206 protein-coding genes, 1 tRNA gene and 1 pseudogene (2 of these 208 running past the window's edge) are annotated in these 229462 nt (G+C 67.2%); 103 read left to right on the top strand and 105 right to left on the bottom strand.

The window, feature by feature from the left end:
- A protein-coding gene (yidD, locus tag Q0907_RS04690) for a membrane protein insertion efficiency factor YidD (RefSeq protein ID WP_299342050.1) crosses the window boundary here: on the bottom strand, positions 1 to 29 show its 5' end (the start). 229 nt of this gene lie to the left of the window's left edge; the window shows 29 of its 258 coding nt (coding positions 1-29); it begins with the start codon at positions 27 to 29; its stop codon lies beyond the left edge, outside the window.
- Between the two features lie 95 nt (positions 30 to 124).
- On the opposite strand from yidD, the gene dksA reads away from it, so the two are divergent.
- Positions 125 to 1249 (top strand): RNA polymerase-binding protein DksA, encoded by a 1125-nt coding sequence (dksA, locus tag Q0907_RS04695; protein ID WP_296280262.1) that lies wholly within the window; start codon positions 125 to 127, stop codon positions 1247 to 1249.
- 70 nt (positions 1250 to 1319) lie between these two features.
- Here dksA and Q0907_RS04700 read toward each other — a convergent pair whose 3' ends face one another.
- The 3 genes from Q0907_RS04700 to cysS form a co-directional block, all read right to left on the bottom strand.
- Positions 1320 to 2561 (bottom strand): MFS transporter, encoded by a 1242-nt coding sequence (locus Q0907_RS04700; protein WP_299342053.1) that lies wholly within the window; start codon positions 2559 to 2561, stop codon positions 1320 to 1322.
- Positions 2558 to 2995 (bottom strand): SufE family protein, encoded by a 438-nt coding sequence (locus Q0907_RS04705; protein ID WP_296280228.1) that lies wholly within the window; start codon positions 2993 to 2995, stop codon positions 2558 to 2560. Before Q0907_RS04705 ends, Q0907_RS04700 begins: the two co-directional genes overlap by 4 nt.
- Before the next feature lie 157 nt (positions 2996 to 3152).
- Positions 3153 to 4541, bottom strand: a complete 1389-nt coding sequence (gene cysS / locus Q0907_RS04710) for a cysteine--tRNA ligase (protein ID WP_299342056.1) — start codon at positions 4539 to 4541, stop codon at positions 3153 to 3155.
- Positions 4542 to 4740: 199 nt separating this feature from the next.
- On the opposite strand from cysS, the gene Q0907_RS04715 reads away from it, so the two are divergent.
- The 12 genes from Q0907_RS04715 to Q0907_RS04770 all read left to right on the top strand — a co-directional run bounded on the left by Q0907_RS04715 (position 4741) and on the right by Q0907_RS04770 (position 16143).
- Positions 4741 to 5187 (top strand): hypothetical protein, encoded by a 447-nt coding sequence (locus tag Q0907_RS04715; RefSeq protein WP_299342635.1) that lies wholly within the window; start codon positions 4741 to 4743, stop codon positions 5185 to 5187.
- Positions 5188 to 5460: 273 nt separating this feature from the next.
- Entirely contained in the window at positions 5461 to 6465 is a 1005-nt protein-coding gene (locus Q0907_RS04720) for an N-acetylornithine carbamoyltransferase (protein ID WP_299342059.1), read from the top strand.
- A 31-nt stretch (positions 6466 to 6496) separates the two neighbouring features.
- Positions 6497 to 7693, top strand: coding sequence for an argininosuccinate synthase (locus Q0907_RS04725; RefSeq protein ID WP_299342062.1), 1197 nt, complete (start codon positions 6497 to 6499; stop codon positions 7691 to 7693).
- On the top strand, positions 7693 to 7962 hold the full coding sequence (locus Q0907_RS04730) for a hypothetical protein (protein ID WP_299342065.1): 270 nt from the start codon (positions 7693 to 7695) through the stop codon (positions 7960 to 7962). Before Q0907_RS04725 ends, Q0907_RS04730 begins: the two co-directional genes overlap by 1 nt.
- Positions 7959 to 9050, top strand: coding sequence for an acetylornithine deacetylase (locus Q0907_RS04735; RefSeq protein ID WP_299342068.1), 1092 nt, complete (start codon positions 7959 to 7961; stop codon positions 9048 to 9050). The genes Q0907_RS04730 and Q0907_RS04735 overlap by 4 nt, the downstream gene beginning before the upstream one ends.
- Positions 9051 to 9131: 81 nt before the next feature.
- Positions 9132 to 10451, top strand: coding sequence for an acetylglutamate kinase (locus Q0907_RS04740; RefSeq protein ID WP_299342070.1), 1320 nt, complete (start codon positions 9132 to 9134; stop codon positions 10449 to 10451).
- Between the two features lies 1 nt (position 10452).
- Positions 10453 to 11073, top strand: a complete 621-nt coding sequence (locus Q0907_RS04745; RefSeq protein WP_299342072.1) for a GNAT family N-acetyltransferase — start codon at positions 10453 to 10455, stop codon at positions 11071 to 11073.
- Positions 11070 to 12032 (top strand): N-acetyl-gamma-glutamyl-phosphate reductase, encoded by a 963-nt coding sequence (argC, locus tag Q0907_RS04750; RefSeq protein ID WP_299342074.1) that lies wholly within the window; start codon positions 11070 to 11072, stop codon positions 12030 to 12032. The genes Q0907_RS04745 and argC overlap by 4 nt, the downstream gene beginning before the upstream one ends.
- A complete protein-coding gene (argH, locus tag Q0907_RS04755; protein ID WP_299342075.1) occupies positions 12029 to 13321 on the top strand; it encodes an argininosuccinate lyase in 1293 nt (430 codons plus the stop codon). Before argC ends, argH begins: the two co-directional genes overlap by 4 nt.
- Positions 13322 to 13335: 14 nt before the next feature.
- Positions 13336 to 13575, top strand: a complete 240-nt coding sequence (locus Q0907_RS04760) for a YciI family protein (RefSeq protein ID WP_296280263.1) — start codon at positions 13336 to 13338, stop codon at positions 13573 to 13575.
- Positions 13576 to 13584: 9 nt separating this feature from the next.
- Positions 13585 to 14733 carry a glutamate 5-kinase gene (gene proB / locus Q0907_RS04765; protein WP_299342076.1) on the top strand — a complete coding sequence of 383 codons (1149 nt, stop codon included), beginning with the start codon at positions 13585 to 13587 and terminating at the stop codon, positions 14731 to 14733.
- Positions 14734 to 14853: 120 nt separating this feature from the next.
- Entirely contained in the window at positions 14854 to 16143 is a 1290-nt protein-coding gene (locus tag Q0907_RS04770) for a glutamate-5-semialdehyde dehydrogenase (RefSeq protein WP_343229806.1), read from the top strand.
- A 190-nt stretch (positions 16144 to 16333) separates the two neighbouring features.
- Here the strand turns inward: Q0907_RS04770 and Q0907_RS04775 are convergent, their stop codons facing one another.
- Entirely contained in the window at positions 16334 to 16888 is a 555-nt protein-coding gene (locus tag Q0907_RS04775) for a hypothetical protein (protein ID WP_299342081.1), read from the bottom strand.
- Between the two features lie 133 nt (positions 16889 to 17021).
- Positions 17022 to 17098: transfer RNA gene (locus tag Q0907_RS04780), tRNA-Pro, on the bottom strand.
- A gap of 146 nt (positions 17099 to 17244) precedes the next feature.
- Between Q0907_RS04780 and hisS the strand changes: the two genes are divergently transcribed.
- Together hisS and Q0907_RS04790 are read left to right on the top strand one after the other, a co-directional pair.
- Complete coding sequence (hisS, locus tag Q0907_RS04785) at positions 17245 to 18627, top strand: histidine--tRNA ligase (protein WP_299342084.1); 1383 nt, start codon at positions 17245 to 17247, stop codon at positions 18625 to 18627.
- A gap of 1 nt (position 18628) precedes the next feature.
- A complete protein-coding gene (locus tag Q0907_RS04790; RefSeq protein WP_299342087.1) occupies positions 18629 to 20518 on the top strand; it encodes an aromatic amino acid ammonia-lyase in 1890 nt (629 codons plus the stop codon).
- A 92-nt stretch (positions 20519 to 20610) separates the two neighbouring features.
- On the opposite strand, the gene Q0907_RS04795 is transcribed toward Q0907_RS04790, so the two are convergent.
- Positions 20611 to 22437, bottom strand: a complete 1827-nt coding sequence (locus Q0907_RS04795; protein WP_299342090.1) for a diguanylate cyclase — start codon at positions 22435 to 22437, stop codon at positions 20611 to 20613.
- Positions 22438 to 22671: 234 nt separating this feature from the next.
- On the opposite strand from Q0907_RS04795, the gene Q0907_RS04800 reads away from it, so the two are divergent.
- The 11 genes from Q0907_RS04800 to Q0907_RS04850 all read left to right on the top strand — a co-directional run bounded on the left by Q0907_RS04800 (position 22672) and on the right by Q0907_RS04850 (position 32411).
- Positions 22672 to 23001, top strand: a complete 330-nt coding sequence (locus Q0907_RS04800) for a YerC/YecD family TrpR-related protein (RefSeq protein WP_299342093.1) — start codon at positions 22672 to 22674, stop codon at positions 22999 to 23001.
- Positions 23002 to 23009: 8 nt separating this feature from the next.
- The gene (gene hisG, locus Q0907_RS04805; protein ID WP_296280246.1) at positions 23010 to 23924 is read left to right on the top strand and encodes an ATP phosphoribosyltransferase; all 915 of its coding nucleotides are present in this window, start codon (positions 23010 to 23012) and stop codon (positions 23922 to 23924) included.
- Positions 23921 to 25234, top strand: coding sequence for a histidinol dehydrogenase (gene hisD, locus Q0907_RS04810; RefSeq protein WP_299342096.1), 1314 nt, complete (start codon positions 23921 to 23923; stop codon positions 25232 to 25234). The genes hisG and hisD overlap by 4 nt, the downstream gene beginning before the upstream one ends.
- On the top strand, positions 25231 to 26313 hold the full coding sequence (gene hisC, locus Q0907_RS04815) for a histidinol-phosphate transaminase (RefSeq protein WP_299342099.1): 1083 nt from the start codon (positions 25231 to 25233) through the stop codon (positions 26311 to 26313). Before hisD ends, hisC begins: the two co-directional genes overlap by 4 nt.
- A complete protein-coding gene (hisB, locus tag Q0907_RS04820) occupies positions 26310 to 27383 on the top strand; it encodes a bifunctional histidinol-phosphatase/imidazoleglycerol-phosphate dehydratase HisB (protein ID WP_299342101.1) in 1074 nt (357 codons plus the stop codon). The genes hisC and hisB overlap by 4 nt, the downstream gene beginning before the upstream one ends.
- On the top strand, positions 27383 to 27982 hold the full coding sequence (hisH, locus tag Q0907_RS04825) for an imidazole glycerol phosphate synthase subunit HisH (RefSeq protein WP_299342104.1): 600 nt from the start codon (positions 27383 to 27385) through the stop codon (positions 27980 to 27982). The genes hisB and hisH overlap by 1 nt, the downstream gene beginning before the upstream one ends.
- Positions 27979 to 28716 (top strand): 1-(5-phosphoribosyl)-5-[(5-phosphoribosylamino)methylideneamino]imidazole-4-carboxamide isomerase, encoded by a 738-nt coding sequence (hisA, locus tag Q0907_RS04830; protein WP_299342106.1) that lies wholly within the window; start codon positions 27979 to 27981, stop codon positions 28714 to 28716. The genes hisH and hisA overlap by 4 nt, the downstream gene beginning before the upstream one ends.
- Positions 28710 to 29486 carry an imidazole glycerol phosphate synthase subunit HisF gene (hisF, locus tag Q0907_RS04835; protein ID WP_299342109.1) on the top strand — a complete coding sequence of 259 codons (777 nt, stop codon included), beginning with the start codon at positions 28710 to 28712 and terminating at the stop codon, positions 29484 to 29486. The genes hisA and hisF overlap by 7 nt, the downstream gene beginning before the upstream one ends.
- On the top strand, positions 29476 to 30099 hold the full coding sequence (gene hisIE, locus Q0907_RS04840; RefSeq protein WP_299342112.1) for a bifunctional phosphoribosyl-AMP cyclohydrolase/phosphoribosyl-ATP diphosphatase HisIE: 624 nt from the start codon (positions 29476 to 29478) through the stop codon (positions 30097 to 30099). Before hisF ends, hisIE begins: the two co-directional genes overlap by 11 nt.
- A 165-nt stretch (positions 30100 to 30264) precedes the next feature.
- Positions 30265 to 31824, top strand: a complete 1560-nt coding sequence (locus Q0907_RS04845) for a calcineurin-like phosphoesterase family protein (protein ID WP_299342637.1) — start codon at positions 30265 to 30267, stop codon at positions 31822 to 31824.
- Between the two features lie 2 nt (positions 31825 to 31826).
- On the top strand, positions 31827 to 32411 hold the full coding sequence (locus Q0907_RS04850) for a YdeI/OmpD-associated family protein (RefSeq protein WP_299342115.1): 585 nt from the start codon (positions 31827 to 31829) through the stop codon (positions 32409 to 32411).
- Positions 32412 to 32428: 17 nt separating this feature from the next.
- Here the strand turns inward: Q0907_RS04850 and Q0907_RS04855 are convergent, their stop codons facing one another.
- The 5 genes from Q0907_RS04855 to Q0907_RS04875 form a co-directional block, all read right to left on the bottom strand.
- Positions 32429 to 32827: a hypothetical protein gene (locus Q0907_RS04855; RefSeq protein ID WP_299342117.1), complete on the bottom strand. Its 399-nt coding sequence runs from the start codon at positions 32825 to 32827 to the stop codon at positions 32429 to 32431.
- Positions 32828 to 32900: 73 nt separating this feature from the next.
- Positions 32901 to 33779, bottom strand: a complete 879-nt coding sequence (locus tag Q0907_RS04860; protein WP_299342120.1) for an EamA family transporter — start codon at positions 33777 to 33779, stop codon at positions 32901 to 32903.
- Positions 33776 to 34480, bottom strand: coding sequence for an acireductone synthase (mtnC, locus tag Q0907_RS04865; protein WP_296278344.1), 705 nt, complete (start codon positions 34478 to 34480; stop codon positions 33776 to 33778). Before mtnC ends, Q0907_RS04860 begins: the two co-directional genes overlap by 4 nt.
- A 94-nt stretch (positions 34481 to 34574) precedes the next feature.
- A complete protein-coding gene (locus Q0907_RS04870; protein ID WP_296278343.1) occupies positions 34575 to 35135 on the bottom strand; it encodes an acireductone dioxygenase in 561 nt (186 codons plus the stop codon).
- 95 nt (positions 35136 to 35230) lie between these two features.
- Positions 35231 to 35872 carry a methylthioribulose 1-phosphate dehydratase gene (locus Q0907_RS04875; RefSeq protein ID WP_299342122.1) on the bottom strand — a complete coding sequence of 214 codons (642 nt, stop codon included), beginning with the start codon at positions 35870 to 35872 and terminating at the stop codon, positions 35231 to 35233.
- A gap of 113 nt (positions 35873 to 35985) precedes the next feature.
- On the opposite strand from Q0907_RS04875, the gene Q0907_RS04880 reads away from it, so the two are divergent.
- Positions 35986 to 36315, top strand: coding sequence for a high-potential iron-sulfur protein (locus Q0907_RS04880; RefSeq protein ID WP_299342125.1), 330 nt, complete (start codon positions 35986 to 35988; stop codon positions 36313 to 36315).
- A gap of 75 nt (positions 36316 to 36390) precedes the next feature.
- Here the strand turns inward: Q0907_RS04880 and Q0907_RS04885 are convergent, their stop codons facing one another.
- Positions 36391 to 37824, bottom strand: coding sequence for an amino acid permease (locus Q0907_RS04885; RefSeq protein WP_299342127.1), 1434 nt, complete (start codon positions 37822 to 37824; stop codon positions 36391 to 36393).
- Between the two features lie 75 nt (positions 37825 to 37899).
- A complete protein-coding gene (locus Q0907_RS04890; protein WP_296278339.1) occupies positions 37900 to 39369 on the bottom strand; it encodes an amino acid permease in 1470 nt (489 codons plus the stop codon).
- Positions 39370 to 39584: 215 nt separating this feature from the next.
- On the opposite strand from Q0907_RS04890, the gene Q0907_RS04895 reads away from it, so the two are divergent.
- Positions 39585 to 40121 carry an NUDIX hydrolase gene (locus Q0907_RS04895; RefSeq protein WP_299342639.1) on the top strand — a complete coding sequence of 179 codons (537 nt, stop codon included), beginning with the start codon at positions 39585 to 39587 and terminating at the stop codon, positions 40119 to 40121.
- 125 nt (positions 40122 to 40246) lie between these two features.
- On the opposite strand, the gene serA is transcribed toward Q0907_RS04895, so the two are convergent.
- A complete protein-coding gene (gene serA, locus Q0907_RS04900) occupies positions 40247 to 41488 on the bottom strand; it encodes a phosphoglycerate dehydrogenase (RefSeq protein WP_299342130.1) in 1242 nt (413 codons plus the stop codon).
- Positions 41489 to 41679: 191 nt separating this feature from the next.
- Here serA and Q0907_RS04905 point away from each other — a divergent pair, with 191 nt between their 5' ends.
- From Q0907_RS04905 to Q0907_RS04915, 3 genes are all read left to right on the top strand, one after another.
- Positions 41680 to 43074: an FAD-binding oxidoreductase gene (locus Q0907_RS04905; RefSeq protein WP_299342641.1), complete on the top strand. Its 1395-nt coding sequence runs from the start codon at positions 41680 to 41682 to the stop codon at positions 43072 to 43074.
- Positions 43075 to 43154: 80 nt separating this feature from the next.
- Entirely contained in the window at positions 43155 to 43454 is a 300-nt protein-coding gene (locus Q0907_RS04910) for a DUF2388 domain-containing protein (RefSeq protein ID WP_296278336.1), read from the top strand.
- A 35-nt stretch (positions 43455 to 43489) separates the two neighbouring features.
- Complete coding sequence (locus tag Q0907_RS04915; RefSeq protein ID WP_299342133.1) at positions 43490 to 45244, top strand: DUF4105 domain-containing protein; 1755 nt, start codon at positions 43490 to 43492, stop codon at positions 45242 to 45244.
- A gap of 7 nt (positions 45245 to 45251) precedes the next feature.
- Here Q0907_RS04915 and yeiP read toward each other — a convergent pair whose 3' ends face one another.
- The 8 genes from yeiP to Q0907_RS04955 all read right to left on the bottom strand — a co-directional run bounded on the left by yeiP (position 45252) and on the right by Q0907_RS04955 (position 54070).
- Positions 45252 to 45818, bottom strand: coding sequence for an elongation factor P-like protein YeiP (gene yeiP, locus Q0907_RS04920; RefSeq protein ID WP_296278334.1), 567 nt, complete (start codon positions 45816 to 45818; stop codon positions 45252 to 45254).
- Positions 45819 to 45859: 41 nt separating this feature from the next.
- Positions 45860 to 46630, bottom strand: a complete 771-nt coding sequence (locus tag Q0907_RS04925) for an SDR family NAD(P)-dependent oxidoreductase (RefSeq protein ID WP_296278333.1) — start codon at positions 46628 to 46630, stop codon at positions 45860 to 45862.
- 159 nt (positions 46631 to 46789) lie between these two features.
- A complete protein-coding gene (locus Q0907_RS04930; RefSeq protein WP_299342137.1) occupies positions 46790 to 49342 on the bottom strand; it encodes an EAL domain-containing protein in 2553 nt (850 codons plus the stop codon).
- Complete coding sequence (locus Q0907_RS04935) at positions 49339 to 50250, bottom strand: hydroxymethylglutaryl-CoA lyase (protein WP_299342139.1); 912 nt, start codon at positions 50248 to 50250, stop codon at positions 49339 to 49341. Before Q0907_RS04935 ends, Q0907_RS04930 begins: the two co-directional genes overlap by 4 nt.
- Complete coding sequence (locus Q0907_RS04940) at positions 50250 to 50876, bottom strand: hypothetical protein (protein ID WP_299342140.1); 627 nt, start codon at positions 50874 to 50876, stop codon at positions 50250 to 50252. The genes Q0907_RS04935 and Q0907_RS04940 overlap by 1 nt, the downstream gene beginning before the upstream one ends.
- Positions 50873 to 52864, bottom strand: coding sequence for an acetyl/propionyl/methylcrotonyl-CoA carboxylase subunit alpha (locus Q0907_RS04945; protein ID WP_299342143.1), 1992 nt, complete (start codon positions 52862 to 52864; stop codon positions 50873 to 50875). The genes Q0907_RS04940 and Q0907_RS04945 overlap by 4 nt, the downstream gene beginning before the upstream one ends.
- Positions 52864 to 53265 (bottom strand): VOC family protein, encoded by a 402-nt coding sequence (locus Q0907_RS04950; RefSeq protein ID WP_299342145.1) that lies wholly within the window; start codon positions 53263 to 53265, stop codon positions 52864 to 52866. The genes Q0907_RS04945 and Q0907_RS04950 overlap by 1 nt, the downstream gene beginning before the upstream one ends.
- Positions 53266 to 53269: 4 nt before the next feature.
- Entirely contained in the window at positions 53270 to 54070 is an 801-nt protein-coding gene (locus Q0907_RS04955) for an enoyl-CoA hydratase-related protein (protein ID WP_299342148.1), read from the bottom strand.
- A gap of 108 nt (positions 54071 to 54178) precedes the next feature.
- Here Q0907_RS04955 and Q0907_RS04960 point away from each other — a divergent pair, with 108 nt between their 5' ends.
- The 3 genes from Q0907_RS04960 to Q0907_RS04970 are packed head-to-tail and all read left to right on the top strand — an operon-like array spanning position 54179 to position 56537.
- Positions 54179 to 54424, top strand: coding sequence for a FeoA family protein (locus Q0907_RS04960; protein ID WP_299342150.1), 246 nt, complete (start codon positions 54179 to 54181; stop codon positions 54422 to 54424).
- A complete protein-coding gene (locus tag Q0907_RS04965) occupies positions 54421 to 56286 on the top strand; it encodes a ferrous iron transporter B (RefSeq protein ID WP_299342152.1) in 1866 nt (621 codons plus the stop codon). The genes Q0907_RS04960 and Q0907_RS04965 overlap by 4 nt, the downstream gene beginning before the upstream one ends.
- 2 nt (positions 56287 to 56288) lie before the next feature.
- Positions 56289 to 56537 (top strand): DUF6587 family protein, encoded by a 249-nt coding sequence (locus Q0907_RS04970; RefSeq protein WP_299342154.1) that lies wholly within the window; start codon positions 56289 to 56291, stop codon positions 56535 to 56537.
- A 9-nt stretch (positions 56538 to 56546) separates the two neighbouring features.
- Here the strand turns inward: Q0907_RS04970 and Q0907_RS04975 are convergent, their stop codons facing one another.
- From Q0907_RS04975 to Q0907_RS05020, 10 genes are all read right to left on the bottom strand, one after another.
- Positions 56547 to 57911, bottom strand: a complete 1365-nt coding sequence (locus Q0907_RS04975) for a J domain-containing protein (RefSeq protein WP_299342156.1) — start codon at positions 57909 to 57911, stop codon at positions 56547 to 56549.
- On the bottom strand, positions 57908 to 58612 hold the full coding sequence (locus Q0907_RS04980) for a J domain-containing protein (RefSeq protein WP_299342159.1): 705 nt from the start codon (positions 58610 to 58612) through the stop codon (positions 57908 to 57910). Before Q0907_RS04980 ends, Q0907_RS04975 begins: the two co-directional genes overlap by 4 nt.
- The gene (locus tag Q0907_RS04985; protein ID WP_299342161.1) at positions 58609 to 60303 is read right to left on the bottom strand and encodes a molecular chaperone HscC; all 1695 of its coding nucleotides are present in this window, start codon (positions 60301 to 60303) and stop codon (positions 58609 to 58611) included. The genes Q0907_RS04980 and Q0907_RS04985 overlap by 4 nt, the downstream gene beginning before the upstream one ends.
- 66 nt (positions 60304 to 60369) lie before the next feature.
- The gene (locus Q0907_RS04990; RefSeq protein WP_296278320.1) at positions 60370 to 60738 is read right to left on the bottom strand and encodes a hypothetical protein; all 369 of its coding nucleotides are present in this window, start codon (positions 60736 to 60738) and stop codon (positions 60370 to 60372) included.
- The gene (locus Q0907_RS04995) at positions 60735 to 61271 is read right to left on the bottom strand and encodes a polymer-forming cytoskeletal protein (protein ID WP_299342164.1); all 537 of its coding nucleotides are present in this window, start codon (positions 61269 to 61271) and stop codon (positions 60735 to 60737) included. Before Q0907_RS04995 ends, Q0907_RS04990 begins: the two co-directional genes overlap by 4 nt.
- 161 nt (positions 61272 to 61432) lie before the next feature.
- Entirely contained in the window at positions 61433 to 62182 is a 750-nt protein-coding gene (locus Q0907_RS05000; protein WP_299342166.1) for an SDR family oxidoreductase, read from the bottom strand.
- A 4-nt stretch (positions 62183 to 62186) separates the two neighbouring features.
- Complete coding sequence (locus Q0907_RS05005) at positions 62187 to 63794, bottom strand: carboxyl transferase domain-containing protein (protein ID WP_299342168.1); 1608 nt, start codon at positions 63792 to 63794, stop codon at positions 62187 to 62189.
- A 120-nt stretch (positions 63795 to 63914) separates the two neighbouring features.
- Positions 63915 to 64292: a hypothetical protein gene (locus Q0907_RS05010; RefSeq protein ID WP_296278316.1), complete on the bottom strand. Its 378-nt coding sequence runs from the start codon at positions 64290 to 64292 to the stop codon at positions 63915 to 63917.
- 166 nt (positions 64293 to 64458) lie between these two features.
- Positions 64459 to 64803: a hypothetical protein gene (locus Q0907_RS05015; RefSeq protein WP_296278315.1), complete on the bottom strand. Its 345-nt coding sequence runs from the start codon at positions 64801 to 64803 to the stop codon at positions 64459 to 64461.
- 171 nt (positions 64804 to 64974) lie between these two features.
- Positions 64975 to 66150 (bottom strand): thiolase family protein, encoded by a 1176-nt coding sequence (locus tag Q0907_RS05020; protein ID WP_299342171.1) that lies wholly within the window; start codon positions 66148 to 66150, stop codon positions 64975 to 64977.
- Between the two features lie 123 nt (positions 66151 to 66273).
- Between Q0907_RS05020 and Q0907_RS05025 the strand changes: the two genes are divergently transcribed.
- Both Q0907_RS05025 and Q0907_RS05030 read left to right on the top strand, forming a co-directional pair.
- Positions 66274 to 67047, top strand: a complete 774-nt coding sequence (locus Q0907_RS05025) for a DUF2189 domain-containing protein (protein ID WP_299342174.1) — start codon at positions 66274 to 66276, stop codon at positions 67045 to 67047.
- Between the two features lie 130 nt (positions 67048 to 67177).
- The gene (locus tag Q0907_RS05030; protein WP_299342177.1) at positions 67178 to 69493 is read left to right on the top strand and encodes a bifunctional diguanylate cyclase/phosphodiesterase; all 2316 of its coding nucleotides are present in this window, start codon (positions 67178 to 67180) and stop codon (positions 69491 to 69493) included.
- A 45-nt stretch (positions 69494 to 69538) separates the two neighbouring features.
- Here Q0907_RS05030 and Q0907_RS05035 read toward each other — a convergent pair whose 3' ends face one another.
- Both Q0907_RS05035 and Q0907_RS05040 read right to left on the bottom strand, forming a co-directional pair.
- Positions 69539 to 70711: an isovaleryl-CoA dehydrogenase gene (locus tag Q0907_RS05035; RefSeq protein WP_299342179.1), complete on the bottom strand. Its 1173-nt coding sequence runs from the start codon at positions 70709 to 70711 to the stop codon at positions 69539 to 69541.
- A 53-nt stretch (positions 70712 to 70764) separates the two neighbouring features.
- Positions 70765 to 71865, bottom strand: a complete 1101-nt coding sequence (locus Q0907_RS05040) for a Glu/Leu/Phe/Val dehydrogenase dimerization domain-containing protein (protein WP_296282961.1) — start codon at positions 71863 to 71865, stop codon at positions 70765 to 70767.
- Positions 71866 to 72079: 214 nt separating this feature from the next.
- Here Q0907_RS05040 and Q0907_RS05045 point away from each other — a divergent pair, with 214 nt between their 5' ends.
- The 5 genes from Q0907_RS05045 to Q0907_RS05065 all read left to right on the top strand — a co-directional run bounded on the left by Q0907_RS05045 (position 72080) and on the right by Q0907_RS05065 (position 78064).
- Complete coding sequence (locus Q0907_RS05045; RefSeq protein WP_093486391.1) at positions 72080 to 72700, top strand: TetR/AcrR family transcriptional regulator; 621 nt, start codon at positions 72080 to 72082, stop codon at positions 72698 to 72700.
- 20 nt (positions 72701 to 72720) lie between these two features.
- Positions 72721 to 73650, top strand: coding sequence for an alpha/beta hydrolase (locus Q0907_RS05050; RefSeq protein WP_299342183.1), 930 nt, complete (start codon positions 72721 to 72723; stop codon positions 73648 to 73650).
- Between the two features lie 125 nt (positions 73651 to 73775).
- Positions 73776 to 77360: a methylmalonyl-CoA mutase family protein gene (locus Q0907_RS05055; protein ID WP_299342186.1), complete on the top strand. Its 3585-nt coding sequence runs from the start codon at positions 73776 to 73778 to the stop codon at positions 77358 to 77360.
- Between the two features lie 108 nt (positions 77361 to 77468).
- Positions 77469 to 77750, top strand: coding sequence for a type II toxin-antitoxin system RelE/ParE family toxin (locus Q0907_RS05060; protein ID WP_299342189.1), 282 nt, complete (start codon positions 77469 to 77471; stop codon positions 77748 to 77750).
- 23 nt (positions 77751 to 77773) lie between these two features.
- The gene (locus Q0907_RS05065; RefSeq protein ID WP_299342191.1) at positions 77774 to 78064 is read left to right on the top strand and encodes a HigA family addiction module antitoxin; all 291 of its coding nucleotides are present in this window, start codon (positions 77774 to 77776) and stop codon (positions 78062 to 78064) included.
- A gap of 354 nt (positions 78065 to 78418) precedes the next feature.
- On the opposite strand, the gene Q0907_RS05070 is transcribed toward Q0907_RS05065, so the two are convergent.
- A complete protein-coding gene (locus tag Q0907_RS05070; protein WP_299342194.1) occupies positions 78419 to 79261 on the bottom strand; it encodes a type II toxin-antitoxin system RelE/ParE family toxin in 843 nt (280 codons plus the stop codon).
- A 210-nt stretch (positions 79262 to 79471) separates the two neighbouring features.
- On the opposite strand from Q0907_RS05070, the gene Q0907_RS05075 reads away from it, so the two are divergent.
- Complete coding sequence (locus Q0907_RS05075) at positions 79472 to 81625, top strand: ATP-binding domain-containing protein (RefSeq protein ID WP_299342197.1); 2154 nt, start codon at positions 79472 to 79474, stop codon at positions 81623 to 81625.
- Between the two features lie 1633 nt (positions 81626 to 83258).
- Positions 83259 to 83789, top strand: coding sequence for a hypothetical protein (locus tag Q0907_RS05080; RefSeq protein ID WP_299342200.1), 531 nt, complete (start codon positions 83259 to 83261; stop codon positions 83787 to 83789).
- A gap of 196 nt (positions 83790 to 83985) precedes the next feature.
- Here Q0907_RS05080 and Q0907_RS05085 read toward each other — a convergent pair whose 3' ends face one another.
- Together Q0907_RS05085 and Q0907_RS05090 are read right to left on the bottom strand one after the other, a co-directional pair.
- The gene (locus Q0907_RS05085; RefSeq protein ID WP_299342203.1) at positions 83986 to 84366 is read right to left on the bottom strand and encodes a hypothetical protein; all 381 of its coding nucleotides are present in this window, start codon (positions 84364 to 84366) and stop codon (positions 83986 to 83988) included.
- The gene (locus Q0907_RS05090) at positions 84363 to 84659 is read right to left on the bottom strand and encodes an autorepressor SdpR family transcription factor (protein ID WP_299342206.1); all 297 of its coding nucleotides are present in this window, start codon (positions 84657 to 84659) and stop codon (positions 84363 to 84365) included. Before Q0907_RS05090 ends, Q0907_RS05085 begins: the two co-directional genes overlap by 4 nt.
- 184 nt (positions 84660 to 84843) lie before the next feature.
- On the opposite strand from Q0907_RS05090, the gene Q0907_RS05095 reads away from it, so the two are divergent.
- The 3 genes from Q0907_RS05095 to Q0907_RS05105 all read left to right on the top strand — a co-directional run bounded on the left by Q0907_RS05095 (position 84844) and on the right by Q0907_RS05105 (position 89479).
- On the top strand, positions 84844 to 85932 hold the full coding sequence (locus Q0907_RS05095; RefSeq protein WP_296278297.1) for a carboxypeptidase-like regulatory domain-containing protein: 1089 nt from the start codon (positions 84844 to 84846) through the stop codon (positions 85930 to 85932).
- A gap of 94 nt (positions 85933 to 86026) precedes the next feature.
- The gene (locus Q0907_RS05100) at positions 86027 to 86869 is read left to right on the top strand and encodes an amidohydrolase family protein (protein ID WP_299342209.1); all 843 of its coding nucleotides are present in this window, start codon (positions 86027 to 86029) and stop codon (positions 86867 to 86869) included.
- Positions 86870 to 87190: 321 nt separating this feature from the next.
- Positions 87191 to 89479, top strand: a complete 2289-nt coding sequence (locus Q0907_RS05105) for a bifunctional diguanylate cyclase/phosphodiesterase (protein ID WP_299342212.1) — start codon at positions 87191 to 87193, stop codon at positions 89477 to 89479.
- Between the two features lie 55 nt (positions 89480 to 89534).
- Here the strand turns inward: Q0907_RS05105 and Q0907_RS05110 are convergent, their stop codons facing one another.
- Both Q0907_RS05110 and Q0907_RS05115 read right to left on the bottom strand, forming a co-directional pair.
- Positions 89535 to 90389, bottom strand: coding sequence for a PA4780 family RIO1-like protein kinase (locus Q0907_RS05110; protein ID WP_299342214.1), 855 nt, complete (start codon positions 90387 to 90389; stop codon positions 89535 to 89537).
- A 146-nt stretch (positions 90390 to 90535) separates the two neighbouring features.
- Positions 90536 to 91429, bottom strand: a complete 894-nt coding sequence (locus tag Q0907_RS05115) for a DUF2306 domain-containing protein (protein WP_299342216.1) — start codon at positions 91427 to 91429, stop codon at positions 90536 to 90538.
- Between the two features lie 95 nt (positions 91430 to 91524).
- On the opposite strand from Q0907_RS05115, the gene Q0907_RS05120 reads away from it, so the two are divergent.
- Complete coding sequence (locus tag Q0907_RS05120; RefSeq protein ID WP_299342219.1) at positions 91525 to 92601, top strand: AraC family transcriptional regulator; 1077 nt, start codon at positions 91525 to 91527, stop codon at positions 92599 to 92601.
- Between the two features lie 119 nt (positions 92602 to 92720).
- Here Q0907_RS05120 and Q0907_RS05125 read toward each other — a convergent pair whose 3' ends face one another.
- Genes Q0907_RS05125 through Q0907_RS05135 form a run of 3 tightly spaced genes read right to left on the bottom strand, consistent with a single transcriptional unit; the run spans position 92721 to position 95464 of the window.
- Complete coding sequence (locus Q0907_RS05125) at positions 92721 to 92981, bottom strand: hypothetical protein (RefSeq protein WP_296278291.1); 261 nt, start codon at positions 92979 to 92981, stop codon at positions 92721 to 92723.
- On the bottom strand, positions 92978 to 94303 hold the full coding sequence (locus Q0907_RS05130) for a TFIIB-type zinc ribbon-containing protein (protein WP_299342221.1): 1326 nt from the start codon (positions 94301 to 94303) through the stop codon (positions 92978 to 92980). Before Q0907_RS05130 ends, Q0907_RS05125 begins: the two co-directional genes overlap by 4 nt.
- A 12-nt stretch (positions 94304 to 94315) precedes the next feature.
- Positions 94316 to 95464, bottom strand: coding sequence for an SPFH domain-containing protein (locus tag Q0907_RS05135; RefSeq protein WP_296278289.1), 1149 nt, complete (start codon positions 95462 to 95464; stop codon positions 94316 to 94318).
- 232 nt (positions 95465 to 95696) lie between these two features.
- On the opposite strand from Q0907_RS05135, the gene Q0907_RS05140 reads away from it, so the two are divergent.
- Positions 95697 to 96839 (top strand): beta-eliminating lyase-related protein, encoded by a 1143-nt coding sequence (locus tag Q0907_RS05140; RefSeq protein ID WP_299342223.1) that lies wholly within the window; start codon positions 95697 to 95699, stop codon positions 96837 to 96839.
- Between the two features lie 28 nt (positions 96840 to 96867).
- Here the strand turns inward: Q0907_RS05140 and Q0907_RS05145 are convergent, their stop codons facing one another.
- A complete protein-coding gene (locus Q0907_RS05145; RefSeq protein WP_299342226.1) occupies positions 96868 to 99765 on the bottom strand; it encodes a two-component regulator propeller domain-containing protein in 2898 nt (965 codons plus the stop codon).
- A 176-nt stretch (positions 99766 to 99941) separates the two neighbouring features.
- On the opposite strand from Q0907_RS05145, the gene Q0907_RS05150 reads away from it, so the two are divergent.
- The gene (locus Q0907_RS05150; RefSeq protein WP_299342228.1) at positions 99942 to 102080 is read left to right on the top strand and encodes a prolyl oligopeptidase family serine peptidase; all 2139 of its coding nucleotides are present in this window, start codon (positions 99942 to 99944) and stop codon (positions 102078 to 102080) included.
- Positions 102081 to 102103: 23 nt separating this feature from the next.
- Here Q0907_RS05150 and Q0907_RS05155 read toward each other — a convergent pair whose 3' ends face one another.
- Together Q0907_RS05155 and Q0907_RS05160 are read right to left on the bottom strand one after the other, a co-directional pair.
- On the bottom strand, positions 102104 to 102586 hold the full coding sequence (locus tag Q0907_RS05155) for a VOC family protein (protein ID WP_296278285.1): 483 nt from the start codon (positions 102584 to 102586) through the stop codon (positions 102104 to 102106).
- Between the two features lie 84 nt (positions 102587 to 102670).
- Positions 102671 to 103288 (bottom strand): dihydrofolate reductase family protein, encoded by a 618-nt coding sequence (locus tag Q0907_RS05160; RefSeq protein ID WP_299342229.1) that lies wholly within the window; start codon positions 103286 to 103288, stop codon positions 102671 to 102673.
- Positions 103289 to 103462: 174 nt separating this feature from the next.
- Here Q0907_RS05160 and Q0907_RS05165 point away from each other — a divergent pair, with 174 nt between their 5' ends.
- Complete coding sequence (locus tag Q0907_RS05165) at positions 103463 to 103645, top strand: DUF2892 domain-containing protein (RefSeq protein ID WP_296278283.1); 183 nt, start codon at positions 103463 to 103465, stop codon at positions 103643 to 103645.
- An 80-nt stretch (positions 103646 to 103725) separates the two neighbouring features.
- On the top strand, positions 103726 to 104775 hold the full coding sequence (locus Q0907_RS05170; RefSeq protein ID WP_299342231.1) for an LD-carboxypeptidase: 1050 nt from the start codon (positions 103726 to 103728) through the stop codon (positions 104773 to 104775).
- Positions 104776 to 104795: 20 nt separating this feature from the next.
- On the opposite strand, the gene Q0907_RS05175 is transcribed toward Q0907_RS05170, so the two are convergent.
- The 4 genes from Q0907_RS05175 to Q0907_RS05190 all read right to left on the bottom strand — a co-directional run bounded on the left by Q0907_RS05175 (position 104796) and on the right by Q0907_RS05190 (position 106309).
- Entirely contained in the window at positions 104796 to 105137 is a 342-nt protein-coding gene (locus Q0907_RS05175) for a YkgJ family cysteine cluster protein (protein WP_296278306.1), read from the bottom strand.
- A gap of 204 nt (positions 105138 to 105341) precedes the next feature.
- Positions 105342 to 105680 carry a DUF6122 family protein gene (locus tag Q0907_RS05180; RefSeq protein ID WP_296278281.1) on the bottom strand — a complete coding sequence of 113 codons (339 nt, stop codon included), beginning with the start codon at positions 105678 to 105680 and terminating at the stop codon, positions 105342 to 105344.
- Positions 105681 to 105689: 9 nt separating this feature from the next.
- On the bottom strand, positions 105690 to 106160 hold the full coding sequence (locus tag Q0907_RS05185; RefSeq protein WP_299342234.1) for a YaiI/YqxD family protein: 471 nt from the start codon (positions 106158 to 106160) through the stop codon (positions 105690 to 105692).
- Positions 106157 to 106309 (bottom strand): hypothetical protein, encoded by a 153-nt coding sequence (locus Q0907_RS05190; RefSeq protein WP_296278279.1) that lies wholly within the window; start codon positions 106307 to 106309, stop codon positions 106157 to 106159. The genes Q0907_RS05185 and Q0907_RS05190 overlap by 4 nt, the downstream gene beginning before the upstream one ends.
- A 188-nt stretch (positions 106310 to 106497) precedes the next feature.
- Here Q0907_RS05190 and Q0907_RS05195 point away from each other — a divergent pair, with 188 nt between their 5' ends.
- The gene (locus Q0907_RS05195) at positions 106498 to 107808 is read left to right on the top strand and encodes an alpha/beta fold hydrolase (protein ID WP_299342237.1); all 1311 of its coding nucleotides are present in this window, start codon (positions 106498 to 106500) and stop codon (positions 107806 to 107808) included.
- 21 nt (positions 107809 to 107829) lie between these two features.
- On the opposite strand, the gene Q0907_RS05200 is transcribed toward Q0907_RS05195, so the two are convergent.
- Positions 107830 to 109659 carry a PHB depolymerase family esterase gene (locus Q0907_RS05200; RefSeq protein WP_299342240.1) on the bottom strand — a complete coding sequence of 610 codons (1830 nt, stop codon included), beginning with the start codon at positions 109657 to 109659 and terminating at the stop codon, positions 107830 to 107832.
- 224 nt (positions 109660 to 109883) lie between these two features.
- On the opposite strand from Q0907_RS05200, the gene Q0907_RS05205 reads away from it, so the two are divergent.
- The gene (locus tag Q0907_RS05205; protein WP_299342242.1) at positions 109884 to 110474 is read left to right on the top strand and encodes a hypothetical protein; all 591 of its coding nucleotides are present in this window, start codon (positions 109884 to 109886) and stop codon (positions 110472 to 110474) included.
- A 9-nt stretch (positions 110475 to 110483) separates the two neighbouring features.
- Here Q0907_RS05205 and Q0907_RS05210 read toward each other — a convergent pair whose 3' ends face one another.
- Positions 110484 to 111326 carry an MnmC family methyltransferase gene (locus Q0907_RS05210; protein ID WP_299342246.1) on the bottom strand — a complete coding sequence of 281 codons (843 nt, stop codon included), beginning with the start codon at positions 111324 to 111326 and terminating at the stop codon, positions 110484 to 110486.
- Between the two features lie 121 nt (positions 111327 to 111447).
- On the opposite strand from Q0907_RS05210, the gene Q0907_RS05215 reads away from it, so the two are divergent.
- From Q0907_RS05215 to ligD, 5 genes are all read left to right on the top strand, one after another.
- A complete protein-coding gene (locus tag Q0907_RS05215; RefSeq protein ID WP_299342249.1) occupies positions 111448 to 112374 on the top strand; it encodes a M14 family metallocarboxypeptidase in 927 nt (308 codons plus the stop codon).
- Positions 112375 to 112469: 95 nt separating this feature from the next.
- Entirely contained in the window at positions 112470 to 112736 is a 267-nt protein-coding gene (locus tag Q0907_RS05220) for a DksA/TraR family C4-type zinc finger protein (RefSeq protein ID WP_296278272.1), read from the top strand.
- Between the two features lie 91 nt (positions 112737 to 112827).
- Positions 112828 to 113745 carry a Ku protein gene (locus Q0907_RS05225; RefSeq protein ID WP_296278271.1) on the top strand — a complete coding sequence of 306 codons (918 nt, stop codon included), beginning with the start codon at positions 112828 to 112830 and terminating at the stop codon, positions 113743 to 113745.
- A gap of 3 nt (positions 113746 to 113748) precedes the next feature.
- Positions 113749 to 114378: a GIY-YIG nuclease family protein gene (locus Q0907_RS05230; protein WP_299342266.1), complete on the top strand. Its 630-nt coding sequence runs from the start codon at positions 113749 to 113751 to the stop codon at positions 114376 to 114378.
- A 70-nt stretch (positions 114379 to 114448) separates the two neighbouring features.
- On the top strand, positions 114449 to 117019 hold the full coding sequence (ligD, locus tag Q0907_RS05235; RefSeq protein ID WP_299342268.1) for a DNA ligase D: 2571 nt from the start codon (positions 114449 to 114451) through the stop codon (positions 117017 to 117019).
- A 94-nt stretch (positions 117020 to 117113) separates the two neighbouring features.
- On the opposite strand, the gene Q0907_RS05240 is transcribed toward ligD, so the two are convergent.
- Positions 117114 to 117569: a PA2169 family four-helix-bundle protein gene (locus Q0907_RS05240; protein WP_296278268.1), complete on the bottom strand. Its 456-nt coding sequence runs from the start codon at positions 117567 to 117569 to the stop codon at positions 117114 to 117116.
- 250 nt (positions 117570 to 117819) lie between these two features.
- Here Q0907_RS05240 and Q0907_RS05245 point away from each other — a divergent pair, with 250 nt between their 5' ends.
- A complete protein-coding gene (locus Q0907_RS05245; RefSeq protein ID WP_299342272.1) occupies positions 117820 to 118734 on the top strand; it encodes an HDOD domain-containing protein in 915 nt (304 codons plus the stop codon).
- 21 nt (positions 118735 to 118755) lie between these two features.
- Here the strand turns inward: Q0907_RS05245 and Q0907_RS05250 are convergent, their stop codons facing one another.
- On the bottom strand, positions 118756 to 120831 hold the full coding sequence (locus Q0907_RS05250; protein ID WP_299342275.1) for a bifunctional diguanylate cyclase/phosphodiesterase: 2076 nt from the start codon (positions 120829 to 120831) through the stop codon (positions 118756 to 118758).
- A gap of 336 nt (positions 120832 to 121167) precedes the next feature.
- Between Q0907_RS05250 and Q0907_RS05255 the strand changes: the two genes are divergently transcribed.
- From Q0907_RS05255 to Q0907_RS05295, 9 genes are all read left to right on the top strand, one after another.
- Complete coding sequence (locus Q0907_RS05255) at positions 121168 to 127212, top strand: autotransporter domain-containing protein (RefSeq protein ID WP_299342278.1); 6045 nt, start codon at positions 121168 to 121170, stop codon at positions 127210 to 127212.
- Positions 127213 to 127391: 179 nt separating this feature from the next.
- Positions 127392 to 129509, top strand: a complete 2118-nt coding sequence (locus tag Q0907_RS05260; protein WP_299342280.1) for a M13-type metalloendopeptidase — start codon at positions 127392 to 127394, stop codon at positions 129507 to 129509.
- 168 nt (positions 129510 to 129677) lie between these two features.
- Positions 129678 to 130271 carry an RNA 2',3'-cyclic phosphodiesterase gene (gene thpR / locus Q0907_RS05265; RefSeq protein WP_299342282.1) on the top strand — a complete coding sequence of 198 codons (594 nt, stop codon included), beginning with the start codon at positions 129678 to 129680 and terminating at the stop codon, positions 130269 to 130271.
- A gap of 124 nt (positions 130272 to 130395) precedes the next feature.
- Positions 130396 to 131748, top strand: a complete 1353-nt coding sequence (locus Q0907_RS05270) for a M24 family metallopeptidase (protein ID WP_299342284.1) — start codon at positions 130396 to 130398, stop codon at positions 131746 to 131748.
- Positions 131749 to 131780: 32 nt separating this feature from the next.
- Complete coding sequence (gene trxC / locus Q0907_RS05275) at positions 131781 to 132221, top strand: thioredoxin TrxC (RefSeq protein ID WP_296278261.1); 441 nt, start codon at positions 131781 to 131783, stop codon at positions 132219 to 132221.
- Positions 132222 to 132297: 76 nt separating this feature from the next.
- Positions 132298 to 132846 (top strand): GNAT family N-acetyltransferase, encoded by a 549-nt coding sequence (locus Q0907_RS05280; protein WP_299342287.1) that lies wholly within the window; start codon positions 132298 to 132300, stop codon positions 132844 to 132846.
- Positions 132843 to 133646, top strand: coding sequence for an SAM-dependent methyltransferase (locus tag Q0907_RS05285; protein ID WP_299342289.1), 804 nt, complete (start codon positions 132843 to 132845; stop codon positions 133644 to 133646). Before Q0907_RS05280 ends, Q0907_RS05285 begins: the two co-directional genes overlap by 4 nt.
- 131 nt (positions 133647 to 133777) lie before the next feature.
- Positions 133778 to 134053 (top strand): hypothetical protein, encoded by a 276-nt coding sequence (locus Q0907_RS05290; protein WP_299342291.1) that lies wholly within the window; start codon positions 133778 to 133780, stop codon positions 134051 to 134053.
- Between the two features lie 51 nt (positions 134054 to 134104).
- Positions 134105 to 135913, top strand: coding sequence for a GGDEF domain-containing protein (locus tag Q0907_RS05295; RefSeq protein WP_299342293.1), 1809 nt, complete (start codon positions 134105 to 134107; stop codon positions 135911 to 135913).
- Positions 135914 to 135922: 9 nt separating this feature from the next.
- Here the strand turns inward: Q0907_RS05295 and Q0907_RS05300 are convergent, their stop codons facing one another.
- Positions 135923 to 137005, bottom strand: a complete 1083-nt coding sequence (locus Q0907_RS05300) for a diguanylate cyclase (protein WP_299342295.1) — start codon at positions 137003 to 137005, stop codon at positions 135923 to 135925.
- Positions 137006 to 137181: 176 nt separating this feature from the next.
- Here Q0907_RS05300 and Q0907_RS05305 point away from each other — a divergent pair, with 176 nt between their 5' ends.
- Genes Q0907_RS05305 through Q0907_RS05315 form a run of 3 tightly spaced genes read left to right on the top strand, consistent with a single transcriptional unit; the run spans position 137182 to position 138434 of the window.
- Entirely contained in the window at positions 137182 to 137844 is a 663-nt protein-coding gene (locus Q0907_RS05305) for a DUF998 domain-containing protein (protein ID WP_299342298.1), read from the top strand.
- A gap of 29 nt (positions 137845 to 137873) precedes the next feature.
- Positions 137874 to 138218, top strand: coding sequence for a RidA family protein (locus Q0907_RS05310; protein WP_299342299.1), 345 nt, complete (start codon positions 137874 to 137876; stop codon positions 138216 to 138218).
- 3 nt (positions 138219 to 138221) lie between these two features.
- The gene (locus tag Q0907_RS05315) at positions 138222 to 138434 is read left to right on the top strand and encodes a hypothetical protein (protein ID WP_299342302.1); all 213 of its coding nucleotides are present in this window, start codon (positions 138222 to 138224) and stop codon (positions 138432 to 138434) included.
- Between the two features lie 175 nt (positions 138435 to 138609).
- Here the strand turns inward: Q0907_RS05315 and Q0907_RS05320 are convergent, their stop codons facing one another.
- A complete protein-coding gene (locus tag Q0907_RS05320) occupies positions 138610 to 139872 on the bottom strand; it encodes a TIGR03862 family flavoprotein (protein ID WP_299342303.1) in 1263 nt (420 codons plus the stop codon).
- 94 nt (positions 139873 to 139966) lie between these two features.
- Here Q0907_RS05320 and Q0907_RS05325 point away from each other — a divergent pair, with 94 nt between their 5' ends.
- On the top strand, positions 139967 to 141556 hold the full coding sequence (locus Q0907_RS05325; protein WP_299342643.1) for a serine hydrolase: 1590 nt from the start codon (positions 139967 to 139969) through the stop codon (positions 141554 to 141556).
- A 178-nt stretch (positions 141557 to 141734) separates the two neighbouring features.
- Here the strand turns inward: Q0907_RS05325 and Q0907_RS05330 are convergent, their stop codons facing one another.
- A complete protein-coding gene (locus tag Q0907_RS05330) occupies positions 141735 to 142169 on the bottom strand; it encodes an FKBP-type peptidyl-prolyl cis-trans isomerase (RefSeq protein WP_299342306.1) in 435 nt (144 codons plus the stop codon).
- 75 nt (positions 142170 to 142244) lie between these two features.
- Between Q0907_RS05330 and Q0907_RS05335 the strand changes: the two genes are divergently transcribed.
- Positions 142245 to 142607 (top strand): DUF6164 family protein, encoded by a 363-nt coding sequence (locus tag Q0907_RS05335; RefSeq protein WP_299342308.1) that lies wholly within the window; start codon positions 142245 to 142247, stop codon positions 142605 to 142607.
- A gap of 40 nt (positions 142608 to 142647) precedes the next feature.
- Here Q0907_RS05335 and Q0907_RS05340 read toward each other — a convergent pair whose 3' ends face one another.
- Both Q0907_RS05340 and Q0907_RS05345 read right to left on the bottom strand, forming a co-directional pair.
- Positions 142648 to 143097 carry an SRPBCC family protein gene (locus tag Q0907_RS05340; protein WP_299342311.1) on the bottom strand — a complete coding sequence of 150 codons (450 nt, stop codon included), beginning with the start codon at positions 143095 to 143097 and terminating at the stop codon, positions 142648 to 142650.
- A complete protein-coding gene (locus Q0907_RS05345; RefSeq protein ID WP_299342313.1) occupies positions 143094 to 143456 on the bottom strand; it encodes a metalloregulator ArsR/SmtB family transcription factor in 363 nt (120 codons plus the stop codon). The genes Q0907_RS05340 and Q0907_RS05345 overlap by 4 nt, the downstream gene beginning before the upstream one ends.
- 86 nt (positions 143457 to 143542) lie before the next feature.
- On the opposite strand from Q0907_RS05345, the gene Q0907_RS05350 reads away from it, so the two are divergent.
- The 4 genes from Q0907_RS05350 (at position 143543) to Q0907_RS05365 (ending at position 147705) form a co-directional block, all read left to right on the top strand.
- Positions 143543 to 144292, top strand: coding sequence for a sulfurtransferase (locus Q0907_RS05350; protein WP_299342316.1), 750 nt, complete (start codon positions 143543 to 143545; stop codon positions 144290 to 144292).
- Positions 144289 to 145857 (top strand): YdiU family protein, encoded by a 1569-nt coding sequence (locus Q0907_RS05355; RefSeq protein ID WP_299342317.1) that lies wholly within the window; start codon positions 144289 to 144291, stop codon positions 145855 to 145857. The genes Q0907_RS05350 and Q0907_RS05355 overlap by 4 nt, the downstream gene beginning before the upstream one ends.
- 110 nt (positions 145858 to 145967) lie before the next feature.
- The gene (locus Q0907_RS05360) at positions 145968 to 146639 is read left to right on the top strand and encodes a glutathione S-transferase (RefSeq protein WP_299342320.1); all 672 of its coding nucleotides are present in this window, start codon (positions 145968 to 145970) and stop codon (positions 146637 to 146639) included.
- 85 nt (positions 146640 to 146724) lie between these two features.
- A complete protein-coding gene (locus Q0907_RS05365) occupies positions 146725 to 147705 on the top strand; it encodes an LLM class flavin-dependent oxidoreductase (RefSeq protein ID WP_299342645.1) in 981 nt (326 codons plus the stop codon).
- A 17-nt stretch (positions 147706 to 147722) separates the two neighbouring features.
- Here Q0907_RS05365 and Q0907_RS05370 read toward each other — a convergent pair whose 3' ends face one another.
- The 3 genes from Q0907_RS05370 to Q0907_RS05380 form a co-directional block, all read right to left on the bottom strand.
- Positions 147723 to 149333, bottom strand: coding sequence for a carboxylesterase/lipase family protein (locus Q0907_RS05370; RefSeq protein WP_299342322.1), 1611 nt, complete (start codon positions 149331 to 149333; stop codon positions 147723 to 147725).
- A gap of 69 nt (positions 149334 to 149402) precedes the next feature.
- The gene (locus Q0907_RS05375) at positions 149403 to 150584 is read right to left on the bottom strand and encodes an NAD(P)/FAD-dependent oxidoreductase (protein WP_299342325.1); all 1182 of its coding nucleotides are present in this window, start codon (positions 150582 to 150584) and stop codon (positions 149403 to 149405) included.
- Positions 150585 to 150588: 4 nt separating this feature from the next.
- Complete coding sequence (locus Q0907_RS05380) at positions 150589 to 151146, bottom strand: YaeQ family protein (protein WP_296278242.1); 558 nt, start codon at positions 151144 to 151146, stop codon at positions 150589 to 150591.
- A 310-nt stretch (positions 151147 to 151456) separates the two neighbouring features.
- On the opposite strand from Q0907_RS05380, the gene Q0907_RS05385 reads away from it, so the two are divergent.
- On the top strand, positions 151457 to 151666 hold the full coding sequence (locus Q0907_RS05385; protein ID WP_296278241.1) for a cold-shock protein: 210 nt from the start codon (positions 151457 to 151459) through the stop codon (positions 151664 to 151666).
- A 108-nt stretch (positions 151667 to 151774) separates the two neighbouring features.
- Here the strand turns inward: Q0907_RS05385 and dbpA are convergent, their stop codons facing one another.
- The 4 genes from dbpA to Q0907_RS05405 are packed head-to-tail and all read right to left on the bottom strand — an operon-like array spanning position 151775 to position 155211.
- The gene (dbpA, locus tag Q0907_RS05390) at positions 151775 to 153151 is read right to left on the bottom strand and encodes an ATP-dependent RNA helicase DbpA (RefSeq protein ID WP_299342329.1); all 1377 of its coding nucleotides are present in this window, start codon (positions 153149 to 153151) and stop codon (positions 151775 to 151777) included.
- A 41-nt stretch (positions 153152 to 153192) separates the two neighbouring features.
- Positions 153193 to 153627: a barstar family protein gene (locus tag Q0907_RS05395; protein ID WP_299342332.1), complete on the bottom strand. Its 435-nt coding sequence runs from the start codon at positions 153625 to 153627 to the stop codon at positions 153193 to 153195.
- Positions 153624 to 154196 carry a ribonuclease domain-containing protein gene (locus Q0907_RS05400; RefSeq protein WP_299342334.1) on the bottom strand — a complete coding sequence of 191 codons (573 nt, stop codon included), beginning with the start codon at positions 154194 to 154196 and terminating at the stop codon, positions 153624 to 153626. The genes Q0907_RS05395 and Q0907_RS05400 overlap by 4 nt, the downstream gene beginning before the upstream one ends.
- 7 nt (positions 154197 to 154203) lie before the next feature.
- A complete protein-coding gene (locus Q0907_RS05405; protein ID WP_299342337.1) occupies positions 154204 to 155211 on the bottom strand; it encodes a YbaY family lipoprotein in 1008 nt (335 codons plus the stop codon).
- Positions 155212 to 155405: 194 nt separating this feature from the next.
- On the opposite strand from Q0907_RS05405, the gene Q0907_RS05410 reads away from it, so the two are divergent.
- Positions 155406 to 156158, top strand: coding sequence for a glutathione S-transferase family protein (locus Q0907_RS05410; protein ID WP_299342339.1), 753 nt, complete (start codon positions 155406 to 155408; stop codon positions 156156 to 156158).
- A gap of 126 nt (positions 156159 to 156284) precedes the next feature.
- Here Q0907_RS05410 and Q0907_RS05415 read toward each other — a convergent pair.
- Positions 156285 to 157973 (bottom strand): annotated as a pseudogene (locus Q0907_RS05415) (M14 family metallopeptidase); the annotation flags it as partial.
- 214 nt (positions 157974 to 158187) lie between these two features.
- On the opposite strand from Q0907_RS05415, the gene Q0907_RS05420 reads away from it, so the two are divergent.
- From Q0907_RS05420 to Q0907_RS05430, 3 genes are all read left to right on the top strand, one after another.
- Positions 158188 to 159855: an MFS transporter gene (locus tag Q0907_RS05420; RefSeq protein WP_299342343.1), complete on the top strand. Its 1668-nt coding sequence runs from the start codon at positions 158188 to 158190 to the stop codon at positions 159853 to 159855.
- A 9-nt stretch (positions 159856 to 159864) separates the two neighbouring features.
- On the top strand, positions 159865 to 160479 hold the full coding sequence (locus Q0907_RS05425; protein ID WP_296278233.1) for a rhomboid family intramembrane serine protease: 615 nt from the start codon (positions 159865 to 159867) through the stop codon (positions 160477 to 160479).
- Between the two features lie 80 nt (positions 160480 to 160559).
- Positions 160560 to 161225 (top strand): hypothetical protein, encoded by a 666-nt coding sequence (locus Q0907_RS05430; protein ID WP_299342347.1) that lies wholly within the window; start codon positions 160560 to 160562, stop codon positions 161223 to 161225.
- 140 nt (positions 161226 to 161365) lie between these two features.
- On the opposite strand, the gene Q0907_RS05435 is transcribed toward Q0907_RS05430, so the two are convergent.
- Positions 161366 to 161563, bottom strand: a complete 198-nt coding sequence (locus tag Q0907_RS05435; RefSeq protein WP_299342646.1) for a hypothetical protein — start codon at positions 161561 to 161563, stop codon at positions 161366 to 161368.
- Positions 161564 to 161768: 205 nt separating this feature from the next.
- Here Q0907_RS05435 and Q0907_RS05440 point away from each other — a divergent pair, with 205 nt between their 5' ends.
- The 3 genes from Q0907_RS05440 to cfa all read left to right on the top strand — a co-directional run bounded on the left by Q0907_RS05440 (position 161769) and on the right by cfa (position 164101).
- Positions 161769 to 162062: a GNAT family N-acetyltransferase gene (locus Q0907_RS05440; protein WP_299342350.1), complete on the top strand. Its 294-nt coding sequence runs from the start codon at positions 161769 to 161771 to the stop codon at positions 162060 to 162062.
- Positions 162063 to 162128: 66 nt separating this feature from the next.
- Positions 162129 to 162977: a DUF3298 and DUF4163 domain-containing protein gene (locus Q0907_RS05445; RefSeq protein WP_299342352.1), complete on the top strand. Its 849-nt coding sequence runs from the start codon at positions 162129 to 162131 to the stop codon at positions 162975 to 162977.
- 5 nt (positions 162978 to 162982) lie between these two features.
- The gene (gene cfa, locus Q0907_RS05450) at positions 162983 to 164101 is read left to right on the top strand and encodes a cyclopropane fatty acyl phospholipid synthase (protein ID WP_299342355.1); all 1119 of its coding nucleotides are present in this window, start codon (positions 162983 to 162985) and stop codon (positions 164099 to 164101) included.
- A 63-nt stretch (positions 164102 to 164164) separates the two neighbouring features.
- Here cfa and pilH read toward each other — a convergent pair whose 3' ends face one another.
- From pilH to purB, 12 genes are all read right to left on the bottom strand, one after another.
- Positions 164165 to 164557, bottom strand: coding sequence for a twitching motility response regulator PilH (gene pilH / locus Q0907_RS05455; RefSeq protein ID WP_055942820.1), 393 nt, complete (start codon positions 164555 to 164557; stop codon positions 164165 to 164167).
- A gap of 102 nt (positions 164558 to 164659) precedes the next feature.
- Positions 164660 to 165658, bottom strand: coding sequence for a YhdH/YhfP family quinone oxidoreductase (locus Q0907_RS05460; RefSeq protein WP_299342358.1), 999 nt, complete (start codon positions 165656 to 165658; stop codon positions 164660 to 164662).
- A 111-nt stretch (positions 165659 to 165769) separates the two neighbouring features.
- Complete coding sequence (locus Q0907_RS05465; protein ID WP_299342361.1) at positions 165770 to 166063, bottom strand: GIY-YIG nuclease family protein; 294 nt, start codon at positions 166061 to 166063, stop codon at positions 165770 to 165772.
- A 264-nt stretch (positions 166064 to 166327) separates the two neighbouring features.
- Positions 166328 to 166921: a TIGR00730 family Rossman fold protein gene (locus tag Q0907_RS05470; RefSeq protein ID WP_299342363.1), complete on the bottom strand. Its 594-nt coding sequence runs from the start codon at positions 166919 to 166921 to the stop codon at positions 166328 to 166330.
- A 97-nt stretch (positions 166922 to 167018) separates the two neighbouring features.
- Positions 167019 to 168455 (bottom strand): dihydrolipoyl dehydrogenase, encoded by a 1437-nt coding sequence (gene lpdA, locus Q0907_RS05475; RefSeq protein ID WP_299342366.1) that lies wholly within the window; start codon positions 168453 to 168455, stop codon positions 167019 to 167021.
- Positions 168456 to 168694: 239 nt separating this feature from the next.
- On the bottom strand, positions 168695 to 169927 hold the full coding sequence (gene sucB, locus Q0907_RS05480; RefSeq protein WP_299342369.1) for a dihydrolipoyllysine-residue succinyltransferase: 1233 nt from the start codon (positions 169925 to 169927) through the stop codon (positions 168695 to 168697).
- A gap of 45 nt (positions 169928 to 169972) precedes the next feature.
- Entirely contained in the window at positions 169973 to 172801 is a 2829-nt protein-coding gene (locus Q0907_RS05485) for a 2-oxoglutarate dehydrogenase E1 component (protein WP_299342372.1), read from the bottom strand.
- A gap of 180 nt (positions 172802 to 172981) precedes the next feature.
- Entirely contained in the window at positions 172982 to 173893 is a 912-nt protein-coding gene (locus tag Q0907_RS05490; protein WP_299342374.1) for a GNAT family N-acetyltransferase, read from the bottom strand.
- On the bottom strand, positions 173890 to 175140 hold the full coding sequence (locus Q0907_RS05495; RefSeq protein ID WP_299342375.1) for a cupin domain-containing protein: 1251 nt from the start codon (positions 175138 to 175140) through the stop codon (positions 173890 to 173892). The genes Q0907_RS05490 and Q0907_RS05495 overlap by 4 nt, the downstream gene beginning before the upstream one ends.
- A gap of 85 nt (positions 175141 to 175225) precedes the next feature.
- On the bottom strand, positions 175226 to 176134 hold the full coding sequence (bla, locus tag Q0907_RS05500) for a subclass B3 metallo-beta-lactamase (RefSeq protein WP_296279862.1): 909 nt from the start codon (positions 176132 to 176134) through the stop codon (positions 175226 to 175228).
- Positions 176131 to 176529: a VOC family protein gene (locus tag Q0907_RS05505; RefSeq protein ID WP_299342377.1), complete on the bottom strand. Its 399-nt coding sequence runs from the start codon at positions 176527 to 176529 to the stop codon at positions 176131 to 176133. Before Q0907_RS05505 ends, bla begins: the two co-directional genes overlap by 4 nt.
- A 22-nt stretch (positions 176530 to 176551) precedes the next feature.
- Positions 176552 to 177919: an adenylosuccinate lyase gene (gene purB, locus Q0907_RS05510; RefSeq protein ID WP_296279865.1), complete on the bottom strand. Its 1368-nt coding sequence runs from the start codon at positions 177917 to 177919 to the stop codon at positions 176552 to 176554.
- A 138-nt stretch (positions 177920 to 178057) separates the two neighbouring features.
- Between purB and Q0907_RS05515 the strand changes: the two genes are divergently transcribed.
- Positions 178058 to 179479: a class II fumarate hydratase gene (locus tag Q0907_RS05515; RefSeq protein ID WP_299342380.1), complete on the top strand. Its 1422-nt coding sequence runs from the start codon at positions 178058 to 178060 to the stop codon at positions 179477 to 179479.
- A 15-nt stretch (positions 179480 to 179494) separates the two neighbouring features.
- On the opposite strand, the gene Q0907_RS05520 is transcribed toward Q0907_RS05515, so the two are convergent.
- The 9 genes from Q0907_RS05520 to Q0907_RS05560 form a co-directional block, all read right to left on the bottom strand.
- Positions 179495 to 179920 carry a hypothetical protein gene (locus Q0907_RS05520; protein WP_299342382.1) on the bottom strand — a complete coding sequence of 142 codons (426 nt, stop codon included), beginning with the start codon at positions 179918 to 179920 and terminating at the stop codon, positions 179495 to 179497.
- A 63-nt stretch (positions 179921 to 179983) separates the two neighbouring features.
- A complete protein-coding gene (locus tag Q0907_RS05525) occupies positions 179984 to 180634 on the bottom strand; it encodes a DUF2884 family protein (RefSeq protein WP_296279871.1) in 651 nt (216 codons plus the stop codon).
- 16 nt (positions 180635 to 180650) lie between these two features.
- The gene (locus Q0907_RS05530; RefSeq protein WP_299342384.1) at positions 180651 to 181487 is read right to left on the bottom strand and encodes a hypothetical protein; all 837 of its coding nucleotides are present in this window, start codon (positions 181485 to 181487) and stop codon (positions 180651 to 180653) included.
- Between the two features lie 68 nt (positions 181488 to 181555).
- Positions 181556 to 182221 (bottom strand): hypothetical protein, encoded by a 666-nt coding sequence (locus Q0907_RS05535; RefSeq protein WP_299342386.1) that lies wholly within the window; start codon positions 182219 to 182221, stop codon positions 181556 to 181558.
- 76 nt (positions 182222 to 182297) lie between these two features.
- A complete protein-coding gene (locus Q0907_RS05540; RefSeq protein ID WP_299342388.1) occupies positions 182298 to 182939 on the bottom strand; it encodes a hypothetical protein in 642 nt (213 codons plus the stop codon).
- 81 nt (positions 182940 to 183020) lie between these two features.
- Positions 183021 to 184019 (bottom strand): ABC transporter permease, encoded by a 999-nt coding sequence (locus tag Q0907_RS05545; RefSeq protein ID WP_299342389.1) that lies wholly within the window; start codon positions 184017 to 184019, stop codon positions 183021 to 183023.
- Entirely contained in the window at positions 184016 to 184891 is an 876-nt protein-coding gene (locus Q0907_RS05550; protein ID WP_296279881.1) for an ABC transporter ATP-binding protein, read from the bottom strand. The genes Q0907_RS05545 and Q0907_RS05550 overlap by 4 nt, the downstream gene beginning before the upstream one ends.
- Entirely contained in the window at positions 184891 to 185253 is a 363-nt protein-coding gene (locus Q0907_RS05555) for a GntR family transcriptional regulator (protein ID WP_296279883.1), read from the bottom strand. The genes Q0907_RS05550 and Q0907_RS05555 overlap by 1 nt, the downstream gene beginning before the upstream one ends.
- Positions 185254 to 185256: 3 nt before the next feature.
- Positions 185257 to 185517, bottom strand: coding sequence for a hypothetical protein (locus Q0907_RS05560; RefSeq protein WP_296279884.1), 261 nt, complete (start codon positions 185515 to 185517; stop codon positions 185257 to 185259).
- A gap of 159 nt (positions 185518 to 185676) precedes the next feature.
- Here Q0907_RS05560 and Q0907_RS05565 point away from each other — a divergent pair, with 159 nt between their 5' ends.
- The 6 genes from Q0907_RS05565 to Q0907_RS05590 all read left to right on the top strand — a co-directional run bounded on the left by Q0907_RS05565 (position 185677) and on the right by Q0907_RS05590 (position 190234).
- Positions 185677 to 186216 carry a glutathione peroxidase gene (locus Q0907_RS05565; RefSeq protein WP_296279954.1) on the top strand — a complete coding sequence of 180 codons (540 nt, stop codon included), beginning with the start codon at positions 185677 to 185679 and terminating at the stop codon, positions 186214 to 186216.
- A gap of 83 nt (positions 186217 to 186299) precedes the next feature.
- Positions 186300 to 187235, top strand: a complete 936-nt coding sequence (locus tag Q0907_RS05570; RefSeq protein ID WP_299342392.1) for an FKBP-type peptidyl-prolyl cis-trans isomerase — start codon at positions 186300 to 186302, stop codon at positions 187233 to 187235.
- A gap of 44 nt (positions 187236 to 187279) precedes the next feature.
- Positions 187280 to 188632: a UDP-glucose/GDP-mannose dehydrogenase family protein gene (locus Q0907_RS05575; RefSeq protein WP_299342394.1), complete on the top strand. Its 1353-nt coding sequence runs from the start codon at positions 187280 to 187282 to the stop codon at positions 188630 to 188632.
- Positions 188622 to 188858: a SlyX family protein gene (locus tag Q0907_RS05580; RefSeq protein ID WP_296279888.1), complete on the top strand. Its 237-nt coding sequence runs from the start codon at positions 188622 to 188624 to the stop codon at positions 188856 to 188858. The genes Q0907_RS05575 and Q0907_RS05580 overlap by 11 nt, the downstream gene beginning before the upstream one ends.
- A gap of 36 nt (positions 188859 to 188894) precedes the next feature.
- A complete protein-coding gene (locus Q0907_RS05585; protein ID WP_299342395.1) occupies positions 188895 to 189518 on the top strand; it encodes a DUF2058 family protein in 624 nt (207 codons plus the stop codon).
- Positions 189515 to 190234, top strand: a complete 720-nt coding sequence (locus Q0907_RS05590; protein WP_299342397.1) for an alpha/beta hydrolase — start codon at positions 189515 to 189517, stop codon at positions 190232 to 190234. The genes Q0907_RS05585 and Q0907_RS05590 overlap by 4 nt, the downstream gene beginning before the upstream one ends.
- Here the strand turns inward: Q0907_RS05590 and Q0907_RS05595 are convergent.
- The 5 genes from Q0907_RS05595 to Q0907_RS05615 all read right to left on the bottom strand — a co-directional run bounded on the left by Q0907_RS05595 (position 190226) and on the right by Q0907_RS05615 (position 197657).
- On the bottom strand, positions 190226 to 191410 hold the full coding sequence (locus Q0907_RS05595; RefSeq protein WP_299342398.1) for an MFS transporter: 1185 nt from the start codon (positions 191408 to 191410) through the stop codon (positions 190226 to 190228). The genes Q0907_RS05590 and Q0907_RS05595 overlap by 9 nt on opposite strands.
- Positions 191411 to 191431: 21 nt before the next feature.
- Positions 191432 to 192877, bottom strand: a complete 1446-nt coding sequence (locus tag Q0907_RS05600) for an amidohydrolase family protein (protein ID WP_299342648.1) — start codon at positions 192875 to 192877, stop codon at positions 191432 to 191434.
- 81 nt (positions 192878 to 192958) lie between these two features.
- The gene (metH, locus tag Q0907_RS05605; protein ID WP_299342400.1) at positions 192959 to 195646 is read right to left on the bottom strand and encodes a methionine synthase; all 2688 of its coding nucleotides are present in this window, start codon (positions 195644 to 195646) and stop codon (positions 192959 to 192961) included.
- Positions 195643 to 196731: a homocysteine S-methyltransferase family protein gene (locus tag Q0907_RS05610; RefSeq protein ID WP_299342401.1), complete on the bottom strand. Its 1089-nt coding sequence runs from the start codon at positions 196729 to 196731 to the stop codon at positions 195643 to 195645. Before Q0907_RS05610 ends, metH begins: the two co-directional genes overlap by 4 nt.
- Positions 196728 to 197657, bottom strand: coding sequence for an ArsR family transcriptional regulator (locus tag Q0907_RS05615; RefSeq protein WP_299342403.1), 930 nt, complete (start codon positions 197655 to 197657; stop codon positions 196728 to 196730). Before Q0907_RS05615 ends, Q0907_RS05610 begins: the two co-directional genes overlap by 4 nt.
- A gap of 125 nt (positions 197658 to 197782) precedes the next feature.
- On the opposite strand from Q0907_RS05615, the gene Q0907_RS05620 reads away from it, so the two are divergent.
- Together Q0907_RS05620 and Q0907_RS05625 are read left to right on the top strand one after the other, a co-directional pair.
- Complete coding sequence (locus Q0907_RS05620) at positions 197783 to 198931, top strand: acyl-CoA dehydrogenase family protein (protein ID WP_299342404.1); 1149 nt, start codon at positions 197783 to 197785, stop codon at positions 198929 to 198931.
- Between the two features lie 165 nt (positions 198932 to 199096).
- Entirely contained in the window at positions 199097 to 200974 is a 1878-nt protein-coding gene (locus tag Q0907_RS05625; RefSeq protein ID WP_299342406.1) for a DUF885 domain-containing protein, read from the top strand.
- Between the two features lie 60 nt (positions 200975 to 201034).
- Here Q0907_RS05625 and Q0907_RS05630 read toward each other — a convergent pair whose 3' ends face one another.
- Complete coding sequence (locus Q0907_RS05630; protein ID WP_299342407.1) at positions 201035 to 201931, bottom strand: SDR family oxidoreductase; 897 nt, start codon at positions 201929 to 201931, stop codon at positions 201035 to 201037.
- Positions 201932 to 202057: 126 nt separating this feature from the next.
- Here Q0907_RS05630 and Q0907_RS05635 point away from each other — a divergent pair, with 126 nt between their 5' ends.
- The 4 genes from Q0907_RS05635 (at position 202058) to Q0907_RS05650 (ending at position 206898) form a co-directional block, all read left to right on the top strand.
- Positions 202058 to 202441: a helix-turn-helix domain-containing protein gene (locus tag Q0907_RS05635; RefSeq protein WP_093486189.1), complete on the top strand. Its 384-nt coding sequence runs from the start codon at positions 202058 to 202060 to the stop codon at positions 202439 to 202441.
- A gap of 331 nt (positions 202442 to 202772) precedes the next feature.
- A complete protein-coding gene (locus Q0907_RS05640) occupies positions 202773 to 204464 on the top strand; it encodes a type IV secretory system conjugative DNA transfer family protein (protein WP_299342409.1) in 1692 nt (563 codons plus the stop codon).
- The gene (locus Q0907_RS05645; protein WP_299342411.1) at positions 204461 to 205336 is read left to right on the top strand and encodes a hypothetical protein; all 876 of its coding nucleotides are present in this window, start codon (positions 204461 to 204463) and stop codon (positions 205334 to 205336) included. Before Q0907_RS05640 ends, Q0907_RS05645 begins: the two co-directional genes overlap by 4 nt.
- Entirely contained in the window at positions 205333 to 206898 is a 1566-nt protein-coding gene (locus Q0907_RS05650; RefSeq protein ID WP_299342412.1) for a hypothetical protein, read from the top strand. Before Q0907_RS05645 ends, Q0907_RS05650 begins: the two co-directional genes overlap by 4 nt.
- Before the next feature lie 149 nt (positions 206899 to 207047).
- Here Q0907_RS05650 and Q0907_RS05655 read toward each other — a convergent pair whose 3' ends face one another.
- The 5 genes from Q0907_RS05655 to Q0907_RS05675 form a co-directional block, all read right to left on the bottom strand.
- Positions 207048 to 210221: an efflux RND transporter permease subunit gene (locus tag Q0907_RS05655; RefSeq protein WP_299342414.1), complete on the bottom strand. Its 3174-nt coding sequence runs from the start codon at positions 210219 to 210221 to the stop codon at positions 207048 to 207050.
- Between the two features lie 12 nt (positions 210222 to 210233).
- Positions 210234 to 211430, bottom strand: a complete 1197-nt coding sequence (locus Q0907_RS05660; protein ID WP_299342416.1) for an efflux RND transporter periplasmic adaptor subunit — start codon at positions 211428 to 211430, stop codon at positions 210234 to 210236.
- A gap of 253 nt (positions 211431 to 211683) precedes the next feature.
- Entirely contained in the window at positions 211684 to 214848 is a 3165-nt protein-coding gene (locus Q0907_RS05665; protein ID WP_299342418.1) for an efflux RND transporter permease subunit, read from the bottom strand.
- Positions 214849 to 214863: 15 nt separating this feature from the next.
- Complete coding sequence (locus tag Q0907_RS05670; RefSeq protein WP_299342420.1) at positions 214864 to 216045, bottom strand: efflux RND transporter periplasmic adaptor subunit; 1182 nt, start codon at positions 216043 to 216045, stop codon at positions 214864 to 214866.
- Positions 216042 to 216755, bottom strand: coding sequence for a TetR/AcrR family transcriptional regulator (locus Q0907_RS05675; RefSeq protein WP_343229807.1), 714 nt, complete (start codon positions 216753 to 216755; stop codon positions 216042 to 216044). Before Q0907_RS05675 ends, Q0907_RS05670 begins: the two co-directional genes overlap by 4 nt.
- Positions 216756 to 217065: 310 nt before the next feature.
- Between Q0907_RS05675 and Q0907_RS05680 the strand changes: the two genes are divergently transcribed.
- From Q0907_RS05680 to Q0907_RS05700, 5 genes are all read left to right on the top strand, one after another.
- The gene (locus Q0907_RS05680; RefSeq protein WP_299342424.1) at positions 217066 to 222138 is read left to right on the top strand and encodes an NAD-glutamate dehydrogenase domain-containing protein; all 5073 of its coding nucleotides are present in this window, start codon (positions 217066 to 217068) and stop codon (positions 222136 to 222138) included.
- A gap of 75 nt (positions 222139 to 222213) precedes the next feature.
- Positions 222214 to 222816: a hypothetical protein gene (locus tag Q0907_RS05685; protein ID WP_299342425.1), complete on the top strand. Its 603-nt coding sequence runs from the start codon at positions 222214 to 222216 to the stop codon at positions 222814 to 222816.
- 24 nt (positions 222817 to 222840) lie between these two features.
- Positions 222841 to 223608: an NAD kinase gene (locus Q0907_RS05690; protein ID WP_299342427.1), complete on the top strand. Its 768-nt coding sequence runs from the start codon at positions 222841 to 222843 to the stop codon at positions 223606 to 223608.
- Between the two features lie 119 nt (positions 223609 to 223727).
- Positions 223728 to 224216: a hypothetical protein gene (locus Q0907_RS05695; protein WP_299342428.1), complete on the top strand. Its 489-nt coding sequence runs from the start codon at positions 223728 to 223730 to the stop codon at positions 224214 to 224216.
- Positions 224217 to 224262: 46 nt separating this feature from the next.
- Positions 224263 to 225171 (top strand): 5'-nucleotidase, encoded by a 909-nt coding sequence (locus Q0907_RS05700; RefSeq protein WP_296279931.1) that lies wholly within the window; start codon positions 224263 to 224265, stop codon positions 225169 to 225171.
- Positions 225172 to 225195: 24 nt separating this feature from the next.
- On the opposite strand, the gene Q0907_RS05705 is transcribed toward Q0907_RS05700, so the two are convergent.
- The 5 genes from Q0907_RS05705 to kynU form a co-directional block, all read right to left on the bottom strand.
- Entirely contained in the window at positions 225196 to 225702 is a 507-nt protein-coding gene (locus Q0907_RS05705) for a DUF2939 domain-containing protein (RefSeq protein ID WP_299342650.1), read from the bottom strand.
- A gap of 67 nt (positions 225703 to 225769) precedes the next feature.
- On the bottom strand, positions 225770 to 226456 hold the full coding sequence (locus tag Q0907_RS05710) for a DUF2461 domain-containing protein (RefSeq protein WP_299342430.1): 687 nt from the start codon (positions 226454 to 226456) through the stop codon (positions 225770 to 225772).
- 59 nt (positions 226457 to 226515) lie between these two features.
- Positions 226516 to 227955 (bottom strand): exodeoxyribonuclease I, encoded by a 1440-nt coding sequence (gene sbcB / locus Q0907_RS05715; protein WP_299342433.1) that lies wholly within the window; start codon positions 227953 to 227955, stop codon positions 226516 to 226518.
- Entirely contained in the window at positions 227952 to 229319 is a 1368-nt protein-coding gene (locus tag Q0907_RS05720) for an FAD-dependent monooxygenase (RefSeq protein ID WP_299342434.1), read from the bottom strand. The genes sbcB and Q0907_RS05720 overlap by 4 nt, the downstream gene beginning before the upstream one ends.
- A 15-nt stretch (positions 229320 to 229334) precedes the next feature.
- A protein-coding gene (kynU, locus tag Q0907_RS05725) for a kynureninase (protein ID WP_299342436.1) crosses the window boundary here: on the bottom strand, positions 229335 to 229462 show its end. Its footprint extends 1147 nt past the window's final position; 128 of the gene's 1275 nt are visible here — the last part of the coding sequence; its start codon lies off the right edge, out of view; it ends in the stop codon at positions 229335 to 229337.

The following is a 229462-nucleotide window of genomic DNA, read 5'->3' on the forward strand; positions in this document are numbered from 1 at the left end:
AGCAGCAGGATGAGCAGGCGGGCGAGCATGGCCCGATGATACCGCGTCGGGTTGCCGCTGCCCGCCGGGTAGGCTATAAAAGCGCGCTTTCCCGATGCTCGGGAAGAACAAGGAAGCGCTGTTCGTGGCTGCAAAGAAACCTGCGAAGAAGGCCGCCAAGGCCGCCAAGAAACCCGCTCAGACCGTCGCCAAGAAGCCTGTCGTGAAGAAGGCTGTCGCCAAGAAACCGGCCGCCAAGCCGGTAGCGAAGAAAGCGGCCCCCAAGCCCGTCGCCAAGAAGCCGGCTGCCAAGAAGGCCGTGCCGGCCAAGAAGGCGGCACCGGCGAAGAAGCCGGCCGCCAAGCCGGTGGCCAAGCAGGCGGCGCCGGTCAAGAAGGCGGTGGCCAAGGCGACCAAACCCGCAGTCGCCAAGAAGCCCGCGCCCGCGCCGGCCACCAAGGCGCCCGTCGCCAAGGCGGCACCGGCAAAGACTCCGGCGAAGGCCGCGAAGCCCGCTCCCAAATCCGCACCGAAGCCCGCCGCAACGCCGGCTCCGGCAAAGTCCGCCCCCACCGCGGCTGCGACCAAGACTCCCGTGCCTGCATCCGCCCCCAAGGCGGCTGCCCCGGCCCCGGCGCCCGCCGCCAAGGTTCCGTCCCCCCCGAAGCCTGTGCCAGTCCCGAAACCGAATACCAAGAACGCCAAAGCCTCTACCCCCGCCGAAACCCCCGTGACGCCTCGTCCGCCCGTTGCCCGCCCCGTGGGCAAGGTAGCGGTGGCCGTCGCCGCTCGGCCTGCGGCGCCGGTCGTGCGCGGCAAGGTGAAAGAAGTGCCCTACAAGACCGATGAAGCCACCGGTCGACCGATCGTGCCGGCCGGCTACAAGCCCTCGCCCGACGAGGAGTACATGAGCACGCTGCAGCTGGAGTATTTCCGCCAGCGGCTGCTGCAGTGGCGTGCCGACCTGGTCGAGGAATCCAAGCAGACCATCGAGAACCTCAAGGACGAAGTCCGCGACATCGGCGACGAAGCCGAGCGTGCGACCCGCGAAACCGAGAACTCGCTGGAACTGCGTACCCGCGACCGCTACCGCAAGCTGATCGGCAAGATCGACAGCACGCTGAAGCGCCTGGAAGGCGGCGATTACGGCTACTGCGTCGATACCGGCGAAGAGATCGGCCTCGACCGCCTCGAAGCCCGCCTGACCGCCGAGCGCACCATCGATGCCCAGGAGCGCTGGGAACACCTGCAGAAGCAGCAGGGCGACTGAGTTCCCTGCATCCGCGAAATGAAAAAGCCCCGCTCCGGCGGGGCTTTTTCATTCCGGGCCAAGCACCGGGCTACTGCAGTTCGCGCAGGTCCAGTCGGCGCAGCCGCGGCGCCTTCCAGGCGGTGACGCCGGCCACCGAGAGGATCGCGAACCCGCCCAGGATCACCGCCGGCACCAGCCCCAGCAGTTTCGCCATCGTGCCTGCATAGAACGCGCCGAGTTCGTTCGACGAACTGACGAAGATGCCATTGATCGACGAGACGCGCCCGCGCATCTCGTCCGGTGTCGACAACTGCAGGATGGTCGAGCGCACCACCACCGACACCCCGTCGCACATGCCGTAGAACAGCAGGATCGCCGCCGACAGCCAGAAGCTGCGCGACAGGCCGAATGCGATGACCGCCAGGCCGAAGCCGGCCACGGCGAACAGCAGTACGCGCCCGGCGTGCTTCTGCAGGGGATGGCGGGCAAGCCACAGGCCCACGCAGACCGAACCCGCCGCCGGCATCGCACGCAGGATGCCGAGGCCCTCGGGTCCGTAATGCAGGATGTCGTGGATGAAGGCGGGCAGCATCGCCACCACGCCCCCCAGCAGCACCGAGAACATGTCCAGCGCCATCGCGCCCAGCATGATCTGGTTGTTCCAGACGAAGCGCGCGCCCTGCGCAATGCTGGCGAACACCGGCAGGCTGACTGCCGGCGGTCCGGGCTCCTCCACGTGAAGCCGTGCGAGTACCGTCGCCGCCATCAGCGCGAACACGACGGCCATCGCATACGACAGCGTCTTACCGCCGAAGCCCACCAGCAGGCCACCCAGTGCAGGGCCCGTCACCAGCGCGGCCTGGAAGATCACGCTGCCCAGGCCGGCGGCACGCACGAAGTCTTCGCGTGGCAGGACCTTGGCGAACAGCGCGTTGTAGACCGGACTCAGGAAGGAACGCGCCATGCCGGTCAGCGCGATGGCCGCATAGATCGGCCACGTGCCCTCGAACGGCAGCCAGCCCGCGGACACCGCCACCAGGATCACGGCGGTCGTCGCCAACGCACCGCACGCGATCATCCCCACCGGCCGTCGAGGCAGGTGGTCGACCAGATACCCGGCGAACGGCGCCACGCAGAAGAACGGCAGCACTTCCGCCAGCCCCACGAGGCCGAGTGAGAACGGATCCCGGGTCAGCTCGTAGATATGCCAACCTACCGTGACCGCGACGATCTGGTACGACAGCAGCGCACAGATGCGGTACGCCAGCACCGCCGCGTACCCGCGATTGCGGAGCAGCGAGAACGCAGAGGGCTTGCCGGTTCCGCTCACTTCGCGTTCGCGGCCGTCTCGCGGATGAAGGCCAGCAATGACGCCAGGCCGTTGCTGCGGGTGGGTGAGAGATGCTTGGCCAGGCCGATGTCGGCGATGTAGTCGGGCGAGGTGGCCAGGATCTCCGACGCAGGCCGTCCCGCATAGACACGCAGGGCGAGGAAGATCAGCCCCGAAACGATCGCCGAGTCGCTGATGGCATGGAAATCCAGTTTCGCGGCATCGCCCTCGGGCACGATCCAGACCATCGACTGGCAGCCGAGCAGGCGATGCTCCTCGCGCTTCCACTCCTCGGGGAAGGCGGGCAGCTTGCGGCCCAGGTCGATGAGGTACTGATAGCGTTCGGACCAGTCGCTGAAGAAGGCGAATTCGTCCTTGATGGCTGCCTGCGCCTCGGCGGCGGTGGGTTCGAGCGGGAAGATCGTGTCGGTCATGAGGTGAGCGAGTCTGGTTCAGAAGCCCCTCTACCGTCGGGAGAGGGGTTGGGGTGAGGGTACGGCGGAGTCCTTGTGGTGCCGGCATCCTGATGTTGCCGCACCCTCATCCGGCGCTTCGTGCCACCTTCTCCCGACGGGAGAAGGAAAGATCGGCTCACGCGCGCTTCCAGCGCACGCCCTGCGGCGTGTCTTCGAGCAGGATGCCTTCGGCTGCCAGTTGGTCGCGGATGGCGTCAGAGCGTGCGAAGTCGCGGGACTTCTTCGCTGCCGTACGCTCGTCGATCAATGCCTGGATACGGGCATCGTCGTCTGACGAGGTGCCACGGGCAAACCACTCGGCAGGATCCTGCTGCAGCAGGCCGAGTACGCGGCCGGCGCCGAGCAGTTCGCTCTTCAATCGTCGCTTCTCCGTGTCGCTGCCGGCCTTGCGGGCCTCGGCGGCGATGCGCGCCACCTCGGCCAGCGCCTGCGGCGTATTGAGATCGTCGTCCAGTGCGTCCTCAATGACCTGCGGCGTGGCCGCACCAGCATCGACGTGGACCAGATCCCGCAGCGTTCCGTACAGCCGGTCCAGCGTGTTCTTCGACTGCTCCACCAGCGCCTCGGACCAATCCAGCGGCTGCCGGTAGTGCGCCGACAGCAATGCGTACCGCAGTGCTTCCGGCGGGTGCTGCTGCAGCAGGTCATGGACCTTTTCGATGTTGCCCAGCGACTTGCTCATCTTGGCGCCGCCGAAGTTGAGCATGCCGTTGTGCAGCCAGAAGCGCGCGAACGTCTTGTGCGACCCGTCTGCGTGCTTGTGCGCGCACTCGCTCTGCGCCACTTCGTTCTCGTGGTGCGGGAACTGCAGGTCCACACCGCCGGCGTGGATATCGATGGTCTCGCCCAGGTGGGCGGCGGCCATCGCCGAGCATTCGATATGCCAGCCCGGCCGGCCGACGCCCCAGGGCGACTCCCAGCCCGGCAGGTCCGGCGTGGACGGCTTCCACAGTACGAAATCGCCCGGGTCGCGCTTGTACGGCGCGACTTCCACGCGTGCGCCGGCCAGCATCTCCTCCGGGTCGCGGCGCGAGAGCTTGCCGTAGTCCGCGAAGCTGCCCACCGCGAACAGCACGTGGCCCTCGGCGGCATAGGCGTGCCCACCGGCGATCAACTGCTCGATCATCGCGATGATGTGGCCGATGTGATCGGTGGCCGCGGGTTCGATGTCCGGGGCGAACTCCCCGGTCACGCCCAGCCCGGCCATGTCCTCGCGGTAGGCGGCGGCGTAGCGGTCGGTGATGGCCGAGATCGCCACGCCCAGCTCCTTGGCGGCGGCGTTGATCTTGTCGTCCACGTCGGTGATGTTGCGTGCATAGCGCAACTGGCCGAAACGGCGCCGCAGGAGTGCCGCCAGCACGCCGAAGACGACCGGCCCGCGCGCATTGCCGATGTGGACGTAGTTGTAGACGGTGGGCCCGCAGACGTACATCGTGGGCACGGGGCCGAGCGGTTGGAAGTCCTCGACCCGGCGGGTGAGGTTGTTGTGCAGGCGCAGGGTCATGGCAACAGGGCAGGGGAGAGCGGTGGAATTCTACCGCCTGCGCCATGCGCGAGGGCCTGGTGGCATTCCTTGCGGCCGATGTTCAGCCCAACTCAAGGCGCGATCCCTACACTGGGGCCCCTGGAATCTTCTTGCAGGCACCATGCACCGCCTCCGCGCCACCCTCATCCTGTCCTGCTGCCTGCTCGCCTCGCCCGTCATGGCGCAGGAGCGGGTGGTCCCGGCGGAGAACGTCCGCCTCGACTATGCGCAGGTGCTGGGCGTGGAGCCGGTGTACCAGACCCTTCGCGCCACTCGCACCGAACAGCGCTGCGACGAGGCCCCGGCCGCAAAGCCCGAGGCGGCAGCGCCCGAGAAGGATGAAAGCCGATGGAGCCGCATGGTCAGCTCGGTGCGGGGCTGGTTCGGCGGGGACGACGAACCGGAGCAGGCGCCCCCGGTTACTTTGCCCACCGTCAAGGTCAACTGTCGGGTCGTGCCCATCGAGCGCGAGTTCCAGCGCCCCATCGCGTACGACGTCGATTACATCTACAAGGGCGTGAAATACCGCTCGCGCCTGGCGGAAGATCCGGGCAACCGCCTGCGCATCCGCATTTCCGTCGCCCCCTACGTGACGCCCTCGCAGCCCACGGCGAGCGGCCCCTGATGTCCTGCACGGTTGCAGGCGCAACCGAATACGTCCTTGCGCTGCGCCGCAGCACATGCGAGCATTCGCGCCCATGAAGATGAACGCCCACGCCCATGCAGCCAGCGCGGCCTCCCAGGCCTCGAGCATGACGTCGCGTGCCCGTCGACCGGAATCCTGCATCTAGCTGGGTACCCCGGACGTCGTCGCTTGTTCACCGGAAACCCAGCCAGAGGCTGGGTTTTTTCGTTTCTGAAGCCCGTTTTGCCACATTCCCGACACCAGGATGCCGTAATGAAGCACTTCTTGAACACGCAGGACTGGAGCCGCAGCGATCTCGATGCATTGCTCACGCAGGCCGCCCTCTATAAACAGCACAAGCTGGGCGATGCGCTTAAGGGCAGGTCGATCGCGCTGGTGTTCTTCAACCCGTCCATGCGCACCCGCACCAGCTTCGAACTGGGTGCTTTCCAGTTGGGTGGCCACGCCGTGGTGCTGCAGCCGGGCAAGGATGCGTGGCCGATCGAGTTCAACCTGGGCACGGTGATGGATGGCGACACCGAGGAGCACATTGCCGAGGTGGCTAAGGTACTGGGGCGTTACGTGGACCTGATCGGCGTGCGCGCCTTCCCGAAGTTCGTCGACTGGGCCTACGACCGCGAGGACATCGTCCTGAAGTCGTTCGCGAAGTATTCGCCGGTGCCGGTGATCAACATGGAGACGATCACCCATCCCTGCCAGGAACTCGCGCATGCGCTGGCGCTGCAGGAGCACTTCGGCACGTCCGACCTGCGCGGCAAGAAATACGTGCTCACCTGGACCTACCACCCCAAGCCGCTCAACACCGCGGTCGCCAACTCGGCGCTGACCATCGCCACCCGCATGGGCATGGACGTGACCCTGCTGTGCCCCACGCCCGACTACGTGCTCGATGAACGCTACATGGGCTGGGCCGAGCAGAACGTAGCCGAAAGCGGCGGTTCGCTGCAGGTCAGCCACGACATCGACAGCGCCTATGCCGGCGCCGACGTGGTGTACGCCAAGAGCTGGGGCGCGCTGCCGTTCTTCGGCAACTGGGAACCCGAGAAGCCGATCCGCGACCAGTACAAGCACTTCATCGTCGACGAGCGGAAGATGGCGCTGACCAACAACGGCGTCTTCAGCCACTGCCTGCCATTGCGCCGCAACGTGAAGGCCACCGACGGCGTGATGGATTCGCCGCAGTGCATCGCCATCGACGAAGCCGAGAACCGCCTGCACGTGCAGAAGGCCATCATGGCCGCGCTGATGCAGCAGTAACCCCTCCGATTCCCGAACAGAACACGCCCCCATGAACCAGTCCAAAGACATCGTCCTTGCCTTCTCCGGCGGCCTCGACACCAGCTTCTGCGTGCCCTACCTCAAGGAGCGCGGCTGGAACGTCCACACCGTGTTCGCCGACACCGGCGGCGTGGATGCCGAAGAACGCGCCTACATCGAACAGCGCGCCGCCGACCTGGGCGTGGCCAGCCACGTCACCGTGGATGGCGGCCCGGCGATCTGGGACGGCTTCGTCCGGCCGTTCGTGTGGGCCGGCGAGGGCTACCAGGGGCAGTATCCGCTGCTGGTGTCCGACCGCTACCTGATCGTCGACGCCGCGCTGAAGCGGGCGGCCGAACTGGGCACGAACGCGATTGCGCACGGCTGCACCGGCATGGGCAACGACCAGGTGCGCTTCGATCTCGCGGTCAAGGCCAGCGGCGACTACCGCATCGTGGCGCCGATCCGCGAGATCCAGAAGGAACACACCCAGACCCGCGCCTACGAACAGGCGTATCTCGAAGAGCGTGGCTTCGGCGTGCGTGCCAAGCAGAAGAGCTACACCATCAACGAGAACCTGCTCGGCCTGACCATGTCCGGCGGCGAGATCGACACCTGGTCCGCCCCGGGCGAAGGCGCCCGTGGCTGGTGCGCACCGCGCGCCGAATGGCCGGTGGAACCGTTGCGCGTCACGGTCGGCTTCAAGAACGGCGAGGCGGTCAGTCTGGACGGCCAGCCGGTCGCCGGCGCTGCGCTGCTGGCGAAGTTGAATGCGTTGTTCGCGCCTTACGGCGTGGGCCGCGGCGTCTACACCGGCGACACCGTGATCGGCCTGAAGGGCCGCATCGTGTTCGAAGCGCCGGGCCTGGTGTCGCTGCTGGCGGCGCACCGCGCGCTGGAAGAGGCCGTGCTGACCAAGCAGCAGAACCGTTTCAAGCCCGAGATCGCGCGCAAGTGGGTGGAGCTGGTGTACGAAGGCTTCTACCACGATCCGCTCAAGGCCGACCTGGAGGCGTTCCTGCAGTCTTCGCAGGCCACGGTCAACGGCGAAGTGGTGCTGGAGACCCGCGGCGGCCGTGTCGATGCGGTCGCTGTGAAGTCCCCGCACATCCTCAATGCCAAGGGCGCGACGTACGCGCAGTCGGCCGACTGGGGTGTCGAGGAAGCCGAAGGCTTCATCAAGCTGTTCGGCATGAGCTCGACCCTGTGGGCCGAGATTAATCGCTGATGGTCTTCCTCGCGTTGACACCTGATGGTTTGCAGGATGCGATCGCCATGGCCCTTCCGGGCCGCGACAGCATTTGGTGCAGCGCGTCCGCTATCTCAAGCGCGGCGTTCCAAGCGCATCAAGGCATCGAACTGACGCGCTTCGCGGAGACGATGGTGTTCACCAATGAAGACGACATCGTGCATGCGGTGGACGTCATTGGCGAACATCACCCCGATCAACGCGTATGGATCGAAGCCCGACAGAATCCTTACGGATCACTCGCATGACGGAATTACTGACCAGCACCTTGACTCATCTCGAAGCGCTGGTGTCGTTCGACACCCGCAACCCACCCCGCGACATCGATACCGGCGGGATCTTCGACTACCTGCGCACCCAGCTGCCCGATTTCCGTATCGAGGTGACTGATCACGGCGCGGGCGCGGTGTCGTTCTTCGCCGTGCGCGGCCAGCCGAAGCGCGTGTTCAACGTGCATCTGGACACCGTGCCGTCCTCGCCGGCATGGAGCGCCGATCCGCACGCGCTGCGCGTCGAAGGCGGACGCGCGATTGGCCTGGGTGCCTGCGATATCAAGGGCGCGGCCGCGGCACTCGTGGCGGCCGCACAGGTGACGCAGGGTGATGCGGCGTTCCTGTTCACGACGGACGAAGAAGCGAACGATGCGCGCTGCATCGCAGCCTTTTTGGCGCGCGACCATGGCTTCGGCGAAGCGATCATCGCCGAGCCGACGCAGTGCCAGGCGGTGCTCGCACACCGCGGCATCAGTGCCGTCCGGATGGCGTTCACGGGGCAGGCCGGGCACGCCTCTGCCGAGAACGCGCTGTCGTTGAGCGCCCTGCACAACGCGATGCGCTGGGGCACGTCGGCGCTGGACTTCGTGCAGGCCCAGCATCACCTGCGCTTCGGCGGGCTGACCGGCCTGCGATTCAACATCGGTCGGGTCGAGGGTGGCATCAAGGCCAACATGATCGCGCCCAGCGCCGAGGTTCGGTTCGGCTTCCGTCCATTGCCTTCGCAGGACCCCGCCGACCTGCACGCGACGTTCCGTGGTTTCGCCAATTCCGATGCCTTGGCCGACTACGAAGAAACCTTCCGGGGCCCGTCGCTGCCGTCCGGCGATGTCGCGCGGGCGGAGGAGCGCCGCCTGGCCGCGCGCGACCTTGCCGACGAACTCGGCTTGCCGATCGGGAATGCCGTGGACTTCTGGACGGAGGCATCGCTGTTTTCCGCCGCCGGCCTGACCGCCTTCGTCTACGGTCCGGGCGACATCGCCCAAGCCCATACCGCCGACGAGTGGGTATCGCTGGAGCAGTTGCAGCAATACGCCGACAGCGTGGCGAGGATCCTCCAGTAGCGTCGCAGGGCAGGCCCAGGCCCGCCATGCGCAACCGATGATGTGGTGGGCCAGGGCCCACCCTACGAAAAGCAAGAAGACATGGAATCGAACAAGCAAACCCGCCAGACCATCATCCGCCTGCTGTCCAGCATGGCCAGCGCGAAGGAGATCTCGCAATACGTCAAGCGCTTCTCGCAGCTGGACGCCAAGCGCTTCGCCGTCGTGAAGGTGGGTGGCGCCGTGCTGCGCGACGACCTGGAGTCGCTGACATCCTCGCTGACCTTCCTGCAGGAAGTCGGCCTGACGCCCATCGTCGTGCACGGCGCGGGGCCGCAGCTGGATGAGGAAATGACGGCGGCCGGCATCACCAAACAGACCGTCAACGGCCTGCGCGTGACCACGCCCGAAGTGCTGGCGATCGTGCGCAAGGTGTTCCTGCAGCAGAACCTCGCGCTGGTCGAAGCCCTGCAGCAGGTCGGTGCACGCGCGACGTCCATCGTCTCGGGTGTGTTCGAAGCCGAGTACAAGGACCAGGCCACGTACGGCCTGGTTGGCGAGGTCACCCGCATCAACCAGGCGCCGATCGAGGCGAGCCTGAAGGCCGGCTCCATCCCGGTCATCGCCAGCATGGGCGAAACCGTCGGCGGCCAGATCCTCAACATCAACGCCGACTTCGCCGCCAATGAGCTGGTGCAGGTGCTGCAGCCGTACAAGATCATCTTCCTCACCGGCACCGGCGGCCTGCTGGATGCGGAAGGGCGCGTGATCGATTCGATCAACCTGTCGACCGAGTACGACGAGCTGATGGCGCAGCCCTGGATCAACGGCGGCATGCGGGTGAAGATCGAGCAGATCAAGGATCTGCTGGACCGGCTGCCGCTGACCTCGTCGGTCTCCATCACCAAGCCGGCGGAGCTGGCCAAGGAACTCTTCACCCATCGCGGCTCCGGCACGCTGGTGCGCAAGGGCGAGCGCGTGCTGCGTTTCGAGGGTAGCTGGGAAGGCGTGGACCTGCCGCGGTTGAAGACGCTGATCGAATCAAGCTTCGGCCGCACGCTGCTGCCGGACTACTTCGAGCGCACCACGCCGTACCGCGTCTACATCAGCGAAAACTACCGTACCGCGCTGATCCTCACCCGCGAGGAAGGCTTTGCCTATCTCGATAAGTTCGCCGTGCTCGACGATGCGCAGGGCGAAGGCCTGGGCCGTGCCGTGTGGCACGTGATGCGCGAGGAGAATCCTCAATTGTTCTGGCGCTCCCGCCACAACAACCAGGTCAACATCTTCTACTACGCCGAGTCCGACGGCTGCTACAAGCAGGAGAAGTGGAAGGTGTTCTGGTACGGCATCGATGGTTTCGCCGACATCGAGCGCTGCGTGGCGCATTGCCGCACGCGCCTGCCGACCTTGAAGGACTGAGATGGGCGCTTCGATCCCAACGGCTTGGCAGAAGGTACCGGTCCTGACGGGGTGCCATGCGCGCCTCGAACCGATGTCGCGCGAGCACGTCGAAGGCCTGCGCGCCGCGTTGGCCGGGGATGAACTGGCCGCGTTGTGGTTCACGCAGGTGCCGAAAGCCGCGGATGCGGCGGGCTATGTGGATGCGGCGCTCGCCGCGCAGGCCGACGGCCGCGTGCTGCCGTTCGTGGTGCGGGATGTGGGCGGCCGCATCGTGGGCAGCACCCGGTTCTACGGACTGGAAGCCGACGTGCCCAAGCTCAGTATCGGCTACACCTGGTTCGCGCCTGACGTGCAGCGCACGGGTGTCAACACCGAGACCAAGCTGCTGCTGCTCGCGCACGCCTTCGAAACACTGGGCTGCATCAGCGTGGTCTTCGAGACCAGCTGGTTCAACCATCGCTCGCGTGCGGCGATCGCCCGGCTCGGCGCGAAGCAGGACGGCGTGCTGCGCAACCACAAGCGGCATACCGACGGATCGCCGCGCGACACCGTCGTCTTCTCGATCATCGATGGCGAATGGCCGGCGGTGAAGCGCAACCTGCTGGCGAAGCTCGCCCGGCACGAACAGGATTCCCCATGAGCACCACCAAGACCGTCGGCATCGTCGGCGCCCGAGGCCATACCGGTGCCGAGTTGATCCGCCTGATCGCCCGCCATCCGCACCTTGAGCTGGCGTTCGTGTCCTCGCGCGAGCTGGATGGGCAGAAGGTCAGCGACCACATTCCCGAGTTCGCAGGCGAGCTGCGCTACGAGAACCTGAGCCACGAGCAGGTCGGTGGCAAAGGGGCGGATGCGGTGATCCTCGCTTTGCCGAACGGCAAGGCGGCGGAGCTGGTCGCCGCCATCGATGCACAGGCACCGGACACCGTGGTGGTCGACCTGTCGGCGGATTTCCGCTTCGACGAGCATTGGTACTACGGCCTGCCCGAACTGACCCGGCAAACGTACGCCGGCGAGAAGCGCATCAGCAATCCCGGTTGCTATGCCACCGCCATGCAGTTGGCGATCGCGCCGCTGCTCGGTCGCCTGGCGGGTCCGCCGCAATGTTTCGGCGTGTCCGGATATTCCGGCGCTGGAACCTCGCCGTCGGACAAGAACAACACCGACCTGCTGCGCGACAACCTGATGCCCTACGCGTTGACGGACCACATGCACGAGCGCGAGGTCAGCCGCCACCTGGGCCTGCCCGTCGAGTTCATGCCGCACGTCGCGCCGCACTTCCGCGGCATCACCATGACGGTCAACCTGTGGCTGCAGCAGCCGGCGAAGATCGAAGACATCCGTGCGCTCTACCGCGATCGCTATGCGGCCGAACCGTTGATACGGGTGCTGGACGAGGCGCCGTGGGTCAGTCGCATCGCCGGCCGGCATGGCGTCGAGATCGGCGGCTTCACCCTGGCGCCGGGCGGCAAGCGCCTGGTGGTGGTCGCGACGCTCGACAACCTGCTGAAGGGCGCGGCGACGCAGGCGATGCAGAACCTCAACCTTGCGTTCGGATTCGACGAACGCGACAGCATTCCGCAGGAGACGACGGCATGAGCGACCTGTTGTGGCAGAAGCCCGGCGTGGCAGTGGATGCGGAGATCCAGCGTTTCCTGGCCGGCGACGACGTGGTGCTGGACCGCGAGTTCTTCCTGCACGACATCCAGGCCAGCACGGCGCATGCCGAAGGCCTGCAGCGCATCGGCATCCTGTCCGGCGACGAACTGACGGGCCTCAAGCGCGAGCTGGCGCTGCTGGCGGATGATTTCCGTCGCGGCGACTTCGTCCTCGACGAACGCTACGAAGACGGCCACTCCGCCATCGAGGCCCGGCTGACCGAGCGGCTGGGCGATGCAGGCCGCAAGATCCATACCGGCCGCAGCCGCAACGACCAGATCCTGGTCGCCACGCGCCTGTGGCTGAAGGAGAAGCTGGCGCGCGTGGCCGTGCTGTCGCGCGAGATCGCCAAGGTGGCGCTGGACCGCGCGCAGGCCGAGCGCGGGCTGCCGCTTCCCGGGTACACCCACATCCAGAGGGCCGTGGTCTCGTCCGCCGGCATGTGGTGGGCGGGCTGGGCGGAAGCCTTCATCGACAACACCACGCGCGCACGCGACACGCTGAAGCTGGTCGATGCCAACCCGCTGGGCACCGCGGCGGGCTACGGCGTCAACCTGAAACTGGACCGCGAGCACACCACCGCCGCGCTCGGCTTCGCGCGCATGCAGGTCAGTCCCATCTACGCACAGCTCTCGCGCGGCAAGTTCGAGCTGGCCGCGCTCGAGGCGCTGGGCGGCGCGACCCTGGACCTGCGCCGCATCGCCTGGGACCTGTCGCTGTTCACCAGCGCGGAATTCGGCTTCGTCGCGCTGCCTGCGCAGTACACGACGGGCAGTTCGATCATGCCGAACAAGCGCAATCCCGACGTCATCGAACTGATGCGCGCCACCCACGCCAGCGTGGCGGCGGCGCGCACGGAGATCGAGCAGTTGCTGTCGTTGCCGTCGGGGTACCACCGCGATCTGCAAGCCAGCAAGGGCGCGATCTTCCATGGCTTCGGACGCGGCCTGCCGGCGCTGGAACTGCTGCCTGCGCTGCTGGCCAACCTCGAATGGCGCGAGGACCGGCTGCGTGCCGGGATAGATTCCGGCATGTACGCCACCGATGTCGCCGTCGAGGCCGCAGTGGCCGGCGTCCCGTTCCGCGAGGCCTACAAGGCGGCCGCAGCATCGGCCGACAGCGCGGGGCAGGGACGCACGCCGGAAGGCAGCCTCGCCGCGCGCTTGTCGCCCGGTGCGGCCGCCGATCTGCGCCTCGATGAACTGCTCGCCCGCTGGGACGCGCTGTGATCCGCTACCTTGTCATGGCGATGCGTCGCCCGTCGTTCGACGACGCGGTGATCGCACCGCATCTCGCGTTTCTCGACGAACTGCGTGCGACCGGGCAGCTGGAAATGACCGGTGGCTTCAGCGACAGGAGCGGCGGCGCCTATGTGCTGGTGAATGTCGCCTCGCTGGATGAGGCCAAGGCGATCGCCGCGCGCGATCCCCTGGCGCTGACCGATACGTCAGACCTGACGGTTTACGAATGGAACACCCGCTGAGCTGATCCGATGACCCTCGCCACGCCGCCACCGTTCACCGAACAACCGTTGCCGGCCTGGCGTCGCGCCGTGCTCAAGGTGGGCAGCAGCCTGCTGGCGGCGGAAGGCGAGGGGCTCAGTCCGCGCCACGCGCTGAACCTGGCGCAATTCGTGTCGTCCAGCATTGCAGCCGGGCGCGAAGTCGTCATCGTCTCGTCCGGTGCGGTGGCCGCGGGCCGCGGCCTGCTGCATCGCAAGCCGCAGTCCGGCGTCGCGATGGCGGAACGCCAGGCGCTGGCCGCGCTGGGGCAGGCACAGCTGATCGCGCTGTGGCAGCGCTTCTTCGACCGTCCGGTCGCGCAGGTGCTGCTGACCCACGATGACCTGCGCAACCGCCGCCGCTACCTCAACGCGCGCGCCACGCTGCAGGCGCTGCTGGCCCTGGGCGCACTGCCGGTGATCAACGAGAACGACACCGTCTCCGTCGATGAACTAAAGCTCGGCGACAACGACAACCTCGCCGCGGTCGTGGCCGCGCTGGTCGATGCCGATGCCTTGTTCATCGCCACTGACATCGATGGCTTCTACACCGGCAACCCGCGCACGCACGCCGATGCGCAGCCGATCCTGGAGGTAGAAGCGCTGACGCCGGCCTTCTTCGCCATGGCCGGCGGGGCAGGCAGTGGTGTCGGCACCGGCGGTATGCACACCAAGCTCGAGGCGGCGGCCAAGGCGGCGGCCGCCGGCATCGAGACGTTCCTGTTCAACGGCACGCAGGCGGCCACGCTGTCTGCGCTGACGCGTGGCGCGTTGCTCGGTACACGCTTCCGTCCGGCACAGAACCGGCTGGCGGCCCGCAAGTACTGGTTGCGCAACGTGCCGGTGGAAGCGGGGGCCATCGTGGTCGACGCAGGCGCGGCGATCGCCATGGGCGAGAAAGGCGCGTCGCTGCTGCCTGGCGGCGTAGCGACCGCAGAGGGCGACTTCCGGCGCGGCGACATGGTCGAACTGGTGCTGCGCGATGGGGACGGCGACCGCCGCATTGCGCGAGGTGTCAGCCAGTATTCCGCGGTCGACATCCGCCGCATCGCGCGCCGCCATTCGCGGGAGATCGAAGGCATTCTTGGCTATACCTACGGCGAGAACGTCGTCCATCGCGACGACCTGGTGCTGTTGTGAGGCACGTCCATCGCGCATCCGATGTCTTTGTAGGAGCGCCCTCGGGCGCGATGCTCCAGCCCGGGATTCCAGATCGGAAATCATCGCGCCCGAGAGCGCTCCTACAAGGCCATGGGTTCCATGACCGATCCTGAGCAAGGAAATCGCATGACCGACATCAAGACGCTGGCCCTGCAATGTCGCGACGCAGCGACGGCCATCGCATCCCTGCCGACGGAAGGGAAGAACACCCTGTTGCGTGCGATGGCCGATGCCCTGCTGGCCGATGAAGCCGCGATCCTGGCTGCCAATGCACGCGATCTCGAGGCGGCGTCGGCGAAAGGCATCGGCAGCGCCATGCTGGATCGCCTGCGTCTGGATGCCGCACGCCTGCAGGGCATCGCCGCCGCCGTGCGCGAAGTGGCGGACCTGCCGGACCCCGTCGGGCAGGTGACCCGCGCCTACGACCGGCCCAATGGCATCCATGTGGAGCGCGTGCGCGTGCCGCTGGGCGTGATCGCGATGATCTACGAGGCACGCCCGAACGTCACCGCCGACGCCGCGGCACTGTGCCTCAAGGCTGGCAATGCGGTGATCCTGCGCGGCGGGTCGGAAGCGATCCATTCCAACACTGCGATCGCGGGGGCATTGAAGCGTGCGCTGCGCGAGGCCGGGTTGCCGGAGGCGGTGCTGACGCTGGTCGAGGACCTGCGTCGCGAGACCATCCTGGAGCTGATCCAGCTCAGCGACGCGATCGACCTGGTCATTCCACGCGGCGGCGAAGGGTTGATCCGCTTCGTCGCCGAGCATGCGCGCGTGCCGGTCATCAAGCACTACAAGGGCGTCTGCCACCAGTACGTGGACGCGGGCGCCGACGAAGACCTGGCGCTGGCGCTGCTGCTGGACGGCAAGGTATCGCGGCCATCGGCCTGCAATTCACTGGAGACGCTGCTGGTCCATCGCGATATCGCGCCGACGTTCCTGCCGCGTGCGGCGAAAGCGCTGCGTGCGCGGGGTGTCGAGATCCGCGCGGATGATACGGCGCGGGCACTGATGGCGGGCGCAGTGGCCGCGACCGAGGAGGACTTCGCTGCCGAGTTCCTCGATCTGGTGATCGCCGTCGGCGTGGTGGACGATCTGGACGCCGCCATCGCGCATATCCGACGCTACACGTCGGACCACACCGAGGTCATCGTCACCCGCGATGCGGAGCATGCGGAGACGTTCCTCAACGCATTGCGGTCAGCCGTGGTGATGGTCAACGCATCGTCGCGCTTCTCGGATGGTGGCGAGCTCGGGCTGGGTGCGGAGATTGGTATCTCGACCACGCGCCTGCATTCGTATGGACCGATGGGGCTGGACGCGCTGACAGTGGAGCGGTTTGTGGTGCGTGGGGAAGGGCAGGTGCGGCATCCGGACTTGCTGCGCTGAGGCTTCTCAGGCGGGTCCAATACGTAGGATGGGTTGAGCGAAGCGATACCCATCGTCGGTGGCACGAATGACTCATGATGAGTATCGCTTCTGGCTCAACGCATCCTACGGCACTGGGCTGAAATCTCTGGCCAGTTCATTGTTGAGGTCGTCGAGTTTTCCCAACTCGCGTTTCGTAGGTAACGGCTTTCTATGCGCCGGGATAGCGCAGCACTTTGCTGGCGCTGAACGGCGATAGCAGGTCTCCAATGACTCGCCACTCGATCTGGTCTTCCGAGTTCCCGCCAAACAGCCAAAGACTCTTCAATCGAAAGCCATCCAGATTCAAGTCAGTGCATCTGATCTTCATATCGCGGTTCACATGCACTGCAACGGTGAGATCTGCAGAGTCTGGATAGCGACACTTAAGTCCGTCCAGTAGTTGCTGCAGCGACTGCTGGGGATTTAGGAATTCAGGTACCAGTTCCTTCATCTGTACAGGTACGTATCGAATCTCATCGCCCATCCGGTATCGCATTACGGAGTCGTAGTCGTCGGCCTCACAATATGCGACGTCAACTTGGGATCCAACAACATGGGACATGAAGTATGCGAATAGAGTGCATTGACGTCGCTCAAGATATGGCTTCAGTTCCTGCGTGCGGAGCGAGGCGACCTTGTATGGCTGGCTCAGTAACTCTTCGCTCTGACCATAGGCGCGCAATGCAACAAGTATCGGCTCTGGATTGAAGTAGTCGAGCCTCATCCACTCTTTCAGCCGAACGTTCACTTGCTCCCCCGAAGCGCCGGTGTAGTTCCTGTGCAAGCATGCTGAGAACGGCCGCAAAAAAAAAACAAGAAAGGCCGCCCTCTCAGGCGGCCTAACTAGTTGAATCTATTGGTCGGGGAGACAGGATTCGAACCTGCGACCTCTACGTCCCGAACGTAGCGCTCTACCAGACTGAGCTACACCCCGACTGAGCGCGCCATTGTAGTGAAGGGTCCCGGCCGAGGCAAGACTTGGATGCCGGATCCGGATCTCTGCCCGGCCGGCCCCCGTAAAAGCTGCGGGGCCTGCGGCGGCCACGTAAAATGCGGCGTTCACGAAAGCCGGAGTGTCCCTTGATCAAGCCCCGTACCCCGCCTGGCGTCATGGAGCTGCTCCCGCGCGAGCAGATCGCCTTCCAGCGCATGCTGGACACCATCCGCCGGAACTACGAGCGCTTCGGCTTCCTGCCGGTGGAAACGCCGGTCTTCGAACTGTCCGAGACCCTGCTGACCAAGTCCGGCGGCGAGACCGAGCGCCAGGTCTACTTCGTCCAGTCCACCGGCGCCCTGGCGAAGGAGGGCGAAGGCCTGCCCGAGCTGGCCCTGCGCTTCGACCTGACCGTGCCGCTGGCCCGCTACGTGGCCGAGCACGAGCATGAACTGACCTTCCCGTTCCGCCGCTACCAGATCCAGCGCGTCTACCGCGGCGAACGCCAGCAGCGCGGCCGCTTCCGCGAGTTCTACCAGTGCGACATCGACGTGATCGGCAAGGACGCGCTGAGCGTGCGCTTCGATGCCGAGATCCTGGCGGTGATCCACGCCGTCTTCAGCGAACTCGGAATCGGCGACTTCACCATCCAGTTGAACAACCGCAAGCTGATGCGCGGTTTCTTCGAAGCCCAGGGCGTCACCGACGGCGAACAGCAGGCGCTGGTGCTGCGCGAAGTCGACAAGCTGGACAAGCGTGGTGCCGACTACGTGCGCGAGACGCTGACCGGCGAAGGCTTCGGCATGTCGGCCGAGGGCGTCGACCGCATCCTCGATTTCGTCGCCGTGCGCATCACCGGCCACGCCGATGCGCTGGCCAGGCTCGACGCACTGGGGCAGGGCAGCGACACTTTCAACCAGGGCATCGCCGAACTGCGCGAAGTGCTGGACCTCGTCAAGGCACTGGGCGTACCGGAAAGTGCGTACTGCCTGAATTTCTCCATCGCACGCGGCCTGGATTACTACACCGGCACCGTCTACGAGACGCAGCTGGATGGCTACCCGCAGATCGGCTCGATCTGCTCCGGCGGCCGCTACGAAGACCTCGCCAGCCATTACACCAAGTCGAAGCTGCCGGGCGTGGGCATCTCGATCGGGCTGACCCGCCTTTTCTGGCAGCTGCGCGAAGCCGGCCTGATCGCGGGCAGCGACGAGAGCAGCGTGCAGGCGATGGTCGCGCTGATGGACGATGGCCAGCTGGCCGGATCGCTCGACATCGCGCGCCGCCTGCGTGCGGCGGGCATCAACACCGAAGTGCAGATGGAGAGCCGCAAGCTGGCCAAGCAGTTCCAGTACGCTTCGCGGGCCGGCATCCGCTTCGTGGTGCTGGCCGGCGAGGACGAACTCGCGCGCGGCGTGGTGACGGTCAAGGACCTGCTGCGCGAGCAGCAGTTCGACGTGAAGCGCGAGGAACTGGCCAGCAGCCTGAAGGTCGAGCTGGAACAGGCCCGCGCACTGGCGGGACGCTGACATGAAGCCGATCCTGCTGGATGGTGCATCGCTCACGCGCGACCGGTTGGTCGAGATCGCCTTCGGTGCCAGCGTCGAGCTGGACAAGGGGGCGCTGAAGGATGTGTCGCGCGCCGCCGACTTCCTGGCCGAACAGGTCCGCCGCGAAGAGCCGATCTACGGCGTTTCCACCGGCTTCGGCAGCAATGCCGACAAGCTGCTGGGTGCGCATCCGCTGCGCGACGAGCTGCCGGGCGCGGTGAAGTCCAGCCGCTCGCTGCACGAAGAGCTGCAGTACAACCTCATCGTCACCCATGCCGTGTGCGTGGGCGAGCCGATGGCGCCGGAGATCGTCCGCGCCATGCTCGGCATCCGCATCAACACCCTGCTGAAGGGCCACTCCGGCATCCGCGTGGAGACGCTGCAGGCGTTGGCGGCGATGCTCAACGCGGGCATCGTTCCGGTGGTGCCTTCGCTGGGCTCGGTGGGGGCGTCGGGCGACCTGGCGCCGCTGTCGCATCTTGCCATCGTGCTGCTGGGGGGCGGCGAAGCGTTCTACCAGGGCGAGCGGATGGCCGGTGCCGATGCGCTGGCGCGTGCCGGCCTGTCGCCGGTGAGCCTGTCGTACAAGGAGGGCCTGGCGCTCAACAACGGCACGGCGCAGATGCTGGCGATGGGCGTGCTGGCGACTTACCGGCTCGACCAATTGCTGGACACCGCCGATCTGGCGGCCGCGATGACCATCGATGCCTTCGCCGGCCGTCTCGGCGCGTTCGCCGAGGAAGTGCATGCGCTGCGTCCGCATCCGGGCCAGGTACATGTGGCCGCGCGATTGCGCGACCTGCTCGACGGCTCGACGCTGGCCGACATCCCGTACCACCTGGTGCCGAAGTTCCGTCCGTGGCTGCCGCGCAGCTGGGATACGCCCGAGGCGCAGGCGCTGCGTTTCGACATCGGCTGGGACTGGGTGCCAGCCGACCAGCGCCACGGCCGCGAGAAGTTCTACGACCGCTTCATGCCGTTCCGCGGTGGCAAGAAGCACCAGCCGCAGGACAGCTATTCGCTGCGCTGCATCCCGCAGGTGCATGGCGCCGTGCGTGATGCGGTCGAGCAGGCCAAGCGCGTGCTGGAGATCGAGCTCAACGCGGTTACCGACAATCCGCTGGTGTTCCCCGACAAGCAGGCCGATCACGTGGAAGAGCAGGTGATCTCCGCCGGCCATTTCCACGGCATGCCGCTGGCGCTGGCGATGAGCTACGTGAAGGCCGCCATCCCGACGCTGGCCTCGATTTCCGAGCGCCGTCTCAACAAGCTGGTCGATCCGTCCACCAACGACGGCCTGCCGGCGTTCCTGATCGGCAACGAGGACGGCACCGAATCGGGCCACATGATCGTGCAGTACTCGGCGGCGGCCATCGTCAACGATCTGGCGAGTCGCGCGCACCCGGCCAGCGTGTTCTCGGTGCCGACCAGCGCCAACGCGGAAGATCATGTGTCGATGGGTGCCAACGAAGCGCGCCACGTGCTGGCGATGGTGCAGGACCTGGGCAAGGTGCTGGCGCTGGAGCTGTACACCGCCGCACAGGCACTCGACCTGCGCCGCGACATGATCAATGCCGCGCGTGCGCTGTCGGATCGCACCGATGCGGCAGGATTGGCAGTGAAGGTGTCGGGTGGTCCGCAGCATGGTGCGAGCGGGCATGACGCATTTCTTGCCGAAGTCGAAGCATTGCGCGTGGCGCTGGCCTCCAGTGACGCATTCCATCCCGGTCACGCCGTGGCGGCTGCGCACGCGGCGATCCGCGCGAAGATCCCGTTCCTCGATCGCGACCGGGCGCTCGATGGCGAAGTCGCCACCGCCGTCCGGCTGGTGGAGTCTGGCGAGATCCTGGCGGCCGTCCGGAACCGCTGAGCACACGGGAGGGTGGATGTGGGAGCGGCGTAAGTCGCGAGCTTCTAAAGCTATCGCGACTTACGTCGCTCCCACACCTGAAGTCCCGAGCCCTACAACGTCCGAACGCAATCCCGCCCTTCTGCCTTGGCGGCGTACAGCGCCTGGTCGGCCACCTGCAGCGCCGACTCCAGGCTGTCCCGGGCCTCCAGGTCTACGCAGTGCACGCCGATGCTGGCCGATACGGCGATGACCAGTTCGCCGCTGCTGCACGGATGCGCGCGCAGGGCTAGGCGCAGTTCTTCGGCCACCACGCTGGCCTCGCCAAGGCCCATGCCGGGCAGGGCGGCGATGAATTCTTCGCCGCCGAAACGCGCCAGCAGCGCGCCATGCGGGCGCAGCGTTTCGGCCAGGGTGTTGGACGTGCAGCGTAGGCAGTCGTCGCCGACCAGATGGCCGTACGTGTCGTTGATGCGCTTGAAGTGGTCCAGGTCGATCATCAGCAGCGAGATCGGCCGTTGCGAGTTGCGCGACTGCGACAGCAGGTGCTCGAAGGCTTCGCGGAAATGGGTGCGGTTGTAGAGGTCGGTCAGGCCGTCGAGACGGCTGGATTCGCGCAACCGGTGGTGCGCGCTTTCCAGTTCCGACATCGCTTGGCGCAATTCGCCGGTACGCGCGATGACCTGCGCCTCCAGCGAATTCTTCGCGTCGCGCACGATGCGTTCGTTCTCGTTGCGCAGGGCGGCATAGCGGTAGCCCAGCGCGACCGACAACAGCAGCATCTCCAGCGCCGAGCCGATCTGCACGCCGTACTCGGTGATGAAGGTCTTCGGCAGCAGGCCGAACGCCAGCGCCACGAAGATGCCGGTGCCCAGCAGGAACATCGCCCAGGCCAGCAGGAACACCTTGGCGGGGCGGTAGCCCGTGCGCACCACCATCAGCGTGACCACCGCGATCCACACGATGCTGGGAAACACCGCCGCCGAGGCGATCGGCGTGGCCACGTGGTAGGGCAGTTGCGTGGCGGCGATGCCCAGCAGCACGAAGAACGCGATGATCGCCTTGCTGATGCGGTCGCCCCACCGCCATCGCGTGGGCAGGTCGAGAAAGGTACGCGAGAACTGTTGCATGCCGATCTGGGCGAGGCAGACCGACAGCGGCACGGCCTTGTCCGCCAGCCACGTGGAGTGCGGCCAGAAGTATTCGAAGCCCAGCCCGTTGAGGGTGAACAGCACCAGGCCGAACGCGGTGATGTGGAACAGGTACCAGAAGTAGCTGCCGTCGCGCAGCACCAGCCACAGCACCAGATTGTAGAAGAACAGCGCGATCAGGATGCCGTAGTAGATGCCGATGCCGAGCTGGCCGTCGCGCGAGAGTTCGGCGAAGGCGGCGGGCGTGTACAGGAACAGCGGCACCTGCATCGAACTCTGGCTCTGCACGCGGACCAGCAGGTCGACCTCTTCGCCGGTCGGCAGGTCGAGCCAGAAGTTCGGATGGCGGTAGCGGATGCTGCGCTGTTCGAACGGGAACGTGTCGCCGCCCGCGTGATGCACGGTGCGTCCGTCCGGGTAGCGCGCATACAGATCGATTCGGTCGCTGAGCGCGTACTGCTGTACCAGCAGCCATCGCTGCTCGCGCGGATTCTCGTTGGTCACGCGCACGTGGAACCAGAACGCGCCGGTCTGGAAGCCGAAGGAGGCATCGCCGTCGGGAAGCGCGGCGAAGCGCCCGGCATCGAGCTGGCGGCGCGCGTCGTCCAGCGTGGCGGCGCCGGCGGTGTCGTGCAGGTAGGTGGTCTGCGGTGCGAGCGGGAGGTAGCGGGTGGCCGGTCCGATGCGCGCCGGGGTGGCAGCGGCCGCCATCAGCGGGAAGAGCAGGAGCAGCAGGAGCCATCCCGCCAGCCCCAGGCACGAGAAGCGCGATCTGCGTGATGCCGGCATGCCCGTCCCCTCGGGAGTGCCCTGCAGGCCGGCGGGGCTCCCCGTCCGGCGTTCGGGCGTCCTTGGCAGTGTACTCATCGTCCCTGTCCGCTCCCGTCCATCGAGGGTCCCCGTGCGTTCCTGTCGGTGACAACGCAATTGGCGGCGGCATCCAGACAGGGGCGGGTGTGGTTGACGCCGTGCAACAATCCGACTAATGTAATAACGCATTAATACATTGGATCAACCGGTCGCATGAAACGCCGCTCCGCCCACGACCTTCCGGATGCCTCCGACGGCCCGCTGCAGGCGCTTTCCGAGGCGCTGGCTGCGCTGGGGGAGGCTGGCGAGGTGCGGGCGTTTCTCGAGGACCTGTGCACGCCCGCCGAGCTCGAGGCCATGTCCGACCGCTGGCGCGTCGTGCCCCTGCTGCTCAAGGGCGTTCCGTACCGCGAAATCCACGACCTGACCCAGGTCAGCGTGACCACCATCGGCCGTGTCGCCCGCACGCTGGAGCGCGGCGCCGGCGGTTACGCCACTGCCGTCCAGCGCCAGCAGGCTGCGACGGCTTCCGCCTCCCACTGAGTTCCCTCATGAGTCCTTCCCTGATCCCCGCGACGCGCGATCGCCTGCGCATCGCCATCCAGAAAAGCGGTCGCCTGGCCGAGCCGGCACGCACGCTGCTGGCCGCCTGCGGCCTGAGCTGGCGCGAGAGCCGCGACAAGCTGTTCTGCTACGGCGAATCGCTGCCGGTGGACCTGTTGCTCGTGCGCGACGATGACATCCCCGGCCTGATCGCCGATGGTGTCTGCGACTTCGGCATCGTCGGCCGCAACGAGCTGGACGAACAGGCCGGCGAGCGCGCCCTGATCGGCCTGCCGCAGGCATACCGCGAACTGCGCCCGCTGGGCTTCGGCAGCTGCCGGCTGATGCTGGCCGTCCCCGACAGCTGGGAATGGACCGGTCCTGCACAACTGCAGGGCCTGCGCATCGCCACCAGCTATCCGTCGGTGCTGCGCCAGTGGCTGCAGGCGCGGGGTATCGATGCGGCGGTGGTCGAGCTGTCCGGCTCGGTCGAGATCGCTCCGAAGCTCGGCACCGCCGACCTCATCTGCGATCTCGTCTCCAGCGGCGCCACGCTGGCCGCCAACCAGCTCAAGCCGGTCGAGACGCTGCTCGACAGTGAAGCCGTGCTGGCGGGTCCCGCGCGCGAGTTCGACGATGCCCGCGCCGGACTCGCCGACATGCTGTTGCGTCGCCTCGACGGTGTGCTGAAGTTGAAGGACAGCAAGCTGCTGATGTTCCGCGCCGAGCGCGACACCGTGCCGGCGCTGTCGCGGTTGCTCACCGACAGCGAAGGCCTGGTCACGCTGCCGGGCGGCGAAGAGGGGCCGGTCTCGCTGCAGGCGATGTGCCATGGTGCGGTGACCTGGCAACGGCTGGAGGAGCTGCAACGCGCCGGGGCACAGGGCCTGATGGTGCTGTCGGTCGAGAGGTCGCTGGCATGAGCGCTTCGCCCGCCCCCATATACGACTGGAGCGTGCTGGACGCCGCTGCACGCACGGCGCTGTTGGCGCGCCCCGTGCAGACGGTCGCGCAACGCACGCAGGATGCCGTGGCCGGCCTGCTGGCCGACGTTCGGGCGCGGGGGGATGCCGCGCTGCGCGAGGTCACCGCACGCTTCGATGGTGTCGAACTGGCCGCGTTCGAGGTCGGCGAAGAAGAATTCGCCGCTGCCCACGCGGCCGTGCCCGCCGACCTGCGCGAGGCGATGCAGCAGGCGGCGGACCGCATCGACGCATTCCACCGTGCCGGCATGGCGCAGCCTTATGCGGTGGAAACGGCGCCGGGCGTCGTCTGCGAGCGCATGATCCTGCCGATTCCGCGCGTGGGCCTGTATGTGCCCGCCGGCACCGCGCCGTTGCCGTCCACCGCGCTGATGCTGGGAATTCCTTCCCGTCTGGCCGGCTGTCGCGAGGTCGTGTTGTGCACGCCGCCGCGAAGGGATGGCAGCGCCGATCCGGCGGTGCTGGTGGCTGCCCGGCTGACCGGCGTGCGCCGCGTTTTCAAGCTGGGCGGCGCGCAGGCGATCGCGGCGATGGCCTTCGGCACGGACAGTGTGCCGGCGTGCGACAAGTTGTTCGGTCCCGGCAACAGCTACGTGACGGAGGCGAAGCGCCAGGTCGCCCAGGCCGGCGCCGCCGCCATCGATATGCCGGCCGGCCCGTCGGAGGTCCTGGTGATCGCCGATGCCGGCGCGGATGCGGCCTTCGTGGCGGCCGACCTGCTGTCGCAGGCCGAACACGGCCCGGATTCGCAGGTGCTGCTGCTGTCGGACGATGAGGGGCTGATCGAACGCGTGCAGGCCGAACTGGCTGCGCAACTCGCGGCGCTGGATCGTGCCGACATCGCACGGCAGTCGCTGTCGGCGTCGCGCCTGGTCAAGGTGGCGACGCTGGAGGAGGCCTTCGCCATCAGCAACCGCTATGCGCCGGAACACCTGATCATGGCGCTGCGCGAGCCGCGTGCCTGGTTGGACAAGGTGGAAGCGGCCGGGTCGGTCTTCCTCGGCGATTACACGCCGGAGGCGCTGGGCGATTACTGCAGCGGGACCAACCACGTGCTGCCCACCAGTGGCGCTGCTCGCGCCTACAGTGGCGTCAGCGTGGCCAGCTTCCAGAATTTCGTCAGCGTGCAGTCGGCCAGCCGGGCCGGCATCGCGGCCATCGGCGATTGCGCACTGACGCTCGCGCGCGCCGAAGGGCTGGACGCGCATGCCAACGCGGTCGCGCTGCGCCTGCGCAAGGTGGCCGCATGAGCGCCGTCCTTTCCCTGGTCCGCCCGGACCTGCGCGGGTTCGCCGGCTACAAGTCCGCGCGCAGCGAAGCGTTGCAGGGCGATGTATGGTTGAACGCGAACGAGTCCGCCTGGCCGAACCCGGCGGACGGGCAGGGCCGCAGCCGCCGCTATCCGGATCCCCAGCCGCCGGCGTTGCGCGCGCGGCTGGCGCAGCTGTATGGCGTCGGGCCGGAACAGCTGCTGGTCGGACGCGGCAGCGACGAGGCCATCGACCTGCTGGTGCGCGCCCTGTGCGTGCCGGGACAGGACGCGATCGTGGTGACGCCACCGGTATTCGGCATGTACGCCGTCTGTGCGCGCCTGCAGGGTGCGCCCATCATCGAAGTGCCGTTGCGGGAGAGCGACGCGGGTCTGGCCGCCGACCTCGATGCCATCCGCGAGGCCGCACTGGGGCAGGGCGCCAAGCTCGTGTTCCTGTGCTCACCGTCGAATCCGGCCGGCTCCGCCATTCCACTCGATGAAGTCGCCGCCCTGGCGCGTGCCCTGGAGGGTCGCGCGCTGGTGGTCGTGGACGAAGCGTATGGCGAGTTCGCCGACGGCCCGTCCGCGACGACGCTGCTGGATGACCACGCCAACATCGCCGTCCTGCGCACGCTGTCCAAAGCGCATGCACTGGCGGCGGCGCGCATCGGGGTGGTGATCGGCGATGCGGAGCTGGTGGCCGTGCTGCAGCGCTGCCAGGCGCCCTATCCCGTGCCGACGCCCTGTGCCGACCTCGCGCTGGAGGCCTTGTCCGACGCGGCACTGGCGCAGACGCGCGAACGCGTCGCGAGCGTGCGCAGCGAGCGCTCGAGGCTGCAGGCCGCGCTAGAAAGGACGCCCGGCGTGCGTCGCGTCTATCCCTCGCAGGGGAACTACCTGCTGGCACGCTTCGACGATGCCGAAGGTGCCTTCCGTGCGTTGCTGGCCGCGGGCGTGGTGGTGCGCGACCAGCGCGCCGCGCCGCAACTGGGCGACGCCCTGCGCATCACGATCGGTTCGCCGGCCCAGAACGACCGCGTCATCGCGGCCCTCGACGTGCGGGAGCAAGCCGCGTGACGCCCATCCTCTTCATCGACCGCGACGGCACCCTGATCGAGGAGCCCGAGGACTTCCAGATCGATGCGTACGAAAAGGTGCGCTTCGTGGTCGGCGTCATCCCGGCGCTGCTGAAACTGCGGGACGCCGGCTATGAATTCGTCATCGTCAGCAACCAGGACGGCCTGGGCAGCGAGCAGTATCCCCGCGCCAGCTTCGACGGCCCGCAGGCGCTGATGATGCAGGTGTTCGAGAGCCAGGGCATCCGCTTCCGCGACGTGCTGATCGACGACAGCTGGCCGCACGAGAACAGGCCCACGCGCAAGCCGGGTATCGGGCTGATGATTCCCTACCTGCAGGACCGCAGCATCGACTGGGCACGCTCGGGCATGGTCGGCGACCGTCCGACCGACATCCAGTTCGCCGACAACCTGAAGATCCGCGGCTTCCAGCTGAAGACGGCGCAGTTCGGCGGCGAGTGGGACTGGGCCGGCATCGCGCACGCACTGGCGGATGCGCCGCGTCGCGCGGTGGTCCAACGCAATACGAAGGAGACGAAGATCCGTGTCGAGGTGGACCTCGACCGCGTGGCCGACCCTGTCGCGAGGACCGGCCTGCCGTTCTTCGACCACATGCTCGAACAGATCGGCAAGCACGGCGGCTTTGCGCTGGACGTGCGTGCCGACGGCGACCTCCACATCGACGAGCATCACACCGTCGAGGACACCGGCCTGGCGCTCGGCCAGGCGCTGAAGGAAGCGCTGGGCGACAAGCGTGGCATCGGCCGTTACGGCTTCACGCTGCCGATGGACGAGACGCTGGCCAGTGCCGCGCTCGATTTCAGCGGGCGGCCGTACTTCGTCTTCAGCGGCGAATTCAAGCGCGAGCGTGTCGGCGACCTGCCGACCGAACTGGTGCCCCATTTCTTCCGTTCGCTCTGCGACGCCTCCGGCCTGAACCTCAATCTGAAGGTCGAGGGCGACAACGACCACCACAAGGTGGAAGCCAGCTTCAAGGCGCTGGCGCGGGCCTTGCGCCAGGCGATCAAGCGCGAAGGCGCCGACCTGCCTTCCACCAAGGGCGCGCTGTGATGCGGGTGGTGCTGGTGGATGCGGGCGGCTCCAATATCGGATCGGTGCGCTATGCCCTGGAACGCCTCGGCGTGGACGCGGAACTGACCGGGGATGCGGCGGCGATCCGCGCCGCCGACCGGGTGATCCTGCCGGGTGTCGGCGCGGCGGCCGTCTGCATGAAACGGCTCGAGGACCTGGCGCTGGTGGATGTGCTGCGCACGCTCGAAAAACCCTTGCTGGGCGTGTGCGTGGGCGTCCAGCTGTTGTTCGCGCACTCGGAAGAAGATGACACCCCGTGCCTGGGCCTGTTGCCGGGACGCGTACGGAAACTGCAGGCCTCGCCCGGCATCCGTGTGCCGCACATGGGCTGGAATACGCTGCAGCGGCGACGCGACAGCTCGCTGGTGGAGGGAATAGAGGACGGCGACCATGCCTACTTCGTCCACAGCTATGCCGCGCCGGTCGACGACGACTGTCTCTCCAGCAGCGAGCATGGCCAGCATTTCGCCGCGATCGTGCAACGCGGCAACGTGGCCGGCGCGCAGTTCCATCCCGAGCGATCGGGGGCCATCGGCGCCCGCTTGCTGAAGAATTTCATCGAGTACGGACTGCAATGACCGGTTTCATCGTATATCCCGCCATCGACGTGCGCGATGGCCGCGTGGTGCGCCTGGCGCAGGGCGACTACGCGCGCGAGACGCGCTACGAAGGCGCGCCGCTCGAGGTCGCGTCGCGCTACGCCGAGCAGGGCGCGCAGTGGCTGCACCTGGTCGACCTGGATGCGGCGCGTGCGGGCGGCTACACGCTTGCGCCGCTGCTGGGCGAGATCGCGCGGAACACGCCGCTGAAGGTGCAGACGGGCGGTGGCGTGCGCCAGCGCGACGATGTGGCCCGTATCCTCGATGCAGGCGCCGACCGTGTGGTCATCGGGTCGCTGGCGGTCCGCGAGCCGGACACCGTGCTGGCGTGGCTGGCCGAGTTCGGCAGCGAGCGCATTACCGTGGCGCTGGATTCGCGCCGTGACCGCGACGGCATCTGGCGGTTGCCCGTGCATGGCTGGACCGAGACCGCGTCGGAGACGCTGGACGAACTCGCCGTGCGCTACGCCGACGCCGGCCTGCGCCACCTGCTGTGCACCGACATCGCGCGCGACGGCATGCTGACCGGCTCCAACCTGGCGCTCTACGCCTACCTCCACGACACCGTCCCGTCGCTGGCGGTGCAGGCGTCGGGTGGCGTCAGCGCCGTCGCCGACGTCGAGGGCGCCCGCGAGGCGGGCTGCGCCGGCATCGTGCTGGGCCGCGCGCTGCTCGAAGGTCGCTTCACGCTGCCGGAGGCGCTGGCATGCTGAGCCGGCGGATCATCCCGTGCCTGGACGTGCGCGAGGGGCGCGTGGTCAAGGGCGTGAAATTCCGCGACCACGTGGACATGGGCGACATCGCCGACCTTGCGTTGCGCTACCGGGACGAAGGCGCGGACGAGCTTGTCTTCTACGACATCGGCGCCAGTCCGGAGGGCCGCTCGGTGGACTATGCCTGGATCGAGCGGGTGTCGCGCCTGCTCGACATCCCGTTCTGCGTGGCGGGCGGCATCCGCGACGTGGCGACAGCGCGGCGCGTGCTCTACAGCGGCGCCGACAAGGTATCGGTGAATACCCCGGCGCTGGAGCGTCCCGACCTGATCGGCGAACTGGCCGGCGCGTTCGGCGTGCAGTGCGTGGTGGTCGGCATCGATTCCATTCGCGAGCCGGATGGCGAATGGCGTGTGCGCCGCTACACCGGCGATCCGTCGAAGATGCAGGGCGCCGGCCTGCGGACGCTCGACTGGGTGGTGCAGGCGCAGCGCCTCGGTGCCGGCGAAATCGTGTTGAACTGCATGGACCAGGACGGCGTGCGCCGTGGCTACGATCTGGCGCAGTTGCAGGCCGTGCGTGCGCTCTGCGAGGTGCCGTTGATCGCCTCGGGAGGCGCCGGCGAGGTCGCGCACTTCGCGTCGGTATTCGAGCAGGCGGATGTGGACGGTGCGCTGGCGGCCAGCGTCTTCCACAGTGGGTACATCCGGATTCCCGCGTTGAAGCAGGCATTGGCAGGGCAGGGCATCGAGGTGCGACGTGGCGACTGACAACCAATCCAGCTCATTCGATCCGGCACGCCTCGACTGGGAAAAGGGTGAAGGGCTGCTGCCCGTCGTCGTGCAGGACGCGGCCAACCTTCGCGTGCTGATGCTGGGCTACATGAACCGCGAAGCGCTGGAGGCGACGCTCACCGACAGGCGCGTGACTTTCTTCAGCCGCAGCAAGCAGCGCCTGTGGACCAAGGGCGAACGTTCAGGCCATGTGCTGGACGTTGTCTCGGTCGAGGCCGACTGCGACAACGACACCCTGCTGGTCCTCGCGCACCCGCGCGGACCGACCTGCCACCTGCAGCGCGCGAGCTGCTTTCCCTCGGCGCCGGCCGCGTTCCTGTCCGAGCTCGATGCGCTGGTCGCGCAGCGCGAGCGCGAGCGCCCCGCCGACAGCTACACTACGCGGCTGTTCGAGGCCGGTGTACGCCGCATCGCGCAGAAGGTAGGCGAGGAGGGCGTGGAAACCGCGCTTGCGGCGGTGGCACAGGATGAAGCGGCTTTGCTGGGTGAGAGCGCCGACCTGCTTTACCACCTCATCGTGCTGCTGCGCTCGCGCGGCCTGTCGTTCGCCGAAGCGGTCGGCGTGCTGCGCGAGCGCCACGGCGCGTAGGCATGCACACCGGCCGATTGTAGGAGCACCCTGGGGCGCGATGCTCTCTGCGGCGGACGACGAAAAAGCAGCGCGCCCCAGGGCGCTCCTGCAAGACGTCATCCCTGCGCCATAATCCGGCGATCACCCCCCGCTGGAATTCCCGTGCGCGCTTCGCTCATCGTCCTGCTGCTGGCCTTCCTGGCCGTTCCGGCCCACGCCTTGCCGCCGCCGTGCGGCGGGGGGCAGGTGTTCGAGGACGGCAACGGCAATGGCGTCCGCGATGCGGGCGAGCCCGGGCTGCCGGGCGTCAAGGTGTCCAACGGCATCGCCATCGCCGTCACCGATGCGCGGGGCGACTACACGCTCGACTATGTCGACGGCCGCACGGTCTTCCTCATCAAGCCGGCGGGCTACGACGTGGCGGTACGACCGGACGGGCTGCCGGCGCGCTGGCGCAACCTGCAGTACCACGCCGGCCCCGCGCTGAAATACGGCGGCATTCCACAGCGCCAACCCGATTGCACGCACTTCGCGCTGCGGCCGCGACAGGCTGCGGTACCGGCGCGCCTGGACGTGTTGCTATTCGCCGACAGCCAGACCTCCTCCGTGCGGGACGTGGATTACTACTGGCGCGACATCGTGCAGCCCCTGGTCGGCACGCACGGTGCTTCGCTCGGGCTGACGCTGGGCGACGTGACCGATGACGACCTGTCGCTGTATCCGGAGATCCTGCGCACGACGATGAGCCTGCGGGTCCCCTGGCTGTTCATCCCCGGCAACCACGACCTCGATCTCGACGCGGCTGATGATGAGGCATCGCTGCGTAGCTTCCGCCATCACCTGGGGCCGGACACGTTCGCCTGGGAAGAGGAGGCGGCGACCTTCATCGGACTGGACGACATCCTCTACCAGCCGGGAAAGTCGCCGGCCTATTCCGGCGGCCTGCGCGAGGACCAGTTCGCGTTCCTGCAGGCCTACCTGCCGACCGTGCGCAAGGACCGGTTGCTGGTGATCGGCGTGCATATCCCGTTCTTCGAAGACGGCGCACGCGGATTCCGCGCCGCCGACCGCGAGCGCCTGTTCGCGATGCTGAAGGACTTCCCCCACGTGCTGCTGTTGAGCGGGCACACCCACACGCAGCGGCACTGGTACCACGACGCCGCCACCGGCTGGCACGGGCCACGTCCCCTGCACGAGTACAACGTGGGCGCGGCCTGCGGCGCTTACTGGTCGGGCGTCAAGGATGCGCAGGGCATTCCCGACACGACCATGGCCGATGGCACGCCGAACGGGTACGCGCGCCTGAGCGTGGGACCGGGCGGTGACTACACGCTGTCGTGGCACCCGGCACGTGCGGTCGACGACAGCGGCATCGGCCTGCATGCGCCCAGGGTGCTGCGCAAGGGCGCGTATCCCGCATGGGGCGTTTACGCCAACGTCTACATGGGCGACGCCGACACGCGCGTGGAATACCGTGTCGACCGCGGCGCGTGGACACCGATGAAGCGTGTCGACCAGCCCGATCCGTCGCTGCTGGTGGAAAACATGCGCGACGACCTGGCCGATGCACTGCGCGGCTACGACCGCTCGCCCGAAGCCGAGCCGTCGCACCACCTGTGGCGCGGTGCGTTGCCCACCGGCCTGGCCGAAGGCGAGCATCGCGTGGACGTGCGCGCCCATGACCGCTGGCGCGGCGAGCTGACGGCGCACACCACCTACCGTCTGCAGACGGCGGAGCCCTGAGCATGGCCGCGCCCGACCTCCCGACCGAACATTTCGCAGACGCCGCGGCCTGGGAGCGCTGGCTGGAGGGCTATGCCGCGTCGTCCGCCGGCGTATGGCTGAAGATCGCCAAGAAGGGCACTGGCATTCCTTCGGTGACCTACGCGGAAGCGCTGGATGTCGCCCTGTGCCATGGCTGGATCGATGGTCAGAAGAAGGGTTTCGACGCGCAGTTCTTCCTGCAGCGCTTCACCCCGCGTCGCGCGCGCAGCATCTGGTCGAAGATCAACGTCGCGAAGATCGAAGCCCTGACCGCCGCAGGACGCATGCGACCGGCGGGACAGCGCGAGGTCGACGCCGCCAGGGCCGACGGGCGCTGGGACGCGGCCTATGACGGTGCGAAATCCATGGAGGTGCCGCCGGAACTGGCCAAGGCGCTGGCGCTGGCCCGGCACCGCAAGGCCAAGGCCTTCTTCGATACGCTCGACCGGACCAACCGCTATGCCGTGTGCTGGCGCGTGCAGACGGCGGTGAAGGCGGAAACGAAGCAGGCGCGCGTGGAGAAGCTGGTCGCCATGCTCGCGCGCGGCGAGAAGATCCACGGCTGACGCGGCGTCGCCTCGTGTCAGGCGGAGCCAGGGACGAGCCGCCGCAACCGGGCGCCCGCTCGCCAGGCCATGGACTTGAACGGTACGCCGCCGCCATCCAGCGCCACGCGCCGGGGTTGCAGGCCCATGCGCCGCATCAGCGGCCGGGTCAGGTGGTTGAAGGCGAGCGCACGGATCAGCGCCCGGGTCTGCGGGGTGTTGAAGATGATCGACAGCGAGATCGAGATGTCGTCGTCGCCGTTGCGGACGTGATGGCCCGACACGAACGGGATGTGCAGCGCCTCGCCGGGCGAGAAGTCGAACGTCGTGCCGAGCGCCTGCGCCTCGGCGCGCCAGGGCGGTCGCTGGCCGGTGTTGGCGAAGAAGTGTTCGGTGTCCTCGTCCGATACCACGCGCGCGTCCCACGGCGGGAACACGGTGACCTGCTTGTTGCCGCGTCCGGTGGCGTCGATGCTCGGCGTCTGACGCGCTTACCGACGGCAGGCGCTGTCAGCGCCGCGCGCCGCCTGCCTTCACGCTGAGCCAGGCACCGGTCAGCAGCAGGACGATCGCCACGGCGTGCACCGCGTGCGCCTGCACGCGGCCCGATGCCACCAGCAACAGCGTCGACAAGAGCGGAGCGAGGTAGGACAAGCTGCCCAGCAGGGCGATGTCGCCCCGCTTGGTGCCGTGGTCCCACAGCCAGAACGCGGCGCCCACCGGGCCGACCCCCATCACCGCCAGCACCACCCATTGGCGGCCAGTGGGTACAAGCGTCTGTTCGCCGGCCAGGTGCGCGACGGCGCCCAGGATGGCAACACCGGCGCAGGCCACGGTGATCGCGGCGGTCGGCACTTCGGCATGGCGTCGATTCAGCACCGAGTACAGGGACCAGATCAGCGCTGCGCCGAGCGCCGCGAGATAGCCCGGTACATGTGCAGGCGCCACGTGAAGGCCCTGGCCACGGGTGACCAGCAACACCGCCGCCACCAGTCCCAGCGCCGTGCCCAGCCATTGGCCCGCACGTACCGACACGCCGCCGAACAGACCGGCGAACACGACGATCAGCAGCGGCCACAGGTAGTTCAGCAGGTTGGCTTCCACTGCCGGCGCGCGCTTCAGCGCGATGAAGTACAGCGCGTGGTAGCCGAACAACGCCAGCGTGGACAGCAGGAGGGCAGGCAGCGGTTGCCGGAGTTCGCGCCAGCCCGTGTGGCCGCGCAGGGCCGCGCGCGACAGGCCGAGGACTGCCGCGATGCCGAAGCTGATCGCCAGCACCTGGAAGGGCGGCAGGTTGCCGGTGGCCGTCGTCAGCAGCGCCAGCGACGCCCACAGCAGGATCGCCGCGAGCCCGGCCAGCGTGGCCCGGCGCACCGCGGCGTCGCTCACGCGGCGGGCAGCGCGATGTCGGCGAAGGAGACGACGCGCGGGTGGCCGTGCGCGTCCTCCCCGAGGCGCGGCTGCGGATAGTCCTCGCGCCGGTCCACCAGGCACGTCTGCAGGCCGGCCTCGCGCGCGGCGTCCAGTTCCTCGACCACGTCGGACAGGAACAGGATCTCCCCGGGCGCAACGCCCATGCGCCCGGCGATCGTCCGGTAGCTTCCCGCGTCGCGCTTGCCGCCGACTTCGGTGTCGTACCAGCCCGAGAACAGGGCGGTCAGGTCGCCGGCGTCGCTGTGGCCGAAGAACAGTTTCTGCGCCGGCACGGAGCCGGACGAGTACACGTACAACGGATAGCCCGACGCATGCCAGCCGTGCAGCGCGGGCGCGGCATCGGGATAGATGTGCGCGGTGAAATCGGCATCCCGGTAGCCCGCTTCCCAGACCAGGCCCTGCAGCGCTTTCAGCGCGGTGTGCTTGCGGTCCTGGTCGATCCAGCCCTGCAGCGTTTCCACGATGACGTCGTCGCTGCAGATGCTGCCGTGCTCGGTCGCGACCACATCCAGCCAGCGACGTACCTCGGGCTCGCCGCCGTGGTCGCGAACGAAGCCGGGCAGGGCGCGGCGCGCGTACGGGAACAGCACGTCCTTCACGAACGAAATGCTGCTGGTGGTGCCTTCGATGTCGGTCAGGATGGCGGAAACGGGCATGGTGTCCTTCGATGTCGTCGGTAGGGCGGAGCGTGCTCCGCCGCGCTTCTTCGGATGGCGATGCAGCCGGGCAGGCCCGGCCCTGCTCGCGCGGTCAGTGCCCGTCGGTGAGACCGTCGTAGCGCGGGAACTGCTGCGCCAGCGTGGTGCCGGTGAAATGACCCACCCAGCCATCCGGCTCGGTGAAGAAGCGGATGGCGACGAAGCTGGGTTCCGGACCCATGTCGAACCAGTGCAGCGTGCTGTCCGGCACGCCGATCAGGTCGTCCTGCACGCACTCGACCTCGTAGATCCTGTCGCCCACGTGCAGGGTGAACAACCCCGAGCCGGCGACGAAGAAGCGCACTTCGTCTTCCTTGTGGTAATGCTCGTCCAGGAACTTCGCGCGCATCGCCTCGCGCTGCGGGTTGTCCGGCGCGATGCTGACCACGTCCACCGTCTTGAAACCGCGCTCGGCGACCAGCCGGTCGATGTCGGCACGATACGCGTCGATCACCTCTTCCGGCGGCGCACCCGGGGCGATCGCCTTGTTCGCCTTCCAGCGCTCGAAGGTCACGCCGATCTTCTTCAGTTCGGTGGCGATGAAGTCGGGGTCGTAGCTGGCGAACTCCGGCGTGGCAGGATCGGATTCGCGGAAGATGCGCAGTCGGCTCATGGCAAGGGCGTGAGGCGGCGAGGGGGGACGCTAGGGTAGCAAACCCGGTCCCACGCCCTGTTGCGGAAATGGAACGCCGCGATAACCGCGGGCTATCAGCGCCGGCAGCCGAGCTTGCGCAGCTCCAGTTCGGCCGCGAACAGGAATTCGAAGGCTTCCAGGTGCCGCCGCGCCTCGGCCATGGTGCGGCCCCATGCGTACAGGCCGTGGCCGTCGATCAGGTAGCCCCATAGCGGCTGCCGATCCAGCAGCGCGTCGACCTGCGCGGCCAGGGTCGGCATGTCCTGGGTGTTGGCGAACACCGGCACGTCGATGGCCATCTCGTGGGTGTGGTTGCCGTGGAAGGCCTTCAGCAGTTCGAAGCCCTCCAGCCGGACATGGCCGGCGCCGGCGAACAGGCGCGAGGCCACCGTCTGCACCAGTGAATGCGTGTGCAGCACGCAGCCGATCTCGGGGTAGCGGCGGTACAGCTGCGTATGCAGCAGTGTCTCGGCCGACGGGCGATGGTCGCTGCCGACGGCCTTGCCCTCGAAGTCCACCACCATGATGTCGGCTTCCACCAGCCGGCCCTTGTCGCGGCCGGACACGGTGATGGCGGCATGGCGTTCGTCCAGCCGCTCGGAGAAGTTGCTGCTCGTCGCGGGGGTCCAGCCCAGTTGCGACAGCTCGCGGACGTTGGAAATGATGGACTGTGCTCGGTCGCGCAGTCGGTCGGCGTCGTAGGGCAGGGCGTTCATGGGGCGCATTCTAGCGGAAGCACCGCGAAGACCCGGTGGGATTGATCCTGCTCAATGCGGCGGATCGGGCGGTGGGGAGACACTTCCGTTCCCTTCCGCAGGTGCCCAGCCAGATGAGCCACGATGCCTCCCGCCGACGTTTCCTGACCATTACCCTGACGGCCGCTGCGGTGGCCCCGCTGGCCTGGCACGCGGTACGCGCCGAGGCCGCGGCCCCCGCCGCCCTTCCGCCCCTGGACGGCAACAACCCCACCGCCAAGGCACTCGCCTACAGCGACAACGCCGCCACGGTGAAGCACCCGAAGCACAAGAGTGGCGATCACTGCGCCAACTGCAACTTCTTCAAAGCACCGGCAGGCCAGACTCATGGCCCGTGCACGCTGTTCCCGAAGAACTCGGTCGCCGCGAAGGGCTGGTGCAGCGCCTGGGCCAAGAAGCCCTGATACGTCCGGTTCACGGAAAACAAAAAAAAGGCGCGGTACACCGCGCCTTTTCCTTTGCCCCGATGCCGGCCCCGCTCAGCGCGGCGGCGTGCGCAACCGGCTGTGGCGGTAGCCGTAGACGAAATAGATCAGGAAGCCGACCGCGGTCCAGACGCCCATCAGCATCCAGTTGTGCGCCGTCATCGCCGACAGCAGCGCCATGCAGCTCAGCACGCCCAGCGAGCAGACCAGCCAGGCCGCGGGGATGCGGAACGGACGCGGCAGGTCCGGTTGCGTGCGGCGCAGCACCAGCACGCCCACGCAGACCGAGGCGAACGCGATCAGGGTGCCCATCGAGGTCAGTTCGCCCAGGATGTCGAGCGGGAACAGCGCCGCCAGCAGGGCGATGCCGATGCCGGTGATGACCGTGTTGATGTGCGGCGTGCGGTACTCCGGATGGATCTTGGTGAACACCGGCGGCAGCAGGCCGTCGCGCCCCATGATCATGAAGATGCGGGGCTGGCCGATGATCATCACCAGCACCACCGACGACAGGCCGATCAGCGCGCCGATCTCCACGGTGATGCGCAGCCAGTCGAGCTCCGGGTGCGCCGCCACCGCGGTGACCACCGGTTCGGCGGTGCCCAGCGCGGTATAGGGTACGAGGCCGGTCATCACCGCGGCCATGGCGATGTAGAGGATGGTGCAGATGGCCAACGAGGCCAGCATGCCGACGGGCAGGTCCTTCTGCGGGCGATGCGATTCCTGGGCCGCCACCGAGACCGCCTCGAACCCTATGTAGGCGAAGAACACCATCGCCGCGCCCCGCAGCACGCCGTCCCAGCCGAATTTGCCCGGGCCTTCATTGGCCGGGATGAAGGGCTGCCAGTTGCCCGGGTCGACGTACTGCCAGCCAGCGATGATGACCAGGATGATCAGGCCGGTCTTCAGCACCACCATCGCCATGTTCATGGCCGACGACTTGCGGATGCCCACATAGCACAGCCAGGTCAGCAGCAACACCAGAAGGGCAGCCGGCACGTTGGCGATCGCGCCGGTGGGGCGCAATTGCGCATCCAGCGGCGCGCTGACGAAGGCTTCGGGCAGATAGATGTTCGCGTGTTCGAGCAAACTCAGCAGATAGCCCGTCCAGCTGACCGCCACCGCCGAGGCCGATACGCCGTATTCGAGGACCAGCATCCAGCCGATGAACCAGGCGGTCAGTTCGCCCAGCGTCGCGTAGGTGTAGGTGTAGGCGCTGCCGGACACCGGCACCATCGCGGCGAATTCGGCATAGGCCAGCGCGCAGAACGTGCAGCAGATGGCGGCCAGCACGAACGACAGCATGATCGCCGGGCCGGCGTGGTTGGCCGCGGCCTGGCCTGTGATCACGAAGATGCCGCCACCGATCACCGCGCCGATGCCCAGCGCGGTCAGGCCCCAGGGGCCGAGCGTGCGGCGCAGGCTGAGGCCGTCGGCTTCCTGGTGGGCGGCGTGGGGGTGCTTGGTGGCCAGCAATTGTCGGAGCATCGTGCGTGATCCCGGGACGTTATCGAGGAGTACAACCAAAAAGGCCGGCGATGCGTTCGCCGGCCTTGGGAACCATCAAGCCTGTTGCCTGAGCCTGCTGTTCCAGAAGCCGTAGCTGAAGTAGATCACCAGGCCGAGCAGGGTCCAGCCGACGAACAGCTTCCAGTGCTCCATGAAGGGCTGGACGAACAGGTAAAGGCATGCCAGCACGCCGAGCGGGCAGACCACGATCGCCAGCGGCACCCGGAACGGGCGAGGGATCTCCGGCCGCGTGTAGCGCAGGATCAGCACGCCCGCGCACACGGTGGCGAACGCGAGCAGGGTGCCCATCGACACCATCTCGCCCAGCAGGCCGATCGGCAGGAAGCCGGCCAGCGCCGAGGCGATCACGCCCACGATGATCGTGCCCACGTAGGGCGTCTGGAACTTCGGGTGAACCTTGCCGAAGATCTTCGGCATCAGACCATCCTTGGCCATGCTGTAGAAGATGCGCGGCTGCGCCATCAGCATCACCAGGATCACCGACGTCAGGCCGGCGATCGCGCCGATCTCGATCAGCGTCTTCAGCCACAGCAGGCTGGGATAGGCCTCGAGCGCGGTGGCGACCGGCTTGGCGGTGCCCAGTTGCGTATACGGCATCATGCCCGTCAGCACCGCGCAGACCACGATGTAGATGACCGTGCAGATCGCCAGCGAACCGAGGATGCCGATCGGCATGTCGCGCTGGGGATTCTTCGCTTCGCCGGCGGCGGTGGAAACCGCGTCGAAGCCGATGTAGGCGAAGAACACGATGGCGGCCGCGCGCGTGACGCCTTCGAAGCCGAACTTGCCCGGCCCTTCGTTGGCGGGGATGAAGGGCTGCCAGTTGGCCGGATCCACGTACTGCAGGCCGAAGGCCACGAACAGCAGGATCACGGTGACCTTGATGGCGACCACGATGGCGTTGACGAACGCCGACTGGGTAATGCCCACGTAGCACAGTCCGCTGACGGCAGCGACGATGAAGACCGCCGGCAGGTTGAGGATGGCGCCTGAGCGGATGAATTCCCCGTTCGCCACCGTGAAGGTGGCATTGGCCAGCGCATCGGGGATGGGCACGCCCACCGTGGTGAGGAAACTGTTGAGGTAGCCCGACCAGCCCACCGCGACGGTCGAGGCCGCGAACAGGTACTCCAGCACCAGGCACCAGCCGATGAACCAGGCGATGAACTCGCCCAGCGTGGCATACGAGTACGAATAGGCGCTGCCGGAAACCGGCATCAGCGCCGCGAACTCCGCGTAGCACAGGCCGGCGAGGGCGCAGGCGATGCCGGCCAGCACGAAGCTCAGCATGATCGCCGGGCCGGCATGGTTGGCGGCGGCCTGGCCGGTCAGCACGAAGATGCCCGCGCCGATCACCGCACCCACGCCCAGCATCACCAGATGCTTGGCCGTCAGCGTCCGTTTGAACCCGCTTTCTCCATCCAGGCTACCTTCGACCGGTTCACCGGCATCGACATGGCCTGCCGGTGCGACCGGCTTGACCCTGAACAGAGCTTTGAGCATTCGCAGCGTCCCCTTGAAAGACTGGATGCCGACGAAGAGATCCGCCGGGCGGTGGCAACGGTCATGGAGGCTTGCCCCATGGAAGGCCGTACCTTGCCAAAGCGGGCGGGGGATCACAAGCGCGGGTGCAGCATGGCCGGCGATAATCGCAGTCCAGTTCCTGCCCCTGAGACCGCCACGCCGTGCCCACCCCCCATGACGTCCTCCGCGAACACCTGGCTGCCTATGGGCGACGCTGGCCCGGCGAAAGCGAAGTGGTGGCCCACTTCCTCGCCGTGCTCGATGATCCGGCCGATCCCTTCCTCCGCGACCGGCTGGCGGGACACCTGACCGGGGGCGCGTGGCTGGTGAGTGCGGACGGGCACCGCACGTTGCTGACCCACCATCGAAAGCTGGGGCGCTGGCTGCAGCTGGGCGGCCATGCAGACGGTGACAGCGACATGGCACGCGTTGCGTTGAAGGAAGCGGAAGAAGAGTCCGGCCTGTCCGACCTGTCGGTGGAAGGCGACATCTTCGATCTCGACCGCCACTGGATCCCCGAGCGCAAAGGGGTGCCGGGCCACTGGCACTACGACGTCCGCTACGTCGTTCGGGCCAATGGCAGCGAAGACTATGTGGTCAGCGAGGAGTCGCTGGACCTGGCCTGGCGGGAGATCGCAGCGATCGCCGCGGAGCCGGACGAGTCCCTCAGCCGCATGGCGCGCAAATGGCTGGCGATGCAGACCTCCGTGGGCCAGGGGGATTCGCTGTAGGAGCGCCCCACGGGCGCGATGCTTTCAGCGCAAGGTCTCGAGAGCATCGCTGGCATGGCCCGCTCCTGCAGTGCTTATGCGATCGAGCGCGGCAGCGCTGACCCTGGAGGCGCGACGGTTACCGCTCAATACAGCACGCGCACCCGCAGCGTGCCGTCGATCGCCGCCATCGCATCGCGCAGGCTGGCGGTCTGTTCCTCGTCGGCGGTGACATCGATGACCACGTAACCGACCTTCGGGTCGGTGCGCAGGAACTGGCCGTCGATGTTGATGCCGCGGTCGCGGAAGATGTCATTGATCTGCGACAGCACGCCCGGCACGTTGCGGTGGATGTGCAGGATGCGGCGGCTGCCGTCGTGGCCGGGCAGGGTGACCTCGGGGAAGTTCACCGACGACAGCGTGCTGCCGTTGTCGCTGTAGCGCACCAGCTTGGCCGCCACTTCGATGCCGATGTTGTCCTGCGCTTCCAGCGTGCTGCCGCCGACGTGCGGCGTGAGGATGACGTTGTCCAGGCCCCGCAGCGGCGACTCGAACGACTCGGCGTTGCCTTTCGGCTCCACCGGGAACACATCCACCGCGGCGCCGCCCACGGCGCCGGCCTTCAGGGCGGTGGCCAGTGCGTCGATGTCGACCACGGTGCCGCGCGAGGCGTTGATCAGGTGCGCGCCCGGCTTCATCGCCGCGATCTGCGCCTGGCCGAACATGCCCTGGGTTGCCGGCGTTTCAGGCACGTGCAGCGTCACCACGTCGCTCTGGGCCAGCAGGTCGTCCAGGCTCACGGCGGCGCGGGCATTGCCCAGCGAGAGCTTGGTTTCGATGTCGTGGAAGAGCACATGCATGCCCAGCGCTTCGGCAAGCACGCCGACCTGCGTGCCGATGTGGCCGTACCCGATGATGCCCAGCGTCTTGCCGCGGACTTCATGGCTGCCGGCGGCCGACTTGCTCCAGCCACCACGGTGGCACTCGGCATTCTTCTGCGGGATGCCGCGCATCAGCAGGATGGCCTGGGCGATCACCAGCTCGGCGACGCTGCGCGTGTTGGAGTAGGGCGCGTTGAACACGGGAATGCCGGCCAGCTCCGCCGCGTCCAGGTCGACCTGGTTGGTGCCGATGCAGAAACATCCCACCGCGATCAGGCGGCGCGCCTGCGCCAGGACGTCATCGGTCAGGTGGGTGCGCGAGCGGATGCCGACGATGTGCGCGTCGGCGATGCGCCGCTTCAGCTCGTCTTCCGGCAGCGATTTTTCGTGGAACTCGATCTGGGTGTAGCCCGCCGCGCGGAACGTTTCGACCGCCGTCTGGCTCACCCCTTCCAGCAACAGCACGCGGATGTCCTGCTTCGGGTACGAGGTCTTCTTGATCGACATTGCCGGAAAGGTCGCAGCGGAGGGGAAAGGGCCGCCACTATGCCAGATGGGCGGCATCGATGGTGCGGCGCGCCATGGAACGTCTGGTTGCGGTTTTCCGCGTGGTTGCGGCTGAAACCAAGGTCCGTCTCGGCTGGACGCCACCGCGCATCGCTGGCACGCTGGGCGCCCCCGAAAGTCCTGCCCCCGCAATGAGCGATCCGCGCCTGGAAGCCCTGCAGCACGCCGTTCCGGCGCTGCGATTGAAGAACGATGCCGCCGACCTGGAGCACTACGGTCGCGACTGGACCCGCCGCTGGACGCCGTCGCCGCTGGCGATCGCATTGCCGGCGACGGTCGAGGAGGTCCAGGCTGTCGTGCGTTGGGCGAACCAGCACCGCATCGCCGTCGTCCCGTCGGGCGGACGCACGGGCCTGTCCGGAGGTGCCGTCGCCGCGGACGGCGAACTGGTGCTGAGCCTTGAGCGCATGAACCAGGCGCTGGACTTCAATAAGGTCGACCGCACGCTGACCGTGCAGGCCGGCATGCCGCTGGAAGCCGTGCACAACGCGGCGCGCGAGCACGGTCTTGTATATCCCGTGGATTTCGCCGCGCGTGGCTCCTGCGCCATCGGTGGCAACATCGCGACGAACGCGGGCGGCATCCGGGTGATCCGCTATGGCAACACGCGCGAATGGATCGCCGGCCTGAAGGTCGTCACCGGCACCGGCGATGTCCTGGAACTCAACAAGGCGCTGATCAAGAACTCCAGCGGCTACGACCTGCGCCATCTGTTCATCGGCTCGGAAGGCACCCTGGGCATCGTCGTCGAGGCCACCGTCCGGCTGACCGATCCGCCGCCGCCGACCAACGTCATGCTGCTGGCGCTGCCGTCGTTCGAGGTGCTCATGCAGGTCTTCGCCGCCTTCCGCGAGCGCCTGCAACTGGAAGCGTTCGAGTTCTTCACCGATCGCGCGCTGCACCATGTACTGGCGCACGGCGCGCAGAAGCCGTTCGACGAGAGCCATCCGTACTACGTGGTCACCGAATTCGCGATCGGAGACGAGGCGAGGGAAGCGGCGGCGATGGCGGCCTTCGAGGCCTGCATGGAGCAGGGCTGGGTCAGCGATGGCGTGATCAGCCAGTCCGACGCGCAGGCCGCGCAACTGTGGCGCTTGCGCGAGGGCATTACGGAGGCCTTGGCCCGCTACGTGCCGTACAAGAACGATGTGTCCGTTCGCATCTCCGCCATGCCGGCCTTCCTGGCCGAGACCCAGGCCTTGCTGGGCCAGGCCTATCCGCAGTTCGAGGTGGTCTGGTTCGGCCACATCGGCGACGGCAACCTGCACATCAACGTGTTGAAGCCGGACGGCATGGAGAACGCGGAATTCGTCACCCAGTGCGAGCAGGTCACCAAGGTGCTGGCGGCCTCGCTGAAGCGGCATGACGGCAGCATTTCGGCCGAGCACGGCATCGGCCTGGTCAAGAAGGGCTACCTGGAAAGCACGCGCAGCCCGGAAGAGATCGCCATGATGCGCGGCATCAAGCGGGTGCTGGATCCGAACGGATTGATGAATCCGGGCAAGCTGTTCGACGCGCAAGGGTGATGCGGGTTCATCCGGCACGCGTCGATTGCAGGTAGGCTTTGCGCACCGCGCCGGTGACGGCGTCCCCTCCGGAAACATCCATGTCCCGTTTGATCCTGGCCGGCGTGTTGCTGGCACTTTCCGTCCCGGCCCTGGCCGGCAGCTTCGCCGGCAGCTCTGCGGGCGCCTCGTCCGCCGGTTCGTCGGCATCTTCCGACAGCTCGTCCGGCGACGACAAGATCGTGCTGCAGGCCCGCGAAGACGCAGCCAGCTTCGTCGCCAGCAATGGCCGCATCCGCGGTGCGCAGCTGGAAGCCGCGCTGCGCCACCTGCGCGAGACCGATGAAGCCGCGCGCCGCGCCAGCGACATGCAGCTGGCCCAGGCCATCCTGGCGCGTTGATGTTCTCGCGTCGGCCATGGAGCCGACGCATCGGCGTGGTCCTGGCTTTTGCACTGCTGGGCCACGCGCTTCCTGCCTTCGCCCTTCGCGTCGATCCTGCGGGTCTCGACATGGCCCAGGTCGCGTCCACGCAGGCGCTCGTCGACGATGTACTCGCCCGCTTGCCGCGCAGGTGGCGAGACGGATTGCCGCCAGACCTCATTCTGGGGTGGCGCGCCGATCTTCCGCACGACGTGCAAGGCCGCCGTGTCGGCCACCGGCTGTGGCTCGACCGCGCATTGCTGGATGACGCACGCGTCCCGGCGGCGCGCAAGGCGCTCGTCCACGAACTCGCGCATGCCTATGATCGCACCCATCGCAACGTGTTGTCCGGGGATGCGCGCCTGCGCGAGCTGGCCGGTTGGCAGCGCAGCGTGTTCCGCGTCGCCGGCCGGCGCAGCCGCAACGATTTCACCGCCCGGAGCCCCGATGCCTACGAGCTGACGCGGCCGTCGGAGTTCGTTGCCGTCAATCTCGAACACTTCGTGCTGGACGGCAGTTACGCATGCCGGCGTCCGGCGCTGTACCGGCATTTCGCATCGCATTTCGGCGAGTCGTCCGCGGCGGCCGAATGCGCGCAGGGATTGCCTTTCCTCGAGGCGGATGCGGCGCGCGGCGATGCCTCGCTGCTGGCGCTGGATCCCGCGCGCATCTACGAAGTCGACTACGTGCTGGCCGAGGGCAACAGCGAAGCGATGAGCCGCTGGGGCCACAGCATGCTGCGCCTGGTCGTCTGCGCGCCGGGGCGTGTGCCGGGGCCGGATTGCCGGCTGGACCTTGCCCATCATCGCGTGCTGTCGTTCCGCGCCTTCGTGGGCGACGTGCAGATTTCGAGCTGGCAGGGGCTGACGGGCTCGTATCCGTCGCGCGTATTCCTGCTGCCGCTGGACCAGGTCATCGAGGAATACACGAAGGTCGAACTGCGTGGCCTGCAATCCGTTCCGCTGCGGCTCCAGCGTGACGAGATCGCCTCGCTGCTCGAGCGTGCCGCACAACTCCACTGGAGCTATGACGGGCGCTACTACTTCATCAGCAACAACTGCGCTGTGGAAACCTGGAAGCTGCTGCACGATGGCGTGCCACGACTTGCCGGGGAGCCATTGGCGAGCATCACGCCGACAGGGCTGCTGAGGAAGCTGGAACGGGCGGGCATCGCGGACCGTCGCGTACTGGAGGATGGCGAAAAGGCGCGCCGTCTCGGCTACTACTTCGAACCGATGAGCGCGCGCTACGAAGCGTTGTATTCCGTCGCCCGCCAGGCGCTTGCCCTCCCACACGCCGATGCGCAGGCATGGTTGGCACTCTCGCCGACAGAGCGGGCGCCGTGGCTGTCGCAGGCCGACCTGAAGGCGAGCGCGGCTTTGCTCGTGCTCGAGAACGCCGCGCTGCGCCGCCAGCAGGTGCTGTTGCGCGATGAGCTGAAGCGGCGCTACCTCGGCCGGGACGTGCCTGCCGATGCCGCACACGCCGTGCAGGCGCTGAGAGCGTGGTTGGGCGATACCAGCTTCGTCAGCCAGCCCGCCGAACTCGCGCCGGCAGGGTACGGATTGCCGCAATCGGAGGAACGCGAGCGCATCGCCGTCGAAGCACGGGTGCGTGTCGACAGGCTCCGGGGCGAGGATGCGGTCCTGCGGAAGGACCTGGAGCGCTGGCTTCCCGAAGATCAGCGGGAAGCCCTGCGCGGGATCGAATCGAACGTGGACGCGATCGGTACGCGCCTGCGGGCGTTGGCCGCGGCAGGCGCGCCGTAACCGCGGGTCAGTCCGCGCGGCCGCCGAATTCGCCGGTGGTCGTGTTGACCAGGATGCGTTCGCCGTTGGTGATGTACTCCGGCACCATGATCTCGATGCCGGTATTGAGCTTGGCCGGCTTCGGGCGCTTGGTGGCGGTGCCGCCCTTCAGTTCCGGCGGCGTCTCCACCACTTCCAGCGTCACGTGCTGCGGCAGCTGCAGCGCGACCGGCAGTTCGTCGATCACCTGCACGTAGCAGCCGCTCAGGCCGTCGGTGATGTAGCCGGCGTCGTCGCCGATGACGTTAGCGTCCAGCGTGTACGGCGTGTAGTCCTCGTCGTCGAGGAACACGAACGCATCGCCGTCCTTGTAGGAGTAAGTCGCCTGGCGGCGCAGCAGTTCCACTTCGCTCAGGTTGTCGTCGGCGTCGAAGCTGGCATCCAGCTTGTTGCCGCCCGGCACGCTGTACATGATGAAGCGGAAGCGCACGTTGCCGCCGCGGCCCTGCGGCGAGCTGCGCTCGATGTCGCGGATCTGGTACACGCCGCCGTTGTGTTCGACGACGTTGCCCTTCTTGATGTCAAAAGCCTTCATGGATGAACCGTCAGTAGGAAAGGAAAGAGGAAAGCGATGGCTTACTTCGGCGCCAGCCGCACGGCGCCGTCCAGGCGGATCGTCTCGCCGTTGAGATAGGGATTGCCGAGGATGTAGGCGACCAGGTCGGCGAACTCTTCCGGCTTGCCGAGGCGGGACGGGAAAGGGATCGATGCGCTGAGCGACTGCTGCACCGCCTCCGGCATGCCATCGACCATCGGGGTCCAGAAGATGCCGGGCGCCACGGTCATCACGCGGATGCCGAAGCGCGACAGTTCGCGCGCCATCGGCAGGGTCATGCCGACCACGCCGCCCTTCGAGGCCGAATAGGCCGCCTGGCCGATCTGGCCTTCGTAGGCCGCCACGCTCGCCGTGTTGACGATGATGCCGCGCTCGCCGTCGGCGTTCGGGGTGTTGTGCTGCATCGCGTCCGCGGCCGCCTTGGCCACGTTGAAGCTGCCCACCAGGTTCACCATCACCGTCGCCTGGAAGGTGGACAGCGGCATCGGGGCCTCCTTGCCCAGCACGCGTCCGGCACCGAGGATGCCGGCGCAGTTGATCGCGGCATTCAACCCGCCCAGGAATTCCCGGGCCGCGGCGATGTTCGCCGTGACGCCGGCTTCGTCGGTCACGTCGGTGCGGAAGTAGCGGACGTTGAGGTCGCCCAGTTCGGCGACGGCGGCCGCACCCTTGTCGTCGTTGACGTCGAACAGCGCAGCCTTGCCGCCGTGCTGGACCAGGTGCCGGGCGACGGCCAGTCCCAAGCCGGAAACGCCGCCGGTGATGACGGCACGGGTATCAGAGAGCTGCATGCGACGGACCTGCTGCGGAAAGGCCGGCATTTTACGCGATGGCGGGTGGGGGGTGGCACGACTGGAGTAGCTCGTGTGGGAGCGACGTCAGTCGCGAACCTTTTACGGTAAGCCCCATCGCGACTGGCGTCGCTCCCACAACACGCAGGCGAGCGCCGCTCAGGCGTGCAGCACCCGCTCCAGCGACGCATCGGCAAGGCGGCGGGCGAACTCGTCGGGCGACAGGCCGGGGGCGAACAGGAAGCCCTGGCCGACGGGCACGCCGAGATTCAGCAGGAACTGCCGCTGCGCCTCCGACTCCACGCCCTCGGCGACCAGGCCCAGGCCCAAGCTGCGCGCGATCGCCGAGACCGCCTGGCAGACCGCCACGTCGGACCGGTTGTTCGGCACGCCCTCGGTGAACAGCGGGCTCAGCTTCAGGCCGTGGATCGGCAGGCGGCGCAGGTAGTTCAAGGCGCTGTAGCCTTCGCCGAAATCGTCGATGGTCAGCAGCACGCCCAGCTGGCGAAGGTCGGCGAAGGTGCGCAACGTGGCGGGCGCATCCTCGATCAGCACGCGCTCGGTGAACTCGAGCTCAAGCGCACTGCCGGGCAGGTCGAATTCTTCGAGGATGGTGCGCACGCGCTCTGCGAGGTCGTCGCCGGCGAACTGCCGGTACGACACGTTGACCGCCACCCGTACGATCCCCAGGCCCATGTCGCGCCACGTGGCGACCTGGCGGCAGGCTTCGCGCAGCACCCAGCTGCCGATGCGCACGATGTCGCCGGTGGTTTCGGCGTGGCTGATGAACACGTCCGGGCGCAGCTCGCCCAGTTGGTGGTTCTGCCAGCGGATCAGCGCTTCGCCGGCGATGATGCGGCCGTTGCGCAGGTCGACTTGCGGCTGGTACACGAGGCGGAATTCCTCGTTGTCCACGGCGCGGCGCAGTTGCGTCTCAATCTGCAGGCGGTCCTGTTGCCGCTGCGCCAGCTCCTGGGTGAAGCTCTGCCAGCCGTTGCGCGCGCGATGCTTGCTGTCGTACATCGCGATGTCGGCGTTCTGGATCAGCTGCTGCGGACGCAGGCCATCGCCCGGCGCGATCGCCAGGCCGATGCTGGCGGTGATGGCGAATTCGTCCTTGCCGAAGCGGAAGGCGTCGGCGAAGGCGCCGAGCACGGCATGTGCCATCGTTTCGGGCAGGTGCGGGTCGTCGCCGGCATCGCAGATCACCAGGAACTCGTCGCCGCCGAAGCGGGCGATCATGCCGTCGGTGCCGACCGCGCCGCGGATGCGGTCGGACGCCTGCACCAGCAGTTCGTCGCCGGCGTTGTGGCCCAGCACGTCGTTGACCATCTTGAAGCGGTCCAGGTCGATGTACAGCACCGCAACGCGCGCGCGCTCCGGATCGGCCAGCCGCGCGCCCAGCTCGGTTAGCACGGCATCGCGGTTCATCAGCCCGGTCAGCGGGTCGGTGCGCGCCTGGATGCGCAGCATCTCCTCGGCCTGCTTGTCCTGAGAGATGTCCTGCATGGTGCCGGTGATGCGGGATGCGCCGGGATCGCCGGGTTCGGCGTCGCCGATCACGCGGATCCAGAACGGGTGGCCGTCGGCCTGCGTGCCTTGCAGTTCCAGGTCGAACCCCTGGCCGCCGGCGGTGATCAGGTCCAGCGCGCTGCGCAGGCGGCGGCGGTCGGTCTCGCGCAGGCACGACAGCATGTCGGCGAGCGTGACCAGCGGGCGTGCCGCACCGAGGATGCGCTGGGCCTCGTCGGTCAGGTACATCCGGTCGCGTCCCAGGTCCCATTCCCAGCCGCCGATGTGCGCCAGCGACTGCGCGCGGTCGAACAGCGCGCTGTCGCGCTTGAGCTCGGTGACATCGCTGAACAGCGTGCTCACCTGCGACGGCACGCTGGCGCCCGGTGCGAACTGCGGCACCGACGTGGCGGTGAGCCACAGCAGCTGCTTCTTCTCGCGGTGGTAGAGCCCCAGCAGTACGCTCTCGATCATCTGGCCGGAGTCGAGCGCGCGTTGGGCCGGCAGTTCATGGCGCGCCATCTCGCGGCCGTGTTCGTCGACGATATGCCAGCGGCCGAGCGCCAGTTCCTGGTCCGCGCGCTGGTCTTCGCGGATGCCGAAGATGCGCATCGCCGCACCGTTGCAGTACTGCACTTCCATGTCGCGGTTGTGCACCACGATGCCCTTGTCGATCGTCTCCATCAGCTCGCGGTAGCGCATTTCCGCCAGCCGGCGGCTACTGATGTCGCGCGCGACGGCGACGATGCTCTTGCGCCCGTCGAAGTTGATGTTGGCCGAGTGCACTTCGACCGGGAACCGCGTCCCGTCACCGCGCATGTTGGTGACCTCGATCACGTAGGTCTCGCCGCGGTTGAGCGTCTCCCAGACGGGCACCAGGTGGTCGCGCGGCAGGTCGGGATTGAGCACGTTGATGTTGCGGCCGACGATCTCTTCGCGTGGCCGTTTGTACGCCAGCATGCCGGCCTGGTTGAGGTCCAGGATGGTGCCGTCCTCGGCGATGATGCTGACCGGGTCGGGTACGGCGTCGAACAGGTTGCGATAGCGCGAGCGTTCCGTCTCCGCGTCGTGCTGCTTGGCCAGCAGTGCGTCGCGCGCCTGGCGCAACAGATCGGCGTGCGGGCCGTCGGCCGCGGCCGCGCGTTCGAGTGCGGCGGCCAGCGCCATCACGTCGACGTCGCTGGCGCGGCTCTGGTTCATGCCGCGGCCAATGCCTTGCCGACGCGGCTGCCGGTTTCGCGTCCCAGACGGCTCGCCAGCCAGCGGCCCGTCTCCGCCAGCAGGTCCAGATCGACGCCGGTGCGCATGCCCAGGCCGTGCAGCAGATAGATCACGTCCTCGCTGGCGACGTTGCCGCTGGCGCCCTTGGCATACGGGCAACCGCCGGCGCCAGAGACGGCAGAATCGACCACGCGTATGCCCACCTCCAGGCAGGCCAGGATGTTCGCCAGCGCCTGGCCGTAGGTGTCGTGGAAATGCACGGCCAGCGCGGAGAGCGGGACTTCTGCAGCGACAGCCTTGAGCATGTCGGCGGCCTTGCGCGGCGTGCCGACGCCGATGGTGTCGCCCAGCGAGATTTCGTAGCAGCCCATCGCATGCAACTGACGCGCCACGCGCACCACGTCGGCCACAGGCACGTCGCCTTGGTACGGGCAGCCGAGCACGGTGGAGACGTAGCCGCGCACCTTGATGCCATCGGCGGCGGCACGTTCAAGCACCGGGCGGAACCGTTCGATGGACTCATCGATGGAGGCGTTGATGTTCTTCCGGTTGAAGGCCTCGGAGGCGGCCGTGAACACCGCGACTTCGTCCACGCCGACGGCGCGGGCGCGGTCGTAGCCGGTTTCGTTCGGCACCAGCACCGGGTACGCCGTGCCCGGGCGTCGCTGGATGGCGGTGAAGACCTCGGCGGCGTCGGCCAGCTGCGGCACCCATTTCGGGCTGACGAAACTGGTCGCCTCGATGCTGGGCAGGCCGGTGCGCGACAGCCGGTCGATCAACTCCACCTTGTCCGCGGTGGCCACGAGGGTCTTCTCGTTCTGCAGGCCATCGCGTGGACCGACTTCGACGATGCGGACGAAATCCGCGGGGGCGGGCAGGGTGTCCATCACCGCTTCCCGTCCTTCGCACGGCGCATGCGCAGCGTCTTGTCGCGCCCGTCGAAGGCGTCGAACAGGGCGGGCTCGTCCGTCAGCAGCTTGCGAAGTTGCTCGGGCCTGCCTTCGAACACATACGTGCTGGCGTCGGCCTCGCGCGGCTTCAGCGAACCCTGCTGCACGCGTTGCATGATGTCCACCGTGTCGAGCATCGCGATCTGCAGCGTATCGTTGCGGATGCGGTATTTCAGCAGCGTGACGGCTCCGGGCGGCATGCCTTTCGGGATCGGTGGCGCGGCGGCCTTGCCGGTACCGAACAGGCCTTCCAGTTCGCGATAGCCGAGGGCGAGGTAACGCTGGCCGTCCAGTTCGAACCCGAGTGCGGTGAACTGCGGCGCATCGGTGCGCGCTTCGTCGTGCAGGCGCACGCGGCACGTGGCGTCGACGTCGGCGTAGTCGTCCTTGCCCAACGGCACCCGGTCCTGCGGGCTGTCCGGCAACGGGATCCAGCGACCGACCAGCGCGGGGTCGCAGGCGAGGGGCGCCGGCGGCTGTTCGAACATCACGCAGCCGCCCAGCGTGCAGGCCACCAGCAGCACGAAGGCGACACGCGACGATGACGGCCGGGCGAACCTCACTCGAGCGCCACCAGGACGGTATCGGCCTCGACGAAGTCGCCGGCGGCCACCCGCAGTTCCGCGACCACGCCGGCACGCGGCGCCTTGACGGCCAGCTCCATCTTCATAGCTTCCATCACCAGCAGTTCCTGTCCTGCTTCCACGTTGTCCCCCGCCTTCGCCTTGACGACCACCACGCGACCCGGCATCGGCGCAATGATGCGGCCGTCCCCGCCACTGTCGCCGCCGGACACGCGCCGGTACGCCGGCAGCGTCTCCAGCATGGCGCGGCGCTCCCCGTCGTGCAGGGTGACGCGGCTGCCGTGGCGGTGGACGCGGAAGCGCCGGGCCTCATCATGGATACGCAACTCGAGCAGCCCAGCGGTCAGGCGCGCCCCCTCCACCGGGTAGCTCGCTCCCTCGATATCCACGGCGTAGCGCCCCGCATGACCGTGGGCCAGCACGTCCCAGCGCTGGTCGCGGTGCAGGAAGGCCAGGGGTCGACGCCCGGCATGCCCCAGCCGCCAGCCGTCGGCGATGGCCCACGGCGAGCCCGGATCCGTGGAGACGGCGCCTGCACCGCGCGCCGACGCTTCCTGTTCCAGCAGCACGGCCACGGCCGCGCCCACCTGCTGGTCGTGCGCCAGCGTGGCGGCGGGCATGAACTCTTCCAGGTGACGGTCGAGGTAGCCGGTGTCGATGCGGCCCTCGACGACGGCCGGGTGGCGCGCCAGCCGTTCGAGGAAGCCGATGTTCGACTTCGGCCCCACCATGTCGCAGTCGGCCAGCGCATCGCGCAGGCGGGCAAGTGCGGTCGGCCGATCCTCGCCCCAGACGATCAGCTTGGCGATCATCGGATCGTAGAAGATGGTGACCAGGTCGCCTGCCACCACGCCGCCATCGATGCGCACGTGCGGCGACGGCGTCGGCAGCACCAGCGACTCCAGCCGTCCCGATCCCGGCAGGAAACCGGCTTCCGGATCCTCCGCATACAGGCGGACTTCGATGGCATGGCCCCGCTGCACGATGGCGTCCTGCGCCAGCGGCAACGGCTCGCCGGCCGCCACGCGCAGCTGCCATTCCACCAGGTCCAGCCCGGTGACCAGCTCGGTGACCGGATGCTCCACCTGCAGGCGCGTGTTGATCTCCATGAAATAGAACCGGCCGTCGGGATCGACGATGAATTCCACCGTGCCGGCGTTGGCGTAGTCGATGGCCTGCGCTGCCTTCACGGCGGCGTCGCCCATGGCGGTGCGCAGGGCGGGCGTGAGGAACGGCGATGGCGATTCCTCCAGCACCTTCTGGTAGCGGCGCTGCGCCGAGCACTCGCGCTCGTTGAGGTGCAGCGTGTGGCCATGCGTGTCGGCGAACACCTGGATCTCGATGTGGCGCGGCGACTGCACGTAGCGCTCCAGCAGCACGCGGTCGCGACCAAACGCGTTGGCGGCTTCGCGCTGGCAGCTCTCGAGCTGCGCGATGAAGTCTTCCAGCCGATGCACGACGCGCATACCCTTGCCGCCGCCGCCGTGCGCCGCCTTGATCATCAGCGGAAAGCCGATGCGCGCGGCTTCGCGCGACAAGGTGTTCGGTGACTGGTCCTCGCCCGTGTAGCCAGGGACGACCGGCACGCTGGCGGCTGCCATCAGCTCTTTCGCGCCGGCCTTGCTGCCCATCTTGCGCATGGACGCACCGGACGGGCCGATGAACGCCATGCCGGCCGCCACGACCGCATCGGCGAAGTCGGCGTTCTCCGACAGGAATCCGTAGCCCGGATGGATGGCTTCGGCGCCGGTCCGCTTCGCAGCCTCGATGATGGCGTCGCCCCGAAGGTAGCTGTCGGCCGGACGCGGCCCGCCGATCAGTACCGCCTCGTCCGCCTGGCGGACGTGCTGCGCGTCAGCATCGGCCTCGGAATAGACCGCCACGGTGCGGATGCCGAGCCGGCGGCAGGTGCGGATGACGCGGCAGGCGATTTCGCCACGGTTGGCGATCAGGATCTTGGAGAACATCAGGCGTCGGTATCCGCAGGCAAGTGGCACACCGCTTCGATGTTGTGCCCGTCCGGGTCGATGGCGAAGGCGCCGTAATAGGTGGGGTGGTAGTGGGCGCGCAGGCCTGGCGCGCCGTTGTCGCGTGCGCCGGCGGCCAGCGCCGCTTCGTGGAACGCATCGACCTGCGCGCGGCTGCCCGCGGTGAAGGCGATATGCGAGCCGCGACCGGGCGCACCGCTGCCCGTGCCGACCCAGAAATGCGGGCGACCTGGCGGGCCGAAACCGCAGCCCTGATAACGACCGGTCATTTCGCGCGTCACCTCCATGACGATGCCATAGCCCAGCGGCGCGAGCACGCGCTCGTAGAACGCACGGCTGCGCGCGTAGTCCGCGACTTCGATTCCCAGATGGTCGATCATCGATTCAATCCTTCGCCCAGCGGGGCGCACGCTTGTCGAGGAAGGCGGACAGGCCTTCCTGGCCTTCCTCCGAAACCCGCAGCGCGGCGATGAGGTCGGCATTGTCGGCATCCAGCCGGTCGCGGTCCACGCCGCTCGCGACGCGCGCCACCAGGCGTTTCGCAGACGCGGCCGCATGCGGGCCGGCCATCAGCAGCCACGAGACCTGCCGCTCCACGGCGGCATCCAGCGCATCGGCGGCCACCACCTCGTGCAGCAGCCCGATCCGCAACGCGGTGGCGGCATCGAAGACCTCAGCGGTGGCGAACCAGCGCCTGGCCTCGCGTTGGCCGATCGCCGCGATGACATACGGGGAAATCACCGCCGGCAGCAGGCCCAGCTTGCTTTCGGTGAGGCCGAACTTCGCCTCCGGCACACCGATGGCGATATCGCAGCAGGCCACCAGGCCGACGCCACCACCGAACGCAGCGCCCTGAACGCGCGCCACGGTGGGTTTCGGCAGTTCGTCCAGCGTGCGCATCAGCCGGGCGAGTGCGAGGGCGTCGTCGCGGTTCTCCGCCTCGCTGGCCGAGGCCATGCCGCGCATCCAGTTCAGGTCGGCGCCGGCCGAAAAGGACGCGCCACTGCCTTCCAGTACCACCACCCTGACGGTGGCGTCGCGGGCGATCTGCTCCAGGGCCGCCGTCAGCGCGGCGATGAGGCCGGCGTCGAAAGCGTTGTGGAGGGTGGGGCGGTCCAGCCGCAGGCGCACCACGGCGCCGGTGCGGGTCACTGCCAGAGGGTGTATCTGCGGTGATACCGCCATGCCTGCCATTCCGTGCTGGGTCGCCGAATGATAGCGGCACAGTCCGTTGCGGCCGTCGTGCAGTGCGGCGGTGCTACAATGAGAACAATTCGCATTTGAGGGCTTTGCGTGATCCTGACCGAACTCCCCTGGCGCACCCCCGCCATCGTCGACGCCGTCGAGGACCACGGTCCGCAGGACACCATTGCCCGCCGCCTGCGCGAACTGGGCTTCGTCAACGGCGAGGAAGTCGAAGTGGTCGCGAAAGGTCCGTTCGGCGCCGAGCCGCTGCTCGTGCAGGTCGGGTTTACCCGGTTCGCACTGCGCCGTTCCGAAGCCGCGCGCGTGCGCCTGCGCAACGGAGGCGCGACGTGAGCGCGGCCGAAGCATCGACGTTGCGGCTGGCGCTGGTCGGCAACCCGAACTGCGGCAAGACGGCGCTGTTCAACCAGTTGACCGGCAGCCGGCAGAAGGTGGCGAACTACGCCGGCGTGACGGTGGAGCGCAAGGAAGGGCGGCTGCATTCCGCCGGCTCCGGCCGCAGCTACGCGGTGCTGGACTTGCCGGGCGCGTACAGCCTGCACGCCGCCAGCCTGGACGAGGCGGTCACGCGCGATGTCTGCCGCGGCTTCTATCCCGGCGAATCCGCCCCCGATGTGCTGGTCTGTGTCGTGGATGCCACCAACCTGCGCCTGCACCTGCGCTTCGCGCTGGAAGTGCGTGAACTCGGCAAGCCGATGATCCTCGCGGTCAACATGATGGACGCCGCCCAGCGACGCGGGATCACCATCGACCTGGCGGCGTTGGAGCGGGAGCTCGGCGTGCCCGTGGTCGAAACGATCGCGGTCAGGCACGGTGGCGCGCGTGCGCTGGTGGATCGCATCGATGCGGTGGCCGCACATCCGCATGAGCCCCGCCTGCGACTTGGGGAAGGTGCAGACCTGCACGCGGAAACGCGCCGCCTGCTGTCGCTGGCGGTGAGCATGCCCACGCGCACGGGCAGGATCGAGGACGCGCTGGACCGCTGGCTGCTGCATCCGGTATTCGGGCTGCTGGCGCTGGCGGTGGTGATGTTCCTGATCTTCCAGGCGGTATACGCCTGGGCCACGCCGCTCATGGACCTGATCGAGGCGGGCAGTGGCGCGCTGGGTGCGTGGGTCGGCGGCTTGTTGCCGGAAGGTCCGCTCAACAGTCTGCTGGTCGACGGCGTCATTGCCGGTCTGGGCGGCGTGATCGTGTTCCTGCCGCAGATCCTGATCCTGTTCGCCTTCATCCTGGCGCTGGAAGAAAGCGGCTACCTGCCGCGTGCTGCGTTCCTGCTGGACCGGATGATGGCATCGGCCGGTCTGTCGGGACGTTCCTTCATCCCGCTGCTGTCGAGCTTCGCCTGCGCCATCCCGGGCATCATGGCGACGCGCAGCATCCAGGACCCGCGCGACCGCCTGGCCACGATCCTGGTCGCACCGCTGATGACCTGTTCGGCGCGCCTGCCGGTGTACGCGCTGCTGATCGGCGCGTTCATCCCGCAGAAGACCGTCTGGGGCGTCTTCAACCAGCAGGGTCTGGTGCTGTTCGGCCTGTATGCCGCCGGTATCGCCAGCGCATTGATCGTGTCGTGGGTGATGAAGAAGTGGCGCCGCGACAAGAGCGAGCATGCGCTGCTGCTGGAACTTCCGTCCTACCGCATCCCGCACCCACGCGACCTGATGATCGGTCTGTGGGAGCGGGCGATGATCTTCCTGAAGCGCGTCGGCGGCATCATCCTTGCCTTGACCATCCTGCTGTGGTTCCTCCTGAACTTCCCGGCGGCACCGGCCGACGCGGTGGGGCCGGCCATCGACTACAGCTTCGCGGGACGCATCGGCCATGCCATGGCCGTGTTCTTCGCGCCGCTGGGCTTCAACTGGCAGATCTGCATAGCGCTGATCCCCGGCCTGGCCGCGCGCGAAGTCGCGGTGTCCTCGCTGGCCACGATCTACGCGCTCTCCGCCGCCGACGATGATGCCGCCATCCAGGCGCTGACGCCGGTGATCAGCGACGGCTGGTCGCTCGCGACCGCACTGTCGTTGCTGGTGTGGTTCATCTACGCCCCGATGTGCATTTCGACGTTGGCGACGATCAAGCGCGAGACCAACTCGTGGAAGCAGATGGGTTTCGCGACGTTCTACCTGTTCGCGCTGGCGTATCTGGCGTCGTTGGTGACGTACCAGCTCGCCCGTGCGCTGGGCGCCGGCTGAGCATGGACCTCTCGCTCTCCCTGCAGTACGCCGTCATCGCCATGCTGGTGGTGGCCAGCGCGTGGGTGGTGCTGAAGAAGCAGTTCCCGGGGCCGTTGCGCAGGGCGCGGATCGCACTGGCGCTGCCCCTGTTGCGCGAAGGCAGCCCGAACTGGCGGCAGGCCCTGGGGAGATGGATCGCACCGGCGGGCAGCGTGGTCAACGGCCGGATCGCCGGCAAGGACTGCGGCGGCTGCGACGGGTGTGGTTGAGCGTGCCGTTCAGCCGTAACGGATCGCCAGCCCCGCGATCCCCAGTCCCGCTAACACCATGAATGAAACGACCGTGGTCAAGCGATTGCCGGCCGCTGCCGCGATGCTGATCCGGTGGCGCGCCGCATAGGCCCAGTCGCACAACGTCATGCCGATCGCCGCACTCGCCAACGCCAGCAACCACGGCGAAGGCAGGTCATGCATGGGCAGGGCGCGAACGAGCCAGCTGGTGCCGATGGCGAAACGCAATGCATCGAAGAACTGGCGGAAATGCACGAGTGCGGCCGGCAGCACGAGCGCGAACGCCAGTGCCGGCACGTGCGGCAGCCACCACGCCATCAGCAGGCCGGCGACGGACAGCCAGACGGGCATCAGGGCCAGCCAGGGCGACCGCGCGCTGGCGGGCCGTTCCCGCCAGGCCCACAGGGCACGCATCGCATGCCAGATGCACAGCATGGCGGCGACGGCGATGAAGGTCAGCGCCATCATGCGTTGCTGCCGCTCGGACGGGAGTCCGACCAGGGCACACAGGCCGACGATGGCAAGCGTCGCGAGCGTGGCCGTCAACAGCACGGTGGCCCAGCGCCACGGGCCGGCATAGAACGGGTCGGCAAGGCGTTCGTAGAAAGCCTGTTGCTCGCCCTCCAGGCCGGGCACGTCGTCGCCGTAATCCGCGGTCAATCGCTGCGACAGGCGCGCGGCGCGGAATGCGAAGCCCGGCACGCAGGCGAGCAGCAATGCGAGCGGCCATCGGAACGGACGCTTCAATTGCCGGATGGTGAGCGGCCTGTCCTCGTCGAACGCGTCCGTATTCTCCGAAGCTACCGCCTCCAGCACCTGCTGGCGTCGCCCGATCCATTCCGGCGCGGTGAAACCGAAGAAGTCCGCAAGCACCGCCAGTATCGCCGGCCTCACCTGGACATCCTCCTGGAGGAGGCTCCCGAAGATCGCCTGCCCGACGCGTTGCTTCGCGTCGAGGCTGTACAAGCCGGGATGGTGTTCGAGGTGGTCGCGGAACGCCGAGGGCAGGTCCGTCCCGGCCCGCGCCATTAGCGCCTCGCGCACGCTGTCCTCGTCGAACCGTTCGGCTGGCGGCAACGGGTCGAAGGCGCCTGCCTGCGAAAGGATCGCCGCGGCATCCTGCTTCCACGCATCCTGCGCTGTCGCTGGCTCGGGGTGCGGATCATCCGCGGTGAACTCGAGCACGCCATCGCGCTGCACGGACAGCGCTTCCTGGTAGGCCTCGTGCAGGCGCTGGAAGGCGGCGGGATCCTCGTCGGGACGTGTGGTCTTCAGCAGGCGCGCATAGGTACGCTTGATGGTGCGCTCGTCGGCGTCCGGCGGCAGTCCGAGGAGGGAAAACGCGTCGCTCACGCCGCGGCTCCGGAGCAGCGGGACACGGACAGCATCGCCAGCAACCCGATCCAGATGGCACCGCCGAACATCCACGCCAAGTGGCTGGACGACGAGGGTGGCGAGGCTTCCGTATAGGGTCTGCGTATTGCGTGGGCATCCTCGAGCGTCATGTGCGCGTGCCGCTCCAGTGCCGTGACGAACGGTTCAAGACGCGCGCGTGCGGGCCCCGGCATGTCCAGTTCCAGAAAGTGGAGGACGGCCGCCATGTGCCGCGGTGGCAGGGCCGGCGCTTGAAGCAACGCGTAGACGATCTGGTGGGCGAAGGCTTCGCGCGCGCCGACCGAATAGAACGCCGGGTGGGCTTGAAGCCATCCGAGGACATCGCGGCCGCTGGCCGTGCGCGAAACGTCGGATAGCGCAGTGATGAACATGCCGATCTCGAACCGGGGAGCGTCGACAGGATCAGGCTCGGCGGGAATCGTGGCCCGCTCGACGGCAGGGAGCGCGGGCGATGTGTCGATGCCCGTGTCGGATCGTGCTGCGGGCGCATTGCCGCCCAGCCGGTGCATGCACGCCTGGTAGGCCTCGTTGATGCGCTGGAAGCCCTCGGGATCATCGTCGGGCCTGTGGCGTTTCAGCAGTCGGGCGTACGCGCGCCTGACCGTACGTTCGTCCGCGTCTGCGTCGATGCCGAGCGCCTCGAAAGGCCACACGCTCACGCCTGCGACTCGATGTGCTCGAGCATCCGGGCGAACTGGCTGCGGTGTTCGCGGATCTGCAGGGGGTCCTGGCCGTCCAGGATCGCGCGGAAGCGCACCAGCGCATCCTGCAGGTCGCGACGTGCCCACAGCAGCTCTTCGTACAGGCGTTCGGCACGCGCGATCACCAGGAGATTCTCCTGCTGGTCGCGTGGATGCACCTTCAGTTCCGACAGCGCGGCCAGGCGCTGGCGGATCTCGTCCGGCGTCAGTACGCCGGGGTTCTGCTGCAGGACGACCTCATGCGTCTGGCCGGTCGCCACGATCGTGGCTTCCACCTGCAGCAGACCGTTCACGTCGTAGGTGAATCGGATGTCCACCGGATTCTCGCGCGCTGCGCGTGCCGGGACCTTCACCGAGATGGTACCCAGCTTGACGTTGTTCTCTACCCGCGGGCTCTCGCCCTGGTAGATGTTGAACTCCACCTGCGTCTGCAGGTCGCGCATCGGCTGGTAGCGTTCGACGCGGCTGACCGGCACCGTCGCGTTGCGATGGATGATCGGGGAGAAGAGGCCAGTGGTGACCTGCCCATGTCCGTCGTCCTGCGCGGTATCCACGCCCAGCGAATGCGGACACACGTCGGTGAGGATGATCTCTTCCAGCGACTCGTCGCGCGCCTTCATTCCGGCCGCAACGGCCGCACCCAGCGCGATCGCCTCATCCGGGTTGATGTGCCGCAACGGCAGGCGACCGAACATGCGCGACACGAGGCGCGCGGTCAGCGACATCCGCGATGCACCGCCGACCAGGATGATGTCGTCCAACTGCCCGGGCGCCAGCCGCGCGTCGCGCATGGCCCGCTCCAACGGTGCGCGCATGCGCTGGACCAGCGGCTCGCACAGTCGCGAGAAGCCCGCCTCGTCGACCTGCCAGCGGCTCGACGCTCCGCCCACCACGAAATCCACATCGACCGGGCCGCCGGATGTGTTCGAAAGTTCGCGCTTGGCCGACTCCAGTCGGCGCCTCAGCTGGGCGTCCTCGCTGGCTGTCAGGTCTTTCGGTTCGATCCTGAGTTCGCGCAGGCAGGCGTCTCGCAGCGCGGAAAGGAAATCCTCGCCGCCGAGGAAGTTGTCGCCGGCGCTGGCGTGGACCTCCATCACCCCATCGAACATTTCCAGGATCGAGACATCGAAGGTGCCACCCCCGAGATCGAAGACGAGGAAGCGGCCGCCGCCGTCGCGCTGCTGCAGTCCGTAGGCCATGGCGGCGGCGGTCGGCTCGTTGATGAGCCGTTCGACCTTGATGCCCGCCAGTTCACCGGCGATGCGGGTGGCCTTGCGCTGGGCGTCGCCGAAGTACGCGGGAACGCTGATCACGGCCTCGGTGACCGGCGCGCCGAAGTGACTCTCCGCATCGGCGATCAACGCACGCAGCACGAGTGCCGACAGCTCTTCGGGGCGCAGCGCATGCTGGCCGAGGCGGGTGACGCGGTTGGTACCCATCCAGCGCTTGAAGCTGGCGACGGTGCGCTGCGGGTGGGTGATCAGGCGGTCCACGGCGGCGCGTCCGACGATGAGCGTTTCGTCCGCGTCCACGCTCACCACGGAGGGTGTCAGCAGTTCACCCAGCGCGTTCGGAATGAGCACGGGACCGTTGGGCCCGTGGTAGCCGATCAACGAATGCGTGGTCCCAAGATCGATGCCGACGATCATCCAGCCCCCTGCTGGCGTCCTTGTCGACACCGAGTGTAGCCGGGCAGCGTGGCGGCGGGGAGGGCGTCAGTGCCGCGTGCGCCGACCTGTCGCCTTCCCCGTCGCAGGGTTGAGTTCGACCGACAGCACGAAGCTGCGCTGCTCGTGCGGCTGCATGGCGCCGACGCCGACGACCTGCCGCGTCACTTCCTCACCCCGGTCGTTGCGGATGGACAGCACGACGCTGTATTCCCAGGCCGCGCCTTCGGCAGGCGGTTGCAGCGTGCCCTCGATCCGCAGCGGAGTCAGCGCGGGCGCCGCGTTGGCGCCCGCGCCGGGTTCGAAGCGCAGGTGGTGGCGGCAGCCGGGGCAGACCGCCGCACTCTCCAGGATGGTCGCCTTGCAGTGCGGGCAGGTACGGGTGGCGCCGGCAGTGCCGGGGCGGGGTTGGCTCATGCGGCGGCGCCGGGCTCCGTGCTGCCGGACTTGCCGGCCTTGGCCGCGGGCTCATCCCAGCCGAAGTCGGCCTGGCCGCGCATCCGCGATCCGGCGGCCACGGTGAGCGACCCCGCCTTGACGTCACCGACCAGCACGCCCGAGGCGAGCAGTTCGACGCGCGCCGCGGATTCGATGTTGCCCTCGAGTTCGCCGGCGATGGTGACCTTCTTCGCCCGCACGCCGCCGTTGAGCTTGGCGCCGGTCTCGATGGTCAGGTCGCCCTGCACGTTCACGTCGCCCTTGAAACGGCCGGCGATGCGAATGTGGCCCGTACCCTCGATCTTGCCCTCGATGGTCAGGTCTGCCGCGATCAAAGACTCCTTCAGCGATTCCGCTGGCGCGACGCGCTCGACCGGCCGCGTGCCCGGCGGTGCGGTGACGGCGGGGGAAAAGTCGGCGGCAGACGTATCGCGCAGCGGGACCGGCGACGGCTCGGGCGGCAGGGGGGCGGCGTCCTTCTTCGCGGGGCCTTGGTCTTTCCAGATGGACATGCAGGGGATGCTCCAGTTGACGTGGACACCGGACTATCGCGGCTGGCGGAGTTCCACGTTGTGACCCGTGCGGACAATCAGGCCGATCGCCAAGCGGGGGAAAGTCCGGTTCATCGCGCAGTAGGGCATGTGTACGCGCCGCTCACAACCCTGACAAGGCATCAGCGCCCGCCTGCGATGTCGACGAAGGCCCCTGTCGTGTAGCTGGCCCGCTCCGACAGCAGCCACAGGATCGCTTCCGCGACCTCATGCGGTTGTCCGCCCCGACGCATCGGCACGAAGGCCTTGACCCGGTCGATCCTGCCGGGCTCGCCGCCATCGGCATGCATGTCGGTATGGATGAAGCCGGGCCGGACCGCGTTGACGCGGATGCCTTCCTGCGCCACCTCGTGCGCCAGGCCGACGGTCAGGCTGTCGACCGCGCCTTTCGACGCGGCATAGTCGACGTACTCCCCGGGCGACCCGGTCCTGGCGGCGACCGACGAGACGTTGACGATGGCGCCGCCGTGACCGCCGTGCCGGGTGGACATGCGTCGCACCGCCTCGCGGCAGCACAGCAGGGTGCCGATGACATTGGTGGCGAGGATGCGCTCGATGCGCGCGGACGCCAGCGCGTCCACGCGGGACTGTGTTTCCAGGATGCCGGCGTTGTTGACCAGCGCACCGAGTGGACCCCATGCGTCGTCGAGCCGGCGGAACATCGCCACCACCTCGGCCTCGCGGGCCACATCGGCTTGCAGAGCGAGCGCCTGTCCACCGCGGTCGACGATCTTGCGGACGACGGCCTGCGCGGCTTCTTCGTCGCGACGGAAGTTGACCCCGACGGCATAGCCCTGTTCCGCCGCCAGCAGCGCGGTGGCGGCGCCGGTGCCGCGCCCGCCGCCGGTGACCAGCACGATCCGTGCCGTCACCGCGCTACATCCGGAAGACGCCGAACTTCGCCGGCGGGATCGGTGCATTCAGCGAGGCGGAAAGGCCCAGGCCCAGCACCCGGCGCGTGTCGGCGGGTTCGATGATGCCGTCGTCCCACAGCCGGGCCGTGGCGTACCACGGGCTGCCCTGGGATTCGTACTGGTCGCGTATCGGCGCCTTGAAGGCTTCTTCCTCGTCGGCGTTCCACGCGCCGCCGCGGGCCTCGATGCCATCGCGCTTCACCGTCGCCAGCACGCTCGCCGCCTGCTCGCCGCCCATCACGCTGATGCGCGCGTTCGGCCACATCCACAGGAAGCGCGCACCGTAGGCGCGCCCGCACATGGCGTAGTTGCCCGCGCCGAAGCTGCCGCCGACGACGACGGTGAACTTCGGCACGCTCGAGCATGCGACGGCGGTGACCATCTTCGCACCGTCCTTCGCGATGCCGGCATTCTCGTACTTGCGACCGACCATGAATCCGGTGATGTTCTGCAGGAAGACCAGCGGGATGCCGCGCTGGTTGCACAGTTCGATGAAGTGAGCGCCCTTCAGCGCGCTCTCGCCGAACAGGATGCCGTTGTTGGCGACGATGCCCACCGGATAACCGTGCAGGTGGGCGAAGCCGGTGACCAGCGTCTTGCCGTAGCGCGCCTTGAATTCGTCCAGCTCGCTGCCGTCGGTGATGCGCGCGATGACCTCGCGGATATCGAACGGTCGGCGCGTGTCCTTCGGCACGATGCCGTAGAGCTCGTCGGTGGCGTAGAGCGGCTCGCGCGCCTCGCGCACGGCGACCGGCATGGCCTTGCGCCGGTTGAGGTGGCCGACGATGCCGCGCGCGATCTCCAGCGCGTGGCGGTCGTCTTCGGCGAAGTGGTCCGCCACGCCGGAAATGCTGGTGTGCACGTCCGCGCCACCCAGCGCCTCCGCATCGACCACTTCGCCGGTCGCCGCCTTCACCAGCGGCGGGCCGCCGAGGAAGATCGTGCCCTGTTCCTTCACGATCACGCTCTCGTCGCACATCGCGGGCACGTAAGCGCCGCCGGCGGTGCAGCTGCCCATCACCACCGCGATCTGCGGGATGTTCTCCGCGGAAAGGCGCGCCTGGTTGTAGAAGATGCGGCCGAAGTGCTCGCGATCCGGGAAGACTTCGTCCTGCAGCGGCAGGAAGGCGCCACCGGAATCGACCAGATAGATGCAGGGTAGGTGGTTTTCGCGCGCCACTTCCTGTGCCCGCAGGTGCTTCTTTACCGTCATCGGGAAGTAGGTGCCCCCCTTGACGGTGGCGTCATTGGCGACGACTACCACCTCGTTGCCCATGACCCGGCCGATCCCGCAGACCATGCCGGCCGCCGGCGCGGCACCGTCGTACATGTCCTCTGCGGCCAGCGGCGCGATTTCCAGGAACGGAGAGCCGGGATCTAGCAGGGCGGTGATGCGCTCGCGCGCCAGCAGCTTGCCGCGTTCGGTGTGCTTGGCGCGGGCCTTCTCGCCACCGCCATCCGCGGCACGCGCCAGCCGGCGGTCGAGTTCCTGCACGAGCACGCGGTGGTAAGCGGCGTTGGCGACGAACTCGGGCGAGCGCGGATCGAGATGCGAGGTGATGGCAGGCATGCGACAGGACAGTGCGGGGAAGGCGGCATCAGACCACAAAGCCCTGCATGCGCCAAACCGCAGTGCAAAAAGAAAGGCCCGCTTGCGCGGGCCTCTCCGGTTCGCACGAAGGCGACGCGATTACTTCTTGGCTTCTTCAGCCTTGGCTTCGGCCTTGTCGGCCACTTCAGCCGCCTTGTCGGCGGTCGCCTGGGCAGCGTCGGCGGTGGCCGAAGCAGCGGCGGCGGTCGCGTCGTTGGCAGCAGCCTGGGTGGCAGCGGCGGCGTCGGATGCGGCGGCGGTCGCGGCAGCAGCGGCATCGGCGGTCGCGGCAGCGGCGGCGTCGCCAGCGGCGGAAGCGGCGTCGCCGGCAGCCGAAGCGGCATCACCCGCAGCAGCGGCGGCCTGGTCGGCAGCGGCGGCAGCGTCGGCAGCAGCGGCGTCGGTGTTTTCGCTCTTGGTGCAGGCGCTCAGGGCCAGGGCGGCGGCAACCAGCAGCACGGTGCTCTTGATCTTCATGTGGATCCCCAAATCGGTAGTGTGGAAGAAAGTGGCGCCGGGATGGCGACGTCCGTCCGTCTCAAACCGACGAGGCGAACCGGGAGCCAGACCCGGATACAGAAAAAGCCGCCAGCGAACTGGCGGCTTTCTCAGTTTAACGCTAAATCAGGCAACCGCCAGCAGATTACTGCTTGGTGGCTTCCTTGGCAGCGTCGGTCGCGGCTTCGGCGGTGTCGGCAGCCTGGGCAGCGGCGTCGGCAGCAGCGTCAGCAGCTTCCGTCGTGGTGGCGGCGGCAGCGTCGGTCGCGGCGGTGGCAGCGGCGTCGGCGGCGGTGGCAGCGGCGTCGGCCGACTGCTGGGCGGCGTCGGCGGTCACTTCGCCAGCGGAAGCGGCGGCGTCAGCGGCAGCCTGGGCTTCGGTGGCGGTCGCAGCGGCGTCGGCAGCGGCGTCAGCAGCCTGGTCCTGGTTCGAGCACGCAGCCAGGGCGAAACCCAGAGCCAGCGCGATCAGAGCCTTGTTCATGGTCATCGTTGCATTTCCTCGTCGTTAGTTAGGCAACGCGCAATTGCGCGCCTGCAACATGATGACAAGCCCATTACGGCTGTCAAGCGGTTGGCCGGTTATCTTTGTCAATCCGTTGTTAAACCTTATGGGGCGGGCGAAAGCCGGCCGCTTCGCCCCCCGCAACTGCGCAAAAACTCAGGCGATCTCGACGGCGATCGCCGTCGCCTCGCCGCCGCCGATGCAGAGCGTGGCGACGCCGCGCTTGGCGCCACGAACGCGCAGCGCGTTGACCAGGGTGACCACCAGACGGGCGCCCGACGCACCGATCGGATGGCCCAGCGCGCAGGCGCCACCGTTGACGTTGACCTTGGCGTGCGGGATGCCGAGTTCCTTGATCGGCGCCATGGCGACGACGGCAAAGGCTTCGTTGACCTCGAACAGGTCCACCTGATCGATCGTCCACCCGACCTGCTTGAGCAGCTTGTCGATGGCGGCGACGGGGGCGGTGGTGAACCACTCCGGCGCCTGCGAATACGTAGCATGACCGACGATCTTCGCCAGCGGCGTCAGGCCGCGCCGAGCGGCTTCGTCGGCGCTCAGCAGGACGGTGGCGGCGGCGCCGTCGGAAATGCTCGACGAACTGGCGGCGGTCACGCTGCCGTCCTTCTTGAAGGCGGGCTTCAGCGTGGGGATCTTGGCGATGTCGGACTTGCCCGGCTGTTCGTCGGTGGCCACCTCGACCTCGCCTTTCCGCGTGGCGACCTTGACCGGGACGATCTCGTCGTTGAACGCGCCGGACGCCTGCGCTGCCTGGGCACGGGTGACCGATTCGATGGCGAAGGCGTCCTGCTCCTCGCGGCTGAACCCGAACTTGTCCACGGTCGCCTCCGCGAACACGCCCATCGGCTGCCCGTCGTACGGGCTGGTAAGGCCGTCCCATGCCATGTGGTCGACCGCCTGGAAATTGCCGTAGCGGTTGCCCGCGCGCGAGTTGGGGAGCATGTGGGGCGCGTTGCTCATCGATTCCATGCCGCCGGCGACGACGATGCTGGCCGAGCCGGCCTTGATCAGGTCGTGGCCCAGCATGATGGCCTTCATGCCCGAGCCGCATACCTTGTTGATGGTGGTGGCGCCGGCGGCGTCCGGGATGCCCGCCGCACGCGCGGCCTGGCGTGCCGGTGCCTGGCCCAGGTTGGCGGGCAGCACGCACCCCATGATCACTTCGGACACGTCGGCGGCCGGGATGCCGGACTGCTCCAGCGCAGCGGCGATGGCGGCGGCGCCCAGCTTCGGGGTGGGCACACCGTTGAACTGGCCGAGGAACGAACCGATGGCGGTGCGCTTGGCGGCGGCGATGACGATGTCGGACATGGAGGACTTCCCGCGTGGAGTGAGATCCCGATTATCCCGCCCCGGGCCGACGGCCGGCAAATCGGCCGTTGGTACAGGAGGCAGCCGGCCGCCGGCGTATGCTGTGGCGCAAGGGGATTGGATATGTCAAACGAGCCATCGACCGAACCGGCGCCGCGCGCGTTCGTCGTTCCGTGCAAGGCGCTGGACTCGGGTGCGCCGTGGCGCTGGCTGCGCGCGGGCTGGCGCGACGTCTGCCGTGCCCCGGCGCTGACCCTGTCGTTCGGCGGGGCGATCGTGCTGGTGAGCATCGGGGTGGCCTGGCTGGGGTATGCGCTGGGGCGCTTCGCCTTGCTGGCGACCCTGCTGTCGGGTTTCGTTTTCGTCGCTCCGCTGATCTGCGTGGGTCTCTACTGCGTCAGTCGCGCGCTGGAACAGGGGCGCGCGCCGAGATTGGCCGATTCCTTCGTGCTGGCGCGGCGCGTGCTGGGACAGGCGGGCGTCTACGCGCTGGGGCAGGGCGTGATCATCCTGCTGTGGTCGCGCGCCGGCATGATGGTCAGTGCCTTTTTCCCTTTCGACGGCAGCGATCCGGGTGTGTTCTGGGAGTTCCTTGCCCTGGGGTCGTGCGTCGGGGCCGTGTTCGCCACGCTGACCTTCGCGGTCACGGCGTTCTCGCTTCCGATGATCGCCGACCGCGACGTCGACATGGTGACGGCGGCCGTTTCCAGCGTCCATGCCGTGATGCGGAACAAGCGGGTGATGCTGCTCTGGGGCCTGCTGCTGGCGACCGTGACGGCGATCGGCTTCGCCACGGCATTCCTGGGACTGGCGGTACTGATGCCTTGGCTTGCCTACGCCACGTGGCACGCGTATCGCGACACGCTGGATGCGTCCGGGTGGCCGTCGCTGCCCTGACGCATCGACGCACGAGGACCGGCACTGCACCCCGTTAGAGTGACGTTAGTGACATTAGCGCCGTTCGGCTTGTCCTGCGTCGAGGGCGATGCCTCTAATGCATGCGCGATCAAGCCAGGGTGGGCGGCGCGTGACAAGAGCTTTGCAGGAAGAAGGCGCGACGACCGCCAGCGTCGAGACGACCCGGCCTGATGCGCGTGCGCGTCGGTGTCGGGCCTATCTCGGCATCGGCGTGGCGATGGCCGTGGCGCATCCGTTGATCGTCTCGCCGCTGGCATCGGACATCGCGTATTTCCTGATCGCGTTCTACGGCCTGGCGGGGTGCGTGATCGGCGTGCGGTCGAATCGGCCCCGCGATGGCATCGCGTGGGTGTGGATGCTGGTCGCGCATGCATTGTTGACGGCCGGTGAAGTGGCGCAGGCGGCCACCGACAACGATGGTTCCTTCGGTCGCAGCGTCAACCTGGCCGACCTGCTGTACATCGCGGCCTACGCGATGTTCGTCGCCGCACTGCTGGGCCTGGCGCGGGATCCCGCCGGCAGCCGCCAGCGGGCCGGGATGCTCGATGGGTTGATCGTGTTCACCGGGCTGACGCTGGTGGCCTGGGAACTGCTGGTCCTGCCGACCTATACCGCAGGCGCCGCCTATGCCGCTCCACAGCTGCTGCGCGCGTTCTATCCGATCGTCGACCTGCTGCTGCTCGGCCTGCTGGTATGGATCGCGACGGCGCGCGAGGCGCGTTCGCCGGCCTTCCTGCTGCTTGCCGCCGGATTCACGGCGTGGGCCTGCGCCGATGCGCTGTTCCACATGACGGTGAGCAGCGTGTCCGAGCCATCGGCGTTGCTGAAATCGATGTGGTTGTTGGCGCACGTGCTGTGGGGGGCAGCACTGATGCATCCTTCCCTGCATGCGCTGCACGCGCCGAGGGATCATGAAACCGGCGACTTCCCGCCCGGACGTCTCGCCACGCTGGCGCTGGCGACGCTCATCGCGCCGGGCGTGCTGCTGGTGCAGTACGCCTTCGGCATCCCCGTGGACGTTGCGGGGGTGGCGGTCACGAGCATCATCATCACCGCCCTGACCTGGACGCGGGTGCGCCACCTGCTCGCGCGGATGAGGCAACAGGCGCGGCGGCTCAGCCACTGGGCGCAGACCGACGCGCTGACCGCGCTTCCTAACCGCCGGCAACTGGAACACCGCTTGTCGCAGGCATTCGCGGACCGGGAGAACGTCGCGCTCCTCGCGCTGGACGTCGACCGCTTCAAGGGGGTGAACGACACCTTCGGCCACCCGGTGGGCGACCGCATGCTGTGCGCGCTCGCACAGCGCTGGGGTGACGAGCTGGAGGCAGGCGACCTGCTCGCGCGCCTGGGCGGAGACGAATTCGGCGTGCTCCTTCGCGGCCCGTCGGCCGGCAAGCGCGCCATCGAGTGCGCCTGGCGCCTGCAGGCCTCGCTCGCGGAACCGCTGGCGCTCGACGGCATCAGCCTGCACGCGGCCGCCAGCATCGGGGTGGCCACATCGCCGGAAGACGGCACCGATGCCGAGCGCCTGATGCGGAGCGCAAGCGCCGCCATGCGCGCGGCCAAGCAGCGGCAGTCGCGCGTCGAAGCCTTCGTCGACGAGCTGGATACGCAGGACTCTCGCCGCCTGTTGCTGCTCAACGAGTTCCACGAAGCCATCCGGCGCGGCGAACTGGTGGTCCACTACCAGCCGAAGCTGGCCCTGGCCAGCGGGCGCGTCTCGGGCGTGGAAGCACTGGTGCGATGGCAGCATCCGCGCGAAGGCCTGCTGCCGCCCTCCGCGTTCATCGGTGCGGTCGAGCAGACCGAAATGGCGCGCGACCTGGTGCAGGTGGTGCTGGATCTGGCGCTCGCGCAGTGCGCGGCATGGCGACGCGAGGGATTGTCGCTGGAGGTGGCCGTCAATCTGTCGCCGCGCAACCTGGCCGACCCCGATCTTGCCGACTGGGTGGCCGGGCGCCTGTCAGCGAACGGCCTGCCCGCGCATGCGCTGGAACTGGAGATCACCGAGTCCAGTGCCATGGGCGATCCCGTCCGCTCCCTGCATGCCCTCGGTGCTCTGCACGCGCTCGGCGTCATCCTGTCCATCGACGACTACGGCACCGGGCACAGCTCGCTCGCCTACCTGCAACAGATGCCCATCCGGGTGCTGAAGCTGGACCGTACATTCGTCTCACGGATGGGGCGCACGATGGCCGACGACGCGATCGTGCGGTCGACGCTGGAACTGGCGGCCGAACTCGGCCTGGACGTCGTGGCGGAGGGCGTGGAGGACGCGCATACGCTGTCGCTGCTTGCCGCGATGGGGTGCCACGCGGCCCAAGGGTATCACCTGGCGCCTCCGCAGCCACCCGCCGACATCCCGCAGGTCATCCGCGACATCGAACGCCGCATGCGCAGGCAAGTGACCGCGCACGAGTGACCGAGGCGCCCGGCCACGCGGCGCGGCAGTGCCGCGCAACCGGTTTCAGCCGCGCCCGTCGAACAGTTCGCGCCCGATCAGCATGCGGCGGATTTCATTCGTGCCGGCACCAATCGCGTAGAGCTTGGCGTCGCGCAGCAGGCGGCCGGCCGGGTACTCGTTGATGTAGCCGTTGCCGCCCAGCGACTGGATCGCTTCCAGCGTCACCTGCACCGCGGCTTCCGACGCATGCAGCAGGCAGCCTGCCGCCGCCGCGCGAGAACCCTGTCCTTCGTCGAAACCGCGCGCCACCTGGTAGGCGAAGGCGCGGCTGGACTGCAGTGCGGTGTACATGTCGGCGAGCTTGCCCTGCATCAGCCCGAACGTGCCGATGGCGGCGTCGAACTGCTTGCGCTCGCGCACGTAGGGCAGGGTGATGTCGAGCGCCGCCTGCATCAGGCCGATGGGTCCGCCGCTCAGCACCAGCCGCTCGGTGTTCAGGCCGCTCATCAGCACGCGTACGCCCTGGTTGACCTCGCCCAGCACGTTCTCGGCGGGGATCTCGCAGTTCTCGAACACCAGTTCGCAGGTGTTGCTGCCGCGCATGCCCAGCTTGTCGAGCTTCTGCGCGGTAGAGAAGCCCTTCATGCCGCGTTGGACGATGAAGGCGGTCATGCACTTGCTGCCCGCGTCCTTGCCGGCGGTGCGCATGTAGACCAGCAGCACGTCGGCTTCGGGACCGTTGGTGATCCACATCTTGTTGCCGTTGGCGACCCACACGCCGTCCTTGAGCTCGGCGCGGCAGCTCATCGAGCCGACCACGTCGGAGCCGGCGCCCGGTTCGCTCATCGCGAGCGCGCCCTTCCACTCGCCGCTGCACAGCTTCGGCAGGTACTTCGCGCGCTGCGCGGCATTGCCGTTGAGGTAGAGGTTGGACACGCACAGGTTGGAATGTGCGCCGTAGCTCAGGCCGACCGAACCCGACGCCCGCGAGATCTCCTCCATCGCCACCAGGTGGGCCAGGTAGCCCATGCCGCTGCCGCCGAACTCGGGGTCGACGGTGATGCCCAGCAGGCCCAGCTCGCCCAGCTTGGGCCACAGGTCCTGTGGGAACGCATTGTCGTGGTCGATCTGCGCCGCACGCGGCGCGATCTCGGTCTGCGCGAACCGCTGCACGGCCTCGCGCAGCGCATCCAATTCTTCGCCCAGCGGAAACCCGCTGACGGTATCCGGTCGCATTCGGTCCTCCCTCCTATTGCGGCCAATCCATGTTGTCGTTGGAACGTCCTACGTCAATGCTCGCCGCGCAGATGCCCCATGAAGCGCGGCGCGGTGCGGCCCAGGGGCAGCTTCAGCTTGCCGATCGCCGTCATGCGGGCTTCGGCGATGCGGTCGGCGGCGTACTGCGGCGCGATGTTCTCCTTCTCCGCCAGGTCGAAGATCTTGCCGACGGTGTGGTAGATGGTCCGCATCATGCGCATGGCGCGTTCGCGATTGTAGCCATCGATCTCCAGCGAGACGTTCATCACGCCACCTGCGTTCACCGCGTAATCCGGCGCATACAGGATGCCGCGCTTGGCCGCTTCCACGCCGGTGACGTGCGACATCTGGTTGTTGGCGGTGCCGCAGATCACCTTCGCCTTCAGGCGGGGCAGGGTCTGTTCGTTGATCGCGTACTCCAGCGCGCAGGGGCTGAACACGTCGACCGGCAGGTCGTAGATCTCGTCGGGCTTGACGGCCTCGGCGCCGTATTCCTCGACCGCATGCTCGACCAGCGCCGGATTGAGGTCGGTGACGAATAGCTTGGCGCCGCGTTCCTTCAGCAGCTTCACGTATTCCATGCCGATGTGGCCCAGGCCCTGCACGGCGAAGCTGTACTTGCCGATCTCTTCGTTGCCGAACTTGCGGTTCAGCGTGGCCATCAGGCCCTGCAGCGCGCCGTAGGCGGTGAACGGGGCGGGGTCGCCGGAACCGCCGTGCACCTGGTGCACGCCGACCACGTATTCGGTCTCGCGGTAGACGTTTTCCATGTCGTTGACGTCGGTGCCGACGTCCTCGGCGGTGATGTAGCGGCCGCCCAGCGAATCGACATAGCGGCCGAAGCTGCGGAACAGCACCTCGGTCTTGTCCACGTTGCTGTCGCCGATGATCACCGCCTTGCCGCCGCCGACGTTCAGGCCGGCCAGCGCGTTCTTGTAGGTCATGGTGCGGCTCAGGCGCAGCGCGTCGTTGAGCGCCAGCGCGCTGTCGGCGTACGGGCGCAGCCGCACGCCGCCCAGCGCCGGGCCGAGCACGGTACTGTGGATGGCGATGATGGCCTTCAGCCCGGCGTCCGGGTTGTGGCAGAAGATGACCTGTTCGTGGCCGGAGGTGTCGAGCGTTTCGAAAATCATGGATGGGCTCCGGTGCGCGGGGAGAACCGGCGCGGGCTTGCCTTCACGGCTAACGGGTTGTCAGAAAAGAAAAAAGCGACGTTTCCGGATTCCGCCGTGGTCGTCGCTGGGCGCCAGTTTAATCCAATCGCCTTCGCGCGAGATGACAGGCGGCGGCCGCGGGGGGATTTCCGGCCTATTGTGAGTTTCGAACGACCGTGCTATTTCTGTGGCCATGAGTCCCCAGGCCGCGACGCACAAAGGCAATGCCACCCGCGAGATGATCGTGGCGCGCGCCTACGACATCGCCGCCCGGCACGGGCTGGAAGGCCTGTCGATCGGTGAGCTGGCCACGGCCGCCGGCATGTCGAAGAGCGGCGTCTTCGCCCACTTCGGCTCCCGCGAAGACCTGCAGCTGACCGTGCTGGAGTGGACGGCCGAGCGCTACGCCCGCGCCGTGATCGGGCCGGCCATCAGCCAGCCGCGCGGCCTGCCGCGCCTGCGCGCCATCATGGAACACTGGTTCCAGTGGGTCTGCGACAACCCGGATGGTTGCGTGATCCTGGCCGCCGCCCATGAATACGACGCCCGCCCGGGCCTGCTGCGCGACCGCATCGTCGATTGGCTGCTGCAGCTGCGCCAGCAACTGGTCAAGGCGATCGGCATGTGCATCGACACCGGTGAGCTGTCGCCGAAGACCGATCCGGTCCTGCTCGCGTTCGAACTGTTCGCCGTCGCCCAGGGCCTGCACGACGCCCGGCTCTACGACGCCGAACAGGCGCCGTTGCTCGCCCGCCGTTCGCTGGACCGCCTGCTGGCGTCCTACGGCGCCCCCGCTGTCTCCACCCCCGCCTGACGCCCCCGAGGTCCACCGCCATGGCCGCTGTCACTGCCCGTCAAAATAGCACGACCGTTCGTAAACCCCTGGCGCTGCGCCTGCTGAGCGCCCGCCTCGCCGTCGGCAGCTGGCTCGCCCCGCGCAGCACGTTGACCAGGGCGTTCCAGCTGTTCTGCACGCCCATGCCCGGTGCCCGCACGCGGGCCAGGCAGGCCGACACCGGCGGTGCGCGGCTGGGCGAACTGGCCTTCGGCCGCGAACGCTTGACTACCTATACGTGGGGCGATCCGGCTCGCCAACCGACCGTGCTGTTGGCCCATGGCTGGTCCAGCTTCGGCCTGCGCTTCCTGCCGTGGGTGGAACCGCTGCGCCGCGCCGGCCATGCCGTGGTGACGTTCGACCAGCCCGCGCATGGCCGCAGCAGCGGACGCCGCGCCACGCTGCCGATGTTCGCCGAAGCGATCGCCCGGGTCGCCGACCACACCGGTCCGCTGGCCGCCGTCGTCGGTCATTCGCTCGGCGGCGCCGCGAGCGCGATCGCAATGGCGCGCGGGCTGCAGGCCGAGCGCGTGATCCTGCTGGCGCCCGCCGCCGATCCGTTCGATGCCGCGCGCCGCTTCGGCGGCATGGTGGGGCTGGCGCAGTTCCTCAGCCGGCGGCTGTTCGACGAGTACCAGGAACTCACCGCGCACGACATCCGCGACCTCCACGCGCAGGCCACCGCGCCGCAGATCGCGCGGCCCGGCCTGGTCGTGCACGACCTGGAAGACACCGACGTGCCGTGGTGCGAAGGCGAGCGTTATGCGCGCTACTGGCCACAGGCCACGCTGCTCAGCACGAACGGGCTCGGCCACCATCGCGTGACCATCGCGCCGGAAACGCTCGATGCCGCCCTGCGCTTCCTGCGCGGCGAAGCCGTGGGACAACGCGTGGTGTCCACGCGCGAGCTGCCGTTCGGCCTGTGCTGACGCGAACGGCGTGACCGCACGCCACCGTAGGGTGCGCGTGCGGTGTCCACTGGTGTGCAATTGGTGAGGTGGTCACGCGCGAGCGGCTACAATCCCGCGTCTGTCCGTCCTGCAAGTGAGCACGCGTGAGTACACCCGCCAGCCAGTTCCCCGCCGCCCAGGCCGACGCTACGCCGCTGCGCTTCGTCACCGCCGCCAGCCTGTTCGACGGGCATGACGCGGCCATCAACATCATGCGCCGCCTGATCCAGGGCGAGGGCGCAGAAGTGATCCACCTCGGCCACAACCGCAGCGTCGAGGACGTGGTTCGCGCCGCACTGCAGGAAGACGCCGACGGCATCGCGCTGTCCAGCTACCAGGGTGGGCACGTCGAGTACTTCAAGTACATGGTCGACATGCTGAAGGAGCGCGGCGCCGGCCACGTGCGTGTGTTCGGCGGCGGTGGCGGCACCATCACGCCGGAAGAGATCGCCGAACTGCAGGCCTACGGCGTGGAGCGCATCTACCACCCGAACGACGGCATGAAGATGGGCCTGGTCGAAATGATCCAGGACGTGGTCAAGCGCGCCGAGGAAGGCCGCGTGCAGGTCGCCGCCGATCGCGACGCCGCGCCCGCGCAGCCCAGGCTCACCGACGAGGCCGGCATCGGCCGCGTGCTCAGTGCCATCGAGGACGGTCGCTATTCCGACGCCGACCTGGAGAAGCTGCGCGCGCAGTGGGCCAAGGGCCCGCACGCACCGTTCCCCGCGCGGCCCACGCCGGTGGTCGGCATCACCGGCACCGGCGGCGCCGGCAAGTCGTCGGTCACCGACGAACTGATGAATCGCTTCCTGTCCTGCTTCCCGCAGATGCGTATTGCGGTGATCTCGGTCGATCCCACTCGCCGCCGTACCGGCGGCGCGCTGCTCGGCGACCGCATCCGCATGAATGCGCTGCGCAGCGACCGCATCTACATGCGATCGATGGCCACGCGCCGCCAGCACGTGGCGACCAATGCGGTGCTGAAGGACTGCATCGCCTTCCTGAAGTCGCTCGGCTTCGACCTGGTGATCGTCGAGACCGCCGGCATCGGCCAGAGCGATTCGGAGATCGTCGACCTGGTCGACTTCCCGATGTACGTGATGACCAGCGACTACGGCGCGGCCAGCCAGCTGGAGAAGATCGACATGATCGACTTCGCCGAGCTGATCGTGCTGAACAAGTACGACAAGCGCGGCGCCGAAGACGCGCTGCGCGACGTGCGCAAGCAGTGGAAGCGCAACCGCGTGGCGTTCCAGACGCCGGACGCCGACGTGCCGGTGTATCCCACGATCGCCAGCCAGTTCAACGACCCCGGCGTCAGCTGGATGTTCGCCAACCTGTGCCGCCTGCTGCGCGAGAAGCTGCAGCTGCCGGCCGAGAAGTGGACGCCCGCGCTCGATACCGAGCTGAAGGAACCGCGCGCCACCGTGCTGATCCCCGGCAGCCGCGTGCGCTACTTGGCCGAAATTGCGGAGCAGGGCCGCGGCATCAACCGCCGCATCGAGACCGAAGCCGAAACGGCCAGCCGCGCGCAGCACTACTGGAATGCGTTGAAGGACCTGGAAGATCCGGCACTGCCGAAGGCGCTGGAGCTGTATGCATCGGATGCCGTCGTGGGAGCGAGATCAGTCGCGACTCACGTCGCTCCCACGGAGCAGCAGTCCATCGACCGTTCGCTGCTCACCCTGCGCCAGCGCTACAACGATGCCCTCCAGTCGCTGTCGTCCGAAGCGCTCAAGCTGCTGCGCGAGTGGCCGGCCCGGCACAAGGCCGTCACCGACCCTGTCAACGAGTACCAGGTGCGCGGCAAGACCATCCGCATCGAGAACTACCGCGAATCGCTCAGCCACCAGCAGATCCCGAAGATCGCGCCGCCGCCGTACCAGGGCTGGGGCGAACTGCTGACGTTCCTGCAGAAAGAGAACCTGCCCGGCAGCTATCCGTACACCGGCGGCGTGTATCCGTATCGCCGCACCGGCGAGGATCCCATCCGCATGTTCGCCGGCGAAGGCACGCCGGAGCGCACCAACCGCCGCTTCCATTACCTGTCGGTCGGTCAGCCGGCCGCGCGCCTGTCCACGGCCTTCGACAGCGTCACCCTGTACGGCGAAGATCCCGCGCCGCGCCCGGACATCTACGGCAAGATCGGCAACTCCGGCGTCAACATCCCCACACTGGACGACATGAAGAAGCTGTACTCCGGCTTCGACCTGTGCGCGCCCACCACCTCGGTGTCGATGACGATCAACGGCCCGGCGCCGATCATCCTGGCGATGTTCATGAACACCGCCGTCGACCAGCAGGTGGAGAAGTACCTCAAGGCCGACGACGCGCGCTGGGCCGAAGCGAGCGCGAAGATCGATGCGTTCTTCGAAGGTCGCGCGCGTCCGCAGTACCACGGCGAACTGCCGCCGACCAACAACGGCCTGGGCCTGGGGCTCCTGGGCATCACCGGCGACCAGCTGGTCGATGAAGCCACCTACGCCCGCATCAAGGCCGAGACGCTGGCCACCGTGCGCGGCACCGTGCAGGCCGACATCCTCAAGGAAGACCAGGCGCAGAACACCTGCATCTTCAGCACGGAGTTCGCCCTGCGCATGATGGGCGACATCCAGCAGTACTTCGTCGACCACGCGGTGCGCAACTTCTACTCGGTGTCGATCAGCGGGTACCACATCGCCGAGGCCGGGGCGAACCCGATCAGCCAGCTCGCCTTCACCCTGTCCAACGGCTTCACCATCGTGGAGTACTACCTGGCGCGCGGCATGAAGATCGACGACTTCGCGCCTAACCTGTCGTTCTTCTTCAGCAACGGCATGGATCCGGAGTACACCGTCATCGGCCGCGTCGCCCGCCGCATCTGGGCGCGCGCCATGCGCGAGCGCTACGGCGCCAACGAACGGTCCCAGATGATGAAGTACCACATCCAGACCTCCGGCCGGTCGCTGCACGCGCAGGAGATCCAGTTCAACGACATCCGCACCACGCTGCAGGCGCTGTACGCGTTGTTCGACAACTGCAACAGCCTGCACACCAACGCCTATGACGAGGCGATCACCACGCCGACGGAAGAAAGCGTGCGCCGCGCGGTCGCCATCCAGATGATCATCAACAAGGAGCTGGGGCTGAACTTCAACGAGAACCCCTGGCAGGGCAGCTTCGTCGTCGACCAGCTGACCGACATCGTGGAAGAGGCGGTCTACAAGGAGTTCGAGGCGATCAGCGAGCGCGGTGGCGTGCTCGGCGCGATGGACACCATGTACCAGCGCGGCAAGATCCAGGAAGAGTCGCTGTACTACGAGCACAAGAAGCATGACGGTAGCCTGCCGCTGGTGGGCGTGAACACCTTCCTGCCGCGCGAGCACGGCGGCGAGATCGCCACCGAGATCGAGCTGATCCGCTCGACCGAGGAAGAGAAGGGCCAGCAGATCGCCAACGTCCGCGCCTGGCAGGCCTCGCGCAACGCGCTGGCGCCGGAAGGCGAGACCGACCACAGCCACGCGGCGGCGCTCGAGGAACACGCCGAGCCGGAGACCCACGACGGCCACGGTCTGGCCTACCTGCAGCGCGCGGCGCGCGAACGCCGCAATGTGTTCGAAGCGCTGGTGGAAGCGGTCAAGACGCACAGTCTGGGCCAGATCAGCCACGCGCTGTACGACGTGGGTGGCGAGTACCGGCGGAACATGTAGGCCACAGAAGACGAACCCCGCCTCGGCGGGGTTTTTCTTTGGGCGCGTGAAGGGGGAGCGGGGCTATGACGGGTTGCGTTACATGACGGGTAGCGTTATGGTTGGTGCGTGATCCGGAACTTCGCCGACAAGGAAGCCGAAAGAGTCTGGAAAGGAACGCCCTCGCGGCGTCTGCCGGCCGACATGCAGGCTGTTGCCCGCCGCAAGCTGCGCATGCTGAACAACGCGGCCACGCTGGACGATCTGCGCATTCCGCCAGCGAACCGGCTGGAGGCGTTGAAGGGCGACCGCAAGGGCCAGCACAGTATCCGGATCAACGATCAATGGCGCGTCTGCTTCCGCTGGAAGGATGGCGACGCGCACGACGTGGAAATCGTCGATTACCACTGAACTGTCATCAGAGGAGTTCTTCCATGAAGACCCTACCCAATATCCACCCCGGTGAAGTGCTGCTGGAAGAGTTCCTGTTGCCGATGGGCATCAGCCAGAACGCGCTGGCGCGTGCCGCGGACGTGCCGCCGCGCCGTATCAACGAGATCGTGCTTGGAAAGCGCGGCGTCACTGCCGACACGGCGGTCAGGCTGGCGGCAGCGCTGGGTACGAGCGAGCGTTTCTGGCTGGGTTTGCAGGCGGACTATGACCTGGAAGAGGCGCACCGTGTGCTGGGGAAGGCGATCGGCCGGATCGAGCGGATTGCGGCGTGAGTGAAAGGCGTGCAGTCGCTGAGTGGTCAAGAGCCCGCCTCGGCGGTTTTGTCTTTTCGGCGCCACGGACCTGCTCTCGTAGGCTGGGTTGATAAACCCAGCATCCCGGGCGCGGAGTTATCCGGTGCTGGGTTTATCAACCCAGCCTGCGAGTCCGCGGTGGCTTCCCTCGCCCTGCGAAGCGGGGAGAGGGTGCCGAAGGCGGGTGAGGGGCGAAGGGAGTGGGAATGCGTCGGCGCCCGGTTCGTTATCGCGCTCGGCCCCTCATCCGCCCCCGTATCGAGTATGGGGCAGGCTCTCCGGGCACCTTCTCCCCGCCATGCAGGGAGAAGGGAACGGCAGCGAAGTCGGGCTTTAACGGTACACCCCAGGCCCGTTCCAGATCAGTTCGCCGCGGCGGTAGATGCGCATGACGGTGACGACGTCGCGGGCGTCGCCGATGTTGGCCAGATCGGGGTCGCCGGGTTGCATCAGGCGGCAGCCGCCGGAGCCGCGGGTGGCGACGATCTCCAGGGCGCAAACCATCAGTTCGCGGCGGCCGGGCAGGGGGAAGGAGACTTCCTTCATGCCCTGGGCCTGCCAGTCGGCGACTCTCAGTTCGTTGCGCAGGTCGTAGTAGATCTGGTGGCCGTCCACTTCCATGCTGGGGGCGGCGGCGTTGCCCTGGTTGTTGCCCTGGCGCTGGCCGGTGCCGACGGTGGGGCCGTAGTTTTCGGGGGCGGTGTCCTGGGTGAGCATGCCGGGGGGCTGGCCCCACTGGGCGGAGCGGCGCCAGGCGGGTGGGCTGGAGGCCGGGCGGTCCCGCGGCGGGGCGATGGCCTGTTGGCTGGCGGGGGGCTGGGGTTGGGCTTCGTCGGGGGCGACGGGGTTGTCGGCCTCGGTCACGCGGGTGGCGTCCACGGGGGAGGTGACGCGGGTGGTGACGAGGGGTTTGAGGGGTTTGGGGCGTTCGCTGGGGTTCTGGGTGCCGGTCGGGGGGACGGGCGGGTTGGGGGTGGCGTCGGTGGGGTCGCCCAGGAAGTCCACTTTGACGCGCGCGCCGCCGGCGCTGCTGCTCTCGGGCTGGGACAGGGTGAGCTTTGAGGAGTACAGCAGGGCGGCCAGGAACAGGACGTGCACCAGCAAGCTCACCAGGGAGGCGATGCTGCGCTCGTTGCGTTTGATGTGGAGGTCTTCCCTGTCTAGCGGACGACTCAAGGCTGCAGGCATGCGGCTTGGCGCGTGTCAGTAATGCGCGACTTCATGGAGCGAGGTGAGTGGACTGGGGCTCGCGACATTAACCCGGAAATTGTGCGATGACCATGGCTCGACGTTCGCTTTCCAGACGCGCTTATGGCAATGGCCTTCCCTCAAGTGCGGGTTCTGAGGGTCCGGAATTGCATGCGGGGCATGACGTCGCGTTGTACGATGCCGGACAAGACATTTGAGGACAGTTCGGGGATGGAAAGGAACTATCGCAAACAACAATTTCCGGCTCACTCGGTCGCCTACTCGTTGCTCACATACATCGAGCGCAACTCGACTGAGTACGGTCTGGACGAGGCAATTGTGTACTCGGGATTTCCTCTATATCGGGAAGAGGATGAAGTTGTTGCGGCAGATATGCTGATTGTTTCAAAGAATCACGGGGTCCTTCTTATTGTCCCAATTGAGCATCGTTCTTTAGCGGACATTGAATCCATCGAAGCAGACCTTGAGAAGGCTGAACGTGCTACGACGTTGGTCTTCTCAAGGCTTATTAAATCAAAGGCGCTGCAGAGGTCTCGGAGAGAGTTGACGTTTCCATTGCGCTTAGCGCTCTTTGCGGAGGGGAAATTTCCAGCAGACTTTGAGCCGAAAGATGTGGATCTTCTTGAAGGTGAAGACGATCTGCAGAAGTACTTTGAGGACGGTGGAGAGAATCTATCGCGCGCAGAATTTGGGGAAATATCTTCTGTCATTGAGGGCGCTAAGGGCTTGCTTCGACCTCGCGAGAGGAATACTAAGGACAAGCCTGCAACATCCAAGGTTGTTCTTGTTGCCAATCTTGAGGCAGAGATCAGGAGGTTCGACAAGGATCAAAAGCACGGTTATCTAGCTCCGCTCAATGGGCCGCAGAGAATTCGTGGGCTTGCTGGGTCGGGAAAGACGGTGGTTCTTGCGATGAAGGCAGCGCTAACGCATCTTCGAAATCCGGATGCTGTAATCGCCTACACGTTTTATACGAAAAGTTTGTATCAACACGTTAAGAGGCTAATTACAAGATTCTATCGCCAGTTCGATGATCGAGATCCGGATTGGGAGAAGCTGCAGGTCTTGCATGCTTGGGGTGGCCAGACAAATCCTGGTGTCTACTTCAATGCCTGCAGAATGCTAGGCGTGGCTCCGTTGACCTATGGTGCGGCGTCCGCTCAGTCGAAGGAGGCATTCGATTTCGCATGCAAAGACTTACTTTCTACTGGGCGTGTAGTGCCAGTGTGGGATTACATTTTTGTAGATGAGGGCCAGGATTTCTCTCCCAGCTTTATGAGGTTGTGTCTTGGGTTGGCGAAAGAGCAGAGAATCGTATTGGCGTACGATGAGTTGCAGACAATTTTCCAAGTAGAAACTCCCAGTGCGGCTACCATATTTGGTGCTGATGAGACGGGAAATGCGCTGGCTCACTTTCAGGAGGATGTTGTACTTCACAAGTGCTACAGAAATCCCCTTGAAGTTCTTGTTTGTGCGCACTCCATAGGTTTAGGCCTCTATGGAAACAAGGTCGTGCAATTGCCGGAAAGTGAGGATCATTGGGTCGACCTTGGGTACGAACTGAAGTCGGGTGAGCTTCGAGAGGGTTCTAAAGTAGAAATAGTTCGTCCACAGCGAAACTCGCCAAGCTCGATCTCGGAAGTGGTTCCAAAAAATGAGATCGTGATTGCTAAGAGGTTTGATGATATTGAGGATGAAGTTTCCTGGGTGTCTGGCCAGATCGTCAATGATATAAAAGTTGACGGGCTCTCTCCAGAGGATATTCTTGTTATATCTGCGGACGATAGAAACTCAAAAGTTTACTACTCTATCCTGGCGAAGATGCTTTCTAGGCATGGGGTTGAGATGAATAACATGCAAAGCGATAATTTTGCTTTGCGCGACTTCACTGAGTCTGGAAAGATTACTTTTTCTACTGTATATAAGGCAAAGGGAAATGAGGGCTTTGTTGTATATATAGTTGGTGTGGATGGTGTATTCTTTATAAGAAGTATTAGAAATAGAAATATTGCATTTACTGCAATGACGCGCGCCAAAGGGTGGCTCCGAGTTACTGGCATGGGGGTTGCTGCGCAGGTTTTTGTGGATGAAATCGCTGCGTCGTTGGCAAACTCCCCTTCCTTGAAGTTCACGTACCCGGGGCCGAGTGAGTTAATGGTAATGAGGCGAGATCTTTTGGATGGAAAGGTCTCGGATGTTGAGAGGTCGCTCGGCGAGTTGGAGATCTCAATGTCTCCAGAGGAGTACGAAGAGTTTCTCTTGAGAAAGCTAAAAGAGATAAATTCATTGCGTGCTGCGAAGGGTAAGAAAGCGAAGAAAGGTTTGGCCTGATGGTTACGCCGAGTGCTTCAGTAAATCATATCGGTCCAATACTTCGAGAAGTTGATCTTAAATTTGAAGTTGGCTCTCATGAGTTGCCAGATCCGATTGTTGTGAGGCCGCTACCCTACTTGGATCAGTGGCGAACTATCGTTGATAAGAAGTGGTTTTCTTACAAGCTTGAAGATCACTCTGTTTTCTCTTTTGACGAAGAGGCCCACTCATACTCCTATCTTCCATGTCCGTTGGATGTAATTTCGCTGCGAGAATTCTCCAAAGCGCGCGGCGTCACTGGGTCTGACGTTTACTCCTCTGACAATCAATTGAATTATGAGATCTATCTGTCTACAGCTTCGGTACGCGAGCATGTGGCGCCGGTTCGATTTGATCTCGATCGCAGGGGATTCAATCATGAGTGTCATCCGCTCGGGCATGTACACATAGGCCACGATTCTCAGATGAGAATTGGTACAGAACGTAGCTGGACGCCGTTGTCATTCTTCCTATTTATTCTTAGGCAGAATTACCCGGGTAAATGGAAAGTTCTTTTAACGAGGCCTTCTGCAGCTGCATTGCCTAGTCGTGTTCGAGGCGGTCTGCGTGTACACGACGAGGCGTTTCTAAAACCGATATTCAGCAGGGAATGTTTCTTGTCGTAGTTGCGCCGCGATACAGTGCCAAAATGTGTAAACCCGTAAGGATGGGATGGCGGGGCGCGCCGGGCGGTGATGGATGGCGTAGGGTGGGCCCTGGCCCACCGGCGTGCGGCTTGCGCGGGTCGGACTTCTCCGACATGGAGGGGGGGGTCTGCGGCGACGGTGATCGCGTGATGCCTCCGGCACGCTGCCGCCATGTCGAATTACCGCCGCGTCTGGGTGCCGGGCGGCACCTGCTTTTTCACCGTGAACCTGCTGGAGCGTCGCCGTCGCCTGCTGGTCGAGCATATCGACCTGCTGCGCGATGCATTCCGAGCCGCCAAGGCGGCGCGACCGTTCCATCTGCTGGCCATCGTGGTGTTGCCCGACCATCTGCATTGCGTGTGGCGGTTGCCTGATGGCGACGCCGACAATGCCAACCGCTGGGCGCAGATAGAATCCGGTTTCAGCCGGGCGTTGCCCATCCACGAACGCCGATCATCGCGGCGTATCACCCGCCGGGAGTGCGTAGTGTGGGCCCTGGCCCACCTTCTTCTCACACAAACATCCTCGCGACAGCCAAAAAGGGCCTCACACGCCCCTCCGAGAGTGTTTCTTCTAACACTTACGGTGTCTCTTCTCTCACTAAGGCTGTCGCGAGACCGAAAAAGGTCCAACGTTCCGCCTAAATCGGTGTTTCTTCTCTCAGTAAGGTCCAACGTTCCACCTCAGAGGGTGGTTCTTCTCACACTAACGGTGTCGCGACACCGAAAAACATCCAACGTTTCACCAAAGAGGTGCATGCGTCAGCGGAAGAGGGTGGTTCTACTCACACATCGGCTGGCCCATCGGCCGAAAGGGCCGGGTATGGCGACGGGCGGGGCGTGTGCTTCGGTCCTGCCGCGCTCAGCTGGGTTTGCAACCCAGCCTACGGGGCCGCGAAGGTCGGATCGCCGCCATGCACCTCCGGCGCCGTAGGATGGGGTAACGCCGGTCGAGAGGGAGTCTGGATGCGTAGCTGGATCGTGGTGATGGTGCTGAGCGTGGGCGGGTGCACGGGATTCGGTGCCGAGCCGGCAGGTAGCCGTGCCGCGTCGGTGACACCGCAGAAGGTTCCGACAACGGCGACCGAGAGCGCCTTCGCCGGGGAGTGGGAAGCGTGCGAAGGCACGACATCGCCGGAAGAGTGCAGCCGCTACCGCCTGTTCCAGCGCGGCGACCGCATCTGCGGAACCTGGTTCCATTTCGCCTCCGGAAAGGCGTACGCAGGCCGAGTCATCGCGCAGGCGATCTCCTCCACCGACGCCAGACGCACGCACATCTGCGGTCGTCCAAGTTCCGAGACCGATACCGAATGCGAAGAAGGGTGGCAGCGCATCGACAGGCCGCTGCGGCTTTGCGACGGAAAGCTCGCTGATCTGACGCGTGCCGATGGCAGCTGCTTCGCCGACTATCAGGCCGTGCCGATGGCGGACGAGCAGCGCGACGCGTTGCTGGCAGCCTCGTGGATGCAGGCGTGCCTGTCGGGCGCAGGCGACTGACGCGCACGCTTCATCGCCCTGAGAAGCGAAGCATCACCGGCGCATCGGGGAGGTTGAGATATCGCCCCCGGGTGCGGCCTGCGGCCTTGCCCGGGCTGCGCGGGGTGTCGCGTGGGCCGACTGAAAAGCGCCCCTCATCCGCCTTCGGCACCTTCTCCCCGCTGCACGGGGAGAAGGAAGCGACCGGTGCGCCGGCTCAGGCGCCCGACACCCGCGCCTTGTTCCGCAGCGACAGGCAGTACGCCACCGTCACCCCGATACCCAGCAGCACCGCCAGCGTGCCGCCGATCACCGCCACGTCCTTCGGCGCCGCGATCCAGAACCCCGCATAGACCAGGCCGCTGAGCGCCATCGACCAGCCGGCCACCCGCTGCGCCTGCCGCGCCCGCGCACTGGGCACGAACCGCTTCGGCATCTGGTTGCCGAACCACGCCACCATCAACCCGATCGCCCCCATCACGATGCGGTCGACCATCTCGCCGTCGATCACCCCCTGCTGGCGGGCGAACGTCGCGCACAGCGCCAGCACCACGATGCCGATGCCCCACGCCAGACTGGAAAGCACTTCTCTGTTCATCGCGTAGATCCTTTCTTTGGCTTCGGCGCAGCCTTGCCCGCGCCGAACGAATGGACGAAGCCGAGCAGTGCGTCTTCCAGCACCGACAGCTTCAAGTGATAGATCACCGACTTGCCGACCTTTTCCGCATGCACCAGGTCGGCTTCCTTCAACACCGCGAAATGCGCCGACATCGTCGGCTTCGACACATCGAACTGATCGCTCAACTCGCCCGCACTCATCGGGCCCTGCCGCAGCAACTGCAGCACCTGCCGGCGGGTGGGATCGGAAAGGGCGCGGAAAACCTGGCTCATGATGCGATAGTTAGCTAACTATCGAAATGTGTCAAGCGCCGTCCGTCCGGACGCGAAAGGGCGGCACAGGCGTCGTCCGGACCAACCACTGGGCCGGACCCACCTGTCCGGCGTGACGAAAGACCCTCGTCGGGAGCGCGGGATGCCTCACAATTCCGTCGACCCTGGACATGGAACGACCACGATGACGCCCCTCTGCCGCATCTCCGCACTGATCGTCCTTCTGGCCATCACCGTCTGCATTCCCGCGCATGCCGCCACGCCCGGCGACGACGAAGGCCGCCTGATTACCCGCAACGCCGACGGCGCATGGTTCCTGCAGCAGCCGGAGGGCGCGCCCGGCAAGGGCTGCGTGGCCCGGTTCATGTCCGCGAAAAAGGACCAGTCGCAACTGGCCCTGGTCGGCCCCACCGCGAAATCGCCGACGGCCGCCATCCTGCTGCACGGCCCGCGCATCGCCGCACCGCCGGCCGCCCGCGAGGTCAGCGTGCAGGTGCAGCAGGACGGCCTGCCGCCAGCCACGATGCGCGGCGCGCTGATGCCGCCCGCCGGCGGCCAGGGCGGCGGCTTCATCATGATCCCCGTCGGCGACCTGGCGCAGACCATGGGCTCCATGCGCGTTAAGGAGACCGGCATGACCGCACGGGTAGACGGCGTGGACGCCTTCGGCCTGTCCTACGACGGGCTGGACCAGGCGCGCAGCGCGATGCTCGACTGCCTGGCCGGCAAGCGCTTCACCGGCGGCAAGAGCCTCGCCGAGGCCACGTCGGAGATCCGCCTGATGGGCACCGGGTCCATTGCGGGTAACGCGTTCTTCAAGGGCGCGCTGCTGGCCAAGAAACAGTACCCGCCGAAGGGCAGCCAGCGGGTGGGCCTGATCCACATGAGCGATGAGTTCAAGCAATGGTTCGAGACGGTCAAGCAGAGCGAGAAGATGCCGGACCGGATTCCGGAGCGCATCGCCAAGCACTTCATGTTCGCCACCATCCTGGACGACCAGGGCGGCTTCCGCTTCACCAAACTGCCGCCCGGCGAGTATCTGCTGATCGCCGACTTCTCGTACAAGGAGACCGCGACCCGCAGCGAGGTGGTGGGTCGTACGGATGTGTACGTCGGCAACCGGCACATCGGCTCGAACGACCAGGTCGCCTACTGGTTCGAGGACGTCAAGAAGAACACCACCTTCTCAAAGACCGTCCACCTCAAGGACGGCGAAGCGATGCAGGTGAGCCTGGACAAGTCGATGCTGGGCTGCTTCTTCATCTGCCGCTGACGGCGTGTGCGAGGAGGCGAGGCGGTGCCGCGTGAACGCGATACGGAACGTGTCGTGGCACCCTGTGTCCCTTTCCTCATGTTGTGAGACGACGATGCTGCGCTTGCTCGCCCTGATGCTTCTACTGTGTGCCACGCCCTACGCGACGGCGGCTGCCCCCGTGTTCGATGTCCACGTGCACCTGCGCGAGGGTGAAACCTCCCTGCGGCAGTACCGCGACGACGTGCGCGCCGCCGGCTTGGAACTGTCGGGCATCGGTGTGATGTGGTTCGGCGGTCCGCACCAGGCCCGGCAGGGCGAGCTGGCGAAGATCCGTGCCGGCAACGACAGCGTGATCGCGCTGGCCGCGGCGCATCCCGACGTACTGCCCATCGCCACCGTGCACCCCTACGACGGCGATGCCGCCGTGGCGGAACTCGCGCGCGTGGCCGCCGCCGGCGTGAAGGTGCTGAAGATCCACGCCCACACCCAGGGTTTCGACATCGCCGACCCGCGCGTGGAAACCCTGGTGCGCAAGGCCGGCGAACTCGGCCTCACCGTGCTGATGGACAACGCCAACATCCTGCCCGGCGACAGCGAAAAGCTGTTCAATCTCGTCGTGCGCGTGCCGAAGACCAAGTTCATCCTCGCCCACATCGGCGGCCTGAACTTCCGGTTCTGGAACATCCTCGCGCTGGCCCGCACCGCCGACGGCTTCGGCTTCGACAACCTGTACTTCGACATCTCCGCCACCGTGCTGGTGGTCGCCGATTCGCCGGTGGAAGAAGAATTCCTGTGGACCCTGCGCAACGTCGGCCTCGACCACGTGCTGCTCGGCTCCGACTACCCGCAGATCGGCCTCGGCCGCACTGTCGACGCGTTCGAACGCCTGGACCTGACCGACGAAGAGAAAGCGAAGATCCGCAGCAGCAATGCGCTGACGCTGTTCAATCGCTGATGCGTGCACCCGGGCCCGCGGAACCGAGGCCGCGACCCGGTGCGGCAGGGCCATGTGATGCGATCACTTCCAAGCGTGCGTGGCGCTGATCGGATGACGCAGACAGGGGTCATGTCCGTGCGTCGGTGCGAGCTCGAGTCACAGTAGTCGCGCATGTCACATTAAGAAGCGAAACACCTCATCGATGCGATGCGGGCGTGTCGTACACGCGTGCTAGATTTTGACTGTGTCGATAGGCTCCCGAGGCTGGCGGATGGATCCGAACTGCGTGGTGATGATCGTCGTCGCCTGTCGCACACGCGCGGAGGCCGGATGCGCCCGATGAGCCGTCACGCCATCGTGGAAGCGATCACGGCCACGCGGCGCGAGTGGTTTCCGCTTGCGAGCGGGCGACTGGGTCACGCGTGGTGGGTATTCATGCTGGCCGTCGCAGCGCTGGGGTTGATCCAGTGGCGCTGGTATGGCGGCACGTTGCTGGTCGGGAGCACCCTCGGCCTGGTCATCGGGGCGGCGCAGGTGCATGGGCGGCGCCGCGGGCCGTGGTGGTGGCTGGCGGCGGCCCATGCGCTGTTCGTCGCGGGCGCGTTCGTGCAATCGGACATGGATGCGGCCGGCACGTCGGCGCGCGGGCTCTCCGCCGCGGATGCGCTGTACACCGCGGCGACCGCTGCGTTCGCGGCGGGGCTGCTCGGTTTCATCCGCCACCGCACCAGTGGGCCGATCGCGTGGAAAGGGTTGCTCGATGGCGTGGTGGTGTTGCTGTGCGCCGGACTGCTGGGCTGGTGGCTGTTCGTGCAGCCCACGCTGGACCAGGCGCCGCCGTTCCCCGCGCCGCATCGCTTCCGCACGCTGTATCCGGTCGCCGACCTGGGCCTGCTGGCGTTGGCGGCGTGGTTGGCCAGTGCACCGGAGACGCGCTCGCCTTCGTTGAAGCTGCTGGTGCTCGGCCTGGTGTCCTGGACGGTCGCCGATGCCGTCTACCATGCGATGAGTTTCGGCGGCGCCACGCCGCCCACGCTGCTGTTCCCGCTGTGGCTGCTGGCCTACGTCTGCTGGGGCGCCGCGGCGCTGCATCCATCGCGGCATCGCCTGCTGGCGATCCGGGATGCATCCCGGGTGGATGGCACGGCCGGTCGCTTCTCGCTCGTGGCGCTGGCCATGCTGGCGGCGCCCCTGAGCCTGCTGGCGCCCGCACGGCCGGATGCAGTGACCTCCGCCATCATCGTCGTCGCGGTGATCGGCACCGCCGCGTTGCTGTTGTGGTGGCGGCTGCGCGGATTGCGTGGCCAGGTCGACCGTCAGCATGACGCCCTGGTGGTGGCGGCGGAGACCGATCCGCTGACCGGCCTGCCCAACCGTCGCCGCTTGCTGGACGTGGTGGCGCGCGCGATGGACGCCGGCCGGAAGACCGCGGTGCTGGTCATCGACATCGACCGTTTCGGTGCGGTCAACGAGGCGTACGGCCACGCTGCCGGCGACCTGCTGCTGCGCGAACTCGCGCACCGTTGGCGCGTCGCGCTGTCGCCCCGCGACGCGCTGGTCTACATGGGCGCGGACGAATTCTGCGTGGTGATGCCGGCGTTGCAGGACGCGGCGCAGGCGTTCGCCGTCGCGCACCGGCTGCAGGAGTCCCTGCGCGATGCCGTCTGGCTAGACGGGGCGAAGCTGCGGATGGCGGCCAGCATGGGACTGTCCATCGGCCCGGACGATGGCGATGAGCCCGGCGTGCTGGTGCATCGCGCGACCCTCGGCATGCGCCGCGCACGCCAGCAGCAGGACGGCATCGCCCGCTTCGCGCAGGATCTCCCGCGCCAGGACCCGCGCACGCTGCTGCTGCTCAACGAACTGCGCGATGCGCTGGCCGATGGCCAGCTGCGGCTCCAGTACCAGCCCAAGGTCAGGCTGCACGACATGCGCGTGATCGGCGTGGAAGCGTTGCTGCGCTGGGAGCATCCGCAGAAGGGCACGCTGCCGCCCGGGCAGTTCATCCCGCTGATGGAGCACACCGGCCTGATGCCGGAGGTGACGCAGTACGTACTGCACCTGGCGCTGGAGCAGTGCGCGGCGTGGCAGCGGGCGGGTATGGCGTTGACGGTGGCGGTGAACCTGTCGGTGTGCAGCCTGCTGGACGGCACGCTGTCCTCGGAGGTGCGCGGCCAGCTTGCGCGTGCCGAAGTGCTGGCGCACCGGCTGGTGCTGGAAGTGACCGAATCGGCCGCGATGTCCGACCCCGCCACCAGCCTGGCGACGCTGCATGCGCTCGCAGCGCAGGGGGTGAAGCTGTCGATCGACGACTACGGCACGGGATACAGCTCGCTGGCGTACCTGCAGGACATGCCGGTGGAGGAACTGAAGCTGGACAAGAGCTTCATCGTCAACCTGCGCAAGCACGAAGCCAGTGCAGCCATCGTGGGGTCGACGATCCGCCTGGCACGCAAGCTGGGCATGCAGGTGGTGGCCGAAGGCGTGGAGGATGCCGAGACCGCCACGGCGCTGCGCAGGCTGCACTGCTTCGCTGCGCAGGGGTACTGGTTCTCGCCGCCGGTCGACGCGGCGGCGCTGCCAGGCGTGATGGCGGACATCGAGCGTCGCCTGGCACGAAGGGCCTGATGCGGGCGCGGTGCGTGGCCGTGCACCGGCGTCCGCGGTTCCACCTGGTGCCCGATCAATCCTCGTCCTGCGCCTCGCGGCCCTGCTGGCGGATCAGCGCCAGTTCGCGCGCGTCGTTGATCGCATCGCGCACGCCGTCGAGGTCGACGCTGCGTTCGTCCGGGGTGAACCGGCCGGTCAGGGGGGTGTCCGGCAGCAGCGTGCCGGCTTCGTACAGCACCCACATTTCCTCGCCGTACCACGTATCGAGCAGTTCCGGCGCCCAACGGCCGAGGGAGGCGGTGAGGTTGTTGACGTCGCGCAGCAGCATGCTGCGGGCGGCGTTGTTGCCGGCGGCGCTGACCACCTGCGGGAAGTCGATCACCACCGGGCCATCGGGACCGACCAGCACGTTGTACGCCGACAGGTCGCCATGGATCAGGCCGCAGCACAGCATGCGCACCACCTGGCGCACCAGGATGGCGTGGTACGCGCGGGCCTGTTCGGGGGTCAGCTCCACTTCGCCCAGGCGCGGGGCGGAGAAGCCCTCGGCGTCGGTGACCAGTTCCATCACCAGCACGCCGTGGAAGAAGCCATGGGGTTCCGGCACGCGCACGCCGGCTTCGCGCAACTGGTACAGCGCGTCGACCTCGGCGTTCTTCCACTCGGCTTCCTGCTGCCTGCGGCCGTAGCGGCTGCCGGTGGCGACCGCTCGGGCCTCGCGGCTGCCGCGCGACTTGCGGCCTTCCTGGTACTGCGCGCGCTTCTGGAAGCTGCGCTGCGCCATGTCCTTGTAGACCTTCGCGCAACGCACGTCGTCGCCGGACCGCACCACGTAGACGGCCGCCTCCTTGCCGCTCTTGAGCGGGCGCAGGACCTCGTCGATGACGCCTTCGTCGATCAGCATCAGCAGGCTGGCAGGGGTCTTCACGAAGTCCTTGTGGGGTGCGGGCGCGCGGCCGAATCACGTGACGGCCGCGCAGTGTGCCCGAACGCGGCGTGGCGTGCAGCGGACGGCCGATGGCCCGCGCGGGTTCCGGCCATGGCCCGCGCGACCGCCTGCCGGCGCGCCGGCGGTCACAGGAACGGCCACCACATGAAGGCGATGGCCGCCAGGCTGCCGGCGGCGGTGAGCAGGGCCAGCAGCGCCAGCAGGCCGCCCATCGCCATTTTCCTGCGCGCATGCGGCGACCGCTCGACGCGGAAGTACAGTGCCAGCACGGCCATGGGCACCATCCAGCTGCCGAAGCTGACCAGCAGGAAGGGCGCGCCGCTGTAATCGATCCGGATGCCCAGCGGCGCCAGCACCAGGCCCGCGAGCATGATGCCGATGCGCAGGAACCAGACGCCGTTGACCAGAAGGTAGGCCCGCAGCGCGTGGCGACGGTGCGCCGCGAATTCCTGCCTGCGTGCACTCCGCCATGCGAGCGCCGCGAACACCACGATCAGCAGCCCGTTCAGCGAGATCGAGAGGTTGCTGGCCGGTCCCAGCTGCGAGCCGCGCACCCATACCAGGTAGAACCCCGTCAGCGTCACCACCAGCGCGACGGCCAGGAACATGCGCCCGTTCCAGCGATGCACCGCAGGCCAGCGCCGCCGCAGCGCCGGGACCAGCTGCCACGCCCCGGCAAAGGTCACCAGGCCGGCCAGCAACGCGTGACCGACAAACTGCACGTTGCCCGCCACATCGCCGGGCACATGGCCCGTGACATGCGGCTTGGCGTTCAGTGGGGACAGGTCGCCGTCCAGCACCGGCCCGCCGAAGAACAGCACGATGAAAAGGACGAAGGCCCATTGCCCGAGGGTGGCGGCGATGAACCAGGCGGTCGCGCCGGCGGACAGGAAGCGCGAGGGGGTCGCAGGGGAACGCGGGACGGGCATGGCGAAGCTCCGGAAAAGGAAGGCAGGCACGATGCGCAGGCGTCGGGAGGGCGTCTCGCCAATTCGGAAATCGGCCAGCCGGATGGGCATGGCGATTCGGCATGCCCGCACCTGGCATGACCGATGGCGCTTGGAGGTCGCGCGGGCGTGCCGCAGGCTGTGCCGCAACCCGGGAGGACGACACGATGCAAGGCTGGCAGGCAGGCGCGACCGCCATGGCGGTCGCGGTGGCGGTGGGGTCGTTGCTGGTGCTGCTCTGGCAGCGGCCCAAGCGCGATCTGGACGTGATATTCGCGGTCGTCAGCGGCTCCATGGCGCTCTCGCTGATGTCGTCGTGGATGACGGATGCCCCGGCGTGGATGGTGTGGGCCGTCGCGATCGGTGGCAGCGCCACGTGCAACGGCTTCTGGCTGGTGTCGCGGGCGCTGTTCCGCGGCGAAGGCGGGGTGGGGCGCGTGCACGTGCTGGTGGCCGGTGGCGTGGCCGTCCTGATCGCCGCCTACCGCGGCGGCACCCTCGCTGCGCAGGGGACCGCGTCGTCGTGGGTATCGGGCGTGGATGGCCTGCTCACGCTGGCCAGTTCCACCCTGCTGGTGCTGACCTTCCTGGAAGCGCTGCGCGGCGACTGGTCGGCCTTGCCGCGTGCCGAACGCCGCCTGCGGCTCGCCTTCATGCTGCTGTTCGCCGCCTGCGTGCTGGGCACCACGCTGCTGGGGGCGCTGGCCAGCGCCAGCCCGTCATTGGCGGCGCTGCGCAGTGGCGTGATTCCGGTCTGCGCGATGGCGATGATCCTGTTCACCCATGCGGCAGTCCGGCATCGCCGCCGCGCACCGCTCTCCACGCCGGACACCATCGGTGCGGCGCGCGCGCCGGTGGGTACGGTCAGCGAGGACGATGCGCGCCTAGTGCGCGCGTTGCAGCGCCATCTCGACGCGCAGCAGGTGTATCGCGAGCCCGACCTGAAGGTCGCCGATCTTGCCCGTCGCCTCGGCACGGCCGAGCACCGGCTAAGTCGCCTGATCCGCCAGGGGTTGGGCGAACGCAACTTCAATCAGCTGATCAACCGCCACCGCATCGCGCATGCATGCCGCCGGCTGGCGGATACGGACGACGATGCGACCATCCTGGAGATCAGCGGCGATGCCGGGTTCGCGTCGCTGGGTCCGTTCAACCGGGCCTTCAAGGCGGCGATGGGTTGCACGCCGACGGCGTACCGCGCCGCGCACCGGGCGTCGCCACACGCGAGGCTGGAAATGTCCTAGCGCTGTCCCGGCGTGGACCGCCGGACACGTTGCGCCGGGCGAGCCGCAGGTCGGGCGCCGCAACCGCCGCGGGCTTCCCCGCCTGCGGCGCGCCTTTACGCATCCGCCACGACGCGTCGTCAGCGGACGTCGTCGCCCACGCGTTGCACGCGCTGCCGGTACGCCCGCACGTTGTCGCCGTCGATGCGGGTGCGCTGGGTGCCCTTGACCTCGTCGATCTTGCGGTCGGTGCCGGTCACCGGCTTGGCCACCACGTCCGTCTCATGCTCGAACGCGTGCGACTTGTCGGTGTTCCGGTAGTAGCGGTAGATGGCCCAGTACAGCGCCGCGGCGCCCGTCGGGCCCAGCGCCAGCAGCCATAGGCCGTTGTCGTCGCTCATGATCCTGCCCAGATGATCCAGAGGGCGATGCCCTCCAGGAAGGTGCCCACGGTCAGTGCGGTCAGCAGCAGTTTCCATTGCTGCACCGGCACGCTGCCCATCGTCTCGCCGGTGCGGCCGTTGACCGCGATGTAGTGCAGCAGGCCGCCGTTGCTGCCGGGCTGGTGGTACGAATACAGCCAGACCGGCAGGTACATCGACACCCAGCGCGTGCCGTGCACGTCCAGGCGCTCCTGCTCCCAGCGCACGCCGCGATCGTAGCGACCCACCGAGTCCTCCACCTGTGCGCGCGCGATCGACAGCAGCTGGTCTTCCAGCTTCGGCCGCAACTGCTCCACGTCGGTATCGCGCTTCTCGGAGGTGAAGCCGGACAGGTAGGACGCATTCCATTTCACTGCGTTCTTGGTGTCGAACGGCAGGATGGTGTTGATGATGTTCTGCGTGTTGACCTTGGTATCGAGGTTGCCGCGCTCGCGCGAGGACTCCAGCGGCAGGTCGTCGACGGTGAACTCGACCGCGCGCTCCACGCGGTAGACGTCGGCGTCGTAGTACGTCTTCTTGTTCTTGTCGGTGCCGCGGGTATAGGTGCGCGTCAGGATCTCGCCCTTGCCGGCGACCTCGGCGCTCGCATTGCCGTCGACGATCATGTAGGGCAGGTACACGCCGACGACATTCTCGGGCGAGAACTCGTCCTTGAACGCCTTCAGCGCGAACAGCCTGCGCTTGTCGACGAACTGGCGGATGCGCGCGACCGCATCATCCTTCCTGATGTGGAACGGCAACACGGCGTCGGGCACCGCACCATTGCGGATCTGCTCGTTGACCCCGAACACGTGGCGGCACCAGTGGCAACGCGCCGTCATGGCGCTCTCGGTGTTCACCGTGACCTCGGCACCGCAGCCGGTGCACTTGAAGGTCATCAGGCTGGCGGTGTCCGCGTCGATCGCGCGGGCACCGCTGGCGATCACCGTGCCGCGCAGCTGGTCCAGCCCTTCACCCAGGCCGAAGGCCTCCTCGACCCGCGCGCCCACCCATTCGTTGCGGCAGTACAGGCAGACCAGCACGTCGCTGCCCAGCTTGTGGCGGATGTCGGTGGCGCCGCACTTCGGGCAGCGGTTCAGGCCGTCCTTCAGCTCTGCCGCCGCGGTGTCGATGGCGAGCGGGTCGGGCGCTTCGATTTCCTCGCGGATCGCGTCGGGCAGGGTGGCGGGATCGACCGGGAAACTCCCGGGCAAGGGCGGTACCTCCTGCGGCGAGCCGGGGCCCAACGCAGGAGGAGCCGGCGGCAACGGCGGCGGCGCCGGACGGTTCGGGGTGGACATGCGCGCGTCCGCTTACAGGCCCAGGGCCTTCGCCTTCAGCGCGTCGTAGTCGGACTGCGTGATCAGGCCGAGGTCGAGCATCTCCTTGGCCTTCTTCAGCTTGGCGACCGGATCGTCCGCCGCGGGTGCGGCCGGCGTGGCCGGCTGTTGCAGGCCGCCCACGCCCATCATCCCGGACGCCATGCCAATGCCCATCAGGCCCGCTGCACCGCCATTCTCGCCGGCGGACTGGATGCCCTGCGCCACGCTGGCCTGCAGGTTGGAGTTGCCGCGCGAGCCGGACAGCGCATCGGCGCGCTGCACGGTCTTCAACAGTTCGCGCGTGTTCGCGTCGTACTCGATGGAGACGATGGCGGTCTTGACGATGGCCAGGCCGCGGCTGGAGCTCCACTGGTAGCCCTGTTCGACGGCCGCCGAGAGGCTCTGCGCGAAGCCCAGCGAATCCTGCTGCAGCTTGGTGATGCGGTTGCCCTTGGACGGATCGTTGGTGTACAGGCTGAAGGCCGGCGCCAGCGAACCCACCACTTCATTGAACAACTGGGTGGCGGCGGCGTTGTCGAGGTCGGTGAAGTCGAACACCTTGCCCGGCTGCAGGTAGCTGGCCGGCACGAAGTTCTTCACGAACAGGATGGGGTCGACGATCTTCAGCGTGTACGAGCCGCGCGTGACCGCGCCGACCTGGGTGTTGAGGAAGCCGTCGTCCCAGTAGATTTCGGACTGCGTGCCGAAGCGGTTGTCCGGCAGTTCCTTGAGCGAGACGAAGAACGCCGCCTGCTGCGAGCCCGGCTGGCCGCCGAACTTGAAGCGTTCCCAGCTCTGGGTGATGAAGGTCGAGACGATGCCGTCGCCGGCGAAGATCGACTTGGAGTTGATGTCGTCCGAACGCCATTCGTAACCGCCCGGCTCGGCGACGAAGGCGGTGATCGCGCCGTCCTGCATCAGCAGCAGGCCGTAGCCTTCGGGCACGACGATCTTCGAGCCGTTGGTGATGATGTTGGTGGAGCCGCTGGTGTTGGACCCGCGACCGGCATTGGTGCCCTGCGGCACCGCCGCGAACAGCGCCGCCGTGGACGGCAGGCCCTGCGGCACCGTGTAGAAATCCTTCCACTGGTCGCCCAGCACGCCGCCGACCGCACCCACCACCGCCTGTACGAGACCCATGACATCGCTCCGTGATTCGTGGGCGGGTAAGAGCACCCGCCGATCGTGGCCGAGTATACCCATCGCCCTGTTACCGGCATGGCGCATACGTCATGGGCGCGGTCGGCCCACGTATGCGTGCCGGTTGCCGCATCCGCTTCGTCCGACGGTCATCACCAATGGCACATCGCCCCGCAGGAACGGCTCCGTACGATGCGGGCTAGACCCCGATGGCCAACGCCGGAGCATGTCCGTGGACCGACGCACCTTCCTTCAAGGCTCGCTGGGCGCAGCGCTGGCGGCTGCCGCGGACGTCGTTCCGGCGGGCGGAGTGCCGCCGGCCGGCCCGGTGTTCCCGCCCGTGGATGCGCGCAGCGTGTGGCTCGTCGGCGACAGCGCGCCGCCGGATCCGGTGGCGATGGCGGCAAAGCTGGCGGAACTGGCGCGCACGCAGGCCGACGTGCGGGACGGCTACCTGCAGCAGGGGGCAGTGGGCCGTCTCGAGCAGGCCTTCGCCACCATGCTCGGCAAGGAAGACTGTGCGTTCTTTCCCACCGGGACCCTGGCGAACAACGTGGCCCTGCGCGTGCTCTGCGGCGAGCACCAGCGCGTGCTGGTGCAACAGGAGAGCCATGTGTACCGCGACGAGAGCGATGCCGCCCAGCGATTGTCCTCGCTCAACCTGTTGCCGTTGGCGGCCGGTCGCGCCAGCCCGTCGCTGGATGAGGTGCGTGCCGCGATCAGCGCTTCGGAGAGCGGTCCGTATCCCATGAAGATCGGGGCGGTTTCGCTCGAAAGCCCCGTGCGCCGGGCCGGTGCTGAACTGGTCCCGCTCGCCCGGGTACGCGACATCGCCACGCTGGCACGGGCGCATGGCGCGCGCCTGCACTTGGACGGCGCGCGCCTGCTGATGGCGCCGCCCGGCTTCGATCTGCCCGCATACGCGGCGGAATTCGATACCGTGTACGTATCGCTGTACAAGTACCTGGATGCGCCGTTCGGTGCAGTGCTTGCAGGGTCGAAGGGGGACATCGCCCAGGCGCGCGCGCTTCGCCACGTGTTCGGTGGCACGCTGTACCAGGGATGGATGCCTGCACTGCTGGCGCTCGACGCATTGCCGGGGTTCCTGGCGGACATCGCGAAGGCCCATGCGCAGGCGCGCGAACTGATCGCCACGTTGGTGGCCAGCGGCAAGGTACGCGAACGCAGTTCGCCGGACGCATCCAATCTGTTCTGGCTCGACATGGCGCAGCCGCTCGCGGACGCTGCATTCGAGCGTGGTCGGCAGGCGGGCATCCGCGTCGGCCGATGGCATGAAGGTCGGGTGCCGCTGGCAGTGAATACGACGCTGCTGCGGCGTCCCGTAGCCGACTACGTGAGCGTCTTCCTGGGATAACGCTGGCGGCGTCCGCCACCGTCGCGCGTCAGCTCGCCGGCAACGCGCGATTCCTCCCTTCGTCCTTGGCCTGGTACAGCGCGGCGTCGGCCGCGTGCAGCAGGGCGTCGGGATTGCCGCCACGCGCAGGATGCCGGCTGGCGGCGCCGATGCTGACGGTGATGACGTCCGCGACGCTGGACGCGCGATGGGGCAGGGCGAGACGTTGCACGTCGTCCACCAGGCGTCGCGCGAGACCCAGTGCCGTGTCGGTGTCGCAATCCGGCAGCAGGATGGCGAACTCTTCGCCGCCGTAGCGCGCCGCCAGGTCGTCGCTGCCGCGCAGGCTGGTGGCGAGGGCCGCCGCGAGGGTCGCCAGCGCCGCATCGCCCCCCAGGTGGCCGTAGCTGTCGTTGTAGGCCTTGAAGTCGTCCACGTCGATCAACAGCACCGCCAGCGACGCATCGCGCGCGGCGTGGTCGTCCCAGGCCAGCCGCAGGCGGCGGGTGAATTCGCGCCGGTTGGCGATACCGGTGAGCGCATCGCTGGCGGCCAGATGCTGGAGGCGTTCGTTGGCCTCGCGCAGCGCGTCGGTGCGCTGCGCGACCTCGTGCGTCAACGCGCGCTCGCGTTCGCGCGCGGTGCGCAGGCGCAGCCGCACGAGCGCCGCCACCAGCCCCAGCGCGGCCAGGGCCGCCAGCGTGTGCAGCCACCAGGTCTGGTGCCATTGCGGCAGCAGGGTGAAGCGCAACTGCGCGCCTTGTTCATTCCACACGCCATCGTTGTTGCTGGCCATCACGCGGAACACGTAATCGCCCGGCGGCAGGTTGGTGTAGTACGCGGCGCGACCGGCGCCAGGCTCGCTCCAGGCGCGGTCGAAGCCGTCCAGTCGATAGCGGTAGCGCACCGCCGACGGGGCCACGTAACTCATCGCCGCGAACTGCAGTTCCAGGCGTTCCACGCCGGGCCCCAGCCGCATGATCGAAGCCGGTTCGACGTCCACGCCGTCCACCAGCAGGCGCTCGATCGAGACCGGCGGCGGTTGGGCATTGCCCTGCATGCGGTCGGGGTCGACGATGACGACGCCCTTCGCGGTGCCGAACCAGAGGCGGCCGTCGTCGCTGTGGTCCGCCGGCGTCTGCGATGCGCCGTTGCCCTGCGCATTGAGCATGCCGTCGCTGGTGCCGTACCAGCGCGGCGCGAGCTGCTGCACCTCGCCCCGGTCGAGCGCGTCGAAGTCCGCCTTCGCCAGGCGTCCGATGCCGCGGTTCGAACTGAACCAGAGGTGCCCGCGACCATCGTCCAGCAGGGCGAACACCGCATCGCCATGGAACCCGGCGCGCTGGAGATAACGGGTGACCTTGCCGTCGCGGATCCGCACGATGCCCACGCTGGTGCCCAGCCACAGGCTGCCGTCGACGGCGGGATGGAATGCGAACACGCTGCTGCCCGCCAGGCCATCGGTGCCGCAGCTGTCCACCTTGCCGAGGTACAGGCAACGCAGGCCGCTGCGCAGGCCGATCCACAGTCGCCCGTCGGCATCTTCGTAGAGGGCCCGGGTGTCGTCGCCGCGGGTGCCGTCCACCACGTCGACCCGCTCGCCGTCGATGCGGGCCACGCCCTGCAGGGTGCCGGTCCACATGCCGCCCTGGCGGGCGGGCGCGAACGCGAACACGATCGTGCCGGGCAGCCCGTCCGACAGGCCGAAGGTGCGGGCGCGGCCGGCGCTGTCGAAGCGGGTCACGCCCTCGGTGCCGGCGACCCACAACTGGCCCCGGGTGTCGGAACGGATCGCACGGATCAGCTGGCTGGACAACTGTCGGTTGTAGGCCGCGGCCGGCCGCAGTACTGCGCCTTCGTAGCGGGACAGGCCGGCGCCATCGGTGCCGACCCACAGCGCGCCGCCCGGCACCTGGTGCACGGCACGCACTGCATTGGACACCATCTGTCCGGTGACGGTGACCAGCTTGGAGGGGCTGAGCCGGTGCAGGCCGCTGGAGGTAGTACCGATCCACAGGTTGCCTTCGCGATCCTCGAACATCGATCGCACGGTCTCGCCCTGCAGGCCGGCCAGCGTGTCGTCGCAACTGAAGTCACCCGCGACCAGTCGGCAGAGGCCCATGTCGAGCGGTGCGAACCAGACGCTGCCGTCACGGTCGCCGTACAGCGTGTAGATGCGTCGCCCATCGAGCGCCGCCGCACGCGGGTGGCGGTGGAAGCGCCCCTCGCGGAAGAACGCCGGACCGGACTGGGTGCCGACCCACACCGCGCCCGCCGCGTCGACGGCCAGGCTGTACACCGCATTGCTGGGCAGGCCGTCCTGTTCGTCGTAGAGCCGTGCGCGGCCGTCGTGCCAGTGGACCACGCCCACGCCATCGGCCGCGATCCAGACGCCCCCGTCGCGGTCGGCGACGATGCCGCGGTAGAACCCGCGCGGCGGGAAGCCATCGGCATCGCCCAGCAGGCGGGGCGCGCCGTTCGCGGTCCGCACCACGCCCGCATTGGTGGTGAGCCACAGGCTGCCCGACGTGTCGCGGACGATCCCGAAGACGCTCTCGATGCCGGCGGGCAACGCCACCTGCTCGAGCGCGCGTCCCTGCCGTCGGTACAGGCCACCGTTGAGGGTGCCGACCCACAGGCCACCTTCGCGATCCGCGCTGACCGCGGTGATCGCCGAGCTCTTCAGCGCGGGTGCGACGCGCGGGTCGATGGTCTCGAAACCGTCGCCGCTGTAGCGCGCCAGGCCGCCGTAGGTCGCCAGCCAGATCGCGCCATCGGCCTGCTGGTCGATGGAGAGGACGGTCCCCTGGGGCAGCTGGTTCTCGTACCAGACGTGGGTGAACTGGCCAATCGCCCGCCGCGCGTCGAGTGCGTGGGCGGGAAACAGGAGAAGTGCGCCCAGCACACCGGCCAGCAGGGCGCAGGTACGCCGTGCGTCAAGGAACATGCGGAATTCCAGGCATCGGTCTCCCCACCGGTGACGCGCCATGCTAGCAGCAACGTCGATAGCGGCCGCGAGGGCGACCGGTTGAGTCGCACGCGACGGCTGGCCGGTTCCCGCCGGCGCCCTCGTACATAGGCGGGTCAGCCCGCGGGACCGTGGGCCCAACCCGGAGAAGCCGAATGCCGACTGCACATGGGGTCCGTCCGCTGTTGATGCTCGTGGCGCTGTGTCCGTTCGTCGGGGTCCTGGCGCAGGCGCCTGTGGCCAAGGTGCAGGCGGTTACCGACGATTATTACGGCACGCAGGTGACCGATCCGTACCGCTGGATGGAAAGCGGCAAGGACCCCGACTGGATGCCCTGGCTGCAGGCGCAGGCCAAGCACACCCAGGGCGTCTTCGCCGCGATGCCCGGTCGCGCTTCGCTGCTGGCCGACGTGGCCGCGCGCTCCGGCGAACTCACCACCGTCGGCCAGGCCGAACAGGCCGGCGGCCGCGTCTTCCACGAAATCCGTGCGGCCGGTGAGCAGGACACCAAGCTGATGGTGCGCGAGGCCGATGGCCGCACCCGCGTGCTGCTCGACCCGACCACGCTGAAGAATGCCGATGGCGACCAGGTGATCGATCGCTGGGCCGCGTCGCCGACCGGTCGCCATGTGCTGGTCGCGCTGTCCAGGCGCGGTACCGAACACTCCACGTTGCGCGTACTCGACGTGGCGACCGGGGGCTTCCTGCCCGTCGCCATTCCGCACGCCTGGATGATGAGCTGGACCCGCAACGGCGAGGCCTTCAGCTACCTCAAGTTCGTCGGCGAACCGGGCACGCCCACGTACTTCGTCGGCAACGAAGCGCGCCTGCATCGCCTGGGCAGCACCGCGCCGGACGTGCTGCTGGCCCGCCGCGGGCAGGGCGGCATCAGCGCGAAGGCCGAGCAGTTCGTGCCGGTGATCTTCGATCCGGACAGCCGCACGGCGCTCGCCGTCGTCCGCGACGGCCGCAACGAGATCGCGATCTACCGTGCCGATGCCGATACCGCGATGACGGGCAACGCGACCTGGACGCCGGTCGCCGGGTTCGACGACGTGGTGGTGGATTCCAGCGTCGATGGCGACCGCCTGTACCTGGTCTCGAAGAAGCAGGCCTCCGGGGGGAAGATCCTGCAGACCTCGGCGACGGCGCCGGACCTGAAGACCGCGCGCATCGTCGCGCTGCCGGGCACGCCGGTGATCGAATCGATCCTCGCCGTGCAGGGCGGGCTGCTGGTGCGCACGATCGACGGCCCGGCCTCCGGACTGTGGCGGGTGGGCGAGGACGGCAAGGCCGTCAAGCTCGCGCTGCCGTTCGACGGCCAGGTCACTGCGCTGCAGGGCTGGGCGCCGTCGCCCGAGGTGCTGGTGGCGATGACCGGCTGGTTCACGCCATCGACGGTCTACCGCCTCGACCTGCGCGACGGCCAGCTGAAGGACCTCGCACTGGTGCCGCCACTGCCGTTCGACACCGCCGGCTACGCAGCGCGACGCAGTGAGATCGCCGTGCGCGACGGCACCCGGGTGCCGTACACGCTGGTGATGAAGAAGGGCGCCACCCTGGATGCCACGACACCCGTGTTGCTGGAAGCCTACGGCGCCTACGGCTACGCCGCGCTGCCGCGCTTCAACGCGCGCGTGCTCGCCTTCCTCGACCGCGGTGGCGTGTACGCGCTGGCGAACGTGCGCGGCGGCGGAGAGTTCGGCCGCGACTGGCATTACGCCGGCAAGGCAAGCACCAAGGCCACCACCTGGCGCGACGCCATCGACGTGGCCGAGCAGCTGATGCGCGACAAGGTGGGCTCATCGAAGACGATGACGCTGATCGGTACTTCCGCTGGCGGCGTGATGCTGGGCGGTGCGATCAACGAGCGCCCGGACCTGTTCGCCGGCGCGATCGCCAACGTCGGCTTCATGAATCCGGTGCGCTACGTCTCCGAGCAGAACTACGCGGACATCGAGGAATGGGGCGGACCGATCACCGATGCGGCCTCGTTCAAGACCATGTTCGACCTGGACCCGTACCAGCACATCCGTGCCGGCACGGCGTACCCGCGCACGCTGGTGGTGTCCGGCCTCAACGATCCGCGCGCAGCGACCTTCCACAGCGCCAAGTACGCCGCGCGCCTGGCCGCCGCGCAGGACGGCAAGGTGCCCGTGCTGCTGCGGCTGGATTTCGGCGCCGGCCACGGCATGGGCTCCAGCCGCAGCCAGCTGGACGAGGTGTGGACCGACATCTATGCGTTCACCCTGGCGCAGGCCGGCAGGCCGGACTTCCGGGCGACGGACAGGTAGGCGCGTGGCCCGGCGCGCGCGGCTCAGCCGCCGCGCACGGCCGCCTCGATGGCCGCCACATCGATCTTGCGCATCGTCATCATCGCCTCGAAGGCGCGCTTGGCGACCGCGCGGTCGGGGTTGGCCATGGCGTCGGTGAGCACGCGCGGCGTGATCTGCCAGTTCAAGCCCCACTTGTCCTTGCACCAGCCGCAGGCGCTTTCGCGTCCGCCGTTGCCGACGATGGCGTTCCACAGCCGGTCGGTTTCCTCCTGGTCATCGGTCGCGATCTGGAACGAGAACGCTTCGCTGTGCGTGAACGCGTCGCCGCCGTTCAATCCGATGCAAGGCACTCCGCAGACGGTGAACTCCACCGTCAGCACGTCGCCCGCCTTGCCGGAGGGATAGTCGCCGGGTGCGCGGTGCACGGCCTTCACGGCGCTGTCGGGGAAGGTCTTCGCGTAGAAATGCGCGGCCTCTTCCGCGTCGCGGTTGTACCAGAGGCAGATCGTGTTCTTCGGGGTCATGGCGAAACTCCAGTGTCGGAGGGAGGAAAGCCGGCGCGGCGATCATGCCGTCCGGCCGGAAAAGCCGGGTGAAGCGAAGGTCTGTCAGCGATCGGCGAACGTGCCGGTGCGGACATCGCCATCGCGCAGATAGCGGCTGACGATCACGCCCGCCCGGGTACTGCGCGTGGCGTCCAGCCGGAATGCGGCGGGCAGGCTGTCGTCGCCGAACAGCCGTTTGCCACGGCCCAACAGGACCGGATAGACCAGCAGGCGCAACTCGTCGACCAGATCGGTCGCGAGCAACTGGTGCAGCAGGTCGCTGCTGCCCTGGGTAACCAGGTCGGGGCCGCTGCGCTGCTTCAGCACACGCACGGCAGCCGCGACATCCGCGCCCAGTGCGTGACTGTGCGGCCAGGCGAGCGTGGCGGGCCGATGGGTGGCCACGTATTTGGTGGCGCCGTTGAACGCGTCCGCGATGCCGCCATGCGGTGCCTCGCGCGGCACGTTGGGCCAGTAGCCGGCGAAGATGTCGTAGGTGCGCCGGCCCAGCAGCAGCGAGAACGGCTGCGCGAACAGGCCATCCATCGCCTCGTCTTCGCCCGCATAAGGCCACACCCAGCCTCCGTGCGCGAAGCCGCCGCTGGCGTCCTCCTCCGGCCCGCCCGGCGCCTGCATGACGCCGTCGAGACTGATCATGGCCGCTGCAACGAGTCTGCCCATGGTGTGCGCCTGGCCGGACGGAATGCCGGCCCTCATCCCTGCGACGCCCCGGGGAGCGCGGAATCGACAGGCCGGGTGAGAAAAACGCGGCTCGCCGCCCCTGATCTTGATCGGGATCAATGCGGGGCGCAGCGGCACGCCGCACGCTGGCACCTCATCCCGGAGGACACGCAGATGAAGGCGAACGTGGGTGGTTTCGACAAATGGGTACGGATCGTCGTCGGCTCGCTGCTGATCGGCTGGGCGCTGGTGGGCGGTCCGGCATGGGCATGGATCGGCGTGGTGCCGCTGGTGACGGGCCTGTTCAATGTCTGCCCGCTGTATGGGCTGCTCGGCATCAACACCTGCAGGCGGTGAGGGGCCCGTCCGCCTCGCTACCGACCGGGCGAGGAACGTGGTCTTGCTAAGCTGGTCGCCGTCCCACGACAGGCGATGACATGCACAGACGACAGTTCCTCGGATCGGCCGCGCTGGCCGCGACCTCATTGATGCTGCCGTTGGCGGCCGGCCAGCACGCTTTCGCGGCGACGCCGCGCGCGCGCCTGCTGCCGCCGCCGCTGAATCCCGGCGACACCGTCGCGCTGGTCAGTCCGTCCGGCGCGACCGACGAGCCGTTCGACCTGCAGCTCGCGCAGGAGGCGATGGAAGCGCTGGGGCTCAAGGTGAAGGTGGCGCCGCACCTGGCGTCGCGTTACGGGCATCTTGCCGGCAACGATGCCGAACGCGCGGGGGACCTCAATGCGATGTTCGCCGACCGCGGGGTCAAGGCGATCATCTGCGCCCGGGGCGGCTCCGGTGCCGCGCGCCTGCTGCCGTTGCTCGATTACGGCATGATCCGCCGCAATCCGAAGATCCTGCTCGGCTATTCCGACATCACCGCGCTGCAGAACGCCCTGCTGTCGCAGGCCGGATTGACAAGTTTCCATGGCCCCATCGGCATCGGCAGCTGGAACGCGTTCAACGCCGACCAGTTCCGCCGGGTCTTCTTCCAGCGCGAGCAGATGCAGTACGCCAACAGCGCGGACAAGGGCGACGAGCTGGTGCAACGCAGGAACCGCACGGTCACGATCACCGGCGGCAAGGCGCAGGGCGAACTGGTCGGCGGCAACCTGACGGTGCTGACCGCGCTGGCCGGCTCGCCGTACCTGCCGGATTTCGCAGGCAAGATCCTGTTCCTGGAGGATGTGTCGGAGGCGCCTTACCGCATCGACCGCATGCTCAGCACGTTGCGGTTGATGGGCGCGCTGGACAAGGTCGAAGGCATCGTCTTCGGCGAATGCACCGAATGCGACCCGGGCGGCGGCTACGGCTCGCTGACGCTTCCGCAGATCTTCGACGACTACTTCAAGCCGCTGAAGATCCCGGTCTATCGCGGCGCGATGATCGGCCACATACGGCAGCAGTTCATCGTGCCCGTGGGCGGCAAGGTGGAAATGGACGCGGACGCAGGCACGTTCCGCATGCTCGAGCCGGTGTTCGCCGCCTGAAGGCAGATGCCGGTGCCGCGTCAGTACAGCGTGAGCGGAATGCCGCGCGACGTGCGGTCACGGTAGTCCGTGCGGACATCGTGGCAGTACGGGCCGGCCATGACGAAGCGGCGGCAGATGTCCGGACGCGTGTCGTAGATCGAGCAGCACATGCGTGCCGCATCGATCGCCACGCACCAGCCCTCTTCATCGCGCGCCATCACGTGCAGGCCGGCGTCGGTGTGGGTGGTCAGGTGCGAAGGCACGCCGTCCTCGGGCTGCAGCACCACGGTCAGGCGGCAGCAGACCGCGTCGCAGCGTTCGCAGAGCGGTACCGCGGTACTCACCGGTGTCGTCCTCCGCGGAAGCGGGGCGGCGTCGATTGGCAGGGGGGCTGGAACGGATCGCGAGGCATGGAGCGCTCCCGGGGTGGCGCTCCGCCCGTGCTCGTGGCGGAAACGCATGGAGGAAAGCGCAGCGGGCGACGGTGGCGGCGGTCGGACGGGACGCGGAAGGTGCAGCGCAGCCATCGTACGCCGTGGGTCCCGCGCGTACCTGAAGCGCGCCGCCGGAACTGAACGGGCGGGTCAGGTTGCGTGCGATGCCTGCATCAGCAGGCAGTCGATGCCATCGAGGGCGATATGGATGAGCAGGCCGATGCCGAACCAGCGGGTCTTCTTCGGCAGCGCCAGCCCTGCGTAGACGAGGATGGCCGGCCAGGTGTGCAGGGGATGGAAGCCGATACTGCAGCGGCCGGGCGCATAGACCGGATCGGCGAGCAGGTGGTCCAGGTCGATGACCCACGCCGCCAGCATCCACAGCGCGGCGCGCTTCCAGTCCCTGGGCCAGCACAGCCGCGCCAGCGCCACCGGCACCAGCACGTGCAGCAGCAGGTGGAGCGGCGCACGGAGTTCGACGTCGGGCATGGCGGCGGCTCAGCGACGCGTGGCCAGCCAGCGATCGAGCTGGTTGGCGAAGCCCTGGCGATCGCGCGCGCTGAACGCGGCCGGTCCGCCGGTCTGCACGCCGGCGCCACGCAGTTCGTCCATGAAGTTCCGCATGGACAGGCGCTCGGCGATGTTGTCCGGCGTGAAGCGCTCACCGCGCGGGTCTACCGCCTGCGCGCCGTTGGCCAGCACGCGCGCGGCCAGCGGGATGTCCTGGGTCACGACCAGGTCGCCCGGGCGCGCACGCTCTGCGATGGCATCGTCGGCGACGTCGTAGCCGCCCTGTACCTGCAGGGCGCGGATGAAGCGCGAGGGCGGGGTGCGCAGCCACTGGTTGGCGACCAGGGTGACCGGCACCTGCGCGCGCTCGGCAGCGCGGAACAGGATTTCCTTCACCGGACCCGGGCAGGCATCGGCATCGACCCAGACCTGCGGGGGCGGCGCCGCCGCTTCGGTCATTCCCGGGTATCGGCCGGCGTGTCTTCCGCGCCCGCATCGGTCCGGGCCGCGTCGCGTTCGGCGCGCTTCTTGGCGTCCTTCTCTTCCTTCTTCTTCTTCTTGGCCAGCTCGCGCTGTCGTTTCTCGAAGGAGTAGTTGGGGGTCGGCATGGGCGTTCTTCCAGTGAGGGGAGGGCGTGCGGAGGCGGCCCGTACCCGTACACGATAGCCCGCAGGCGCGCTGCTGGCGAATGCGGCGCCCGCCGGCTCGCTGCGGCGCCGGCCCCTGCGCTACCATCCCGCCGTCGGCCACCCCCGGGGGACGGGTGCGGTCCCGACGTCCTTCCATGGGGTGAAGAATGCGGCGAATCCTCTGCCTGGTGCTGGCGGCCCTGGTGCTGGCCGGCTGTGCGAAACGCGTCAAGGAGACGCCGTTGCCTCCGCCCGTGGAGAGCCCGCAACCGCCGCCACCGCCACCGCCACCGCCACCGCCGCCGCCGCCGCCGCCCAGCAGCGCGGCCGAAGCGGCCGCGCGCGCCGAAGCCCAACGCCGTGCCGCCGAGGCCGAAGCGCGGGTGCGCCAGCAGCGCGATGCGACCGCGCGCGAAGCGGCCGAGCGCGAAGCGCGGGCCCGCGAGGCTGCGCAGTCGGGCCGGCCTCCGCAGCAGGACTTCGTCAACGTCGACGTGTTCTACGCCACCAACCGCGCGCCGGCGGCGGCATTCGCCTCGCTGCCCGCAGGCGATCGCTTCACGCCTTCGCTCGCGCGCCAGCTCACCTATGGCACCGCGCGCATCAGCATCCCGAAGGTCCACGTCGCGGGCGAACTGGAATCGCCCCGCTGGTACCTGCTGGAATTCAAGGAGGATCCCAAGCAGCACGTCATCCTGCAGGACGTCACCCGCTTGGATAAATCCCCTTTCTTCGCGCGCCTGTACGACCGCGTGGGCGCCTCCCGCGGACGCAATGCCTTCGTGTTCGTGCACGGGTACAACGTCAGCTTCCGCGACGCGGCCCGGCGTACGGCGCAGCTGGCGTACGACCTGCGCTTCGACGGCGCACCGGTGTTCTACAGCTGGCCTTCGCAGGCCGCGCTGTCGGGCTACTTCACCGACGAGCAGAGCATCGCGCGCTCGGTACCGTACATCGAGAACTTCCTGTCCGACCTCGCCGACCGCTCCGGCGCGCAGAACCTGTACGTGATCGGGCACAGCATGGGCACGCGCGGGCTGACCCAGGCCGTGCGCAACCTGGTCACCCGCCGGCCGGAACTGCGCGGGCGCTTCCGCGGCATCATCCTCGCCGCACCGGACATCGACGCAAAGGTATTCCGCACCGAACTGGCGCCTGCGCTGCAGCGGGCGAGTGGCCGGGTCACGCTCTACGCGTCGTCGGAGGACCTGGCGCTGAAGGCGTCCAAGCAGGTCAACCGCGGGCCGCGCGCCGGCGACACCAGCGAAGGCGTCGTGCTGGTCTCCGGCGTGGACACCATCGACGTCTCCGGCGTGGACCAGAGCGTGCTGGCGCACTCCTACTTCATGGAGTCGGACAAGGTGATGGGCGACATCCGCGAGATGTTCCGCGCGAACCAGCCCGCCGCGCAGCGCAAGCCACTGCAGTCGGTGAAGCTGGGCGCGGGCATGTTCTGGAAGATCCTGCCGCCGCCGTGAAGCGGCGGCAGGCCTTGCCGGTCACGGCAGCGTGTAAGTGACCGAGAGCTTGGCGGTCGCGCCGCGGTCGATCCACACATAGTGCGTCGCCGAGGGATTGGCGGCGAAGCGCAACTTCAGCTGCGTGCGCCCGGTGCGGTTGATCGCCGCGCGCCCGGCGGTATCGAACACGGTACTGGTCTGGTTGCCGCCGCTGAAGGCCGGCACCTGCGCGCTACTGGCGGTGGTCGTGGCGGCGGCCCAGTCCGCCGCTTCGATGGGGCATGCGCCAAGGCAGCCGCTGCGGACATCGACGACCAGCGTGTTGCCGGCGGGATTGCTCCACGGATCGCCGCTCGCGCTGCGGTAGGCCACCGTCAGCGTGGCGGACGTCACCACCGCGTTGTCCGGCAGCGATGACGTATCGAAGGAGAGCACCGCGCGATTGTGGTTGCCGTCGGTGCCGCGGCCGATCGCCAGGCCGTAGTACGCCTCCAGCGTGCCGACGGCCGGACTGCCGCCGGTGGCGCTGGCCTTCACGTAACCATCGTTGGCATCCTCGTTGTTGAACACGACCGTGACCGGCGAGCCGCCACTCGTGCCACCGATGACGGTGACGTTCACGGCAGCGGAGGTGCCGGTATTGCCGGCGAGGTCGAGCGCGCGCGCCTGCAGCACGTGCGCGCCGTTGCCGGTGCCGCCGCTGTTCCAGGCGAGGCTGTAGGGCGCGCTGGCATCGCTGCCGAGCAGCGCACCGTCCAGCAGGAAGTCCACGCGCGCCACGCCGATGTCGTCGCTGGCCGAGGCCGCCAGTGCCACCGTACCGCTGACGCTGGCGCCGTTGGCGGGTGAGGTCAGGGCGACGGTCGGCGGCGTGCCGTCCAGGTTGTCCAGGCCGAAGAAGCGGGTGATGTAGTAGCTGGAACAGAGGTTCACGTCGAGGATGTAGGCGCCCGCGGTGCCGCACTGCGTTTCGCCGCTGCCGGGATCGACCGGCGTGCCGTGGCCCATGCCGGTGATGACGTAGGTTTCGACCTTGGCATTGCCCGCCGCGTCCTTGTACACCCTGTGCGGGAAGCCGCTGACGGTGTCGGTGGCGTCGGCCACGGTATCGATGCCGTGCACGTCGGCCCACTGCTCCAGGCTCTCGGTGAGGTTGGCCGGGCGCACGACGTAGTCGGCATCGCCATGCCAGATCGACACGATCGGCCAGGGCCCGGTCCAGCTGCTGGCAGCACGTACCTTCGCGCCCCATTGGGCAGGGCTCAGGTCGCTGCCAGGGTTCATGCAGCTGAACGCCGCGCTCTGGCTCGTCGCACAGCGGTAGGGCAGGCCCGCCACGATCGCGCCCCCGGCAAAGACGTCGGGGTAGGTCGCCAGCATCACCGAGGTCATCGCGCCACCCGCGGACAAACCGGTGACGTAGACGCGCGCGGGATCGATCGCATGGTCGGCGATCATGCGGTCGACCATCTGCTTGATCGACAGCGGTTCGCCCTGGCCGCGCGCCGTGTCCGCCGTCTCGAACCAGTTGAAACAGCGGCTGCTGTTGTTGCCGGTCTGCTGCTCGGGCAGCAACAGGGCGAAACCGAAGCGGTTGGCGAGCAACTCCCAACCCGTCTCGGCATCGTAGTTGGACGCGGACTGCGCGCAGCCGTGCAGGGCGACCACCAGCGGCGCATCCGCGGGCAGCCCCGCGGGAACGTACTTGTGCATGCGCAGGTTGCCCGGATTGCTGCCGAAGCCGGTGACTTCGGTCAACGCCAGTGCCGGACTGCTGGCCACCACCAGCAACAGGGAAGCGAGCAACAGGCCCGCGCGACGGGACGGGATGAGCGGGACGGGACGACACAGCAGCGCAGCGATCGACATCGACGGCACCTCCGGTGTGAAGTGCCGGCAGTGGGCCACAGCGCTTCCGGCCGGGACATTGGCCAAAGGGGAAAGCTGCAGCGCACCATCGCCACGGCGTGATGGCGGTCGCGCCGTACGCACGGCGTGGGCAGCCCGGCCCTGTCCGCTCCCGCCACGTCGCCGCGTTGGGCCTGAGTGCAAGCCCGCGCATCGCGCGAGGGCGCGTTCATGGAGAACGGAACATGGCCATCCGCACGATGATGTCGGCACTGCTCGTGGTTGCCTGCGGGCAGGCGTTCGCCGCGCCCCCTTCCGACGAACTGCTGCGGAAGGGGGCGCCCGTCGTCGACAGGGTGTCGCTGCTGTGCCTGCAGCAGCCGGCGCGCTGCCCGCGCTTCGCGCACAACATCACGGTGCCTGCGCATGCGCTGTCGCGGTCGACGTTCGGCACGTTCGACGTGCACACGCGCGGCGTGAACTGGACGGGAAACACCGGGGCGATGTCGTTCACGATGCGTCGTCCCGACGATTTCACCGGCACACGCATCCGCCTGCGCTTCCTCTTTGAAATCACCGACGATGCGGGCGGCGACCTGCAGTTCGTGGTCACGCCGGTCACGCTGAAGCACGGCAGCGGCTTCGAGACCTACGCGAGCTATGGCACGCCGCTGGTGGCGGTGCCGGAGTCCCCGACGATCATGCAGGAGAGCACCGTGATCGTGACCGACACCAACGGCATCGATCCCGACGGCCCGTGGTGGTACTTCGAGATAAACCGGCAGGGCACCTACGCAGGACGGCTTCGACTCTACGCCGTCGCACTGGAGTACTGATGCAGCGCGTCAGCGACGCACGGCCATGACGCCGTCCAGCGCCCGCTGTGCCCGGAAGCCGGCTTTCTCCAGCCGTTTCAGCACTTCGCCGGGCACGTCGCGCCCGCTGGTCAGCTTGTTGGGACTGCCGGTGTAGTGGAACAGGGCGCCACCACGGCGCGCCACGCGCGCGAGCTGATCGTAGAACGCCTGCGAGTACAGTTCGCCGGCGATGCCGAAGCGGGGCGGATCGTGCAGCAGGGCATCCACCGACGCATCCGGCACCTGCGCGATCGCCTGCGACACATCGGCATGGAACAGCTGCAGGCGACCTGCGGCGGCCGCATCGTCCGGATCCGGTGACCAGGGGTTCAGCGTGCGCAGCCACAGCACGTCCGCATTCTTCTCGAACGACAGGATGCGCGCGGCGCCGGCCTCCAGGCAGCACGCGGCGAAATAACCCAGGCCACCACAGGTATCGAGCACGGTCTTTCCCTTCGGCTCGACCAGGGCGACCTTGCGGCGCGCATCGTCCAGCGGCGATGCCTTCGAGGTCGGCAGCATCTTGATGCCGTCGATCTCGAACGTCGGCACCCCCCACTCGGTGGGCACGAGCTTGATCAGCGACCCCGCATAGCGCGACACCGGCGCGAAGTCCTCGCCGTCCCACCCGTACAGCGTGCGGTCCTTGAGTCTGCCTGGATACGGGTACGCGACGCCGTGCCAGCGCCAGCCGTCGGCCTCCAGCCATGCCTCGTCCTGCGAACGGCCGAGGTCGAGCGAGCCCGGCCAGCGGGTGTCGCCGCGCTCGCGGGCGGCGAGCAGGGCAGCGGCGGTGTCGCGGGTGAGCAGGGGGCCGGCGTAGCGGGGCATCGGGCATTCATGCGGGAGACGTCGCGCCATTTTCACCGCGTTGGCGCGAAGAGGACAGTGCGCGGGAGGCGACGGACCCGCTGGTATAGTGCGGCCCCCGATATTCCATGCCATCGTCGCCATGACCACCCTCGAACGCTTCCATCCCATCGGTACGCCTGGCAAGCCCTGGGGCGCGGCGGAAAAGGCGCAGTGGCGCGGGCAGCAGCGCGTGCGGCGGCGTTACGTCGACGATGTCGTGGTGGCGGTCGACGCCCTGCGCGACCGCTTCGACGTGCAGCAGTATGGAACGCTCGACTACGGCCCCGGCGAACGCTATCCGCTGTTCGCCGTCCGCAGCCGCGACTGGAACGACGAACTGCCGACGATGCTGGTGACCGGCGGCGTGCACGGCTACGAGACCAGTGGCGTGCATGGGGCGCTGCAGTTCCTGGAGCAGCGCGCCGGAGGTTACGCCGGCAAGGCCAATCTGCTGGTCGTGCCTTGCGTGAGCCCGTGGGGCTACGAGCGCATCCATCGCTGGAACGCCGATGCGCTGGACCCGAACCGTTCCTTCCGGGCCGACAGTCCGGCCCAGGAATCCGCCGCGCTGATCGACCTGGTCGCACCGCTCAGGACGCGCGTGCGGATGCATATCGACCTGCACGAGACCACCGACAGCGACGAGACCGAATTCCGTCCCGCGCTGGCCGCGCGCGACGGCAAGCCTTACGAGCCGGGCGAGATCCCGGACGGCTTCTACCTGGTGGACGACAGCGAGCGCCGCCAGCCCGACTTCCAGCGTGCGGTGATCGCCGCGGTCGCGGCGGTGACGCATATCGCGCCGGCCGATGCGAAGGGCGAGATCATCGGTTCGCCGGTCGTCGCCGAAGGTGTGATCGAGTATCCGGTCACTTCGCTGGGTTTGTGTACCGGCATCACCGATGCGCGCTACACCACCATCACCGAGGTGTACCCGGACAGCCCCAAGGCCACGCCACAGCAGTGCAACGATGCGCAGGTGGCGGCCGTGGCGGCGGCGATCGACTACGCGCTGGCGCACGGTTGATGCGGCGCCGGTGCGCCCCCATTCCTGTTCGTGAAATCCCGTTGTCGGTGGCGGCGTAAGCTGGCCTGGCAACCGAGATCCGCGAGGAGACCACCATGGCAACCGGATGGGCCGGCGACGGCGCCGTGCAGGACCAGATCGATGCGACCGTGAAGGATGGCATCGAGCGCGCACGCCGCGCGTTGCCGACGGGTCCCAGCCTGACCCACTGCGAGGCGTGCGAGAAACCCATTCCCGCCGCGCGGCGGAAAGCCGTGCCGGGTGTCCGCCTGTGCGTCGCCTGCCAGGAAGCGGCCGACCAGGAAGAGCACGGTGCCGGCCTGTACAACCGCCGCGGCAGCAAGGACAGCCAGCTGCGCTGAGCGACGGTCCGGCTGCCGGCGCCGACGTCTTCACATCGGTTTCCGCGGGCGCTGCACACGATGGACGCCCCTCGTTCCGCGCAGGCACGCCATGGCACGCCCCATCTGGACCGGCACGCTGTCCTTCGGCCTCCTCAACATTCCGGTCTCGCTGATGTCCGGCGAGCGCAAGGTGGACATCAGCTTCCGCATGCTCGACTCGCGCGACAAGAAGCCGATCCGCTTCGAGCGCGTCAACGCCGAGACCGGCGAAGAGGTGCCGTGGAAGGACATCATCAAGGCCTTCGAGTACGACAAGGGCAGCTACGTGGTGGTCGAGAAGGAAGACATCGCTTCCGCTGCACCGCAGACGCACGAGTCGGTGGACGTCGAAGCGTTCGTGGACCGGGAGGAGATCGGCCTGAGGTTCTTCGAGAAGCCCTACATCCTCGTGCCGGGGAAGAAGGCCGAAAAGGGTTACGTGCTGCTGCGCGACACGCTGGCGAGCACCGGCAAGGCCGGCGTGGCGCGGGTGGTGATCCGTACGCGCGAATACCTGTGCGCGGTTGTACCGGAAGGCGATGCGCTGGTCCTGCTGATGTTGCGCTACCCGCAGGAACTGGTTGATCCGGAGGAGTACAAGCTGCCGGGCGGAAAGGCGGCCGACTACCGCATCACGGCGAAGGAGCGCGAGATGGCCGAGACCCTGATCGCCTCGATGTCGGCACCGTGGACGCCGGACGACTACCAGGATGAATTCCGCAAGCGCCTGGAAGCCATCATCAAGAAGCGCATCAAGTCGCGCGGGGCCACCACGAAGATCGTGGAGGACGACGTGGAACACGAGGACGCCACCACCAACGTGGTGGATTTCATGGCCCTGCTGCAGAAGAGCCTGGACAGCAAGAAGCGCACGCCTGCGAAGAAGGCCGCGACGAAGAAGGCGGCGCAGGGGAAGCCTGCCCGCAAAACCGCGAAGGCCGCCAAGAAGCGTCCTGCCAAGCGCGCACGCAAGGCGGCGTCGCGCTGACGCATGGCGACAGGCAGGCGCGTCGTGCCAGTGGACGGCGTCGGCACGGGCGCCAGCGGGCGCGCCTGCCTTTACGTGCTCCCCTGCGCCTACGAGGACCACGCCAAACTCGGCATCGCGACCGATCCGCTGGCGCGGATGCAGGCGTTTTCGCCGCGTTACTACGCGTTCTTCGACCTGGATCGCGGCTGGCTGGCGGAGGCCGGCAGCCTCCGCGAAGCCCGTGCCTGGGAAACGCGCTGGAAGCGTGCGCTGCGCGACCATGCCGCACCGCCGCCGCTGCAGGTGCCCGCACAGGCGGCCGGCCACACGGAGTGGTTCCGGGGTGCCCTGTCGATACTCGATGAGGCGCGATATGAGCTGGCATCGCAGGGCTTCGTCGTGCACGCGCCCATGCGTGCGTGGATCGCGCGCCGCCTGCGGGAACAGCGTGAGCGCTTGCACAGCGGCGAACAAGCGGCGGTCGCGCATTTCGGGGCGCCCGATGCCTGGCCGGCCGCCGCGGCGTGGCCGCCGCTGGCACGCTTGCGCGACGCACTCGATGCGTACGCCGCGCTCGGGATAGACCTGGATGATGCGATGTCGCCCTCGCTCCACGCGTGGCTGGCGCGCAATACCCTCTTGTCGCGGTGAGGGCGGGTTGGCTGCGTCCTTGCACGCCCCGTTGACGGTGCGCGCGGCATAACAGCGGCCGAGGACCGCCATGAGCCTGCAGGAATACCGTCGCAAACGCCGCTTCGATCGCACGCCGGAACCGTCAGCGGATGGGCGTCGCGCGCGTGGCGCGAGGCCCCTGTTCGTGGTGCAGCTTCACCATGCTAGCCATCGTCACTACGACTTCCGCCTGCAGGTGGGCGACACGCTGAAGAGCTGGGCGGTCCCGAAGGGGCCCAGTCTGGATCCCGCGGTGAAGCGGTTGGCTGCCGAGGTGGAAGACCATCCGATCAACTACGCCGACTTCGAGGGCGATATCCCGAAAGGCCAGTACGGGGGCGGCCACGTGGCCACCTTCGATCGTGGCGTGTGGACCACGGACGGCGATGCGGAAGCGCAACTGGCCAAGGGTCACCTGCGCTTCCGCCTGTTCGGCGACAAGTTGAAGGGTGGCTGGCACCTGGTGCGCACGCAGACGCCGTCGCGCAGGCCGCAGTGGTTGCTGTTCAAGGAGCGCGACGACCATGCGGGTACGCACGAGGCGGACGATCTTCTGCAGGACGTGGTACCACCTTCAGGCGCGACGTCTTCCCGCGTCGCGGGCCGCGCACGCAAGCGTGTAGCGTCGGTCGCGAAGGCCAGCCATCGGTGGGCCAAGCGCGCGGCCCGGCTAGATGGTGCGCGCGCAAGCCGCCAGCATGCGGGATTCCGTGCTCCGCAGCTGGCGAAGCTGCAGGCGCACGTGCCGGAAGGGGATGCCTGGCTGCACGAGGCCAAGTGGGATGGCTATCGCCTGATCGCGCAGATCAGCAAGGGCAACGTCCGCCTCTGGTCCCGCAACGAGATCGAATGGACGGCACGCGCGCCTGACATCGTCGCGGCGCTGCGCGCGCTGGCACTGGACGACGCCGTACTGGATGGAGAACTGGTGGCCGGTGCGGGCAGGCAGGAGGATTTCGGCCTGCTGCAGGCGACCCTGTCCGGCGAGAAGAACGCAACCCTGTCCTACGTGATCTTCGACATCCTGCAGGTCGATGGCGTGGACCTGATGCGCAGCCCGCAGTACCAGCGCAAGGCGCTGCTGGCGGAAATCCTGAAGTCGCCGCCGGACCGCCTGGTCTACAGCTCGCATATCGTGGGGCGGGGAGACGAGGCGCTGGCGATGGCACTGGAGCGGGGACTAGAAGGCATCATCAGCAAGCGCGCCGACGCGCCCTACCACGGCGGACGCGGGGACAGCTGGCGGAAGGTGAAGCAGCGCGCATCGGAGGAATTCGCGGTCGTCGGGTTCACGGCGCCGAAGGGCAGTCGCAGCGGTCTGGGTGCGCTGCTGCTGGCGTTGCCCGACGGTGCGAACGGCTGGCGCTACGCGGGACGGGTGGGAACCGGATTCAGTCGCGACCTGCTCGACGCGTTGGCCGCGCAGTTGGCACCGCGCGTGCGCCGCACCCCGACGGCGCGCGTCGAGGTCGACGATCCGGAACTGCGGCGCGCGCGCTGGGTGACGCCGACCCTGGTGGCCGAGGTGTTCCATCACGGGCTGGGCAACCAGGGCCTGCTGCGGCAATCCTCCCTGAAGGCGATAAGGCGCGACAAGCGGCCCTCGGACCTGCGCGGAACGCCCCCGTTACGACGCGCAAAGGACACGACGATGCCGGCGACCGATGCTTCCCGCAGTACCGATGCGCAGCCGGTCGCACTGTCGCACCCCGAACGCGTGGTATTCCCCGACAGTGGCATCACCAAACGTCAGGTCTTCGATTATTACCGTGCGATGGCACGATGGCTGCTTCCGGAAATCGAGGGTCGCCCGTTGTCGGTCGTCCGTTGTCCGCAGGGCGCAGGCCGGCCGTGCTTCTTCCAGAAGCACCATACACCGGGCATGGAGCGCGTCGACGTGGTGCCGCTGGAAGAAGAGGGTAGCGCACGCGCGGACTATCTGGTGGTGCACGATGAGGCCGGGCTGCTCGAACTGGCGCAGTTCAACGCGATCGAATTCCATCCATGGGGCGCGCATGCGCAGGCCCCCGAGCTGGCGGACCGCGTCGTGTTCGACCTCGACCCCGGACCCGATGTGGCGTGGGGTCGCGTGGTGGCCGCCGCCCGGCAAGTGCGAACGCTGTTGCGTGCGCTCGGACTGGCCTCCTACGTGCGCACGTCCGGAGGTAAGGGCCTGCACGTCGTGGTGCCGCTGAAGCCGGCGTGTCCGTGGACCCGGGTGAAGGACTTCGCGCACGCGTTCGCCGAATCCATGGCGGCGGCCGATCCGCTCGCCTATGTCGCGACCGCGACCAAGAAATTCCGCAAGGGACGCATCTTCATCGATTACCTCCGCAATGGCCGGGGTGCGACCAGCGTGGCATCGTTCTCGCTGCGCGCACGCGAAGGCGCGCCGGTGGCGATGCCCTTGCGCTGGGAGGAGCTGGGTCGCCTGAAGGGGGGAGACGCCTATACCCTGGCGTCCGCCCCGCGTCGCATGGCGCGCCTGGGCGACCATCCATGGGGGGATTACGCGCGCAGGAAGCAGGATCTCACCGCAATCGCCGCAGCGCTGGCGTCGAAGACCGGCGCCAAGACGAAAACAAAAACGAAAACAAAAGCGAAAACGAAGAAGCGCTAGCGACGGGCATGTGCGGCCTGTTGCACGCTGGCGCACAGCGGAACAAGAAAAGCCCCGCTTCCGCGGGGCTCTTGTCGGGGAGGCAGCCGATGGATCAGCTGGCGTGCTTCAGGACCTGCTTGCGGTCGCGCATCACGTTGTGGCACTCGCGGACGCTGGGCAGCAGGGCTTGGGCTTCCGCACGCGCGGTCGCCGGGGTGTCCTCGTCATTGATCGTCTCATTGAACGCCTTCAGCAGGCGGTCTTCGGACTCTTCCAGTTCGGCCACGTAGCCGTAGGTGGTGTCGCCCAGCGTGGCGCGTACCTTGCCGTAGAACTGCTGCATGCTGCCGACCAGCGTGCCGTGTTCGGCAGGCTTGCCGCCGGTGGACGCAACGACCGCGCTAAGGCGCGCCACGATGTCCTGCTTCACACCGGCGATGCGCGTGAACAGCGCGGCCAGTTCGGCATCCTTCACCTTGCCTGCGGCTTCGGTGTAGAAGCCGTGGCCGTCGCGCGCGATCTCGATCAGGTCATTGAGGCTGTGCTGGATCTTCTTCTGCGTATCCATGGGGGAAACTCCAAGGGGAAAAGGGAACGGGGCCTGATGCCCTCGTGCTTCCAAGGTCGCCGAATGGCGATCAACATCGCGTGACCGCGAAGATGAAGCGTTCACCAATGTGGTCGGGGCGAGAAGCGCTTGTCATGCCGGCGTGATAGCGGCCATGCGCATGGACCTGCTCAAGTTGTGCGCCTCGCCGCCGATAGGATGAGGTCGAACATGCCCACGAAGGCAGGTCCCTGTGCCGCTGCTTGCGAAAATGACGGGATGGTGGAAACGCGAGGCTCCGGCCGCGCGCCCGGCGTCCCCGGTCGCGCCCGCCGGAGACCTTCCGGCAGGCGCTGTTGCGTCGCCTGCGGTCGCGCGCGACTGGGCCGGGCCGCTGCTCCGGCTGGCGGGACTGGATGCGGCATTGCCGCCGGTACCCGACGACAGTGAGCCCATCATCGCCGCGGCGCGGCAGGCGCTGAAACGCTTCGTCACGGATCCCCAGCGGCTGCCGCGGCGACCGCAGCTGCTGCCACAACTGTTGAGCACGCTGAACGACGCCGACGCGTCGAGTCGCGACATCGCCGAGATCATCGGGCGCGACCCCGCGCTCGCGGCCAACCTGCTGAAGCTGGCCAACAGTGCGCTGTATCGCCGCCACGAAGCGCCGGTCGAGAGCCTGGACCGGGCGGTCGCGATGGTCGGCGTGGATGGCCTTCGCCATCTGGTCGCGGTCGCGCTGATGCAGCCGGTGATGCGCGTGGAGGGCGGCGTCTTCGGGCGTTTGCCGGACCTGATCTGGGATCACACGCAGCGCACGGCCTTGATCGCGGCGCAGGCGGTGCGGCCGGGCGGACGCGAGGACGTCTTCGCTGCCCAGCTGCTGGCCCTGCTGCAAGGCCTGGGTGCCGTCGTGGTCGTGCAGGTGCTGCGGGATGCCTGCGCGGCGACGAAGGGCTCGTTGCCTCCTGCGGACGTGGTCGCGGGCCTGCTGCACCGCTGGGCGCCACGGGTGGGGCAGGCCGTCGCCCGCGAGTGGGATCTGTCCGCACGGCTGATGCAGGCGCTCGACGAGCAGGGTGCCGGCGATACCGCGGCGATGGGTTCGCTGGCCCGCGGTCTTGCCCTTGCGGCACCCCAGGCAAGCGGGGCGATGGAAGCGCCGCAGGTGGCCGACGCTGCCTGAGCCCGTGTCGCGGATGCCTTGTCAGGCGGGCAGCGTCTCCGCCTGCGGGACGAAGAGCCGGTCTGCCGGCACCGGTTCACCCATCAGGTAGCCCTGGTAAAGATCGCACCCCAGCTGCCGCAGGTGCTGTTGCTGGCCGGTCGTCTCCACGCCCTCCGCCACCACCCGCAGGTTGAGCGTCTTGCCCAGCGCGATGATCGACGCCACGATCGCGACATCTTCGGCATTGGTTTCCAGTTCGCGGACGAACGCGCGATCGATCTTCAGTTCCGACGCCGGCAGCCGCTTCAGGTAGAGCAGGCTCGAATAGCCGGTGCCGAAGTCGTCGATGGAGATCTTCACCCCCATCCGCGTGAGTTCCTCGAGGATGCCGAGGCTGGCGTCGGCATCGCGCATCGCGGTGGTCTCGGTGATTTCCAGGGTGAGGCAGGCCGGCTGCACCCCATGCCTTTCCAGCGCACCGGCGACGGTGTCGACCAGGGTCGGCGAGGAGAACTGCAACGGAGACAGGTTGATCGCCACATGGGCGATGTCGTGGCCCTGCTCGCGCCACGCGCGCATCTGGCGGCAGGCATCGTTTAGCACCCAGTCGCCGAGTGCGAGGATCAGGCCGCTACGTTCGGCGGCGGGAATGAAGGCGCCCGGCGGCAGCAGGCCCGGTTCCGGGTGCTGCCATCGCAGTAGGGCCTCGGCGCCGACCATGCGGTAGTCCGGCGCCGCGAACTTCGGCTGGTAGTGCAGCACCAGCTCGCCGCGATCGACCGCACGGCGAAGATCGTTCAGCAGCTTCACCTGCTGGTGGGCGCTGATGTTCATCGTGGGCGCGAAGAAGGTGTAGCCGTTCCGGCCATTGTCCTTGGTGTGGTACATCGCGGCGTCGGCATGCGCCATGAGTTCGCGTTCGTCTTCGCCATCGGACGGATACAGCGCGATGCCCATGCTCGCGGTGACATGCAGCTCGACGCCGTGGACCTGCAGGGCCATCGCGCCCACCGCATCGATGATGCGCTGCGCCACCATGGCCGCGTCATCCGGGTCGGTGCCGGCCACGACCAGGACGAATTCGTCGCCGCCGAGCCGGGAGAGGGTGTCCGGCCCACGCAGCAGGCCGCGCACGCGTGCCGCGACCTCCACCAGCAGGGTGTCGCCGGCTTGGTGGCCGTAGGCGTCGTTGATGCCCTTGAAACCGTCGAGGTCGAGGAACATGACGGCGAACTGCTCGCGCTTGCGCCTGGCCTTCTCGATGGCCTGGTCGATCCGGTCCTGCAGCAGGATGCGGTTGGGCAGGCGGGTGAGGGGGTCGTGCAGGGCGGCCTGCACCAGTTCCTCGTTGGCACGTGCGAGCGAGTGCGCCAGATGGTGGGTACGCGCATGCATCTGCCGGTCGAGCACCGACACGATCAGCGCGATGCCCATGATGGCGACCGTCGCGACGACCACGAGGATCGCCAGCCACTGCGCCGGCACGCCGCCGTCCCGGGCCGCCCCGCACCAGCTGTCGGCCGGGAATCGCGCCGCCGCCATGCCGGTGTAGTGCATGCCGACGATGGCGAAGCCCATCACCACGGCGGCGAGCGCGCGCAGCGCGTACTTGCGGCGGCCGCCGCTGCGCAGGTGGAACGCGATCCACAGCGCCGCGCCGGAGGCCGCGACCGCGATGGCGATCGACAGGGTGAACCAGCCGGCGTGGTACTCGATGCCGGGCTGCATCTGCAGCGCCGCCATGCCGATGTAGTGCATCAGTGCGATGCCCGTCCCCATCAGCACCGCGCCCAGCAGCAATCGGCGATGCGGCAACTGCGGCCGCGACACCAGCCAGAGCGCGAAGGCCGAGGATCCGATCGCGGCCAGCATCGAGCAGACGGTGAGGGCCAGGTCGTAGCCCAGCGGAATGGGCAGGTGGAACGCCAGCATGCCGACGAAATGCATCGACCAGACGCCGAGGCCCATCGCGAACGCGCCACCGGCCAGCCACCAGCGTGCGGCCGTGCCGTGCGTGGTCGCGACACGACCCGCCATGTCGAGGGCGGTATAGGACGCGAGGATGGCGACCAGCAGGGAAGAGAGAACGAGGATCTCGTTGTACGTGCCGGTCATGGGGTGGGGCGTTACCCGGGGATGCGAGCGTATCGACAATTACTAGCGGCCTCGCGCGGCCAGTCTTGAGGGTGGCGGGACGCAACGAGGCGCTCGCAGGCACACGCCTTGCATCTGCCCGGACGCTGGCGCAGTGGGACGCGGTTGCTGGAGCATGCCGCCTGTGGCCGTTACCATGCCGCACCAGCAGGGGGCGTCGATGCGCCTCCGATCGAGGTTGGATCGTGCATGTCGGGGAGGTCCCTCCGTGAGGCGGGGCTGACATGCGTGGCCAGGGGACGGCAGCCTTCGGGGGTGCCGTGATGCGATGCACCTTCACGTTTTCCAGGGGTCCACATGTCCACTCTTTCCGGCGCCGCGCGCCGCGTCCGCCTGCTCGGCCGCCTGTTCGGCGTCATGGTGTTGGCGGGCATGGCCGCCATGGCCACGCATGCCGGCGCCGCGACGCTGACGTTCACCAGCGACGCCGGACTGGGGGATGGTGTTGCATCGGATGGTGATGGCGGCAGCGGCGATATCGTCGGTCTCGATATCCAGGTCTACAACATCGCCAACACGGCGGGATCGAACTTGGGTGCGATCCACTGGCGCGACAACACCTGGCTCTTCAGCGGCGACGGCAGCTATTCCGCCGTGACGTACGACGATGGCGCCAACGGCGCCGCGAAGGGCATGGCCATCCGTTCCGCAGGCGGCGCCGAATTCAAGTTGACGTCCTTCCGCTACTACAACTGGGGCGAGACGCAGTCGGTAACGAATACCGTCGTGGGTTACCGGGACGGCGTGCAGGTCGCGTCGACGACGTTCGAAGGGTATGCGCCCAGCGGCATTCCGATGACCATCGCACTGGGCAATGCGTTCGAGTACGTCGACGACGTCCGCATGTACGTGTCCGCGGGTGGAGCTCTGGGCGGGACCGGTACCTGGCATTCGATGAACAACATCGTCATCGATCCTGCGGTACCCCCCGATGCCACGCCGCCTGCCGTCACCTCGGTCAGCTCCAGCACGGCCAACGGCACCTACAAGATCGGCGACGTCGTCAGCATCCAGATAGGTTTCAACGAGAACGTGCTGGTCACCGGCACGCCGCAGCTGACGCTGGAAACGGGCGCCACCGATCGCACGGTCAACTATGCCAGCGGCAGCGGCACCGGTACGCTGACGTTCACCTACACGGTTCAGGCGGGCGATGTCTCGACCGACCTGGATTACGTCTCGACCAGCGCACTGGCGCTCAATGGCGGTTCGATCCGCGATGCGGCCAGCAACAACGCGGTGCTGACGCTGGCCTCTCCCGGCACGGCCAACTCGCTGGGCGCCAACAAGAACCTCGTCATCGACGGCACCGCGCCATCGGTCGCCTCGGTGACATCGTCGACCGCCAACGGGACGTACCGGATCGGCGATGTCATCAGCGTGCAGGTGAACTTCAGCGAGGTGGTCACCGTCTCCGGGACTCCGCAGCTCACCCTCGAAACGGGTGCCACCGACCGCACCACCACCTATGCCAGTGGCAGCGGCACCAGCACCCTCAGCTTCAGCTACACCGTCGTGTCGGGCAACGCCAGCGCCGACCTGGATTATGTGTCCACGTCGGCTCTGGCATTGAATGGCGGAACCATCCGCGACGCCGCCGGCAACAATGCGACGCTGACGCTGGCAGCGCCCGGCGCCGCCAATTCGCTGGGCGCCAACAAGAACCTGGTCATCGACGGCGTCGCGCCGTCGGTCTCCGGCATCGCGGTCAGCGGATCGCCTGCGTCGACCGATACCAGCATGGCCTTCACGGTCACCTTCAGCGAACCCGTCGTGAACGTTTCCACCGATGACTTCACCCTGGTCGGTACGGGATCTGCGACAGGCACGATCGCCAGCGTGTCGGCCTCCAGCGGCAGTTCGATCGACGTCGGCATCGCGTCGATCACCGGCAACGGCACCCTCAAGATCAACCTCAACGGCAGCACCAACGTCACCGACAATGCCGGCAACAGCATTGCGGCCTACAGCGGCGGCAGCACCCATACGGTCGCCATTCCGACGGCCCCTGCGGCGCCCACCATCGGCACGGCGACCGCCGGCGATGGCCAGGCAACGGTGACGTTCACCGCGCCCGCCAATGGTGGATCGGCGATCACGACCTACACCGCGACCGCCAGCCCCGGCGGCGCCACCGGTACCTGTGCCGGACCGGCCGAATGCGTGATCACGGTGGGGTCGCTCACCAACGGCACGGCCTACACCTTCACTGTCACGGCGACGAATGCCATCGGCACGGGGTCGGCATCGGGGGCCTCGAACAGCGTCACGCCGAAAGCGGACCAGGTCATCACCTTCGCGCAACCGGGCAACTACAACGTCGGCGCAACGCCGACGTTGACCGCGAGCTCGGACTATGCGCTGGGTGGCGCGACCGGCCTGGCCATCGCTTTCAGTTCGTCCACCACCAGCGTGTGCACGATCACCACGGGCGGTGCGCTGACCTTCGTCGCGGCCGGCACGTGCACCATCGATGCCGACCAGGCCGGCAACGCGTCGACGAATGCGGCGAGCACGGTCACCCGCAGCTTCACCGTCAATGCGGTGGTGCCCGGCGCGCCGACCATCGGCACGGCCAGTGCGGGCAACCAGCAGGCGACCATCACCTTCACCGCGCCGTCCAGCACGGGTGGAAGCGCGATCACCGGCTACACCGTCACGGCGAATCCCGGCGGAAGCACCGGGACGGGGTCAGGCTCGCCGATCACCGTCACCGGTCTGACCAACGGCGTGAGCTACACCTTCACCGTGACGGCGACCAACAGTGCCGGCACCGGCGCCGCCTCGGCCGCTTCCAACGCGATCCAGCCTGCGGCGCCGCAGACCATCACGTTCGCCAATCCCGGCGCGCAGAACTTCGGTACCAGCCCGGATCTCCGCATCCTCAACGGCGGCGCGTCCGCCACATCCGGACTGGACGTGACCTTCACGTCGTCGACCCAGGGCGTGTGCACGGTCTCGTCCGAGGGCGTGCTGACGTTCGTCTCCGCGGGCACCTGCACGATCAATGCGGACCAGGCCGGTGACGGCAGCTACCTGGCGGCGACGCAGGTGAGCCGCTCGTTCACCGTCAATGCGGTGATACCGGGTGCGCCGACGTCGGTCGTGGCCACCGCGGGCGACACGCAGGCCGGCGTGGCGTTCGTGGCGCCGACCAACACCGGCGGAACGGTGATCAGCGGCTACATCGTCAGTGTGACCCCGAACGATGTAGCGCCTGTCAGCGGCGCCAGCTCGCCCATCGTGGTGACTGGACTGACCAACGGGGTGAGCTACACCTTCACCGTGGAGGCGGAAAACGTGGCGGGCGTGGGACCGGCGTCCTCGTCGTCGAATGCGATCACGCCGGCGGCGACGCAGACGATCACCTTCAACAACCCCGGCGCGCAGAACTTCGGTACCACGCCGACGCTGACGGCGACGTCGGATTCCGGCCTGACGCCGACGTTCACCTCGTCGACCACCGGGGTCTGCACGATCACCACCGGCGGCGCGCTGACGTTCGTCACGTCCGGCACCTGCACCATCAACGCCGACCAGGCGGGCGACGGCAGCTACCTCGCGGCGACGCAGGTCACCCGCTCGTTCACGGTCAACGCCGTGTTGCCGGGTGCTCCGACCATCGGGACGGCAGCGATGGCCGCGCCGGGCGAGTTCGATGTCGCGTTCACCGCGCCGGTGAGCAGTGGCGGCGCCCCGATCACCGGCTACACCGTGACCGCGAGTCCGGGCGGTGCGACGGCGACGGGCACGGGCAGTCCGGTCCGCTTCACCGGTCTCACGCCGGGCACCAGCTATACCTTCACCGTACGCGCGACCAACAGCGTCGGCATGGGCGCGGCATCGGCCGCCTCGAACGCGGTCACGCCGATGCCGGCGCTGACCGTGGGTCCGGCGAGCGTGTCGCTGCCCTACAACGCGCCCGCCGCGCCGGTGACACTGCCGATCACCGGCACGCCCGACTCGGTGGCTGTGGATACCGCGCCGTCGCACGGCACCGCGACGGTGAACGGCACCACGATCACCTACCAGCCGACGCCGGGGTATGCCGGCCCGGATAGCTTCACGTACACCGCGACCGACGCGTACCAGACCACCGCGGCAGCGCTGGTCAGCATTACGGTGGCCCCGCCCAGCGTGGTGCTGGACGCGACGAATCCGCCCAATGGCATCGGCGGCGCGGCATACGCGCACGCTTTCATCGCCAGCGGCGGCGCATCGCCCTATGTGTTCGACGTGGTGGGAGGCGCGCTGCCGGACGGCGTGAGCCTGGGATCGGACGGACGTCTCGTCGGTACGCCGACCGTGGCAGGCAGCTTCACGGTGACCGTGCGCGCGACCGACAGCAGTACCGGCACCGGTCCGTTCACCGCGCAGCGCCAGTACACGCTGCAGGTGGCGGCGCCGCAGATCCTGTTCTCGCTGTCGGCACTGCCGCAGGGGACGCATGCGAGTGCGTTCGACCAGACACTGTCGGTCAGTGGCGGCACCGCGCCTTACGCCTATGCGGTGACGGCGGGCCAACTGCCCCAAGGGGTGACGCTGAGCGCCGCCGGCGTGTTGGCGGGTACGCCGACGCAGGCCGGCCGCTTCGCGTTCACCGTCGAAGTCCGCGATGCCAATGGCTTCACCGCTGCACAGCCGTATGAGCTGGTCGTCGCGCAGGCGGCGCAGGCGATCTCCGGCTTCGCCGCCACTCCGGCGACCCCGGTGTTCACTCCGGACGGCACGTTCTCCGTGGCGGCCGCGGGCGGTGCATCGGGCAACGCGGTGGTCTTCGCCAGCGCCACGCCCCAGGTCTGCGCAGTCAGCGGTTCGACCGTCACCATGCGCGCAGTCGGCCGTTGCAGCCTGACCGCGGACCAGGCGGGCGATGCCAACCACCAGGCCGCACCGCAAGTGCGGCTTGATGTCGACATCGCCGCGGCGGTGCCGACGCTGGTGTGGCCGGAAACGCTGCGGAAGGTATATGGGGAGCCGGCATTCGACCTGGCCAACCCGCAGAGCCCCAGCAGCGGCGCGTTCACCTTCGCCAGCAGCGATCCCGCCGTGGCCAGCATCAGCGGGCGTACGGTGACGCTGCACGCGGAAGGGGAGACGGTCATCACCGCCACGCAGGCCGCGGCCGGCAACTACGCCGCTGCCAGCGTGGAGATGCGCCTGCAGGTGGAGGTGCGGCCCGATCCCACGCGCGATGCGGGCGTGGTGGGCCTGTTGCAGGCGCAGGTGGATGCCAGCGTGCGCTTCGCCAACGTACAGCAGTCCAACATCCGCGACCGCCTGCGCCAGGTGCGCAGCGGTGCGAACGGTTCCAGCAACAGCGTGACGCTCGCGTATGCCGGCGACGAGGATCGCCAGGGGCTTTCGGTGCCGGTAGGCCAGGCGACCGGCCAAGCGTGGCCGGCGCTGCCGCAGGGGTGGGGCGGCTGGGCCTCGGGCACCGCGACGTTCGGCAAGCGGGGCGGGGCGGGTGGCTACGACGTCCAGACCGACGGCATCACGGTGGGTGCGGACCGCGCGTTCGGCGAGCATCTGCTGGTGGGCGTGGCCGGCAGCCTGGCGCGCAACGACAGCGACCTGGACGGCAACGCCTCGCGGCTGAAGGCGGACCAGCGTTCGCTTGCGCTGTATGGCCTGTGGCGCAGCGGCGAACACGTCTTCGTGGATGCGATGCTCGCCACCGGACGGCTGGACTTCGACCTGCGTCGCTGGAGCGAGGACGCCGACGCCACGGCGACGGCGGTGCGCGATGGCGAACAGTGGTTCGGTTCGCTGGCACTGGGCTATGAGCACCGCAGCGATCGTATGACCCTCACCGGCTACGGTCGCCTCGATGCGAGTCGCACCACGCTGGACGCGTATCGCGAACACGGACTGGATATCTATGATCTGGCGTACCGCCGGCAGGTGGTCGAGAACCGGGCGCTGGCACTGGGCCTGGAGGGCAGTTACCAGCCAGGCGGCGCGAATGGCCGCTACCGACCGTTCTGGAGCCTCGAATACCGCCAGGCGATCGAGGACAGGGGCGATGCCACGATGAACTACGTGGTCTGGCCGCATCCGACCGACTATCGACTGGACCTGCAGAGCTACAACGACGACGCCCTGTCGCTGGCGGCGGGCGTGGACATGAAACTGCGCCGCGGCTGGTTGCTGTCGTTGCTGTTCGGTCACGAACAGGCGAGCGGCGGCACGCAGGGGAGCAGCATCGGCCTGCGCCTGTCGTATGGCCAGCCGTCGAGCGGCGGCTTCGTACGGGACGACGGCACGATGGCGAGCGAGGAGGCACGTCGTTGCGGACGACGCTGTGCCGGTAACGCGAACGCCGACGCATCGCGCTGATCGCCCCCGTGGTCCTGCGGCCTCCACGACGCCCGGCGATCGCCGGGCGTCAGGGGGCGGGGGCACCGCATCGACCTCCCTGGCATCACCTTCGGCAGGGGTCGGCGCAGGCGGCTGGCGGGTACCCTGAGGGGCCTGCCCGCGCGCGATGCGCGCGCGCCCTGTCCCGGAGGATCCCGTTGAAGAAGACCCTGCTGTCCGCCGCCACCCTGCTGGCCCTCGCCACCGCCGCCCCGCTCGCGGCCCACGAAGACCGCAGTTGCCTGGATGAGGGCTGCATGCTGCAGTCGCTGTTCGCCGAGCCCGACACCGCCGGGACATCCGTTCCGACCATTGCGGCCCAACGCTTCGGTACCTGGGGTATCGACACCGCGGGCATGGACCGGCAGGCGAAGCCCGGCACCGACTTCTTCCGTTATGTCTCCGGCACCTGGGCCGACACGACGCAGATTCCCGCCGACCGCTCCAGCTACGGGGGGTTCGCCATCCTGCGCGACCTGTCCGAAGCCCGCCTGCGGGTGCTGGTGGAAGGCTATGCACTGGGCGATCCCGCGACGGCGGGCGACCCCGCCAAGATTGCGGCGCTGTACCGGGGCTTCCTGGACGAGACGAGGGTCGAAGCGCTCGGGTCGAAGCCCCTGCAGCCGGTCCTGGCCGACATCCGCGCAGCCAGGGACAGGAGCGCGCTGGCTCGCCTGATGGGTACACGCGGCGGCTTCTACGACAGCTTCTTCAACCTCAGCGTCAGCGACGACCAGAAGAATCCGGACCGGTATGCGCTCTACCTGAGCCAGGGTGGCCTTGGCCTGGGCGATCGCGAAATGTACTTGCGCGACACCTTCAAGCCGCAGCGCGAGCGCTACGTGGCGTACATGGCGCAGATGCTGCAGTTGGCCGGCTGGGAGAAGCCGCAGGAGAACGCAACGGCGATCCTGGCGCTGGAGACGCGCATCGCCGACGCGCACTGGACGCGCGCCGAGAGCCGCAACCGCGACAAGACCTACAACCCGCGTCCGCTGGCGGAGTTCGCGTCGACCTCGCCCGGCTTCCCCTGGACGGACTTCTTCCGGGCGGCAGGCGTCGAGGGCGCGGGCCGCGCGGTGATCCGCCAGGACAGCGCGATCCCGAAGATCGCCGCGATCTTCGCCGGGACCGATGTCGCCACGCTGCAGGCCTGGCAGGCGTTCCACGCGACCGACAACGCGGCGCCGCTGCTATCGAAGGACTTCTCGGTGGCGCAGTACGAGTTCCGCGACAAGTTCCTGTCAGGACAACCGCAGCAGCGCGAGCGCTGGAAGCGGGGCGTATCGTTCGCCGAGTCGGCGATGGGTGAAGCGATCGGCCGCGACTACGTGGCTCTGTACTTCCCGCCGGACGCCAAGGCCAAGATGGACGCGCTGGTCGCCAACGTGAAGGCGGCCATGGGCGCGCGCCTGGATGCGCTGGCGTGGATGAGCCCGGCGACCAAGAAGGAGGCGCACGCCAAGCTCGCCGGTTTCGGCCTGAAGATCGGCCACCCTGAGACGTACCGTGATTACAGCGCGCTGGTCGTGAAGAACGGCGACCTGTTCGGCAATGCGCAGCGCGCCGGCCAGTTCGAGTGGGAGTACCGCCGCGCACGCATCGGCCAGCCGGTCGACAAGGGCGAGTGGGGCATGACGCCGCAGACGGTGAACGCGTACTACAACTCGGTGAAGAACGAGATCGTGTTCCCGGCCGCCATCCTGCAGCCGCCGTTCTTCGACCCCGACGCCGATCCGGCGGTGAACTATGGCGGCATCGGCGGCGTCATCGGCCACGAGATCATCCATGGTTTCGACGACCAGGGCAGGAAATCCGATGGCGCGGGCGTGCTGCGCGACTGGTGGACCGCCGAGGACGCAGCCAAGTTCGAAGTGCAGGCGGCCAAGCTCGGCGCGCAGTACGAGGCCTACGCGTTCCCGCAGCTGCCTGGCATGCACATCAACGGCCGCGTGGCGATGGGCGAGAACATCGGCGACCTGGGCGGCCTGACGATCGCGCTGGAGGCGTACCACCGCTCGCTGGCCGGCAAGCCGGCGCCGGTGATCGACGGCTTCACCGGCGACCAGCGCTTCTTCATGGGCTGGGGCCAGGTCTGGCGCACCCTGTGGCGCGACGATGCGCTGCGCCAGCAACTCGTCAACGGTACCCATTCCCCCGGCCACATCCGCGCATTCGCACCGTTGCGCAACATCGACGCCTGGTACGACGCGTTCGGCATCAAGCAGGGCGACCCCCTGTACATCGCTCCGCAGGATCGCGTGCGGATCTGGTGATATCGCATCGGGACGCCGTCCGAGTGGCGGCGTCCGGCAGGTATTTCTCCCGTTGACGCAGGAAAACAGTCTTGCGCGTGGCGCAAGCTACGCGTATGCCCGGCTTGCATCATGCTGCGTGCGCACCGATGATGCAGGCCATCGTCGTCGTCCGATGCCGTTCCCGTCATGCCCGCCACACCCGCGTCCTCCCAGCAAGGCGATCTGTTCGGCGGCCCGCAGCCGGGGCGGCTGCATCGCCTGTTCTTTGCGCTGCTGCCGTCGGCCGGTGAGCGCGAGGCGCTGCGGCACCGCGTCGAGGACCTCGGGGCCGCGTTCCCGCTGGCGCGCTGGGTGCGGCCGGAGCGCTTCCATCTGACGCTGCATTTCCTCGGCGAGAGCGATGGGCCGCGCGACGACATGGTGGCCGCCGCGCACGAGGCGATGCGCGACTGGCAGCCGGAACCGGTCGGCATCACCCTCGATCACCTGCTGTGCCTGGGCAACCCGAAGCATCCGGCGCTGACGCTTGCGGCCCTGCACCCGTCGCCGACGGTCGTCGCCTTTTGGCGCAGCCTGCAGCAGCGGCTGCTGCGCGCGGGCTTCAAGCAGCATGTCGGCCGCAGCTTCGTGCCACACCTGACGCTGGCCTATGTGCCGCCCCGCACCACGCCGGTGGACGTGCCGCCGGTAGTGCTGCACCCGCAGGCGGTGCACCTGTTGCAGAGCATCGAAGGCGAGGCGGATTACACGCGCCTCGGCGAGTGGTCGCTGGCGGAATAGGTCCCGCATCCGCGCCTGCAGGCCGCGAGCCGGTCCTGCTGGGATGCACAAAGAGCGCTTCGCCGCGTTGACGCCATCGGGGTGCGACGGCTAGCGTCACGGCTCTTTCGCCCGAGGTCCCCGCATGCGCGTCGCCATTCCCTTGCTGCTGTTGCTGGCCGGCATGGCGCCGGCATCCCAGGCGGCCCCGGTGCCGACGCAGGGTCGGGACGTGATCGAGGTCGGTGCGGTACTGGCGCCGCGCGACCGGGTCGATCCGGAGAACCGCATGCTCCGCGAACGGCTGGACACGTTGCTGCCACGGCTGATGAAGGACGCCGATCTCGACATGTGGGTGGTGATCGCGCGCGAATACGCCGAGGATCCGGTGTACTTCACGCTGGTCCCGCAACCCGCACACGCCGCGAGGCGCACCACGATGCTGGTGTTCCATCGTCAGCCCGACGGCAGCGTGCAGCGCCTGTCGATCAATCGCTATCCGTTTGGCGCGCCGTACGAGACGGCGTGGGCCGAAGGCGACCTGAAGGCCCAATGGGATGCGCTCGGCGCCCTGATCACGGCGCGCGATCCGCGCAGGATCGGTATCGACGTGTCGGACGAATGGGCGGTCGCCGACGGACTGACGCATGCGTTGCACGAGCGCCTGCGCTCGGCGTTGCCGGCCGCGCTGCGGGATCGGCTGGTGTCCGCGGAAACGCTGGTCGTCCGCTGGATGGAGACCCGCACGCCGGGTGAGCTCGCCGCCTATCCGCATATCGTGTCGCTCGCCCGTGGCGTGGTCGCGGAAGCGTTCTCGGGCCGTGTCATCACGCCTGGCGTCACCACCACCGACGACGTGGCGTGGTACATCCGCCAGCGCTTCGAGTCATTGGGTCTGGCGCCTTGGTTCATGCCGGACGTGAACCTGCAGCGCGCCGGTACCGCCTGCACCGACGACGCGCCGTTCTGCGGCGAGGAGGGCGTGATCCAGCCGGGCGATGTACTGCATACCGACGTGGGCCTGTGCTACCTCAAGCTGTGCACCGATACTCAGGAAATGGCCTATGTCGCCCGTACGGGTGAAACGGACGTGCCCGCCGGCCTGCGTGCCGCGCTCGCCCGGGGCAACCGCTGGCAGGACGTGCTGACCGGGCAGTTCGTCGCCGGCCGCACCGGCAACGAGATCCTGGCGGCGACGCAGCGCGAGGTGGCACGGCAGCAGCTGCGCGCGTCCACCTATTCGCATCCAGTCGGGTTCGTGGGCCACGCACCGGGGCCGACGATCGGCATGTGGGACAACCAGGGCGCGACACCGGGACAAGGCGATTGGCCGCTGCATGCGGACACTGTCTACGCGATCGAGGGCAACGTGAAGGCGGATGTGCCGGAGTGGGGCGGGCAGAACGTGCAGATCAAGCTTGAGCAGATGGCGGTGTTCGACGGAACGAAGGTGACCTACCTGGCTGGACGCCAGGTCGCCTGGCACGTTGTGCGGTGACGCGCCGTACGCACCGACGATAGGATGCCCGCATGAGCGCCGACGCCCACCTGATCGCCTGCCCGCATTGCGCGGCGATGAACCGTGTGCCGCCGGCGCGGCTCGCCGAGGCGCCCAGCTGCGGGCGCTGCCACCAGGCCTTGTTCACTGGCCGGCCGCTGGCACTGGGCGAGGCCGATTTCGACCGCCACGCGCTGCGCAGCACGCTGCCGTTGCTGGTCGATTTCTGGGCGCCCTGGTGTGGGCCCTGCCTGCAGATGGCGCCGCATTTCGAGCGTGCCGCGATGGCGCTGGAGCCGGCGATGCGCCTGGCCAAGGTGGACACGGAAGCCAGTCCCGGACTGGGCAACCGATTCGGCATCCGCAGCATTCCGACACTGGTGATGCTGCAGGGCGGGCGCGAGATCGCGCGGCAAAGCGGGGCGATGCAGGCGGATGCGATCGTGCGCTGGGCACGGGGACAACGGGCGTGAGGGCGCAGGCGATGCCCGCCCGCGATGGCCGTGCTGGGCGCAGTGCGAGCAGCCCGGACGCTGGAGGAGCCAGGGCGTGACGCTGCCGACACTCGCGACGGAGCGTTTCCGCCTGCGTCCGCTGGCCGCGCAGGACGAAGCGCTCTATGTCGCCATCTATACGGACGACGCGCTGATGCGTCATGTCGGCGAGCCGATGACGGCATCGGACGCGCGGCGCGCGTTCGACGCCTTCCTCCGATCCAATGCGCACGCGGATCTTCGACGTGCGTGTTGCTGGGTGATCGAATGCGGCGGGGACGACAGCGAAGTCGTCGGCCTGATCGCATTGTCCCCGCATTCCGGTGCGGCCGAAATCGGCGTCATGGTCCTGGCGCCCTGGCAAGGCCGCAAGGTGGCGCAGGAGACCATCGCGTTCCTGTCCGGCCACCTGTTCGAAGAAGGCGCGTGGCCGCGCACGTTCAGTCGCCACGCGCGCGACAATGACGCCGGTGCGGGCGTCATGCGACGGCTGGGGTTCCACGCGATGGCGGAGGTGCCAGGGGGATCGGCGTTCCGGGGTTGGGAAATGACGCGGGATGAGTGGATGCGGCGGTTCGCCGCTCAGGCAGGGGCAGGGCAGTGACGGGACTCGAGGAAGCAGACGCGGGGCGGGGCCGGCTCGCGTGCGTGGGCGTGGGCATGACGCTGGGAGCGCACCTGGCACCGCGTGCGCGGAGCCATATCGAACAGGCAGACGTCGTCTTCAGTGCCATGTCGGACCCGATCGTCGAGTTGTGGGTGCAGGGCATGAATGCCGATGTCAGGAGCCTCCAGCCGCTCTACCGGGAGGGCAAGCCGCGGCGCGAGACCTACCGCGAGATGGTCGAGGCGATGCTGGCGGAGGTGCGGCGGGGGCGACGTGTATGCGGTGCCTTCTATGGCCACCCCGGCGTGTTCGCGCAGGTCCCGCACCGGGCGGTGGAGCAGGCGCGCGCCGAGGGGTTCGAGGCCGTGATGGAAGCCGCGGTGTCGGCGGAAGACTGCCTCTACGCCGACCTGGGCATCGACCCGGGCGCAGTGGGTTGCCAGCATTTCGAAGCGAGCCAGTTCATGTTCTACGAGCGCAGGGTGGACCCGTCTGCGTATCTGGTCCTGTGGCAGATCGGCGTGGCGGGCGATCTCTCGACCGGGCGGCTGTCCACCGACGCCGCTACCAAGCAGGTGCTGGTGGACCTGTTGCTCGGCGATTACCCGGCAGGCCATGAAGTGATCGCCTACGAGGCTGCCACGCTGCCGATCTCGCGCCCCCGCATGGACCGGCTGCCGCTGGACCAACTGCCCACGGCGACGCTTTCGGCCGCGACCACCCTGGTGGTTCCGCCTGCCGTCCCGCTGCGGAGGAACGAGCAGGTCCTGGCGCGCCTGCGCGCCTTGGGCGGCTGAGGGCGCCGGACCGCCCGGGGCGTGGCAAGCCCGCCTGAAAGTGAGTATTGTCACGCCAAGGGGGCAGGCCTGCGCGTACGGCGCGGGCGCTGCAGAATCGCTTCAACCATCATTGTTTTGGGGAAATCCGCGTGTCCAATGCCATCCGCTTCCTGGAGTCCATGGGTGCTGCCGCTTCGTCGCAGGCGACGGCCGACTATCTGGCCGCCGTCGCCGCCCTCGATGTCGAGGCCGACCAGCGTGCCGCGTTGCGCGATCGCGACGTCGCATCGCTGACCCGGCTGCTGGACGCCCGGCCGGCCATGTTCTGCATGATCCTCGCCCCGGATGAGGGCAAAGAAGACGAGTCGCGTGAAGACGCGGACGATCAGACGGGTGGGGAAGAGGATCCGGCTGAAAAGGAGTAACCTCGGCGGCCAGCGGGCTCCGGTGGCGGCAGTCGGTCGGGAGACTAAGGGATGATGCTCGGGAAAGGACGTACCTATTGGCTGGCGTGTGCGCTGGCATGCGCGTTCGTCGCACCGGCGCAGGCCCAGATGGCGCCGGGCATCGATGCGCTGATCGAGCAGGCGGAGACGATCAAGACCTCCCAGCCGGCCCGCTTCTACGAGGTGCTGGATCGGCTCGAAAAGCGCGTCGAGGAAGCCACCCCGGAGCAGCGTCTCAATCTGCGGCTGCTCAGGGCGCATGGATTCCTGATGAAGGGCAAGTCGGAGCTCGCGATACGGGAGCTCCGCCAGATCCAGCAGGAGACGCAGGACCCGGAGATGCTGTTCTGGACCGGATCGCTGCTGGTCAATACCTATGCGTTGACCCGCAAGTTCGAGCAAGGGCTGACCACGCTCAACGACATCCTGCCGCTGGCCACCAAGGTGGAGAAGAAGGATGTCCGTCACCGCGGGCTGCTCGTCGCCGGGCTGCTGTACAACCAGGTCGGCGAGTACACCCTCGGTGAGCAGTATGCGCAGCAGGTACTGTCGGATGCGCCGGATGGGCGCAACAGGTGCGCGGCCGGCAACCTGGTGGCCGAGGCCGCGCTGGGGTTGAAGAAGTCACCCTCGGAAGAGGCGATCTTCAGCACCATCAAGACGTGCGAGGAGCAGAAAGAGCCGATCCTGGGCGGCCTTACGCGCACCTACCTTGCCCGCAAATGGGTCGAGGATGGAAAGGTCGACCAGGCGATCGAGCTCCTCGAACGGTATCTGCCCGCTGTCACCGCGACCGGCTATCCGCTGGTCATCAGCGAATACCACGCCATGCTCGCCAGCATGTATTTGAAGCTGGGCGACATGCGCACCGCCAAGTCGCATGCGAACGAAGCCGTGGAGCGTGGTGCAGGCATGACCTCGCTGCCGCTGGTCGTGGCGTACAAGACCTTGTACGAGATCGCGGAAAGGCAGGGCGATCCGGCAGGCGCGCTCGTGCGCTACCGGCAGTATGCCGATGCCGACAAGGCGTACCTCAACGACGTGAAGACGCGCCAGCTGGCCTACCAGATCGTGCGCCAGCAGATTCTCCAGAAGACGCAGCAGATCAGCATGCTCGACCAGGAAAACCAGGTGCTGCAGCTGCAGCGCAAGGTCGACCAGCAGGCCGCGCAGAACACCCGGCTGATCGTCATCCTGCTGGTGCTGCTGATTGCGTCGATCGGCTACTGGGCCTTCAAGATCAAGCGGGTGCAGCTGTCGCTGAAGAAGATGGCGGAAACGGACGCGCTGACCGGCATCTGCAATCGCCACCACTTCACCCTGCGCGCCGAGCGCGCCCTGGCCGAATGCGCGCGAAACGGCGAGCAGGCGGCGCTGATCATGTTCGACCTGGACCATTTCAAGAACATCAACGACCGCTTCGGCCATGGCACCGGCGACTGGGCGCTGAAGGAAGTGGCCGAGGCCAGCAAGGGTTTCTGTCGGCGCATCGATGTGCTCGGCCGTCTCGGGGGCGAAGAGTTCGCGATCCTCATGTATGGCTGCGACCTGCGCGCCGCCGCGCGGGTGGCGGAAGACTGCCGCGTGCGGCTCGCCCAGATCGAGACCCGCGAGACCGGCCACGTCTTCGCCATCACCGGCAGCTTCGGGGTGACGTCGAGCCAGCACTCCGGCTACAGCCTGGCCAAGCTGCTGTCGCATGCGGACAAGCAGCTGTATCGCGCCAAGCACAATGGGCGCAACCGCGTGTGCGTCTACGACAGCGAGCAGGACAACGTCCGCGCCAGCAACGTGCTCGAACTGCCCCAGCGCGACCGCGCCGAACACCTGGGAAGCTGAGGGCTTCGCTCAGGGCAGGTCGACGGCCGCCTGCAGGCCATCATCGACGGCCATCTGGTTGCGGCCGCGGCTCTTGGCCTGGCAAAGCGCGCGGTCGGCGGCCTCCAGCCAGGTGCGCAATCCTGTTGCCGTCGCCTTGGCCAGGCCCAGGCTGACCGTGGGCTGCAGCCCGGGCGCGCTCTGCACGTTCAACGCCTGCACGCCCTCGCGGATGCGCTGCGCCACGATGCCCGCGGCCGCCACGTCGGTGCCCCTCAGCAGCACCGCGAATTCGTCCCCGCCGAGCCGTCCCGCCGCATCCTGCTGGCGGATGCTGTGGCGGATGACCTCCGCCGTCGCCCTCAACACGTCATCGCCCGCGGCGTGGCCGTGGCGGTCGTTGATTGCCTTGAAATGATCGATGTCGATCATCAGCAGGGTGGCGGGCTCGCCGGTCGCGGCGCACTGGTCCAGCAACAATGCGGCCTGTTCCTGCCAGTAGCGGCGGCTGTCCAGTGCAGTCAGGGTGTCGCGCCGGCTCAGTTCGTCCAGCTGGCGGTTCTGCCGCTTCACCTTGCGCACGAGGTGGTAGCTGGCCTGGCTGACCGCGATGGAATGGATCATCAGCATGGGAAGGCAGGCGACCATGACCGCCATGCTCGTCATCGGCTGCATCTCGAAGCCCGTGGCTGCCCCCACCGCCACGGCGCCGGCTGCCATCAGCGGCAGCGACCAGTACCACAGGCGGTCGATGCCGGTGCTGATCTTGTCGACGGTGGTGAGCGTGACCAGCAGGACGCTGGGCAGCAGGTTGAAGGCCATCAGCGGCACCCACATGCCGGCCAGGATCGAGTCCACCAGCAGGTTGCGGATCTCGCCCCGGAACGGCTCCGGATGGCGCAGCGCCAGCCACAAGGCGAGCTGCGGCCACACGACGGTGGTGAACAGCAGGAACGCCCATGCCCCCGGACCCGCCTGGTTCTCCAGCAGTACCATGCCCGTCGGCAACGCGGCCAGCCCCATGCCGAGCGTGCGGAGGCGATGGATCCGGCGCGGCAGACGTTGGGTATGGCGCGCCGGATCGGTGCCCGGCGGCGGCGTGGTGGACGGCATTGGCGCGTGAGTTCCCTTGCTCGTGGCGACCATGCCCCAGTGGCGGGGACAGGTCGAGTGTAGGCCAAAGCGTGATGGCGGGCACGCTGCGGAGCCATGCCCGTAGAGCGGCGGCGCCCGCGGATTCTTGAGTGGCTGGACGATAATCCGGCGTCGACGCTCACTGCGATGCCCCGATGTCCCGTCTTGCCTCCACCCTCGACCCACGCATTCCTGCGGGACGTGTCCGCCTGGCTGCGATGGCCGCGATGGCCGCCGCCCTCGGCTTCCTCCTGGTCGCGGGATCGTTGCAGATGGTGCGTGGCGATCTGGACTGGCAGCGCGCAACGCTGAGCCAGTACCTGCTCGGGCCCTGGGGACTGCTGCTGCGTAGCCTCTATTGCACGCTGGCGGTGGCCATCGTGGTGCTGGCGTGGGCGCTGCATGCGCAGTTGTCGGCGACGGCGCGCAGCGCGGCACCGCTGCTGCTGTTCAGCACGGGCGCCTTCGCGCTGGCGGGCGTGGCGATAGGCGATTCGTGGTTGCCGCAGGTCGCGCCGGACTTCCACGCCTGGTTCCATCACACCTGCGCGATCACCGCGTTCCTGTGCGTCACCACCGGGATGCTGCTGCAGGCGTGGCGTTTCCGGCTGGACGCTCGTTGGCGCCGCCATTTTCCGGTGGCGGCTGCATGGTCGAGCGCCTGCTATGCGCTGCTTTGGCTGCACGCGCTGTGGCCGCCGGCCGGGCAGGGGTGGGTACAGAAGCTGCTGATCGCACTGATCGTCGCGGCGATGTGGCTGGCGGGCTCGTGGCTCTGGCGGATGCAGCCCGGTGCGGGGGCCGCTTCGCGACGCTAAGCTGCAGCCTCACGACGGAGGAAACCCCCATGATCCAGCGGTTCGATGTAGGCACGCGGCTGTCCGAGATGGCCATCCACAATGGCGTGGTGTACCTGGCCGGGCAGGTCGCCGAGGACGCGACACAGGGGATCGCCGGACAGACCCAGCAGGTACTCGGCGAGATCGATGCATTGCTGGCCCGCGCAGGCACGGACAAGACGAAGATCCTGCGTGCCGAGATCTTCATCAAGGACCTGCAGGATTTCGAAGCGATGAACCGCGTGTGGGATGCATGGGTGCCGGAAGGCAATGCGCCGCCGCGCGCGACCGTGCAGGCCACCCTGGCGCGTCCCGCATGGCTGATCGAGATCGTGGTGACGGCGGCCCTCTGACCGATGGCGAAGCGCAATCCGCCACCCTGGCAGCGTCCCGCACCGATACGACGCGGTGGCCCCTCGACGCTGAGCCCGGCCCAGGTGGAAGAGGCGCGCGCCCGTGCCGTAGCCGCGGGCCGCCGGTATCCCAACCTGATCGACAACATGCACGTGGCCGCCAAGGCCAGGCGTGTGTCCGGCGTCGGCGAAACGGCGCGCGACGAAGCAGAGTGAACGTGGAAGCGGCGTGAGGACCAGCATGCACATCGCGCCGTAAATGTCTGTAATAAAACTGCTTTGAAACGATAACCGGGCCTCAACAATCCATCGCGTATCGTGCGCCCCACGTTCCGCAGCCGCTGCGGCACGCACTTCCCGGGTGCGCGCCGCAGCCCCTGCGGACGACCATTCAGGCGCTGCGGTTCGCCAGCCAGTCGACCACTCCCAGCGCGGCGTGGCGACCGCTGGCGAAGCAGGCCGTCAGCAGGTAGCCACCCGTGGGGGCTTCCCAATCGAGCATTTCGCCGGCCACGAACACGCCGGGCAGGTCGCTCAGCATCAGGCGCCCGTCCACCGCGTCCAGCCCCACGCCGCCGGCACTGCTGATGGCCTCGGCGATCGGGCGGGGACGCTGCAGGCGGAAGGGGAAACGCTTCAGCGTCGCGGCGATCTTCGCGGGATCGGACAACGCAGCCTTGTCGAGCACTTCGTACAGCAATGCCGCACGCACGCCACTCACGCCCGCTTCGCGACGCAGGTGCTCGCTCAGGCTGCGCGAACCGCGTGGCTTGGCCAGCCGGCGCACAAGATCGCGTTCCTCGCGCCCCGGCAGCAGGTCCAGCACCAGCGTGGCCTCGCCGTCGCGTGCGAGGGCGTCGCGCAGCATCGGCGACAGCGCGTAGACCAGGCTGCCCTCGATGCCGGTGGCGGTGATGACGCATTCGCCCTGGCGCTGCTGCGGCGTGCCGCCGGCGTCATGCCAATGCGCGACGACGGGCTTGAGGGGCGCGCCGGCGAAGCGCGTCGCCAGGTGTTCGCTCCAGTCGATGTCGAAGCCGCAGTTCGATGGCTGCAAGGGCGCGACATGGATGCCCTTGTCCTTCAGAGGCGCCACCCAGGCACCATCGGACCCCAGCTCCGGCCAGCTGCCGCCGCCCATGGCCAGCAACGCAGCATCGGCGAGCATGGCGACTTCGCCGTCGGGGGTGGCGAAGCGAAGCGCGCCCGCATCGTCCCAGCCCAGCCAGCGATGTTGTACGTGGAACCGCACACCCTGTTCGCGAAGTCGCCGCACCCAGCCGCGCAGCAGGGGTGCGGCTTTCAGATCGGACGGGAACACGCGACCGGACGTGCCGACGAATGTCTCCACGCCCAATCCGCTCGCCCATGTACGCAAGGCATCCGCATCGAAGTCGCGGAGCCATGCGGCGACCTCACGCGTGCGCGTGCCGTAGCGCGTGACGAACACCTCGAACGGATCCGAGTGGGTCAGGTTCATGCCGCCCTTGCCGGCGATCAGGAACTTCCTTCCCACCGAGCCCTTCGCGTCGTACAGGTCGACCTGCAGCCCCGCGGCGCGCAGCGTTTCGGCGGCCATCAGGCCTGCCGGCCCGCCGCCGATGACGGCGACGGTGTGCGGGAGGGGTGGGGCATCGCTACGTGGTGAAGGCATCCGCATAGTATGCCGTGCCCGGACAGCACTCCCGGCGGATGCACGGCCTGCGGTATCGTCGTGCGCAACACGTGAAGGGGATCTGCCGATGTCGATGTCGCCTGCGGTCGCGCGCCGCGCGCTCTTGCTGCTCTGCCTTGCCGCGCCGGTGGCGCTCGCCGGGGCGCCATCGCCGCCGCCCGAGTTGCAGGATATCGATGCCTACGTCGAATCGGTGCGCAAGGCGTTCGATGTACCGGGCATCGCGGTGGCGGTGGTGAAGGACGGCGAGGTGGTGCTGGCGAAAGGCTGGGGCGAGCGCGAGCTCGGCAAACCGGCCAAGGTCGACGCGCACACGATGTTCGCCATCGCCTCGAACACGAAAGCGTTCACCTCGGCCTCGCTGTCCATGCTGGCCGACGAAGGCAAACTCTCCCTGGAAGACCGCGTGATCGACCACCTGCCATGGTTCCGCATGGCCGATCCTTATGTCACCCGCGAGATGCGCATCCGCGACCTGCTGGTTCATCGTAGCGGGCTGGGACTGGGTGCGGGCGACCTGCTGTACTGGCCCACCACCACCTACAGCAACCGCGAAGTGGCCGAGCGCCTGCGCGATGTGCCGTTGAGCGGCGGGTTCCGCGAACGCTATGCCTACGACAACATCCTCTACGGTGTGGCCCAGCTGGTGGTGGAGCAGGCCAGCGGCCAGTCCTACGCCCAGTTCCTGCGCACGCGTTTCTTCCAGCCGCTGGACATGCGCGAGACGCGCTACAACAGCGATGCGCTGAAGCCGGGCGACAATGTCGCCACCGGCCACGCCATGGCCGATTTCACCACGCTGCAGCCGGCGCCGCGGATGACGTGGCGCAATGTCGCCGGCGCAGGCGGAATCTATGCCAGCGTGAACGACATGGCGAAATGGATGAACGCCCAGCTCGCCGGCGGCACCTATCGGGATGCGCAGGGGCGCGAGCATGCGCTGTTCACGCCGGAGCGCCAGAAGGCGATGTGGTCGCTGGTCACGCCGATCCCGATCCCGGAACCCAAGGTGGAGGCGCTGAAGGCCGCCAAGCCGAACTTTCTCGGCTACGGCGAAGGCTGGATGGTCTCGGATTTCCAGGGCCGCAAGCTGGTGTGGCATACCGGCGGCTGGCCGGGCATGGTGTCGCGCGTGACGCTGGTGCCGGAGCGCAAGCTCGGTGTCGTGGTACTGACGAACCAGGAGGTGGGTGCGGCCTTCAATGCCGTGACGCTGAAGGTACTGGACGCCTACCTTGCGAACAGCGGCACCGACTGGCTGGCCGCCTACCAGGCGCAGGTGGCGCAGGCCAAGGGCAACGCCGACGAACACTGGCAGAAACTGCAGGCCGCGCGCGACGCCACGTCGAAGCCCTCGCTGCCGCTGGCGAAATACGCTGGCGCGCTGCGCGACCCGTGGTATGGCGATGTCGTCGTGGCCCAGGAAGGCGAGCGCCTGGTGCTGCGCTTCAGCCGCACGCCGGAACTGGTCGGCGACCTGCAGCACTGGCAGCACGACACCTTCGTGGTGCGCTGGCGCGAACGCTGGCTCAACGCCGACGCCTTCCTGACGTATTCGCTGAAACCCGACGGCGGCATCCGCGAGGCGCGGATGGAAGCGATCTCGCCGCTGACCGATTTCAGTTTCGACTTCCACGACCTGCGGCTGGCGCCGGTGGAGTAGCGAACGGCGGGGATGGCAGATGTTGGGAGCGACGTAAGTCGCTATGGATGCATCTCAGCGCGCCGGTCGACAGACGTCGGGCGTCCTTCTTGCGGAAGAGGTCCGCCTCCTCACCTGTCGGAAACTCGCGAGTTGCGTCGCACCCACGAGTGCCGTCGCTCCTGCATGACCCACACCCTCACTCGTGTGGCTTCACGTCCAGCAGTTCCACGTCGAACACCAGCGAAGCGTTCGGCGGAATGACGCCGCCGGCACCGCTGCTGCCGTAGGCGAGGTCGCCCGGGATCTTCAGCGTGCGCTTGCCGCCGACTTTCATGCCGGCCACCCCGTCGTCCCAGCCCCTGATGACCTGGCCGGCGCCCAGCAGGAAGGTGAAGGGCTCGCCGCGGTCGACCGAGCTGTCGAACTTCATGCCGCGCTGCTGTGGCGCCGTCTCGTCGTACAACCAGCCGGTGTAGTGCACGGTGACGTCGCTGCCGCGGGTGGCGATGGCGCCACTGCCTGCCTGCGTGTCGATGCGTTGCAGGTCGGCCACGCTGCCGCCAGGCGGCGGGCCGGCAGGCGTACAGGCAGCGAGCAGGGTCAGCGAGAAGGCGAGCAGCAGGGAGCGCATGAGTCGTCCGGATGAGAGGGGTGTGCAGGGTACCGCACGCCGGTGCGCCCGACGTCGACCCGCTAGACTGTCCCGATGGCCAAACTGTTCCTCAATCTGCGCAACGTGCCCGTAGACGAAGCCGACGACGTGCGCCAACTGCTGCGCGCCAACGCGATCGACTTCTACGAAACCCCGCCCAGCCCGTGGGGCATTTCCGCCGGCGGCCTCTGGATCGACGATGCGGAACAGCTGGCGCGCGCGAAGACACTGATGGCGGGCTATCAGGCGAAGCGTCGCGAGCACGCATGGTCCGAACGCGCCACCGCCGAGCGCGAAGGGCGCGCCGAGACGTTCGCCGGGCTGCTGCGCGATCGGCCGCTGTACGTCGTCGGCATCCTGGCCGCGATGCTCTTCATCGTCGCGGTGACGCTGGCATTACCCTGGTTGCTGCTCTGACGCCGGCGCGGCTTGCCCGGTCTGAGTTCAATACCAAGGATCAGAACAGCCGCTGCAGGGCCTCGAGCATCGTGCTCCAGCCCTGCTGCGTGCGGTCGGCATAGTCGGCCCAGGCGCGCGGAAGGGTATGGGTCAGGCGCAGCTCGCAGACGACGGGTGTCGGCGTGAGCACGATATCGACCCGGCTGCCGTCCTGATCGGCCTCGCCGGCGATGGTCCAGGTGAACGACAGCCGGTGCGGCCGATCGATGACGAGATACTCGCCGACGTGGTCGATGCGTTCGCCGTCGCGCTCGACCAGCATCGAGAAGCGGCCACCAACGCGCGCATCCACGTCCAGGCGCAGCAGTTTCTCCTCGCGAATGTCAGGACCCATCATCCACTGGCCCAGCAGGCGCGGCGTCAGCCACGCGTCGAAAACACGTTTGGCAGAGGCCGTGAATGCGCGTTGCACGGTGACATCGACCGTGCCTGGGGCGGAAGGGGTCATGGCTGTTCCCGGGTAGGCGTGGCGGAAGGTGGGGTGTCCGCTTGCAGGACGGTATCGAGCGCGTCGAGGCGGGCGGTCCAGAACTGCGCGTACTCGCGCAACCACGCCTCGCCATCGGCCAGCGCCTGGGGTTGCAGGTGGCACAGGTGGGTGCGGCCCCGGATCTGGCGCGTGACCAGTCCGGCGCGCTCCAGGACCTTGATGTGCTTGGACGCCGCCGCCAGCGAGATCCGGAACGGTGCCGCCAGTTCGCCCACGCTGCGGGCCTGCCCCCGCAGGCTGCGCAACATCCGGCGGCGCGTGCCATCCGCCAGGGCGTGGAAGACGGCATCGAGTTGCTGGGCATCATGTTCAACCATATGGTTGAGTATTGGCTCGACCATCACCGACTGTCAACCATCTGGTTGAATAAAGGGGAAAGGCCGACGGGCGGTAAAATCGCGACATGGTCACCAACATCGCCGCCTATCACTTCACGCCCATCGACGCGCCCGAGACATTCGCGGCCACGCTGCGCACGCGTGCCGAAACGCTGTCGCTGCGCGGGTCGGTCCTGGTGGCGGGCGAAGGGTTGAACCTGTTCCTGGCCGGTGAGGCGGAGGCCATCGCCGCTTTCCTCGCACCGCTGCACGAGGATGCGCGCTTCGCCGGCCTGCGCGTGAAGTACAGCTACAGCCGCCGGGCTCCCTTCGCCCGCCTCAAGGTCAAGGTGAAGCCGGAAATCATCAGCTTCCGCCGTCCCGGCACGACCCCGGAGAGCGCTCGCGCGCCGGTCGTCGAACCGCGCACGCTGGCGCGCTGGCTGGAGCAGGGCCACGACGACACGGGACGCCGCGTGGTGATGCTGGACACGCGCAACGCACAGGAGACCGAACACGGCACCTTCGCCGGCGCGCTGACGCTGCCGATCGACAAGTTCACCGATCTTCCGGCCGCATTGGCGCCGCATCGCGATGCACTGAAGGACGCTACCGTCGTCAGCTTCTGCACCGGCGGCATCCGCTGCGAGAAGGCGGCCTTGTGGATGCAGGCCGATGGCATGGACAACGTGCTGCAACTCGACGACGGCATCCTCGGCTACTTCGAGCAGGTCGGCGGTTTCGGTTATGAGGGTGCCTGCTTCGTGTTCGACGAGCGGGTGGCGCTGTGGCCCGACCTGACGCCGCAGATGGACGCGCCTGCGGACGTCGCATGAGCGGCCTGGACGCGCTGCGCTTCGACAATCGCTTCGTCCGCGAACTGCCGGGGGACCTGGAACAGGGATACCGGCGTCGCGAGGTTCGAGGCGCGGTGTGGTCGCCGGCCCAGCCCACGTCCGTTGCCGCGCCGACGCTGCTGGCGCATTCGCCCGACGTCGCGGCGCTGCTGGATCTGGAAGAGGCGGATGTCGCGTCCCACGTCTTCGCGCAGGTGTTCGGCGGCAATGCCCTGTTGCCGGGCATGCAGCCTTACGCCGGCAACTACGGCGGCCACCAGTTCGGCCAGTGGGCGGGCCAGCTTGGCGACGGCCGCGCCATCACCCTGGGCGAAGTGGTCAATGCGCGGGGTGAACGCTGGGAGCTGCAGCTCAAGGGCGCCGGACCGACGCCGTATTCGCGTACCGCCGACGGGCGCGCGGTGCTCCGCTCGTCCATCCGCGAGTTCCTGTGCAGCGAGGCCATGCACCATCTCGGCGTACCGACGACGCGCGCCCTGAGCCTGGTCGGTACCGGCGAACAGGTGGTGCGCGACATGTTCTACGACGGTCATCCGAAAGCTGAACCCGGCGCGATCGTCTGCCGCGTGGCGCCGTCGTTCCTGCGCTTCGGCCATTACCAGTTGCCGTCCTCGCGCGGCGAAACCGATCTCCTGCGCGCGCTGGTGGATTTCACGCTCCGCCGCGATTTTCCCCACCTGTCCGGCGAAGGCGAGGCGTTGTATGCCGCGTGGTTCGCCGAGGTCTGCGAACGCACGGCGGTGATGGTGGCGCACTGGATGCGCGTGGGATTCGTCCATGGGGTGATGAACACGGACAACATGTCGGTGCTTGGCCTGACCATCGACTACGGCCCCTACGGCTGGGTCGATGACTATGATCCGGACTGGACGCCGAACACCACCGATGCGCAGGGCCGTCGCTACCGCTTCGGCTGGCAGCCGCGCGTGGCGGGCTGGAACCTCACCCGGTTCGCGCATGCACTCTCGCCCCTGTTCGAAGGCGTGGACGCGTTGCAGGACGGTCTGCAGGCCTTTGCCGACACCCATGCGGCCGAGGAACGCGAGACCGTCGCGCGCAAGCTGGGCCTGGCGGCATGTCGCGACGGCGATCTCGAGCATATGCAGGCCCTGCAGGTGTTGTTGCAGCAGGGCGAGGTCGACATGACCCTGTTCTTCCGTGCACTGATCGATGCGGACCTGGGCGATGCCTCGCTGGCTTCGTTCGACAACGCGTTCTACGACGCCGGCAAGCGCGAACGTGTGGCGCCGGCGCTCCGCGATTGGCTGGCAGCGTACGCGCGCCGGCTCGACGATGAGCCGCTCGATCCCGCGACGCGCCGCGAGCGCATGCGCCTGGCCAACCCCCGCTACGTGCTGCGGAATTACCTGACGCAGCAGGCGATCGAGGCGGCCGAAGGCGGCGACCTGTCCGGGGTACACGATCTGCTGGCCGTCATGCGCCGGCCCTACGACGACCAGCCCGGCCGCGAGCGGTTCGCGCAGCGCCGGCCGGACTGGGCACGCGACCGCGCGGGATGTTCGATGCTGTCGTGCAGTTCATAGGGCGTGATGACAGTGTGGGAGCGACGTGAGTCGCGATCGCTTTCTCTGCTCCTCCCACAACGGCATATGCCGCGAGGTAGGATGGCGGACCCCACGCGGAGCGCTGGCGCATGCTCACCGTCCACCACCTCAACAACTCCCGTTCCCAGCGCGTGCTCTGGCTGCTTGAGGAACTGGGCCTGGATTACGCCGTGGTGCGCTACCAGCGCGACCCGAAGACGATGCTGGCGCCGCCGGAATTGAAGAAGGTGCATCCATTGGGCAAATCGCCGGTGGTCGTGGATGGCGAGCACGTGCTGGCCGAGTCCGGTGCGGTGCTCGAATACCTGGTGGAACGCTACGACGCCGCGCGCCGGTTCGCGCCGTCGCCGGGCACCGCCGAGCACCTGCGCTATCGCTACTGGCTGCACTATGCCGAAGGCTCGGCGATGCCGCCGATGCTGCTGAGCCTGGTGTTCTCGCGCCTGAAGAAAGCCCCCATGCCGTTCTTCGCACGGCCGGTGGCACGCGGCATCGCCGACAAGGCGATGAGGACCTTCGTCGGGCCCCAGGTGAAGCTGCACCTGGATTACATGAACGCCGAACTGGGCAAGGCCGCGTGGTTCGCGGGCGATCAGTTCAGTGCGGCCGACATCCAGATGAGTTTCCCGGTGGAAGCGGCGGCCGTGCGCGCTGGACTCGATGCTTACCCGAACCTCGCCGGCTTCCTGCAGCGCATCCACGCGCGACCTGCTTACCAGCGTGCCCTGGCCCAGGGCGGCCCGTTCGACCTGATGGGCTGAGCGGGATACAGCATCCCGCACGCGGCGGTGGAATCCGTCGCCGCGGATCCCCATGACGATGTCATCGTCATCGCAAGGCCGTTCCATGATCCCGTATTCGCTCCTCGATCTTGCCCCCGTCTGCGAGGGCAGCGACACCACGCAGGCGTTCGTCCACATGCGCGACCTGGCGCAGCACGCCGAGCGCTGGGGCTACACCCGCTACTGGCTGGCCGAGCACCACAACATGCCGGGCATCGCCAGCGCCGCGACCGCCGTGTTGATCGGTCACGTCGCCGGTGCGACGTCGACGATCCGCGTCGGTTCCGGCGGCATCATGCTGCCGAACCATTCACCGTTGCAGGTGGCCGAGCAGTTCGGCACGCTCGCGTCGCTGTATCCGGGCCGCATCGACCTCGGCCTGGGTCGCGCACCGGGCACCGACCAGGCGACCGCACGCGCCTTGCGGCGCTACTTCGACAGTGCCGAGCAGTTCCCGCAGGACGTGCAGGAAGTGCTGCGCTACTTCGAGCCGGTACAGGACGGGCAGGCCGTGCGTGCCGTGCCGGGTGCGGGACTCGAGGTGCCCGTGTGGCTGCTCGGTTCCAGCCTGTTCGGCGCGCAACTCGCGGCCGCGCTGGGCTTGCCCTATGCGTTTGCATCGCATTTCGCGCCCGACGCGATGGACCAGGCGCTCTTGCTGTACCACCGCGATTTCCGTCCCTCGAAGCGTCTGGCCAGGCCGCACGCGATGCTCGCCCTGAACGTCGTGGCCGCCGAGACGGACGAGGAAGCGCGCTACCTGTTCACCACCCAACAGCAGGCCTTCGTCAACCTGCGTCGCGGCCGTGCGGGACGGGTGCCGCCGCCGATCGACGACATCGAGGCCTTCTGGGAGCCGCACGAAAAGGCCGGCGTCGCGCAGGCGCTGGCGTGCGCGGTCGTCGGCAGCCGCGATACCGTGCGCAAGGGCATCGCCGACTTCATCCAGCGGCATCGCCCGGATGAACTGATGCTGACCGCCAACATCTTCGACCACGGCAAGCGCCTGCGTTCGTTCGAGATCGCCGCCGACGTCATGTCGTAGCGTGCGCCACGCGCACGCTACATGGTGCCCCGCTGGATGAAGGGCACGCGCTCGTAGAGCCTGCGCTCGCCGCCACGCGGATCGTTCTGCAGGGACGATTCGTCGTCGAACACCATGGTCTGCCGCTGTGGCAGGGTGTATGGACGCCATGCGGGGATGCCCGCATGGTTCGGGTCGCCGTGGCGGGCGAGGGCGATCAACGCATCGCTCATGCGCGCCGCCATGGCGCGGGCGCGGGCGTCGGTCCCTGTCTTCGATCCTTCTTTCGCGATGTTGTCGAACACCAGCGGAATGTCGAGCGTGTGGAACGCGCGCAGCTTTCCACCGTTCGCCGGCGAACGCCAGTCGAGTTGGTAGACCCACGCCGGCGATCCCTGTCGCGCGCGCGCTTGGGCCTCGACGATGGCGCCGCGCCATGAGCGCCCGGCGGTGGTCGCCGCGAAGAAGACCTCCGACGGCGTGTAGTCCGGATACAGGCGCCGGTATTCGGCGATCACCACGTCCGGTGACACATCCACGAACTGCTGCTCGCGGAGCTTCTGCGGGAGCTTTTCCCAGGTCAGGCTGAAGTTCGCCGGATCGTTGCCCAGGAAGGCGCGCGTCTCGTCGCGCGTATTGCCGATGACCATCGGGATGTCGGCGGACTGCGCGGGCGCATCGGGGTAGAACGGATGCCGCGGAAGCTGGTGCGTATCCAGCACAGGGCCGAAGTAGAGCGCGGTGTCCTCCACGCGCGACGGGTCGCGCACCCGCGTGGCGTCCAGAAGGCGGGCCATCGGCATCGTCAGCAGGCGATCCACATCGCGAGGGCCCAGGCCCAGTTCGGCCATGAACAGCGCCGTGCGCTGCGCGGCGGCGCGCGGGCCGGCCGCGGTGACCTGCTGGCCGCTCATCGTCATCGCCTTGTGGAACAGGCGATCGGCCTCCGGCATGGCCATCAGCGTGGCGATCTTGGCGCCGCCGCCGGACTGGCCGAACACGGTGACGTTGTCGGCATCGCCACCGAATGCATGTGCGTGCTCGCGGACCCAGCGCAGCGCGTCGATCAGATCGAGCTGCCCGACGTTGCCCGACTCCCGCACGCGCTCGTCGCCGCTTTCGCCCAGATACAGGTAGCCGAACGCGTTGAGCCGATGATTGACGGTGACCACGACGACGTCGCCACGACGGCAGAGGTTCGCGCCGTCGTAGAGCGGATGCGAGCCTGAGCCGTTGTTGTAGCCACCGCCATGGATGTAGACCAGTATCGGGCGCTTCCCGCCATCGCGCAGAGCCGGCGTGTAGACGTTCAGGAACAGGCAGTCTTCGCTGACCGGTTGCCCGTCGGCGTCACCGCGCTGCGGAGCCGAGGCGCCGAAGCGGGAGGCATCCCGCACGCCCGTCCAGCCGGTCTCGCGCAAGGCGCGCTGGAAGCGTCGGCGGGTGGTGTCGCCGGCGTAAGGAATGCCGCGGAACACCTGGACGCCGCCGTCGGTGGTCCCTGCAACGCGGCCACTGCGTGTCGTGGCGACGGGTTGGCGCTGCGCGCTGGCGCCGAAGGGCAACGTGGAGGCCAGCAGGGCCAGCCCGGACGTGCCGGCGACCTGCGCCAGGAACTGCCGACGGGAAGGAGGAGGGGAGGCCGCCATGGAAACCTTATGATGACACCGGTTTCCAAAGGCTAACAAACCGCTCCCGGAGAGAAACGCCGCACTGCGTCAGACGGCCGTGCCCGCAGCATGGCCCGATGCCCACGCCCACTGGAAGTTGTAGCCGCCCAGCCAGCCGGTGACATCCAGCACTTCGCCGACGAAGAACAGGCCGGGCACACGCTTGGACATCATCGTGCTGCTGGAGACGCCGTCGGTGTCCACGCCGCCGAGGGTCACTTCGGCCGTGCGATAGCCCTCGGTTCCGCTGGCGACCAGCGGCCAGTCGGCGATCAGGGCGGCGGCCTCTTTCAGCTGGGGAGCGTTGAACTGCTTCATAGGGCGGTTGGGCAGCCAGACCTCGCACAGGCGCTGCGCGAAACGACGTGGCAACGCGTCGGACAGGACGGTCTTCAGTTCGGCATCCGGCCGCTGCTGCTGTTGTGCTTGCAGCCATGCCAGCGTGTCGCGGTCCGGCAGCAGGTCCAGGCGCAGGTCGTCGCCCGGCTGCCAGTACGAGGAGATCTGCAGGATCGACGGGCCGCTGACGCCGCGGTGGGTCAGCAGCATGAAGTTGCGGAAGCGCGCCTTGCCGCAGCGTGCCTCGACCGGGAACGACACGCCGCTCAGGTCGGCCAGGCGCTCCTGGTGCTTGCCGCTCAGCGTTAGCGGCACCAGGCCGGCGCGCGTAGGCAGCACGTCGTGGCCGAACCGGCGCGCAAGATCGTAGCCGAAACCGGTCGCGCCCATGCTCGGGATGGACAGTCCGCCGGTGGCCACCACCAGCGACGGCGCGGCCACGCGCCCCAGCGGGGTGTCCAGGCGGAACACGCCGTCCGTCTGTTCGACGTTACCGACACTGCAGCCCGTCTCGATATGCACGCCGGCGGCCAGGCATTCGTCCACCAGCAGCTTCACGATCAGCTTGGACGAGACGTCGCAGAACAGCTGCCCGAGTTCCTTCTCGTGGTAGGCGATGCGGTGTTGCTCGACCAGTGTGATGAAATCGCCCGGCGTGTAGCGCGCCAGCGCCGACTTGCAGAAGTGCGGATTGGCGGACAGGAAGTTGGCCGGCGTGGTGCCGGTATTGGTGAAGTTGCAGCGCCCGCCGCCGGACATCAGGATCTTCTTGCCGACCTTGTTGGCGTGTTCGATCACCATCACGCGCAGGCCGCGCCGGCCGGCGGTCAAGGCGGTCATCAGGCCGGCCGCACCGCCTCCGACCACCAGTACGTCGTGGGTGGGCGCCATGCGGTCAGGCGGCCCGCGCGAGACCCGCCTGGCGGACGGTCGGCGTGATGGCGACCACCTGGTCGTCGGTCATCCATTGCATCTCGCCGTCCTGGATCATCACGTTGAAGCGCATGCTGCGGACCATGAGCGCCGTGATGGCAGCCACCGACTCGGGCGCGATGTCCAGCACGGTCAGGTTGCGGTGACGGGCCAGCAATGCCGCATTCCTGTCCCACCACAGGTCGGCGGCGCGCCCACCGTAATTCACCACGATGACCTCGTGGGCCCGCCCGCACGCCTTGCGGATACGCGATTCGTCGGGCTGGCCCAGGTCGATCCACTGTTCGATCAACCCCGTGTAGTCCTTGCGCCACAGGTCGGGCTCTTCCTCGTTGCTGAGGCCCTTGCCGAATTCCAGGCGGTCCTGCGCCATCAGGGCGAAGGCGATCAGCCGGACCATCAGCCGCTCATCGGTTTCGGACGGGTGCTGCGCCAGGGTCAGGTTGTGGGTGCCGTAGTAGTGGCGGTCCATGTCGCTGATCTGCAGTTCGGCTTTGACGACGGTGGACTTGAGCGCCATGGCAGGGGTTCGGAAAACGGGGCGCCATGATACGCCGGCGGCGGAGCCTGCCCGCCGTCGGCTGCAATCGGTTAAAGCCTGCCGGGAAAGAGCCCTGTTCAGCTTTCTTGCAAAAGGGATTCGCTTTTACATGAAAAGCCCGGTAGAGTGCGCGGCACTGTGCTTGCCAGGGTCACCGTGAATCGTGAGCCTGATGCGGTAGATACATCTGCTACATCTTCCCGCTTTACCAACGCCTGCAAACCCAGTCCCGTCCCGGTCATATGCCGGGGTTGTGGTCCTTTCATCCATGTTTCAGGAGTTAGTAAAGATGTCTGATCGTCAGACCGGTACCGTCAAGTGGTTCAACGACGCCAAGGGCTTCGGCTTCATCACCCCGCAGAGCGGCCCCGACCTGTTCGTGCACTTCCGCTCGATCCAGGGCAATGGCTTCAAGTCGCTGAAGGAAGGCCAGTCGGTCTCCTTCGTCGCCGTGCAGGGCCAGAAGGGCATGCAGGCTGACCAGGTGCAGCCGCTGTAATCCAGCGCTGAACCCGATGGTTCAAGAAGACGCCGGTGCGCAAGCGCCGGCGTTTTTGTTTGTGGGCCTCAACATGACGTCGCCCTGCAGTACGTCGTGGGCGCACCTTCAGAGCTTGCGCACGCGGAAGCTGCGGCCCTTGATCTTGCCGGCGTTGAGCCGCGACAGCGCGGCGGCGGCCTTGTCGCGTGCGACCGCCACATAGGTACGCGTCGGGAAGACGTTGATCTTGCCGATGGCAGACGCCGACAGGCCCGCATCGCCGGTCAGTGCGCCCAGTACATCGCCCGGCCGCAGCTTGTCGGTCTTGCCGGCGTCGATCCGCAGCGTGGTCATCGCGGCCGGAGGCGCAGTGTTGGCCTTGGGGGCGGGCGGTGCGTTGCGGTCCCACAACAGGGGAGCGCCGAGCCGTTCCTCGATGACCGCTGCGCGTGGCAGCTCGCGCGGTGTGCACAGGCTGATCGCCAGGCCATCGCGTCCGGCACGGCCGGTGCGGCCGATGCGGTGCACATAGGTGTCCGCGTCGCTGGGTATGTCGTAGTTGACCACCAGCGCCATATCCTCGATGTCAAGGCCGCGCGCAGCGACGTCGCTGGCGACCAGCACGTTGCAGCTGCGGTTGGCGAAGCGCACCAGCACCTCGTCGCGGTCGCGCTGCTCCATGTCGCCGTGCAGGGCGAGTGCGGAGAAGCCAAAGTGCTGCAATGAGATCGCGACTTCGTCCACGTCCTTGCGCATGTTGCAGAAGACCACCCCGGACTCGACGCGATGCTGCGCGAGCAGTCCCGCCAGCGTGGTCTGCTTGCGCGCGGGATCGACCTGCAGGAAACGCTGCTCGATCGCCGACTGCGCTTGTGGTGCGTCCACCGTCACTTCGAGGGGGTCGCGCAGCGTGTTGCGGGCGATGTCGCGGATGGCGTCAGTGAATGTGGCCGAGAACAGCAGGCTCTGGCGGTCCTTCGGGGTCTTGCCGGTGATCTCGCGGATGGGCTCCTCGAATCCCATGTCGAGCATGCGGTCGGCTTCGTCGAGTACCAAGGTGCGCACGCCGCCCAGATGCAGCGCTTTCTTGCGCAGCAGTTCCTGGATGCGCCCGGGCGTACCGACGACCACCTGCGGGTCGTGCGCCTCCAGCGAGCGCAACTGGGGTTCGAGCGGCATGCCGCCGCACAGCGTCAGCACTTTCAGGTTGGGAAGTCCGACCGCGAGTTTGCGCAGTTGCTGCGCGACCTGGTCGGCCAGTTCGCGCGTCGGGCACAGCACCAATGCCTGGGTGCGCACGGTGGCGATATCCAGCCGGTGCAGCAGCCCCAGGCCGAACGCGGCGGTCTTGCCGCTGCCGGTCGGCGCCTGCGCGATGACGTCGCGGCCGTCGAGGATGGCAGGCAGGCTGCGGGCCTGGATCGGGGTGGGCTGGGTGTAGCCGAGCGCCTGGACGCCCTGCTGCAGGCCGGGCGCCAGCGGAAGAGAGGTGAAATCGAGCATGCCGCATTTTCGCAGATAGCGGCGATCACTGCCCGGCACCGTTACTGGAGGTCGGGGAAGTCCTCTTCCGGCAGTGCGATGAAGGCCCAGAACGGCACGTCATCCACCGCCCATGCCTGCGAAGCCTCGTCAAGCACGTCGAGCAGGGTGTCGAAATCCGCCTCGGCGCGGTCGCGCAGTTCATGCGCCTGCTCGAACAGCAGTACATAGCCCGGCGCTTCCAGCCAGGACAGGTCGCGCAGGCTGTCCGACAGCGCGTCCCAGTTGCGGCCCGATGTCTGCGGGAAATCCAGCACCGTCGCGATGCGGAGCAGCAGCGCGGACTTGCCGTCGCAGCCGGACAGGTCGATGCGGCGTGCCAGCAGGCCGGCATCGCGGCCGACGGCGGCCAAGGGGCCGAGGTCGTCCTCCGTCACGAAAAACACACCGGCGCGGGCGGGATCGGTAAGGCCGGGGTCGAAACCGGAGTCGCTCATCGCGCCGCTCCGCTGCCGATCTCGAAACGCCGGAAGCTCTCGTAGTGGTCGTCGCTGTAGTAGTACTCGCGCGGAGGTTGCCCGCCGGCGACGATGCGGCGCTCGCCCCGGTGGTCCAGCCCCGGCGTGTCGACCGTGTACTCGCGGTAATAACCTCGCTCCCGGCGCGGCAGGCGTCCTTCGCGGTTCTGGAACACGCTGCCGTCCTGCCGATGCGGGAAGGGGCCGCCGCGCTGTATCAGCGCGAGCGTCTGCCGTGCTTCCGGCGGCAGGAAGGCGGGCAGCGCGTCCGCGTCGCGAGCGGACGGTGCGGGCGTCGCCGGAGGCGCGACGTCGGGCACGTTGCCGGCCAGATCGCGGGGGCGTGTGTGTTCGACCGGCGGCAGCGCCAGCACGGCGCTGGTGTGCTTCGGATCGGGAGCGGCGTCGCGGGTGGCCGTAGCGGCGGCGGGAGCCTCGTCGCGCTGGGACCACCACCACGCACCCGCGCCGAGTACGAGCAGCGCAAGGAAGGCGAAGAGGGGAAGGCGTTGGCGGTTCTGGCGGCGTGCGCGGGAACGTCGACTCATGCGTGCATCATTCCGTCAGGAAGCGGCCGCAGCCGCGGTAGGTGTTGTCGCCGACCGTCAGGATCACGGAGGCCGGATAGGTGTTGTCGCTCATGCCGTCGTTGCAGCTTTCCTTCTTCGTGACGAGCGACACGGCCCGGCCATCGCCGGTACTGCCGGCGTAACCCTCGGCCGTCCTGCGGGCCTGCGGAACGTCGACCCTCTGTTCGCCATAGTCCAGTTCGGCCTGCAGCCGGGGCATTTCACCGCCGCCGACCTCGACCGACCAGCCAGGCTCGGTGCCCAGCCCGCGAAACACGCTGCCACGCGCCTTCGCGGCATCCCAGGGCGAGCCCTGTTCCGCCGCGAGGCAGGGCACCGCAGGCTCGCCCACAAGCGTCAGGGTAGCGTCCGTACCCTGGCTCCAGAACGTGTTGCCTGCGGCATCGGCATACCGCGTGCCGGATGCGCTCGTGGCATGGGGCAGGGTCAGGACGTCGCCACCGATATCCAGCGCCACCTGGTGCTTCGCGGTGTCGGGGCGGACGCCGATGCGCTGGTCGCCGCATTGCCAATAGGTGGTGCCGATCGGCGGGGTCGGTTCGGCGCCTGCCTGCACCATCCGGAATTCCACGGGTGACGCCGCGCCTGGCGTGACCGGCACGCGCGTGTCGGTGACGAACCAGAGCCTGCCTTCGGCATCGCGCAGGCCGGCATGCAGGCCGTACTGTCCGTTGCGGCGGAGCTGGGAGGCGTCATAGGGCAGGGAGAAGGCGAACGGTGGACCCTGGAGGTCGGTGAAGTCCGCACGCGCGACGATGGCGGCCGGCGTGTCGGCCAGCTGGTTGTCGATCAACTCCACGCTCAGCACCGCGCCCGGCGGGGGCGCTATCCGTTGCAGATACGTCGCACGCCCTTCGATCACGGTCGCTGGCGGCGTCGCGGCTGGGGCGTCATCGGCGGCCGGCGCGGCAGGCGGCGACTGGCACGCTGCCAGCACCAGCAGGCAGGCGGTGGTCAGCAAGGGACGGAACATGGCGTGCTCCCCGCAGGTGATGGCCCGTCAGCTTAGCGATGGCGGACGTAATGGTCCGTCAACGCGGGAAGCGTCGATACGCGGACGTTTCTCCATGCCCGGCGCATGCGCGCGTGCGCCGCCGCGGGCCCCGCGTGGGGTTGACCGTTCGGGCTGGGCTGCGCACGCTGTCTGCACCCGAGCGGAGGCCGTACATGAGCGAACCCGTCACGATCATCGGCAACTACCTGTCGCCGTATGTGCGCAAGGTGCTGGTCTGTCTCGAACTGAAGGGCATCCCGTACCGGATCGATCCCATCGCACCGTTCGTCGGCAACGAGGAGTTCAGTCGCCTGAGTCCGCTCCGGCGCATCCCCGTGCTGCTGGATGGCGGGCTGGTCCTCAACGACTCCACGGTGATCTGCGAATACCTGCAGGACCGCTATCCCGACCCGTCGCTGTATCCGTCAGGCGCCGTGCCGCGGGCCCAGGCGCGTTGGCTCGAGGAATATGCGGACTCCCAGCTGGGCGACGTCATCGTCTGGCGCATGTTCTTCCAGAAAGGCGTGCGGCGCTTTCTCTTCAATGAGGGTACCGACGACGATGTCGTCCGCAAGGCCCGCGACGAAGAACTGCCCGTTGCGTTGGACTATCTGGAGTCGCAGCTGCCGGAGCGGGGCTGGATCTTCGGTGAGCTTTCGATCGCCGACATCACGCTTGCCGCCTTCTTCCGCAACGCCGTCTTCGTGCGTCATGACGTCGATGCGTCGCGGTGGCCGCGCGTGGCCGGATTGCTGGAACGCGCCTGGGCGCTGCCCGCGTTCCAGACGCTGGCGACGTACGAGAACGGCATGCTGCGTACCCCGCTGGACCAGCAGCGCAGCGTACTCGCAGCGATGGGCGCACCGCTCACCGAAACGACTCTCGGCAATGCGCCGGCACGCTACGGGATGCGGCGGCTGGGCTGAGTGCGCGCCTCGCCATGCCGACGGGCTGGCGCGGATCGCGACCGCATGGCGAAGGCTCGGTGAACGTCCGTGGCCGCGCTGGCTGCAGGGTCCCGACATGCGCCGCGGCTGAAGGAGCGTCAGAGCCTAAGGCACCGTGTCGATGCGCAACACCGGATACAGCTGGTAGCGCTCGTCCCATGACGGATGCCTGCGGTAGAAAAACTCCAGCCGCGCGGCGGGATCGGCCGCGAAGGCCTTGTCTTCGCGCAGCCTGCGCTCGAACTCGGCCTTGATCGCGGAGTCGCGCAGCATCTCGCGCGCGACGCTTTCGGCCACATAGTCCTCCATGTACTCCTTGCGCTCGAAGGCATTGTTGAAGCGCCCCCATGCCAGCAGCGAATCCGGCGCTCTAGGCTCCAGCAACGCCATCACCAGGCGCGCCTTGGGTTGCGCGATCGGCACAAACAACGCACCGGTGGGGGTGGTGCGTTGTTCACGCGCCCAGTCGCCCTCGACGGTCAGGCGTTGGTGCGTTTCGACGGACGTACCGCCGAAGCTGCTCTTCGTCGCGCGGAACACCTGCGCGTCGCCCTGCCACGGCTTGCCGAGCAGGAGGTAGTCAACCCCATGCGTCTTCAGAACGGGCGCGACCCAGGCGGCTTCCGCGGCGGGGACCAGATAGCCGCCACGCGGCGCCTCCACGACGACGCCGGGACGGATGTCGTCCTTCAGCGGCACCTTCCAGACCTGCGGTGTTTTTTCGTCATAGCGCGTCATCAACGCGCCCGAGACGTCGGACTTCGTCCGGGTGTAGGCATAGCCACGGAAGTCGACCGTGCGGGACGTCGGTGCCGCGGCCCAGGTCAGCGGCTCGGCGGTGCCGGCCAGCTGCGCGGCGGACGCATCCGCCTGCTTCGCGGCGGCGTACCACGCAGCGCCATCACGGGCGACGTGCTCCAGCACCGAGACGACGGTATTGCGGGTGATCCGCACGCGTACCGGGTACTCCTTCCACGAGTGCGTTTCCACCAGCATGCCGATGCGGTTGCGCAGCAGGAAATAGCCATGGGAGAAGCGCGGCGGCGGCACGCTGTCCTCGAAGCCGGAGGTGGGATCGTCCTGCACCACGAACGAAGGGTAGTAGGGCAGCGGCAGCGACCCCTGCTTCGCCAGATCGTCGATCACGCCGCTGCGCAATGCGAGGCCGGCTTTGCGCAATCCGGCATCGCCGGCATGCACGGGTTCGACCTGGATGGAGATGTCGTGTTCGAACCGGGCACCGTTGGTCGCGTGCAGGTCCACGGCAACGATGGGGTCCCAACGCTGCACCAGCTGCAGCATGGCCTGCATCTCCGGCGTGTCGGCCTTCACGTAGTCGCGGTTGAGGTTGTAGTTCTGCGCGGTGGTCCGCCAGCCCATTTCCTTCGGGCCGCGCTGGTTGGGGCGGTTCCAGGCGCCGAAACGCTCGTGGCCATCGACGTTGAACACCGGCACGAATACCCAGACCAGTTTGTCGAGGGCGCCTGCGGCGGCCTTGCCTTCCAGTACCTCGCGTAGCGCGAGGAAGCCCGCATCCTTGCCATCGATCTCGCCGGCGTGGATGCCGCCTTGCACGAGCACGACGGGCAACTGGCGGCGCTGCGCCTGTTCCGGCGTGAGCGCACCGCTGGTGGATGCGACCAGCGCCTTCATCGGCCGACCCTCCGGCGTGGTGCCGAACGTGGTGCAGCGCACGGCTTTCGGATACTGCCGCGCGAAGGCATCGCAGAGTGCGACCACTTCATCGTACCGCCCGGTGTCGACGAATCCCGATCGCTCCGACACCGTGGTAAGGGCAGGCTGGGCCTGCGCGAGCGGCGCGAGGGCCAGCAACAGCGTGGTGCAGAGCGGTCGCAGCATGGTCATATCCTGAACAGGGCAGGGCGCATGATGCCCGGCAATCGCGGTCAGTCCCAGCCCCTGTCGGACGGGCGAACGCAGGTCTGGCGGTTCGACCCGCCGCAGCCCGATACGGTAACCTTCCGGGATTCTTTCACCGGAAGATCGGATGAGCACGACCGCAGAAGCCAGCCCGGGCCGCATGCCCCGCCAGATTCCCTACATCATCGGCAACGAGGCGTGCGAACGGTTCAGCTTCTACGGGATGCGCAACATCCTGGTGCCGTTCCTGATCAGTTCGGTGCTGCTGGCGTACCTGCCCGACCAGGCGGCGCGCGAGGGTGCGGCGAAGGATCTTTTCCACAGTTTCGTCATCGGTGTCTATTTCTTCCCGCTGCTGGGCGGTTGGCTGTCGGACCGCTACTTCGGCAAATACAACACCGTCCTGTGGTTTTCGCTGATCTACTGCGCGGGCCATGCGTGCCTGGCACTGTTCGAGAGCAACGCCACCGGTTTCTATACCGGCTTGTTCCTGATTGCGCTGGGGTCTGGCGGCATCAAGCCGCTGGTGGTGACGTTCTGCGGCGACCAGTTCGACCAGACCAACAAGAGCAAGGCGAAGGTCGTCTTCGATGCGTTCTACTGGATCATCAACTTCGGTTCGTTCTTCGCCTCGCTGCTGATGCCGCTGGTGCTGCGCAACTGGGGAGCGGCGTGGGCGTTCGGTATCCCGGGCATCCTGATGTTCATCGCCACGCTGATCTTCTGGGCGGGGCGCAAGAAGTACGTCAATGTGCCGCCGTCGCGCGGAACCGACCCGGACTCTTTTCTTAACATCGTGCGTAGCGCGCTGTTGGGCAACGAGCGTGGCCTGGGCACCGCGATCGCCGCCGTTGGCGTGATCGGCGCCGCGGCGATGCTGGTGCTGTGGGCGTTGAAGTTCGCAGGGGTTGGCCTCTGGCCCGACGCCTGGGGTTTCGTGATTACCGCTTGCCTCGCGCTCGGCGCGATCATTGCCGGCGTCGGTTTCGGCGCATCGTTGCAGCTCGAACGGGCGCGTGGCCTGCACCCGGATGCCGCCATCGAAGGCGTTCGTTCGGTGCTCCGCATCCTGATCGTATTCGCCCTGGTCACGCCCTTCTGGTCGCTGTTCGACCAGAAGGCGTCGACCTGGGTCATCCAGGGCCGGGCGATGTTCGTGCCGGGCGACGCATGGTGGTGGCCCAGCTTCCTGATCCAGCCGCCCACCGCGTTGATGGGCACCGAGGAATATACGAAGCAGATATCCGCGGCCGCTGCGCAGATGCAGTCGCTCAACCCGCTGATGGTCATGCTGCTGATCCCGTTCAACAACCTGGTGCTGTACCCCGCACTGCGGAAGATGGGCTTCAACGTCACCGCGCTGCGCCGCATGGGGTGGGGCATCGCGATCTCCGCGTTGTCCTGGATCGTGGCAGGCCTGCTGCAGCTGCAGATGGATGACGGTGAAAAGGTCTCGCTCGCATGGCAGACGCTGCCCTACCTGCTGCTGACCTTCGGCGAAGTGCTGGTGTCGGCGACGGCGCTGGAGTTCGCCTACAGCCAGGCCCCGATGGCGATGAAGGGCGTGATCATGGCGTTCTGGTACCTCACCAGCACCTTCGGCGGCTTGTGGGTGCTGCTGACGAATGCCAGCGTGCGCGACCCGGCCGTGATCGGCTGGATCCAAGGGCAGGGCTGGACCGAGAACGCGTTCCTGATGTTCTTCTTCGCGGGGTTCGCGTTGGTCGCGGCGCTGGCGTTCGCGCTGTACGCACGTACCTATCCGATGCAGGACAACTACCGCACCGCGGCCTGAGGAACCATCATGACCGCCCCCATCACCCTGCTGCTGATCGCGGCGACCTGCGTGGTGAGCCTCATCGCGCTGCGCACGCCATCGCTGTTGATGCGACTGATCCTGTGGCCGCCGGCCATCGATCGCCACCGCCAGTACGACCGGCTGGTGACGTATGGCTTCATCCACGCCGACATCTGGCACCTGTTCTTCAACATGTTCACGCTGTTCTTCTTCGGGCGCCAGATCGAAGGTTGGATGGCCGAGCAGAAGGGGCCGTGGGTTTTCCCGCTGTTCTACTTCTCGGCACTGGTGGTGTCGATCCTGCCGACCTACCTGAAGCACCAGAAGGACCCGAATTACCGCAGCCTGGGCGCGTCCGGTGCGGTGTCGGCGGTGCTGTTCGCCTTCATCCTGCTGGCCCCCTGGGCTACGATCGGGGTGTTCTTCATTCCCATGCCGGCCATCGTGTTCGCCGTGCTGTACATCGCCTACAGCATCTGGATGGACAAGCGCGGCGGCGACAACATCAACCATGGTGCCCACCTGGCGGGTGCCGCCTACGGGGTGCTTTTCCTGGTGGTGATGGATGCGGAGGTGGTGCAACACTTCCTGCAGGAGCTCTCGCGCCCGAGCTTCGGTTAAGCCGACTTTGCGGCTTTGCTCACCTGCATTGAAGGTGGGCCATGCTATCCCGGGGTCGTGTCCCACCCGTGGAGCCGCACATGGCGACCCGCAAAGCTGTAGCGAAAAAGGCAGTCAAGAAAGTCGCAGGCAAGGCAGCGTCCAATAAGCGTGCAAGCAAACCCGTAAAGAAGGTCCCGGCCAAGACCTCGGCCAGGACGGTGACGGCCAAGAAGACCGCGCCCGGGAAGGCTGCGACCAAGAAGGCCGCGACCAAGAAGGCCGCGAAGCAGGCGCCGACATCTCCGGCAACGAAGAAGGCGGCACCCAACGTAGCGAAGAAGACCACAGGCAGTGCCGCCCCGAGGAAAGCGGTCGAGCAGCCAGCGAGGAAGGCGGTTTCGAAGGCGGTGAAAAAGGTCGCCGCAACAACGGTAGCGAGGCGGACGCCGAGCGTACGCAAGGGGGCGACAAAGAAGGCGACCGCGCGCAAACGTGCGCCCCGGAAGATTACCCCGGCGCAGGCGCTGGCCAACGCCCGGTCGTTGCTCGAGCAGAAGCAGGCGCATGATCGGCAGCCCGCGTCATGGCAGCAATTGGACCAGGATGGGCAGGGTGCCACGGCGGCAGCGGGCTTCGTATCGAACGAGGCAGCGGACAAGGCGATGGAACTGCATGCTGCGGAAAGCCGGCTCAAAGCGATCCAGGGTAGCGCAGGCACGCAGGATCGTCGCAACCAGGGCAAACGGGATCATCGCGGCGAATAGTGAACCGCGGCGGGATCGATGGGAGGGTTTCGTTCTGCCTGCTTCGACGAAGCAGGTGGGACGGGACTCCGACGCGGCAGTCACACCCGAAGGCGGACCCCTGCGCCGCGCCGGAGCACCCGATGAAGAGGTGCGGCGACTCAGTCCACCAGGGAATGCACTGCGTGTACGCCCGCCTTCTCGCTGCCGGAGTAGGCCGACATCAGGCGCTCGTACACGGCGTTGTTGAGGCGTTCGAATTCCCAGGCGTCGGTATGGCCGGTCACCGTGAGCTGGAACAGACCTTCCAGCAGCGTGAAATCGTTGGCGTTGGAGACGTCGGGCAGTGTGTCGATCATGCTCATGGCGGAACTCCGAGAGGCAGGTCTATGGTCCGTACCTAGCAGCAATCGTGCCAATGTCGAAACTGCGAAGTCGATCACGCTCACTGGTGCTCCTCATGCCTTTCACAAGCATGAATGTGACGCGCTGCGTCCAGTTCTGCCACGGCGCCGGCTGGGCAGTGGGTCACAATGCCATTGAGCCACTCACCACGGAGACGCCATGACCGACGACCTGCCTGCCTTCGACCTGCATCACGATGCGGCCTCCCGCCGCTTTTCCACCCGCCTGGAGGGTCACGAAGCCGAGCTCGTCTATTCCCTGCGGGACGGGCGCATGATCATCGAGCACACGGGTGTGCCGGAGGCGATCGGCGGACGGGGGATCGCGGCCGCGCTGGTCAAGGCGGCGCTGCACCATGCCCGCACACAGGGATGGCGCGTGGTGCCTGCGTGTTCCTATTCCGCCGCGTACGTCCAGCGTCATCCCCAGTACGCTGATCTGGTGGATGCCTGAGCGTGATGGAGGCTGCGCGGGCGCCGCCTTAGAATGATCGCCATCACACTCGGAAGGAGCCCGAACGTGTCACTCGCCCCCCCGTCACGCCACCTCTCCCGCCACGCGAGCCTGGTTCTGGTCGCCGCACTCGCACTGGCGGCCTGCCAGCGCGAGACGCCGCCGGCACCCGACGCGGCCGGCGAACCGCCGCCTCCCGTTGCCACGCCGGCGGCCACTGCCGGAGCGCCGGTCGAACTGAAGGATGTCATCGAAAGCAACGACCGCTATGTCATCGGCATCAGCTATCCCGCGGCCGTCAATCGCCATCCCGGGCTGGCGAAGGCGCTGTCGGACTACACGGCCGCCGAGCGCGCCGAACTGATGCAGGCCGTCGACGCCTTCGGCAACGACAAGCCGTCGGCACCCTACGAGCTTTCCCTGGCATTCGAGCAGGTAGTGGATACCCCGCAGATCGTCGCGGTGGCGGCGGATGGCAGCCGCTACACGGGCGGCGCACACGGCCAGCCGCTGATCGCGCGCTTCGTCTGGTTGCCGCAGCAGGACGCGCGCCTGACCGCGGCCGCGCTGATCCCGGGCGCCAAGGGCTGGCAGACCGTCAGCGATTACGTCCGCGAACAGCTGCACACCGCCGTGGTGAACCGTGCCGACGAGGACGAACTCGCCCCGGTGGACCGCGCCGCCCTGATCAAGAGCACGTTCCGGATGATCGACGAAGGCACCGAACCCGACGCTGCCAACTTCAGCGAATTCGTGCCGGTGCTGGATGCGGCAGGCCGCATCACGGCCCTTCGCTTCGTCTTCCCCCCCTACCAGGTGGGCCCGTACGCCGACGGTACGCAGACGATGGACGTGCCTGCTGCCTTGCTGCTGCCGCACGTCGCCCCGGCGTACGCGGAGCTCTTCGCGCGCTGACCGACATGCCGCACGCCCGCTTCGAGCGCAGGATCGCAGACCTGTTGGCCGGAGCGGATGTGCGGATCGGGGGCGACCGCCCCTGGGATATCCGGATCCACGACCCCCGCTTCCATGCCCGGGTGCTGGGGCAGGGGTCGCTGGGATTGGGCGAAAGCTACATGGACGGCTGGTGGGACAGCGCCTCGCTCGATGGTCTGCTGTTCCGCCTGCTTGCCGCCGGCGTGGACGAACAGGTGCACGGTGCAGGGGAGCTGTTCGATGCGCTGCGCGCCCGCCTGACCAACCTGCAGTCGCCGCATCGCAGTGGCGAAGTAGGGCGCCGCCATTACGACCTCGGCAACGATCTCTACGCCGCGATGCTGGGCCGCCGCCTGGTGTACAGCTGCGGCTACTGGCGCGACGCCACCGATCTCGACGCAGCGCAGGAAGCGAAGCTGGATCTGGTCTGCCGCAAGCTCCGCCTGCTGCCCGGCATGCGGGTGCTCGACATCGGCTGTGGCTGGGGTGAAGCGCTCAAGTTCGCCGTGCAGCGCTATGGCGTGGAAGGCGTGGGGATCACGGTCTCCAGGGAGCAGGCGGCGTATGCCCGGCAGCTGTGCGCCGGATTGCCGGTCGAGATCCGCCTGCAGGACTATCGGGCGCTGCGGGAGCCCTTCGACGCGGCGCTCTCGCTGGGCATGTTCGAACACGTGGGAGTGAAGAACTACGCCAGCTATTTCGACGTCGTTCGCCATTGCCTGCCGCCGGAAGGCCTGTTCCTGCTGCATACCATTGGGGGGAACCGATCGGTGCAACGGACAGATCCCTGGGTCGCGCGGTACATCTTCCCCAATTCCATGCTGCCATCGGCGGCGCAGATCGCCGCGGCGGTGGAAGGACGGTTCGTCATCGAGGACTGGCACAACTTCGGCGCCGACTACGACCGTACGCTGCAGGCGTGGCGGGACAACGTGGAATCGGCCTGGGCATCGCTGGACACGCGTTACGACGCGCGCTTCCGCCGGATGTGGCGGTTCTACCTGGCCGCGTCCATGGCCACGTTCCGCAGCCGCCGCTCGCAGTTGTGGCAGCTGGTGCTTTCGCCACGCGGTGTACCGGGCGGTTACATCGCGCCACGTTGAGCGGACACGCAAACGAAAAGAGCAGGCCGGGGCCTGCTCTTCAGCGTGCAATCGCGACCGGCGTCAGGCGGAGGGCGCGGAAGGCAGTTCGCGCGCGTTGAAGATGCGCTCGATGACCTCGGCCAGTTCGTCTTCCGAGAACGGCTTGGTCAAGTATGCCTTGGCGCCCTGGCGAAGGCCCCACATGCGGTCCGTATCCTGGTCCTTGGTGGTCACCAGGATCACCGGAATGTGCTTGGTGGTGGCCTCGCGGCTCAGCGTGCGCGTGGCCTGGAACCCGTTGAGGTTCGGCATCACCACGTCCATCAGCACCATGTCGGGCAGCTCGCGCTTGGCGACTTCCACGCCCGCGGCGCCGTCCTCGGCGGTGATGGATTCGTGCCCCAGTTTCTCGACGATGCGCTGGATGCCCAGCAGTTGCGACGGTGAATCGTCGACGATCAGAATCTTTGCCATGGATGTCCCCAGTGTTCCCCGACACCGATTTTAGACCTTGTCCGTGACAACACAATGGGCTGGGCGGCCAACGGACAACGTCCGTCGCGCCGCCGATGCCGTTCATCCCATTCGTACCAGCGTGCGTCCGAACGAGCGCCCGTCCAGCATGGTGCGGAACACCTCCGGCAACCCTTCCAGCGTGGTTTCGCGGGTGCAGATGGTCTCGAGGTGCCGCGGCTTCCAGTCGCTGGCGAGGTGCTGCCAGACCTGTTCGCGGATGTCGCGCGCGGTGCCGGCCGATGCCACGCCGAGCAGCGATACACCCCGAATTATGAAGGGCATCACAGTTATGGGCAGGTCGGCACTCGCGGCAAGACCGGCGCTCGCCACGTTGCCATACGGCGTGGTCTGCGCCAGCAGGCTGGCGAGCATGGGGCCACCGACGTTGTCGAGTCCGCCGCCGAAGCGCGCGGATTCCATCGGGCGCGCCGTCGCGAGCGCATCGCGACCCAGTACCTCGGTGGCGCCGATCGACGTCAGGTAGGCCGCGTTCTCGGGCTTGCCACTGATCGCGTGCACCTCGAACCCGGCCCTGCTGAAGATATCGACGGCCAGTGAGCCGACGCCGCCGGTGGCACCGGTGACCGCGAGCGGACCGAGATCGGGCGTCTGGCGGTTTTCCCGCATGCGATACAGCGCCAGTGCGGCGGTGAACCCTGCCGTGCCCAGGATCATGCTTTCGCGCAGGCTCAGGCCGGTGGGCAGGGGAATGACCCACTTGGCATCGAGACGCGCGTAGTCGGCGTAGCCGCCGTCGCGGGTTTCGCTGAGTCCGGACCCGGTCACCAGTACCGCATCGCCCTCCTTGAAGGCGGGATCGTTGGAGGCCACCACGTGGCCGGCCACGTCGATGCCGCCGACCAGGGGGAAGCGACGCAGGATCTTGCCTTCGCCTGTGCCGGCGAGCGCATCCTTGTAGTTGACCGATGAGTAGGCGGTCTTGATGACCACTTCACCGGGATTCAGCGCATCGAGCGTGAGCGACTCGATGCCGCTGCGATAGCCGGGGTCGTCACTGTGGATGCGGAAGGCGTTGAAGGCGGTGGAAGGCAGGGTCATGCGTGTGCTCCGTCATCCCGGCGAAAGCCGGGACCCAGTGACCTGGATTCTGCGGTCATTGCCGGATAAATGCCAAAGCGTCGACATGCGACTTTGGTCCGGCATGCAGGCTCATGCGATTCCACCATACAGGTCAAGCCAGTACGGATTCGTGTCCTCGATGAGTCTCAGTTTCCATTCGCGCTTCCGCTCTTTCAGGGCTTTCTCCCGCGCGATGGCAGACGGCATTGTGTCGTGCGACTCGTACCAGACCAACGTGTGGACGCGGTAGCGGCGAGTAAAGCCGGAGACCTGGTCGTTCTTGTGCTGCCAAACGCGTGACGCCAGATCGGACGTGACGCCGATATAGAGCGTCCCATTGCGTTGGCTCGCCAGGATGTAAACGCAGGGATTGCGCTGTCGCATCGGGCACTCCTTGCCCTGTTTGGTCCCGACGCGATCCTGCGCTCTTGCACGTTTCACTTTCAAGCGAAAGTCGCTGGGTCCCAGCTTTCGCCGGGATGACGGCCTACAAAGCATCCGTCCAGGCCGACAGGCTCGACGCTGGAGCGACAGTGGACTGGCTCTCTGTCTGAGATCTCTCCCGTCATCCCGGCGAAAGCCGGGATCCAGTGACTGATCAGGTCAACCCGGACGGCAGATCAATTCACTTCGAAAAGAGCGCTCCGCTCAACGCAACGACTTGCGCCGTTTCTCGTCCATCCACTTGTCCGCCTGCGCCGGCGAATAGGCGCGCATCCAGGCGACCATCGCATCGAGGTCGTCGCCGTGCCAGAGGTCGTTGCGCTGTTCCGGGTGCAGGAAGCGCTCTTCGACCATGCGGTCGATCATGCCCATCAGCGGTGTGTAGAAGCCTTCGACATCGAGGAAGGCGCAGGGCTTGTCGCCGATGCCGAGCTGGCGCCAGGTCAGCATTTCGAACATCTCGTCCAGCGTGCCGAAACCGCCGGGCAGGGCGACGAAGGCGTCGGACAGGTCGAACATGCGCTTCTTGCGCTCGTGCATGTTGGCCACCACCTCCAGACGGGTCAGGCCCTTGTGCGCCACTTCCCAGTTAACCAGCTGCTCGGGGATCACGCCGGTGACCTCGCCGCCAGCGGCGAGCACCGCGTCGGCCACGATGCCCATCAGTCCGACGTTGCCGCCGCCGTAGACCAGCTGCAGTCCCTCCTTGGCGATGCGGTCGCCCAGCGCGATGGCGCGCTCAGTGTAGGCCGGCTTGTTGCCGGCGTTGGAGCCGCAGTAGACGCAGATGCTCTTCATGTCGGGTGTCCTGTGTTGCCTGTTGTCTGAAACGCAAAACGCCAGGCTTCGCCTGGCGCATGCGGATCACGGCGACGGCCTCGCCGCCGTGCGGGCCTCAATTGGCCTTGTGGATCGCGCGCTTGTGCACGGCCATCGCGGCATCGTGCACCGCTTCCGACAGCGACGGGTGCGCATGGCAGATGCGGGCCAGATCGTCCGCGGAGCCCTTGAACTCCATGGTGAGCACGCCTTCGTGCACCAGCTCGGACACGTTGGCGCCGACCAGGTGCATGCCCAGCACGCGATCGGTTTCCGCGTCCGCGATGACCTTCACGAAGCCGCTCGGCTCCGCCATCGCCACGGCGCGGCCCACGGCGGCAAACGGGAAGGAGCCGGCCTTGTACGCCACGCCCTCGGCCTTGAGCTGCTGTTCGGTCTTGCCCACCCAGGCGATCTCGGGAGATGTGTAGATGACCCACGGAATGGTGTCGAAGTTGACATGCCCGGGCAGGCCCGCGATCAGCTCGGCGACCGCGATGCCTTCCTCGAAGCCCTTGTGCGCCAGCATCGGTCCGCGCACGCAATCGCCGATCGCCCACACGCCGTCGACGCCGGTGTGGCAGTGGGCGTCCACTTCCACCTGGCCGCGTTCGTTGAGCTTGACGCCGGTGCCCTCGGCCAGCAGGCCCTTGCTCGCGGCGCGGCGGCCCACCGCGACAAGTAGCTTGTCCACGGTCAGCGTCTTCTCGCCTTCGGCGTCGCTGTAGGTGACCACGACTTCCTTCTTCTTGCCCTTGCCCGTGACTTCGGTCTTCGACACCTTGGCGCCAAGACGGATATCGAGGCCCTGCTTCTTGAACTCGCGCGCGGCGACTTTCGACACTTCACTGTCGGCGACGGCAAGGAAATCGGGCAGGGCTTCGAGGATGGTGACCTCGGCGCCGAGACGCTTCCACACGCTGCCCAGTTCCAAGCCGATCACGCCGGCGCCGATCACGGCCAGGCGCTTCGGCACTTCGGTGAAGTCCAGCGCGCCGACGTTGTCGACGATGGTCTCGCCATCGAACTTGGCGAACGGCAGTTCGATCGAATCCGAACCGGCGGCGATGATGACGTTGGTGCCCTTGAGCTCCACGTCGCTGCCGTCGTGCTGCTTCACCTTGACGACGTTGCCCGGCTGCAGCTGGCCGAAGCCGTAGTAGGCCGTCACCTTGTTGGCCTTGAACAACTGCGCGATGCCGCCGGTGAACTGCTTCACGATCGCGTCCTTGCGGCCGACCATGGTGCCGACGTCGATCTTCGCGTCCTTGACGCTGATCCCGTGCTGCTCGAACTGGTGGGTCAGGTTGTGGTACTGGTGCGAGGAATCCAGCAGCGCCTTGGAGGGGATGCAGCCCACGCGCAGGCAGGTACCGCCGAGGGCGGGCTTGCCGTCCTTGCCCAGCGCGGCGTCGATGCACGCGACCTTCATGCCCAGCTGTGCGGCGCGGATGGCGGCGTGGTAGCCGGCGGGACCGGCACCGATGACGACGACGTCGAATTGTTCAGCCATTTGGAAGTCCTTTGCTTTCCCTTCTCCCGCCGGGAGAAGGTGGCGCGAAGCGCCGGATGAGGGTGTGCCGCAGTCGCTTATCCGTAAGCCGCAGTGATGAACGAGCCACAGCGAGTGGAGGAAATGAACAGCCGTTAGTTCGTCTCTACAACTCGCTGCGGCTCGTTCATCTTCACGGGCGCCAAGCTGCTGATGGGGCGCCCCCAACCCCTCTCCCGATGGGAGAGGGGCTAGGTGCATCACATGCCGAGAAGCATGCGGTGCGGGTTTTCCAGCTGGTTCTTGATGTCGACCAGGAACAGCACCGCGTCCTTGCCGTCGATGATGCGGTGGTCGTAGGACAGCGCGATGTACATCATCGGCGCGGCAATGACCTGGCCGTTCTCGACGATGGCGCGGTCCTTGATGGCGTGCATGCCCAGGATGGCGCTCTGCGGCGGATTGACGATCGGCGTGGACATCAACGAACCGAAGGTGCCGCCGTTGGTGATCGTGAAGGTGCCGCCCTGCAGGTCTTCCAGGCCCAGCTTGCCGTCGCGCGCCTTCTTGGCGTAATCGGCGATGCCCTTCTCGATGTCGCCGAAGCCCATGCGCTCGACATTGCGCAGCACCGGCGTGACCAGGCCCTTCTCGGTCGAGACGGCGATCGAGATGTCGGCATAGCCGTGGTAGATGATGTCGTTGCCATCGACCGACGCATTGACGATCGGGTGGCGCTGCAGCGCGTTCGCGGCGGCCTTGGCGAAGAAGCTCATGAAGCCGAGCTTGATGCCGTTGGCCTTCACGAAATCGTCCTGCAGCTCCTTGCGCATCTCCATGACCTTGCCGAGGTTGACTTCGTTGAACGAGGTCAGCATGGCGATGGAGTTCTTCGACTGCATCAGGCGCTCGGCGATGCGGGTGCGGATGCGGGTCATCGGCACGCGCTCTTCGGGACGCGCACCACCGGACACGCCCGCGGTCTTGCCGCTGGCGTAGTTGACCAGGTCTTCCTTGGTCACGGCGCCGCGGCGACCGGTGCCTTCCACGGCGGCCGGATCGATGCCCTGGGTGATGGCGGTGAAGCGCGCACCCGGCGGCAGCGCGTCGGCGCCGGCCGGGGCAGGCTTGGTGCTGGACGGTGCAGCGGCGTCGGCCTTGGCGGCTTCGGCCTTCGGCTGTACTTCCTGGGCGCCAGCGGCCGGCTTCTTCTCTTCGGCGGCGGCGGGAGCGGGCGCGGGCGCAGCGGAGGCCGCACCTTCCTCGATGATCGCCAGCAGCTGCTGGCTGGTCACCGTGTCGCCTTCCTTGAACTTGATTTCCTTCAGCACGCCGTCGACGGGCGAGGGGACTTCCAGCACGACCTTGTCGGTCTCCAGATCCATCAGGTTCTCGTCGCGCTTGACCGCGTCGCCGGCCTTCTTGTGCCATGCGGCGATGGTGGCATCGGAGACGGACTCGGGCAGAACCGGAACTTTGACTTCAGTGGCCATGGGATGGGACGTCCTGGTGATGGTGTTCGATGAAGAAGGGAGGGCTCATTCGGCGACGTTGTCGTTGCCGAGCTTGTTGACCAGTGCGTCGGCGACCAGCTTCAGCTGTTCCTCGACGTGCTCGGCGAAATGGCCGGCGGCGGGCGAGGGCGAACGCGTACGGCCTGCATAATGCAGCGACTGCTTGTCGGTGAGGCAGGCCTGCAGGTGGTGCTTGATCTGGTACCACGCGCCCTGGTTCTGCGGTTCTTCCTGGCACCACACGACTTCGGTGGCCTTGCCGTAGCGCTTGAGCTCGGCGGCCAGTTGCTCGCGCGGGAACGGGTAAAGCTGCTCTACGCGCACCAGCGCCACGTCGTCCTGGCCGCGCTTCTGCGCATCTTCCAGCAGGTCGTAATAGACCTTGCCCGAACATACGACGACGCGCTTGACCTTCTTGGCGTCGGCGGTGGCGTCGGGGATCAGGTGCTGGAACTCGCCATTGGCCAGTTCGTCCAGCGTGGACACGGCCAGCTTGTGGCGAAGCAGCGACTTCGGCGTCATCACCACCAGCGGCTTGCGGGTGGTCATGCGCATCTGCCGGCGCAGCATGTGGTATGCCTGCGCGGGCGTGGTCGGCACGCAGACCAGCATGTTTTCGAGCGCGCACAGCTGCAGGAAGCGCTCCAGGCGTGCGGAACTGTGTTCCGGGCCCTGGCCCTCGTAGCCGTGCGGCAGCAGCAGCGTCAGGCCGCTGATGCGGCCCCACTTGGCCTCGCCGGCGGCGATGAACTGGTCGATGACCACCTGTGCGCCGTTCGCGAAGTCGCCGAACTGCGCTTCCCAGATGCACAGCGTGTTGGGATCGGTGGTCGAGAAGCCGTATTCGAAGGCCATCACCGCTTCTTCGCTCAGCAGCGAGTCGATGATGGTGGCCTGCTCGGGCTGTTCCACCAGCTGGCGCAGCGGCAGGTAATAGCTGTCGGTCTTCTGGTCGTGCAGGATCGCGTGGCGATGGAAGAACGTGCCGCGCCCCGCGTCCTGGCCCACCAGGCGCAGGCCGTTGCCTTCGGCCAGCAGCGTCGCGTAGGCGAGGTTCTCGGCGAAGCCCCAGTCGGCGGCTTGCTCGCCGGCGGCCATCTTCACGCGGTCTTCGTAGATCTTGGCCACGCGCGGGTGCAGGGCGACGCCGGCGGGAATCGTGGTAATGATCTTGGCCAGCGAATCGAGGGACTTGCGCTTGACCTTGGTATCGACCGGATCGCTGAGCTTGCCGGAGAGGTACTTGGACCAGTCGATCGCCAGCTCGTCGTCCTTCTGCTTGGCGAGTTCGGTGGTGTACTCGCCCGAGTCCAGCTTGTCGCGATAGGCGTCGGCCAGCGCCTTGCCGCCTTCGGCCGGGATGACGCCGGCGCCTTCCAGCTTGGCGGCGTACATCTCGCGCGTGGTCGCGTGCTTGCGGATGGTCTGGTACATCACCGGCTGGGTCGCGGCCGGCTCGTCGGCTTCGTTGTGCCCGTGGCGGCGGTAGCACACCAGGTCGATGACCACGTCCTTCTTGAACTGCTGGCGGAAGTCGTAGGCCAGCTGCGCCACGAACACCACCGCTTCCGGGTCGTCGCCATTCACGTGGAAGACCGGTGCGCCGACCATCTTGGCGACGTCGGTGCAGTACAGCGTGGAGCGCGCATCTTCCTTGTTGCTCGTGGTGAAGCCGATCTGGTTGTTGATGACGATGTGCAGCGTGCCGCCGACGGCGAATCCGCGCGCCTGCGACATCTGGAACAGCTCCATCACCACGCCCTGGCCGGCGAACGCGGCGTCGCCGTGCATGATGATCGGCAGCACCGCCTGGCGTGCGGCGTCGTTGCGGCGCTCCTGGCGCGAACGGACGCTGCCGGCCACGACCGGGTCGACGATCTCGAGGTGCGACGGGTTGAACGCGAGCGCCAGGTGGACCGGGCCGCCCGGCGTGGCGATGTCGGCGGAGAAGCCCATGTGGTACTTCACGTCGCCGGCGTGCGCCAGGTTGTTGTCGTGTTCGAACTTGCCCTCGAACTCGTCGAAGAGCTTGCGCGGGCTCTTGCCCAGCGTGTTGACCAGCACATTGAGGCGGCCGCGGTGGGCCATGCCGACCACGATGTCCTTGACCCCGCCTTCGCCGGCACTGCGGATCATGGTGTCGAGCAGCGGGATGAGCGCATCGCCGCCTTCCAGCGAGAAGCGCTTCTGGCCCACGTACTTGGTGTGCAGGTAGCGCTCGAGGCCTTCGGCCGCGGTCAGGCGCTCCAGGGTGCGGCGCTTGGCGTCGTCGGACAGGCCGAACTGGCCGCCGGCGGTCTCCAGCCGCTGGTACAGCCACTGGCGCTGGTCGACTTCCGAGATATGCATGAACTCGACGCCGATGGGGCCGGTGTAGGCCGCCTTCAGGCGCGCCAGCAGGTCGCGGAGTTTCATGCGCGAGTTGCCGCCGACGTTGCCGGTGCTGAATTCGCTGTCGAGGTCCTTGTCGGACAGGTTGTGGAAGGACAGGTCCAGGTCCGGGGGATTGACCGGCGGGGTCAGGCCGAGCGGGTCCAACTGGGCCCCCAGGTGGCCGCGCGACCGGTACGCCGTGATGAGGCGGCCGATGTTGCGCTCGCGTTCATCGCCGCCGGCGGCGACGACATGCCCGTTGTTGGCAGCCTGGCGGGCGGCCTCGGTGATCTGCTGGATCACGACCGAATGCGGGACATCCCCCGCCTCGTGGCCCTTGAATCCGTCGAAGTAGGCCTTCCACTTGGGGCCCACGCTGTCCGGGGCGACGAGATACTGCTCGTACAGGTCTTCGACGTAGGAGGCATTGCCTCCGTTGAGCTGCGAGGATTGCGCGAACTGCTTCAGGAGATTGTCCACGATGGGGTTCGGTGGGGTAGTCGAGGGGCGCTTGCGGTCCATGTCGCGCGATGTCCCACGGACATGGACGAAAACCCGGAAATTATACCCCCATGCCGGGAAGGGGGCGTAACCGGATTGGACTAAAGACGCAGGGTGCGGGCCGCTGGCGCTGCCGGATGCGACCGCATGCGCAGCGTGCTAGAGGCCCAGCGCGCGATATTCGCTGACGGGCCGCGAACGCTCCCAGATCTGCGAGAAGTCCTCGCGCAGCTGGCGTGCACGGCCGGCATGCGCCAGCCCGGCCTCACCGTCGAAGCGATGCCCGAGCGGCCGGAAGTAGTACCCGTGGTCGTCGTTGGCGACGAACGCGGCGGTGTAGGGCAGGTCGACGGGATCCTGCACTTCGCGGAACGAGAACACGCTGGGCAGTCGTTGCCCCAGAGCGATCAGCGGCGCCAGTGCCCGCTGCGGCGTGGCCGCATCCTGCAGCAGCAGCTGCACGTGGGCGCCTGTCTGGCGCGTGGCGAGGCGGCGCAGGCCCTCGACGACCGTCGGTGCGTCCCACAGCCCCGGATCCAGCGCCCGGCTGTAGACCACCAGGCCGCGGCGCGCCTGCGCGATCACGGCCGTGGTGATGGCCACGGCTTCAGCGCGCCGGGTGATGCGGGCGGCGCCCGCCACCACACGGCGCATGGTCTGGTGTTCGATGCCGGCTTCGAGGAAGCGCTCGCCCTCCGGCACGAAGCCATGGCGCGCATAGAACGCCTCGGCGGAAACCTGGGCGTGCAACGACACATCGGGCCACTGCCGCTGACGGGCCTCGTCCAGAAGGGCGCCCAGCAGGGCATCGCCGACGCCGCGCCCACGCCATGCCGCCAGGACGGCCATGCGGCCGATGCGGTGCGCTGGCGTCAACCGCGCCGTGCCGATGGGGGTGCCGGAGGCATCGCGGGCGAGCACGTGGTAGCTGAGCGGGTCCATCGCATCCCGCTCGAGATCGCGCGGCACCTGCTGTTCCTGGACGAACACCACGTCCCTGACCTGGTGGACCAGGCGGGCGTCGGTGGCGTAGTCGACCGGTGCGACGCGGTAGTCCCCGGCGGCGTTCATGCGTCCTCGTCCCCGGTGTCCGGATCGTCATCCCCGAACGCGAGCTGATAATGGCCCTGCGCCGCCAATCCCATCACCGCATCGCGCGCGTCCTCGCTGAGTGCACCGTAGGTAGCGCCGTCCAGGCTCTCGAGGCCTGCCAACTGCTGGGCTTCCCTGACCGGCAGCACGTAATCCACCCCATTGCAGAACAGGGTGGCGCCCTTGCTGCGCCGACGCCATGCGAATCGCGAGAACGGGTGGCGCAGCAGGTGCGCGCCGCGCTGCAGGTCCCATTCCATCTCGATGCGCGAGGGCGCATCCGGAGGCGGCATGACATCGCCCGAAGCACGGTAGGTGGTGATGAAGCGGCCGAACCAGTCGCCGACCAGGTCGGGATCGTTCATGCGCAAGGCGTTGAGGGCCTCGACTGCGCGCGCCATCGCGCGCGCATCGATTTCGTTGGGATCCTGCGGCACGGTCAGGTCTTCGTCGTGGTAGCGCACGGCCTCGTCCGCTTCTGCGATCAGCGTGTCCAGATAGTCGCCGATCAGTTCGGCCGACGACGGGGCGCGCATGCCCACCGAGAAGGTCAGGCACGGGTTCTCGGCCACGCCGTGGTGGGGGACCAGCGGCGGCAGGTACAGCATGTCGCCGGGTGAAAGCACCCATTCGTGGGTGGGTTGGAACGTGCGCAGCAGCTTGATCGCCACGTCCTCCTGGAAACCCAGGTCCGGCGCGGGTTGCCCCATCGCCACGCGGGCGTCGATCGCCCAGCGGCGCTCGCCCTGGGCCTGCAGCAGGAACACGTCATAGTGATCCACGTGCGCGCCGACCGAACCGCCGGTGGCCGCGAAGCTGATCATGATGTCGTCCACCCGCCAGCGCGGCAGGAAGCGGAACTGCTCCAGCAGCGCTCGTACGTCGGCGTCCCACTTGTCCACGTCCTGCACCAGCAGGGTCCAGTCGTGGTCGGGCAGTCCGGGGAAATCCTCTTCCTGGAACGGGCCCGTGCGGACATCCCACGCGCCGGTGGCGCGGTCCAGGCTGATCATCCGCGCCAGCACGCCGTCTTCGCAGGCCAGGCCGGCGAGATCCTCCGGTTGCACCGGGGTCTCGAAGCCGGGGAATGCGTTGCGGATCAGCAGCGGACGCTTGTGCCAGTAGTCGCGCAGGAAGCGCTCGGCCGGCATGCCGAGGGGATGGTCACGGGTGGCGTCGACTTCGAACGGAAGCGAGGCGGCGCGGGGGAGCGTCTTCTTGGTCATGGGGTCGTGTTCGCGGGGCGATGCGCCGGGCAGGAAGGGGGAAGGGCAGCGTCACCGATCGCGCCACCTGCGACATTGATGCCGGTCAAGGCCGCGCCGGCGTTCCGCTGGCGGCTTCGTCGGCTAGGCGCTTGTCCAGGCGTTCGGAGGCTTTCCGCGCGTACACCCGGCAGGCGTCGCGGTCCACGAGGGGCGCGTTCGCTCGCGGCCCGATCCTTGACCACAGCTGGCTGGCGGAGGGATGCGGAGTGACCAGAATGTCGCAGTCGAGGGCCGCGACCCGCGCAAGCGTGTCGCGGAACGCTGCTACGTAACCTGGATGCGCTGCGTCGTCGCTGTAACGGTACACGTCGTCGGAGATCGCGGTCAGGCTGTCGGCATAGACCATCTGCCGGCAGTCGTCGCCCTCGCACGAACGCCAGGTCCAGCTCGTCCCCCCCGGCGTGTGCCCCGGTGTGGGAACGGCCTGCAGGGAGAGCGGACCGACGCGCACGACGCCGTCATCCGCGACGACGACCACCTGTCCGACCGGTGCGAACGGGTCCAGTACCTCGTGTTGCGGATCGTTGCGGTCGCTGGCGCCGCGCTTCAGCGTGGCGACGGCAGGCGCGCGTGCGTACACGGGTGCGCCCGTGGCCTCCTGCAGCTCGGCCAGACTGCCGGCATGGTCGAAATGCTCGTGGGAGAACACGATGGCGCGCACGTCCGCCGGCTCGAAGCCGAGGGCACGGATGTTGGCGAGGATCTGTGGAGCGGCCTGCGGCGTGGCGGCATCGATGAGGACATGGCCTTCGTCCGAGGTCAGCAGCAGGGCACTGATCCCGCACGTGCCCACGTACCAGGTGTTGCCGTACACCTTCAGGGGCGTGGCCGGCTCGTTCCAGCCTGCGTCGTCTTCACAGGCCTTTACGGGGGGGCGAGCATCCGCGGCGACGGCGGCGAGAGGGAGCGCGAGGGCAAGCAGCCCGCCAGCGAAGAGGCAGCGAAGGGTCATGTAGTGATCTCGTCGTAACCACGATTGACGAACTGCAGCAGGCACCAGCCATGGCCCCAGGGATCGGCCAGGCGGACGATGCGGCCCCAGTTCGCGTCGCGGATGTCGGTTTCCTTCACCAGGCCGGCCTCCAGGGCTCGGTCGAGGGCAGGCTCTAGATGGTCCACCACCACGTCCAGGTGCACGGGCGTCCAGTGGCGGGCGTAGTCGCGGCGCGCGTCCGCGGCGGCAATGCTGCCGGACGGATGCTGCAGCACGTAGATCGGGGCCTGTGCGCCCAGCAGTTCGACACCCCCGGCGCCGAAGCGGCGGCCGGCGGTGAGCCCGAATGCGCGCGTGTACAGCGCTTCGGCGGCAGGCAGGTCGGGAACGTCGATGTTGATCAGCAGGTGCATCGCCGTTCCCTTTGCCGGTGCATCAGATGTCGCGTGCGAGGCGTTCGGCCAGGCCGGTATAGCGGCTTGGCGTCATGTCGCGCAGGCGCTGCTTGTCGTCGGGCGGCAGGTCGAGCGATTCGACGAACGCGCGCATCGAGTCGGCGGTGATGCCCTGGCCGCGCGTCAACGCCTTCAGCTGTTCATACGGATTCGGCAGGCCGTGACGACGCATGACGGTCTGCACGGCTTCGGCCAGCACTTCCCACGCCGCATCGAGGTCGGCATCCAGGCGCTGCGGATTCACTTCCAGCTTGCCCAGGCCCTTGGCCAGCGAATCCAGCGCGACCTGCGTGTGACCGAAGGCGGTACCTAGGGCACGCAGTACGGTGGAGTCGGTGAGGTCGCGCTGCCAGCGGCTGATCGGCAGCTTGGCGCTGAAATGTTCGAACAGCGCATTGGCGATGCCGAAGTTGCCTTCCGCGTTCTCGAAGTCGATCGGGTTGACCTTGTGCGGCATGGTGGAACTGCCGACTTCGCCTTCCTTGAGCCGCTGCTTGAAATAGCCCAGCGAGATGTAGCCCCAGACGTCGCGCGCCAGATCGATCAGGACAGTGTTGGCGCGGCGCGCGGCATCGCCGATCTCGGCGACGTTGTCGTGCGGCTCGATCTGGGTGGTGTACGGGTTGAACACCAGGCCCAGGCCTTCGACGAAACGCTGCGCGAATGCCGGCCAGTCGACGTCGGGATAGCTGGCCACGTGCGCGTTGTAATTGCCGACCGCCCCATTGATCTTGCCGGTCAGTTCCACCGCGGCGATCTGCGTGCGCTGGCGCTCGAGGCGGGCGACGACGTTGGCGATCTCCTTGCCCAGCGTGGTCGGCGAGGCGGTCTGGCCGTGCGTGCGCGACAGCATCGGCTGCGCCGCCTGCGCATGGGCCAGCGCGCGCAGCGTCGCGGCAACGCCGTCCAGCGCGGGCAGCAGCACGTCGCGGCGCGCCTGTTCCAGCATCAGCCCGTAGGACAGGTTGTTGATGTCTTCGCTGGTGCAGGCGAAATGGACGAATTCCAGCGCCGGCGCGAGTTCGGCATCGTCCTTCAGCTGCTCCTTGATGAAGTACTCCACCGCCTTGACGTCATGGTTGGTGGTGCGTTCGATCTCCTTCACGCGCGCCGCATGCGCCACGCTGAAGCCGTCCGCCAATGCGCGCAGCTTCGTCGTCGCGGCGGCCGAGAACGCCGGCAGCTCGGTGATGCCCGCTTCGGCACCCAGCGCCAGCAGCCATTCCACCTCGACCTTCACGCGGGCGCGGATCAGGCCGTACTCGGAAAAGATCGGGCGCAGCGCGTCGACCTTGCCGGCATAGCGGCCATCGAGCGGGGACAGGGCGAGCAGGGACGAATCCGACATGGGCGCGGGTGGGCTTGAAAGGGAGCGTTCCATTTTACCCCGGGAAGGCGACGAACCGGCCTGGCGTATCCTGTGGGCCCGCCAGCCGCCGGTCCCGCACCGGCGAGCACGCCGTGAAATCCTCGCAGGAGACGGTCGATGACCAGCAAGAAGTCTGCGGGCCGCACCCGCATCGAGCACGACAGCATGGGCGAACTGCAGGTTCCTGCGGACGCGCTCTGGGGTGCCCAGACGCAGCGTGCGGTGCAGAACTTCCCGATCTCCGGCCGGCCGATGCCGCGCGGCTTCATCCGCGCACTGGGTCTGGTCAAGGGCGCTGCCGCCGAGGTGAATGCGGGCCTGGGCCTGTTGCCGAAGGGCATCGCGGCGACGGTGCAGATGGCGGCGCAGGCCGTGGCCGCCGGCGAGCACGACGCGCATTTTCCCATCGACGTGTACCAGACGGGCTCGGGCACCTCCTCCAACATGAATGCCAACGAGGTGATCGCCACGCTCGCCTCGCGCGCCGGCAGGGCGGTCGTGCATCCGAACGACCACGTCAACCTGGGGCAGAGTTCCAATGACGTCATCCCGACCGCGCTGCGCGTTGCGGCGCAACTCGCGGTGATGGAAGACCTGCTGCCCGCGATCAAGCACTTGCGCAAGACCATCGATGCGCGCGGCAGGACGCTGGCCAGGGTGGTCAAGACGGGCCGCACGCACCTGATGGACGCGATGCCGCTCACCTTCGGCCAGGAATTCTCGGCCTGGTCCGCGCAACTGTCGTCCGCGCAGGCCCGCATCGAAGACACATTGAAGCGGGTGCGCCGCCTGCCGCTCGGCGGCACCGCGATCGGGACGGGCATCAATGCCGACGCCCGGTTTGGTGCCCGGGTCGCCAAGGTCCTGTCCACCCGCACCCGCACGCGGTTCGAGAGCGCCGCCAACAAGTTCGAAGGTCTCGCGGCGCAGGACGATGCGGTCGAACTGTCCGGCCAACTCAGTGCGCTGGCGGTGGCCTTGACCAAGATCTCCAACGATCTGCGCTGGATGAACTCCGGGCCGCTCGCCGGCCTGGGCGAAGTGGAGTTGCCGGCACTGCAGCCGGGCAGTTCGATCATGCCGGGCAAGGTCAACCCCGTGATTCCCGAAGCCACGGTGATGGTCTGTGCACAGGTGATGGGCTACCACACGGCGATCACGGTCGCCGGCCAGACCGGGAACTTCCAGCTCAACGTCACCCTGCCGCTCATCGCCAACAATCTGCTGGATGGCATCCAGCTGTTGTCGAACGTCTCCCGACTGCTGGCGGACGACTGCATCGCCGGCCTCACGGTACGGACGGACCGCGTGCGGGAGGCGTTGGATCGCAATCCGATCCTGGTGACTGCGTTGAATCCGGTGATCGGTTACGAGAAGGGCGCGGCCATCGCCAAGCAGGCCTACAAGCAGAACCGGGCGGTACTGGATGTCGCGCGCGAGGTCACCGGGCTACCGGAAAAGACGCTCAAGCGGCTGCTGGATCCCGCCGTGCTCGCCAAGGGTGGCATCCATGGCAAGCCGGGGGCGGGAGGCGGCTGATCCGCGGGCCGTGGATCACTCGCGCGGCGGCCATTCGCCGGGGACCCGCTTGCCCATGAGCATCGCCAGCGCACCCTCGCACATCTGCCGTTTCTGCTCAGGCGTCCCGGTGTCCAGCCGCCCCAGGCGCTGCGACAGCGTGCGTGCACGGTAGGTCGCCAGCGTATCGGCCGGGCCGAATTCCGCCAGCGTAAGCAGGCGTCCGCGCTCGATCTGGTCCTGATGGCCATTGACATACCGGAAGTACGCGGGCGCGGCGCGCGCCAGGTAAGTTTCATCCATGAGGGCGCACTTCTCGATCATCACCGGCATCGCGAACGTGGCGATGTAGGCGATGTGGTCCTGAAACGCTTGCTCGCGCGCAGGATCTGGCACATCCGCCGCCCGCGCGGGGGCTATCGTCATCAGTGTCGCCAGCAGGATCGGGTACGCACACTTCATGGATGGCCTCGCACGGGCGTGTCGGCGTGGGGGAGGGTGGACGACGCGACCACCGGCGCAGCATCAGGGGGAAGGAGCTTCCGCCGGCTCGGCGGCGGCCGCATCCGCTTCCTGGGCTGCATTGCCTTGGGTGGCCTTGACGGCCTGGCCGATGGCGCGCCCCACGTCCTTGCCCGCTTCGTGGCTATCGTTGTGCGAAGTGCGGCACTCGGTCACGTCGTCGGGTTCCATGCTCGCGTAGGGCGTGAAGGCCGGCAACGCGGCGGCGAGATCCTGCTGCGCCTTGTACAGGCCTGGCAGGCGGTCGCAGATCTTCATGGCTTCCGCTTCGACCTTCTTGGCTTCGGCTTCCATCTGTTTGTCGATCTGGTCCGGATTGCCACTGAAGATGCCACGCACGGCCGCGCCGACCGCCTTGCCGGCCAGTTTGGCGCCTTCCCTGCCGGTGGCGATGCCGGCATCGGCGATACCGCCCAGTTCGCGGTGATAGGCGACCAGCAGTGCGCGCTGCTGATCGTTCACCGGCACGGCCTTGCCGTCCACGATGAAATCTCCCTTCGCCGATACTTCCGCCCGGGGATGTCCGGTCGCGTCGAGCTTCACGTTCTGCCCCCAGAGCGCATTCGAGCTCGCCGTTCCGTCGCTGGGGTCACGGTCTGGCGAGCACGCGGCGAGCAGGAGCACGGTAAGGGCGAGTGCGGGCATACGGGTCATGTTCGTTCCTCAGGTATCAACGTCGCTTGGGAAGATCGAGAGCGCCTTTCACGCCCTCATGGTCGATGTCGCCGCTGCCTATCGAGCGCACGGTCAATCCACCGCTTGCATTGCGCACTTCGACGCCGCCCGATCCCACCGAGTCCACCGCGATGTCGCCGGCGATGTCGCGGAGTTCGGCACCGCCGGAACCGATCGAGCCGATCTCGACGCTGCCGCCGTGCGACAGGCTGAAACCCCCCGAGCCGATGCTGCCCACCTTGGCGACCCCCTTGATGGCCTCCGCCTCCACCTGGCCAGAACCGATCGATACGACGTTGAGGCTGCCGGCTCCATGGAGCTCGATGCTGCCCGAGCCCACCGAAGCGGCGGCCAGGCCGCGCGTGTTGCGGCCCACCGCGTGGCCTGAGCCCACATCCGCGCTGAATACCGGCGCGCCGGTAACGGTGGCTTCGCCGGAGCCGACCTTGACCTGTACCGTCAGGTGGTCGGGCAGGGTGGCCGTGAGGTTCATGTACGCGTAGTTGCTGCCGAAGGACAGGCCACTGAAACGGCCTTCCTGGTACATGCGCACGATCAGCTTGTCGCCGGAGCGACGCTGTTCCAGCTTCAGGCGATCCAGCCGGTCGGCATGGCTGCTGCACGCCCTGCCCGTCATGGCGGCGGGGGCGCCCGCGCGCGATGAAACGGTGAGGTCGTGGGGGCCGACGTCGAACACCACGGTCCGGGCATCGCCGACGTCGAGCGTGAGCTGGCGCGGAGCTTCGTGCTTGCAGTAGCGATCCGAGGCCAGGCTGGGCGCAGACAGGGTCAGCAGGCCAAGGAGGGGAATGGTGAGCGACGCGATACGCATGAGGGAGTTTCCGGAATCAGACCGAGGGAGGCATCGGCGGCCTGGACGCGGGTGCAGGCCGCAGGCCGTCATCGCGATGCGAACGTCTGGCGGATGTCCTTCTCGCAGTCCTCGGCATCGTCGACGTCCAGCGTCGCGTAGGGGCGGAACGCCGGGAGGCTTGCGGACAGCCGCTGCTGGCTGTCCCGGAGCGCGGGCAGGCTGCGGCAGATCCGGCGGACGCCGGGTTCGACGGTCTCGCTGACGGCTTTCTCGATCCGGCGTTCCAGGTTCCCGGTCATCGCGCCGAACAGCAGGCTGAACACACCGCGGTCCACTGCCTCCAGCGCGACCTCCGCGCTGCGTTCACCGATGTCGATCCCGGCTTTTGCGATGTCGATCACCTGGCGTCGGTAAAGCAGCAGGTCGCGACGCTGCCGGTCGTCGATGGCGACAGGCTTGCCCTCGATCAGGAAGTCGCCTCGGGGCGTGATTTCCGCTTTCGGCAACGCGCGATCCGCATCGGAAGCGCGCTTGTCGGACTTGCCGAAATGGACATGGGCGCCGAGCTCCAGGTTGTCGGTTTCAAGTTCGCGACGGGCAGCGGCGAGTTCCGCCCGCACTTCCTTACGTGCGTCGGCGAGGTCCGCGCTGATCTCGTCGCGGACAGGCGTGTCCTTGGCGGACGCTGCGGGGGCGGCGAACGGTAGCAGGAGGGTCAGCAACAGCGGCATGAAGACGGGGTGGAAGCGCATGTCGGGTTCTCCGCGTGGGGACGCTGGGTTAAGGGGAAATCGGATGCCCCGCGATGCGGGGCACCGTGCGCGGTGCTCAGAAGGACCAGGTACCGTCGCCGTTGGCGTCTGCGCAGTCGTCGACGTCGGACTGGTCCATGTTGGCGTAGGGCTTGAACTCGGGGACCGCAGCGGCGAGAGCCTGCTGCGCAGCCAGCAGGCCCGGCATGCGCGTGCAGAGTTGCGCGACCATCGGCTTGATCTTCGCCTTGGCCTGCTCGCCGACCTGCTGCCCGATCTCGTCGCCGGACTGCCCGGCGAGCACGCCTTTCAGCGCCGAGGCGGCGGCATCGATACCGACGCGCGCGCCTTCCATGCCGATGGCCATGCCGTCGCCGACCACCCCCAGAAGCTCCTTGCGATATGCCAGAACGAGTGCCTTCTGTTCCGGCGTGGTGGCGATCTGCTTGCCTTCGATCAGCAGTTCGCCGGCCGGCGTTATCTCTGCCTCGGGCAAGTGCCGTGTGGTGTCGCGGTTGAGCGAGAGGTTCGCAAGGGCCAGCTTGTCGCGGGCGGTCGCGATCTCCTCGCGGGCCTTGTCCATTTCCTTGCTGGCTTCGCCGAGCCCATTGGCGACTTCGTCCATCGCCTTTGAGGCGACGCCGGTGGGGGTGCCGTCCTTGTCTGCCGGCTGGCAGGCGGCGAGCGCCAGCACACCGACCACGAGGAGAGGGCGCATCAGGGAAATAGCATTATGCATGTCCGTGTCCTTGGGAGTGGCGGGCCGGTCTCGGCCCGCCTGGGGAATACATGGGTGTGCTTATTCGCTTTCGCGCCAGCGGCGCAGGTAGATCGCGCCGACGATCAGGGCGACGCCGATCACCGCACCGATCCACAGGTCCGCCGTGGCGAAGGCGTGCCAACTGCGCGTCAGGTCGATGGCATTGGCCAGTTCGTCCGGCGAGTTGAAGTCGGCATGCGGGTTGGCGGCACCACCGGGCAGGGTGGGGAACCAGGCGCCCGGGATCACGCTCGCCAGTCCGCGGTAGACCACGGTGTACCAGATCAGGTCGTGGCGGACCTCCAGGCCGGGCAGGATGTCGGTCATGCTGATGATCACGCAGGCAAGTACCGGCACCAGCACCGCCCACAGGAACGGCTTGCTGCGCGACCAGGCCGAGCAGAACATCAGCCAGCCGACCGCGGGCAACGCCCAGAACACATAGACGGGCAGCGAGGCCAGCACCCCACCGATGATGCGCAGCGGATGCGAGTGGGTGAACACCGCGCCGCCAGCGGGCAGGCCGTTGATCGAAATGGTCAGGGCCGAAATCAGCCACATCGCCAGGCCGATCAGGATGCCCACGCCCACGGCCAGCAGCGGTGCCAGCAAGAGTGCCCAGGCCAGCTTGGACAACACCATGTGCGTATCGGAGACCGGCAACGATTTCCAGAACAGCACGCTGCGGTCGCGGCGGTCGTCGTACAGCGTGCCCAGCGCGTAGAAGAACACCACGAACGCCAGCACCACGCAGGCCAGGATCACGCCGCCCAGCAGCATGCCATCACCGATGCCGCCGACGATCTGGTACGCCTTCTCCGGCGCTTCCTCGATGCTGAAACCGCCGCCGTTGATTTCACCCCGTGCCGCGATGCTGCCGATGACCGCCAGGATCAGGTTGAGCACCACGAAGATGCCGCCGGTGATGACCGGTGCCCAGAAGAAACCGCCTCGGTTCTCCCAGAACTCGCGCTTTAGCAGCCACGTGAACGCGCCCGGCTTGGAGGATTTGCCCAATGTCGAAGTCATGGCGTTCATGCGTAGGTTCCTTTCATGATGGCGACGAACAGGTCGGCCAGGCCAGGGGTGCGTGTTTCGCCGAGGGCGGCGAGGTGGCCCTTCGGTACGCCGTCGAACAGCAGCACGGTCTTGCCGAAGGGCAGGGCGCGCTCGTCGATCGGCTTCAGGGCGCGCGCCTGCTCCACTGCGTCGCCGCTGACCAGCAGCTCGGTGTAGCGCTCGGCCACATCCTCCATCTGCGAGGTCAGCGCGATCTTGCCGTCGCGGATGAACATCACGTCGGTGAGGATGTGTTCGATCTCCTCCACCTGGTGGGTGGTGACGATGATGGTCTTCTGCTCGTCGAAGTAGTCTTCCAGCAGGCGCTGGTAGAACTGCTTCCGGTAAAGGATGTCCAGGCCCAGCGTGGGCTCGTCGAGCACAAGCAGCTTGGCGTCGATGGCCATCACCAGCGCCAGGTGCAGCTGCACGATCATGCCCTTGGACATCTCGCGCACGCGCAGGTTGGGCTTGAGCTGGGTGTTGGCGATGAAGCGTTCGCACTTGCTCCGGTCGAAGCGCGGATGGACGCCGGCGACGAAGTCGATGGCCTCCTTGACCTTCATCCAGCGCGGCAGCACGGCCACGTCGGCGATGAAGCAGACATCCTTCATCAGTTCGTCGCGGTCCTTGCGCGGATCCAGGCCCAGCACCTTCAACTGGCCTTCGAACGGCGTCAGGCCGAGGATGGCCTTCAGTGCGGTGGTCTTGCCCGCGCCGTTCGGACCGATCAGGCCGATGATCTTGCCCGCCTCGATCTCGAAACTGGTGTTGTCCAGCGCGAGCTTGTTCTTGTAGGCCTTGCGCAGGCCGTGGGCCGACACCACGGTGTTGGCGATTGCGGCATTCATCACTTGTTCCCCTTGGATTGCAGCAACTCTTCGATGGACAGGCCCAGGCGCTCGATGCGCTCGGCGACGGCCGGCCACTCTTCGGTCAGGAAGCGTTCGCGTTCACTGCCACGCAGCTTCCGGGACGCTTCGTCGGTGACGAACATGCCCAGGCCGCGGCGCTTCTCCACCAGGGCTTCATCCGCCAGTTCCTGGTAGGCACGCGAAACGGTAATCGGATTCAACTGGTACTCCGCCGCCACCTGGCGCACGGAGGGCAGGGCGTCGCCGGGCTTCAGGATGCCGTCGAGCATCATCGCGATCACGCGATCCTTCAGCTGGCGGTAGATGGGAGCGCCGTCGCTCCATTGGATGGGTGCCATGGCTCAGCTCCTCGGACGCAGTGACTGGCCGAACGAGAAGTACGGCATGGCCAGCGAGGCGCGGGCGCGGCGCTTGTGCCGGGTGGCCTCCGGGTTGCCTTCATCCCCGGCGATCTCGCGGACATCGGACTCCAGCGCGCCGACCAGCGCGGCGGTGTCCACCTCGGACGTGCGGGCGCCTGACATGGCCGCCAGGGCGCCCGCCGCCAGCAACAGGCCGCCGACGGCCAGGCTGGGCAGGGTGTGGGTCAGTTTCGGGTTCATCGGGTACCCCCCTGAGTTGGGTGAGTGGTGTTGTATTCAACTATAACACCAAAACACAGGTCGTCAACTGTCCTGCGGGAGTTTGTCACCCAACTGAAGGCATACTTGTCATGTTCACACTAGTGGAGTCCGCCCGTGCGTTCCAAGATATTGAAAACCATGGTCTTTGTCGGGCTTGTCTTGGCATCCGCCACGGCAATCGCGGCCAGCCTGCTGGACGTCAGCTACCGCCCGCTGGCCGGCAAGGCGGCCGTCAACCTGAAGGACAGGTATGCCGGGCAGGTGCTGCTGATCGTCAATACGGCCAGTAAATGCGGATACACGCCCCAGTACGAGGGACTGGAGGCGCTGCACCAGCGTTATGCCGCCCAGGGGTTTGCCGTACTCGGCTTCCCTTCCAATGACTTCAAGGGACAGGAGCCGGGCAGCGAGAAGGAGATTCAGGAGTTCTGCACGTTGACCTACGGGGTCAAGTTCCCGATGTTCGAGAAGGTCGTGGTGACGGGCGACGGCGCCACGCCCCTCTACAAATCGCTTGCGAGCGCCACCGGCACGTCCCCGGCATGGAATTTCCACAAGTACCTGATTGGGCGCGATGGTCGCGTGGTCGCGAACTTCCCCAGCAAGGTCGCGCCCGATGACCCTGCGGTGGTCGCCGCGATCGAGCGCGAACTGAAGGCGCCCCGCGCGACGCGCTGATGCCAGTGCCTTCGCCCGCAGCGGGCGTGCCACAATATCGGTTTGGCGCCACCCTCGTGGCGCAGGTTCCAGGAGCAGAAAGGATGAAGCGGTCGGTCCGCGGCGCAGCCGTGTTGTTGGCAATCTCGTTTTCGATGCTGGGAGGCAGCGTGTCTGCACAGGAAAAGACCGCGCTGGTCACCGAGCGCGACAAGGTCAGTTACGCCATTGGCGTGGACGTCGGCAACTCGCTGCAGCCGGTGGGTCCCTTCATGGACATCGCCGCCTTCCAGCGCGCCATCGCGGACACCTTCGCCGGCAAGCCGAAGGCCATGACCGAGCAGGAAGCGCAGGCCACCGACCAGCTGCTGCGCATGAACCTGGCCGTCGCCGATGGCCAGACGATCCCCGGCATGCCGCCGGGCAGCACGCCGCCGCCGGTCGACAAGACGAAGGTGGGTGTATTCCTGGGGACCTACGTTATCGGCCCGTCCCTGCTGCCCTTCAAGGACGAAGTGGATCCCGCCGTCCTGGCGCAGGCGGTGAAGGCCGTCGCGACCAAGAGCGGCACGCCGCTGTTGACGCTCGAGCAGGCGCAGGCCGAGATGCAGGCTTACCTCACCAAGCGCCAGACCGGCGTCGCGCAGCGCAACCGCGACGAAGGCGCGGCGTTCCTTGCCGCCAACAAGGCCAAGCCGGGCGTGGTGACGACGCCGTCCGGCCTGCAGTACATGGTGCTGCGCCAGGGCAACGGCCAGCGTCCGCAGGCCAGTAGCCGCGTACGCGTGAACTACGAGGGCAAGCTGCTGAACGGCGATGTGTTCGACAGCTCCTATGCGCGTGGCGAGCCGGCGGAATTCGGCCTTGGCCAGGTGATCGCCGGCTGGACCGAGGGTGTGTCGCTGATGCCCGTGGGTGCGAAGTACCGCTTCTGGATTCCGTCGAACCTCGCCTATGGTCCCAACGGTGCGCCGGGCGGCAAGATCGGTCCGGACGCCACCCTGACCTTCGATGTCGAACTGATGGGCGTCCTGCAATAAGCAGCTGATCCAATAGGGTCTTCCCTCGGCCAGGAAGTCAGCGGATGCGCGTTGCGATCTTCGGTACCGGATACGTCGGATTGGTGACGGGCACGTGCCTGGCCGAAGTCGGGCACGACGTCGTGTGCGTCGACATCGATCCGGCCAAGGTCGACGGTCTCAACCGCGGCGTCGTGCCGATCTACGAACCCGGCCTGTCGCCGATGGTGAAGGCCAACCACGCCGCCGGCCGGCTGCGCTTCACGACGGTCGCCGAGGAGGCGATCGATCATGGCGACGTGGTGTTCATCGCAGTCGGTACGCCGCCGGATGAAGATGGGAGTGCCGACCTCCAGTACGTGCTGGCGGTGGCACGGACCATCGGACGCGGTCTCCGGCATCCGTGCACGGTGGTGAACAAGTCGACCGTGCCGGTGGGCACGGCGGACAGGGTGCGCGCCACGATCGAGGCGGAACTTGCGACGCGCGGCGTGGAGATCGCGTTCGACGTGGTGTCCAATCCCGAGTTCCTGAAAGAGGGTGACGCCGTCAACGACTGCATGCGGCCCGATCGCATCATCGTCGGTGCATCCCAGGCGCGCGCGGTTGAAAAGTTGCGCCGGTTGTATGCGCCGTTCAATCGCAACCACGAGCGCATCGTCGTCATGGACGTGCGCTCCGCCGAGCTGACCAAGTACGCGGCCAACGCCATGCTGGCCACCAAGATCAGTTTCATGAACGAAATCGCCAACATCGCCGAGCGCGTGGGCGCGGACGTGGAGCAGGTACGGCAGGGCATAGGCTCCGACCCGCGCATCGGCTGGCACTTCATCTATCCCGGTGCCGGCTACGGCGGATCCTGCTTTCCCAAGGATGTGCAGGCGCTGGCGCGCACCGCCGAGCAGCACGGGTATGTCCCGGAACTGCTGCAGGCGGTGGAATCGGTCAACGACCGCCAGAAGGGCCATCTGTTCGAACTGATACAGCGCCACTACGACCGCGGCGAAGACGAAGGCGTGCGCGACAAGACCTTCGCGGTGTGGGGGCTGTCCTTCAAGCCCAACACCGACGACATGCGCGAAGCGAGCAGCCGGCGGCTGCTGGCGGAATTGTGGGAGGCGGGCGCACGCGTGCGTGCCTACGACCCCGAGGCCGGCCCCGAGGCAGCGCGCATCTTCGGCGAGCGTGACGACCTCACGTTGTGCGAGGACGCGCGCACCGCGCTGGAAGGCGCCGATGCGCTGGTGGTGGTGACGGAGTGGAAACAGTTCCGCAGTCCCGATTTCGCTCGCCTGCACGACGCGCTGGGCGACGCCGTCATCTTCGACGGCCGCAACCTGTACGACCCCGCGGAAGTGGAAGCCGCGGGACTCGCCTACTACGGCATCGGACGCGGGAGGTCCGTGCATGCAAACTGATCTGCCCCTGCAAGGGGATTCGCTGGAGCGTCGGCTGGTGGAACTGGAAACCCGGCTGGCGTTCCAGGAGCACGCGATGGGCGAACTGAGCGATGCGCTGGCCGAGGCGCGCTCCGAGAACCAGCGTACTTCGCTGCTGCTCAGGCAGATGGTCGAGGAGTTGGGCAAGGTGCGCACGTCGCTGCACGACAGCCCCGTGGATGAACCACCGCCACCGCATTATTGATAGGCTTGGGGCACGGCAGTTCCCCACGAAAGACCGATGACCGATTCACTCCGCGACCAGTTGCTGGGCCTGGGTTTCAAGCCCGCGCCAAAACCCGAGCGCAAGCCCGACCGTCGTCCCGATCCGCGGCGCGATGCCCGCAAGCCCGCGGGCAAGGGCGCAGCGCATCCCAAGCCTGGCCAAGGCGGCAAGCCGCGGCCACCGCATGCCGCAGGCAGGCCGAAGCGCAGCCAGGAAGACATCGACCTGGCCAAGGCGTACGCGATCCGCGCCCAGCGCGAGAAGGACGAGCGCATCGAGGCCGAACGCGTCAAGCAGGAAGAAGCCCGCGTGCGCCGCGAGGCGAAGGCCAGGCTCGACGCCTTCCTCAAGGACAAGGCGCTCAACGATGCGGATGCCGACATCGCGCGACATTTTCCCTACGGCGGCAAGATCAAGCGCATCTATGTCAACGCCGAGCAGTTGAAAGCCTTGAACAAGGGAGATCTCGGCGTCGTGCAGCAGAACGGCCGCTATCTGCTGGTCACGGCCCCGGTTCTGGCGGAGGCCGAAGCGATCTTCGCCCCTGCCGTGGCGCTGAAGGTCGACCCCGACGCGCCCGCCGACCAGGATCCCTACGCCGATCCGCAGTACCAGGTGCCTGACGACCTGGTCTGGTGACTCCGCCCGCACGGCCGCGGCTCTGCCTGTTGCCCGGCCTGGACGGCACCGGCCGTCTGTACGCCCCGTTGACCGCGGCGCTGGCGGATGCCGCGGACGTCGAGCTGTTGTCTTACGACAGCGGACACTTCGAAAGTTATCCCGCGCTGGCCGCTGCGATCGAACCCGCGCTGCTGCGCCACGCCGATGTCACCCTCGTGGCCGAGTCCTTCGCCGGCCCCCTCGGAGTGCTGTTGGCCCATCGTCATCCGGCGCGCGTGCGTGGGTTAGTGATGGCGGCCACGTTCGTCCATGCCCCGTTACCCCTGAGCCGGGTCGGCGCCCGGCTTCTGGACGCGCTGCCGGCATTCGCGCCGCCGGTGTTCGCGCTGGAACGCCTGTTGGCGGGCCGTGGCCTGCCGCCGCCGCTGCGCACTGAGTTCGAGGCGATCCTGGCATCGCTGCCCGTTGAGGTGCTGCGCCAGCGTGCGCTCGCGGCGCTGCGCGTGGATGTCCGCCCGCAGCTGGCGGAGCTTCGCGTTCCGCTGTTGTTTCTGCAGGCGAAGCGCGACAGGCTCATCTGGCCGCAAGCGGCGCGCGAAATCCTGCGCGGGGCGCGCGATGTCCGACATGCGGGGGTCGACGCACCGCATTTCCTGTTCCAGATCGCGCCCGCACCGGCAGCCAGCGAGATCCGTCGCTTCCTCGCCCAGCTCGCAGGCGCTGGATCAGCCTGACGGGATGGGAGCGCGCACCAGCCAGCGCCAGACGATGCAGGCGGCGAGCAGGGCGATGAACGAAGATGCGAAGAAGGCGGTTCCGCCACCGAAGCGCCACAGCTGGCCAGCGAGCAGGGCGCCGGTCACGCCGCCGACGCCCGATGACAAGCCATAGAAGACACCTTGGCCGTGCCCGTTCATGCGGCCGGGGAAGAAGCGCACCAGCAGTTGCATCGCGGCTGCGAAGAACGCCCCGAAATTCAGTGCATGCGTCAGCTGAGCGAGCACCATCACCGGCATGTTGTCGGGAAACAGGCCCGTCACCAGCCAGCGCACCGATGCGCTGAGCAGCGCCACCATCAGGACAAGGCTCGCATCCCAGCGCCTGAAAATGCGGCTGGCCACGAAGAACACGCCGATCTCCGCCAGCACGCCCACCGTCCACAACACGCCCTGGGTGGCGGTCGGGTAGCCATGCTCGGACAGGTAGATCGAGAAGAACGTGTAGAACGGACCGAACGATACCTGCGTAAGGAACGCTGCGGCGAAGAAGGCGATTACCCGCGGCTGCCGCAGTCGCGAACGGAACGTGTCGTCGCCCTCGCGTGTCGGTGGCAGCGGATCGTGCGCGTACCGATTGAGCAGCGCGGAGCCCAGTACGCCCGCCAGCACGGGCAGCATCAGCCACGGCAGCGCGCCGACGCCGAGCCGACGTTCGTCGATCATCCAGCCGAAGCCGGCCACCACGACGATGAAACCGATCGAGCCCCAGACGCGGATCAGGCCATAGCGGTCACTGCGCGCGCCCAGGTGCGACATCGTGATCGATTCGAACTGCGGCATCACCGCGTTGTAGGCAAAGCAGAAACCGAGCATCACCGCGAACAGGCCTGCGTGTTCCAACGGAAGCAGGAACAGCGCGAAACAGCCGAGCGCCAAAGCGCACCCGAGGTGGAGCCACCGGATCGGGTGCGAAGCCCGGGCGGCCAGCGTGGTCCACAGGCTGGGCGACACGATGCGCGTGGCGTACCACAGGCTCATCAGCACGCTGATGGCGGCCACGCCCAGGCCGCGCGATTCCAGGTACAGGCTCCAGTAGGGCGTGAATGCGCCCAGCGTGGCGTAGTAGAAGAAGTAGAAGCTCGACAGGCGCGCCGTTGGCACGCGGGGCGAGGACTCGGATGCGGGACCCATGGTGATCGGGGCAGGAGGTCGTCAGTGGCTAGCCGCCGCGTTCCACGCTGCGACTTTGGCCCGCGTTTCCGCCAGCATCGCATCGAGTGCCGCACGGTCGAAGACCTTCCCGCGAAGCACGACCGTCTCGATGGCGCGCACTGCCTCGATATCCTCCAACGGGTTCCGTCGCAGCAGGACCAGGTCGGCGGCCCTGCCAGGCGAGATGGCGCCATAACGCTCCAGTTTGCCGAACCATGCCGGGCCGCTCCGTGTCGCAGCAACCATCACCTGCGCGGGTGTCAGGCCCTCGCGCACGTACAACGACATTTCGTTGTGGAGTCCGACGCCGGGATAATTGTAGGAATTGAGGAAGCCGGCATCCGTTCCCGCCATGATGCGCACGCCTGCCTCCTGCAGCATCGGCAGCACGGCGGCGATACGCGCGTACCGCTCGTGTCGCGCGACGATCTGCTCGGGCGCGGCTTTGGCAGCACGCTCGACACGCCATGCGTAGGTTTTGCGCAGCCCAGGGCCGATGTAGGCCAGATAGTCGTCCCCTTCGTGCGACTCCGTATCCAGGAAGTCGATGATGCGGCTGCCTTCAAGCGTCGGCGTGACCGCTACGCCGCGTTCCGCGAACAGGCGGTACGCTTTCATCGCGGTATCTCGGTCGAAGCCGGCGTGCAGGCGTCGGTTGGCTTCGGTGCGGTCGATACGCCCGGCGGCGAAGTCGGCGGCGATCGCGGCCTCGTCGGCGACGCCCGCCTTGAAGGCATAATCGAGGTGTTCGATGGAACTCAGCCCGGCTTCGACCGCTTCCCCTACCGTGATGGCCATGGGGATATGGCCGGAGGTGCGCAGGCCTCGCTTTCTGGCCTGCGAGACCGCATAGAGGAAAAGCTCCGGCTTCAGCGTGCTGTCGGTTATCTTCACGAAGTCGACCGCGTCGCGCTGTTCACGGTCCAGTGCGGCATCCACCGCAGTCTCATCGCCAACTTCCAGCGTGCCCTTCCAGAGGGGCGCGATGCCTTCGATCTTGGCGCCAGACGTGAACAGTTGAGGGCCGAACAAGCGACCACCGGCGATCTGCGCACGCCATGACAGGACCTGCTCCGGCAGGTCGCCGGAAGCATCGCGGACCGTGGTGATGCCGTGAGCAACGTAAAGCGGCAACAGAGCCTTGTTCTCTTCGATCAATGCCTCGCCGCCGCCGAAATGGACGTGCATGTCCCAGAGCCCAGGAATGAGGTAACGATCGCGTGCGTCCAGGGTGGTCTTTGCCTGCCACGCGCGACCAAGTCTTGCGTCCTGGCCGACGGCGACGATGTCGCCACCGCGGATGGCGACGGCTTGTCCTGCCAGCGTGCGGCCGTGCTCCACATCCACGACGGTGACATGCCGGATCAACACGTCCGCATGCTCGCCGCCAGCGGATGCCGGCGTGGACACGGCAAGCAGGACGGACAGCAGGAAACAGGCTTTCATGATGGATTCCGGGCGTATGCGTACCTGCATATCGTACGCGGGCCGCATCCCGTCGTGAGGAGGCACGCGTCGTCCTTGGAGTCAGTCGGGGTCGTAATCCAGGTTGGAAGCCAGCCAGCGCTCCACCTGCGGCAGGTCCAAGCCCTTGCGCTTGGCATAGTCTGCGGCCTGTTCCTTGGACACGCGTCCCACCACGAAGTACTGGCTTTGCGGATGGCTGAAGTAGTAGCCGGACACTGCCGCCGTGGGCAGCATCGCGAAGCTTTCCGTCAGCGACATGCCGGCGTTGCGGCCGGCATCGAGCAGGCGGAAGAGCGTGTCCTTCTCGCTGTGCTCCGGGCACGCGGGATACCCGGGCGCGGGACGGATGCCGACGTACTGCTCGGCGATCAGCGCGTCGTTGTCCAGCGACTCGTCGGCCACGTAACCCCAGAACTCCTTGCGGACGCGCTGGTGCAGGCGCTCGGCCAGCGCTTCGGCCAGCCGATCGGCCAGCGCCTTGAGCAGGATGGCGTTGTAATCGTCGTGGTCGGCCTCGAAGCGGGCGACGTGCTCGTCGATGCCGATGCCGGCGGTAACGGCGAACATGCCGATCCAGTCCTGCCGGCCGGAATCCTTCGGAGCGATGAAGTCGGCCAGACAGAAATCCGGTCGCTCGGCCGGTTTGTCGACCTGCTGGCGCAGGAAGTGCAGGCGTTCGGTCCTGCCGTAGACCTGCAGTTCCACGTCGTCGCCGACGCTGTTCGCAGGCCACAGCCCGAACACCGCCCTGGCCGTCAGCCACTTCGCGTCCACGATCTTCGCCAGCATCGCGCGAGCATCGCGGTACAGCTCACTGGCCTGCGGGCCGACCACCTCGTCGGTCAGGATTGCCGGGTACTTGCCGAACAGCTCCCACGCGTTGAAGAACGGTGTCCAGTCGATGCAGTCGACCAGCTCGCCGAGCGGATAGTCCTCGAACACATGCAGCCCCGGCTGGCGCGGCGCGGGTGGCACATAGTCGGCCCAGCCGCCATCGAACTTCTGTCTGCGGGCCTTCTCCAGCGAGACCAACCGTTTGGCATCCCCGCGGTTCTTGTGGCGCTCGCGAATCTCGGCGTAGTCGGCGTCGTTGGCAGCGACGAAGGCTGCACGCATGTCGCGCGAGATCAGCGACTGCGCGACGCCCACGGCACGCGATGCGTCCTTGACCCACACGGTCGGCGCGCTGTAGTGGGGATCGATCTTCAACGCCGTGTGCGCGCGCGACGTGGTCGCGCCGCCGATCAGCAGCGGCATCTCGAAGCCCTGCCGCTGCATCTCCCGCGCCACATGGGTCATTTCCTCCAGCGACGGCGTGATCAGGCCTGACAAGCCGATCAAATCGGCATTCTCGGCGCGTGCTGTGTCCAGGATCTTCTGCGTGGGCACCATCACACCCAGGTCCACCACATCGAAGTTGTTGCAGGCGAGCACCACGCCGACGATGTTCTTGCCGATGTCGTGCACGTCGCCCTTGACCGTGGCCATGACGATCTTGCCGTTGGATTTGCCGACATCGCCGGTGCGCAGCTTCTCCGCCTCGATGAATGGCAGCAGGTAGGCCACGGCCTTCTTCATGACGCGGGCGGATTTCACCACCTGCGGCAGGAACATCTTGCCGGCGCCGAACAGGTCGCCGACCACGTTCATGCCGTCCATCAGCGGCCCCTCGATGACGTCCAGCGGTCGTGACGCCTGGCGGCGTGCTTCCTCGGTATCCTCGTCGACGTAGGCATCGATGCCATGCACCAGAGCATGCGCAAGGCGCTCGCGCACCGGCTTCTCGCGCCAGGCCAGGTTCTCGACCGGCGCCTCGCCTTTCTTGCCCTTGTAGCGGTCGGCGATCTCCAGCAGCCGTTCGGTCGCGTCCTTGCGGCGGTTGAGGATCACGTCCTCCACGCGCTCGCGCAGGTCGGCGTCGAGGTCGTCGTAGACCGGCAGGCCGCCAGCGTTGACGATGCCCATGTCCATGCCGGCCTGGATGGCGTGATACAGGAAGACGGAATGGATCGCGGCACGCACGGGCTCGTTGCCGCGGAACGAGAATGACACGTTCGAGACACCACCGGAGACATGGCAGTGCGGCAGCGTCCGCTTGATGATCCGGGTGGCTTCGATGAAGTCCACCGCGTAGTTGTCGTGCTCTTCGATGCCGGTGGCGACGGCGAAGATGTTCGGATCGAAGATGATGTCTTCCGGCGGGAAACCCACCTCTTCGGTCAGGATGCGGTAGGCGCGGGTGCAGATCTCCACCTTGCGCGCGCAGGTGTCCGCCTGGCCCGTCTCGTCGAAGGCCATGACCACGGCAGCCGCGCCGTAGCGAAGGACCTTGCGGGCGTGGTCGATGAAGGCGTCCTCGCCTTCCTTCAGCGAGATCGAGTTGACCACGCCCTTGCCCTGCAGGCACTTCAGGCCGGCCTCGATCACGCTCCACTTGGACGAGTCCACCATCACCGGGATGCGTGCGATGTCGGGTTCCGAGGCGATCAGGTTGAGGAAGCGATCCATCGCCTTCTCGGAATCGATAAGGCCCTCGTCCATGTTCACGTCGAGGATCTGCGCGCCGTTGGCAACCTGCTGGCGGGCGACCTCGACGGCTTCTTCGTAGCGTTCTTCCTTGATCAGCTTGCGGAACTGCGCGCTGCCGGTGACGTTGGTGCGCTCGCCGACGTTGACGAACAGCAGGTCGGGCGTGATGACCAGCGGCTCCAGCCCGGACAGGCGGGTGTAGCGGACGGGGACGCTCACGCGGCCTTCTCCACGGCATGGGCAGGCAACCGGCGCGGAGGAATGCCGGCGACGGCGTCGGCGATGGCGCGGATATGCGGCGGCGTGGTGCCGCAGCAACCGCCCACCAGGTTGAGCAGGCCGGCTTCGGCGAACTCCTTCAGCGTGGTGGCCATCTCCTCGGGCGTCTCATCGTATTCGCCGAACGCGTTGGGGAGACCCGCGTTGGGGTGCGCGCTGACATACGCGTCGGCCACGGTGGCCAGTGTTTCGACATGTTCTCGCAGGTCACGAGCGCCCAGCGCGCAATTCAGTCCGACCGACAGCGGCCGGCTGTGTGCGACGGACGCGTAGAACGCTTCAGCGGTCTGTCCGGACAACGTGCGCCCGGACGCGTCGGTGATGGTGCCGGAGATCATCACCGGCAGCCGGCCGCCGCGCGCGTCGAAGACTTCCTCGATCGCAAACAGCGCCGCCTTGGCGTTGAGCGTATCGAAGATGGTTTCCACCATCAGCGTGTCCGCACCGCCATCGATCAGGCCTTCGATGGCCTCGCGGTAGGTCGTACGCAGTTCATCGAAACTGGTGTTGCGGTACCCCGGATCGTTGACGTCGGGACTGATCGAGGCGGTACGGCTGGTCGGGCCGAGCACGCCAATCACGAAGCGCGGTTTGGCGGGCGTGGTTGCTTCGATGGCGTCGCAACACTGGCGTGCGACGCGGGCCCCGGCCTTGTTCAACTCGTACACCAGGTGTTCCAGGCGGTAATCGGCCTGGCTGATCGCGGTGGCGTTGAAGGTATTGGTTTCGATCAGGTCGGCGCCGGCGTCCAGATACGCGGTGTGCACGCCAGCGATCACGTCGGGCTTGGTGAGGAGCAGCAGGTCGTTGTTGCCCTTGAGGTCGTGGTCGCAGCCGGGGCCGTGTGGGTGCGGGTGGGCGGAATCGCAGCCGTCGGCGAACCGCTGGCCTCTATAGTCGGCTTCCTGCAGGCCGTGGCGCTGGATCATCGTGCCCATGGCGCCGTCGATGATCAGGATGCGTTCTTCGAGGGCCTTGAGCAGCAGCGCGGCGCGGGCGGGGTGTAACCAGGGGAGGGTCTTCATGGCTTCTGCGCGGTCAGCGACAACACTTCGAAATGGGGTGGACGGCGTTCGCGGGTGACGGTTTCGGCGTTGGCGATCTCCAACCCCGCCTTCTCGGCGAACTTGCGGAGCTCCTTCTCCGAGAAACCGAGGTTGACGTGGCCGTAGGCGTCGACGACCGACTTGTGTTCATGCTTGCCAAGGCTGCTGAGCAGCAGGCGGCCGCCCCGGCGCAGCACGCGGGCCGCTTCGGCGACGGCCTGCGCCGGTTTGGCCGAGTAGGTGAGCGCATGCATCAGCACGACCAGATCGAAGCTGCCGTCCTTGAACGGCAGCGCATGCATGTCGCCCTCACGGACCTCCACGTTCGGGAAGCGGCGCAGGCGCTCCCCGGCCGCCGCCACGACGCGGCTGCTGGTATCGATGCAGACGTAGCGCTTGGCATGCGGCGAGAGAAGTTCGGCCAGCACGCCATCGCCGGACGCGATGTCGAGCACGTCGCCGGTTTCCAGCAGGGGCAGGGCGGTGCGGGCCAGCGCTTCCCAGGTACGTCCGGGTGAGTAGTGGCGTTCCATGTCGCCGGCCACGCTGTCGGCCCAGTTCTGGTCAGCGGCGCGGTTGGCCAGCACGGCCGCGATGCGCTCGGCATCCTGGCGCAGCAAGGGGTCGTCGCTGCCATCGCGCAGGCTGCGCCAGAGTTCGCGTTGGACGGTGTCCAGGTTGTCTTCGTCGAAGCGGTAGTACGCCGATACCCCGGCGCGGCGGTCGCGCGCCAGGCCGGCTTCCTTCAGCTTTGCCAGATGCGTGGATACGCGTGGTTGGGCCAACTGGGTGATCGCCGACAGCTCGGCTACCGTCAGCTCCTCCCGCGCCAGCAGTGCGAGCAGGCGCACGCGCGTGGCGTCGGCGAATACTTTCAGCCGGGCCGACCAGGCTTCGAGATCCATGAATATCTCCCTATCGCGATATAGAGATATTCTGAAGTTCGGCGCCGCCCGCGGTCAACCCATGGCATACGCCGACGGATGGTGGCGGGTTACAATTGGTATCTAACTTTGGTCGAGGGGTACCCGTGGATTTCGCATTCACCGAAGAGCAGTTGATGATCCAGGACGTCGCGCGCCGGATCGCCCAGGAAAAGATCGGCCCGAGCGCCGAGCACCACGACCGGACCGGCGAGTTCCCGCTGGACAACATCCGCCTGCTGGGCGAGAACGGCCTGATGGGCATCGAAGTGCCGGCCGAATACGGCGGCGCCGGCATGGATCCCATCGCCTACGTGCTGGCCATGATCGAAATCGCGGCCGCCGACGCCGCGCACTCCACCATCGTGTCGGTGAACAATTCGCTGTTCTGCAACGGCATCCTGACCTTCGGCACGGAAGAGCAGAAGCAGACCTACGTGCGGGCCATTGCGGAAGGCCGGGAGATCGGTGCGTTCGCGCTGACCGAACCGCAGTCCGGCTCCGACGCCACCGCGATGCGCTGCCGTGCCATCAAGCAGGCGGATGGCAGCTTCGTCATCAATGGCAAGAAGAGCTGGATCACCTCCGGCCCGGTCGCCAAGTACATCGTGCTGTTCGCGATGAGCGAACCCGACAAGGGTGCGCGTGGAATCACCGCGTTCATGATCGACACGGAGAAGGCCGGGTTCCATCGCGGCAAGACCGAGCCGAAGCTGGGTATCCGTGCCTCGGCGACTTGCGAGATCGAATTCACCGATTACGTGGCGACCGCGGATACCGTGCTGGGCAAGGAAGGCGAGGGCTTCAAGATCGCCATGGGCGTGCTGGATGCCGGCCGCATCGGGATCGCCAGCCAGGCGATCGGCATCGCGCGTGCTGCGTACGAAGCCACCATCGCGTACGTCAAGGAACGCAAGGCATTCGGCGCGCCTATCGGCACGTTCCAGATGACCCAGGCCAAGATCGCCGACATGAAGTGCAAGCTGGACGCCGCCACCCTGCTGACGCTGCGTGCCGCATGGGTGAAGGGGCAGGGCCAGCGCTTCAGCAACGAAGCGGCCATCGCCAAGCTCACCGCCTCCGAAGCCGCCATGTGGATCACCCATCAGGCGCTGCAGATCCACGGCGGCATGGGGTATTCGAAGGAAATGCCGATCGAGCGATACTTCCGCGATGCCAAGATCACCGAGATCTACGAGGGAACCTCGGAGATCCAGCGCCTGGTGATCGCGCGCAACGAGACCGGGCTGCGCTGAGGCCTGGGCCAGTCCTGTACGGAAACGCCGCCGCGAGGCGGCGTTCTTCGTTACGGGACGCGTGCACGGACGACCCCCGTCTTTGGTCATGGGACCCGGGACCGACGCTCCGCTAAAGTGGCCTGATGCGGGGGTCTGTCCCCCGTTTTCCTCCTGGAGACCCCGATGCGCAAAACCCTGATCGTCTGTGCCCTCACGCTGGCCCTGGCTGCCTGCGACAAGGGCCCTGTTCCGGCTGCCGGCACCACTGCGGATGCGGCGACCCCGGCGGCGTCCGCCGCCGATGTCGCAGCAGAAAGCAAGCGGCTGAACGAGTGGTTCGACAAGAAGTACGAGGAACAACTGAAGTTCAGCCCCATCCAGCTGACGTTCCAAGGTCGCAAGGACCTGTACGACCAGGTCGACGACATGTCGGAGAAAGCGACGCGCGACCAGGTCGCGTGGCAACAGGCCAGCGTCGAGGAAATGGAGAAGACCTTCGACTACGCCAAGCTCGACGACGAGGCGAAGTTCTCCTACGACCTGTGGAAGCTGCAGTACGAGAACGCGCGCGACGGCCTGCCGTTCCTGCTGGACGGCTACGCATTCGACCAGATGAACGGTGCCCAGGGCTTCTTGCCGACCTTCCTGATCAGCTTCCACAAGGTCGATGAAGAGGCCGACTACACGGCTTACATCGCCCGCCTGAAGGCCACCCAGCGCGCCTTCGACCAGTTGCTGGACCGCGCACGCGCATCGGCAGCCGAGGGCGTGCGCCCGCCGAAGTTCGCCTACGAGGGCGTGATCGACCAGGCGAAGAAGGTGGTGACCGGCGCGCCATTCTCGGCCGGCAAGGATTCGGCGATCTGGGCCGATGCGCAGGCCAAGGCCGATGCGCTGGTCAAGGCCGGCAAGATCGATGCGGCGCGTGCGACCGCCCTGAAGGACGAAGCGCGCAAGGCGCTGCTGGAGCAGTTCAAGCAGGCCTATGATGGCGTGATCGCGTGGAGCGAAGAGGAACTGCCGAAAGCGGCGGTCAACGCGACCGGCGTGGGTACGACGCACAAGAACGGCAAGGCGTACTACGAGTACCAGCTGCGGCAGATGACGACCACCGGCATGACCGCCGACGAGATCCATGCGCTCGGCCTGAAGGAAGTCGCGCGCATCAAGGGCGAGATGACGGCACTGAAGGACAAGGTCGGCTTCAAGGGCGACCTGGACGCCTTCTTCGCCTTCATCGACAGCGACAAGCAGTTCAAGTATCCGAATACCGATGCCGGCCGCCAGGCCTACATCGACGATGCCACCCGCGCCATCGACAACATCAAGAAGGTGTTGCCGCAGTACTTCGGCCTGCTGCCGAAGGCGGACCTGGTGGTGAAGCGCGTGGAACCGTTCCGCGAGCAGGACGGCGCCGCACAGCATTACTACCCAGGAACTCCGGATGGCTCGCGTCCGGGCGTGTATTACGCGCATCTCTCCGACATGAATGCCATGCCGAAGCCCGAGCTGGAGGTCATCGCGTACCACGAGGGCCTGCCGGGCCACCACATGCAGATCGCCATCGCGCAGGAACTGACCGGCGTGCCGAAATTCCGTACGCAGTACGGCGTGACCGCATACGCCGAGGGGTGGGGCCTGTATTCGGAATGGCTTGCGAAGGAAATGCCGGGCACGTACCAGGACCCGTACTCCGAGTTCGGTCGCCTGAGCTCCGAGATGTGGCGTGCGATCCGCCTGGTGGTGGATACCGGCCTGCATGCGAAGGGCTGGACGGAGCAGCAGGCCGTCGAATACTTCGATGCCAACAGCGCGGTACCGCGTGCGGCGATCGAGTCGGAGGTGAAGCGCTACCTGATCATGCCGGGGCAGGCCACGGCCTACAAGATCGGCATGATCAAGATCCAGGAACTCCGCAAGAAAGCGGAAACCGAACTCGGCGACAAGTTCGACATCAAGGGGTTCCACGACACCGTGCTGGGCGGAGGCGCGTTGCCGCTGACCCTGCTGGAGCGGCGTGTGGACCAGTGGATCGCGAAGGAAAAGGCCAAGCAAGCCTGAGTCATTCCTTCCACGGTAAGAAAGAACCCCGGCTCACGCCGGGGTTCTTGTTTTCAGACGTCAGTGCGGGGCGGTCAGCAGGTCGACGTTCGCGGGGAGCCACGCATCGAACGTCGCCGGCGCCCGACCGGTCAGCGCGGCGTAATCGTCGGTCACTTCGCCCAGGTCGCCGGCCGCCGTCGCCACATCGAACGAAGTGAACACGTCCGCAAGCACCGGCGGAAATCCATGTCCGCGCAAGCCCTCGGCCAGTTGGTCCGGCGTGACACCGACGATCGCCAGCGGTTTGCAGAGCGCCGCGCTAACCTTCGCGGCAATCTCGCGGGCGCTCAGCGCCTGCGTGCCGGTGAGCGTGAACGTGCGGTTCGCGGTGCTGTCGGCGGCGAGCGCTACGGCCGCGGCATGCGCCAGGTCTTCGCGGGCGATGTAGGCGACGCCGCCCTCACCGGCGGCGGTGACCCATTCGCCCGATGCGAGCGCGGACGGAAGCGAATACGCCAGGTTCTCGGCATACCAGGCATTGCGAAGCAGGGTCCATCCTATACCGCTGGCCTCCAGTGCTTGTTCGGTACCCAGATGGTCGGGTGCGAACGCGACGTGCGACGTGGCGGGCGAGGGCAGCGACGTATAGACGACATGCTTAACACCGGCCTCAACCGCCGCCTGCACGGCGGTGCGGTGTTGCGCCAGGCGCTTGCCCGGTTCGAGCAGTGCGTCGGTGCTGACCAGCAGCAGCCGGTCTGCGCCAGCGAAGGCGGTCGCCAGCGTGGCGGGTGCGTCAAAGTCAGCGGCCCGCACAATCACGCCGACGGCGGCGAGGTCGGCAAGGGCCTCCGGCTTGCGGCTGGTGGCGATGATGCGGGCGGGCGGGACCTTCAGAGTTTCCAGCAGGTGGCGCACCACGGCGCGGCCGAGATGACCGGCTGCGCCGGTGACGAGCAGGGTGGGGGAAGACATGGCGGCTCCTGGGTCTGGTAACGGAAAGGATATTGGTTACCCTATGGTAGTAATGGACGACGCCCGTACAAGCAGGGTGTCCGAAGTAACCCGGTTACCCGGAGGTAACCGATCCTGGAGATCCTCATGACCCTGCACCGCCAATCCCTGATCCTCGTCGAGAACTGCCCGATCCGGGACGTGCTGGACCGCCTCGGCGACCGCTGGACGGTACTCGTGCTGCACGAGTTGGCTATGGGCACGCTGCGTTTTTCCGAGGTCCGCAAACGCGTAGCCGACATCTCGCCGCGCATGCTCGCGCAGACACTGCGGCACCTGGAGCAGGATGGCCTGGTCAGCCGCGCTGTGTTTCCCACGGTGCCGCCGCGCGTCGACTATGCGCTAACGCCGTTGGGCGAATCGTTCTTCGAACGCGTGGAGATGCTGGCGCAGTGGGCGTCGGATCACCACGACGAAGTCCGCGCAGCGCGCAAGGCCTACGTAGCACCTGCCGCGAACGCGCCGAAGTAGTCGCCTTTGCGATGGAATCGCCGTTTCGGGCTCGACGTCCGATGATCAACGTGGGTCCTGTGCGCCTGAGAAGACTGCGCGAGTTGAATCGTCACCCGAGAAGTCACGATTCGTACGTATCGCGCCACGTCGACGGGTTTGGTTCGATCTGGAAAAGTCTGCGCATCGCCACATCACCACGGAATTCAAGTGAATCGACTGACATTAGTAAGGAAATGGGGTGTCGCGGCTGGACGCGGTAAACCGCTTGTTTCATTCTCGCGCTGCTGAGTGCACAAGAAGGTTGCATGCAGCTGCAGTGATACATGGCATGTGACAACGGGAAAAGGACATGGAACGAAAGAAGGGAGTCTTTCTGTCGGTAATGGGGTTGTTGGCTTTGGTTGCGGGTATCTATCTGTCCGGATACGCGACCCAGTGGTTGCTCGGACTGGATGTTTCGCTCCGATGGGACACCTATCTCCGCTACCTGCGAGCCCTCGACCAACCCCAGGTTGCGCCTTACGCCACGAAGATCAAGACGGGCGGCGCGTTGGGGTTTGGTGTGCCATTGCTCGCGTGGCTGGCGATGGCAATCCCGCTCCTCAGGTCGCCAAGAGCCGCACTGCATGGAGACGCGCGTTTCGCTCGCGCCGGCGACCTCGCCAGACATGGCATGTTCGCGCCTGCGCCGGAAGGCATCGTGGTGGGCAGGCTGGGGAGAAAGCTGGTCCGCCTGTCGGGCCAGCAGTTCGTCATCCTGGCCGCGCCGACGCGCTCGGGAAAAGGCGTGGGCGTCGTCATCCCCAACCTGCTGGAGTACCAAGGCTCCGTGGTGGTCCTGGACATCAAGCAGGAGAACTTCGACCTGACCAGCGGCTGGCGCGCTAGCCAGGGTCAGGAGATCTATCTGTTCAATCCTTTCGCCGAAGACCGTCGGACGCATCGCTGGAACCCGCTCAGATACGTGTCTTCCGATCCTGCGTTCCGCATCTCGGACCTGCAGGCGATCGCCGCCATGCTGTATCCGGACGGAGACGGAAAAGACAAGTTCTGGATCAGCCACGCGCGGAACGCGTTCCTCGCATTCACTCTGTACCTGTTCGAGAATCACGACGACGAGCGCCGCAGGAAGTGTCCTCCGGAGCTTATGTCCGTCCCCACGTTGGGCCGCGTGCATCGGCTTTCGGCGGGTAACGGCTCGCAACAGAAGCAGTACCTGCAAGAGCTTTCGGCCAAGCCATTCCTCAGCGAGCATGCGAGGACGGCGTTCGCCAACCTGCTCTCGCAGGCGGACGAAACGTTCTCATCCATCCTGGGCACCTTCAAGGAGCCGCTCAACGCATTCGTCAATCCGGTCCTCGACGCGGCCACCAGCGGTGACGACTTCCTGATCACTGATGTCCGCAAGAAGCGCATGACGATCTATATCGGCATCCAGCCCAATAAACTGGCGGACAGCAGGGTGTTGGTGAACCTGTTCTTCAGTCAGTTGATCAACGAGAACACGCGCGAACTGCCGCAGGCCAATCCGGCGCTCAAGCATCAATGCCTACTGCTGATGGACGAGTTTACGGCCATCGGAAGGGTGGACATCATCGCCAGCGCAGTGAGTTACATGGCGGGCTACAACCTGCGCCTGCTGCCGATCATCCAAAGCATGTCGCAGCTGGATGCGGTGTACGGCAAGGAGGTGTCGCGGACCATCATCACCAACCATGCGTTGCAGATCATCTACGCGCCCCGCGAACAGCAGGACGCCAATGACTATTCCGAAATGCTGGGCTACACCACCGTGCACCGTCGCAACCGCTCGCAATCGCACGGACAGCAGGGCAGCGTGTCATTCACGGAATCGTTGGAGCGTCGGGCGCTGATGCTGCCGCAGGAGCTGAAGGCGATGGGGCCGGAGAAGGAGGTTTTCCTGTACGAGGGCATCCCGTATCCGGTGATGTGCGAGAAGATCAGGTACTACCAGGACAAGTATTTCACCAGGCGGCTGTTGCCGAAGGTGGACGTAAGTATGATCGAGGTTGGACCATGAATGGAGATGGCAGTATCGCCGTTTCGCGTGTGGAGCTATGCGCCAATAGGGGCGACAAGCTCCACGATCTGCAACTGCTGCACGATCTGGCCATCATCGATGCCCGTACTGTGGCCGAAATGGGCCCGCTACCGGCCGGAGGGTTTCCGGTCGTTCCCAAGCGCAGGCCCAACCTTCCAGGTTCCATTTCGGCAGTGTCACCTTCGGCGCGTGCCGATCATCAGGAGAACGAGACCATGGATCTCAAGTGCATGGCCGTGGCGGCCAGCATGGCATTGGCGGCGTGCGCGCCGGCACAGGACACATCCACCTCGGCCGAGGGGGGGGAGGACAAGCCGCTGCGCAAGTTGAATCCGAACCCGAAGCAGGCCTACGTCATCACGATGAAGGTCGAGGGGGCGCCGGGGCCGTTTGCGGTGGTCAGGGGTGTCGCCCAGTACGACGTAGAGAATGCGCCGGAATGTGGTCGCTACTTGAAGTTCGCAGGTGTGTATCCCGACATGACTAGTATGGAATCCTTCCCGCTGACCAGGGTTTCAGATACCGAGTATGAGGGCCGGGTATATTTTGATTTGCTCCTGGACGAAGACTACTTCGGGCGAGGCGTCTGTCGTTGGAAGTTCATGCAGGCGCAGGTGGCGCTCAAGGCTACGGGAGGAAAGCAAGAAACGGAATTTCTTCCATACTTGCGTGCCAAAGCAGTACAGGCGGAAGAGTCACAAACGAGGTACTTCTGGAAAGGGCGTTATCCACGTAGTCAGACGGAGAATTTTCCTTCTTTCGGGCAGGAGGACAGAGCCAAGTTCGCGCGAGGTATTTCGGATGATGATCTGTTTATCATCAAGTTGACCTCCCGAAAGGTTCGGCCATGAGCATGACTTCGCAGCAGTACGCCGGCTTGGCGGACAAGTCATATAGCAATGAGCATAAAGTTGGCGTGTATCCACCCGGCAAGCGGCCGCTGTTCGAGTATGAGGGAGTCGAGTACGCCGTCCTCGAACACGCAAGCAACCCAAGGAACGGCTATCAAGGCATGATCTTCCAGCGCGTGGATACTGGCGAGATCATTGTGGCCCACCGGGGCACGGAGGAGATCATCAAGGATGGTGCGCTTACAGATGGAAGCATGATGCTCTCGCGCGTCAATCCACAGGTGGCGGAAGCCTTAACGCTGACCCAGCGTGCAATCGACAGAGCCAATGACATCGGTCGCGAGACAGGCTATGCCCCCGAAGTCACCCTCACCGGCCACTCGCTGGGCGGCACGCTGGCTCAGATCACCGCGCACCACTTCGGGCTGCGCGGCGAGACCTTCAACGCCTATGGCGCGGCGAGTCTTGGCTACCGCATCGACAAGGGCGGCGACAACATCCTCAATCATGTCATGGCCGGCGATACCGTCAGCGCCGCCAGCCCGCATTTCGGACAGGTGAGGGTATATGCCAACGCCGGTGAGATCGCAGCTTTGCACAGCTGCGGCTATGCCAACGACCGCAATCCGCTCGATCCTCGCGCCCCGGGCGTAGCCATCGGCGCATTGGCCAGCTCCCACCGCATGCATCACTTCCTCAACGAGGATGGCGCGGGAAAGCTAGATCGTTCCGCGCTGTCCGATCCTGCTGCGCGACAGTTGGCCGAGGTGTTCGATCCCATGATCGACAAGTTCCGCGGCGATGTGGCCGCGGGGCGGGGCATCGCCACGGTCGCCGCGCGCGGTCTCCATGGCAATGCGTTGGACGCCCTGGGCGAACTGCGCGGCCCGTTGCCGGCCGGCGAGCCGGCGGTGCGGGCGCAACGTGCCGCCGCAGCAGAGGCCGAGGTGGCGCAACGGCTTGCCGATTACCATGCGCAGCGGCAGCAGTTCTTCAGCGAGCGCCTTCCTCCTAAGAATCCGGACGCACAGCCGCCCGATCTCTTGCGGCGGCCGGGAACGAAAGACACCCCGGTCCTCCACTCCCCGACGCCGGATTACCTGCAATCCAAACCATCGTCACGGGGCGGGCCAGGGATGGAAGACTCGCACGGTGACAGGAGTGCGCCATCGCTGGATATCCGGGCTCAACGGGTCGACCAGGTGCAGGCGTTCCCGACCGATCATCCGCGGTATTCCTTGTATGCCGCTCTGGAAGAGCGGTTGCCGGGCGTGGCGAAAGAGAAGGTGGCCGAGATCACGCACCAGGCCGTGGTGGGCGGCATTACCGACGTGCGGCAGATCCGGGCCGTGATCGTTTATGACGACCAGGCATGGGTGGCGGGCCGGACACCCGGCGACCGAGCCAACGTGTCACTGTCCGAGCCGTCTCCTTCGTTGCAGGAGAGCCTGCGCGGGATCGAGTCATCCGACCGCCAGCAGATGCAGCAGACGGCGCAGTTCCAGGAGCAGCAGAAGTCGGCCAGCCAGGGCCATAGCGGACCGGGCCACGCGCTGACCTGAGCCGTACCGAAGGAGGGGCTTTGGCCCCGACTTGGGACCATCCGCTCTGTTGCGGTCTGGTGGTGGCAGAGCATCGGCGCTGAAGCCGCTCCTACAAGAAAAGCCCCGGCATGGCCGGGGCTTTTTCGTTGACGTGCAGTGCGGTGGGATCAGTTCCCGCCCGCCGGTTCCGCAGGCAACACGCCATCAGCGTCTTCCGCCGTCTTGCGATCGTGCGCATGGTCACGCGCCAGGTACAGGTAGAACGCCGGCAGCACGAACAGGGTAAACAGCGTGCCGATCGTCATGCCCGAGGCGATCACCACGCCCATCGAGAAGCGCGAGGCGGCACCCGGGCCGCTGGCGATCAGCAGCGGGATCATCGCGAACACCAGCGCTGCGGTGGTCATCAGCACCGGACGCAGGCGGATGGCTGCGGCTTCCTCGATCGCTTCACGCTTGGGCAGGCCGCGCTCCATCTGCAGCTTGTTGGCGAACTCCACGATCAGGATGCCATGCTTGGAGATCACGCCGACCAGCGTCACCAGACCCACCTGGGTATAGATGTTGATGCTCATGCCGGGGAAGGCTTCGATCTGCATGAAGCCGAGCACGCCGCTCACCAGCGCCAGCACGTTGACGGTCAGCAATGCGCCGCTGATGGCCATCGGTACGGTCAGCAGCATGATCGTCGCATCGCGGAAGCTCTCGAACTGGGCCGCCAGCACCAGGAAGATCACGATCAACGCCAGCGCCAGCGTCACCAGCATCGCCGCGCCCTCCTGCTTGAACTGGCGCGACTCGCCGGCGTAATCCACCGAATAGCCCTGAGGCAGTACTTCCTTGGCGGCCTGGTCGAGAATCGCCAGCGCTTCGCCCTTGCTGACGCCAGGGCGCGGGGCGAAGGTGATCGATACGGCGTTGAGCTGCTGGAAACGCTTCAGGGACTGCGGCTGCGCGCTTTCCTTCAGCGTCACCAGCGTCGACAGCGGTATCAGTTCGCCGTCGCGGGTGCGCGTGTAGTAGTTCTCCAGGTCGCTGGCGTTGAGGCGGTCGCTCCGCTGCACCTGCGGAATCACCAGGTACGAGCGGTTCTGCATGGCGAAGCGGTTGGTGTAGCCACCGGACAGCATGGCTGCCATGTCGGCTGCCAGCGTGCGCATGTCGATTCCGAGCGTCGCCGCCTTCTCGCGGTCGATGTTGACCTCAATGCGCGGCTTGTCGATCTTCAGATCCTTGTCCAGGAAGATGAAGCGCTTGCTCTCCATCGCCTTCGCCAGGATCTGGTCGGCCAACTCGGCCAGCTGGCTCAGGTCGCCGACGCCACCGATGATGAACTCGCCGCCGCCGCCGTCGCCGCCCGCGCTGGGCAGCGAAGGCGGGACCAGAGCGAAGATGTTCAGGCCGCTGACCTGGCTCATCTTCGGCTGCAGTTCCTGCTGCAGCACCGCGTTGGTGGAGCGCTCGCGCTCGCTCCAAGGCTTCAGCACGAAGCCTGCCATCGCCATCGGGCTGGCACCGCCGCCACTGCCGCCGAACCCGCCGTTGAACAGGAAATAGTCCTGCACTTCCGGCACGCCCTTGGCGATGGAGGTGACTTCCTCGGTGTAGCGCTCCACGTAGTCCAGGGTGGAGTAGGGGTCGGCGCTGGCGACCGAGAAGATGAAGCCTTCGTCTTCCAGGGGTGCCGGCTCCTTGGGGGCGGTCATGTACAGGAAGACGCACGAGACGAGCACCAGGATGCCGAACACGCCGACCACCGACTTGGTCTCCATGGTGCCGTGCAGGCGCCGCTGATAGCCGGCATTGAGCTTCTCGAAGCGCACGTCCAGCCACTTCTCCAGCTTGCCCTTGCCGCCTTCGCTGTGCGGCTTGAGGATCTTGGCGCACATCATCGGGGTCAGGGTCAGCGCGATCACGCCCGACAGGAGCACCGCGCCGGCCAGCGTGAAAGCGAACTCGGTGAACAGCACGCCGGTCAGGCCGCCTTGGAACCCGATCGGCAGGTAGACCGCGACCAGGGTCGTGGTCATCGCGACCACCGGCCACGCCAGTTCGCGCGCGCCCTTGATCGCCGCCTCGTAGGGCGACATGCCCTCCTCGATGTGGCGGTGGATGTTCTCGAGCACGATGATCGCGTCGTCCACCACGATGCCGATGGCCAAGACCATCGCCAGCAGCGTGAGCAGGTTGATCGTGAAGCCCATCAGCAGCATCAGGAACAGCGCACCGACCAGCGACAACGGCACTGTCACCGCCGGGATCAGCACGCTGCGCAGCGAGCCGAGGAACAGGAAGATCACCACGATCACGATGATCACCGCTTCCACGATCGTGCTGACCACTTCGTCGATGGCGTCCTGGATCTGCTCGGTACTGTCGTACGGGATGGTCGCCTTGATGCCTTCCGGCAGCTGCGGCACGATCTCGTTGTCCCAGAGCGTGCGCACGTTCTTGATGACATCGAGGGAGTTCGCATCCGGCGACACGAAGATGCCCATGAACGTGGCCGCTTCACCGTTGATGCGGACCGACGTGCCGTAGCTTTCCGAGCCCAGTTGCACGTCGGCCACGTCGCCGAGCCGCACGATCGCGCCGTTCTGTTCGCGGATGATCAGCTGGCGGAATTCCTCGGCGCTGCGCAGGTCGGTGCGTGCGGTCATGTCGATCGCCACCATCTGGCCCTTGGTCGAGCCCACCGCCGCCAACACGTTGTTGGACGACAGCGCGGTGGACACGTCGCTGGCCGTGACCTGCAGGGCGGTCATCCGGTCCGGCTTCAGCCACACTCGCATCGCGAAGGTGCCGGCGCCGAGGATGTCGGCCCGCTGCACGCCGGCGACGGTGACCAGTTTGGGCTGGACGACGCGGGTGAGGTAGTCGGTGATCTGGTTGTTGTCCAGCGTCTCGCTGGCGAAGGACACGTACATCGCCGCGATCTGCTGGCCCTGCTGCAGGTCGATCACCGGGTCTTCCGACTCCGGCGGCAGCTGCCCGCGCATCTTGTTGACCTTGGCAGCGATCTGGGTGAGCGCCTCGTTCGGATCCTGTTCCAGCTTGATGTAGGCCTGGATCACGCTGACGCCGGCCGAACTGGTGGAGCTCAGGTACTCGATGCCTTCCGCGCTGGCGACCTCACGCTCCAGCGGCGTGGTGATGAAGCCCTGGATGAGGTCGGCGTCCGCGCCGTAGTACGTGGTGCTGATGTTGACCACGGCGTTGCGCAACTCGGGATACTGGCGCACGTTCAACTCGGTGAACGAGCGCAGGCCGAACAACAGGATGAACAGGCTGACGACGATCGCCAGCACTGGTTTGTTGATGAAGATGTCGGTGAATTTCATGCCGGCGCTCCGTCAACGGTTTTCGGGCTTGGGCTGGGCCTCGGTCACCGGCTGCACCTTGTTGTTCACCGTTACCTCGGCGTCGTTGCGCAGCTTCAGCAGGCCGCTGGTCGCCACGCGCTCGCCGGGCTTCAGGCCTTCTGTTACCGCGATCAGGTCGCCGCGGGTGGCGCCGGTCTTGACGAAGCGCTGCCGCACCACCAGCTTCTTGCCGGTCAGCGGCTTGCCCTGCATGTCCTTTTCGCCCTCGGCGCGCGGTACCTCCTGGATCACGTACACCGCGTTGCCATAGGGGTTGAAGCTGATCGCGGTCTGCGGGACCACGATGACCTTGCGCGCGTCGCCGGTATCGAAGCCGACATGGGCGAACGCACCCGGCCGCAGGTTGTATTCGGGGTTGTCCAGCGTCGCCTGCACCTTGAAGTTCCGCGTGGCCGGATCGACCTGCGGCTCCACCGCGGTGACCTCGCCTTCGAACACCTGGCCGGGCAGGGCATCGACCGTGGCGCGGATCTTCGCGCCCGGCAGCACCTGGCCCACGCGTTGTTCGGGCAGGGTGAAGTCGAGATAGATCGGATCCAGCGCCTGCAGGCTCACGATGGCGTCGCCGGGGTTGAGGTACTGGCCCAGGTTGACCTTGCGGATGCCCAGCACCCCGTCGAAGGGTGCGCGGATCGTCTTCTGTGCGATCAAGGCGCGCTGCGCCTCGACCTGTGCCAGCGACGTGGCCGCCACGGTGGCGCGTTCTTCGGCTTCGGCTTGGGAGACCAGCTTGTCGCGGGCCAGCGCCTGCCAGCGGTCGCGCTGCACGGCGGCGAGCTTGGACGAGGCTTCCAGCGACTTCAGCACCGCCAGCTCGTTGGCGCTGTTGAGCTGCGCCAGCACGGTGCCTGCCTTGACCGGTTTGCCGACGTCGATCGACAGGCTGCGCACCACGCCGCCGGCCTCGGTGGTGACGTCCGTGCCGTTGATGGCCACGAACGTGCCGACGGCCTGCTGTGCGTCGATCCATTCTTCCTGCTTGGCCGTCCAGTCGGTCACCGCGGCGGCCGGTTGGGGCATGTTGTCGAAGAAGTCGTTCATGCCCTTGCCCATGATGGCCTTCACGACGAACACGCCACCGAAGATCACCGCCACGGCGATCAGCATCAGGATCATGCGGCGGGTGGTGGAGGGTGTTTTCCTTGCGGCGGGGTCTTTCCGTGTCATGGGGATGTCTTCGGCAGGGCGGGGGAGATCGTCAGGACGACGAACGGGAGGTGGGGTGATCGACAGGATCAATCGGCGGATTATCACGAATTGAGACGGCCGCAAGAAGTGCGGGAGGTCAGGCGGGTGGAAAGGGGCCTCGGTGCAGACCTGGCCTGCCCGGGATTGCGGGCAGGACCGGGCTGCCGTTGTCCGCAGCCCGGAATACGAAAAGCCCCGGCGGGGCCGGGGCTTTTCGAACGGAGGGCGAGGCTCAGCGCGAGGCCGGTTTGTCCCGCTCCAGCAGGTACTCCTTCGACGGCTCGTCCATCTTGTCGCCCAGCACGCGTCTTACGGCCACGAAGAACACCGGGATCAGCAGCAGGCCCAGGAAGGTGGCGAAGAACATGCCACCGATGACGCCGGTGCCGATGGCATGGCGGGCATTGGCACCCGCGCCGGTCGAGATGGCCATCGGCAGCACGCCCATGATGAAGGCGAACGAGGTCATCAGGATGGGACGGAAGCGCAGGTGGGACGCCGAGATCACCGCGTCGCGCAACGTCTTGCCCTGCTTGCGCTCCATCACCGCGAACTCGACGATCAGGATGGCGTTCTTCGCCGCCAGGCCGATGATGGTGATCAGCCCGATCTTGAAGAACAGGTCGTTGGAAAGACCCCGCAGCATGGTGAAGGCCAGGGCACCCAGCGCACCCAGTGGCACCACCAGCAGCACGGCCACCGGGATCGACCAGCTCTCGTACAGCGCGGCAAGGCAGAGGAAGACCACCACGATCGACAGCACCATCAGCAGCGTGGCGCTGTTGCCTGCCAGGATCTCCTGGTACGACATGCCGCTCCAGTCGTAGCCGAAGCCTTGTGGCAGCTGGTCGGTGACGATGTTCTCCATGGTCGTCATCGCCTGGCCGGACGAACTGCCCGGCGCCGCCGAGCCATTGATGTTCACCGCGGAGTAGCCGTTGTAGCGCGACAGCGACGGCGGCACCGAGGCCCACGACGACTGCACCACGTTCGACAACGGGATCATCGCCCGGCCCCCGTTGGCGTCGCTCTGCTGGCTGCTCGGCGAATAGATCCTCGCCAGCGACTCGGCGCCGGTGCGGTAGGGCGCGTCGGCACGCATGTTCACGCGCTTGATGCGACCTTCGTAGAAGAAGTCGTTGACGTACACCGGCGCCAGCATCAGCTGGATGCCGTTGTAGATGTCGCTCAACGACATACCCATCGCCTGCGCCTGCACCCGATCCACGTGCAGCTGGAGTTGCGGTGCGTTCTCGAGGGTATTCGGTCGCACCGCCATCAGGCTCGAATCCTGCGCGGCCGCCCCCAACAGCTGGTTGCGCGCCGCCATCAGGGCTTCTTCGCCCAGGCCTGCGCGGTCCTGCAGCCACATGTCGAAGCCGCCGAACTGGCCCAGGCCCTGGATCGTCGGCAGGTTCACCACGAAGATCTGCGCACCCTTGATGCCGTAGAAGCGCTGGTTGGCCTGCTGGATGAACTCCGGCACGGTCACGTCGCGCTCGTCCCAGGGCTTGAGGCGGATGAAGGCCATGCCGACGTTCTCGCCACGGCCGAGGAAGCTGAAGCCCGCCACTTCCATCACGCCGTCGAAGCCGTCCATCTGCTGCAGCGTGCCACGGACCTGGTTGAACACCTGCTTGGTCTTCTGCAACGTGTTGCCTGGCGGCAGCTGCACGATGGCCAGCGCATATCCCTGGTCTTCCTCAGGGACGAAGCTGCTGGGCAGTCGAGTGAAGAGGAAGCCCGCCAGAACCGTCAGCAGCGCGAACGCGATCATCCAGCGCGGGGCGTGCTTGATCGCGGCGCCGATGTGGCCCACGTAGGTTTTCTCGAGCTTGCCGTAGTACTTCTCGAACGTCCGGAAGATGACGTTCTTCTTCTCGTGGCTGTCGTGCTCGTGCTGCTTCAGGAAAGTCGCGCAAAGCGCTGGCGTGAAGCCCAGCGCCAGGAAGGCGGAGAACGCCATCGAGATGGCGATGGTCAGCGCGAACTGCTTGTAGATCTCGCCCGAGGCGCCGCCCTGGAGCGCCGACGGAATGAACACCGCCGCCAGCACCACGGTGATCGCGATGACGGCGCCAGTGATCTGGCCCATCGCCTTGATGGTCGCTTCGCGCGGCGGCAGCTTTTCTTCCGCCATGATGCGCTCGACGTTCTCGATCACCACGATGGCGTCGTCGACCACGATGCCGATCGCCAGCACCAGCGCGAACATGGTCAGCTGGTTGATGGTGAAGCCGATCAGGCTCAGGCCCCAGAACGTGCCCAGCAGGGCGACCGGGATGACGAGGGTCGGGATGATGGTGGCGCGGAAGTTCTGCAGGAACACCAGCATCACCAGGAACACCAGGATCACCGCTTCGATCAGCGTCTTGACCACTTCCTCGATCGAGATCTTGACGAAGGTGGTCGTGTCGTACGGCGAGAACCACGTGACCCCGGGCGGGAAGCTCGGCGCCAGTTCATCCATCTTCGCGCGAACGGCGTCGGCGACGTTGAGCGCATTGGCACCCGGCAGCAACTGGATGGCGAACGCGCCGACCGGCTTGCCGTTGAACTGGGTGTCGAATCCGAAGTTCTGCGCACCGAACTCCACGCGCGCGACATCCTTCAGGCGGACAGTGGAGCCATCGTTGTTCGCGCGCAGGATGATCTGCTCGAACTGCTCCGGCGAGGTGAAGCGGCCTTCCGCCGATACCGTTGCCGTGAACGCCTGGCCTTCCGGCGCGGGATCGGAGCCGACGGAGCCGGCGGCGAACTGCACGTTCTGCGCGCGCACGGCCGAGAGGGCCTCGGTGGCCGAGAGGTTGTAGCCCTGCAGCTTGCCGGGGTCCAGCCACAGGTTCATGGCGTACTCGGAGCCGAAGTGCTGCGTGCTGCCGACGCCGGGCACTCGCGCGATCTGGTCGAGCACGCGCGAGGCGACGATGTCGTTCAGGCGATTGCGGTCGATGCTCGCGTTGTCGGACTGAAGGCCCACCACCATCAGGAAGCCGGCGTTGGCCTTCGCCACGACGACGCCCTGTGCGGTGACCTCGCTGGGCAGGCGTGGGGTGGCCAGCGATACCTTGTTCTGTACCTGCACCTGCGCGATGTCGGCGTCGGTACCGGTCTGGAACGTCAGCGTGATCGAGGCCTGGCCGGCGGAGCTGGAACTCGAGCTGAAGTACAGCAGGTTGTCGATGCCCGTCAGTTGCTGCTCGATGACCTGTGTGACGGAGCGTTCGGTGGTCTCCGAGCTGGCACCGGGATAGCTCGCGCTGACCGTGACCTGCGGGGGCGCGATGGAGGGATAGGATTCGACGCCAAGGTTGAGGATCGCGATCACGCCGGCGAGCGAGATCAGGATCGACACGACCCAGGCGAAGATCGGGTGGTTGATGAAGAACTTGGGCATGGGGGAGGGTCCTTCTTACTCGGCCTTGCCTGGCGCCGGCGCGGGCTTGGCCTGGGCGGCCTTGGCGGCGGCCGCCTGTTCGGCGGTCACACCCTTGGCCGGCGCGCCTTCCTTGACCTTCTGCAGGCCCTCGACGATGACCTGGTCGCCGGCCACGAGGCCCTCGGTGACCAGCCAATCGGCACCGATGGCCTGCTGCGCGTTGACGTTCTTGCGCGCCACGTTGCCGTCCTTCCCGATGACCATCGCATAGGCGCTGACGGTATCGCGCTGGATCGCGCCCTGCGGGATCAGGAACGCGCCCTTCTGTTCGCCCAGCGTGGCGCGCAGGGTGACGAAGGTGCCCGGCAAGAGGGTGCGGTCCGCATTCGGCAGGGTGGCGCGCAACGAGACGCTGCCGGTGGCGGGATCGACGACGGTGTCGGAGAAGTCCAGCGTGCCGGTCTGGTCGAGCACCTGCCCGTTGGGCAGCACGATCTGCACCGTGCGCTGGCCTTCACCGGCCAGCTGCACCTTGCCTGCGCCCTGGGCCTGCTGGATGGCCTGCATCTCGCTGGCGCTCATCGAGAAGTTGGCGTACAGCGGATCGATCTGGTCGATCGTGGTCAGCAGCGTGGCATCGCCCTGGCCGACCAGCGCGCCCTCGGTGACCTGCTGTTTGCCGGCGCGGCCGGAGATCGGCGCGGTGACGCTGGCGTAGCCGAGGTTGATGCGGGCGGACTCGACGTTGGCGCGCGCTTGCTGCACGGCGGCGGCAGCGCTGCGTTCCGCGGCCTCGGCGTTGTCGAGGTCCGACTTCGACACGAATTTCTGCGGCGCGAGCTGGCGGGCGCGGTCCGCCGACACCCTGGCATTGGCGTAGGACGCCTGTGCCGAGGCCAGGTTCGCCTGCGCGGCGCTCAGCGAGGCCTGCAACGGCGCGGGGTCGATCAGGAACAGCACCTGCCCTTCCTTCACGTCGCTGCCTTCCTGGTACACGCGCTTCTGCACGACGCCGGCCACGCGCGCGCGCACGTCGGAGCTGCGGAAGGGCGACAGGCGGCCGACGAGGTCGCGCTGCAGCGGCACATCCTGCGGCTTGGCGCTAAGCACCACCACTTCGGGGGGCGGCATCTGCTGCGGTTCGGGCTTGCTGCAGGCGGCGAGGATCGCCAGCAGCGCGCTGGCGAGGACGAGGGAACGGACGGGGGACGTCATGGGGAAGCTCCGTTTCTTTTTCTTGCAGACGTGGGAAGGGAATGCGATGAGCGGATGCGCCGCCCGGGGGGCGCATCGGAAGGGACCGGGTCGGGGGTGTCGGTTGAAGCCTGGATGGCGCGCAGAAAGGCATCTACCGCGAACTCGGCCCAGCGTCGGCGCGCGCGATCGCCCGCGCGATGCCGCACGCCGAACCGCTGCCGTTCGAAGTCCATTCCCACGATCATGCTGAGCAGCAACTCCGCGGCGTAATGCGGATCGTCATGCCTCAACCTGCCTTGGTCCATGGCGTGCTGCAGCCAGGTGGCGAGGCGCTGGACCAGAGTATCGCAGGCCTGCCGGTAGAGATCGCGCGCTTCGTCGGGAAACTGGTGCGCTTCCGCCGCCAGCAGGCGACTGGTGGAGACGATGGCCGGATCGCAGAGATGCCGCAGGTGTTCCGTGGCGAAGTCGACCAGCGCGACGCGGGGATCCTCCACCACCGGCGACAGGCGCGCGGTCGCGACGTCCTGGTGCTCCGCGATCACGCTGCGCAGCAGCTCCTGCTTGCTGCCGAAATGCGCATACAGCGTCTGCTTGGAACAGCCGGCACGGGCGGCGACCGCGTCCATGCTGACGCGGAAGCCCTGTTCCGACATCAGTTCCCGCACGGCGCTATGGACGCGGGCACGACGTTGATCGGGCGCGGAAAGGTCGGGGGAGGGGCGCATACGGACTGGACTATACCGTCCAGTTCAGAATTTTGACAGGCTTGAAAACATGGCATTTCCGTGGACAAAGCGAAGGGTGTACTTCGTGAGGGATGCGTGACGGCGAGGCGCGTGCTTCCGTGCGCTGCCGAATGTTGGTCGCGTTCTCGGCAATCCGCCGAGGCGCTTGCCGACAAACGCCCGGTCCGCTCTCGCTAGACAATCCGGCATGCGATTGCAAGCCGCGCCAATGACGCCTCGCAGCAAGTTTTGTCACGGCGTCGGGAGATACAATGACCATTCGACTACCACTTGTTGAGCCATTCTCTGCATGAACGCTGCGCGCAGCCCGAAAAAAGCCGCCAAACCGTCGTCCAAACCGGAAGCCAAGAAGGCCACCCACGCGGTGAGCCCGAAGGCCACGCCCACCAGGAAGGTGGCCGCCCGACCGGAGAAGGCGGCGAAGGCCGCGGAAAAGACCGGCACGGCGTTGGCGAAGGCAGGCGAGGCGTTCTCGCTGGCGCCGATCCTCGACGCGATCCGCAAGCGCGTCTCCGGAGCCGCTGCGCAGGCCGAGGCGCGCACGTTCGCCGAAGCGTTCTACAAGCGCATGGAGGAAGACGAGTACCCGCACCACGGTGCGGACGGTTGGGCCGCGATCGCCGCCGATACCCTGGCGTTCGCGCGCACCCGCAAGCCAGGCACCGCCAACGTGCGCATCTTCAATGCCACGCAGAAGACGCACGGCTGGGAGTCGCCGCATACCGTGCTGCAGATCGTCAACGACGACATGCCGTTCCTGGTCGATTCGGTCAGCATGGCGCTGGCCGAGATGGGCGTGGGCGTGCACGTGCTCGGCCATCCGCTGGTGCGGCTGGCGCGCGACAAGGCCGGCAAGGTCACCGCCGTGGGCGAGGGCAAGCATGAGTCGCTGATGCTGCTGGAGATCGACCGCCTGCCGCCGGAGGAAATGGCGCAGGTCGAGAAGCGCATCCGCAGCGTGCTGGAGGAAGTGCGCGCCATCGTGCGCGACTGGTCCAGCATGCGCGAGAAGATGTTGGCCCTGGCCGACGACATGGCCACCCGCCGCATGCCGGTGGACGACGATGGCCGCCGCGAGGCGCAGGAGTTCCTGCGCTGGGCTGCCGCCGACCACTTCACGTTCTTCGGTTACCGCGAGTACCGCGTCGAGAAGCGCACCGGCATCCTCGCCGCCGTCGAGGACAGCGGGCTGGGCCTGCTGCGCGAGGGCGACACCACGCCGCCGCGCAACATCAAGACGCTCGCCGCGCACTACCTGCCGCAGGGCGGCTCGGTGGACGCGCTGATCCTCACCAAGACCAACCGCCGCTCCACCGTGCACCGCCCAGGCAACATGGACTACATCGGGGTGCTGGAGTTCGACGCGCAGGGCAATCCGATCGCCGAGCAGCGGTTCATCGGCCTGTACACGTCCAGCGCCTACAACCGCCGCCCATGGGAAATCCCGCTGGTGCGCGAGCGCCACGAATACGTCATGCAGAAGTCCGGACTGTCGCCGAGCGGCCACAGCGGCAAGGCACTGCGCCATATCCTGGAAACGCTGCCGCGCGAGGAGCTGTTCCAGTCCAGCGACGAGGAACTGTTCCGTACTTCGATGGGCATCCTGGGCCTGCAGGAGCGCGTGCGCAGCAAGCTGTTCCTGCGCCGCGACCGCTATGGCCGCTTCTATTCGGCCCTGGTCTACATCCCGCGCGAGCGCTTCAATACCGACGTGCGCCTGCGCATCGAATCGCTGCTCAAGGACGCCATGCGTGGCGAGTACGTGGACAGCAGCGTGCTGCTCGGCGAGTCGCCGCTGGCGCAGCTGCACATCACCATCCGACCCAAGGCCGGCGAGCAGGTCGAGGTGGACACGTCCGCACTGGAAGCGGATATCGCCCACCTGCTGCGCAACTGGCAGGACGACCTGCGCGAAACCCTGATCAGCCGCCATGGCGAATCCAAGGGTCTGCTGCTCGCAGGCGGCTACGGCCGTGCGCTGCCCGCGGGCTACATCGAAGTCGTGTCGCCGGAAGGCGCGGCGCGCGACGTCGAACATCTCGCTTCGCTGTCGGGCGCCGACGACCTGCGCCTGAGCCTGCACGAATCGCGCCGCAAGCGTCCCGGGCAGGGCCGCCTGCGCCTGAACCTGTACAGGCAGGAATCCGACATTCCGTTATCCGACGCGCTGCCGCTGATGGAGAACATGGGCCTGCGCGTGATCTCGGAGCATCCGTTCCGGCTGGAGACCGCGCAGGGTGCGCGTTACATCCAGGAGTTCGAGGTCGAGCCGGTCGGTGGGGAGTTCGACATCGAACGCCTCGCGCCTGCGTTCGAGGAAGCCTTCGCCCGCGTGTGGCATGGCGATGCCGAGAACGACGGCTTCAACAAGCTGGTGCTGGGCGCCGGCCTGGCGTGGCGCCAGGTCGCGCTGCTCCGCGGCTACTGCAAGTACCTGCTGCAGACCGGCGTGCCGTTCTCGCAGAGTTACGTGGAAGAAACGCTCAACCGGTATCCCCTGCTGGCTCGCTTGCTGGTGGAGCTGTTCGAAGCGCGCTTCGATCCGTCGACCGGCAGCGAGAGCAAGGCGCAGGTCAAGGAAGGGCAGGAGCGGTTCGCTGCACAGCTGAAGGCGCTGGCCGGTGACGACGAGGCCGCGGCCAGGACGCTGGCGGCGCTGGTCGAGGCGCGTGGCGGCAAGCGCGAACAGCAGATCGAAGCCGCGCACCAGTCGCTGCTGAAGCTGATGGACCGCGTCTCCAGCCTGGACGACGACCGCATCCTGCGCGGCTTCATGGGGGCGATCGAAGCCACGTTGCGCACCAGCTTCTATCAGGTGGGCAAGGACGGGAAGCCGGCGCACACCATCAGTTTCAAGTTCGATTCGGCGAAGGTGCCCGATCTGCCGAAGCCGCGCCCGTACCGCGAGATCTTCGTGTACGGCCCGCGCGTGGAAGGCGTGCACCTGCGCTTCGGTCCGGTGGCGCGCGGCGGCCTGCGCTGGTCCGACCGCCGCGAGGATTTCCGCACCGAAGTGCTCGGCCTGGTGAAGGCGCAGATGGTGAAGAACACCGTCATCGTGCCGGTCGGCGCCAAGGGCGGGTTCTTCGTGAAGCGTTCGCCGGTGGGCGGGGACCGTGATGCGGTGCTGGCCGAGGGCATCGCCTGCTACAAGCTGTTCATCCAGGGACTGCTGGACATCACCGACAACATCGTCGGCAACAGGATCGTCCCACCGGTCGACGTGGTGCGCCATGACCAGGACGACCCGTACCTGGTCGTCGCGGCGGACAAGGGCACCGCGACCTTCTCCGACATCGCCAACGGCCTGGCCATCGCGCACGGCTTCTGGATGGGCGACGCGTTCGCCTCCGGTGGTTCGGTCGGCTACGACCACAAGGGCATGGGCATCACCGCGCGCGGCGCATGGGAGTCGGTGAAGCGCCATTTCCGCGCGATGAACCGCGACAGCCAGACCGAAGACTTCACCTGCGTGGGCATCGGCGACATGTCGGGCGACGTGTTCGGCAACGGCATGCTGCTGTCCGAGCACATCCGCCTGGTGGCGGCCTTCGACCACCGCCACATCTTCCTGGACCCGAATCCGGATGCGGCGAAGTCGTTCAAGGAGCGCGAACGCATGTTCAAGGTGCCGCGTTCCAGCTGGGCGGACTACGATGCCAGGCTGATCTCCAAGGGCGGTGGCATCCATCCGCGCAGTGCCAAGTCCATCGAGATCACCCCGGAAGTGCGCGCCGCGCTCGGCATTGCCGACGGCGTGAAGTCGATGACGCCGAACGAACTGATGAGCGCGATCCTGAAATCGCCGGTCGACCTGCTGTGGAACGGCGGTATCGGTACCTACGTCAAGGCCGCGAGCGAAACCCATGCCGACGTCGGTGACCGCGCCAACAACGGCCTGCGCGTCGATGGTCGCGACCTGCGCTGCAAGGTGGTGGGCGAGGGCGGCAACCTGGGCCTGACCCAGCTCGGCCGCATCGAGGCGGCGCAGCACGGCGTGCTGTTGAATACCGACTTCATCGACAACTCTGCCGGCGTGGATACCTCCGACCACGAGGTGAACATCAAGATCCTGCTGAACGGCGTGGTGCAGGCGAAGAAACTGTCGATGGACGCCCGCAACAAGCTGCTGGCCGACATGACGGATGAGGTGGCCGACCTGGTGCTGTGGGACAACTACCGCCAGAACCAGGCCATCAGCCTGATGGAGCGCATGAGTGTCTCGCGCCTGGGCTCGAAGCAGCACTTCATCCAAACGCTGGAGTCGCAGGGCCTGCTGGACCGCCAGATCGAGTTCCTGCCATCCGACGCGGAACTGGCCGAGCGCAAGGCGCGTGGGCAGGGCCTGACCCGTCCCGAACTGTCGGTGCTGCTGTCGTACTCCAAGCTGGTGGCGTTCCAGCAGTTGCTGGAATCCGACATCCCCGAGGATCCGTACCTCTCCAAGGAGCTGCAGCGCTACTTCCCGCAGCCGCTGCAGAAGAAGTACGCGTCGGAGATGGAGAAGCACCGCCTGAAGCGCGAGATCATCGCCACGGCGGTCACCAATACCACCATCAACCGCATGGGCGCGACCTTCCTGCTGCGCATGCAGGAGGACACCGGCCGGTCGCCGGCGGAGGTCGCCAAGGCGTTCACCATCACCCGCGAGACGTTGGATGCGCGGGCGCTGTGGAACCAGATCGATGCGCTGGACGGCAAGGTGCCGGAGTCGGTGCAGATCGACGCGCTGCAGGTCATCTGGCAGGTGCAGCGCAATTTCACCCGCTGGCTGCTGACCCGGCAGGGCCCGATCCCGGCGATCTCCACCGCGGTCGAGCGCTACCACGACGGTTTCAACGAAATCCGCGCGGCGGATGGCGTGCTGCCGGATTCCCTGCGCCCGGCGTACAACGCCAGCCTGCAGGCGTGGAAGGACAAGGGCCTGCCGGCGGCACTGGCCGGCCAGATCGCGGCGTTGCCGTACCTGGAGCCCTCGTGCGACATCATCGAACTGGCACGTGCTCGCAAGTTGAAGCCGGTCGAGGTGTCGAAGGTCCACTACCGCCTGGGTGAAGCGCTGCACCTGCCGTGGCTGCAGGACCAGATCGAGGCCCTGAAGGTCGATGGCCGCTGGCACGCGGTTGCCCGTGGCGTGCTGCGTGATGAGCTCGCCGCCCATCAGCGCACCTTGACCAACCAGGTGCTCTCGCTGCCGGGCGGCAATGCCGACGCCAAGGTCAAGGCCTGGCTGGGTCGCGACGATGCCGCCCTGCGCTTCACGCTCAGCATGCTGAATGAGCTGGCGGCGCAGAAGACGCTGGACTATCCCACTGCATCGGTGGCGGTACAGCGACTGGGGCAGTTGGCGTCGCAGGCATGATGCCGGCGCCGAAGGCTGGCTAGAATCGAGGCGGCCCTCCGGGGCCGCCTTTTTTCTTTCCAGGGAGAGCAGGGCATGCGCAGGATGGCAGCGTGGGCGTTGTTGGCATGGGCACTGACGGTGGACGCGACGGAGCCGCGCCGGCAGATCGGGCAGGTCGATGGCCAGCCGGTCTATGCCGACCAGATCGTGGGCGAAGGGCGGGCGCGCGCCGACAGTGCGCGCGAGGTATTCATGGTCCCGGTCCTGCGCCAGTGGATGCGACGGCACGCGGACGCGGCGCGCCCGACAGCGGCCGAGAAGCAGCGTGCCGAGGCGGCGATCACCGCCTATGCCGCGTGCAGCGACAACGGTTATGCGCTGCCGGAGGAGCCTGCGCAGAAGGAGGCGGTGCTGACGATGCTGATCGGCAACGTGAAGCTGCAGAAGCGACTCCATGACACGTATGGCGGCGGCCGCCTGCTGTTCCAGCAGGCAGGCGTGGAAGCCTTCGACGCAACGCGCAGGATGCTGGAATCGCGCGAAGCCGAAGGCGGCTTCGCCATCACCGATCCCGATGTCAGGGCGCTGGCCTACGACTACTGGACCCGCGACCACGGCGCCTTCATCATCAGCGATCCCGGCAAGATCGCCGAGGCCCTCGACGTGACATCATTGATTGCGCGTTGCCCCGACTGATCCCGCGCCGCCCCGGAGCCAAGGATGTCCGATCCGCACATCGCCTTCCTCGCCAGTCCGACGCCCGAGGCGCAGCAAGCGCTGGCGGTCCTGCAGCGCGAGCATGGTAGCCATGCGCCGGACCAGGCCGACGTGCTGTGCGCCCTCGGCGGCGACGGCTTCATGCTGCAGACGCTGCACCGCCACGGTGCCCTGGGAAAGCCGGTATTCGGCATGAAGCTGGGCACGGTGGGCTTCCTGATGAACCACCATCGGCCCGATGGCCTGGTGGAGCGCATCGCCGCGGCGGAACCCGCCAAGCTGCGCCCGCTCGAGATGCAGGCGCTCACGGAATCCGGGGCGTCCACGGCCTCGCTCGCCTACAACGAAGTATCCCTGCTGCGGCAGACCCGGCAGGCCGCGCACATCCAGATCGACCTCAATGGCGAGACACGCCTGGACGAACTGATCTGCGATGGCGTGCTCACCGCAACGCCCGCCGGTTCCACCGCGTACAACTTCTCGGCGCACGGCCCCATCCTGCCCCTGGGTTCGCACACCATCGCACTGACCCCGATCGCGCCCTTCCGCCCGCGCCGCTGGCGCGGCGCCATCCTCAAGGCCGATACCGAAGTGCGTTTCCGCGTACTCGATCCGTACAAGCGCCCGGTCAGCGCGACCGCCGATTCGCACGAAATCCGCGACGTGGTGGAGGTGACCATCCGCGAGTCGCGCGACCGGACGGTCACGCTGCTGTTCGATCGCGAGCACAACCTGGAAGAACGCATCCTCAGCGAACAGTTCATGACCTGAGTCGCAATGTCCCCGCGGACATCGCGGTTTCGCCGCATTGCGGCTTGCCGGGTCATGTCACGCATGTTATCCAGCGCCCCGTAGCGGTCCGGTTCGCATCCACCCGGGGAGGGGTCACGATGCAGATGAGGTGCGCGGTCGGGGTATTGCTGTTGCTTGCCATCGGGGAAGGAAACGCCTGCAATCTGTCCACCGGGACGACCGTGTTCGCCACGCACGGCGTCGCGGCGGCAGCCGATGAAACGGGTCTGAAAGCGCCGGTCCTTGATCTGGTCAGCCTCACGCGCGGCGTCGATGGGCGGGCATCCTGCGACGCCAGCGGCCTGCTGACGCTGAGTGTCGAGTGGCCGCGCGGGACGGACTACAAGCTGCGTGACCTGGGGTTCGAGTTCCGCGTCCTGGGGGAAGACGCCCTTGCGATCTTTCCCCGCGAGCCGGTCGCGGGACGGCTGGAAGGCAGGCGCAGCGAGTTCGTGTTCCTGTGGAAGGACGGACCGCCCGTGCAGCAGTCGCGCATCGACCTGATCGTCGAGGTACGTGCGGTCACCGCGGACAACCGGCGCGGCCCGCCGGCGCAACTACGCATCGCGTCGGCGCCAGGGGGATGATCGGGCGGCCTCGCTTCGCGCGCCGTCGATCGCCGATACTGTGCGCATGCCCGACAACACCCCCCGCCTGCTGACCGTCGCCGTCACGTCGCGCGCTTTGTTCGATCTGGAAGAAAGCCACGCCCTCTACGAACGCGAGGGGGTGAAGGCATACAGCGATTACCAGCGGCACCATGAGGACGACGTGCTGGCCCCCGGCATCGCGTATCCGGTGGTTCGCAAGCTGCTGGCCCTGAACGCCGGTGCGCCGCCCGACGCGCCACGCGTGGAGGTGATCCTGTTGTCGCGCAATTCCGCGGATACCGGCCTGCGGATCTTCAATTCAATCCAGCACTACGGGCTGGGCATCGTGCGTGCCACGTTCACCGCGGGGGAACCCACCTGGCCGTACGTCAAGCCGTTCGGCACCGACCTGTTCCTGTCGGCGAATCCGGAATCGGTGCGGCGCTCGCTCGAACATGGCATCGCCGCGGCCACCATCCTGCCGGCCGGCGCGCCGCAGCAACGCCATGAGCACCAGCTGCGCATTGCCTTCGATGGCGACGCGGTGATCTTCGGCGACGAGAGCGAACGCATTTCACGCGAGCAGGGCGTGGAGGCCTTCGGCAGGCACGAACAGGCGCGCGCGCGCGAACCGTTGTCCGGTGGACCCTTCCGCAACTTCCTGGCGGCCCTGCACCAGTTGCAGCAGGTGTTCCCCGCCGACGAACGCTCGCCGATCCGTACCGCGCTGGTCACCGCGCGTTCGGCCCCCGCCCACGAGCGGGTGATCCGGACATTGAGGGAGTGGGGCGTGCGCCTGGACGAAGCGCTGTTCCTCGGCGGACGCCACAAAGGGCCGTTCCTGGAAGCCTTCGGTGCCGACATCTTCTTCGATGATTCGCAGCACAACATCGACAGCGCGCGCCTTCACGTGGCAGCCGGTCATGTACCCCACGGTGTCGCCAATCCGTAGCACTGGCCCGTCCCGCCAAGCATGTCAAAACGGCAGCCGGATATCCGTCAGCCGCCAGCGAAGGCCTTGTCGGGTGAGCACGAACACCACCGGGTCGCCGTCATCGTCGTGGACGGTCGCGGTGAAACGCGACAGCGATTCGTAGTGATGCTCGGCGGCCTTCAGCGGTTCCGCCGGTACCGGCGGCGCATAGGTATCGCCACCGATCGTCTCGCCGATCGCGCGTTTCCACGTCGAGCGGCCCTGCAGGATGGCGGCGACCCCCATGGGCGTGACCAGCGTGTCCACGCCGCGTCCGAGCACCTCGTTGGCGAGGGACAATGCGGCCGCGCCGAACAGGTTGGACGCGACGTCCGGGCCGGCCTTGCGTGCGAGATAGTCCTCCACCTGCGCACGCAGGTTGACCCGCAGCGCGGGGAAATCCACGTGCTTCTGCAATCGGGAGGTGTCCTGTTCCGCGATCGCGGTACGGATGCCGTGCAGGGCGAGGTAAGGTCCGGCGATCACATAGATGGCCACCCCCAGCAGCATGGCCAGCAATGTGCCGCCCAAGAGCCACGTCTTCGTCGGAGAGCTCGTCATCGGCGAATCCTCCCGGTCAGAATTCGAGATCCAGCGCCGCGCACAGGTAGTCGACGAACGGCGCCAGCGTCTTGAGATCGCCGGCCAGCGTCTGCCTCAGGCGCGGGCCCGTCAGGGTGGTGTCGTCCAGCGAGCGCCAGAACACGAAGTTGCGGTGCTTCAGGTCCTCGATGAACTCGAAATCCGTCGGGAAGCCGCGCGGCGCGCGGACCAGCTTTTCGCTTTCCTCGAAGTCGAAGCGGCGCCGGAACGCCGGATCATGCGCGGCCTTCTTCCAACTGCCCGGATTGTCGAGGATGAACTGGCGGACGCGGCGCTGCGTGTCCGGTTCCGGGTGCCAGAGACCGGCGCCGACGAAGCACTCGCCCGGCTGCAGGTGCAGATAGAAGGACGGCGCGGGCACCTGCTTGTGGCGCTCGTGGTACAGGCGGGCGCCCTGCCACGACTTGTATGGCGACTTGTCGTTGGAAAAACGGGCATCGCGATAGATGCGGAACAGCGAACCGCCGACCGTCTTCGGATCGGAGCGGAAATGCAGGCTGACCGCCGCCAGGTCGGGCTGCAGGTCGGTCAGCAGGCGGAGGAACGGCTGGCGGACATGGGCTTCGTACTGCGCCTTGTGGTCGGCGAACCAGGTCTTGTCGTTGTGGCGCGCCAGCCCGCGCAGGAACTTGAAACTGGCATCGGAGAAGTAGGTGGCCATGGACGCCATTCTAGACAAGCCGGTGTCATGGGACCGACAAGGCTGTCCTCGACCTGCCGCTACAGCCCGGCCTCGAGCTCGGCGCGCCATTGCTGAAGCCGGTCGAGCAGCGCCAGCTTGTCGGCATTGCCGGCCTGGCCCCGGCGCAGTTCGGCGACTTCCGCATCGAACTGGTCAAAGCTGTATTCGGACAGGCCGCTGTCCATCGCCAGGCGCCGGCGACGGTAGTCGTCCCAGCGCTGGCGATCGTCGGCGCCGAGGGTCTCCGGCCAATTGCGTGCCCGGTAGCGGAACAGCAGTTCCGGCAGCCGCGCATCGCGGAAGCCGAAATCGCGTTGGCCCAGCAGCGCGGGCGGGGTGGTACGCACATCGGTGAAGCGGCGCTTGTCGGCGTCGGCGAGGAATCCGTCGTACAACGAGCCGTCGACGTCGCCGGCTTCGTAGGTGCGTTCCCCGGCAAACACCCGGCGCACGGTCTCCGCCAGTGCGGGGCCGGCGTCGCGCAGGATTGCGGCGTGGCGCTCGCAGCGCGCGGGGTCGATGCCCAGCCGGTCCATGTCCGCCGGCCGCAGGTGCGACCACGCGACCAGCGCCGGCGCGCGGTTCAGGTGGACTTCCTTCAGCGGGATGCGCTGCTCGCCTTCCGGAAGGTCGACGGCCGGCGTGTACAGCCGGTCCGCGATGTCGTCCGGCGACATCGTGAGCAGCGGCGTCGGATCGCTGTCGAGGTCGAACACCACCATGCGGCTGTCGATGCGCGGGTGCCGGGCCAGCGGCAGCACCGGTGCGGCGCACAGCCGGTGCGCGGGATAGCGTTGCGATACATGCAGCACCGGCAACATGGCGGTCGTGTCCAGCAGGCGCGCGGCGAAGCGCTTGTCGCGCAGTTGCAGGGCGTAGTCCCACAGCCGCGGCTGCGCCTGCCTCATCAGGCGCGCCAGCCCGATGGTGGCGAAGACGTCCGACAGCGCCTCGTGCGCATCGCCGTCGCGCACGCGGTTTGCCAGTGCCAGATGCTCCAGTCTGAAAGATGTCGCGCCATCGTCGCGCTCCGGCCAGACGATGCCGTCCGGGCGCAGCGCATGCATCAGCCGCATCACGTCCAGCAGGTCCCAGCGCGAGTTGCCGCCGCGCCATTCGCGTTCGTAGGGCTCGTGGAAGTTGCGGAACAGGCCGTGCCGGACGAACTCGTCGTCGAAGCGCAGGCTGTTGTAGCCCAGCGTGCAGGTCTCGGGACGTCCCATCTCGTCGGCGATGCGGGCAAACGCCTCGGCCTCGTTGACACCCTCGCGCAGCGCCTGCTGCGGCGTGATGCCGGTGATGAGCGTGGCGATGGGCGAGGGCAGCAGGTCATCCGCCGGTTTCACGAAAAAACTGACCGGCTCTTCGACCACCTCGAGCGCGGGCGTGGTGCGCACGGCGGCGAACTGCGCCAGCCGGCTACGGCGAGGATCGGCGCCGAAGGTTTCCAGGTCGTAGAAGAGGAAACTCGCGCTCACGCCACCGCATCCTCCAGGATCGGCAGCAGCGCATGCACATCGGCATCGATCGCCGCCCAGTCGATTCCCTCGAGCGACGTGCGCCCGGCGGTATGGCGTACCAGCAGGTCGCGCTGCACGTGGCTGCGGTGCTGGGCCACGGCATACGGGATGCGCATGAAGCTGACCATCGCGTAGTGGGGCACGAAGCGCTGTGGATGGCGTTGCTGCAGCGCCAGTTCCAGCTCGCGCTGCAGCAGGAAGCCGCTGTCATCGACCTTGTCGCGCATTTCCACGTAGTTTTCCAGCGCCATCTCCTGGATGGCGAGCGCGTTCGGCTTGCGCTCGGCCTCGAACGCGGCGAACGCCTGCGCCAGGTCGGAGGACGCCTGCAGGTGGTGCGCCAGCGAGACGCAGTCCTCGAATGCGCAGTTCATCCCCTGGCCGTGGAACGGGACCATCGCGTGCGCCGCGTCGCCCAGCAGCACGGCCCGGTCGCCGAGATGCCAGCGGTCCAGGTACAGCGTGGCAAGCAGCCCGGTGGGATTGGCGTCCCAGTCCCGTTCCAGCTCGGGAATCAGCGGCACCGCATCGGCGAAGTCGCGCAGGAACAGCGCCTTGGCCTCGCGTCCGTTGCGCACACTGGCAAAGCTCGGGTCGCCCTGGTTGGGCAGGAACAGGGTCACGGTGAAGGTGCGTTCGTCGTTCGGCAACGCGATGCACATGTAGTGTCCGCGCGGCCAGATGTGCAGCGCATTCGGTTCCATCATGAAGGCGCCGTCGGCCGAGGGCGGGATCTCCAGTTCCTTGTACGAATGGTCCAGGAATTCCGTGCGTTCGCCGAGTTCTTCCCGTTGCTGCATCGCGCCGCGCAGGGAAGAGCCGGCACCGTCGGTCCCGACCAGTGCGGTGAATCCGACGGGATGGAGGCCCCCTTGTCCGTCGGCGAAGCGGGCGATGCGGGCATCGAAGTCGACGGCGTCCAGTCGGCGGTCGAAATGGATGTTCGCGCCGGCCTGTTCGGCGAGGTCCAGCAGCGTGATGTTCAGGTCGCCGCGATGGATCGACCAGATGACCTCGGCGTCGTCGCGGCCGTAGCGTTGCAGCTGCAGCCGCCCATCGAGCGCGTGCACCATGCGGCCGCGCATCATCACGGCCTGCCGCATCACCGCATCGTCGGCATCGGCCATGCGCAGCGCATGGCGGCCGCGCTCGGTGAGCGCGAGGTTGATGGATCGGCCTCCCGCGTAGCCCTGCACGCGGGGGTCGCCGCGCTTTTCGAACACGTCCACCCGCCAGCCGGCGCGGGCCATCAGCGTGGCCAGCAGCGCACCGGCAAGACCGGCGCCGATGAGGGTGATGTGTCGAGGCGTCTCAGTGCCCAAGCGCGCGTCTCCGGATCAGAATCCCCGCCACGTCTCGACCTCCTCGACGAAGCGGTGGACATCCATGTAGCGGTTGTAGAGCGGGGCGGGCGAGATGCGGATCACGTCCGGTTCGCGCCAGTCGCCGACCGTGCCAACGGAGA

Source organism: uncultured Pseudoxanthomonas sp. (assembly GCF_947498795.1).
GTDB lineage: Bacteria > Pseudomonadota > Gammaproteobacteria > Xanthomonadales > Xanthomonadaceae > Pseudoxanthomonas_A.

Bases quoted from the DNA above. Each gene is read 5' to 3' on its own strand.
- Q0907_RS04705 (WP_296280228.1), bottom strand. From the start codon at position 2,995: ATGACCGACACGATCTTCCCGCTCGAACCCACCGCCGCCGAGGCGCAG.
- cysS (WP_299342056.1), bottom strand. From the start codon at position 4,541: ATGACCCTGCGCCTGCACAACAACCTCACCCGCCGGGTCGAGGACTTC.
- Q0907_RS04715 (WP_299342635.1), top strand. From the start codon at position 4,741: ATGGCGCAGGAGCGGGTGGTCCCGGCGGAGAACGTCCGCCTCGACTAT.
- Q0907_RS04720 (WP_299342059.1), top strand. From the start codon at position 5,461: ATGAAGCACTTCTTGAACACGCAGGACTGGAGCCGCAGCGATCTCGAT.
- Q0907_RS04725 (WP_299342062.1), top strand. From the start codon at position 6,497: ATGAACCAGTCCAAAGACATCGTCCTTGCCTTCTCCGGCGGCCTCGAC.
- Q0907_RS04730 (WP_299342065.1), top strand. From the start codon at position 7,693: ATGGTCTTCCTCGCGTTGACACCTGATGGTTTGCAGGATGCGATCGCC.
- Q0907_RS04735 (WP_299342068.1), top strand. From the start codon at position 7,959: ATGACGGAATTACTGACCAGCACCTTGACTCATCTCGAAGCGCTGGTG.
- Q0907_RS04740 (WP_299342070.1), top strand. From the start codon at position 9,132: ATGGAATCGAACAAGCAAACCCGCCAGACCATCATCCGCCTGCTGTCC.
- Q0907_RS04745 (WP_299342072.1), top strand. From the start codon at position 10,453: ATGGGCGCTTCGATCCCAACGGCTTGGCAGAAGGTACCGGTCCTGACG.
- argC (WP_299342074.1), top strand. From the start codon at position 11,070: ATGAGCACCACCAAGACCGTCGGCATCGTCGGCGCCCGAGGCCATACC.
- argH (WP_299342075.1), top strand. From the start codon at position 12,029: ATGAGCGACCTGTTGTGGCAGAAGCCCGGCGTGGCAGTGGATGCGGAG.
- Q0907_RS04760 (WP_296280263.1), top strand. From the start codon at position 13,336: ATGGCGATGCGTCGCCCGTCGTTCGACGACGCGGTGATCGCACCGCAT.
- proB (WP_299342076.1), top strand. From the start codon at position 13,585: ATGACCCTCGCCACGCCGCCACCGTTCACCGAACAACCGTTGCCGGCC.
- Q0907_RS04770 (WP_343229806.1), top strand. From the start codon at position 14,854: ATGACCGATCCTGAGCAAGGAAATCGCATGACCGACATCAAGACGCTG.
- Q0907_RS04775 (WP_299342081.1), bottom strand. From the start codon at position 16,888: ATGAGGCTCGACTACTTCAATCCAGAGCCGATACTTGTTGCATTGCGC.
- Q0907_RS04790 (WP_299342087.1), top strand. From the start codon at position 18,629: ATGAAGCCGATCCTGCTGGATGGTGCATCGCTCACGCGCGACCGGTTG.
- Q0907_RS04795 (WP_299342090.1), bottom strand. From the start codon at position 22,437: ATGCCGGCATCACGCAGATCGCGCTTCTCGTGCCTGGGGCTGGCGGGA.
- Q0907_RS04800 (WP_299342093.1), top strand. From the start codon at position 22,672: ATGAAACGCCGCTCCGCCCACGACCTTCCGGATGCCTCCGACGGCCCG.
- hisG (WP_296280246.1), top strand. From the start codon at position 23,010: ATGAGTCCTTCCCTGATCCCCGCGACGCGCGATCGCCTGCGCATCGCC.
- hisD (WP_299342096.1), top strand. From the start codon at position 23,921: ATGAGCGCTTCGCCCGCCCCCATATACGACTGGAGCGTGCTGGACGCC.
- hisC (WP_299342099.1), top strand. From the start codon at position 25,231: ATGAGCGCCGTCCTTTCCCTGGTCCGCCCGGACCTGCGCGGGTTCGCC.
- hisH (WP_299342104.1), top strand. From the start codon at position 27,383: ATGCGGGTGGTGCTGGTGGATGCGGGCGGCTCCAATATCGGATCGGTG.
- hisA (WP_299342106.1), top strand. From the start codon at position 27,979: ATGACCGGTTTCATCGTATATCCCGCCATCGACGTGCGCGATGGCCGC.
- hisF (WP_299342109.1), top strand. From the start codon at position 28,710: ATGCTGAGCCGGCGGATCATCCCGTGCCTGGACGTGCGCGAGGGGCGC.
- Q0907_RS04850 (WP_299342115.1), top strand. From the start codon at position 31,827: ATGGCCGCGCCCGACCTCCCGACCGAACATTTCGCAGACGCCGCGGCC.
- mtnC (WP_296278344.1), bottom strand. From the start codon at position 34,480: ATGCCCGTTTCCGCCATCCTGACCGACATCGAAGGCACCACCAGCAGC.
- Q0907_RS04870 (WP_296278343.1), bottom strand. From the start codon at position 35,135: ATGAGCCGACTGCGCATCTTCCGCGAATCCGATCCTGCCACGCCGGAG.
- Q0907_RS04875 (WP_299342122.1), bottom strand. From the start codon at position 35,872: ATGAACGCCCTGCCCTACGACGCCGACCGACTGCGCGACCGAGCACAG.
- Q0907_RS04880 (WP_299342125.1), top strand. From the start codon at position 35,986: ATGAGCCACGATGCCTCCCGCCGACGTTTCCTGACCATTACCCTGACG.
- Q0907_RS04885 (WP_299342127.1), bottom strand. From the start codon at position 37,824: ATGCTCCGACAATTGCTGGCCACCAAGCACCCCCACGCCGCCCACCAG.
- Q0907_RS04890 (WP_296278339.1), bottom strand. From the start codon at position 39,369: ATGCTCAAAGCTCTGTTCAGGGTCAAGCCGGTCGCACCGGCAGGCCAT.
- serA (WP_299342130.1), bottom strand. From the start codon at position 41,488: ATGTCGATCAAGAAGACCTCGTACCCGAAGCAGGACATCCGCGTGCTG.
- Q0907_RS04905 (WP_299342641.1), top strand. From the start codon at position 41,680: ATGAGCGATCCGCGCCTGGAAGCCCTGCAGCACGCCGTTCCGGCGCTG.
- Q0907_RS04910 (WP_296278336.1), top strand. From the start codon at position 43,155: ATGTCCCGTTTGATCCTGGCCGGCGTGTTGCTGGCACTTTCCGTCCCG.
- yeiP (WP_296278334.1), bottom strand. From the start codon at position 45,818: ATGAAGGCTTTTGACATCAAGAAGGGCAACGTCGTCGAACACAACGGC.
- Q0907_RS04925 (WP_296278333.1), bottom strand. From the start codon at position 46,630: ATGCAGCTCTCTGATACCCGTGCCGTCATCACCGGCGGCGTTTCCGGC.
- Q0907_RS04930 (WP_299342137.1), bottom strand. From the start codon at position 49,342: ATGAACCAGAGCCGCGCCAGCGACGTCGACGTGATGGCGCTGGCCGCC.
- Q0907_RS04935 (WP_299342139.1), bottom strand. From the start codon at position 50,250: ATGGACACCCTGCCCGCCCCCGCGGATTTCGTCCGCATCGTCGAAGTC.
- Q0907_RS04945 (WP_299342143.1), bottom strand. From the start codon at position 52,864: ATGTTCTCCAAGATCCTGATCGCCAACCGTGGCGAAATCGCCTGCCGC.
- Q0907_RS04950 (WP_299342145.1), bottom strand. From the start codon at position 53,265: ATGATCGACCATCTGGGAATCGAAGTCGCGGACTACGCGCGCAGCCGT.
- Q0907_RS04955 (WP_299342148.1), bottom strand. From the start codon at position 54,070: ATGGCGGTATCACCGCAGATACACCCTCTGGCAGTGACCCGCACCGGC.
- Q0907_RS04970 (WP_299342154.1), top strand. From the start codon at position 56,289: ATGGACCTCTCGCTCTCCCTGCAGTACGCCGTCATCGCCATGCTGGTG.
- Q0907_RS04985 (WP_299342161.1), bottom strand. From the start codon at position 60,303: ATGATCGTCGGCATCGATCTTGGGACCACGCATTCGTTGATCGGCTAC.
- Q0907_RS04990 (WP_296278320.1), bottom strand. From the start codon at position 60,738: ATGAGCCAACCCCGCCCCGGCACTGCCGGCGCCACCCGTACCTGCCCG.
- Q0907_RS04995 (WP_299342164.1), bottom strand. From the start codon at position 61,271: ATGTCCATCTGGAAAGACCAAGGCCCCGCGAAGAAGGACGCCGCCCCC.
- Q0907_RS05005 (WP_299342168.1), bottom strand. From the start codon at position 63,794: ATGCCTGCCATCACCTCGCATCTCGATCCGCGCTCGCCCGAGTTCGTC.
- Q0907_RS05010 (WP_296278316.1), bottom strand. From the start codon at position 64,292: ATGAAGATCAAGAGCACCGTGCTGCTGGTTGCCGCCGCCCTGGCCCTG.
- Q0907_RS05015 (WP_296278315.1), bottom strand. From the start codon at position 64,803: ATGACCATGAACAAGGCTCTGATCGCGCTGGCTCTGGGTTTCGCCCTG.
- Q0907_RS05020 (WP_299342171.1), bottom strand. From the start codon at position 66,150: ATGTCCGACATCGTCATCGCCGCCGCCAAGCGCACCGCCATCGGTTCG.
- Q0907_RS05025 (WP_299342174.1), top strand. From the start codon at position 66,274: ATGTCAAACGAGCCATCGACCGAACCGGCGCCGCGCGCGTTCGTCGTT.
- Q0907_RS05035 (WP_299342179.1), bottom strand. From the start codon at position 70,711: ATGCGACCGGATACCGTCAGCGGGTTTCCGCTGGGCGAAGAATTGGAT.
- Q0907_RS05040 (WP_296282961.1), bottom strand. From the start codon at position 71,865: ATGATTTTCGAAACGCTCGACACCTCCGGCCACGAACAGGTCATCTTC.
- Q0907_RS05045 (WP_093486391.1), top strand. From the start codon at position 72,080: ATGAGTCCCCAGGCCGCGACGCACAAAGGCAATGCCACCCGCGAGATG.
- Q0907_RS05050 (WP_299342183.1), top strand. From the start codon at position 72,721: ATGGCCGCTGTCACTGCCCGTCAAAATAGCACGACCGTTCGTAAACCC.
- Q0907_RS05065 (WP_299342191.1), top strand. From the start codon at position 77,774: ATGAAGACCCTACCCAATATCCACCCCGGTGAAGTGCTGCTGGAAGAG.
- Q0907_RS05075 (WP_299342197.1), top strand. From the start codon at position 79,472: ATGCCGGACAAGACATTTGAGGACAGTTCGGGGATGGAAAGGAACTAT.
- Q0907_RS05080 (WP_299342200.1), top strand. From the start codon at position 83,259: ATGCGTAGCTGGATCGTGGTGATGGTGCTGAGCGTGGGCGGGTGCACG.
- Q0907_RS05085 (WP_299342203.1), bottom strand. From the start codon at position 84,366: ATGAACAGAGAAGTGCTTTCCAGTCTGGCGTGGGGCATCGGCATCGTG.
- Q0907_RS05090 (WP_299342206.1), bottom strand. From the start codon at position 84,659: ATGAGCCAGGTTTTCCGCGCCCTTTCCGATCCCACCCGCCGGCAGGTG.
- Q0907_RS05095 (WP_296278297.1), top strand. From the start codon at position 84,844: ATGACGCCCCTCTGCCGCATCTCCGCACTGATCGTCCTTCTGGCCATC.
- Q0907_RS05100 (WP_299342209.1), top strand. From the start codon at position 86,027: ATGCTGCGCTTGCTCGCCCTGATGCTTCTACTGTGTGCCACGCCCTAC.
- Q0907_RS05105 (WP_299342212.1), top strand. From the start codon at position 87,191: ATGAGCCGTCACGCCATCGTGGAAGCGATCACGGCCACGCGGCGCGAG.
- Q0907_RS05115 (WP_299342216.1), bottom strand. From the start codon at position 91,429: ATGCCCATCCGGCTGGCCGATTTCCGAATTGGCGAGACGCCCTCCCGA.
- Q0907_RS05120 (WP_299342219.1), top strand. From the start codon at position 91,525: ATGCAAGGCTGGCAGGCAGGCGCGACCGCCATGGCGGTCGCGGTGGCG.
- Q0907_RS05125 (WP_296278291.1), bottom strand. From the start codon at position 92,981: ATGAGCGACGACAACGGCCTATGGCTGCTGGCGCTGGGCCCGACGGGC.
- Q0907_RS05130 (WP_299342221.1), bottom strand. From the start codon at position 94,303: ATGTCCACCCCGAACCGTCCGGCGCCGCCGCCGTTGCCGCCGGCTCCT.
- Q0907_RS05135 (WP_296278289.1), bottom strand. From the start codon at position 95,464: ATGGGTCTCGTACAGGCGGTGGTGGGTGCGGTCGGCGGCGTGCTGGGC.
- Q0907_RS05145 (WP_299342226.1), bottom strand. From the start codon at position 99,765: ATGTTCCTTGACGCACGGCGTACCTGCGCCCTGCTGGCCGGTGTGCTG.
- Q0907_RS05150 (WP_299342228.1), top strand. From the start codon at position 99,942: ATGCCGACTGCACATGGGGTCCGTCCGCTGTTGATGCTCGTGGCGCTG.
- Q0907_RS05155 (WP_296278285.1), bottom strand. From the start codon at position 102,586: ATGACCCCGAAGAACACGATCTGCCTCTGGTACAACCGCGACGCGGAA.
- Q0907_RS05160 (WP_299342229.1), bottom strand. From the start codon at position 103,288: ATGGGCAGACTCGTTGCAGCGGCCATGATCAGTCTCGACGGCGTCATG.
- Q0907_RS05165 (WP_296278283.1), top strand. From the start codon at position 103,463: ATGAAGGCGAACGTGGGTGGTTTCGACAAATGGGTACGGATCGTCGTC.
- Q0907_RS05170 (WP_299342231.1), top strand. From the start codon at position 103,726: ATGCACAGACGACAGTTCCTCGGATCGGCCGCGCTGGCCGCGACCTCA.
- Q0907_RS05180 (WP_296278281.1), bottom strand. From the start codon at position 105,680: ATGCCCGACGTCGAACTCCGTGCGCCGCTCCACCTGCTGCTGCACGTG.
- Q0907_RS05185 (WP_299342234.1), bottom strand. From the start codon at position 106,160: ATGACCGAAGCGGCGGCGCCGCCCCCGCAGGTCTGGGTCGATGCCGAT.
- Q0907_RS05190 (WP_296278279.1), bottom strand. From the start codon at position 106,309: ATGCCGACCCCCAACTACTCCTTCGAGAAACGACAGCGCGAGCTGGCC.
- Q0907_RS05195 (WP_299342237.1), top strand. From the start codon at position 106,498: ATGCGGCGAATCCTCTGCCTGGTGCTGGCGGCCCTGGTGCTGGCCGGC.
- Q0907_RS05200 (WP_299342240.1), bottom strand. From the start codon at position 109,659: ATGTCGATCGCTGCGCTGCTGTGTCGTCCCGTCCCGCTCATCCCGTCC.
- Q0907_RS05205 (WP_299342242.1), top strand. From the start codon at position 109,884: ATGGCCATCCGCACGATGATGTCGGCACTGCTCGTGGTTGCCTGCGGG.
- Q0907_RS05210 (WP_299342246.1), bottom strand. From the start codon at position 111,326: ATGCCCCGCTACGCCGGCCCCCTGCTCACCCGCGACACCGCCGCTGCC.
- Q0907_RS05215 (WP_299342249.1), top strand. From the start codon at position 111,448: ATGACCACCCTCGAACGCTTCCATCCCATCGGTACGCCTGGCAAGCCC.
- Q0907_RS05220 (WP_296278272.1), top strand. From the start codon at position 112,470: ATGGCAACCGGATGGGCCGGCGACGGCGCCGTGCAGGACCAGATCGAT.
- Q0907_RS05225 (WP_296278271.1), top strand. From the start codon at position 112,828: ATGGCACGCCCCATCTGGACCGGCACGCTGTCCTTCGGCCTCCTCAAC.
- Q0907_RS05230 (WP_299342266.1), top strand. From the start codon at position 113,749: ATGGCGACAGGCAGGCGCGTCGTGCCAGTGGACGGCGTCGGCACGGGC.
- ligD (WP_299342268.1), top strand. From the start codon at position 114,449: ATGAGCCTGCAGGAATACCGTCGCAAACGCCGCTTCGATCGCACGCCG.
- Q0907_RS05240 (WP_296278268.1), bottom strand. From the start codon at position 117,569: ATGGATACGCAGAAGAAGATCCAGCACAGCCTCAATGACCTGATCGAG.
- Q0907_RS05245 (WP_299342272.1), top strand. From the start codon at position 117,820: ATGACGGGATGGTGGAAACGCGAGGCTCCGGCCGCGCGCCCGGCGTCC.
- Q0907_RS05250 (WP_299342275.1), bottom strand. From the start codon at position 120,831: ATGACCGGCACGTACAACGAGATCCTCGTTCTCTCTTCCCTGCTGGTC.
- Q0907_RS05255 (WP_299342278.1), top strand. From the start codon at position 121,168: ATGTCCACTCTTTCCGGCGCCGCGCGCCGCGTCCGCCTGCTCGGCCGC.
- thpR (WP_299342282.1), top strand. From the start codon at position 129,678: ATGCCCGCCACACCCGCGTCCTCCCAGCAAGGCGATCTGTTCGGCGGC.
- Q0907_RS05270 (WP_299342284.1), top strand. From the start codon at position 130,396: ATGCGCGTCGCCATTCCCTTGCTGCTGTTGCTGGCCGGCATGGCGCCG.
- trxC (WP_296278261.1), top strand. From the start codon at position 131,781: ATGAGCGCCGACGCCCACCTGATCGCCTGCCCGCATTGCGCGGCGATG.
- Q0907_RS05295 (WP_299342293.1), top strand. From the start codon at position 134,105: ATGATGCTCGGGAAAGGACGTACCTATTGGCTGGCGTGTGCGCTGGCA.
- Q0907_RS05300 (WP_299342295.1), bottom strand. From the start codon at position 137,005: ATGCCGTCCACCACGCCGCCGCCGGGCACCGATCCGGCGCGCCATACC.
- Q0907_RS05305 (WP_299342298.1), top strand. From the start codon at position 137,182: ATGTCCCGTCTTGCCTCCACCCTCGACCCACGCATTCCTGCGGGACGT.
- Q0907_RS05310 (WP_299342299.1), top strand. From the start codon at position 137,874: ATGATCCAGCGGTTCGATGTAGGCACGCGGCTGTCCGAGATGGCCATC.
- Q0907_RS05315 (WP_299342302.1), top strand. From the start codon at position 138,222: ATGGCGAAGCGCAATCCGCCACCCTGGCAGCGTCCCGCACCGATACGA.
- Q0907_RS05320 (WP_299342303.1), bottom strand. From the start codon at position 139,872: ATGCCTTCACCACGTAGCGATGCCCCACCCCTCCCGCACACCGTCGCC.
- Q0907_RS05325 (WP_299342643.1), top strand. From the start codon at position 139,967: ATGTCGCCTGCGGTCGCGCGCCGCGCGCTCTTGCTGCTCTGCCTTGCC.
- Q0907_RS05330 (WP_299342306.1), bottom strand. From the start codon at position 142,169: ATGCGCTCCCTGCTGCTCGCCTTCTCGCTGACCCTGCTCGCTGCCTGT.
- Q0907_RS05335 (WP_299342308.1), top strand. From the start codon at position 142,245: ATGGCCAAACTGTTCCTCAATCTGCGCAACGTGCCCGTAGACGAAGCC.
- Q0907_RS05340 (WP_299342311.1), bottom strand. From the start codon at position 143,097: ATGACCCCTTCCGCCCCAGGCACGGTCGATGTCACCGTGCAACGCGCA.
- Q0907_RS05345 (WP_299342313.1), bottom strand. From the start codon at position 143,456: ATGGTTGAACATGATGCCCAGCAACTCGATGCCGTCTTCCACGCCCTG.
- Q0907_RS05350 (WP_299342316.1), top strand. From the start codon at position 143,543: ATGGTCACCAACATCGCCGCCTATCACTTCACGCCCATCGACGCGCCC.
- Q0907_RS05355 (WP_299342317.1), top strand. From the start codon at position 144,289: ATGAGCGGCCTGGACGCGCTGCGCTTCGACAATCGCTTCGTCCGCGAA.
- Q0907_RS05360 (WP_299342320.1), top strand. From the start codon at position 145,968: ATGCTCACCGTCCACCACCTCAACAACTCCCGTTCCCAGCGCGTGCTC.
- Q0907_RS05365 (WP_299342645.1), top strand. From the start codon at position 146,725: ATGATCCCGTATTCGCTCCTCGATCTTGCCCCCGTCTGCGAGGGCAGC.
- Q0907_RS05370 (WP_299342322.1), bottom strand. From the start codon at position 149,333: ATGGCGGCCTCCCCTCCTCCTTCCCGTCGGCAGTTCCTGGCGCAGGTC.
- Q0907_RS05375 (WP_299342325.1), bottom strand. From the start codon at position 150,584: ATGGCGCCCACCCACGACGTACTGGTGGTCGGAGGCGGTGCGGCCGGC.
- Q0907_RS05380 (WP_296278242.1), bottom strand. From the start codon at position 151,146: ATGGCGCTCAAGTCCACCGTCGTCAAAGCCGAACTGCAGATCAGCGAC.
- Q0907_RS05385 (WP_296278241.1), top strand. From the start codon at position 151,457: ATGTCTGATCGTCAGACCGGTACCGTCAAGTGGTTCAACGACGCCAAG.
- dbpA (WP_299342329.1), bottom strand. From the start codon at position 153,151: ATGCTCGATTTCACCTCTCTTCCGCTGGCGCCCGGCCTGCAGCAGGGC.
- Q0907_RS05395 (WP_299342332.1), bottom strand. From the start codon at position 153,627: ATGAGCGACTCCGGTTTCGACCCCGGCCTTACCGATCCCGCCCGCGCC.
- Q0907_RS05400 (WP_299342334.1), bottom strand. From the start codon at position 154,196: ATGAGTCGACGTTCCCGCGCACGCCGCCAGAACCGCCAACGCCTTCCC.
- Q0907_RS05405 (WP_299342337.1), bottom strand. From the start codon at position 155,211: ATGTTCCGTCCCTTGCTGACCACCGCCTGCCTGCTGGTGCTGGCAGCG.
- Q0907_RS05410 (WP_299342339.1), top strand. From the start codon at position 155,406: ATGAGCGAACCCGTCACGATCATCGGCAACTACCTGTCGCCGTATGTG.
- Q0907_RS05420 (WP_299342343.1), top strand. From the start codon at position 158,188: ATGAGCACGACCGCAGAAGCCAGCCCGGGCCGCATGCCCCGCCAGATT.
- Q0907_RS05425 (WP_296278233.1), top strand. From the start codon at position 159,865: ATGACCGCCCCCATCACCCTGCTGCTGATCGCGGCGACCTGCGTGGTG.
- Q0907_RS05430 (WP_299342347.1), top strand. From the start codon at position 160,560: ATGGCGACCCGCAAAGCTGTAGCGAAAAAGGCAGTCAAGAAAGTCGCA.
- Q0907_RS05435 (WP_299342646.1), bottom strand. From the start codon at position 161,563: ATGATCGACACACTGCCCGACGTCTCCAACGCCAACGATTTCACGCTG.
- Q0907_RS05440 (WP_299342350.1), top strand. From the start codon at position 161,769: ATGACCGACGACCTGCCTGCCTTCGACCTGCATCACGATGCGGCCTCC.
- cfa (WP_299342355.1), top strand. From the start codon at position 162,983: ATGCCGCACGCCCGCTTCGAGCGCAGGATCGCAGACCTGTTGGCCGGA.
- pilH (WP_055942820.1), bottom strand. From the start codon at position 164,557: ATGGCAAAGATTCTGATCGTCGACGATTCACCGTCGCAACTGCTGGGC.
- Q0907_RS05460 (WP_299342358.1), bottom strand. From the start codon at position 165,658: ATGACCCTGCCTTCCACCGCCTTCAACGCCTTCCGCATCCACAGTGAC.
- Q0907_RS05465 (WP_299342361.1), bottom strand. From the start codon at position 166,063: ATGCGACAGCGCAATCCCTGCGTTTACATCCTGGCGAGCCAACGCAAT.
- Q0907_RS05470 (WP_299342363.1), bottom strand. From the start codon at position 166,921: ATGAAGAGCATCTGCGTCTACTGCGGCTCCAACGCCGGCAACAAGCCG.
- lpdA (WP_299342366.1), bottom strand. From the start codon at position 168,455: ATGGCTGAACAATTCGACGTCGTCGTCATCGGTGCCGGTCCCGCCGGC.
- sucB (WP_299342369.1), bottom strand. From the start codon at position 169,927: ATGGCCACTGAAGTCAAAGTTCCGGTTCTGCCCGAGTCCGTCTCCGAT.
- Q0907_RS05490 (WP_299342374.1), bottom strand. From the start codon at position 173,893: ATGAACGCCGCCGGGGACTACCGCGTCGCACCGGTCGACTACGCCACC.
- Q0907_RS05495 (WP_299342375.1), bottom strand. From the start codon at position 175,140: ATGACCAAGAAGACGCTCCCCCGCGCCGCCTCGCTTCCGTTCGAAGTC.
- bla (WP_296279862.1), bottom strand. From the start codon at position 176,134: ATGACCCTTCGCTGCCTCTTCGCTGGCGGGCTGCTTGCCCTCGCGCTC.
- Q0907_RS05505 (WP_299342377.1), bottom strand. From the start codon at position 176,529: ATGCACCTGCTGATCAACATCGACGTTCCCGACCTGCCTGCCGCCGAA.
- purB (WP_296279865.1), bottom strand. From the start codon at position 177,919: ATGTCGGATTCGTCCCTGCTCGCCCTGTCCCCGCTCGATGGCCGCTAT.
- Q0907_RS05515 (WP_299342380.1), top strand. From the start codon at position 178,058: ATGACCAGCAAGAAGTCTGCGGGCCGCACCCGCATCGAGCACGACAGC.
- Q0907_RS05520 (WP_299342382.1), bottom strand. From the start codon at position 179,920: ATGAAGTGTGCGTACCCGATCCTGCTGGCGACACTGATGACGATAGCC.
- Q0907_RS05525 (WP_296279871.1), bottom strand. From the start codon at position 180,634: ATGACCCGTATGCCCGCACTCGCCCTTACCGTGCTCCTGCTCGCCGCG.
- Q0907_RS05530 (WP_299342384.1), bottom strand. From the start codon at position 181,487: ATGCGTATCGCGTCGCTCACCATTCCCCTCCTTGGCCTGCTGACCCTG.
- Q0907_RS05535 (WP_299342386.1), bottom strand. From the start codon at position 182,221: ATGCGCTTCCACCCCGTCTTCATGCCGCTGTTGCTGACCCTCCTGCTA.
- Q0907_RS05540 (WP_299342388.1), bottom strand. From the start codon at position 182,939: ATGCGCCCTCTCCTCGTGGTCGGTGTGCTGGCGCTCGCCGCCTGCCAG.
- Q0907_RS05545 (WP_299342389.1), bottom strand. From the start codon at position 184,019: ATGAACGCCATGACTTCGACATTGGGCAAATCCTCCAAGCCGGGCGCG.
- Q0907_RS05550 (WP_296279881.1), bottom strand. From the start codon at position 184,891: ATGAATGCCGCAATCGCCAACACCGTGGTGTCGGCCCACGGCCTGCGC.
- Q0907_RS05555 (WP_296279883.1), bottom strand. From the start codon at position 185,253: ATGGCACCCATCCAATGGAGCGACGGCGCTCCCATCTACCGCCAGCTG.
- Q0907_RS05560 (WP_296279884.1), bottom strand. From the start codon at position 185,517: ATGAACCCGAAACTGACCCACACCCTGCCCAGCCTGGCCGTCGGCGGC.
- Q0907_RS05565 (WP_296279954.1), top strand. From the start codon at position 185,677: ATGGTCTTTGTCGGGCTTGTCTTGGCATCCGCCACGGCAATCGCGGCC.
- Q0907_RS05570 (WP_299342392.1), top strand. From the start codon at position 186,300: ATGAAGCGGTCGGTCCGCGGCGCAGCCGTGTTGTTGGCAATCTCGTTT.
- Q0907_RS05575 (WP_299342394.1), top strand. From the start codon at position 187,280: ATGCGCGTTGCGATCTTCGGTACCGGATACGTCGGATTGGTGACGGGC.
- Q0907_RS05580 (WP_296279888.1), top strand. From the start codon at position 188,622: ATGCAAACTGATCTGCCCCTGCAAGGGGATTCGCTGGAGCGTCGGCTG.
- Q0907_RS05585 (WP_299342395.1), top strand. From the start codon at position 188,895: ATGACCGATTCACTCCGCGACCAGTTGCTGGGCCTGGGTTTCAAGCCC.
- Q0907_RS05595 (WP_299342398.1), bottom strand. From the start codon at position 191,410: ATGGGTCCCGCATCCGAGTCCTCGCCCCGCGTGCCAACGGCGCGCCTG.
- Q0907_RS05600 (WP_299342648.1), bottom strand. From the start codon at position 192,877: ATGAAAGCCTGTTTCCTGCTGTCCGTCCTGCTTGCCGTGTCCACGCCG.
- Q0907_RS05610 (WP_299342401.1), bottom strand. From the start codon at position 196,731: ATGAAGACCCTCCCCTGGTTACACCCCGCCCGCGCCGCGCTGCTGCTC.
- Q0907_RS05615 (WP_299342403.1), bottom strand. From the start codon at position 197,657: ATGGATCTCGAAGCCTGGTCGGCCCGGCTGAAAGTATTCGCCGACGCC.
- Q0907_RS05625 (WP_299342406.1), top strand. From the start codon at position 199,097: ATGCGCAAAACCCTGATCGTCTGTGCCCTCACGCTGGCCCTGGCTGCC.
- Q0907_RS05630 (WP_299342407.1), bottom strand. From the start codon at position 201,931: ATGTCTTCCCCCACCCTGCTCGTCACCGGCGCAGCCGGTCATCTCGGC.
- Q0907_RS05635 (WP_093486189.1), top strand. From the start codon at position 202,058: ATGACCCTGCACCGCCAATCCCTGATCCTCGTCGAGAACTGCCCGATC.
- Q0907_RS05640 (WP_299342409.1), top strand. From the start codon at position 202,773: ATGGAACGAAAGAAGGGAGTCTTTCTGTCGGTAATGGGGTTGTTGGCT.
- Q0907_RS05645 (WP_299342411.1), top strand. From the start codon at position 204,461: ATGAATGGAGATGGCAGTATCGCCGTTTCGCGTGTGGAGCTATGCGCC.
- Q0907_RS05650 (WP_299342412.1), top strand. From the start codon at position 205,333: ATGAGCATGACTTCGCAGCAGTACGCCGGCTTGGCGGACAAGTCATAT.
- Q0907_RS05655 (WP_299342414.1), bottom strand. From the start codon at position 210,221: ATGAAATTCACCGACATCTTCATCAACAAACCAGTGCTGGCGATCGTC.
- Q0907_RS05660 (WP_299342416.1), bottom strand. From the start codon at position 211,430: ATGACACGGAAAGACCCCGCCGCAAGGAAAACACCCTCCACCACCCGC.
- Q0907_RS05665 (WP_299342418.1), bottom strand. From the start codon at position 214,848: ATGCCCAAGTTCTTCATCAACCACCCGATCTTCGCCTGGGTCGTGTCG.
- Q0907_RS05670 (WP_299342420.1), bottom strand. From the start codon at position 216,045: ATGACGTCCCCCGTCCGTTCCCTCGTCCTCGCCAGCGCGCTGCTGGCG.
- Q0907_RS05675 (WP_343229807.1), bottom strand. From the start codon at position 216,755: ATGCGCCCCTCCCCCGACCTTTCCGCGCCCGATCAACGTCGTGCCCGC.
- Q0907_RS05680 (WP_299342424.1), top strand. From the start codon at position 217,066: ATGAACGCTGCGCGCAGCCCGAAAAAAGCCGCCAAACCGTCGTCCAAA.
- Q0907_RS05685 (WP_299342425.1), top strand. From the start codon at position 222,214: ATGCGCAGGATGGCAGCGTGGGCGTTGTTGGCATGGGCACTGACGGTG.
- Q0907_RS05690 (WP_299342427.1), top strand. From the start codon at position 222,841: ATGTCCGATCCGCACATCGCCTTCCTCGCCAGTCCGACGCCCGAGGCG.
- Q0907_RS05695 (WP_299342428.1), top strand. From the start codon at position 223,728: ATGCAGATGAGGTGCGCGGTCGGGGTATTGCTGTTGCTTGCCATCGGG.
- Q0907_RS05700 (WP_296279931.1), top strand. From the start codon at position 224,263: ATGCCCGACAACACCCCCCGCCTGCTGACCGTCGCCGTCACGTCGCGC.
- Q0907_RS05705 (WP_299342650.1), bottom strand. From the start codon at position 225,702: ATGCTGCTGGGGGTGGCCATCTATGTGATCGCCGGACCTTACCTCGCC.
- Q0907_RS05710 (WP_299342430.1), bottom strand. From the start codon at position 226,456: ATGGCCACCTACTTCTCCGATGCCAGTTTCAAGTTCCTGCGCGGGCTG.